Below are 230,686 nucleotides of genomic sequence, written 5' to 3'. Positions count from 1 at the left end.
GAGCAGCCAGACCTTGCCTTCCATCTCCGCCCTCGTAAATGTCTCCCCATTTTGGTTGGTCACTTCAAAATCATCGATCGTATTGCCGTATCGTGACATCGTTTCGACACCGGAGGTACTGCAGGCTGATAGTGCCAGCGTTAAAATAAATACAATAAAAATAGACTTCCGCATCAATAACCCTCCGATTTGTATATAATTCTAACTATATCAAATAAATATTGACGAACAACCTTAAAAATCGGTATTTTGTGAAAAGAGTATGGCATATTCTGCAAACGCCAGCAGAAAAGGGAGAACCCCGTTGAAGGATTCTCCCTTTTTTACACATCTTCTGTTCTATCCTGCTGCCGACTGTAGTCCTGTTCCCTCAGGAAGAAGGTCATCAGAAGGCCTGCAGCGGCCATGAGGGCCGAGAAGATGAATGCTACATTCACTCCGGCGATTTCATCGACGAGTGAGGGCGTCCCTGCAGAAAGGTTCAGTGCCACGCCGGTCATTACGGTGACCATTACGGCTGTGAACAGTGAACTGCCGATCTGCCGCATCGTGTTGTTCATCGCAGTGCCATGGGGGATCTTCGAATCATGCAGGGCATTCATCGCGAATGTCGTCAAAGGCATCATCGTCAGCCCGGTACCGAGCAGACGGAATGTATAGACGATCGCCAGATAGGTGAATGTGGTCTCCTTCGTCAGGAAGGACAGCATGATCGAAGTCGCAAGTATCAGGCCGAGACCCGCGAATGTCAGGGTCCGGATGCCGAACTTGTCGAACAGTATACCTGCAACGGGCATCGTCGCCCCCATGAGCAGTGCGCCGGGCAGCAGGGCCAGCCCCGATTCGAACGGGGTGTACCCGAGCATGTCCTGCATCAGGACCGGCAGGATGTTGTTCGCACTGACCATGGAGGTGAAGACGATGACGCCGATCAGTGAACTCATGAGGAAATAGCGGTTCTTGAAGACGGTCATTTCAAGTATTGGCTGCGGCAGCTTGAGCTGGCGTTTCGTGAATACCAGCACAAGTGCCAGGCCGCCGAAGACCGACAACAGCACGAGCGGATCCGCCCATCCCCTGACGCCTGCGACGGAGAAGCCATACAGCAGTCCGCCGAATCCGAGCGTGGACAGTACGATGGAAGGGATATCGACCTTCGGATTGGTCTGATGGGTCACGTTCTTCATCGACAGGTACGCAAGCAGCAGGTTGGCGAGCACGAGCGGCAGCACGATGAGGAACAGCGAGCGCCATGGCCAGATGCCGACGATGTACCCGGCAAGCGGCGGCCCGATGGCAGGTGCCAGCCCGATGACGAGGCCGAAGTAGCCCATCGCCTTGCCGCGCTGTTCAAGCGGGAACTGCGTGAGCAGTATGACCTGTGTCAGCGGCATCATGATGCCGGCTGCAATCCCCTGCAGTATCCTGCCTGCCAGCAGCACCGAATACAGGGGGGCGACCGCTGCAAGGATCGTCCCTGCGATGAATATCATCATGCCCGTCAGATACAGTGTTCTGGATGTGAACTTGTTGATCAGGAATGCCGAGACCGGAATCATGATCCCGTTGACGAGGAAGAAGCCCGTCGTCAGCCACTGTGCCGTACTGAATGGAATGTCGAATGCCGCCATGATCGGCGGCACTGCTGTGACAAGCAGCATCTGATTGAGGAGCACAAGGAACGATCCCATCATCAATGTCGCAATCAGGACCGTCTTCTGGCTCGGCCGGGTAAAACGTGTGATCTGCATATTCTCACTACTTCCTTATGGTGGCCCACCTTTTATTATTTGAAATTCGTAGTGCTCCGTTCATTCACTGCAGTGACTTCGAGTATATTCTCCATGCGTTCCTTCAGTTCCTCGACATGGGAGATGATGCCGACCATCTTGCCGTGTGTCTGCAGTTCCATCAGTGTATTCACCGCCATATCGAGCGTTTCCGGATCCAGTGTCCCGAACCCTTCATCGATCAGCATCGTATCGAGGCTGATGCCGCCGGATTCCTGCTGCAGCGCTTCGTTAAGGGCAAGCGCCAGGGTGAGCGCCGCCTGGAATGATTCGCCGCCGGACAGTGAGGTGATGTGGCGCGGGCGGTTGTTGTAGAAGTCGAACACTTCAATATCAAGTCCGGTCTTGCGGCTGCTTTTGGAAGTGCTGCGCCTGAGTTCGTAGCGGTGGTTCGTCATCTCGAGCAGCCGTACATTTGCGATGTGGAGGATGCGGTCGAGATAATATGTGAGGACGTAGCGTTCCAGGGAAACCTTCTGCTCATTCCTGCCGGAGACTGCGTCGACAAGTGCCACAAGGGCATGGATTTCCTCAAGCTCCTCGTTATGCTGGGCAATCAGGGCTTCCATTTTCTCCGAAGTTTTCCGGTTATGTTCGAGATTCGCCATCAGCCGCGCCCGCTCATTGGTCAGTGACTCCCCTTTTTCCTCAAGCTGCCGGATTTCTTCCTCGACCGCTCCGGTGTCCTGGATGTCACGGGTCGATACGGTCTCGAGCAGTGCTGCCCTGCGGCTTTCCAATACTTCCTTTTTGCTGTGGAAGGCCTTGATCGATTCCTCCATGGAGGCGGCATCCGTCCGCTCCAATACCGACAGCAGATATGCCCTGTCCCGGCCGGTCTTTTTGGTGAAGCGATCGATGTCAGGCGTGGTCTCCTCAAGCTCGGCATTCAGCGTCTTGAGCTGATCCTTCTGATGGGACAGCTTCTCTTCCAGCCTGGACTTCTGCTCCCGGCAGTCCTGCTGCCGCTTTTCATTATTCCTGAGGCGGCGCTGATAGTCCTCGAGCGCCTGCCGGCATTTCCGGAAGGAGGCGGTGAAATCTTCGTACCTTTCATACCCGGATTGGGTTTTGAATTCCGAGGCAAGGTTTTCCGCACGGGAGAGGGAATGCTGGATGTTGTTCTCTTCCAGCCGGTTGTCGCCGAGTGTGCGGTTCAGCTTATTATACCGCTGGTCCAGCTCCTGTTTATGCTCAAACTTCTTCCTGTCCGCCTCGATTTCTTCAGACAATCGGTCCCGCTGCGCCTGTTTCTCCCTGAGGGACGCTTCGAGTGCAGCGATATCCCTGCGCGCCTTTCCTGCGAGCAGTTCCTCTATCACCGTGATGCGTCTGTTCTTCGAGTCCTTCTCACGAAGAAGTGCTTCCAGGTCCGTCTCGAACTTTTTGAGTTCCGCCTCTTCCGCTTCCGACAGATATTCATTTTCAACGGGCAGCGTCTCGACGTTCTGCTGACAGACCGGGCACGGCCTGCCCACTTCAAGATGCTGGACCAGATGTTCGATATGTACACCATCGGCGGACGAGAATCTGCTTTTTATACTGTTCTTCTTTTCATCGCGTGCAGATTCGATCGTTTCACATTGCCTGCCGATCGCCTCGATCTCCTCAGTCAATCGGGCCTTCTCTTCATCATATCGGCTGTTGGCGCGCTCTTCTTCCATCTCCTGCCTGAGGGTGCTGATGGCATTGTCAATCTGGAACTTTTCCTGGTTCAGCTGGTCCGATTGTCTATGGTCCCAGGCTTCAGAAGCGAGTGTCTGCTCGATCGACGCCAATTCCTGCGAAAGCGCATCGTTTTCCCGGCTGATTTCCCGCTTCCTCTTGTTGAGGGACCCGATCGTCTCATCGAGATGCGCGATTTCGTCATCATCCATGAAGCGTTCTGTCGAATTCAGCCAGCGCTCCGCCTTCTTGTACAGGGCGTCCTTCTCCCCGAGTGCCGCGTGGTCGCTGAGGGCCTCGTCCAGTTCACCCGCCACCTGCTTTGACTGTACTTCAAGTTCCGACAGGGCCGCTTCGGCCTCTTTTTTTCGGCGCAGTGCCTGGTCCTCGGTCTTCAAGGCATACTCCATCTCCTTGACCGCCCTGTACTCCTCAAGGGAAGCCTCGAGTGAAGCGATTTCGGAACGGTCGGCCTCGAGGGCCGACAGCTGGGATTTGATCTCCTCCAATTCCTCAAGCCTTCTGTTGTTCTCCCGCTTCTGCTGAAGATCCTGCCGCCCGGCTTCCAGGGCCTTCCGGTTCTCTTCGAGTCCGTCCTCCATCCTGCCCTTCTCTGCTTCGAGGAGCGTCTGGACCTCCTCGATTGCAGCCACCCTTTTGGTGAAAGTCGGATAATCCGCTTCAAGCAGTGCGTCTGCTTCAGGCAGTCCACCGCTGCTGACCGTATTGAAAAGGCCTTCTATTTTTGCCTCTACGGCTGCACTTTCCGAAAGTTTTTCCTTCTTCAGTTCATTCAGCCGCTTTTCGAACTGGACGAAACGTTCCGTCCGGAACAGGGTCCTCAGAATCTCCTGCTTCTGTTCGCTTGATGAAGTCAGGAGCCTTTTGAACTCCCCCTGCGGCAGGATGAGGATCTGCCGGAACTGTTCTGCATTCAGCTGGAGGATATCGAGCACCTTCTGCTTCACGCCATTGATGCTGCCCTCGAGCACTTCGCCGGAGGCGTCATAAAGGACGGCTTTCGGCGGCACCGGTGTCTTGCGGCCCTCCTTGCTGTAGGAGAGGGTGCGTTCGACTGTATAGCGTTTCCCCCTGATCTCGAATTCCAGGCGGATGCTGCTGATGTCATTATCCGTCGCAAACTGGCTCCTGACCGACCCTTCGGCCCGGTCGCTCGTCGACAGGGTGCCATAGAGTGCATAGGTGATGGCATCGAATATCATCGTCTTCCCGGAGCCCGTCCGGCCGCCGATCAGGAACATGCTGTCCCTGACACGGTCGAAATCTATCGTCTCGTTCTCGAACGGACCGAAGTACTGCATATTAATCCGAATCGGTTTCATCTGCATCACCTTTGAAATAAGTATTGAAAATCTGCTTCTGATAGTCCGTCGGCGGCTCTCCATGGACGGTTCCGATGAATGACTCGAATATTTCGGCATCACTCGACCGGTGGGCATCAACCGTCGATTGGCCCGCTTCATGGTGCTGCTTCACCGGCCTCAGCTCAAGCGTGTTGGGATAGAGCATCTTCAGTTTCGCCATCGGGTCGTTGACGGTCTCCATGCCGGCAAGCTCGAACTTGAAGTAGGCTCCGCTGTCCTCGAATGTCACCGCCTCATTGATGACTTCATCAAAGGTGCCCGTGTAGTGCACCAGGTCGCGGCGGCACTCGAGCGGCTGGAACCGGCACTTCGTCCCGGCGTCCGTCTCCACGACACGGAATCCTTTCGGCTGCTTGACCTCAGAAAATGAGTACTTGAGCAGGGAGCCGCTGTAAAATATCTTCTCGTGCGTGATTGCGAACGGATGATGCAGGTGCCCGAGGAGGACCAGGTCGAACGCATCAAACAGTTCCGACCCTACCTCTTCCGACAGTCCGACGGACAGGGGACGCTCGGAATCGGACGCCTTCCCTTCAGAGATGAACATGTGTCCGATGAGGACATTGTAGGCATCCGGGTCCATGACCGCCGCTATCTCCTCCGTAATCCGCCGGTAGACATCATGGTGCGTCCGGATCGATTCATCATCGAAATACACCTTCGCCTCGAGTACATCCATGTGCGGCACCATATAGAAGTGGTGCCCGTCCATCACTACCGGTGTGGTGATGTCGGACAGCGACGTCCGCATATGATAGGCGCTCTTCTCGAACCAGTAGCTGCCATAATCGAGCCTCGAGCGGCTGTCATGGTTGCCGCTGATGGCAAGCACCGGAATGCCCTTTTCTATATTGATCCTGTACAGGTATTCATTGACGAGCTTGAGCGCCGCCTGGGAAGGGTTGCTCCGGTCGAATACATCACCGGCCACAACCACCAGGTCGATGGGATTGCCCTCTATATATTCAATCAACTGGTCCAGTATGAATTGCTGGTCCTCTATCAGGTCCACGCCGTTCAGGCGTTTTCCGATATGCCAGTCTCCAGTATGTAATATCTTCATTCTACCACCTCATGTGATTACGATTATACAAGAAAAACCGCCCCCAAGTAAATTTGGGGGCGGCATTTCAGCTCAGCTGTCTGATGGATATGATGAGATCGTCCAGTTTCCGCTCCATGCGATGGAGCAGGAAGAACGTGATCACGGCCGGAAATCCAACATCGCTGACCAGTGGGACCCATTCCATGCTAGATGATCTCGGTGACGTTCTGCTCGACGATCTTGGCGGAATGCACGGATACCGGTTTCCCCTGCATCGGCGCAAGAACGCCCGTCTCTATGAGGCGCTCCGCCTCAAGCAGCAGTGTCGCCTCGGTCAGGTCCTCCTTTGGATTGCTGATGTTCAGCGTGAATCGGCGGTTCAGTTCTGTGTTGAATACAATCACAAGCTTTTTGGTCATTCCTCTTCCTCCCTCTTATTAGTTGATGACGTAGGTCTGCTCTTTCTCGACGATCGGGTACACATCATTCGTCAGGTTCCTGTAGATGTCGGCCAATGTGTTGATGGCTTCATCCGTCGATGTGATGTCCAGGTTTCTCACGGATCTGAAACGGAGCTTTTCATCGCCCGTCTCGTCCGCTTCAAAGAAATAGAACTTTGCACTCATGTTCTTCAGCATGTCTCTCACCTCCTTCACCCTATATATCGTCACAAATGATTCAATGGACAATTCTGTTTTAATTTTCTATAATGACGGGGAGGTGAGGGAATGAACGATGTATTTATGTGGGGCATTGCTTTATGGACATTCGTCATGCTGGGAGCGATGACCATCGGCGGATATTTCATGTTCAGGAAGTTTCTGAAGCGGATGCCGAAGGAAGACGGTTATAGTGAACTCGACTGGCAGGACTACTATATAGACAGGGCACTGCCCCTGTGGAATAACGAGGCGCGGCACCTTCTGAACGAGCTGGTCTCCCCCGTCCCCGAACTGTTCAGGGATGTGGCGAAGGAGCGGATTGCCGGACGCATATCAAAGATTGCACTGGACGAGAAGGCGGATAACATCACGCTCGACCATATCATGAAGGGATATATCATCGCGACGCCGAAGCGCGATCATAAGTTCATGAAGAAGAAGCTGAACGAGATGGAGATCGACTATACCCCTTATGAGGATCTCTTCCAGTATGCCGATGATGAAAAACAGAAATTCTCCATATTCGAACAGACGGAAAAAATAAGCAGCAGATCAAAATGAATGGCGAGTCCAAAAAGTCTAACTTCTTGGGCTCACTTCATTGATCTGCTGCTTTTTGAATGCCTGGAGATGGATGAACATCGACAGTCTCCAGATGACGATCATGACAAATGCGAGGAGGAAGAACATCCCTCCGATCTCCCCGGGCGAAATGCTCATGGACAGCACCGTCTTCAGTATGATCCTGAGTACCAACAGGACGATCAGTATGACGGGGAACATCCGGGACTGCTTGACATACAGCGCACCATCCTTCTCCTCGTAGCGTGTCGTCATGACGAGCACGATGGAGAAGAGCAGTCCCATGACCGTCGCTTCCATGATTTCAAACGGTGTCAGCCTGAAGTACGGGAATATGTACATCAGCGCCCCTGTAGACATCATGACCGGCGGAATGACGATTTTTGCCATCGTCAGGGGACGCTTCGCAGCCTTCTGCCTGACGAAGACTGCAGCGATGCCCATGAATACGGCCATGATGGATGCGGCGGCAAAGAGTATGCTTTCAATATTCATTGTCAGAACCCCTGGAAGTCGCCGAAGAACGGCTGGAGCCATATGATGATTTGTGTCAGGCCATCAAAATACAGGAGCACACCCATCAGCACCATGATGATGCCGCCGATTTTCATGATGCGGCTGGAGTATTTGAGCATCCAGCGCGTCCTGGAGACGAAGAAGCTCAATGTGAAGAACGGTACCGCAAATCCGAGGCAGTACACCACCATCAGCATCAGTGCATTGTTCGGTTCCGTTGCACTCATCGCGAATATGGCGCCAATGATCGGCCCGTTGCATGGTGTCCATCCAGCGCCGAAGGCCATGCCGATCAGGATTGAGCCGATGAAGCCGGAAGGCCGGTTCTTGAAGTGGATCTTCCTGTCCTTCATGAGGAAGTCGAAGTTCAGGACACCTGTGACGATGAGCCCGAATACGACGATGAGTATGGCGCCGAGCTGGCGGATCAGGTCGGAATATTCTATGAGCAGGCCGCCAAAGAATGCTGTGCCGAACCCGAGTGCGATATATATAAGACTGAATCCGATAAGAAAGAATACTGTATGAAGGATCGCCCGGAAATTGAATTTCTGGCTCTCGACTTCATTATAGCTCATCCCTGTTATATAGGAGATGAACGCGGGGAAGACCGGAAGTACGCACGGTGAGACGAAACTCAGTACGCCGGCTCCGAATGCGAGGAGAAAAGTCACTTCGCTACCCATAGAAATACCTCCATTCAGATGTCATTTTAACAGACATGATGGAGGCATAAGTAGTTTTTGGGTCCATATTTTAGAACTTTCTATGACAATTGATGCTGGCCGTTCTGCAACTGGTACATCCTATGGTAGATGCCGCCATGGCGGATCAGCTCATCATGGCTGCCGCGCTCCACGATTTCACCCCTGTTCAGCACGAGGATCTGGTCTGCATCCTGGATCGTCGACAGGCGGTGGGCGATCGCCAGTGTGGTCCTGCCCTCCCGCATCCGTTCGAGCGACTGCTGGATCTGCTCCTCGGTCTCGGAGTCGATGTTCGCCGTCGCCTCATCAAGAATCAGTATTTTCGGATCCATGGCCATGGTGCGTGCAAAGGCCAGAAGCTGGCGTTCGCCGCTCGAGAAGGCACCGCCCTTTTCGATCACACGGTGCCGGTACCTGTCCGGCAGCCTGTTGATGAACTTGTCCGCATAGACGAACTCCGCTGCCGCCTGGACCTGCTGGAAAGTCATTTCCGGGTGGTAGAGCCTGATGTTCGATTCCACCGTGCCATAGAAGATGAACGGATCCTGGAGTACAAGCCCCACCCTGCTTTTGAGCTCATGCTTTGGCATCTCCTTTATGGAGTGGCCGTCGACCAGGATCTCCCCTTCGGAAAACTCATAGAAACGCATGAAGAGGTTGATGATCGAACTTTTGCCGGAACCCGTATGGCCGACGAGCGCCACCGTCTCACCCGGGCGCGCCGTGAAGGAAATGTCCTTCAGCACATCCGTCCGGCCGTCATAGCTGAAAGTGACATTCCTGAACTCGATGTGGCCGTCGGTAATCCTGTAATTCGATTCCTCCGGCTGGTGCGGTTCGATCCGTTCATCATCCATCAGTGCAAACACACGGCTCGCTGCGACGAGTGCCTGCTGGAATATATTCAGGTTCTGGCTGACCTGGTTGATCGGCTCGAAGAACCGCTCCATATACTGGATGAAGGCGAAGATGACACCGGCGGTCACCGTTGAACTGAAGCTGAGCAGTCCGAAATAGCCGAGGATGAGTGCAATGGCCAGTACATAGATCATGCTGATGGCCGGCCGGAGCAGCAGCCCATCGAGCCTCACGTTCTTCATGTTGTACTTGTAGTGCATTTCATTTATTTCATTGAACTCCCTGCCAAGACGGTCCTCCTGGTTGAACACCTGGATGATCTTCATGCCTTCGATCGATTCGGCGAGCTTGGCGTTCAGATCACTGAGCAGCTGGCGTGCGTGGGAAAAGAAGTTCGCCGAGTATTTCCTGTAGACTGCAAGTATGAATACGATTACAGGCATGAACAGAAGCGCCAGGACAGCAAGCCTTACATCCAGGATGAACATCATGACGAAGCTCGATATGACCATGAAGAAGGCCATCAGGAAGGTTGCCAGCACACCGATGAACATCTCGACGATCGCTTCGGTGTCATTGGTGATCCTTGAGACCACGCTGCCGCCCGGCACCTTGTCGAAATACCGCATGCCAAGCCTGCCTATCTTGTCGAATGCATCAATCCGAAGCTGCTGGATGACTTTGAATGCTAGATATTGGAACAGATAGATTTGCATATAGGTCGTCGCCGCCCCGATCAGCTGCACAAGCACAAAGATTGTGATGAGCCATGTCATATCCCCTTCCGGGAAGACGCCCGGAGTGAGATAGTCGTCGATGAAGACCATCACCAGGTACGGTGTGGCGACGCCGGTGATGGTGGAGATGATCAGCATGATGAAGCCGAGTGTCAGCGTCCCCTTGAAGGGCAGCGTATACTTCATCAGCCTGAAAAGTACATTCTTCTGGTCATTGAAGGAGAGATTGAACTGATTGTCTTCCATCTAACGTTCCTCCCTTTGAACAAGATCATCCAGCGAGCTCTCGAGCGCTTCCCGGAGAGCCTGGGCATTATAAGTATCATGGTACCAGCCCTGCTGCTTCATCAACTCATGATGATCACCATGTTCGATGATCGTGCCGCTGTCCATGACGATGATCAGATCGGCATGGCTGACCGCGCTCATCCGGTGGGCAGTGATGATGTTCGTCTTGCCGGTCCGTTCCGACTGGATATTGGCTAAAATCTGTTCTTCCGTCTCGGCATCCACGGCCGACAGGGAATCGTCCAGAATCAGCACTTCCGGGTCCATGATGAGTGCACGGGCGATGGAGATGCGCTGCTTCTGTCCGCCTGAGAGTGATACGCCCCGTTCCCCTACGACGGTTTCGTAGCCGTCCGGGAATCCGGCGATGTCCTCATGGATGTAGCTGAGTCTGGCTGCCTGGAAGATTTCTTCGTCCTCCAGATCGGGGTTGCTGAAGGCGATGTTGTTCCGTATCGTCGTCGAGAACAGGAAATGATCCTGCGGCACATACCCGAACTGGCCTCTGAGGTTCCGGATGCTGTAGTCACGGAGTGCATGGCCGCCGTACCGGATATCCCCTGGATTGACCGTATCGAATTCCCTGAGCAGCAGGCGTATCAGTGCACTTTTCCCTGAACCGGTACGCCCGACGATGCCGACCGTCGATCCTTTCCGGATGGTGAACCGGATATCCCTCAGCCCATCCGACTCATCGTCCGGGAAGCTGAATGCACCGATATTGAATTCGATGTCCCCATCCGGCTGATCTTCAATGCGGTAGTCTGCGCCGATCTGGTTTGGTGTATCCATGATCTCCTCAATCCGGTCATATGAGGCGCTTCCCCGCTGGACCAGGTTGAAGAACCATCCGAGTGCGAGAAGCGGCCACACCATCATTCCGAGATAGGTGGTGAAGGTCACAAGCTCCCCGATGGTGATTGTGTCGTCCAGCACCATGCGCGCACCGAAGAAGATGGACAGGAAGTAGCTCACGCCGATGACCATCATGATCGTCGGGTCGAACAGTGCGTCGACCTTCGAAACCTTCAAGTTCTTCTCGACCACATCATCACTCATCCTGCGGAAATCCTCCTGGTCGCTTCCCTCATAGCCGAATGTCTTCGTCACCTTGATGCCCGAGATGCTCTCCTGCGTCTTGTCGTTCAGCATGCTGAAGGCCGCCTGGGCCTTTTTGAAGCCGCGGTTCATCAATGTGCCGTAATAGCTCGTCAGGATGACCATGAGCGGGAGCGGAATCATGGCGATGAGCGTCAGTTCGGGACTGATGGTAATCGCCATCGTGATCAGCACCGCCCCACCTGTGATCAGGGAGTCTGCAATGGTCAGTATCCCTGCCCCGGCCGTAGCCTGAACCGCCTGTATATCATTCGTCGCGTGTGCCATCAGATCACCTGTCCGGCGTTTTTGATAGAATGCGGGGCTCATCTCGGAATACTTCCGGTAGAGGCGGGACCTGAGAATCCTGCCGAGCCGGTAGCTCGCCCCAAAAATCATGATGCGCCAGAAATACCTGACTATGTATGTCAATACGGCCACGGCAATCAGCAGCAGAATGAACTGCAGCAGCCGGTTCCCCGTCAATGTCTCCTGGGTGATGCCATCGATGACCCAGCCGATCACCTGCGGTGGGACGAGCTCCATCAGTGCCACAAGGATCAGCATGATGACCCCGACCGTATAGCTCCGCCATTCCCGGCTGAAAAACCATCCCAATTTCCTGAATACTTTCATCTCGATCCCCCTCGCTGTCATATACATCTAAATTCTACCATATGTTTCGAAATATGAAATAAACAACATCACAAATTCGTTACTTTCCACTCCCTTATAGGACAAATATGAATAGGTTTAAATGAAATATCATCGGGAAAAATTACATTAGAACATAATATTCAGGAGGGTGATTTATGTCCAAGCCAGGTCTGAACACACTAAAACCCGGTGAACACTACAAAGCGAACGAAATCGACAGTTTCATCACAACGACCGACGCGGTCATATTGTCTACAAACGACAATGAGCTCTTCTCAGATCCTGAACGGGAGTTCAGGGTAATCCATGAATTCGAAGGTTTCTTCGAACATTCTTCTGAAGATGGAGAAAAGCACTTCAGGGAAAAGAAGGCCTATGTCGTTGAAAAAGTCTGATACAGAATTAAAAAGCCCCATCTGATCATTGATCAGATGGGGCTTTCGTTCGGAAATATAGCTCAATTATTCAAATGTAACGTTTTCAATCCTGATGTTGCCGACCGGATCGAGATCTACCCCACTCACCTGTGATGAGTTCACACCGATCGCAAAATTGGTGTGGAACAGGTAGGCCGCCGGTGCTTCCTCGATCAGAATCTCCTGAGCCTGGCTGTATGCTTCAAATCGTGTATCTTCGTCAGGTTCAGTACGTCCTTCATCAAGCAGGCTGTCGACTTCTTCATTCGTATAGAATGAACGGTTGCCCGTTTCACCATGGCTGTTTGAATGGAATAGTGCATACAGGCCGTAGTCTGCATCTGCTGTTACCGTCGTCCAGCCAAGGATGAACATCTCATGGTCTCCCTGTGCTGTCCTGTCAAGGTAGGTACCCCACTCGAACTGCTCCACCTGGACATCAATGTTCAATTCGGAAAGCTTCTCCTGGATGTATACAGCAGTATCGATGATTTGTGGATCTTCATCCACCCAGATTGTGGTCTCAAAGCCGTCTGCAACATCCGTTTCCGCAAGCAGTTCCTGTGCTCTTTCCATATCATATTCTACACCTTCAAGGTTCTCGTCATGCCCCCAAACATCAGGTGCCAGCGGGCCATCGGCCTTGATTCCCATATCATCATAGACCCCGGAGATGATTTCATCCCTGTCGATTGCATATGAAATGGCTTGTCTGACCCTTACATCATCGAATGGTTCCTTTTCAGTATTGAAGCCGAGGTAGGACATCCTTACAGATTCCTGCTCTACAAGTTCCGTCTCCTCCCCTTCTTCCACGCGTACTGCGCTTGAAGAATCGACATCTCCTGCGACTTGGATGCCGCCTGTTTCAAGTTCCGCCATACGTGCGCCATTTTCAGGAATGACACGGAATGTTACCGTCTCAAAGTTGCGGTCGCCACCCTGGAAGTCATCGAACTTCTCAAGCACGGTTTCTTCACCAGCTGAACGGGACTGGAACATCAGGTGGTTCGTACCATCCGCTTCTGAGCCGATGACTGAGCCGATATGCTCTGAAATCTGTTCGGCCACATCATCATACTCGGACCCGCCTTCTTCACGGATTTCGTAGTATTCATCTGCAGTCATGTCCACACCCGCTTCATCAAGTGCCGCCTGATAGTCGCGGTCGATGAGGTCTTTGCTCATGATGCCGGCGGTGTTATGTGCGAGGTGGCTTGGCAAGGGTGCAAAAGGATATTCAGTATGGAGGTTCACTTCATAGTCCCCTACAACTTCCACTTCGGAAATCATTTCGAACAGGAATGCCACCTGTGAAGCCACAGCTGTATCCCTTACTCGGTCGAGTGTCGCCTTGACATCCTCTGCAGTAAATTCTGATCCCTCATGGAATGTCGTCCCTTCCCTCAATGTGAAGGTCCATACATCATCTTCAGTCGCTTCCCACTCCTCGGCAAGTCCTGGCGCAAGCGCCATGTCCGCCTCCTGGAAGACGAGCGTCTCATAGATGTTCCGCCTTACTTGGGCAGAAGCCGAGTCGTTGCTGCCATGCGGATCGAGTGTGACTGCGTCATCCATCATCGCGATGGTCAGGTCACCCGAACCTGATCCACCGGATGCTTCGGAATCTTCAGAAGTATCCTCTCCGCCTGCACTGTCGTCCGTACCCTCTTCCACATCAGAATCATCCGTGCAGGCAGCGAGTGCGAGAGTGAGCACAATTACAAAAAATAGCATAAAATACCGTTTGTTCATTCATTTTCCTCCTTTGTTTGAATAATTCAATTATATATGAATACTTATGCCTGTTCAATGAATATTCAAAAAAGTTTCAAGTTTCAAACAAATTTGAGGATTGGCGTTCGACAAAAAATAAACCCTCCCGCTCAGGCGGAAGGGTTTATCTTTATTTTTTTGAAGCTTTTGGAGCTTTCATACGTTCTTTTGCTGATTTTGAATCCGTATTGCGATTCATCATTGTCATCATCTGATTGATTTTCTTCTGGGAAGGTTTCTGTCCCATCTGCATCATCATCATCCTGAGCATGTCTTCATTGATCGGCGGGTTCTTCTCAAGATAGTCCATCATGTACTTTCTTGCGAGGAAGAATCCAAGCGCAACGCCACCGATGAGTGCAATTATAACAATCAGTATCCATATCCAAGTAGCCAAACTGCTCACCTCTTTCTTCGTAGACCATAATAAAGTTTACATCAAAAGCAGGTGTTTTTCAACAGATTATTTATCCATCACCGTCTGCAGGATGCGTTCGACAGTAAAGCCGTACTTCTCTACAACGACATCCCCTGGAGCGCTGGCACCGTAGGTGTCGATCGTATGAAGCTTGCCGTTCATGCCGATGAAACGGTGCCAGCCGAGGCTTGCCGCCATTTCAATCGCCGTCCTGTTCTCAATGTGCGTATTGAGTACGCTTTCGATATATTCTGCATCCTGTTTGAGGAATTTCTGCATATTCGGGATGGATGCCACCTTCACTCTGACACCTTGGGCATCCAGCTGCTTCGCTGCATTGACTGCCAATGGCACTTCGCTGCCGGAAGCAAACAGAATCGCATCGTCACCTTTGTCGAATGCGATGTAGCCGCCTTTTCTAACGCCCGCTTCCACCGTTTCATAAGGGACGTCGATCGTTTCCACATTCTGACGGGTCAGTACGAGGGCTGTTGGTGCATCTTCCGCTTCCATTGCCACTTTCCATGCGGCGCGGACTTCATTGCCGTCGGCCGGACGGATCGTGTTCAGGTTCGGAATCGCCCTCAAGCCTGCGAGCTGTTCAACCGGCTCGTGTGTCGGACCATCTTCACCGACAGCGATGGAATCGTGTGTCAGCACATATGTCACCGGCAGCTTCATCAGTGCACTGAGTCGGATGGCCGGCTTCATGTAGTCACTGAAGACGAAGAATGTACCACCGTAAGGGTAGATGCCGCCATGTGCCGCCATGCCGTTCAGGGCTGCGGCCATGCCGAATTCCCTGACGCCGAACCAGATGTTGCGGCCACCGTAGTTTCCGGCATCGAAGTCCTCTTCGTCCTTGACGTTGGTCTTGTTGCTGCTTGCGAGGTCGGCAGCACCACCGAAGAGCGTCGGCACGGTTCCGGACAGCGCCTGGATCATTTCACTTGAAGTCGCCCTTGTCGCCTTGGAATCGCCCGCTTCGTAGAACGGTAGATCCTTGTCGTAGCCTTCCTTCAGACGATGATTGATCGCATCGTCAAGTTCACTGTAGAGTTCAGGATATTCATTCCTGTAGTCCTCGAGCATCTTGTTCCATGCCGCTTCCCTTCCATTGCTTCTCTGCTTCATGGTTTCACTGAAGCGGTCATAGACGGCATCATCCACTTTGAACGTCTCGTCCGGATCGAATCCGTAATATTCGAAGGCTGCCCTGCGCTCCTCTTCACCAAGCGGCGCACCGTGGGAAGCACTTTTGCCCTGCTTGTTCGGCGCACCATATCCGATGATCGTCTTCACTTCGATCATCGTCGGCTTGTCGGAGGACTTCGCTTCCTCTATCGCCTTGTCGACCGCTTCCACGTCATTGCCGTCGGCCACTTTTATATAGTGCCAGTTGTAGCCTTCAAAGCGTTTCTTGATGTCCTCTGAAAAACTTTTGTCCAGGTCCCCGTCAAGTGAAATATCATTGGAATCATAAAGCACGATGAGCTTATCGAGGGCCAGGTGACCGGCGAGGGACGCCGCCTCGTGGGAAACGCCTTCCATAAGGTCGCCGTCACTTGTCACAACGTATGTGTAGTGGTCCACGACATTGTAGTTGTTGCGGTTGAAGCGCGCAGCCAGATGCTTTTCAGCCATGGCCATGCCGACGCTCATCGCAAAGCCCTGTCCGAGGGGGCCGGTCGTGATCTCCACACCTTCGGTATGCTTGAACTCAGGGTGCCCAGGCGTCTTCGATTCATACTGCCTGAAATTCTTCAGTTCCTCCATCTCCAGTGCCCCGCTCAGGTGAAGTAGGCTGTAGACGAGCATGGAACCATGGCCGGCACTGAGTACGAAGCGGTCCCGGTTGAACCAGTCCATCGAATTCGGGTTGAAGTTCAGGTGGCGGCTCCACAGTGTGTACGCCATCGGTGCAGCCCCCATCGGCAATCCCGGGTGTCCGGAATTGGCTTTTTCAACTGCATCGATAGAAAGTGTTCTGATTGTATTGATCGCTAGCTGATCCGTTTTGTCGAATGTCATATTCATGCTCCTTTATTCTCTGATATTTTTATCCTGTTGAATGCGTTTAAGTTTTTCAGGTGTCACATCATTGCCTTCTGGATCGACCACCTTGGTGTGCTCCACCTGTTTTCTGAAGGAGGACCGGAAGTTTTCAAGGTACTCTTCCCGCAGACCCTTCAGTTCTTCAAGCTCTTCCTTTTTGATGCTGCCTGCCTTCTTTTTGGCGGCCAGTGCATTGATCCGTTGCAGTTTTTCCTTTTCAAGCATTGCGAAACCTCCTGTCCACTCACATATAATTTAACACAAAAAAAAGTATGAGACCATTCCCATACTTGATAATCACTATAATCACTTTATAAAACCGATCATTTCCATCAGCTGATCCATATGTGTCCGTTCGGCATACTGTTCGTCCGGAACATGCGTTTCTTCCGCAGGATCCAACATATCCGCTTCTGTCACTACTTCATACTCATCTATATATACGATATCGGAATAGGCGTTCTCTGTATTATGGGAGTCGAACATGAATATAAGACCGGCACCCAGCGCAAATGCAAAAATGGCGCTCAATAACTTGAATTCCTTCGATGTCATGGTATTCCCCTCCAGAACATGTGTTTGTATCCACATGGTATCAGAACATCTGTTCCGGGTCAATACCATTACGAACAAACGTTTGTAACACATGCATAGATATGGTAAAATTGAATCAATAATAAGCCGGAGGTATATATATGAAGCCGCTAACAGATAGACAGAAGCAGATATATCAGTTTATAAAGACTACCGTTCACGAAAAGGGCTATCCGCCAAGTGTAAGAGAGATAGGCAACGCGGTCGGCCTCCAGTCCAGCTCGACCGTCCACGGACACCTTGCGAAGTTGCAGGAGAAGGGTTTCATAAAGCGGGATCCGACGAAGCCGCGTGCAATCGAAATCATTACGGAGGAAAACGAACAGCATGGAGCCGTCATCCATGTCCCGGTACTCGGTAAGGTCACTGCCGGCCTCCCTATTACAGCAGTCGAAAACATCGATGAATACTTCCCGCTTCCCGAACATTTCACGGCAAACCATAACAGCGAGATCTTCCTCCTGAATGTCGTGGGCGACAGCATGGTTGAAGCCGGCATACACGACGGTGACCGTGTCATCGTACGCAAGCAGAACATTGCACACAATGGGGACATCATCGTGGCAATGACGGAAGAGGACGAAGCGACGGTCAAGCGCTTCTACAAGGAAAACGGCTACTACAGGCTACAACCCGAAAACGCATCCATGGAGCCGATCATCCTGGATAGCGTGACCGTCCTCGGCAAGGTTGTCGGGCTGTTCAGATCCTTCTAAATCAGGTTCGGACATATTTAAAGGGCACATACCACTCTGGTATGTGCCCTTTCTATTATCGCTTTTCCCAAGCCATCCCGTCATACTTCTAGTGGTTCATTCAACTACCTGCCAAGTATTATTCTCACTTGTTCCAAAATGTCTTTAGCATCTTCAGTTTCATTTTCCTGTGTTTTACTGATCAACTGCATCCCCTCGTTCTACAATTCTATCAGGATGGTCCTGTAGGAAAAGTTATAATCATCAAAAAATGCGCCTGTTGCGTTCACTTTTAAATTCCCCTTAAAAACGGTTCCAAACACATTTATTTGTATAATATTGTACCATAAGGCAAATATTCCATCTACTTTTGTATATAATTTTCTGTATAATAAGGCACATTTTCTTCATTATAGGCGGTCCCCGTGCCAAGATGCGTGAATGCCGGCTTGAGCGTATTCACACGGTGCTCCATCGAGTTCATCAGGCTGTGGTGGGAGAATATCGGTGATGTATGCCCCATGGCGATGTTCTCACCGGCCATGCGGTACTGCACCCCCGCCTCCTCGATACGGTCCTTCAAGGTTTCGCCATCCGGCGAATCATGGTTGAAATAGTTGCGTTCTGCCATATCCTCGCTGTGGCCCTGTGCCGCCATGCCCGCCCTGTCATATGTCCCGAGCGGCTCCACACCGTATTCGAAGCGGGTGGCATTGACCAGGAGGTGATTCATCCTTGAGTTGTCCTCTGCCGGCGGATGGTTGTACAGTTCCTCGCCCGCCTCGACTTCCTCCTTCATCACCACAAGCACCCCATTGACCTTGTCTTCTTCATGGAGATCATAGAAGAAATAGACGTATCTGTCCTTCAGGTCGTATACCGCATATTCATTGCTGTCGACCCTGAGCCGCTTCCATCCCTTTGTGATCGACTCTTCAGGTTCCCCATAGGCCTTCCCGACACTCTCACGGTCCATGCCCTCGATATTAATATTATCGATCGACACATCGTCACTGTTCGTATAGGCGCCTGTGACCTCTCCTTCATTGACAAGTACCATCCTGAACCTTCCGTAGTCCTCTTCGATGACAAAATCCCCTGCATATTCACTTCCGAGCACTTCCTGGTCCCCGATATCATATTCACTTTCCATGGTCACTTCAATGTCTTGGGTCTGGGCACTATTGATCTCGTGTATGGTGCTCATATCGTATGCCGGATATACGTTTGCCTCCAGCCATTCCTTTGCGTATTCTCTGTTCAGGCCCTCCTTGAAATCATAGGAATCGACAGCCGGAGCGAGGATGGTGGAGACGATATAGATGAAGATGATGAAGAACAGTTTACCAAACATGGATGCACCTCCTTTTTCAAAAGTTTAAAAAGAGTAATTAAACGGATGTCTAATTACTCATTGATGTGTATATTCGGTTTGTCTTTTTTCGATGTACCCGGGGTCGACGATATTGTTGTCCTGATCGACGATTACCACATTCGGCTCATAGCCATCCAACTCTCTGTCATCGAGCTGGACATAGCTGATGATGATGATGACATCACCAACCTGCACCTTTCTTGCGGCGGCACCGTTCAGGCATATTTCACCAGAGCCGCGCTCCCCTTCGATGACATATGTTTCAAGGCGTTCGCCGTTATTATTGTTGACGATCTGCACCAATTCATTCGGCAGTATGTTCGCCGCTTCAAGCAGTACCGGATCGATTGTAATGCTACCTACATAGTTCAGGTTGGCCTCTGTGACGACCGCCCGGTGTATTTTACCGTTCATCATTGTCCTGATCATTTTTTATCACCATCATATTATCTATTAACCGTGTTCTTTCGAACTTAACAGCAATGAATATTATAACATCACCGTCAATGTTTTGAACAGGATTTAAATCGGGATGGGTGAATATTTGAAGGTCATCTATCATGCCGGAAGTGTGGTCTGTGACATGGGCTTCGATCCGTTCCTTGACTTCCCCGGCATCAGAAACACCCTCCTCTATCATGTCGCGGCCCATTTCAAGCGCCCGATTGATCTCCGGCGCCTCGGCACGTTCCGTATCGGACAGGTTGACGTTCCTGCTGCTTTTGGCAAGCCCGTCCGCTTCCCTTTCGGTCGGCACCCCCACGATTTCGATATCATGGTTGAAGTCCTCCACCATCCTCTGGATGATCATCAGCTGCTGGCGGTCCTTTTCACCGAACACGGCGAAATCGGGACGGATGATGTTGAACAGCTTGTTCACCACCGTCACCACACCTTCAAAATGCCCGGGCCTTCTGACCCCGTCAAGAATGGAGGCCATCGTCCGGAGGCGGAGTTCAAGCTCGGGTATTTTCGGGTACATCTCATCCTCTGACGGATGGAAGACGACATCCACCCCGTGCGCCCGGCAGATTTCAAGGTCCCGTTCGAGATTCCGCGGATAGCTGTCGAGGTCCTCATCCGGGCCGAACTGCAGCGGGTTGACGAATATGCTGACTGCGACGATGTCCCCTTTTCTTCTGGCTGTATCGACGAGTGCCATATGCCCTTCGTGGAGGGCGCCCATCGTCGGCACCAGTGCGATGCTGTCCCCGCGATGTTCCTCCAGTATATTGCGGACTTCCTCTATTGTACCTGCTGTCTTCATCATTCCTCAAAAACCTTTCTCTTGTAAGTTGTATCCTCATCCGGGAAGCGGGCGGCCTTGACCGCTTCGGCGTATGCCCTGAGTCCCTCCACTCCGGCCGTATTGAAATCCGCATACGGTTTGACGAATTTCGGCAGCCGGTCGGTTCCATACTGCAGGAGATCATGGTATACGAGCACCTGGCCGTCCACATCCGCCCCCGCACCGATGCCGATCGTCGGAATGGAGAGGGTCCGAGTGATTTTGCCGGCGAGGTCGGAAGGGATGGCCTCGAGAACCACCATGCATGCACCGGCCGCTTCGACCGCCTTGGTGTCCTCGATCAGCTGCATCGCCGCTTCCTGTGTGCCGGCCTGCATCCTGAAGCCGGTCACACCGACCGACTGTGGCGTAAGGCCGAGGTGGGCGACGATCGGTACACCCGCGGCTACGGAACGGCGGATGACATCGACGCATTCCACGCCCTCCAATTTGACGGCATTGGCGCCTGTCTGCTGATAGAGTTTCAGGACATTGCCGACGCTGTCGTCATCATTTCCATGATAGGATCCGAATGGCATATCCACAACGACGTATGTATCCGGTGCTCCGCGTCTGACCGCCTTCGCATGATGGATCATATCATCCATCGTCACCTGCACCGTACTGTCGTAGCCGAGGACTGTCATCCCGAGCGAGTCGCCGACGAGCAGGGTGTCCAGTCCGGCCGCTTCACTCTGCTTCGCACTCGGATAGTCGTAGGCTGTGACCATCGTGATCCGCTCCTCCTCCATTTTCATCCGTTTCCAATCACTTGTAGCTTTCATGATGCTGCCCCTTTCCATTCGAAAGTAATATATTATAATTAGTTTACCATATTATTTAAAAGTGCTACATCCAACCAGGAGGGAAATAAATGAAAATTGCAGTCATCGGCATCGGCGCCGTCGGCAGTGTCATTGCACGTGAAATGAAAATGCTGCCGCATGATATTACACTCTTCGGCAGATCACGAAAGGAAGGCTTCACCATACAGGAAGACGGTGAACGCCGCCATTACCCCTACACCATCGAGGATATCTCAGCATATGAAGGGGACGCCTTCGACATCATCTTCATCGCCACGAAAGCCACAGCGCTCAAGTCCATAAGCGGAATCATCCCTGCAATGGCCCACCAGGATACTGAAGTCATCCTTTGTGAAAATGGCATGGGATTCGACGAATACTTTGATGCACCGGTGCCCGCAGTCGTCTATATCAGCGGCCAGAAGCGTGAGGACCGGATCGAGCACTTCCAGGATGCACGCCTGCTCATCGCGGACAGGACCTATGCGTATATCGACTGCCTCATCACGGACCTTGAAGATACCACCGGTGTTGAACTCGAAATAGTGAAGGCTTTGGATTTCCGGCGCATCCGCTATGAGAAGCTGCTCATCAACCTCGGCATCAACTCCCTCACCGCACTGTCCGGGAATACCGCAAAAATATACGATCTGGCCTCCGTCACGTCTCTGACGCGCAGTCTGCTCGAGGAAGGACTCAGCATCATCAACCAGGATGAGGAAATCATCGCCCCCTCCTTCATCGACAGGGCGCTATCGGTCTATCAGGACTACAACCGGGAAATGGGCACAAGCATGTACTATGACGTCATGTCGGGCGTGCCGACGGAATACACATTCATCCAGAAATACCTTCAGCAGCAAAAAGGACAGATCCATACGCCCATCCTCGACATCGTCGTCACCCTGCTTGAGGCCTATCAGTATGAAAGGTAGGAATTTGAACGTATTATGACACTTTCCCACCGCCCACAAATTCATAACCTCAGATGATACAATAAAGAAAAAAATCAGGAGGCAATTATGAAAAGACTGCTGCTGCCCTTCATATTTTTAAGCATCATCCTCGCCGGGTGCGGTTCGGAGGATGCGACCGGTGACGTCAAAGCGCTGGTGGACGAATACAGTGCCAACAAGGAAGCGGAAGCCGCTTCCATTACAGGGTCGGAGCTCATCATCGGTGAAGACCAGGAAGAAAGACATGAATTGCCGGAGGATGAATTCTTCGTGTCCATCGCCCCCTTCATCAACTACACCCATCCTTGCGAGTTCCATAGCCTGACCGGCTGTGAAGGTGAACTTGCCTCAAAGGAGATGGATGTCCGCATCACTGATGGAGCAGGCAACGTCCATGTCGACAAAACGATGACGACACTTGAAAACGGGTTCCTCGATTTCTGGCTCCCGCGTGACAGGGAATACAACATCACCATCACCCACGACGGCCTTTCGACTGAAGGGACATTCTCCACATTTGAGGATGATTCCACATGCCTGACCGATTTCCATCTGGAATAGCATCAGGGAGCGCTCCTGCCTCAAGGGGCGTTTTTTATGCACTTCATCCCATAAACCGAACTTAATTATTAATTCATTGTATTTTTAGCACAAAAGATGAACTTTAGTTATAAATAACCTTGAAAGGTTCGTTTATTATGTTATGATTGGAAACATCTTAATTATTGAAGCACTCATATAATCGCAAGGATATGGCTTGCAAGTTTCTACCGGGATACCGTAAATGTCCCGACTATGAGTGAGTAACTTTCGTGGATAGACTCGAAGCTGCTCATCTCATTAGATGTGTGCTTCGGGTTTTTTGTTTCAAAATAATATTTTGGGGTGTTATTCATGAAGTTGCTCAAGGAGAAAATTTTAAACGAAGGTGTGGCACTTTCAGACACGGTGCTCAAAGTCGACCACTTTCTTAACCATCAGATTGATCCGGTGCTGATGGCCGAAATCGGCAAGGCGTTCAAAGAAAGGTTTACAACTCAAAAGATAACGAAAATACTGACGCTCGAATCCTCGGGTATCGCACCATCCGTCATGGCCGGTCTTGAATTCGGCGTGCCGGTCGTATTCGCAAGAAAAAGGAAGTCCCTGACACTGAGTGAGGGTCTGCTTACTGCAGACGTTTATTCCTATACGAAACAGGAGACGAACAGCATCGCAGTCGCCGACAAGTTCTTGTCCAGTGGAGATTCCGTATTGATCATCGACGATTTCCTCGCCAATGGCGAGGCCGCACATGCACTCGTCGATATTGTCCGGCAGGCGGGTGCCGACACTGCTGGAATCGGCATCGTCATCGAGAAGTCCTTCCAGCCGGGCGGGGAGAAGTTGCGGAGCGCCGGACACCGGGTGGAATCCCTGGCACGCATCTCCTCCCTGTCGGATGGACGAATCGAATTCCTGTCCGAGGTGGAAGCGTGATGCAGATGTCCAAGCCCAAACAGCTGTCACTCGGTTTTCAGCATGTACTCGCAATGTACGCCGGCGCAGTCGTCGTGCCGCTCATCGTCGGAGGCGCCATCGGCCTCACACCCGCACAGCTGACCTACCTGATCGCCATCGACATCATGATGTGCGGGGTTGCAACCATACTCCAGGTATGGAAAAACAAGTTCTCCGGCATCGGACTGCCCGTCGTGCTCGGCTGTACGTTTACAGCCGTCGGCCCGATGATCGCCATCGGCAACACATACGGCATCCCGTCGATCTATGGCGCCATCCTTGTGACAGGACTGTTCGTCCTCGTCATCGGCAAGTACTTCAGCAAGATGATCCGCTTCTTCCCGCCAGTCGTTACGGGTACAGTAGTCACCACCATTGGTATCACACTTGTTCCAGTCGCCATGCATGACATTTCCGGAGGACAGGGCAGCCCAGACTACGGCTCCGGTCTCAATCTGGCGCTCGGATTTGGTACGCTGGCCGTAATACTGATACTGTTCAGGTTCGGCAGGGGATTCCTCAAATCCATCGCCATCCTGAGCGGAATCGTCATCGTTACCCTGGTCAGTTCATTTTTCGGCATGGTCGACCTCGATCCGGTGAGGGACGCTTCATGGTTCCACCTGCCCCAGCTCTTCTTCTTCGGGATGCCGGAGTTCAACCTTGTTCCGATACTGACGATGATGCTCGTTGCCGTCGTCAGCCTCGTCGAAGCCACCGGTGTCTACTTTGCACTCGGGGACATATGCGAAGAGGATCTCGAAGACACGGACCTGAAGCGCGGCTACCGTGCTGAAGGCCTCGCCATCATACTGGGCGGTCTGTTCAACGCCTTCCCCTACACGACCTATTCGCAGAATGTGGGACTCGTGCAGCTGTCCGGTGTGAAAAGCAGACAGATCATCTACATCGCAGGCGTCATGCTGATCCTGCTCGGCCTTGTACCGAAGATTGGCGCAGTCACGATGGCCATCCCGACACCCGTACTTGGAGGCGCCATGCTCGTCATGTTCGGCATGGTCATCTCCTACGGCATCAAGATGCTGTCACGGGTCGATTTCGACAACCAGAATAATCTGATGATTGTCGCCATCTCCATCGGCATGGGCCTTGGGGTCACAGCCGTACCAGACCTTTTTGCCATCGTACCGGGCAGCCTCGCCGTCGTTGCGGAAAGCGGCATCGTCCTCGGCAGTCTGACGGCGATTGTCCTGAACTTGATATTGAATATCAGAATGGACAGGAATAGACAGCAGGTTCTGAAGGAAGAACATGCTGCGAACTGATAATCCAAAAAATATCATTTTATGGTCAACCCCCACCAGCACACTTTGCTGATGGGGGTATTCTTGCGTTCAGTATGTTTTTTTGCATTACACCGATCCTCCCGGGTGATCATGGCAGGGGTTGCACAGCATATACGACTCGAAGAATGATTTGGTTTAAGTATAGCCAATATCCGGCGCATGCGCCGGACCCTCTGCCGTATTTTCATAAGTTCACGATGCGCTTCGATTAGATGCTGGGACAAGCGTGCATCAACTCGTTCTAAAATGAATCCAGCCTCCAATTCATTTTGATTGTTGTCTTTGTCATAATGAACATGGTTTTTTCCCTTCCAACAGGGTAATGTACTGTAAAAGTACTTAGGAGGGTTGCATGTGAGTGAGGATAAAGATGGTAGGATTGACAGGAATGAAATGAAGGAGCGGAAGGATGGGTATCAGCGGGACCCTGAAGAAATGCCGGACCCCGCTGAAAGGAATGCCATTGAGAGCCAGAAGGGGCCTGTGGAACAGCATGATGAGGAAGTGGAGAACGCGGCTCCCGGCAAGGAGCGTGCAGAAGCGCTTCGGGAAGAACGCAGAAGTGAGGGCGCAGAACAGCAGTATGAAACGAATAAGAAAATCGGTATCAGCGGGTGTCTGATTTTGACAGTCACCTTCCTTGCACTATTGATCATACTCGGTTCATGCACCGGCCTCTTCTTTGGGGACGAGCAGGATGAGGAGATCACAGAAGATGAAGCACCCGGAAACCCGGAAGAGGATGATGTCGGTGACGATTCATCAGGTATCACGCCGGAAATGGAACTTGAAAAGGAATTCGGAATCGTGTTTCATAAAGAAAGCCACCCTCTGGGTGGCTTTCACAGTATACATATGTCTATCCTTCCAGGCTGACGCCCACTCCCGGTCCAAATGGGATGCCGAATACGAAGAAGATTGTAAGCAGCACGAGCCAGATGCCGAAGAAGGCGATGCTGTATGGCAGCATCAGCGAAATGAGAGTGCCGAGCCCGGATTTTTTATCGTAATCCTTCATGACAGCAAGCACCAGCATGATATATGGATTCAGCGGTGTAATGATGTTTGTCGAAGAATCGGCGATACGGAAAGCGGCCTGGATGAAAGCGGGATGATAATCCAGCAGCATGAACATCGGTATGAACACCGGGGCCATCAGTGCCCATTGCGCAGAGCCGCTGAAGATGATCATGTTGAGGATTGCGGCCAATAATGAAAATCCAAGTATCAGCGGCAGCCCCGTCATATCAATGTTCGTAAAGAAATCTGCACTGTTTACGGCAAGCCACGTACCAAGGTTGCTCCAGTTGAAGTATGCAATGAACTGGGCAGCGGCAAAAATCAATACGATGTAGCCGGACATATCTTTCATGGCTTCCGCCATAAACTTTGGAATGTCATCCAGCTTTTCAATTGTACCCGCAGTCCTCCCATAGACGACACCGATTGTGACGAAGAACAGCAGCACAATCGGAACGATGTTGCCGAGGAACGGTGAAGGGACCAGTCCACCCTCTTCATTCCTTAATGTGGACCCAGGGAAGAACACAAGTCCGGCAAGCACCGCCAGGAAGACCACTCCGGCGATCACTGCGTTCCTAAGTCCTTTCGTTTCGATGTCGGTCACTTCCTCCAGCTGTCTGTCCCCTTCCGTTTCATCCTTGTATGTACCCAGGCGTGGTTCTATGATCTTATCCGTAATCAGACCACCGGCAATCGCGATGAAGAGTACGGAAGTCAGCATGAAGTAGTAGTTGTCCACTGGTGTTACGACGACGGCATCATCAATCATGGCAGCAGCTTCCGTCGTAATGCCTGCAAGTGTCGCGTCGGTACCTGCAATAATCAGATTCGCCGTGAACCCTGCACCGGTCCCGGCAAATCCGGCCGACAGTCCGGCCAGGGGGTGCCTCCCTATAGTATAAAATACCATGGCGGCAAGCGGCGGAATGATGACGAAGGCTGCATCGGAAGCCAGATTGCCTGTAATGCCGACAATGATGATGGCATAGGTGACAACGGATTTCGGTGCCTTGAGGATTGACTTCTTGATGGCAGTGGAGAGCAGTCCCGTCTTCTCAGCTACACCGATACCCAGCATGATGCCGAGCACAAGGCCCAGAGGCGCGAAGCCTGTGAAATTATCAAGCATGGAGGACAGCATGTAGGCAAGCCCTTCAAAGGAAATGAGACTCCTGATTTCAAGCGTTTCCCCCGTCCCCGGATGATCGACAGTCGCGCCTGTGAGGCTGAATATCATGGAAAGCATCATGACAGCCGCTGCCAGTATCACAAAGATGAAGAACGGATCGGGGAGCTTGTTCCCCAGCCGTTCGATTTTTCCCAGAATGCCATTCCGCTGTTTTTCGTCCACTTCATTCATAAGATGTATTCTCCTTTTCCAGATGAATAACTGCAAGATGCAGGATGATGCTGGTGTATACGGATACTGCTGTTCTGATCGCCCTTTCATCAAAATCGAATGATGGGTGGTGATGGCCCGCCGCGAGCGGACTGGCGAATATCATGAATGTGGCGAGCCCTCCATTTTTCTGTACATGGTCAATCATATACGTCACATCTTCACTCGCCTTGAGCGGCATGACGTCCATAATCTTGATTCCATCCCCTTCCGCCCGATTCGCTGTTTTTACGATGTCCACCCATTCTTCATCGCATTCGGCACCGATGGCGTTGCCCATGAACGCTGTTTCATATTCCACATCATGGAGCAGTGCCGATGCCTTGAGTATACGCTCCGCTTCACTCAGCATATAATCGTTCAGGGCATTCGTCTCTCCCCTTGTCTCCATTTTCAATTCTGAATGGTCGGCGATCACATTCCTGCCGCTGCCCGCATTCAATATCCCGACATTCACTCTCGTTGCACCGTCGCGGTGCCTTGGGATGGAATGGAGATGCAATGAAGCGGAAGCAGCTGCAAGTAGCGCATTCTTCCCTTCGTTCGGTTCTACGCCGGAATGTGCCGATTTTCCTCTGAATGATACATCGAGCTTTGTGCTGGCCAGAAACTGGTCCGTCGTTGCACTGATGGTGCCGGCCTCATGTTCATTGATGCCGAGGTGGCCGCTCATGAAATAGTCCACATCATCCAGCCATCCATTCTTCACAATACTTCTGGCACCCCTTCCCCCTTCTTCCGCAGGCTGGAAGATGAGGGTGAAGCGTCCGGACAGCTGATCCTGGTTCTCATTAATATATGCAGCGACTGCAAGCCCGATACTGATATGGCCATCGTGTCCACATGCATGCATCTCGCCTTCATGGATAGATCTGTAGCCGTTTGCCGCCGGTGCGTGCAGTGCATCTTCCGCCTCCATTATCGGCAGCCCGTCGATATCGGAACGCATCGCAATATGCGGCCCCGGCCGTCCGGTATCAAATACCGCCACCAAGCCAGTGGTTCCATCTGCCATCTTTTCGAGAAATGCTTCAGGCACACCATATTCCAATGCCCGCTTCCGCGAAGCTTCTATCGTGTCCTGATCAGGCACGCCATAGCGGTGCTCCCGGCTGATGGCCTCTTCTCCAATGGAAAGTGTGAAATCCTTTTCTTTCAATACTATGTAGATTTCATAAGTCGTAATGAACTCTGTAAAACCCACTTCCGGAATCCTATGAAACATTCTGCGCAGATCCAATGCCCTGTCCTGAAGCTTCCCAATATTCATATTTCGCCCTTCTTCCTTTATGTTCTTCACGGTTTTCCAATGTATAACCAAACATAAAAAATGATAGCATTAATCATATTTAAATAATAGGGATTGGGGGATATACCATAAAAAATTTAGTAAATTGATATATGAATTTAGAAGGTCCTCCTATATCCGAAATTGGCTTCAGTCTTTCCTTTTTCCATACATTAGAAATTTTCGTGCATGAATTCTCCATTCTGAACATAAAATGCAGTCGCTGACGGAAGACTTTCATTGTGCTCATCCATCAGGTGGAAAACATATCCTGTCGACGGGAAGAATACCCATACCATGAGTTTCAGGCGGGGTACGGCTGATCGTACTAATGGTTGTGGCAGTGATGGCTGCACTCCTCGGCCTCTATGCCGGGCGGCCTGAGAAAATCGATTTCGAAGAGGCAGACTGAACATCCACAGACGCAATCCCCGATAGACATCTCCATCGGGGATTCTTTCATATGCTGGATTGCGAGAGCGAAGCCAGCCGCTTTGCAGGATGATTTTCTGGAACCCTTCGACTTCCCTTCCCGAACAGGTTCTCCCTCAGTGTGGATGCCTCATACTCTTTTCTAAAGCTCCCTCTTTCCTGAAGCAGAGGGACGACGAGTTCTATGAAATCCTCGAATGTCCCTGGGGAATGGGCCTGGATGATATTGAAGCCGTCTGCATCCCCTTCATTAGCCATTGATTCGAGTGCATCGGCAACCTGTTCCGGTGTGCCGACCACTTTCGTCGCCCCGATGCCGAGACCGTGATGCAGGACTGCTTCCCTGACCGTCCATCTCCTGCTCGTACTCGCCACCGTATACTTCTGCAGAAATCCATGGGAAGCATCGGTTCTGATGTTTTCCACATACTGGTCGGGATCATAGCCGGAGAAATCGATGCCTGTATGGCCGCTCAGCATGGACAGCGTGCCTTCATAGCTGACGTGGGAAAGGAGGGTTTCGTATTTCTCATGTGCCTCCGATTCCGTCCTGCCGACAACCGGTACGATGCCCGGGAATATTTTGATGTCTTCAGGGTTTCTCCCGGCTTCAGCCGCCCGTCTGCGGATATCCGCTGTGAATGATTTCAGCTCCTCCAGATTGCTCGCTATGGTAGTGAAAAGCGCCTCGGCGTGCTTGGCGGCGAATGCCCTGCCCTTTTCGGAGGCGCCTGCCTGGAAGAGGACCGGCGTCCGCTGGGGGGATGGCTCGACCACATGCATTCCCGGAACACTGAAGAACTCCCCTTCATGACTGATCGGGTGGACCTTCTTCGGATCGGCATAGATACCGGTTTCGACATCCGCCTTTACGGCATCCTCTTCCCAGCTGTGCTCCCACAGTTTATAGACGACATCCATGTACTCATCCGCCCGCTCATACCTCCTGTCATGCTCAATCTGATTCGCCAGACCGAGATTCACCGCTTCGCTCTTCAGATACGACGTCACGATATTCCAGGCCACACGGCCCTTCGTCAGATGATCCAGTGTCGAGAAGTCGCGTGCCAGTTTATAGGGTTCGGCATAAGTAGCCGAATATGTCGCGGCAAAGCCCAAATGTTTTGTCGCTGCCGCCATCGCTGAAATCTGGAGCAGGGGATTATGCAGGGGAACCTGGACGGCATGTTCAATTGAAGTGTCAGGACCATCCTTATAGACATCATATATGCCGAGCACATCGGCAAGGAACATTCCGTCAAACTTGCCGGCTTCAAGCAGCTTTGCAAGGTCCACCCAATAGTCCAGGTCACCATGACGCACCCCCTGGTCCGCTTCATGTCTCCATAATCCCGGGGAATGCGGGGCAACGGTGTTCATCGTAAAACCATTCAGTCGAATCTGCTTCTTCATAGATCATCTCTCCCTTTAAGTATTCATCGAAAAAACCCATCAAAAGGGTGGGAAATAAAAAATACCCCATCCGATGAGGAAGAGGTATGAGATACTAGACGCTCCTCCTCATCTTCCAAGCATGACGCTTGTTGGAATTGGCACCGTTCAACTTTTTTAAAGTGGGGTTGCCGCAGGATCTCAGGACCAATTTCCTCCCCTGGCTCTTGATAAGGAATATATTCAATTTATAGTTAAAAGCTATGATATCAGCTGTAAAATTTTCTGTCAAGTTTGAATTTTTAAATATTCACATCCCGCATTCGTATCTGTGGTGAGGAGGGACGGACTGAACCCCCAGTCACTTCCCTTTCGGACTCGGCCCGCGCTTCACTTCCCTCGGCAATTCGAAGAACGGCTGGATATCCTGTACGTATTCCAGAATTCCCATGAACTTCCCCGCCTCGTCGAAGACAGCCTTGTATGTGACATGGATATACTTGTCCTTCTTTCTGAACCACATCGTTTCCGATTCCTTCTTCCTTTTTTTCAGGTCATGTATGATGTGCATCACTTTCTTTGTGCTTTTTGGCGGGTGGCAGTTGGCGACATTCCTTCCGATGGACAGTGGTGTACGTATGAACATCATCTCGCTTGATTCCACACTATCATTGAAGTATTTGAACAGTCCATTCCGATCGACAAACGTGACTTCGACAGGGAGATGGTTCAGGATCAGATTCGCTTCCTTCGCCGTCAGATAGCCTCCTCCAAACTGCATGTGGACCGTGTCATCCAGGGACTCGGATTCATTCTTCCTGTCGTATCCCCTGCCATTATGATACTTTCCCACGGACTCTATCGCATAGCCGAATGCCTTGCTTTCCGCTGCAATCGCCGTCCAATCCGGCTCTTTGAACAGGGATTGCGTCAATGGTATGAAGAGGTATGATTCTTCGAGCATCATTTCCTCGCACGCATCCTTCATATCATCAAACGATTTTCTTACATGTCGGAATTCAATCTCCTCAATCTTTTCCGTCCGCTTTCTCAGAGCCCGCAGCAGAAGACGGATGGTGTCATGCTGCGCCCACATCTTCCGCGGAAGCGTGTAGATGCCGCGGCGCTCGAGAAGCGGGAAATAGAGCTTCTCCTTCCTGTTGAAATGGCAGGTGACTTCTTCGAAACGAACGACTTCTGCGATGAGTGTATCCACCATCGTCCGCTCCCCTGCCCCGTAGCATTCGAGGAGGTGATTGATGATTTCCAGTGATCCGGAAAGCAGCCTGTTTTCCTTCTCCAGTATGCGAAGTGGATGACAGTCATCTTTTGATATATGGATTTCAGTAAGCGATTTATGGAAGAGGTGCTCATGGATATCCAGAAACTCCTTGATGTCATATATGGTGACATCCTTCTCTACATATTTCACCTCTATAATCGCACCAAGCATTTCTCCCGGTTCCATTTCCTTGAGTTCAGTATTGAAATCATCCATTAAACTCTCCACCGGCTTCCCCTGACTGATTTTGAGCAGCAGCGACCTTACTTTGCTGACGTCCGTTGTTGCGATGGACATGCAATCACCCCTTAGAAATATTCTCTTCCAATTAAACATGCATCAATAATACATCTATTATACGCCATATTACCCTTCCGGTATCGCCTGTTTCCAATCGTTAACAATTTTTTCGCTATTGTGAGATATTTTCGACACAAAAAACGCCCTCCAAAGCACGCACATCTACTGTGTCCACCTTGGAAGGCGTTCATCTATATTGCATCATACCTTCTACTAGAGGGATGAAAGTACTGTCGTCGCTTGATTCTGGGTCTCAGCATACGCTCCATATGAGGTGTCGACGAAGACGACCACGTCCCGTTAACCCGCTTCCCCTCAAAGTATATTCCTGTCCGCATCGAATTCTTCTGTTTCCTTTTTCAAGCGCGCGTACATTCCCTTAAATACATCCACCTTTTTGAGGGTTATATGGTGCAGGATACCGACGACCAGATATTGGACGGCCAACATCAACTTCATGGTGCTCCTTTCGACTATCTGCATCTTTCATCCCTCCTTTAAATACATAGTAGAACGCCATGTCCATCCGGGTGCGCCTAAAGCATAATCATGCCCTTCTCCCGCATCTCGAGAAGTGCCATTTCGAGCGCATGGACGACATGCTCGAATACAAGGCCGCCCTGGACGAATACGGTATAGGGTGCCCTGACCGGTCCGTCTGCACTGAGTTCGAGGGATGCCCCCTGCACAAAAGTGCCGGCGGCCATGATGACTGGATCCTCGTATCCCGGTATATCGCTCGGCACGGGAAGGAACTGGGAATTGACGGGCGATGCCTTCTGTATCATCTGGGTGAAGGTAATCATCTCCGCCTCCGTATTGAACGACACACTCTGGATCAGATCCGTCCGTTCTGCATCAGGCGCCGGATCTGTGGCCAGTCCCGCCTTCGATAGCAGGTGGCTCGTCAGTACGGCGCCGTTCAGGCTCTCCACCACCGCATGGGGGGCCATGAAAAAGCCCTGGTACATGTCAGTGTTCGCATTCAGGCTCGCTCCCATTTCCTTGCCGATGCCGGGCACGGTCAGCCGGTAGCTGATCCGTGTGATCAGATCCGCATTCCCCGCAATATAGCCGCCCATTTTGGCAAGCCCGCCGCCTGGGTTCTTAATCAGGCTGCCGGCGATGACATCCGCACCGGCCTCAATCGGTTCACGGGTCTCCACAAACTCCCCGTAGCAGTTGTCTACGAAGACGATGATGTCCGGATACTCCGCTTTTATCCTGCTGATCATCTCCTCCATCTCCCTGATGGTCAGCGACTTGCGCATGCTGTAGCCACGGGAGCGCTGGATGGCGATCATCTTCGTCCGGTCTGTTATTGCTGCCATAATCGCCGCTTCATCGAACTGGTCATCCACAAGGTCGATGGACCGGTAGTGGACACCCTTCTCCCGAAGGCTGCCGATGTCCCGATCGGAACTGCCGATGACCTTGGCCAGCGTGTCATAGGGCTCACCACTGATATAGATGAGCTCATCACCCGCCTCGAGCAGTGCGAGCAGCACCAGGCTGATGGCATGGGTACCCGAGATGATCTGGCTTCTGACGATCGCGTCCTCGCTCCTGAAGACCGACCGGTAGATTTCCTCGAGCTTGTCCCGGCCGGCATCGTCATATCCATAGCCCGTCGTGCCGGAAAAGTCACTTTCGGCCACTCCGTTCTCATGGAAGGCGTGCATCACCTTCCTGAAATTTTTTCTTGCTATCTTTTTGTTCTCCCTGATGATCGGGTCGACCTCTTCGATCGCTTCCTCAATCAGGCGGCTGATATCTGTTTCTGTGTACTCCACGCAGTCATGCCTCGTTTCTTTCTGAAATTCTCCGGCTCCATGAACCGGGTGGTTCGTAGCCCTTTAGCCTGTATGTCCCCGCCTCTTCATCAATCTCCTGTTCATCGACGATGGTATACCGCTTGAGGTCATAGATCTTCTGGGGTTCCGACATGGGCAGTTCCGCTTCATACTGCTCCATGTATTCCTTCATGAACCCTTCAAGCACCTCGAGGATATCCTGGGGCGGCATGTCCTTGTTGACATAGGCATGCGCCTCCCCCGGCGTATAGTACCGCCCGTCATCGATGTCCGTCTTGTTGAAGAAGACGATGGAGGGGATGTGCTCCATTTTGAGCTGGGCCACGAGATTTTTCACGGTATCGTAATGGGTTTCCAGATTTTCCGAGCTGTTGTCGATGACATGGATCAGAAAGTCGCTGTCGGCCGCTTCCTCAAGCGTGGACTTGAAGCTTTCGACCAGTGTCGTCGGCAGGTTCTGGATGAACCCCACGGTATCGGACAGTATGCATTCGAATCCGGAAGGCAGTGTAATCTGCCTTGTTTTGGGGTCGAGTGTGGCGAATAGGGCGTTCTCTTCATACGTATCACTTTTTGCCATCGTGTTGAACAGCGACGACTTCCCGGCATTCGTATAGCCGATCAGTGAAATTTTGACGACCTGGTTGCGGTTCCTCTTTTCACGGTACCTCTCACGATGGGACTCCACAACTTTAAGCTGCTTCTTTATCTCCTTTATCCGCTGGTTGATGTGCCTGCGGTCGGTTTCGAGCTTCGTCTCCCCAGGCCCCCTTGTGCCGATTCCGGCCCCGAGGCGGGACAGGTTGATGCCTTCGCCCTTCAGACGCGGTACAAGATACTGCAGCTGGGCGAGCTCGACCTGAAGCTGGCCAGCCTTGGACTGTGCCCTCAGGCTGAATATGTCCAGTATGACCTGTGTACGGTCGATGACCTTCGTATCCATCACCGCCTCTATTGCGCGGTTCTGACTGGCCGTAATTTCGTCGTTGACGATCGTATAGTCTATCTCCTCATCCGCATCATAGCTTTCACGCGTTTCCGAGAGGAAGCCGGTGCCGACATAGGATCTTGGGTCCTTTGTCGTACGGTTCTGGATATGGACACCGATGATTTCGATGCCCACCGATTCCGCCAGGCTCCGAAGCTCCTCCACCTCTGTCTGAATGTCTTTTCTTCTCGGTGTATTCACTGCGATGATGACACCTCTATATGTGTTTGACACTTGAGCACCTCCTACGTTACTTTAATATATCATACCCTTTTTGCTGAATGGATAGAGATGTTTTTGTTTAGCCTGCGGGTATTTTGTCTAAATAAGTTATATATTTGTGTTTCTCGCTTTTAGAAAGGGGTCCAAAATCATGAAGACGCATCTATATGATATAGAAGTCCATGATGACACCGGTACATCGATGCGTATGGCAGACTTTGCGGGCAAAGTCATACTTATAGTCAACACGGCAAGCGAATGCAGTTTCCGCAACCAGCTTTCGGAACTTGAATTCCTCTACCAGAAATACAGGGACGAGGGGCTCGTCATACTCGTCTTCCCTTCCAATGATTTCATGAATTCGGAACCGCTTGATGCCACTGCTGCCAAGGCCCACTACCATAACGAATATGGTGTGACATTCCGGGTCATGGAAAAGGCGAATGTAAAAGGCGACAGCATCCATCCCCTGTTCAAATATCTGACTGAGGGAAGAAGTGGCCTGTTCACCAACACTGTGAAATGGAATTTCACCAAGTTCCTCATTTCAAGGGAAGGACGGATCGTGAACCGGTTTTCACCGCAGAAATCACCCATGTCATTTGAAGAGGACGTTAAAAAGGTGCTCAGAGGCTAAAAAAGCATCCCACTATGATGGGATGCTTTTTTCTATTTTGTGAATGTGCTGATGGCATGCTTGTAGATCAGGTGATTCTTGCCGCCGGAATGGAGCTGGATGACGAATTTATCAAAATCGATGACAGTGCCCCTCATCTGAAAGCCGTTTACCAGAAATACGGTGACCTCGACTTCGGATTCCTTGAATTCGCTGAGAAACTTATCCTGTAGATCGCCATTAGTCATTTTTCTTTCTCTCCTTCATCTGTAGGAATTGATATATATCCTCAAATATTATATCCGTATTCACTGAATCAAGATCATACCACTTTACAGGGAGCTGGTTTCTGAAGAAGGTCAGTTGCCGCTTGGCATACTGTCTGGTATGCTGCTTGATCGATTCCTTCACATCATTGAGGGATGCCTCCCCTTCGAAGTACGGGAGAAATTCCTTATAGCCGATTGCCGCGCCCGCTGTTTTCGATAGTGACCGGTGCTGGAACAGGTTCCTCACCTCATCCTCGAGCCCCATCTCGAACATTTTTTCGACACGTGCGTTGATATTGTTGTGGATAGACTTCCTGTCACGTGTCAATCCTACTATAAATGTATCATATTTCAACTCATCTGTGTAGCCGGGGCCTATTCTGTTGCTGATCCTGTCACTCAGTTCATGCTTGACCAGGGCGCGGATGACGCGCTTGCGGTTGTTCGGATGGATCTCCTCGGCAAGTTTCGGATCGATGGATTTGAGGCGGCTGTGGAGGATCGGCGTCCCCAGCTGTTCGAGGCGTTCTGTCAACGCCCGCTTCTCCTTGTCGTCCTCATCATCGAACTCATATCCATAGATGAGCGCCCGGATGTAGTGCCCCGTCCCACCGACGATGAACGGCACCCGGCCGTCTTCATGGAATTCGTCTATGATTTCGTCCACATGCTTCTGAAACTGATGGACTGAAAATGTGGTATCCGGAGGCATGACATCGATCATGTAGTGCTGCACGCCGTCCATCTCCTCATCGGTGATCTTCCCAGTGCCGATATCCATCCCCTGATAGACCTGCATCGAATCCCCACTGATGATTTCCAGGTTGAACCGCTTTGCGATTTCAACACCGAGATTGGATTTCCCGATGGCGGTCGGACCCACGAGTATAAGCAGTTTTTTCTTTTCAGACATGTCTCATCACCCAATCCAGTAATCTGTTATAAACCTGCTCGCGATTTTTTTCGAACAGGACTTCGTGCCGGCTGGCATCATACAGCTGTACGGTCACCGAGTCGACGTACTGCCTGTAGCGGCGCGCACGCTTCCTCACATCATCCCCCCTGCTTGAGAGCGGATCCTCCTTGCCGCCGATCAGAAGTATCGGCACCCGGGGGTCGAGCTTCCTCAGGTTCCCATGCTTTTGGCTGAGCCTGAAATGACGGAGCATTTCGGATAGTGCTCGGTTGCTCATCAGGAATCCGCAGTACGGATCTTCATTATACTGTCTGACATGCGTTCCGTCAGCTGAGAGCCATCTGTTCTTCTGCGCCCCTTCAAAGGATGCATCATACCCGAGGAAGGCCAAACGGTTGATCAATTTGGACCGCGCTTTTGGTGCGGCATCCGCGATTTTCCCGAGCAGTTTTGATGCAATCCGGTCTGTAATGGCATCCTTATTGCCGGTGCCGACGATGATGCCCCCATCATATATGCCGGCTTCGAGCAGTCTTCCTGCCACGATGGAACCCATGGAGTGTCCGAGGATGAATTTCGGCAGGGACCCGGGAATCAGCGTGGACACCGCCCGCGCATCATCAATCAGCAGGGTGAAGTCGTCGAAATGCCCGGGCGCCCCGGTCCCCTTCCCATGGCCCCGGTGGTCATGCATGACGACCATGCAGTCGTTCATCGCCAGCCATGTCATCATTTCGGTGTAGCGCTCCTTGTGTTCGGCCATGCCATGGAGCAGCTGGATGGCGCAGATGGGTCTTTCGGGCGTGAAGACTGTGGCCTGTATCTCCCTGCCCCCGTTGTATACCATGCGTTCGCTGATTTTCATCTTCTGCCTCCCTATTTCATGATACGGTTGAACATGCGCTCGATTTCATAAGTGCTCATATGGATGATGACCGGCCTCCCGTGCGGACACGTGTAGGGTGACCTGCATGACCTGAGGGATTCGAGCAGTGCTTCGATCTGCGGCCTGTCCAGATAGTGGTTGGCTTTGATCGACTGCTTGCAGCTCATCATGATGGCCATCTCCTCCTTGTACTGGCTGACCGAAAAGTCCTCCTTTGAGGAGACGAAATGGATCAGGTCCTCTATGTCGGCTTCCGGGTTCTTTTCATCGATCCAGCTTGGGTACCGCGTTACGGCATACTGCCTGAGACCCGTCTTCTCTATTTCAAAACCGAGGGACCGGAGCCGCTTCAGCCTGTCGTCTATCGCTATTATATCATTCATCGGGAATTCGAATGTATATGGGATGAGCAGCGGGACGCCATCGGTTTCCTCCTGTACGATATTTTCCGAGTAATACTCGTACTTGATCCGCTCCTGGGCGGCGTGCTGGTCCATCATATACATGCCGGTGTCGTTCTGCAGGATGATGTATGTGCCATGAAGCTGGCCGACGATCTCAAGGTATGGCAGCTTCTCCTGCTCCACTTCCCCGGGGTGCGTATGGGGGACACTCGCCGGGGTGTCACGCCGCTTCGGGGGAGTGGACGGTTCCGGCTTCCGTGTCTCCTTCAGTACCGTCCGCTCGGGGGCGACCCTGTAGTCCAATTGCGTGCTTTGATCCTCCCGGGCTGCCGGCGCCTCCTGTACGGATGGTTCTGCCTTAGGCGGTGCCGACCGCTCTGAAGTGAAATCCAGCGCCTCCTGGACCGGCTTCTCCTGCCGCCGCGGCTTCTCCCGCGATACATCGGGAATCAGCATTTCGTTCTTCACATGGGTGCCGATTGCCGATTCGAGCAGTTTGTTCAGCTCACGCTCCTTTGAGAAGCGCACTTCTATCTTCGAGGGATGGACATTGACATCGACCAGTTTCGGATCCATCGTGATGTCGATGACCACGATTGGATACTTGTCCTTCGGCAGCAGTGTATGGTAGCCGTTCACAATCGACTGTGAGAGCCTGAAGTTCTTGATGAACCTGCGGTTGACGGAAATGTTGAGGTAGTTCCGGTTGCTGCGGTTGACCTCCGGGCGGATGGCATAGCCGTGGATGTCAAAGTCGGCATCATTTGCCTCTATTTCAACCGCCTGGCGCGCGACATTCAGGCCATATATATCACTGATGACCTCCTTGAGGTTGCCGTTCCCCTTCGTCATGACCCTCTCCTGGCCGTCCAGGACGAGCCGGAAGCTGATGCCGGGATTGGCAAGCGCCATGCGCTGGATGATGTCAATGATCTTTCCGCTTTCCGTCCGCATGGAGCGCATGTATTTCAGCCTCGCCGGGGTGTTGAAGAAGAGATCGGTGATGGTGATGTCCGTCCCCTGCCGCTCCTTGCCCGGAATCTGCTCGATCAGGCTCCCGCCTTCAAAACGGATGAATACCGGGTTGCCTGTATTGTGCTTCGTCTCAACCGTGACTTTCGCCACGGCGCCGATGCTTGCCAGCGCCTCCCCGCGGAAACCGAGGGAGCGGATCTGGAAGAGGTCATAGTCGGTATCGATCTTGCTTGTGGCATGCCGCTGGAACAGGAGCGGTCCATCCGTATGATGAATGCCGTCCCCGTTGTCGACGATGCGGATCTGCTTCATCCCGGATTCCTCTATGAACACTTCCACCTGTGTCGCATGGGCATCGATGGAGTTTTCGACCAGCTCCTTGACGACGGAGCTCGGACGCTCCACCACTTCGCCTGCGGCTATCTTGTTCTGTATCGCACTATCCAGTACTTTGATCGGACTCATATCATCACTCGCCTTCAAGCTCGTTTTTTAGTTCCTGCAGCTTCATCATCGCATCAAGCGGCGTCATCTGATTGAGATCGATCGACTTCAGCTGGTCGATGACCGGATGGGCTTCAAATGCCTCCGTATCATCAAGCGGAAGTGAAAGCTGCTCGCTGCCGGTCACCCGTCCGTCCTGTTCGAATGTCTTCAGGAGGTCATTCGCCCGGGTGGTGACTTCATCCGGCAGTTCGGCAAGCTTCGCCACATGGATGCCGTAGCTCCGCTCCACCGGTCCCGGCTTCACCTTGTGCAGGAAAATCAGTTTGCCGTCGTACTCCGTGGCCTTCACATGCACATTCTTCAGATGGTCAAGCTCGGTACTGAGCCGGGTCATTTCATGGTAATGGGTGGAAAACAGCGTCTTCGCCCCGATATGATGGTGGATGTATTCAAGCATCGCCTGGGCCAGGGACATGCCGTCATAAGTCGAGGTGCCCCGCCCGATTTCATCGAATATGAGGAGGCTGTTTTCCGTCGCATTCTGGAGGGCATCATTCGCCTCCATCATTTCAATCATGAAAGTCGATTTCCCGCTGGCCAGGTCATCGCTGGCCCCGATGCGGGTGAATATCTGGTCGAATATCGGCAGTGTTGCCGCTTCCGCCGGGACATACATGCCCATCTGGGCCATAATGCTGATGATGGCAACCTGGCGCATATAGGTGCTCTTGCCGGACATGTTCGGGCCTGTAATCAGATAGATGAATGTATCCCGGTTCATGTCGAGGGAGTTCGGCACATATGTGTTCTCCCCGATCACCTTTTCCACCACGGGGTGGCGTCCTTCAGTGATCGACAGTTCATCTTCGCTGAACTCGGGGCGCACAAGACGGTATTCATTTGCCACCGTCGCAAACGACACGAGGCAGTCCAGTGTGCTGATGATGTCCGCTGTCGTCTGCAGCCGTGGTATGAACTGCTCCATATGTTCACGGAGCGCGACGAACAGCTCATACTCGAGTATGACACTCTCATCCTGCGCACTGAGCAGTTTCGATTCCATCTCCTTGAGTTCCGGTGTGATGAAGCGTTCTGCATTCGTCAGCGTCTGCTTGCGCTGGTAGTCGAACTTTTCGGCGTCGAAATTCACCGCATTACCTTTGGAGATTTCGATGTAGTAGCCGAACACCTTGTTGAATCCGACCTTCAGATTTTTGATGCCGGTACGCTCCCTTTCGCGTTCGATGTAGTCATTGAGCCACACTCTGCCGTTGTTTGAGATGTACCGGTATTCATCGAGCCTGCTGCTGTAGCCCTCCCTGAAGATGCCGCCCTCCCGGATGGTCTTCGGCGGTGAATCATCGAGGCTGTCCGCAAGCAGCCCGTGGACATCATCGAGAATGTCGAATGAACGGAACAGCGGCGTACCGAGCAGTCCGATCCGTTCGAGCATTTCCGCGATGGCTGGGAGCCCCTGGAGGGAATCCCTCAGCTGTACAAGATCCTTTGCATCGATATTGCCGAAGCTCAGCCGGCCGACGAGCCGCTCGATGTCATATACATTATTGAGCAGGCTGCGCATGTCCTCGCGTTCGATGAAGTGGTCGAGGAGTACCGCAACTGCCTCATGGCGCTCTTCGATTGCCGTCTGGCGGAGCAGCGGGCGCTCGATCCATTTCCTCAGCTTACGCTTGCCCATCGGGGTCTCCGTCCGGTTCAGATACCAGAACAGTGAACCCTTCGTCTTTTTCGTCTGCAGGCTCTCGAGGAGCTCCAGATTGGAGAGTGCCGCATAGTTCAACTGCATCGTCTCCTTGATGCGGTGCTTCTCCACTGTCCTGAAATGCTTCAGGTCCTTCATGTTGTGGTCGCGGATATAGGCCACGAGCAGATCGAGCGTCTCCCGTTCCCCTTCCGTGATATCCGTCCCGTATTCGAGCGGGAAATGCATCTCATTCGAAAAGGGTGTATTCACCGGCGGGTCGGCATAAAGCTCGGACAGCAGGCCCTCGATGCCCTCCTCGACCACGATCTCCCTTGGCCGGATGCGGTCGATTTCACTCTTTAGCACACCAAGATCCCCGGTCGAAAATGCAAATATCTCGCCGGTCGAAATATCCGAATAGGCGGCGGTGAAAAGTCCGGATTTTTCATCCAGTGCAAGGATGTAGTTGCTCCTGCCGTCATCCATGCCGAAGTCATCGATCAGTGTACCCGGCGTGATGATGCGCACCACTTCCCGCTTCACCATGCCTTTCGTCTTTTTCGGGTCCTCCATCTGTTCGCAGATGGCAACCTTGTATCCCTGGTCGATCAGCCGCTCGATATAGCCCTTTGCAGAATGGTACGGCACGCCGCACATCGGGATGGGATCCTTCTTCTTGTCCCGTGATGTCAAGGTGATTTCAAGCACCTTGCTCGCTGTAATCGCATCATCGTAGAACAGCTCGTAGAAATCACCCAGTCTATAGAAGAGCAGCACGCCAGGGTGCTCCTCCTTGATATTCAGATATTGTTGCATCATCGGTGTTACTGTAGCCATCTAAACACTTCCATTACTAAAATATATCTGCATTATATCATGCACCCCTTCAAATGTTGAACTGCTTTAGGATCCCTTTTTCATCCAGCTGCCTGAGCAGAAGCCATGAGACCACCGAGCCGATCACGGTGCTGATGAGAAATGCCGGTGCCAGCACCCAGAAGAAATCCCTGTCCAGGCCGAGTATCATGATCAGCGGTAGTGTTGCGAGTGAACCGATTATCCCCGTCCCGAGCACTTCCCCGACGGCAGAGAAACCAAGCTTTCTGAATCTCCTGTACAGTATGAATGCGAGGAGCGCCCCGAGCATGCTGCCGGGATAGGCGAATGGGGAGCCCGTTCCCATCATGATCCGTATCGTGGATGACAGGAATGCCTGGACGATGGCCCAAGGACCTGTAAATACGACCGAGAGGACATTGATGAGATGCTGTACAGGTGCTGCCCTGATGGGCCCTATAGGTATGATGATAAACATGCTGAGCACGACGTTGAGAGCAACAAGCACACTTGTAATGGTCATTTTCCTGGTCATTTCAACACTCTCCTTCAAAAAAGGGCCACGCACCCCTATACGGATGCGCAGCCCTTATGCATTTAATATCTATTTTATTTCTCTTCCTGGTTCGGCATATTCCTCATTGCCGCACCTGTCTCACCCTGGAGCAGATCTCCGCCTGTGGAAGTGATGATATCATTCGTCACTGTCTGACTGATGGCATGGGAGACCATTTGGAGCAGTTCATTGACCTGTCCCTGGGATTCCTTGAACTGGTTGACGATCGGCATTTCGTCGAGTTCCGCCTCGACTTTCTTTATCTTCTCTTCTGTCATATGATACGCGCGTTCCTTGCCGTAGTTCTGGAAGTTGACCGCCTGCTTCTGCAGACTTTTCAGGCTTGCCATCTTTTCCCTGACATCCTTGTTTTCATGGATCTTGGCTTCGGCCTTCTTGAAGAAGTCCACTTGTTCCGTCTGGGCGATCATGTTGCCGAGTTCTTTCGCTTCTTTCACAATATCATCTTTCGTATACATTGTACTGCCACCTTTTCCCTATTTTAAAACCACCCATCGGATGATTCATTGCATTTTTATCCATTATCCGCAATCTGATCCGATTGCTCAAATCTCCTATCAGTATATATGTTTTTCTCCCATATTTCAAAACTATTCGCCCCCGGAATTCATCTCGCGTCTACAGTGTCAAATGGGCTGAACCACTCCCCAAGGAAAGCGGAAAGGATGACACCGAGAAGGATGAGCAGGACGAAGTGGAGATCATGGATGGAATAGGTGGTGCGATGATAGTAGGTTCTCGGTCCGTCGTCAAAGCCTTTGGATTCCATGGCGACCCCAAGACGCCAGGCCCGCCTGATACTCTGGCTGAGCAGGGTGACGAGCGTCGATATGAACCCCCTCAATCCGCTGATGTATTTGCGGTGGATCAGCGCCCGCCTCACTTTGCGTGCCCGCCTGAGGGCCATATATTCACCTGCAATGATCGGGACCATACGGACTGCAGCCATGAACGAATAGGCATATTTCGGCTTCAGCCTCCCCTGCTGCATCAGGCTGTAGAAGACGTCAGTAATCCGCGTGGTGAAGACGATGAGTGCACCGAAGAAGGAGAGCGTGATGCCGCGCATCATGATATGGAGCCCGCGTACAGCACTTTCTTCGGTGACATGGATGATTCCAAGCCGGAAAATCGTCGTCGTCCCTTCACCGTAGAAGATCATATACAAGCTTGAAATGAAGCCGAAAAACAGGATGGCCCCCGTCAGGAGTGCGATATAGATGTACTTCACACCACTCAATATGAAAAGCAGAATGAACATGATGATCGCCAGATGGAAAAGGTGGTTCGGGTCATGGATGAGGATGACGGTCAGAAACAGCCCGACGGCCACAAAAATCTTGACAAGGGGATTGACCCGGTCGGCGAATGTGCTGTACCGCTTCACCGCTTCAGGCATATCGATCCCCCCTTTCTACCAATCGGCCGTCTTCGATCCTCAGGCGTCTCGAAGGATAACGCCTCATGATCTCCGCATCGTGGGTGATCATGATGACACTCGTCCCCCGCTTCACCATGTCGTGGATCATCGTGAGCAGGCCGAAGGCATGACGCTGATCCAGGCCGAAAGTCGGTTCATCGAATATGAGGATTTCCGGCACCCCGCCTGCTGCCGTCGCGACACTCAGGCGACGCTTCTGCCCGGTGGATATTTCGAGCGGATGCAGATGCGCCACATGCGATAGCCCGAAGCGTTCGAGCAGGGCGTCGGTCTCCCGGCGTGCCGTCCTGTCATCATAGTGCATCTCCAGATTGATGAATACTTCATCGAACACACGGTTCGTAATGAACTGGAGTTCCGGATTCTGGAAGACTGGATAGACCCTCCCGGCGAGATGGCGCGTCCGGCTGATCCGGCCGCCTCCGAAAAGAACCTTTCCTCCCGAGGGTATGAGTTTCATCAACGCAAGCAGCAGGCTCGACTTGCCCGTCCCATTATCCCCTTCAAGTGTAATCCACTCGCCTTTTCCGATCCTCAGGCTGTCTACCGTCAGAAGGGGCCTGCCCCCTCTTCTGATGGAGAGGTTTTTTGCTTCCATCATTGTGCCGGGTTCCGGTGCAATTTTTGGAAGGTGCGGGGCCGCCTCCCAAGAATGTGGATGCCACACGCCATATCGGTCGAGCAGCCGGCGATGCACCTCCAGCATCTCCTCAGGGGGTGCGGAACATGCAATCCCGCCGGTGTCATCCATCAGTATCACCCGGTCGACCTGGTGCCATAGTGCTTCGACACGATGTTCGACGATGACGACGGTCAACTCATCCCACATCGCCCTTACGGTATCCCAGAGATGAGCCGCCGATTTGCCGTCCAGCATGCTTGTCGGCTCATCGAGGAACAGCGTGTCCGCCTGCTGGAGCAGTGCCGAGGCGATGGCGAGCTTCTGCTTCATCCCCCCTGAGAGCGTCTGTATGGCGCGCTCCGGTGCCACATCAAGCCCGACCATGTCGAGCGCCTCCGTGAACAGGGGTGCCATCTCCTCTTCGGCCACCTGTCTGTTCTCAAGGACAAAGGCGAGTTCCTCAGCAACCGTCGGCATCGTGAACTGGGAATCCGGGTCCTGGAAGACGTACGCACTGGATTTGGGCAGTTCAAGTCTATCGGCCTTCATCGGTATCGTGATCGTATCCGGTATGAGGCCCCCGAGCACATTGAGCAGCGTGCTCTTGCCGGAGCCGCTCGGTCCGACGATGAGAACCTTCTCACCTTTCCCTATCTTCAGGTCGAGGCCGGTGAAGAGGGGTGATTCCGATTCCGGAAACTTCAGACGCAGCTTTTCCACTTCTATGCACATGGTCAAAGCCCTTCTTCAGCAGCATGGCCATTGCCGACAAGTTTCAGTACACCAGTCTCCTTCAGTGCACGGTACAGCAGGTGCGCGAGCCAGCCGGCAATGAGTGCACCACTCAGCACCCTGAAGCCGAACATCAGCAGCAGATTCCATGTCGCAAGCTGGCCGAGGTAGCCGTAGTACCAGTCGAGCGGGAATGTCGCAAGTGCCGCCGAAATGCCAGCGATGACCGCCACCATCAGGGATGTGCTTTTGTATTTCACGATGGCGAATACGATTTCGCATGCAAGCCCCTGGATGAGCCCATACACGATCAGCATGACATCGAACTGCAGCATGACGATCGTTTCTCCCGATGCCGCTGCAAATTCCGCAATCAGCGCCACGCCGGGTTTTCTTATGACGAGATAGGCAACCACTGCTGCGATGAACCACATGCCGTACAGCAGCTGGTTGAGATGCAGTCCTAGCGGTTCGAGCGCCGTATAGACCCCGCCCCATATCGAATAGACGAACGAGAATACCAAGGCGATGACGACCGTGATCAGCACATCGGTCAGGGTCAGCCCTTTTCTTTTTGCCATTGTTAAAACCTCCATATAATATATTCCAAACAAAAAACACACCACTAGCGGAGTGGTGTGCATATTATATGTAAATATGCCACTTCCCTACGCTAGTATGATCTAGATCAGGTGATAAGGGTAATTCTCAGTCCTTGCGGACACCCCTAGTGGTGGTTATTTATTCGGTTGGCTCCATGATAGTACACTTTCTGAATTTTGTGAAGCTATTTATTGTCGGCAACCATCTGGTAGTAGCGGCCGCGCTGTCTGACGAGTTCCTCTTCAGAGCCGCTTTCGACCAGTTCACCGAGCTCCATGACGAAGATGCGGTCCACGGCCTTTATCGTATTCAGCCTGTGGGCGATGATGATGCTTGTCCGATCCTTCATCAGCCGCTCGAGCGCCTCCTGTATCTTGAGCTCCGTTACTGTATCGATGCTGCTCGTCGCCTCGTCCAGGAGCAGTATGGCCGGATCCGTAATCAGGGCGCGGGCGATTGATATCAGCTGCTTCTGTCCCTGGGAGATGAACCCTTCATCGGCTTCCAGCACCGTGTCATAGCCCTCTTCGAGCGCAACGATGAATTCGTGGGCGTTGGCAAGCTTTGCCGCCTCGACCACTTCCTCATCCGTCGCATCGAGTTTGCCGTAGCGGATGTTCTCCCGGATCGTCGACTCGAACAGGTAGGGATCCTGCAGGACGAACGCCGTCTGCGAACGGACGGTCGAACGGCTGTAGTCGAGGATGTTCTCCCCATCGATCCTGACCTCCCCGGAGTCCGTTTCATAGAACCTGGCCAGGAGCTGCATGACGGTCGTCTTGCCGGCACCGGTCGCACCGATCAAAGCGACCGATTCGCCTGCATCAATCCTGAAGCTCAAGTTTCTGATCGTCGGGGTCTTCTGCGTCGGGTCATAGGAGAATGAGACATCATCAAATTCAATCTCACCCGCTATGATTTTGTCGGTGATCTTCCCTTCATCCTTCTCCGGCTCGGAATCGATGATGCCGAATACGCGCTCCGCTCCGGCGATGGCGGAAAGCACCTGGTTGAACTGGTTGGACAGGTCGGCAAGCGGCCGGGTGAACTGCCGTGCATATTCTGCGAACACGACGATGGTGCCGATCGTGACGACACCATCCGTATAGAAGACGAGCAGGCCGCCGGCACCGGCCACAATCGTGAAGCTGACGTTGTTCAGCATGTTCATCACTTTCGGGATGAAGCCGGCGTACAGGAATGCCCAAAATGTGATGTCCCTGAGATTTCCCGCCTTTTCATTGAAGTTGCGGATCGCCGTCTCCTCCTGCGAGAAGACCTTGACGATCTCCTGCCCGGATACCATCTCTTCGATATATCCGTTCAGCTCCCCGGTCGCCCGCTGCCGCTTCTTATAGAGCGGACCGGTGCGCCTTGTGATGAAGCCTACAGCGAATATCAGCACCGGGATGATCAGCACGGTGAGGAGTGTGAGCAGTGGACTCAGATAAAGCATGACGCTGATCGTACCGATCAGTGTGACGATGCTTGTCGTGAACTGGATGAACGATGTATTGAGCGTCTGTGAAATCGTCTCGATGTCATTGGTCATGCGGCTCATAAGCTCGCCGTGCTGCCGCTTGTCGTAGAATGATACCGGTAGCTTCTGCATATGTGAGAACAGCCGGCTTCTCAGCTTATAGACCGTCCGCTGGGACAGTCCGACCATGAAGAAGGCTGCGGTATACTGCGTCGATGACAGCAGGATATAAACGACGAGCAGGAAGAGCAGTATGGTGGACAGTCCGTCCATATCTCCTGGTATGAAGTAGTTGTCCACGATGTATCCGACGAGGAAGGGCCCCGTGATGCTCAGCAGGCTGGTCAGTGTCACGAGGAATATGATGCCGTACAGAAGCGCCCGCTCCTCCGAGATGAACTGCCACATCCGCTTGAGGGTGCCCGTGATGTCGTTCGCCCGCTGGTCCTCCTTCTTTTTCCTGCGGCCGATCTCCTCTTTTTTGAGGACCGGTTCATGGCCGAATGGCCGTCTGATAAAATCAATCATCCAATTGCCCCCCTTCCGTTTGAGATTCGACGATGGAACGGTAGAGTTCGGACTGCTCCATCAGCTCAGCATGGGACCCGAGTGCACTGATCTCCCCGTTGTCGAGGAGCAGGATCCGGTCTGCCATCCTGGCCGTAATGACCTTCTGTGTGACGATGATGCGCGTCGTATTCTCATCCTTGATGGATTCCCATAATGCCGATTCCGTACGGATGTCGAGTGCAGAGGTGCTGTCATCGAGTATGAGGATGCCCGGTTTCCTGACAAGTGCCCGTGCAATCGACAGGCGCTGCTTCTGCCCGCCGGAAAGCGTGACGCCCCGCTGCCCCACTCGTGTGTCGTAGCGGTGGTCGAACGACTCGATCGAATGGTGGATCTGTGCCTTCTGTGTGGAGGTGAAGATCTCGGACTCCCCGGCTTCAAGGTCCCCCCACAGCAGGTTTTCGAAAATACTGCCCGAAAACAGCACGGCGGACTGGGGCACATAGCCGATGGTCTGCCTCAGGTCATCTTCATTCCAGTCTTTGACATTGGTCCCGTTGACATAGACATCGCCCTCCCTGACATCGTACATCTTCGGTATCAGACTGAGCAGGGTACTCTTTCCGGACCCGGTGCCGCCCATGATGACAAATTTCTCATTTTCCCTGATGTCAAAAGTGATGTTCCGGAGTACATAGCGTGTCGATCCCGGATACTTGAAGGAGACATTGTCGAATCTTACGGTACCCGCCCGGTCCTCCTTCTTTATCACATCATTCTCGTTTACGCTGACCGGTGTGTTCAGGACTTCGGCCATCCGTTCACTGGACGCCTTCGACCGGCTGAATGCGATGATGATGAATGCGAACATGGAGAATCCACCCTGCATCCTCAGGGCATAGTTGATGACCGCGACGACTTCCCCGACCTGAACGGTGTTGTTCTGCAGCAGGTCGGAAGCCATCCAAAGGACGATGAGCAGGCTGCCGTTGATGATGAGCAATAGGACAGGCATGATGGACTCCATCAGCCGGAGTGCATAGATCGTATCGTCCCTGAGCCTGCCGGCGACTTTGCTGAACTTGCTGATTTCAAACTGTTCGCGGTCATTCGCCTTGATCAGCCTTACAGCCTCCAGGTTCTGCTGGATGAAGCGGTTGATCTTATCCAGCCGCTTCTGGACGCGCAGGAATACCTGGCCCCCTTTGCGGGCAGTGAAGATGAGGAAGATCAGCAGCAGCGGTGTCAGGAACGACAGGTAGAACCCGAGTGTCGGATTGACGACGAACGACATGATGAGCGATCCGACGACGAGCAGCGGCGCCCGGAGGATGATGCGCAGCGACATGTAGAGGAGCATCTCCGTCTGCAGCACATCCTGCGTCATCCGCGTGATCAGGCTGGATGTTGGGAACTTGGACAGGGTGGCCAAAGTAAAGTACTGCACTTTCCTGAACAGGGCTGTCCTTATGTCATAGCTGAAGCTGTTGGCGACATGGCTCGAAAAATAGGAATTGATGATACCACTGATGAACGCAGCCATGCTGATGGCGAACATGACGGCCAGATAGAACCATACGGTATCGATATCCTGGGCGACGATACCGTCATCAATCACCTTCGATATGAGATACGGCTGCAGAAGCTCCACTGCCAGTTCAATAAACATGAAGAACAGGGCCACTGCGATGAACCATTTATATTTGAGCGCGTATTTATAGACTGTTAGCAATTGTTTCCACCCATTTCTTTCGGTTACCGAAGTATTAAACTAATTATGACATAATTCTGTCTTTTTTGACAGCCAAAAAAATACACCCGAAGCTTCTGTACTTCAGGTGTACTGCAGTAGATCCTATCTGAATTCGGCCATCAGTTCATTGAATGTATCATTTTCGATCGTCATTTCCTTCTTGACCAGAGGCTGGTCGAGGTAGCCGTCGATGTGTTCCTGGTAGGATTTTGCTTCTTCATCATGATAGATGATGCCCTTCAGCATGCCTTCATGCGCCATGATGTTCTGCATCGCAGATTGTGCATCCGTATGGTCATAGTCCTCAATGTCCTCGACCGGTATCAGGTTTTCCTTGAACCAATCGTACGTATTCACCTTATTGTAGGTGACACATGGGCTGAATACATTGATGAAGCTGAATCCCTTATGGTCCATCGCCTGCTGGATGATGGCGGTCAGCTGCTTGATGTCGGAGCTTACACTCTGGGCGACGAATGTAGCACCACTTGCCATCGCCGTTTTGATTGGCTGAATCGGCGTCTCCTTGGAACCGTCAGGAGATGTCTTCGTAACGAATCCCTTATCGGATGACGGTGATGTCTGGCCCTTCGTCAGACCGTACACCTGATTGTCCATGACGATATAGGTGATGTCGATGTTCCGCTTCAGGGCGTGGACGGTATGTCCCATGCCGATTGCGAAACCATCCCCATCTCCGCCGGAGGCGATGACCGTCAGGTCATCATTCGCCATCTTGACCCCCTGCGCGACGGGAAGGCTGCGTCCGTGTGTGGCGTGAAAGCCATATGACTTGATGTAGCCGCTCAAACGGCCGCTGCATCCAATGCCCGTGATGACAGCCAGCTCGTCCGGTTCGAGTCCATTCGCAGCACAGGCCTTCTGGATGGCTGCCTGGACACTGAAATCTCCACATCCGGGACACCAGTTTGGTTTGATATTGTTTCTGAAATCTTTGAATGTCGCCATTACATAACTTCCTTTATTTTAAGAATTGAATTGATATGCGCTTCAATTTCATTGGGTTTGAAAGGCGTGCCATCATATTTGACATGGGAGCGGATTCTGTCATGTCCATGGTAGTTCATCTTGAGAACACTCTGCAGCTGTGCGCTGTAGTTCTGCTCGATCACAAGTATTTCCTTTGCACCATCAAGGTAAGGTCTCAGTGCGTCAATCGGGAACGGATGAATTTGTTTGAGGTTGATCGTCGTAATATCCGCATCGATGCGTTCGGCCGCCTCATTGGCGACGCCGTTGACACTCAGGAAGCTCAGGATGAGCAATTCGCTCTCCACACCGCCCCTTGCTTTGAACGGTTCTTCCATCGTAAAGTCCTTCAATTTCCTCATGCGCTTATCCATCTGAATCTGGCGGTTCTCAGGACCCTCATTCGGCGTACCGGCCGGGCTGTGCTCCACTCCTGTAACATGGTGGATGCCGCCTTTGATGCCTGGGATCGGACGCGGTGAAATGCCGTCTTCTTCATCGCTATAGCGCTCGAAGTATTCATCGTCCTGCCCTTCAATATCCTCCGTAATCGTCTTGCCGCGGTTGATCTCGACACGTGACATGTCGAAAGGAGCGGATGACTGCTTGCCGAGGGACATCTGCAGGTCCGACAGCATGATGACCGGCACCTGGTAGTATTCTGCCAGGTTGAATGCCTCGATCGTCGTATAGAAAGCATCCTCGACGTCTGACGGTGCGAGGACGATTTTCGGGATGTCCCCGTGTGTACCGTAGATCATCTGCATCAGGTCGGACTGCTCCTGTTTCGTCGGCAGTCCGGTCGACGGGCCGCCCCGCATCGTATCGACGATGACGAGCGGTGTTTCTGTCATTCCCGAAAGTCCGATCGACTCCATCATGAGTGACAGGCCCGGTCCGGCTGAGGAAGTGAAGCTTCTGGCACCGGCGTAGTTCGAACCGATTGCCATTGTCACTGCAGCAATCTCATCTTCCGTCTGGATGACCGTACCGCCCACTTTCGGCAGGTGGTTGATCATATATTCCATGATTTCACTTGCTGGTGTAATCGGGTATGCCGCCATGAACCGCACTCCGGCATTCAGTGCACCGAAGCTGATCGCGTCATTGCCGATCAGGAACAGGCGGGGATCGCTGTCGGAAGGCAGCATTTCAAAATCGCCCGTGATCGTATCCATCTCATCATCCATCAGCTGATAGCCCTGCAGCAGCGCTTCATGGTTCGAATCGACGATCTCCTGGCCCTTTTTGATGAACATCGTATAGATCATATCTTTGAAGGGCTGGAGCTCCAGGTTCATCAGTCTGGCGCTTGCTCCAATCGCCACCATGTTCTTCATCAGCTGGCTGCCGAGCTCTTTGGCCGTGGCAGTGAAGGGAATGGATATGAGCTGCACATCCAGGTCCTCATCCTTTTCCGGCTTGAATTTGCTGTCGGCAAGTATAATGCCTCCGGCAACAAGCTCGTGGCTGTTGACATCTATCGTCTGCTGGTCGAACGCAACGAGAATATTGGTGTTGTCGCTGACCGCCCTGACTTCCTTGGTTGAAATTCTTACATTATTATTAGTATGCCCACCTTTGATGCGGCTCGAAAAATGCCGATAGCTGTAAAGGTGATATCCCATACGGTTCAGTGTTGTTGAAAAGATTTCTCCAGTCGATTCAATGCCTTCACCCTGCTGGCCACCGACTTTCCATGACAATTGTTCATTCATACACATTGCCTCCTTGTCCTTATCTAATATACCAAAATTCGGGGCAATTTTCGATGATCAGTGCATCGATTCACAGAAAATCAGCCTATTGGATGACCGCTATTCCCTGATGCGGATCGTATCTATTTTATTGGTCTTCGTGTCGATGATGACACCGGAAAGGATGCCCGGCCCCTCTTCCGGCACATTGTGCCTGACGGGCAGCTGGTGGAGGAACCGTTCGATGACCTCCTCTTTCCTGATGCCGAGTATGCCGTCCCTGAAGCCGGTCATACCCACATCCGTTATATACTTCGTCCCTTCCGGCAGCACCTGTTCATCATTCGTCTGTACATGTGTATGTGTGCCGACGACGGCATCCACCCGTCCATCGAGATAGTGTCCCATGGCCAGGCTCTCGCTTGTCGTCTCGCTGTGGAAATCGACGAATATTTCATCGGCCTGGATCTCCTCCAGGATGGCGTCAGCCTTCCTGAATGGACAGTCGATTGCGTCCATGAAACTGCGTCCCTGCAGGTTCATGATCAGCAGCTTTACACCGTTTACATTCACCACACCGTAGCCTCTGCCGGGAGCCCCTTCCGGGAAGTTTGCAGGGCGGATCATGCGTATGTCCTCATCCAGGAACTCATACACGTCCCGCTTGGCGAATGCATGATTGCCAAGCGTGATGAAATCCGCCCCCGCAGTCAGGAGTTCCTTGTAGATTTTCTCGGTGATGCCCTTGCCATGTGCGGCATTTTCTCCATTGACGATCGCCACCTGTGCCCCGTGCTGGCGCTTCAAAGTAAGCAGATGCTCCTTCAGCATCCTCCTGCCGATTTTTCCAACGATATCTCCGATAAATAAAATGCGCATTCATTCTCATCCTTTGAATTTCAATTTGATGTTTATTATACATGTTTTGGGGAATCTATATTTTATAAAAATACCTAGGAGTGAATAATGTGACATTATCCATTGATCCCAAAGAATTTGCGAAGCTGGCGCTTTTGGCCAATCCTTCAACGAGCGAATCCGTTGAGGATAAAGCGAAAGACAGCCTTGAACTCTACCTGAGCGCCTATAAGCTTGCTGAGAAATACGAGAGGTATTCCAACAGCGCCCAGGAGACGAGTGAAGCCTTCAAGAATATCCGTGACATCGACCTCAACCTCTAAGTATATAGACATGAGAAAAACCAGCAGGGTTACCTGCTGGTTTTTCTATTTGGCATATTCCACTGCCCGCATTTCTCGGACGACTGTCACTTTGATATGTCCAGGATATTGCAGTTCCTCTTCGATCTGCTTCTTGATATCGCGTGCAAGACGGTGGGCCTTCAGATCATCCAGCTCATCCGGCTTGACCATTACGCGGATTTCACGACCTGCCTGGATGGCGAATGTCTTCTCGACACCTTCATATCCTTCGGCAATCGATTCAAGGCGCTCAAGACGTTTTACATAGTTCTCAAGCGTCTCCCTGCGTGCGCCCGGTCTTGCTGCACTCAGCGCATCGGCTGCTGCAACGAGTATCGAAATGATACTTGTCGGTTCAACGTCACCGTGATGGGAATGGATCGCATTGATCACTGTCCCATGCTCCTTATAGCGCTTTGCGAGTTCGACTCCGATTTCAACATGGCTGCCGTCGACCTCATGGTCGATCGCCTTGCCGATATCGTGCAGGAGGCCTGCCCGTCTCGCCAGTTGGACATCTTCCCCGAGTTCACTTGCAAGCATGCCTGCAAGATAGCCCACTTCAACGGAATGCTTCAGTACATTCTGTCCATAACTGAGTCGATATTTCATTTTACCAAGATGCTTGATGAGTTCAGGGTGCAAGTTGTGGATATCAAGTTCGAATGCCGCTGCTTCCCCTGCATCACGGATGTTCGTCTCCATGTTGCGCTTCGCCTTGTCCACCATTTCCTCTATGCGGCCCGGATGAATTCTTCCATCCTGTACCAGCGCTTCCAGAGCATTTTTGGCGATTGCCCGGCGAATCGGGTCGAAACCGGAAAGGATGACGGCTTCTGGTGTATCATCGATGATCAAATCTATGCCCGTCAATGTTTCAAGGGTGCGAATGTTACGGCCTTCCCTGCCGATGATGCGCCCTTTCATCTCATCGTTCGGTAATGTAACGACCGATACTGTCGATTCACTTGTATATTCCGCTGCATAGCGTTGTGCAGTTACAGCAAGCAGTTCTTTCGCTTTCTTGTCCGCTTCCAACTTCATCTGATTCTCTTTCTCTTTGACCATTACAGCCATATCGTGTGACAGTTCCCGCTCTACTTCTGCAAAAATTTCATCCCGCGCCTCTTCGCGCGTAAGTCCGGAGATGCGAGTGAGTTCTTCTTCTTGCCGACTGATAATTTCTTTAATCTTCTGATCCTCGGCATCAACCATTTGCTGTTTTTCTTCAATTTTGGCTTCCTTTAGATCCAGCGCTTCATCTTTCTTGTCGAGAACTTCGCTCTTTCTATCAAGAACTTGTTCCCTGTTCAGCAGTCTGGATTCCTGTGCCTTGAGTTCATCTCTTTTCTCATTGGATTCACGTTCGAATGTATCCTTGAGATTTTGATTTTCCTCTTTTGCCTCGAGCAGCTTTTCTTTCTTGAGGCTATCCGCCTGCTTCTTCGCTTCATTAATAATGTGCTCAGCAGAAGTACGCGCCTCTTGCTGCCGTTTAGTCAAAGTGTTTCTGACGATAAAATATCCGATAACAACACCTAGAATAATGCCAAGCAAGATTAAGAAAATGTCTATCATGTCCACAATAAACACCTCCCTAACAGGCTCTAGCTATTGTTTTATATAATATTATTCGAATTCAATATTATATACACCCAATTCTAAAGATAATCATATAAAAACGCAAGCACCAGAACGTCTTAATTGCATTCTGGTGCTTGAAAGGCATTACGGTATTCGGTTAGATTTCGTCCTCGTCGAACAGCTTGTCTGAAGCTGATTCCTCTTTGGCGTCCTCTTCCTTCTGCCCGCCGAAACCGAGTGCAGTGCGCAGCTTGCCTTCGATCTCTTCGAGCAGTGCCGGATTATTGGCAAGATGCTCTTTTACGTTCTCCTTGCCCTGTCCAAGCCGTTCACCTTCATAGGAGTACCAGGCACCGCTCTTTTCAACGATGTCATACTCCACACCAAGGTCGACCATCTCTCCTGTCTTGGAGATGCCCTTGCCGTACATGATGTCGACTTCCGCGACACGGAATGGCGGTGCGACCTTGTTCTTGACCACTTTGATCTTCGTGCGGTTGCCGACGATCTCCTGACCGAGCTTCAGCTGCTCGGCACGTCTGACTTCAAGACGCACGGAGCTGTAGAACTTGAGCGCACGGCCGCCGGATGTCGTTTCCGGATTACCGAACATGACACCGACTTTTTCACGGATCTGGTTGATGAACATGGCTGTCGTATTACTTTTGGAAATCGCACCGGAGAGCTTCCTGAGTGCCTGGGACATGAGCCTCGCCTGGAGTCCGACGTGAGCATCGCCCATCTCGCCTTCGATTTCCGCCTTTGGCGTCAGTGCTGCAACCGAGTCGACGACCACGATATCCACTGCACCACTTCTTACGAATGCCTCAGTGATTTCCAGTGCCTGCTCACCTGTATCCGGCTGGGAAAGATAGAGGTTCTCTATATCCACACCGAGATTTTTAGCATAGTCGGGATCCAGTGCATGCTCTGCATCGATGAATGCTGCAATGCCGCCATTTCTCTGTGCCTCAGCAATCGCATGCAGTGCCACGGTCGTCTTACCGGAGGATTCCGGACCGTAGATCTCTATGATGCGCCCTTTCGGATATCCGCCTACGCCAAGCGCCTTGTCCAATGTGATGGAGCCTGAGGAAACTGTGGATACTTTGCGCCCCACATCGTCTCCAAGCTTCATGACTGCGCCTTTGCCAAATGACTTTTCCATGTTCTTTATCACTGTATCTATCGCTTTTTGTCTTTCGTCCATAATTACCCTCCATTAATTCGCTTCGTAATATATTATAGCATAATCGACATCAAAAAGCGAATATATGTTCGCTTTTTATGGCTGTTTTCAAGCGGTTGTTCGCGGTTTTCCGATTGCTGTATGCGTGTGCACTCAATTACGGGGGAAACACATGAAACGGCGGCGGAAATCATTCCTTGTTGTCCGCCTGGAAAACGGCCCTGCCCTTATAGAAATACTCTATTCCGGACAGGATTGTAAAGAATACTGCAATGTACATCATGACGATGCCGGGTGAAAAAGGGAGATATTGTGTAAACATGTCACCGAACAGGAGAAGTACGAGCGCAATCATCTGGCACACCGTCTTGATTTTGCCAAGTTGCCCTGCAGCACTTACATACCCCTGTTCTATCTGCAATAATCTCAATCCTGTCACGGCGAATTCGCGGGCGATGATGACGACCGCAATCCATGATGATATCGTCTGCAGCTCCACAAGGACGATCAGGCCGGAAGTCACAAGGAGCTTATCGGCCAGCGGATCAAGGAATTTCCCCATATTGGTGATCAGATTCCATTTCCTTGCCAAGTATCCATCGAGGAAGTCGGTCAAAGCTGCCACCACAAAGATGGCGGCGCCAATCAACTGACTTACGGCAATCGGTTCGCTCCCGAGGAACGAGGTGGTCCCCCAGCCGAAATCGACAAGTATGAATACCAGGAAGACCGGAATCAGAATCACTCTGAACACAGTCAGCTGATTTGGTATATTCATGGTCCTACTCCTTTATCAAATTGAATTCGTAATAGACGGTGACAGACTCGCCCTGCCTCGGATTCTCAAGTGGCTCGCCATCGATCAACACCTCAAAATCAGTCGCATTTCCCAAGGTCAGATAGACGATGTCCGCTTCCGGGGAAATTTCGTACTCCCCTTCGGTCAGGTTCTCGTAGGCGTAGGTATGGTCTGCGTCATCAGTCAGGGCCACCCAGGAAGCACTATTGCCAGCCAGCGATATGGTAAGTGGCGCTTCCACATGGAGATCATAATAGAGTGTGCTGCCATCAGAGCCGCTGAACGTATAGTCTGTCACCGGTTCTTCCGTCGGCTCCTCTGCCGGCTCTTCCGCTGTCGCAGCTTCCTCCGTCTCTTCTTCACTTTCTTCCGACGGGGAAACCACCTCCTCGTCCACTTCATAAATGGGCTTTTCTTCGAAGATGTCCGTCTGGGAACCGATCTGGAGCAGTATCATCCACCCTGCGAAGAGTACACCGACCAGGACAAGGAAGCTGACCAGCACCCTTTTGAAATACTGGTAGTCCCCATCTTCCGACTGCTGTCTTTTTCTTTCGTTTGGACTCTCATCAGGTATCTCATCGGCATATCTCTCCGCCACCCCCTCGTAGTCCAGTCCGACCGCCTCTGTATATTGGCGCAGCAGGAAGGGCGCGTGACGGGGCTCGGGGAGGGCTTTCAGATCTCCGTCCTCAATCACCTTGATGATATCCTTGCGGATACCGGATCTCTCCTGCATTTCCTTAAGCGTAATTCCCGATTGTTCTCTTTTGTTTTTCAAATATGCACCGAGTTTCATGGGGCCTCCCTACATTCCACCGAAGAAGTTCATATCTTCGTCTTCGAACCAGTGCTGCTTTCTATGTTTTTCATAGGTGATCTCCTGGTTCTCGTCTTCCCTGAGTTCAATGATGTAATCAAAATCTTCAAGTTTGTACTGCATGCCTTCAATGAAAAGATCCGGATGCTCGATGACCTTTATGGCGGGAAAGCTCATGATTTCACGGATCAGCTGTTTATGCGCCTCATCCGTCGAATTGCTCGTCACCGCACCATCTATGATGAAGACATTGTTCTGGTCGTACTCGCCTTTGAGCAGGCTTGTCCGCTCGGTCTGCTTGATCAGTGTAGAGGACAGGAAGAGCCATTTCTTCTTCGCAGTGACACTCGCGGCGACGATCGATTCCGTCTTTCCTACGCGCGGCATGCCCCGAATCCCTATGAGCTGATGTCCTTTTTCCTGAAATACTTCCGCCAGGAAGTCGACCAGTATCCCGATTTCCTGCCGGGTGAAACGGAAGAGCTTCTTGTCTTCCTCATCCCTTTTTATGAATCGGCCATGCCTGACAGCGAGGCGGTCCCGCACCTGGGGCTTCCGGATCTTCAGTATATTGATGTCATCGATATACTTGGTCATATACTCGAAGCGCTTCAGCTTGTTCAGTTCATCGGTCCTCAGGAGCAGTCCCCTTCTCCTGTTCTCTACCCCATTTATCGTATCGATACTGATGCCGAGGTTGCCAAGAAGGGACGAAATATCCCCCAGCAGACCGGGACGGTTATTCAATATTTCATACTCCATATACTGTTCGATGTTCCGCTCTGGATACATCGGCCTTTTGTTCTCTGTCGTACTCATGTATACCATCCCCCATTGATATTCATTATTTCACCTGTAACGGACTGTGCCTCGGGAGCGAGCAGATATTTGACTGCATGCAGCACTTCCTCCGGCTGGATGAACCTCGACTGGGGCAGCTCTTCGAGCAGGAAGGCCTGCTCTTCCGGAGGAATCTCCTCGGTCATCTCCCCTTCGACGACACCTGGTGCAATACCATTGACGGTGATACCGGTGCTTGCAAATTCTTTCGCCAGCGATTTGATGAGTGATTCCTGTGCCCCTTTCATCGATGCATAGACACTTTCATAGCTGGCTCCATTGCGGCCCCAGACGGAAGTAATGATGATGATGCGGCCCTGCCCGCTTCTTTTGAGCTTCGGCAGGAGGATATTGATAAAAGTGATCAGCGAACGTATGGATATGTTGTATTGCCGATCAATTCCCTCCATCGGTGTGTCCGGAAGCAGTCCGAAGAGTGTCTCCCCGGGGCACCATATCAGTGCGTCAACACTGTCGATGCCACTGAAGAGGTCTGCGACCTGCGCCTGATCCAGTGGTCTCGCCAGATCCAGGAAATGGTGGATGCCATCATGAACCGGAGCACGGGCCCTTGAAAATGAAATGATTTCCGCCCCGTCCTTCAGACCGCCATGAATCCTGCTGCCGATATCTCCTGTGCTTCCGGCGATGACATACCTAGCCATGGGGTTTCAATATACACTCTACCATGTATCTGCTGTCCATCACATCGATAAAGTGCTTCTCCACATCATTAATCGTAATTTCATCGATGACCTCAGGCAGGCGGTACAGATCATAGCCATCCAGATAATACTTGGTATATTGATTGGCGATATATTCCGGGGAATTCAGGCTGGACAGATAGTCCCCTATGATCTCCCTTTTCTGGACCGTCAATTTCTCCTGGGTGAAGAAGCCGCTGTCCTTGACCGCCTCGCATATGCGCCTGATTTCCTCTGTAAACGTCTCAGTCTCCTCCGTGTTGGCAGCAAACAGTACATGTGAAAATGCCGCCTCTTCGATATGGCTGAAGCTGAACGAATCATCGATCAGTCCTTTTTCCATGAGCTCATAATAGTATTCGGACTGTTCGCCGAAAACCATGTCGAGCGCAAACATCATCGACAGGTCCCGCACGAGGCGCGCTGAGGCATCCGTCCTATCCTGATGATGCTTGAATCCGAGCATCACACGCGTCTCTTCTACATCCATTTCGAGCACGCTGCGGGGGTTCACGATGTCCTTCGGCTCCTCAGGCAGGATACGCTCTATTTCCGGCCGTGCATCCACATCCCGTCCGCCCTGATGCTGGTCGATATACTGCATCAGGGGCTCGACATCAAAATCGCCGACAAGGATCAGCACCATATTGGAGGGATGGTAGAATGTCCGATGGCACAGGAACAGATGATCGCTTGTGATTTCACTGATCGAGGATTCCGTACCTGCGATATCAGTCTTGACGGGCAGGTTGTGATACATCTGGTTCAGGGTCTCGAAATATAGCTTATATCCCGGATTGTCCTGATACATTTTTATTTCCTCATTGATGATGCCCACTTCCCTCGCCACGGTCTCCTCCGTGAAATAGGGCTGTTCGACCATGTTCATGAGCAGGGACAGATTTTTCTCAAAGGATTCTGTCGTACTGAACAGATATGACGTCCGGTCATAGGACGTGAATGCATTCGCATTGGCGCCATATTTCGAAAACAGGTTGAATACATCGCCATCCTCCTTCTCGAACATCTTGTGCTCCAGAAAATGTGCGATGCCGTCAGGCACATTGAATGCTTCACCATCAATCCTGAAATGGTCGTCCATCGAGCCATACTTCGTCGTGTAGGTGACGAACTTCTTGCTGTAGCCGGGCTTTTGGATGACGAAGACATCAAGGCCGTTGTCACACTGGTGCCGATATACGCTCTCATCAATTTCCGGATAATCAATTCTTTTCATCTTCATCACTCCTTGTAAGGACATATACGGTGTCCAATGCTGTTTTCCGGCTGATTTCCATGATCATTTCCCTGTCCACCGCTTCGAGGCGCTCTTCCCAGGAAAGTGGATGCGCCTCTTGGAGCAGGCGGTTGTACTCCAGTGTTGTGAGTCCTTTCGGCTTGTCCATCACTTCCTGCCTGTTCACCTTCATCATACGCTTCACCTCTTCGACGAACTCCGTGTCGAACTCCCCTTTTCGCAATACTTCCAGTTCCCCGAGTATTGCATTTTCTGCAGTCTCCACATTACCGGGATCGACGCCGCCCATGACGAACATATAGCCGTTCCTCACATCGACCTGTGAATGGATCTGATATGCCAGGCTCAGCTTCTCCCTGATGTTCATGAACAGGAGGGATGAGGCGGAGCCGCCATACATCTGGTTCATGACATTGAATGCCATCTGCTCCTGAAGATCCCTCACATCCGCCCTGAACCCCATGTTCAGCTTGGCCTGCTCGATCTGCTGCGTATCATTGCTTCTTTTGACATCGTCGACCGGCCTGTATGGATAGGGACGATGAGCAACTTCTGTCTTTCCATTGCGTGCCACAATCTTCTGAAGGTCATACTTGATGCTGTCGTCCACAGCGCCGACGACGAGTATGGCAATGTCGTCATCCGCCATCATCCGCGCATGCTCCTCCTTTATCTCATCAAGCGTGACGGCTTCCACATCTTCCAGCACACCATGCGGCAGGTATTTGTACTCCTCCTGATCGAACATTACGTCGAGCATCGCCTGGAAGCTTGCCTGTGCCCTGTTGTCCTTCATGCTCCTCAGGCGGTTTCTGTAGAGGCGCTTCTCCTTGGTGAAGAAGTCCTGGTAGGAATCATCATAATGTGAGGGCGTATCGAGGACATCGTGGAGCAGCCGGCACATTTCACCGATGACATCCAGCTCCTCCCTGATGAAGCGGTCATTTACGAATTCCATGCTGAAGCTTACGATATGATCCTGCCCCTTGCGGCTGACATTCGATGTCAGATGTGCACCATAATAATGCGCAAGATGCTTGAGGAGATCCGCTTCCTTCGGAAAGCTGACCGTCCTTTTGACCATCATTTTCGACAGGATGTTCCGCTTTGTCACACGTTCCCGTTCCATCCTGCTCCTGAATTGGAGCTGGACCGTTATGGTCTTGAATTTGTCTGTCTCTATAATGGCTGTCGGGATATGATTGACTTCACTGTTTTTCACTTTATACATATAGGACTCCTTATTCTTCATTCTGTACAAGTACATTTCTCGGTTTGCTGCCGCTGCTTGGACCTATGACGCCGTTCGCCTCGAGGTCATCGACCAGCCGTGCAGCACGATTGTACCCGATTCTGAACTGGCGCTGCAGAAGTGAGGCACTGGCACGCTGCTCTTCGATGACAAACCATTTGGCATCCGGATAGAGTTCGTCCTCCGACTCCTTCTGCTCCTTCTGGACCGGTTTGTTCATGATCGATTTTTCGTAGTTCGCCTTCATCTGGCTTGTGATGTGATGGACGACATCACCAACTTCATTATCCGAAAGGAATGCCCCCTGGACACGGATCGGCTTGGATTTGCCGGATGGCAGGAACAGCATGTCCCCGCGGCCAAGCAGTTTCTCCGCTCCCTGGCCGTCCAGAATGGTTCTGGAATCCGTCTGGGAACTGACGCTGAATGCGATTCTGGATGGAATGTTCGCCTTGATGATGCCGGTGATGACATCGACGGATGGTCTCTGTGTCGCGATGATCAGGTGTATGCCTGCAGCACGCGCCATCTGGGCGATCCGTGTGATCGATGCTTCGACATCTTTTGATGCCACCATCATCAGGTCGGCGAGCTCATCGATGATCACGACGATATAAGGCAGTTTCTGCACCTTCTCAGGCTCTTCGCTTTCCCGCTCCAGGTACTGGTTGTATGCCTCTATATTCCGTGTGTTCGAATGGGAGAACAGATCGTATCTGCGTTCCATCTCACTGACGATCCGGTTCAGGGCATCACTTGCCTTCTGGGGATTGGTGACGACCGGACTCAGAAGGTGCGGAATACCATTATAGATATTCAGCTCCACCATCTTTGGATCGATCATCATCAGCTTGACTTCATGGGGCTTGGCCTTCATCAGCAGGCTGATGATGATGCCGTTGATGCATACGGACTTCCCGCTGCCTGTGGAACCTGCAACGAGCAGGTGGGGCATCTTGTTGAGTTCTGCCGTAATCGGGCTGCCTGAGATATCCTTTCCAAGCGCCACTTCGAGTGGATTGTCCGAAGTTTTGCGTTTGAGCACTTCACGCAGTGTCACCATGCTGATCACCGAATTCGGAACTTCGATGCCGACAGCGGATTTGCCCGGTATCGGTGCCTCTATACGTATATCCTTGGCAGCCAGGCTGAGTGCAATATCATTCTGCAGATTGATGATCTTGCTCACCTTCACACCGATGTCCGGCTGGATTTCAAACTGGGTGACTGCAGGACCGATGCGGATTTTTGAGACTTTGGCATTCACGCCGAAGTTTTTGAGCGTCTCTTCGAGGATTTTGCCCTGTTTAAGCACTTCCTTGTTGCTGACCGATTCCGTCACCTCGGCATCCTTGAGCATCGTGATCGGCGGCAGCTCATACTGTTTCAGCTGGTCGATCTCTTCATCGTCGAATGTATCCAGCTCCGCCTCTTCATCTGAAGTGCCGACCGGCACATCCGTTTCATTGCCGAATTCGTCCGTTTCATATTCTATTTCCTTGACCTCATCGCTTCCGGTCTCTATTTTCGCTGTAGTTTCTGCGCCGTTTTCCTGTTTCGGCAAGTTCTCCTTCTCGGCTTCCTTTTCCACCCGGTCATATTCATGCATCGTTTCGATGATGGATTCATCTGCTTCGAAGTCCGCAAGCTGTTTAGGCTTGGGCTGCTCTTCCCCACTGCTGGCAGCGGGCTTCGGCTGTGGCGTCTTCTTCTCCGGCTTCGCCTTTGCAGCTGCCGGTCTGTTGCGATCCGACACTTTGCCCGATATCAGTGAGAACAGCTTCGCCAATTGGCTGCCGGCCTCCTTCAAGCCTTTCATCAGAGCATTGCCAAGCTGTTTCGCCAGTTCCGAAGCCTTTATGAGATCATGTGAGATCGACTGCTCGATATCTTTTGATGTAATCAGCAGATAGCTGAAATAAAGGAATATCAGTCCGAGCAGCAGTGTACCCACCATGGAGATGCCGGTCGAGGAGAAGGAAAACAGGGCCTGGCCGATGATGCCGCCCCCGAAGAATTCCATGATTCCATTCACCTCTATCGCTTCGACCGTTTCACTGAACGTATAGAAATCCTCTATGCGTGCACGGTTCAATATATAGAGCAGTGTATGGAAGAGGAACAGCATGCCGAACTGCAGCAATACATAGCCGCCCATCCTGCGGGTGAGTGGTATCTTCTGTTCTCCCGCCAGATAGATGCTCATCAGGAACAGCATGAGATATGTAAAGTATCTGCTCGTACCGAAGAGGTAGGCAAAAAATGCATCGATGTACGTCCCGATGACTCCGAGCTGGAAAATGGTGATGAACAGGATGACGATGAGAACGAAGGCCGATATGGAATAATAGGACCGGTTATCCTTCTTTTTCTTCTTCGTCTTCCTCTGCTTCTTTGCCATCGTATGCTTCCCTCCTATTTACAATGAGACTGCCAAAATTGGCAGTCTCATTGCTGTTTTATATTTCGGATATGATCGGGATAATCATTGGGCGGCGCTTTGTGTTGTCATACAGATATTTGCCGAGATCATCACGGATGCTCTGCTTGAGTGTACTCCACTCCAGCTTCTTCTCATCCATGGATTCGAGCACAATGTTGTACACGCGCTGCTCCGCCTCTTTCAGCAGGTCTTCGCTTTCTTTTACATATACGAAGCCCCGCGACTGGATCTCAGGTCCAGCCATGATCCTGCGTTTTTTCGGGTCGATGGTCACTACTGCGATGAAGATTCCGTCTTCACTGAGCAGTCTGCGGTCCCTGAGGACGATGTTGCCGACATCTCCGACACCGCTGCCATCTATCAGTACATTGCCGGCAGTCACCTTGTCTGCACTGATCATCTTGTCTCCATCGTAAGAAACGATGTCGCCTTTTTCCAGCAGGAAGATGTTCTCAGGCGCCACACCCGTCTCGGCTGCAAGCTTCGCATGGGCAATCTGCATCTTGAATTCACCCTGGACTGGAATGAAGTGCTTCGGCTTCATGACGTTGAGCATCGTTTTGAGCTCTTCGCTCATGCCGTGGCCGGACGCATGGATGTTCTGCTCTGGTGTAGCGACATGTGCCCCTGCTTTGACAAGTTCGTTCATCGTGCTGTAGAGGATGACTTCCATGCTTGAAGATGGTGTCGTCAGTATATAGACGATGTCGCCCTCCTTGATGTTGGTCACTTCATGCTGTCCGCGTGACATTCTGCCGAGTGCTTCAATCGGCTCGCCCTGGGATCCTGTGGCAATGATCACTACTTCGTTGTCGGGATAGTCGCCGATTTCGTGGCTCGGCACGAGCAGCCCTTCAGGAATATCGAAATACCCCATATTGCGGGCCACCTTGAATGAGCTCTCGAGCGTGCGGCCAAGGAATGAAACCTTCCTGCGCGTTTTTGCAGCATTCGTCAGCACCTGCTGGATGCGTACAAAGTTCGATGCATAGCACGATACGATGATCCTGCCGCGTGCCCTGGCAAAGCCGTCCAGAATATGCTCCTCAATGATGTTTTCAGGCGTGTTGTAGCCTCTTCTCTCCGCTTCAGTCGAGTCACTGATGAGCGCAAGGACATCCTTCTTGGCTACGTCATACATCTTGGCCATGTTGTAGCCGTACTCCCCTGTCAGGCTCTGGTCGAATTTGAACTCCCCCGTGTATACGATGGAGCCGTATTTCGTTTCAATGCTGACACCATAGGAGTCGGGAATGCTGTGGCTTGTTTCGAAAAATACCATTTCCGCATTTTTGAACTTCATGCGGGACTGGCTGTTGATCGTGTAGAACTTCACTTTCTTATTGACGCCTTTTGCTTTGAGGCGGTCTTTGACGAGTGCAAGTGTCAGTTTTGAACCGTAGATCGGCACGTTCAGTGATTCGATGATATAGGGAATCGCACCGATGGAGTCCTCATGTCCATGGGAGAGGAAGATGCCCTTCAGCTTCTGCTTGTTCTCCTGGATATAGGTGATGTCCGGGATGACGATGTCGACACCGAGCATCTCATCTTCCGGGAACATGAGACCCGCGTCAAGGATGAACATCTCATCCTCGACCTCTACAACATACATGTTCTTTGCAATCTCGCCGACGCCACCCAGCGGTATGATTTTTACTTTCGCTTCTTTTTTTGCTTCGTTCAAAATATTTCCTCCTAAAGCCTACTTGAAAGTGGCATGGTAGAACTTCCCATCAATCGTTATATGGGATACTTTTACATTCTTTGTGTCGTACCTTGTCTCATCACTGTTCTTGATGACAAGATGTCTGATTGTTTCTTCCTTCGTATTGAGGTCCTTGAGGTTGTTTCCAAACATCAGATCTTCAAAAATGATTTTTACTTCATTATCTTCCTTGATCCTCAATTGGCCGGTAATGTCATAAGTTGTATCATTGAGTTCAACTTTGTTAAAAATCAATTTTATTACTCTCCTTTTTCATCCTCCAGCAACACTTTGCGTGAGGCGTTTACTCTGCCCTGATTATCGATGTTCGTCACCTTGACCAGGAATTTGTCCCCGATCTTGACAACATCTTCGACTTTGCCCACCCGGGAGGTGTCCAGCTGGGAGATATGGACGAGGGCATCCTTGCCGGGGAACAGCTGGACGAATGCGCCGAACTTTTCAATGCGTCTGACTTCTGCCATATAGATTTCCCCTACTTCGGCGACACGGGTCAGATCTTTGATGATCTGCTTTGCCCGCTCTATCATGGTTGCATCGCTATGTCCGATGAATACTGTGCCATCCTGCTCGATATCCAGCTTGACCCCTGTTTCATCAATGATCTCATTGATCTTCTTGCCGCCGGGTCCGATGACATCGCGGATCTTGTCCGGTTTAATATGCATGACTTCCACTTTCGGTGCATACCTGCTGAGTTCTGCACGGGGTTCACTGAGTGTCGCCAGCATATTGTCGAGGATTTCCTGACGGCCCTCTTTTGCCTGTGCGAGCGCCTCCCGCAGGATGTCTTCACTCAGGCCTTCGATTTTGATGTCCATCTGGATTGCTGTGATGCCGTTTTCAGTGCCGGCGACCTTAAAGTCCATGTCACCGAGTGCATCTTCCATACCCTGGATGTCCGAGAGGATCGTGTACTGGTTGTCCTTCATGACGAGACCCATCGCAATTCCTGCAACAGGGGACTTGATCGGTACCCCGGCGTCCATCAGTGCCAGAGTGGAGCCACAGATTGATGCCTGGGAGCTCGATCCATTGGATTCCAGAACTTCCGAGACGAGACGAATCGTATAAGGGAATTCCGTTTCGTTCGGAATGACTTGGTACAGTGCCCGTTCACCGAGTGCACCATGCCCGATCTCACGACGCCCCGGCCCTCTGATCGGCCCGGTTTCACCCACGGAGAAATTCGGGAAGTTGTAGTGGTGCATAAAGCGTTTGTTCTCCTCTACACCGAGGCCGTCGATGATCTGGTGTTCACCAAGTGCGCCAAGTGTACAGATGGACAGCGCCTGCGTCTGTCCTCTTGTGAACAGGCCTGACCCATGCGCCCGCGGCAGGATGCCCGCCTGTGAGTTCAATGGTCTGATTTCAGCAGGCTCACGACCGTCGGGACGGACCTTCTCCTCTGTAATGAGACGGCGGACCTCATCCTTCAGCAGCCCTTCAACAATCGAGGATGCCTCGGAACGGATTTCATCATGGTTCTCATCCGTTTCATCAAGCGTACCAAGAATGCGTTCCTTGGCCTCGTTGATCGCATCTTCACGTGACTGCTTGTCCGGATCCTGGATGGCATCATACAGACCCAGGGACTGTGCTTTCTCCTCCATGTCACGTTTCAGATCGGCATTCGCCTCCGGCTGTTCGAAATGGCGTTTCACAACATTCAGTTCGTCAAGGATCTCCTGCTGGAAAGCCACCATTTTCTTGATGCTCTCATGTCCGAACATGATTGCCTTGAGCATCGTCTCCTCCGATACTTCCTTCGCTCCTGCCTCCACCATGTTGACGGCATCCTTCGTACCTGCCACCTGGAGTTCTATTTCGGAGTGGCCGAGTTCATCGGTGGACGGGTTGATGATGAACTCTCCGTCGATGAGTCCCACCGTGACACCGGCAATCGGTCCATCAAATGGAATATCACTCACACCGAGTGCCAGGGATGAGCCGAGCATCGCTGCCATCTGCGGTGAAGCGTTCGGATCTACAGAGAGTACGATGGACATGACCTGCACATCATTTCTGTAGCCATCCGGGAAGAGGGGGCGGATTGGACGGTCGATCAGGCGGCTTGTGAGGGTTGCTTCCTCACTCGGTCTGCCTTCCCGCTTGTTGAAGCCGCCGGGAATCTTCCCTGCTGCATACAACTTCTCCTCATAGGCCACTGTGAGAGGGAAGAAAGGCAGGTCTCTCGGCTCTTTTGATGCTGTCGCAGTACTCAGTACTACAGTCTCCCCGTAGCGGACGAGTACGGCACCATTCGCCTGTTTCGCCATTTCTCCATATTCGACAGTAAGCTTATGCCTACCCCATTCTGTTTCGTACACTTTTTTCGCTGATTCTATCATAATTTGTCTACTCTCCTTAGTAAGGCTACTTGATTCAATCATATCACTTTTGTAAAAAAATATACATAAAAAAAGGCATATCCGGAGGATATGCCTTGCCAATTCTTATCGACGGAGACCGAGTCTTTTGATCAGTTCACGGTATCTTTGAATATCTTTGTTACGCAGGTAAGTCAGCAGGTGTTTTCTGCGTCCGACCATTTTGAGAAGACCTCTTCTGGAGTGGTGGTCTTTCTTGTGGAAACGCAGGTGCTCGTTGAGTGCTGTGATTTCAGCAGTCAGTACAGCGATCTGCACCTCTGGGGATCCTGTGTCGGATTCGTGCGTACGGTATTCCTGAATCAGTTCATTTTTGCGTTCCTGTGTAATTGCCATGTATAAACGCCTCCTTGTTTATTGTTCACCACTATCCGAGCAGACGTCGGAGATTCACTCTGCCAAGAGTAGGGCACTTGAATCATTATACTGGATGGGCTATATGTTTTCAAGTAGTTCGATGGCTTTTTGCTTATCTTTTGCAATCTGTCCGGTCAGTTCCTCGATACCTGAAAACTTCCGTTCCCTGCGGATGAAATGGTGCCAGTAGACAGTCACATTCTCTCCGTAGATGCTGCGATCGAAATCGAACAGGTGAACCTCAATCGACACACGTTCCATATTGTCATGGAAAGTCGGCTTGACCCCGACATTGCACACACCCTTGTAGAGTGCCTCCTCATTATCAAGGCGCAGTGTCACGGCATAAACACCTTTCCCCGGAAGATGATAGCGGTATTCCGGCTCGATGTTGGCAGTCGGGAAGCCGATTGTACGGCCGCGCTTCTCCCCCTGAACAACGACGCCCTTCACTTCATAGGGACGCCCAAGTATCAGATTGGCATGCTCCAGATCGTTCTTCGCCAGATCCTCACGGATGCGCGTCGTCGATATCTTCTCCCCGTCTTCTGTTATCTTGTCGATGCCTGTGGTATTGAACGCGTCATACTCCGATAGTGTATGGATGTTCCCCTTCCCATATCTGCCGTATGTAAAGTCGAAACCTGCGACGACTTCCCTGACATTCATCCGCAGGATGTACTGCTGGACGAAAAAGTCGGGTTCAAGGCCCGCCAGGGCGCTTGAAAAGTTGATGACGAAGCAGTAGTCGATGCCCTTTTCCTCCAGCATTTCCAGTTTGATATCAAGCGGTGTCAAATATGTCGTACGCTGCTTTTTTGGACTCAGCACGACCGATGGGTGCGGATCGAAGGTCATCACCGCCTTCTTCAGCCCTTCCGCTTCCGCAATGTCTTCCATCCTGCCGATGACATCCTCGTGTCCCCGGTGAAGGCCGTCGAAGAAGCCGACCGCAACTGCAGAAGGTTCCAGATTGAGTTCTTGCTGATCATGTGGATAGTGAAGTCTGTAAATTTTCATCTCATCGCCTCTTATATATTGAACATTTTGTATGGTTTCATTATATCCGTGTGTTCGGGATGATCATAGTACACGCCGACCGGGATGCCGCCCTTTGTGAATGCGACCATATCGGCGTCATCTTCCCCTACTTTTTCAATGATATCAGATTTGTCTATCTTCTGCCCATTACGAATTTTGAAAAAGAAGGATTCATCAGCGATTTCGATGGTCGGAAGATCCGCGATGAGTTCTGAAATCGGAACAATCGCATCTTTCGGATCTCCTGCTTCAAGCGCTTCAAACGTCACTGCCCGGTCAAGCGTCAGACCGCATGACTCCGTCCTGACAAGGGCGGACATATGCGCCTCGACACCGAGGCGTTTCCCGATGTCCACAGCAAGTGTGCGGATATAGGTCCCCTTCGAGCATTCTACATCCAGGCTGAACCGGACGAGGCCGGATTCCCTTTCCACCCTGCCAGCACGTCCTATCTCATGGATGAACACTTCCCTCACGGGACGCTCCACTTCGATGCCTTTGCGGGCGTATTCATACAGCTTCCGGCCATCGACCCTTACTGAGGCGTATTTCGGGACCCTCTGGCGATAGCTGCCCCGGAAGGCATCGACTGCCTGGTCGATCGCCTCGTCTGAGATGCCTGTAACACTATCGCTTCTTCCGGTGACCTCGCCCGTCTGATCTTCCGTGTCCGTCGAGAACCCAAGCGTCACCTCGGCATGATAGCGCTTCTTCTTCGTCTGCAGATATTCGGTCAGCTTCGTCCCCTCACCGATGCAGATCGGCAGGACCCCTGTAACCTCAGGATCCAGAGTGCCGGTATGGCCCACCTTTTTCATATGTAGTATCCTGCGCATGCGCATGACAACATCATGGCTTGTCAGTCCTTTTGGTTTGTTGACAGGTATTACACCGTGCATATCTGTACGCCTCCATATAAAAATAAAAACCTGGGGGGAATCCCCTCAGGTTTATTTATCTTTGATTTCATTCAGAAGATTTTCGATCTTATTGCCGTACTCAATAGAAGTATCATACTTGAATTGCAGTTCCGGCGCTTTTCTTATCCTGATTTCCTTCGCCACTTCGGAACGGACCAGCCCTTTGGCACGGCCCAGGGCCGCTTCCACTTCCTCCCGATTGTCGTTCAGGGATGTGAAGTAGATGGTCGCTATCTCCATCTCCTTGGTCAGCTCGACGTCCGTCACTGTAATCATCCCGATATCCGGATCCGATACTTTTGTACGCAGCGTCTCACTTACCACTTTCTTGATTTCTTCGGCAACTCTTTCATGTCTGTTGCTCATAGTCATCACCTTTCAATTTCAACCATGATATAAGGCTCGATCTGGTCTCCCTCTTTAAGGTCATTGAAGTTCTTGATCGTGATGCCGCATTCGTACCCGGCAGTCACTTCCTTGGCGTCATCTTTGAAACGCTTCAGGGTATCCAGTTCACCTTCGTAGATAACTATACCCTCTCTGATGACTCTTACACCTGAATCCCTGGTGATTTTGCCGTCGGTCACATAGGCGCCGGCAATCGTGCCGACTTTAGACACTTTGAATGTCTGGCGGACTTCCACGTTACCGATGACCTTCTCTTCAAACTCGGGATCCAACATCCCTTTCATCGCAGATTCGATCTCTTCGATGACATTGTAGATGATGCGGTGGAGTCTCATGTCCACTTTCTCACGTTCCGCCGCCTTCTTGGCATTGACATCCGGACGGACGTTGAAGCCGATGATGATCGCTTCGGAGGCGGAGGCAAGTGTAACATCGGATTCATTGATGGCACCGACACCCGTGTGGATGATGCGTACATTGACGCCTTCCACATCGATCTTCATCAGGGAGGCGCTCAATGCTTCCACGGAGCCCTGCACATCACCTTTGATGATGAGGTTGAGGTCCTTCGTTTCGCCTTCCTTCATCTGTTCGAAGAGGTTGTCCAGTGTGACTGCAGATGTCTGCTCACGATCTTTCATGACCTGCTCTTCGCTTCTTGCCTCACCGATGCTGCGTGCTGTCTTGTCATCCTTGAAGACGACGAAACGGTCACCTGCATGCGGCACGGCATTCAGACCCGTGATTTCAACAGGTGTGGATGGACCCGCTTCCTGGATGCGGCGTCCAAGATCGTCGACCATCGCCCTGACCTTGCCGAAAGTACTTCCGACGACGATGGAGTCGCCGACCTTCAGTGTACCGTGCTGGACGAGCAGGGAGGCTGCCGGACCTCTCGACTTGTCGAGTTCCGCCTCGATGACGGTTCCGACTGCCGGTCTGTCACTTTTCGTCTTGAGTTCTGCAACTTCCCCGACGAGCGTGATCATTTCAAGCAGGTCTTCAATGCCTTCACCGCTCAGTGCCGACAGGGAGACGAAAATCGTATCTCCGCCCCAGTCTTCCGGATAGAGGCCATGTTCGCCGAGTTCCGTCATGACGCGCTCAGGGTTTGCCGTCGGCTTGTCCATCTTATTGACGGCAACGATGATCGGCACTTCCGCAGCTTTCGCGTGGTTGATCGCTTCAATTGTCTGAGGCATTACACCGTCATCGGCAGCGACGACAAGTACTGTAATGTCCGTCACCTGCGCACCGCGTGCACGCATCGTTGTGAATGCGGCGTGTCCCGGTGTATCGAGGAATGTAATCTTCTTGCCGCCAGACTCGATCTGATAGGCGCCGATATGCTGAGTGATGCCGCCCGCTTCGCCCGCAGTCACTTTCGTATGGCGGATGGAATCGAGCAGTGTCGTCTTACCATGGTCGACGTGGCCCATAATGGTTACAACACTTGGACGTTCTTCATCCAGATCATCACCGAGCTCGAAATAATTTTCAAGGTCCGTATCATCTACCACGACTTCGAGTTCGGCAGTGAATCCGTGGTCGCTTGCGATCAGTTCCACTGAATCATTATCCAGTGGCTGGTTGATGTTCGCTACGATGCCGACCATGAAGAGGTCCTTGATGATTTTTGAGGAATCCACACCGATCTTCTCGGCGAGTTCGCCGACTGTGATGCCTTCCTGATAGGTGAAGTTCTTTGGAAGCTCAACCTCTTTTTTGACGGGTTCCGGCCTCTGGTTCTTCTGTTTATTGCCCGGCTTCTGGTTCTGGTTGTTCTTGTTCCTGTTGCCTGCACCAGGCTTGTGGTTCCGGTTGTTCCTCTGTGGACCCTGACCGCCCTTCTGCTGACCGCCCTTCTGCTGACCGCCTTGACTGCCTTTTTGGGTGTTCTGGCCGCCTTGGCTGCCCTTCTGGGTGCTCTGGCTTTTCGACTGCCTGCTGTTACTGGAGCTGCTGTCGGAAGCGCCGGATTTCTTGAATTCCTTGTTGAGGAGATTGACCTCACTGTCTTCGAGCGACTTCATATGGCTCTTCACTTCGATATCCCTTGCCTGAAGGAATTCAATCACCTTTTTGCTTGGCACTCCGCATTCTTTTGCATATTCGTAGATTCTGATTTTACTCATCGAATCACTTTCCTTTCTCTTTAAGCTGCAGCATCTTCCGGCTGAAACCTGAATCTGTAACTGACAATACAACCCGGTTCGAAGCGCCTGTAGCCGTACTCAGGGCTTCGTTGGTGTAATCATCAATCAATGGTATTTCATAGTAGTTGCATTTGTCTCTGACTTTCTTGGCTGTACTGCTGCCTGCATCGCTGGCAAGGAAGACGACTTTGGCCCTATTGCGCTGAATGGATTCTATCGTCTTCTCTTCCCCGGTCGTCAACATGCCTGCACGCTTGGCCAGGCCCAAAAGATTCAATATCTTGTCCGTCATCTTTTCGGAATGTCCTCCCGGTAGATCAGGCGGATGATTTCATCGTATACCGGAGAGAGCGTATCGCTGTCGAAGCCGAGCCTGCCTTCAAGCTTTCTGCCTTTGCGTGCGGCCTCGACCTTTTCAAGATCTTTGACCACGTAGCTGCCGCGCCCATTCTTCTTGCCCGTCGGATCGACGAAGACCTCTCGCTCTTTCGTCACCACGATACGGAGCAGATCTTTTTTCGGATGCATTTCATTGGTAAGGATACATTTTCTGAGTGGTACTTTCTTCTTCATGCTACATCACCCACAAGTCTTATTCGATGACGCCTTCTTCACGGGCGTCGGATTCGCTTTTGATATCAATCTTCCACCCTGTCAGCTTCGCAGCCAGACGGGCATTCTGCCCTCTTTTGCCGATGGCAAGGGAGAGCTGGTTGTCCGGAACGATCACCATTGTCGACTGGTTGTCCTCATCCACGATGACATCCACGACCTGGGAAGGGCTGAGGGCGTTTTTGACGAACACTCTCGGATCCTCATTCCACAGGACGATGTCGATCTTCTCGCCTGAAAGCTCATTGACGATCGCCTCCACACGGGCACCTCTTGCCCCGACGCAGGAACCCACCGCATCGACATCGGGGTTCTGGGCATGGACGCTGATCTTGGAGCGCTCCCCGGCTTCCCGGGCAACACTCATGATCTCCACAGTCCCATCAAAGATTTCAGGCACTTCCTTTTCGAAAAGGCGCTTCAGCAGGTTCGGGTGCGTCCGCGACACGAAAATCTGTGGACCTTTCGTCGTCTGCTCGACCTTGTTGACATAGACCTTGATCCTGTCATTGGGACGGTACACTTCGTTCGGCATCCTCTCGGATTCGCTCAATACGGCGTCCGTCCGGCCCAGCTGGATATGGACGAAACGATGGTCGACACGGTCGATCAGGCCCGTCATGACCTCGTCCTCCTTGTCGATGAACTCATTGTACAGGATGCCCCGCTCTGCATCGCGGAGGCGCTGCATCACTGCCTGCTTGGCAGCCTGGGCACCGACACGGTTGAAGTCCTTCGGTGTGACATCTTCGTCATAAGGATCGCCGATCTCATATGCCGGGTTGACCGTACGGGCGGTTTCGAGATCGATTTCCGCAGTAGGGTCCTCAACCTCCTCCACCACATCCTTCCTGGAAACGACACGGTATGAGCCGTTTTCCATATTCAGATCCACTTTGACATTCTTATGCTGTGAGTAGTTCTTTTTATAGGCTGTAAGAAGTGCCGCCTCTATTGTTTCGACAAGCACTTCATTGGGAATGCTTTTTTCCTTTTCAAGGTATTCTATTGCATTCAGTAGTTCCTGGTTCACTAATAAGCGCCTCCAATCATAATATTACCGCTTTGCGTATGGTCGCAATCCTATCCCGGCCAATCGTAACCGTCTTCGTGCGTGTTTTTTCCCTGTAGTCGATTGTCACTGTATCAGAATCGTAATCTTTTAAGATGCCTGTCCATTCCTTGTTGCCGTCGATCTGCTGATACGTCTTTACATATATCCCCTGGTTCAATGTCATTTCCAGGTCGTCATCATCTTTAATCGGACGTTCGGCGCCGGGAGAAGAGACGTCGAGGAAGTAGCCTCCCTTGACGATATCCCACTCATCGAGTTTTTCACTCAGCACTTCACTTGCCTGAGCACAATCTTCGAGCGTGATACCACCCTTTTTGTCAAGATACAGCCTCAAATAGTAGTCAGGACCCTCTTTCACATATTCCACTTCGATGAGCTTATACCCCATCTCCTCAATCAGTGGCTGTGCATGCGTCATGACATCCTGTTCTGTACGATTCACTGTCCATTCCCCTCCTTCAAAACTAAGAGAAGAACGGGCTAGCCCGTTCTTCTCCTTGTGACTGGGTATTTAATATCACAACTATTATATCACAGAGCCATTGTGCCTGCAACTACGCTACATGTCGAAAATGGACAGCTGGGCCTTGTCCGGCAGATGGTTGAGGCTGCCGAGCTCGGTCAGGTACTCCACAATCTTCGGGGAGACGCCGGCACGCTTGTTCAGGTCCTCCTTGGAAATGAAGGGCTCCTCTTCACGCGCTTCGACAATGCGCTTTGCGACACTCGCACCAAGTCCCGGTACAGCGAGGAATGGCGGGATGAGCGCATCCCCTTCAATCCTGAATTCGGTGCTGTCGGACTTTTCGACATCCACCGGCAGAATCTTGTACCCCCGCTGTGCCATCTCATTCGCAAGCTCCAGTACGATGAGCGTATCCTTCTCCTTTTTGGTCAGCTCCTGGAACCGCTGGTTCATCTCCTTTACCCTGTGCCTGATCGTCGTGCTGTCCTTGACCATCGTCAACAGGTCGAAGTCGGAAGCACGTACGGTGAAATAGCTCGCATAGTAGTAGAGCGGATAGTGCACCTTGAAGTATGCAATCCGCACGGCCATCAGTACATAGGCGGCCGCGTGGGCTTTCGGAAACATGTATTTGATCTTCTTGCACGATTCGATGTACCATCCCGGCACACCCTGTTCACGCATCGCCGATTCATGCTCCTCTGAGAGCCCCTTCCCTTTCCTTACCTTCTCCATGATGTTGAAGGCGAGGGAAGGTTCAAGCCCCTGGTACATCAGGTAGACCATGATGTCATCACGGCAGCCGATGACGTTCTTGAGGTCGCATGTGCCGCTTCTGATGAGGTCCTGGGCGTTGCCGAGCCATACGTCCGTACCGTGGGACAGGCCTGAAATCTGTACGAGCTCACTGAACGTCGACGGCCTTGTATCCTCGAGCATCTGACGCACGAATCCTGTACCGAACTCGGGTACACCGAGCGTCCCCGTCCGGCATACGATATCCTCTTCAGTAACCCCGAGCACTTCCGGGGAATTAAAAAGCGACATCGTCTCCTTGTCATCGACAGGCACGGTCTTCGGATCGATGCCCGAGAGGTCCTGCAGCATGCGGATCATCGTCGGATCATCGTGCCCGAGTATATCCAGCTTGAGCAGGTTGTCGTGGATGGAATGGAAGTCGAAGTGCGTCGTCTTCCATTCCGATTCTATATCATCCGCAGGGTACTGGATCGGCGTGAAATCGAAGATGTCCATATAGTCCGGAACGACGATGATGCCCCCCGGGTGCTGTCCGGTCGTCCGCTTGACCCCGCTGCATCCAAGGACGAGGCGGTCGATTTCAGCACCCCGCCGATGAAGCCCATTGTCATTCAGGAAGCCTTTGACGTAGCCGAAAGCCGTCTTCTCTGCAACGGTGCCGATCGTCCCTGCACGGAAGACCTTGTCTTCACCGAAGAGCTCCTTCGTATAGTTGTGGGCGACCGGCTGGTAGTCCCCGCTGAAGTTCAAGTCGATATCCGGTACCTTGTCCCCCTTGAATCCGAGGAAAGTTTCGAACGGGATGTCCTGGCCTTCCTTGATGAGGGCTGAACCGCATGCGCCGCATTCCTTATCGGGCAGGTCATAGCCCGAGCTTACACTGCCGTCCATGAAGAACTCGCTCGTCCGGCATTCGGGACACACGTAGTGCGGCGGCAGCGGATTCACTTCGGTGATTTCGGTCATCGTCGCTACGAAGCTCGAACCGACGGAGCCGCGGGATCCGACGAGGTAGCCGTCTTCAAGGGACTTTTTGACGAGCTTCTGACTGATCAGGTAGATGACGGCAAAACCGTTGCCGATGATGCTGTCGAGCTCCTTTTCGAGCCGCTCGACCACAATCTCGGGGAGGTCGTCCCCGTAAAGGCTGCGGGCATTGCTGTAGCTGAGTTCCCTGATCTCGTCATTCGCCCCTTCGATGTTCGGGGTATAGAGCTTGTCCTGGATCGGGACGACCTCTTCTATGCTGTCTGCAATGCGGTTCGGTGCGTCGATGACGACTTCCTTCCTGACATCCTCGTCAAGGAAGGCGAACCCTTCCAGCATTTCATCGGTCGTCCTGAAATGCGCATCCGGCAGGCGTCCGCGGGAAAGCGGGTTCCCCGGGTTGCTCTTCACCAGGATGTCCCGGCACAGCTTGTCCGATTCATCCAGATAGTGCACGTTGCCTGTGGCAACGACCGGCTTGTCCAGCTCGTCACCGAGCCTGATGATGTTTGTAATGATCTCCTCAAGCGTCGTCTCGTCCCGAACGATTTCACGGTCGAGCAGACGGCTGTAGAGCGCTTTGGGAAAGATCTCGAGATAGTCATAGAAGCCCGCGACCTTCTTGGCCTGGTCATAGGACTTCTGCATCATGGTCGTAAACACTTCACCGGAATCGCACGCGCTGCCGATCAGGATGCCTGACCGGTATTTCTCAAGCACCTGCTTGCGTATACGGGGTGTCTTATAGAAGTGGTCGGTCAGGGAGGCGGAGACGATCTTGAACAGATTCTTCAGCCCCTCCTGGTTTTTGACGAGCAGGGTGACATGCGTCGGCATGGCCCGCTTGTATGAATCGGAATCGGCAAGCTTTTCATTGATATGGCTGTGATTGTCTATGCCCAGCTTCCTGATCTGCGACAGCATCTTGATGAAGATGTACGCAGTCGCCTCCGCATCATAGATGGCCCGGTGGTGCTGGGTCAGCTCCACATTGTATTTCTTCGCCAATATGTTCAGTCCGTGCTTTTTGAAATCCTTGTTGATTGCACGGGACAGTTCGAGCGTATCGATGACGCCGTTGGTGTAGGAGCCGAGGCCCTCCCTGCTGTAGGCCGCCTCGATGAAGCCCATGTCGAAGCTCGCGTTATGGGCGACGAATATCGCGTCACCCACCCATTCCTTGAAATCTGTAATCACTTCAGAAATCGGTGGTGCATCCACCAGCATGTCATCCGTGATGCCCGTAATCTCCTTGATGGTTTCGGTCAGCGGTTCATTCGGGTTGCTGAAACGCTCGAAGCGGTCGATGATCTCGCCATCCTTCACCTTGACGCCGGCAAGCTCGATGATCTTGTCATATTTTGATGAGAGGCCGGTCGTCTCGACGTCGAACACCACATATTCATGTGTATCGAGGGCGATGTCCTGCGGCCTGTAGGCGATCGGGGCACCATCATCGACGAGCAGGCCTTCCATGCCATAGATCATCTTGATTCCGTTCGATTGGGCGGCATAGTAGGCGTCCGGAAACGCCTGTACATTATTGTGATCGGTCACTGCAATGGCACTGTGGCCGTAGTCGGCGGCCCGCTTGACGTATTCCCCGATGTTCCTGAGGCCGTCCATCTGGCTCATCTCCGAATGGAGATGGAGCTCGACCCGCTTCTCGTCACTCCTGTCCGTCTTCTCCGGTTTATGGACCACGTTCAGGTTGCGGATCATGAGCACCATGTCCCTTGAAAATTCATCATATTCCACGTTGCCCTCGATGACCACCCAATCGTTCTTGGACAGTGCATCGAAGACGGCATCGTCATTCTTGCCATGGCGGGAGAACATCTTGGCGGCGATCGAATCGGTATAGTCGGTGATCTTCAGCTGGAGTATTTTGCGGCCGGTCCGGAGTTCCCTGACCTCGGAATCGAAGATGACCCCTTCGACCTTGACGTTGAACTCCTCCTCGACGACCGTTTCAAGCGGCCGGATATCACTCATGTTCATGGACTTGCCGATCTGCTTGACGACCGTTTCCTGCTGCTGCTTCATCTCGGCTTCATTATCCTTCTGCTGTTCAATGAAGCCCTGGACAAGCTCCGTCTTCTCTTCCTTCAGGCGTGCCTCAAGCTTTGTCCGGCGGTCGGTATCGAGTGCCCTGTCGGCATGGAATTCCACCGCGCTGATCGGCATGCCGTACGTGTTGTAGGCAGCAGTCAGATTGCCGTTGATGTGCTTGTTGAAATGCGCCACTTCAATTTCGTTCTGTACTGAAAACATCAGAATGCCATCCTTGAACTGCTTGTCACAGTTGAGCAGCTGGAAGCGGATATTTTCATTGACATTGATGTTGATGAGGGCATACTCCAGGTAGTCGATGATATCCTTGTCCGTGTAGTGGTCTGCAGAAATGATCAACTTCGTATCTGCGATATTCGAAAAGGCATCCTTTACGCTTTTTTCCATCATGCTCCTTAATGAAGCAGGTATCATCTGCTCAAAATGCAGGTGGAACTCCCACAGTCTTCTGTCGTCATCAGACACGACCTTCTTCAATGTGCCCGTCGACAGATAGTCTTCATTCCCCCTGATACCTGCCTGTTCGAGCAGGATGTTGAACTGGTCCTTTCCCTTCACTTGCAACACTCCTATAAAAGCGCGTAAATCCAGGATTTACGCGCCCAACTTCTTTTAATAGTTCACTTCCAGATACTGCATTACGTCATCTATCGGCAACTCCATGGAGTCTTCGCTGTTCCTTGCCTTCACTTCCACTTTACCCTCTTTGGCTGCACGGCCGACGACGATCCTGTACGGCAGGCCGATAAGGTCGGAGTCTGCAAATTTCACACCAGCCCGCTCTTTCCTGTCGTCATACAGCACACGATACCGCTTGCCGAGCTCCTCATAGAGTCGTTCCGCAATGCCGGCACCTTCTTCATCCTTCGGATTGGCGGTGATGATGTGCACGTCGAAAGGTGTGACGGCCTTCGGCCAGATGATGCCCCGGTCGTCATGGTGGCTTTCAATGATGGCGGACAGGGTCCTTGAAATGCCGACGCCATAGCAGCCCATGAGTACAGGCACACTTCTGCCGTTCTCATCCAATACGTTCAGGTTCATCGCTTCAGAATACTTGGTGCCCAGTTTGAAGACCTGGCCGACCTCGATGCCTCTCATGAACTTGACCGGACCGCTGCCATCCTGTGCCATTTCACCTTCGGTGATGAAGCGGAAATCTCCGAATTCACTGACTTCGAAGTCCCGTCCATGATTGACATTGATGAAGTGATGGCCGCTCTCGTTCGCTCCTGTCGGATAGTCCTGCATGTTCCTGACCTGATAATCCAGGTATACCGGCAGACTGGTTCCGACCGGACCGAGACTGCCGGGTGAAGCACTCAGCAGGTTCTCGATCTCTTCATCCGTCGCGAAGTCGATATCATCGGTGCCAAAATGGGACTTGACCTTCACATCGTTCAGTTCGTGGTCCCCCCGGAGCAGAATTATCACGTAGTCGTTGTCGACACGCAGAACCATCGTCTTCGTCGTCTCATCCAGATTGATGTCCAGGAATTCCGCAAGGGAGCTGCATGTCGCTACATCCGGTGTCGCCACCTTCTCCAGTTCCCTGTCGCTGTGGATCTCCTTCGCTTCCGGTACCGGACAGCCCGCCTTTTCGATGTTCGCCGCATAGTTGCTGCCGTCGGTGTATGCAATCGTGTCTTCACCGATATCCGCAAGCGCCATGAATTCATGGGTATGGCTGCCGCCGATCGCCCCGGAATCCGCTTCGACTGCCCGATAGTTCAGTCCGACGCGGGAGAAGATGTTCGAATAGGCATTATACATGTCGTGGTATGTCTCATCCAGCGATGCTTCATTACTATGGAAGGAATAGGCATCCTTCATGATGAACTCGCGCCCGCGCAGCAGTCCAAACCGTGGACGCAGCTCGTCCCGGAATTTCGTCTGGATCTGGAACAGCGTCAGCGGGAGCTTCTTGTAGCTCTTCAGCTCGTCGCGCAAGAGGGCCGTCACAATCTCCTCATGTGTCGGTCCAAGGGCGAAATCGCGCTCGTGGCGGTCCTTCATGCGCATCAGTTCACTGCCGTATGCCTCCCAGCGTCCGGATTCCTGCCAAAGTTCCTTCGGATGCAGAACGGGCATATGGATTTCCACGCCGTCGATGGCGTTCATCTCTTCCCTGACGATCTGTTCGATGTTGTTCAGAACGAGCTTCGTAATCGGCAGGTAGGTGTATATGCCGCTCGCCATCTGCTTGATCATGCCCGATTTCAGCATCAGCCGGTGGCTCAGGCTGTCTGCGTCCTGCGGTGTTTCACGCATTGTTGGTATAAACATTCTGGATTGTCTCATTCACTTCACTCCTAAAGGAAAAATGTCTTTATGTCATTCCATGTTACTAGAATCATGACCATCAGCAGGAACAGTACGCCAATCAGCTGGATATTCAGTTCCACCTTCTTGTTCAGCGGTTTTCTGAATATGCCTTCATAGAGGACGAACAGGATGCGTCCCCCGTCCAGTGCTGGAATCGGCAGCAGGTTCATGATGCCGAGGTTGACACTCAGGATGGCGGTAAAGTTGATCAGTGTGATCAGCCCCTGTGCCGCCACCTCTTCAGTCACCTTGTATATGCCGACCGGTCCGTTCAGCATGTCGAAGGAGAATGTACCTTCAACAATACTTATAAACATATTGACGACCAAATCAAAAATCATGGTACTCATCTGGACGGTCTGTTCAGCACCCCAGAGTATCGGGGAGAAGACACCGCGTTCCATCTCGGCGCCGATGCCGATGATGAGTCGTTCCGACGTTTCGCCGTCCGGGAGTTCCGTGGTCTCGACGACCGGTGTCATCTCCACTGTCCGGGATTCACCATCATTGGCCACTTCGATATCAAGCGGCTGCTCACCCTGCTCCTGGATGATGGCCGACATGTCATTCCAGTCATCGACAGTCTCACCGTTGATGCTCTCGAGACGGTCCCCTTCCTGGAGACCTGCTTCTTCAGCAGGTGTATCCTCTGCAACAAAACCGACGACTGCTTCATCCGTCGGCTTGCCCTGCACATAGAACAGCACCGTAAACAGGACGAATGCCAGGACGAAGTTCATCAGCGGTCCCGCAGCAAGCGTCATGAATCGGTGTCCGACGGACTTCGACTCAAAGCGTGACTCCTTCGGCGCAATGCGTTCCAGCTGCGAATTCTCGACGAAGTAGGCTTCATGCGCCAGGCTGTAGGTGACCTCCTCGCCGTCATGAAGACGGCTCGCACGGATGTACATCTCTTTCGTAATATCGGATTCGATGACTTCCACTTCTTCTATCTGGGTGAAATTGTGCTTATCATCGAGGATGATATGCGTGATCTCATCCCTATCATCCACCTTGAGCTGCACCCGCATACCGGCATTCAACGGGTTGACTTCCATCTCTTCGGAAGCCATCCGCACGTAGCCGCCGACGGGCAGCAGCCGTACGGTGTAGAGTGTATCATTATATTTGTATGAAAATATCTTCGGTCCCATGCCGATGGCAAATTCGGGACACATGATGCCGGCCCGTTTGGCAAAGACCAGGTGTCCGAGTTCGTGAACCGTCACCAGCACACCGAAAACAACAATAAAAGCTAAAATGCCGGTCATTTCATCACCTCATATCAGACTTGTAGAGCCGGTCGTAGTAGAGAATCGTATCAAGATCCGGATTCTGGATCGCCTCATGGCTGTCCATGCGCGATTCGACGATCTCCTCTATTTCCAGAAAGGAGATTTCCCCCTCCAGGAAGCGGTTCACTGCATATTCATTGGCAGCATTCATGACAGCCGGCATCGTGCCGCCTATCCGGAGCGCATCATATGCGAGCGCGAGCATCCGGAAACGTTCCAGATCCATTGGCTTGAAGTTGAGCTGGCCGAGTGCATCGAAATCCATCGGATTGTCCATCGGCAGCCTTTTCGGATGGCTGAATGCAAACTGGATGGCCGTCTTCATATCCGGCGTTCCCATCTGTGCCATGATGCTGTTGTCGACGAATTCGACCATGGAGTGGATCGTGCTCTCCCGATGCAGTATTGTGGAAATCTGGTCCACTTCCGCATCAAAAAGCCATTTTGCCTCGATGACTTCGAGCCCCTTGTTCATCATGGTGGCAGAGTCGATCGTGATTTTCCGGCCCATCGCCCAGTTCGGATGGTCGAGTGCACGCTCGAGCGTCACATTCTGGAGCTCGCCGCGGGAGAGGTCGCGGAAGGAACCGCCGCTCGCAGTCAGGATGATGCGCTTCATCTCACGCAGGTCCTCACCCCTCAGGCACTGGAATATGGCAGAATGCTCCGAATCGACGGGGATGATGGAGACATTCTTCCCCCTGGCCTTCGCCATTACAATCTCCCCGGCGGCAACAAGCGTCTCCTTGTTGGCAAGCGCAATATCCTTGCCGGCATCGATTGCAGCGAGTGTCGGTTCGAGGCCGACACTGCCCATTACAGCTGTGAGCAGGGTGTCCGAATCATCCGTCGCCACCGCCATCAGCCCTTCCCGGCCACATGTGAACTCGATATCGGGATATCTGTCTTTCAGGTGGAGACGGTCCGCATCCTTCATGACACTCACCAGTTTCGGCCTGAATGATTCAAGGATCTTCTCCAGCGCTTTTATGTTCGTGCCGATCGAAATGCTCCCGAGTTCGAATTGCCCAGGGTTGTTCCCTATGACTGTCAGCGCCTGTGTTCCAATGGAGCCTGTTGCACCTAGTATGGAAATTGTTTTCATAAGACTCACCTGTATTCTGGATTAAGTTATTATCGGTAATATGTTCATCAGGGGCAGAACGAAGATGAAACTGTCGAAGCGGTCGAGCACACCGCCGTGCCCCGGCAGCAGCCGCCCGGAATCCTTGACGTCAAAATGGCGTTTCAGTGCGGATTCGACGAGGTCACCCAGTTGTCCAAACATGCTCAGAATCATTGTCAGTAGCAGGAACAGAAGCACATGAACGCCTTCGATCCAACCCGTCAGATAGAACAGGAGGGCCAGCAGCACGCTGCAGAATATGCCTCCCAGGAAACCTTCGACGGTCTTGTTTGGACTGATCTGCGGCCACAGTTTCCTGCGGCCGATCGCACGACCGAAAAGATAGGCGCCCGTGTCGGTTACCCAGACGATCAGCAGGCCGTACAGTATGTAGATGATGCCTTCTTCCCGCGTTTCGTAGAAATACATGAAGCCGATGCCCACATAGGCCACTGCGAGCACGCAGAATCCCATGTCCACGAATGAGAACCTGTTCTTGCTGATGACGGTGAAACTCAGCATGAGCAGTGCCATGACGATGATCAGGTCCACTTGGAACATCGAAATATAGGGCATGTAGGACTCCTGCGGCATCATGATGATGAAAAGTGCCACCATGGAGAGCATCCCGGGAATGGAGAAGATGTGGATGCGGTTCATCTTGAGTATTTCATAGAGCGCAGTATAGGCCAGAAGGAAGACTGTGATCAGCAGAGGCCATGAGCCCAAAACGACAATGGGTACAAAAATTAATAAGGCGATGATTGCAGTTATCGTCCTCGTCTTCATGTCATTCCTCCTCTTTGGTAAGTCCCCCGAACCTTCTCTCACGCTTCCTGTATTGGGAAATCATATGATCGAGTTCTTCTGTTGAAAATTCAGGCCATAGTGTTTCTGTGAAAAACAGTTCGCTGTATGACGACTGCCATAAAAGAAAATTGCTCAATCTGTATTCTCCGCTTGTACGGATGAGCATTTCAGGATCGGGAATCGTACATGTCATGAGATGCTGGTCTACCATTTCAGCCGTAATGTCCTCCGGGTCGAGATCACCCCGGGAAACTTCATTGGCCATCTTCCGAAATGCCTGGATCAGCTCATCCCGCCCCCCATAGTTGAGCGCAAAGATAAGATTCAGTCCCGTATTGTGGCAAGTCTTGTCAATCGCCTGCTGTACGGCTTTTTTAGTATGTATCGGCAGGGCATCAAGGTTTCCGATGGTACTGACCTTGACATTCTTCTCTATGAGTTCCGGCAGAAATGTTCCGAGGAAATCCCCCGGCAGTTTCATCAGATAGTTCACTTCGCTTTTCGGCCGTGACCAGTTCTCCGTGGAAAAAGCATATAGAGTTAAATATTTGATGCCGAGATCTGAAGCATGCCGTGTAATGCTCTTTACATTCTGCATGCCTTCATAATGACCGTTTATCCTTGGTTTATTTTTCTGTTTGGCATACCTTCCATTTCCGTCCATGATGATGGCGATATGTGCAGGCAGCTCTTTTTCGGAATCGGTTCTCTTTTGCTTCTTCCAACCAAACATAACAATCCTCCTGAAGCATTATAATTATTAGTATACATTGATAATATCGTGTCCTCAATCACTTTATTCTACCATATAATATTGCGAACATAAAAAAACAGGCAGGAAAATCCTGCCCTGGAATGATGATTCAGACTTCCATGATGTCACTTTCCTTGTCGTCGCACATCTTGTCGATCTGATCAATGTAGTCATTCGTCAATTGCTGTACATCTTCTGTATAGCTCCTGAGGTCATCTTCGGTCAGCTCACCATCTTTTTCAAGACGCTTCAATTCGTCATTGGCATCACGTCTGATGTTGCGGATTGCAACTTTGGCATTTTCGCCTTCCTTGCGGGCATCCTTGACGAATTCCTTGCGGCGTTCCTCTGTCAGCTGTGGCACGGTGATGCGGATCATCGTACCGTCGCTTGTAGGGTTCACACCAAGATCAGCTTGCTGGATGGCTTTGAGGACATCATCGACTGAACCTTTGTCGTAAGGTGTCACAGTGAGCATCCGCGCTTCAGGCACAGATATGCCTGCAAGCTGATTGACAGGGGTCGGGGCACCATAGTAGTCCACTGTTACACGATCAAGCATGTTTGCATTCGCACGGCCTGTACGGATTGAAGCAAGCTCCCTGCTCAAGCTCTCCAGTGACTTCTGCATTTTTGACTTTGCATCTTTTAAGACTGATTCACTCATGTTCTTTCTCTCCCATTACTTTTTGATTTCTGTACCGATGGTCTCACCTGATACAGCACGTTTTATATTGCCATCTTCTGTAATCGAAAATACCACAAGCGGTATGTCATTGTCCATACAAAAGGATGAAGCAGTTGCATCCATGACCTGCAGGTTCTCCTGCAGCATTTCCATATAGGTCAGTGTATCGTACTTGTGTGCATTGTCATCAAGCTTCGGATCAGCTGAATAGACGCCATCCACATTATTCTTGCCCATCAGGATTACATCCGCCTCGACTTCTGCTGCCCGGAGTGCCGCAGTCGTATCGGTGGAGAAGTATGGATTGCCTATACCTGCTGCGAAGATGACGATCCGTCCCTTTTCGAGATGTCTGATTGCACGTCTTCTTATATAGGGTTCAGCCACCTGTTTCATTTCTATCGAAGTGAGCACCCGTGTCTCACAGTCCATCTGTTCCAGGCTGTCCTGAAGTGCAAGTGAATTCATGACGGTGGCAAGCATGCCCATGTAGTCCGCTGTGCCCCGGTCCATGCCGAGGTCGCTGCCGACCTTCCCCCGCCAGATGTTTCCGCCGCCGACAATGACTGCGATTTCCACACCAAGGTCCTTGGCTTCTTTCACCTGCTTGGCAATATTCTTGATTACGACCGGGTTGATGCCGAAGCCATCTTCACCAGCCAGGGCCTCACCACTTAATTTCAATACGATACGTTTGTATTTGGAAGTCTCAGGCATATGTCTCCATCCTTACATAATTTAATATTATATCCATTCAGCCGGAAATGTTTGTGCACCACTGTGGTGATGCATGATGCAAGAAGAATAAACTTTTCTTATCTGAAAAAAAGACACCGAAGTGTCTTTTTATTATTTATTCACTTGCCCCATCACTTCATCAGCAAAGTTTTCCTGTCTTTTTTCAAGACCTTCGCCTACTTCGAAGCGGATGAAAGTTTTGAGTGTGCCGCCTTTGGATTTCAGGAACTGTTCAACAGTCTGATCGGAATCCTTGACGAACGGCTGGTCGACGATGCAGATCTCTTCGAGATACTTGCGCATTCTGCCTTCCACCATTTTGTCGACGATCTTTTCAGGCTTGCCTTCATTCAACGCCTGCTGTTTGAGAACTTCTCTTTCGTGCTCGAGTTCTTCCTGGGACACTTCGTCTTTGGAGACATATTTAGGATTCAGTGCTGCTGCGTGCATTGCAACATCTTTCGCTGCCGCATCGTCAGTGGAATCTTCCACAAGTGTCAAGACGCCGATACGTCCACCCATGTGGAGGTATTCGCCGAATGCATCATTGTCCGTCTTTTCAACAAGGGCAAATCTTCTCAGAGTGAGTTTCTCACCGATTTTCGCCACCGCTTCATTCATGACATCTTCGACTTTCTTGCCATTCATTTCAGACGCATTGAGCGCTTCGATGTCAGCAGGTTTAGTGTCAAGGATGTGCTCTGCGATGTCTTTGACGAGTTTCTGGAATTCTTCATTGCGTGCAACGAAGTCAGTTTCGGAGTTGATTTCAACGATGACGCCGTCATTGCCTTTTGAAGCGACATGTACGATGCCTTCGGCCGCAATGCGGTCCGCTTTCTTCGCAGCTTTGGAGATGCCTTTTTCACGCAGGTAGTCTGCCGCTTTATCGATGTCACCATCAGTTTCCTGGAGTGCTTTCTTGCAGTCCATCATTCCAGCACCAGTTTTTTCACGTAGTTCTTTAACCAATTTTGCAGAAATAGCCATTTTCCATCCTCCTGGAATCATATTTAATAGGAACCGGGAAAATCTCCCGGTCTTTTAAAAAAGGTGATAAGAGTAAGGAACTTATCACCGTTGTTTAATGCTTTATTTGCTTTCGCCCGCTTCGACAGTCTCCTCTTCGGAGCCTTCTTCCATGTCGATGTTCTGCTCTGCAGCGATTTCCTGGTCGGATACGCCTTGCTGTCCTTCCAGTACCGCGTCCGCCATTTTGCTTGTCATCAGTCTGACTGCACGGATGGCGTCATCGTTCGCAGGGATGACATAGTCGATTTCGTCCGGATCACAGTTTGTATCGACCATCGCAACGATTGGAATGTTGAGTTTCTTAGCTTCCATGATCGCGTTGCGCTCTTTTCTAGGGTCGACGATGAAGAGTGCCTTCGGCATTTCCTTCATCTCACGGATACCGCCGAGGAATTTGTTCAGACGTGTGTATTCTTTGCGGAGTTCCATAACTTCCTTCTTCGGAAGTACATCGAAGATGCCGTCTGCTTCCATTTTCTCGATTTCAGAGATGCGTCTGATACGTTTTGAAATTGTTTTGTAGTTCGTCAGGATACCACCGAGCCATCTCTGGTTGACGTAAAGTTGACCAGCGCGCTCCGCTTCTTCCTTGATTGCGTCCTGAGCCTGTTTCTTAGTACCAACGAAAAGGACTTTTCCGCCTTCTTCAGAGATGCTTTTTACGAAATCGTAAGCCTCTCCTACTTTTTTGACTGTCTTCTGTAGATCGATGATGTAGATGCCGTTTCTTTCCGTGAAGATGTACCTCTTCATTTTCGGGTTCCAACGACGTGTCTGGTGACCGAAGTGTACACCAGCTTCAAGCAGTTGCTTCATAGTAATTACTGCCATGATATTTCCTCCTTTGGTTTTTCCTCCAGTACAGCTGTGGAAACGACCGTAAGGCACCTGTCTCCAATTCACCATACTGTGTGTGATGGGCTGTTTTCAGCCTTGAATAATATACCACATTTCAGCCGTTAAATCAAACCCCTGATTCGGCCAAATCAGCTTTCTTTTCTGAGTTCAGGCAGGAAGTCCTCTTTTTTGACCTTGATGAATGTACCTTTCATGCCGAGGGAACGGGATTCGATGACACCGGCACTCTCCAGCTTACGCAGTGCATTGACGATGACCGAACGCGTGATGCCCACCCGGTCTGCAACTTTGGAGGCGACAAGAAGCCCTTCATCCGCATCGAGTTCATCAAAAATGTGCTCGATCGCTTCACGCTCGGAATAGGAGAGGGAGCGGATCGCCATGGCGATGCTCGCCTTGTCACGTGCCTTCTGCTCAATTTCCTCCTGCTTTTCACGGAGAATCTCCATGCCTACAACAGTGCCGGCGTATTCTGCGAGTACCAGATCATCATCTTCGAACTGCTTGGATATGCGGCCGAGCACGAGGGTGCCAAGACGCTCTCCACCACCAAAGATCGGCAGGATGCAAGTTTCGGAGTCCTGGAAGGAATCCTCAGTAGGGAATACAGTCAGTTCGTCTTCGAACTCGATGTTCTCCTGGGTTTCATTGATGCTCATGATCTTTTCAACGTATTCCTCAGGGAACCTTCTCGCTTCCAGCATTTCAACAATACGTTCGTTCTCAATCTTCTGATTGATTCCATATCCCAGCAGCTTCCCTTTGCGGGAGACGATGAATACGTTGCACTCCAGTACACCGCTCACCTTCTCCGATACTTCCTTGAAGTCCACTTTGACGCCTTGATGACTCTGAATAAGCTTGTTGATTTCTCTTGTTTTCTGTAATAGGTTGCTCATGGTAATTCTCCTTTTAGATTATAAAATAAATGCACTCAAATTCTTGTCGGACTTGATGTTGTTCAGTTTTGCCTCCACATATTGCCGGGTTATTTCCACGTGCGCCCCCTGCATGCCGCTCGCTTCGAAGAGCAGCTCCTCAAGGAGGGTCTCAAGGATCGTGTGGAGGCGCCGTGCACCGATATCGTCCGTGTCGCTGTTCACCTCAAAGGCGATCTTGGCGATCTCCGTGATGGCTTCATCCGTGAAGGAAATGGTCACATCCTCTGTTTTGAGGAGCGCCTCATACTGCTTGAGCAGCGAACTTCTCGGCTCCTGCAGTATTTTGACGAAATCCTCCGCTTTGAGCTTGTCGAGCTCGACACGGATTGGGAAGCGCCCCTGGAGTTCCGGAATAAGGTCGCTCGGCTTGGCGACGTGGAATGCCCCCGCGCCGATGAAGAGGATATGCTCGGTGTCTATCGGACCGTACTTGGTCTGGACCGTGCTGCCTTCGACGATCGGCAGGATGTCCCTCTGCACACCTTCCCGGGATACGTCCCCGGTATTCTGATTTCCCTTGGCGATTTTGTCCATTTCGTCAATGAAGATGATGCCCATCGTCTCGGCAAGCGATATCGCCTCATCATTCACATTGTCGGTATCGACGATCTTCTCAGCTTCTTCACGCTTCAGGTATTCCCTCGCCTTTCTGACCGGCATGGTACGCTTGTGCTTTTTCTTGGGCATGAACTGTTTGAGCATGTCCTGCATACCGCCCTCATCCATTCCCGGCATCGCCATGCCCATCGGGTTCTGTTCCTGCTCGACTTCAATGGTGACCTCGTCGTCTTCCAGCAGTCCTGCCGCCAGCTTCTCCCTGAGGTTCATACGCTTCGCCCTGACTTCCGGCGTCACTTCCTCATATTCGTCATCGGATTGCTGGTTCATGAACATTTCGAAAGGATTCGAGTTTGCCTGCCTGCGCTTCTCACCCGGTGCGAGCAGTCCAACCAGGCGCTCCTCGGCAAGCTTCCGGGCATCATCTTCGACCATCTTCATCTTTTCTTCCTTGACCATGCGGACACTTGATTCGACCAGGTCGCGGACCATGCTTTCGACGTCCCTGCCGACGTAGCCGACTTCAGTGAACTTTGTGGCTTCCACTTTTGAAAATGGTGCGCCTGTCAGCTTGGCCATTCTTCTGGCAATTTCAGTCTTGCCGACACCGGTCGGTCCAATCATCAGTATATTCTTCGGCACGACTTCGTCCTTCAATGAAGATTCGAGCTGCATGCGGCGGTAGCGGTTGCGCATCGCAATCGCCACTTTGCGCTTGGCTTCCTGCTGGCCGATGATATCGTCATCGAGTTTGGCAGTAATCTCCCTTGGAGTAAGATTTTGTCTCAATTCAAACGCTCCTTTTACTCAATCGTTTCTACAATTATATGGTCATTTGTGAAGACGCAGATTTCACTTGCGATGAGCAGGCTGTCCTTCGCTATCGTTTCAGCATCCAGACTGTCGCCATGAAGCTTCATCGCACGGCCGGCACTCAGGGCAAAGTTGCCCCCGCTGCCGATGGCTAGGATGCCATCATCCGGTTCGATGACCTCTCCTGTACCGCTGACCAGCAGCAGGGTCTCCCGATCCATGACAATCAGCATGGCTTCAAGCTGTCTGAGGATCTTGTCGCCCCTCCACTCCTTCGCAAGTTCGACAGCCGCCCGCGTCAGGTTGCCGTTATAGGCATACAAGTTTGCTTCGAACTTCTCAAATAATGTGAAGGCATCTGCAACGCTGCCGGCAAAACCAGCAACTACCTTATCATCAAAAAGGCGCCTGACTTTTCTTGCGGAATGCTTCATCACCACCTGGTTGCCAAGCGTTACCTGACCGTCGCCTGCCATTGCCATCTTGCCTTTATGCCGGATGGCAAATATCGTTGTACCTTTTATTGCCATGTTTTCACCTCTTCTGATTAGCTGGATGGTGCTCGAGATAGGTTTTTCTGAGCTGCTCTTTGGACACGTGGGTATACTTCTGGGTGGTCGACAATGATTCGTGCCCGAGCAGTTCCTGGACCGCCCTGAGATCTGCCCCATTGTTCAGCATATGGGTCGCAAAACTGTGCCTGATCTTGTGCGGATGGAGGTGAAGATCGCTTGCACTCCTCTTGACCATCATATCGATGACATAGCGGAGGCCCCTATCCGTCAGAGGACCATTTCTTTGATTGATCCATAAAGTTCCATTCGCTTCGATCGCCTGATGGTGCTTATCTATATAGTCCTTCATGGCTTGGGAGGCGTGGCTGCCGAAAGGCAGCACCCTTTCCTTGTTGCCCTTTCCACGCACTTTCAGCAGGCCGTGGTCGAAATCGATATGGGCCAATGTGAGGCCGAGCAGTTCGGAAGCGCGCATGCCTGTCGCATACAGCAGCTCCAGGATTGCCCTATCCCGTTCATACATTTTAGAATCCTGATCGAGGGAGTCAAAAAGCTTGCGTATTTCGTTCTCGTACAGAAAGCCCGGCAGAGGCTTCTCCTTCTTCGGATTGGGAAGGCTCGTAAACGGATTCGAAGCACGGACCCCCTTGTCGATCAGATAGTTGTAAAAGCTTCTGAGTGCTGATATTTTCCTGGATACTGTAGATTTTTTCAACTCTTTCTGATAAAGCATATTGAGGTAGTTTCTTGCATCCATATACTTGAAAGTTTCAATGTCCAATCCCTCCTGATCAAGAAATCGGAGGAACTCATCGATATCCCGCTTATAGTTGCTGACAGTGTGGGATGAAAGGTTGCGCTGATACTTGAGCTGTTCAGTGAAATTTCCAAGATGGTCCATTCCACCACCCCTCCTTTATCAGAATCTTATCACAATTCTTAAAAAATCATCAACTGATGCCCTTGAAATCGGCATTCCGATATTTTCTTCAGCATCCAATAATATATAATAACCTATTTGGCTGTAATTTACACAAAATAACATGAATATTTATAATATTTTGTTCTTTTCCCAACAAAAATACCCATATCAGGATATGGGTACCTGTGCTACTCGGCTTTTTCTTCATAATCGCAGTTTGTACATTTCACTTTGGCCTTCTTGCCCTTTTTGGTTTCCACAAGATAGTGCTCGCATTTTGGACAGTCCCTGCCGATCGGCCGATCCCAGGAAATGAAGTCGCATTCCGGATAGCGGTCGCAACCGTAGAAGATCCGGTTCTTTTTGGATTTCCTCTCGACGACATCCCCTTCATTGCACTTCGGACATTTTACACCGATCGTTTTGACGATCGCCTTTGTATTACGGCAGTCCGGAAAATTCGAGCAAGCCATGAACTTTCCATAGCGCCCCATCTTGTAGACCATTGGCGAACCGCATTTCTCGCAGTCCTCACCGGCCGGTTCGTCCTTGATTTCAATCTTTTCCATCTCTTCATCCGCACGTTCCACCTGTGGTTCGAAATCCTTGTAGAAATCATCTATGACCGCAACCCAGGACGCTTCGCCCTCGGCGATGTCATCCAGGCTCTTTTCCATTGTCCGTGTAAATTCCACATCTATGATATCCGGGAAGTATTGTGTCACCGACTGGTTGACGATTTCCCCAAGTTCCGTAGGAATGAAACGTTTCTGATCGATTTTAACATAATTTCTTTTCTGAATCGTGTCCAGCGTCGGCGCATACGTGGATGGCCGGCCGATCCCCTGTTCCTCCAGGGTCTTTACGAGCCTTGCCTCCGTATATCGCGGCGGCGGCTGGGTGAAGTGCTGCTTCGGATCGATCTTGTCCGACTTGACCGTTTCCCCTTCTGCGATTTCCGGCAGCCGGTTGTTCAAGTCTTCCTCTTCGTCATCCCTGCCTTCGACGTAGATCTGCATGAAGCCTTTGAACTTGATCGTCTGTCCATTGCTTCTGAAAATGACGCCGTTGTTCGACAGTTCCATGCGGACGGTATCCAGGATGGCTGGTGCCATCATGCTGGCGATGAAACGGTCCCAGATCAGCTTGTACAATCTGTACTGGTCACGGGAGAGATACTGCTTCATGTTTGCCGGCGTCCGGTTTGCGCTTGTCGGACGGACCGCCTCGTGGGCATCCTGGCTGCCTTCCGTTTTTTTCCCGGAGGGCTTTGCTCCGACGAAGTTATTGCCGAATTCCTCTTCAATATAGTCGACGGCCTCCTGCTGGGCCACTGGGGAGATCCTTGTGGAGTCCGTCCTCATATAGGTGATCAGACCCACTGTACCCGCTTTCTTGATGTCTATCCCTTCATAGAGCTGCTGGGCGACCATCATCGTTTTGCGTGCCTTGAAGTTCAGCTTCCTTGCCGCTTCCTGCTGGAGGGAGGATGTAGTGAACGGTTTCGATGGATAGCGCTTCTTCTCCTTCTTCTCAACCGAATCCACATTGAACTGGTCACCTTCAAGCTGCGACAGCACATGATCGACATCCTCTTTTGCCTTCAGCTTGATCTTTTCCTTGGCGAGCCGGTTGAATTTTCCTTCGAAGCTGCTTTTGCCATATTTGAAAAGGCCTGTAATCGTCCAGTACTCTTCAGGCTTGAACTCCCTGATCTCATTTTCACGGTCGATGATCATCTTCAGTGCTACAGACTGAACACGTCCGGCCGACAGCCCCTTTTTCACTTTCTTCCACAGGACGGGCGAAATGTTGTAGCCAACGAGCCGGTCGAGTATACGACGCGCCTGCTGGGCATCCACAAGCTTTTGATTGATTGTTCCGGGATGCTTGAAGCTCTCCTTCACCGCATCTTTCGTAATTTCATTGAATACTACCCTGTAGTATTCCTTGTCATCTCCAAGTGCATGGCTCAAATGCCATGCGATTGCTTCGCCTTCGCGGTCCGGGTCACTTGCCAAGAATATCTTTTTCGCTTTTTTGGCTTCTTTCTTCAAATCCTTGAGAAGAGGCCCCTTGCCGCGAATGGTGATGTATTTGGGTTCATAATTGTTTTCAGTGTCTATCCCCGTTTGACTGCGAGGCAAATCGCGTACGTGACCCATCGATGCAACGACTTTGTATCGTTTGCCGAGGTATTTTTCTATCGTCTTAGCTTTCGCAGGCGATTCTACAATAACCAGATTATCTGCCACAGGCCGATTGCCTCCTTCGTTTGTGTTTTCAAATCCAAATAATACAGTGAAGTAAAATTGTTTGTCAACTATAATAGATTTTAAATTTTCTTGTATTCATGAAAGTCAGCTTCTGAAATCTTCCATTATATCTCGGGCCGACAGGACCATCTTCGCCCCTTCCCGGAGCTTTTCGTTTGTGCCGGCCGACTGTGGTGCATGGATGTTTCCCGGAATGCAGTACGTATGCCGATTCTCATTTAAGGCCATATCCAATGTGATCAGACTGCCGCTCGCGAGCTCCGCTTCGGTGACGAGGACGCCTGAGGACAGGCCGGCAATGATCCTGTTCCGTGCAACGAAGCGCCATTTGGCTATCTTCACATCCGGCGGGTACTCACTGATTACGAGCCCCTCCTGTTCCATCCTTTCCCGTGTCCTCCCTGTACTCCGCGGATAATGGAGATCATGCCCGAAAGCAAGCACCCCCACCGTTCCGAGACCGTTCTCCATTGCCGTATTGTGTGCCATGTCATCAGCACCGTAGGCGAGCCCTGAAACAACCACCATGCCCTCAAGATCAGGTACGATTCTCTGGAGTACAATCCGGGTGTATCCAGTCGCTTTTCTGCTGCCGACGATGCCGAGCATCGGTTTTTCGAGCAGATTGACATCCCCGCGGTAGTAGAGGACAAACGGCGGATCATAGATCTCCTTCAATAGGGTTGGATATTCCGCATCATCCAGGGTGATGTGGTCGATCCCCTTCGCTTTGAGCAACCCTGTCAACCTCCCTCTATCCATTCTTCCTGCTCGGGAAACCTTTTCCCGGATTCTGTCCCCCACCCCCATGTGACCATGGCTGGTCAGCATTTTGTATTCATGCGGCGTCACTCCTGCAAAACTCAAACTTAATAGATCCATACGATCCCTCCTGTTCATGTATGATAATTATAGAAGAAATCGGTCAGGGCGCTGTTTACGATCCGATTAAATATAATGGAATAAAATGCAAAAAAACACGGAATCTCGTGTGAGATTCCGTGTTTTCCAACTGGTTCAGTGAACCATGTAACAATTATTTTACAGTGAGGCATTTCTCATAGAGGCCATCTTCTTTTTTGATGCGGGAAATCAATGTTTCACCGATTTCAGATGGCGTGTCTGCAGTTTCAATGCCACATGCGTTCATTGTTTTGATTTTTTCGTCTGCAGTACCCTTGCCGCCGGAGATGATGGCACCTGCGTGGCCCATGCGTTTTCCTGGAGGGGCAGTTACACCGCCGATGAAGCCGACAACAGGTTTGGTCATATTATCCCTGACCCATTCTGCCGCTTCTTCTTCAGCCGTACCACCGATTTCACCGATCATGACAACCGCTTCAGTTTCAGGATCTTCATTGAATGCTTTCAGCGCGTCGATGAAGTCCGTGCCGTTGACAGGGTCGCCGCCGATTCCGACAGCTGTCGTCTGGCCGATTCCGGCTTCAGTCAGCTGATGTACCGCTTCATAAGTCAGTGTGCCTGAACGGCTGACTACACCGACATGGCCTTTTTTATGAATGTAGCCAGGCATGATGCCGATCTTGCATTCATCTGCAGTGATGACGCCTGGGCAGTTCGGGCCGACAAGGCGTGTCTTCTTGCCTTCCAGATAGCGCTTCACTTTGACCATATCAAGTACAGGGATATGCTCGGTGATGCAGATGGCGAGATCCAGTTCCGCATCTGCACATTCCACAATCGCATCTGCAGCAAATGGTGCAGGAACGTAGATGACGGATACGGACGCTCCCGTTTCCTTCTTCGCTTCTTCAACCGTATTGAAGACAGGCACGCCTTCGACTTCCTGGCCGCCTTTGCCTGGTGTCACACCAGCCACGATCTGAGTACCATATTCAAGCATCTGTTTAGTATGGAACAGTGCCGTTGATCCAGTAATACCTTGAACTAGGACTTTTGTATCCTTATCAATAAATACACCCACAGTAGATTCCTCCGTTATTATTTATTTTCGTTGACCGCTTCGATGATCTTCTGGGCACCTTCAGCCATAGTGCTTGCAGGGATGATGTCGAAATCGGATTCCGACAGGATTTCCTTGCCCCTGTCGACATTCGTACCTTCAAGACGCACAACGAGCGGAATTTCGAGACCGACATTCTTGACGGCTTCCACTACACCTTCAGCAATGACATCACACTTCATGATACCGCCGAAAATGTTGACGAAAATCCCTTCAACACCCTCATCTCCAAGGATGATTTTGAATGCTTCGGTTACCTTTTCAGTCGTCGCGCCGCCCCCTACGTCGAGGAAGTTCGCCGGTCTGCCGCCGAAGTGGTTGATCGTATCCATTGTTGCCATCGCCAGACCTGCACCGTTGACCATGCAGCCGATGTTTCCGTCAAGCGCAACATATGAAAGATCATATTTGGATGCCTGGATTTCCTTAGGATCTTCTTCATCCAGGTCACGGAGTTCCACAATATCCTTGTTTCTGAAGAGCGCGTTTGCATCGAAGTTGACCTTCGCATCGAGTGCAAGCACACCGCCCTCGCCTGTAGTTACAAGCGGGTTGATCTCCACGATGGAGCAATCCTTTTCTGTGAATACATTATAAAGGGAAAGCATGAGCTTGGCTGCTTTGCCTACGGATTCCTTCGGGATGTTGATGTTGAACGCCAGTCTTCTCGCCTGGTACGGCATGAGGCCGACTACAGGGTCGATGACTTCCTTGAAAATCTTCTCAGGCGTTTCTGCAGCAACTTCCTCGATTTCCGTACCGCCTTCTTCAGAGCCCATCAATACCACGCGGTCCGTCGCACGGTCGATGACGAAGCCGATGTAGTATTCATTCTGGATGTCGCAGCCTTCTTCGATAAGAAGACGTTTGACTTCCTTGCCTTCCGGCCCGGTCTGATGTGTGACGAGAACTTTGCCGAGAAGTTCCTTGGCGTATTCCCTCACTTCATCAATTGACTTGGCGATCTTGACGCCGCCCGCCTTGCCACGGCCACCGGCGTGGATCTGTGCTTTTACGACATATACATCAGAGTCGAGTGTCTTTGCTGCTTCCACTGCTTCCTCAGGTGTATAGGCCACACTTCCGTTGGGCACAGCTACGCCCATGGAGCGAAAGATTTCTTTCCCTTGATACTCATGGATATTCATGTTCATCCTCCTAAGCTTTTTTAAACCTTACCATTCAATTATAGAAAAGGTATTCATCAAAGTAAACTGCATTAATTAAATTCGTTCTGTAAGAACCATATTTTTCACAGGTCCGAACGTTTCACGGTGGATTTCACACGGACCGGGGGGTCACAGGACTTTCAGGAAAACCACTACCGGTCTCAATAAGAATTATTGAAGGGGCAACCACTCTCCTATTGCCTCATGTGCCTCAGCATCATATATGGGAGCAAAATGGGAAAGATCATCCAACAATACTACTTCAACCTGGTCATGGTCATCAAAAACTGTTTTATATTCGAGTGCTCTAAATGATTCATCTTCGCGACCGGCCAGGACGAGTACATCCCCCTCCATCGAATCAATATCATGATGATAGTCATCCCTAGGATGCATGGACGCCTGCATCCGGTAACTGTACTTCAAAGTCTCAGTGCCATCACGATACTCCTCTGGCATATTGAAGGATATGACATCCCTGTTGTTCATGTGGCTTATGCCAACCTGGTTCAACATCGACAATCCGATCATGCGTGGCATATTGACATTGGCCCATCCATTTTCCCCACTCTTGTCTGTTGGTGCATTATGATGGATATAGGGTGCAATCAGCAGATATTTATCCACGGCTTCGTGAGAGTACTCGCCACCTGCTGTACGTATGACAGTCCCCCCTCCACTTGAATGGCCGCCCAATACGATGGCTTCCCCTGGATGCCTGCCGCGTACCAATTCAATGAAATCATACAGATCATGCTCAATCTGTCCAATATAGTCAATATCCCCCCGCTTGTCTGTGTCTCTGCCATGTCCTCTCAAATCGGGCGTATAGACAGAGGCGATACCTTCTTTTGAAAGATGCTCTGCCAAGGGCTGCAGATAACTGCTGTGGTAACCCGATCCATGCAATAAAATGAGGACACTGTCCGTATCAGCTTCGTAATGACGGTACTGCAGTCGTGTTCCATCACTTGCTTCATATTCATCCAGCCGGGGAAGTGCTTGTCCATCTGTGGCGATATGTTCAAAATCCAAGCTTTTCTGTTCATGGGCGGGCTGTTTTACATTACTGAAAAGTATCATTGCATATGCTGCCCCTAAATAGATGAATACAGAGGTGGCTATAAATATGATTAGAATCCTGAAGGCTTTCTTCATTTGAAATCCCCCTTCGACCTTTCCTTCGATGGCACTATCCTTATGTCACAACAATTCCGTTTGTCCAAGTGATAGGGTGCGTACGGGTTCAAATGTCTTCCGGTGGATTTTACATGGGCCAAGGGCTTCAAGTGCCTTGAGGTGGTCCTTTGTACCATACCCCTTGTGGGCGGCAAAATTATACCCCGGATACTTCGCGTCATATGCCTCCATGCGCATGTCCCGCTCCGTCTTGGCGATGATGCTCGCCGCTGCGATCGAGACGGAGTGCGCATCCCCCTTGATGATTGAAGTTTCGGGGATGCCCGCATCAATCGTCATCGCATCCACAAGGAGGTGTTCGGGCTCTTCGTCGAGGCCTGCCACCGCACGTTCCATGGCAAGCCTGCTTGCCTGATATATATTGATCGCATCAATCTCCTCGACACTTGCGATGCCGATGCCGTAGTCCGCCTCCCGCATGATGATTTCACGGAATGCCAGCCGCTTCTTGAGCGAAAGCTTTTTGGAGTCATCGAGTCCCGGCAACATGAATCCTTCCGGAAGGATGACGGCCGCAGCGACCACTTCTCCGGCGATCGGGCCGCGCCCGGCTTCATCAACGCCGGCGACAAGCCTGACGGTCTGCCGCACTTCATTTTCGTACTGGCTCATGGCTTCGAATTTCTCCCGGAGTGCTGCTTCCTTCTCAAGGCGCCGCCTGTGCCTCTCAAGCAGCTTCACAACCCCTTTGCGTCCGTCCGCGGCATGCGGGGAGGCGGAGAGTGCATCGATATTGGTGCAGGCGGAAAGTTCCGCTTCTATTTCCCGCAGCGTCTTCATGACTCTTCCACCATATCAAAGGTGTACCTTCCGATCTTGCCGTTGCGGATGTCATATATGAGACGGTTCGTGACCGCCTCGTAGTTGATTTCGTTGCCGCCGGCCTTGAGTCCGCGGGATCTGCCGATGGCATCGAACACCTCCACGATGCCATCCTCTGGTGACACATCAATGTTGTAGAAGCGTTTGAACCGCTCAAGGTTATGCTTCATGAGGAATTCCATGCCGTAGATGGCGACCTCGTCCAGAGGGACGACCGTATCCTTGATGGCTCCCGTCAGCGACAGCTTCCTGCCCGTCGTTTCATCTTCGAACTTCGGCCATAGGATTCCCGGGGTGTCGAGCAGTTCCATTTGCGCGCCGGCCTTGATCCACTGCTGTTGCTTCGTCACACCCGGGGTATTCCCCGTCTTCGCCCCCTTCTTCCTGGCGATGTTGTTGATCACCGTCGATTTGCCGACATTCGGTATGCCGATGATCATGGCGCGGATGGCCCGTCTGCCGATGCCCTTCTTCTCCATCCGCTCAAAGATGTCTGCAGTGGCCTTCACTGCAAGCGGCTCGATCTTTTTGATGATCTGGTTGTTCCTGCCATCGAGTGCCACGGGATACTTGCCCTCGCTCTTGAACTTTGACACCCATGCCTCCGTCGCCTTCGGATCGGCCATGTCGACCTTGTTCAATACGACGACCCTCGGCTTGTGCTGGGTGATTTCGTCCATCATCGGGTTGTGGCTCGAATAAGGTATCCGTGCATCGAGTATCTCGATCACGACATCCACCTTCTTCAGATTCTCCTCGACTTCCCTTCTTGCTTTTGCCATATGTCCTGGAAACCAGTTGATGCTCATTGTACAGCGCTCCTATTCATTTATAAGTCTTGCCTGTTTGGGTTCATTACCATATTATATAATACAATCAATCTTTAATAAAATGACAGGGGGTGGGAAAATGATTTCGATTGTTATTCCTGTACTCAACGAAGCGGAGAACATCGCAGGGCTCGGTACTGAAATCGATTCGGTCATGACTGTTCTTGATCGGAAGTATGAAGTCATATTCATCGATGACGGCTCGACGGACGGAACGCTCGAGGAACTGAAGCGCATTGCCGGAAGCACCGTCAGATACATCTCATTCTCCAGGAATTTCGGGAAGGAGGCGGCCATCATCGCCGGCCTTGAAAGTGCCGAGGGGGAGGCTGTGATCATCATGGATGGTGACATGCAGCACCCTCCGTCGCTGATTTCGGAGATGATAGAGCAGTTCGAGGCCGGGTTCGACCAGGTGGTCGCAAAAAGAAATCGTACGGGGGAGCCCCTCTCACGCCGCCTCCCCTCCAAACTCTTCTACCGGCTGATGAACTTTACGAGCACCGTCCGCCTCGTAGATGGCGAGGGGGACTTCAGGCTGATTTCGAGGAAGGTGGTCGATGCCATACTGCTCCTCAGCGAGAACAACCGGTTTTCAAAAGGGATATTCGAATGGGTCGGATTCAACAAGACGGTGATCGAATTTGATCACATCAGCCGTGAATCCGGGCGGTCGACATTCAATCCTCTGAAGCTTCTGGACTATGCCATAGACGGCATCAGTGCATTCAACCACCGCCCGCTCAGGATCTGCTTCTATCTCGGGCTGGGCGTACTCGTGCCATCGATCGCCTATATACTGTACATGTTCGTGAACATCCTCATCAATGGCGTCGAAGTTCCCGGTTATTTCACCATCATCGCAAGCCTGCTGCTGCTCGGCAGCATCCAGCTGTTCTCACTCGGGATGATCGGCGAGTATGTCGGCCGCATCTATGTGGAGACCAAAAACCGTCCAAAGTATATCGTCAGGGAATCATCCGAATCCGAAAAGGAGCAGGGGGGCCATCATGAGACAAAGCAGTATCACCGGTGAATTCGTACGGTTCGTGGCCGTCGGCCTCCTGAATACGGCAAACTATTATGTCGCCTATACCCTCCTCTTCCTGTCGGGTGTCCCCTACCTCATCGCACACCTGGCAGGGTTCATCATCGCATTCATCATTTCCTACTTCCTGAACTGCTATGTGGTCTACCGGGTGCGGCCGACACTATCCAAATTCCTGAAATTTCCCCTGACCCAGGTCATCAATATGGGCATGCAGACGCTGCTGCTGTATATTCTGGTGGACCAGTGGGGATGGAATGAAATAATCGCACCGCTGCCTGTACTGGTCATCACCGTACCAATCACCTACGGCATTACCAGGTGGGTGCTCAAGGACAAGGAAGGATGATACGATGCAGACATTGAAATCAAGAATATATGCATGCCGCCATCTCATGCTCATCGCCTTCCTGGCGGTCCTTTCCCACTTCTATGTATTATGGCGCTTCATCATGCCGGACGACCGGAGGGACAGGGTCTTCATGACCGGCGCCAACGATGGCCTGGAACAGATGCTGCCGATGCAGCTCTACCTGTATGAACAGTTCAGGGAGGGCACATGGTTCTATGATATGGATTTTGGCCTCGGCGGCGATTTCTATACGGATCTCGCCTACTATTATTCGACGAACATCATCTACTACGTTAATATCCTGTTCGTCAGGGCCGGAGAACTGCTTATGGGGTTCGACCCGTCCACCATCGGCTTCTGGGCGCATAATGCGTTCTTCATATCCATTCTGAAGGCATTCCTCATCATCTACTTTACATACCGGTTCCTGGGCAGCATCGGGGTCAGGCCGATTCCGGCGATACTCGGAGGGTTCATCTTCGCCGCCTCGCCGACCTACTTCAGGTTTACGATATTCTGGTCCTTCTTCAGCGACGTATTCATCTGGCTTCCGCTTACACTTTGGGCGCTGGAGCTGCTGATCCAAAAAAGGAAGCCCGGCCTCTTCATATTTGCCGTTGCTGCGACAATGATCAACAACTTCTATTTTGCCTACTACCAGCTGATCATCGCGATCGTCTATCTCGCAATCCGGCTCGTCTTCACCCGGAAAGGAGACCTGCCCCGTATGGAGACGCTGAAATGTGCCATCCCTTCAGCATTGTTCGGAGCGGGCATTTCAGCCGTTGCCTTCTTCCATGCGGTCCGCGGGTTCCTCAACAACGATGCCCGGGAGTATGAAGTCGATGTGCCGCTGTTTGAGGACCTGGGCTGGCAGGACAACATATTCTATGAGAACTATCTCGTCATCATCCTGTTCCTCGCCATCCAGGCCCTGTTCACAAGGCAGCTGTATGGCCGCTATTTCTACAGGCTGTTCGCGATACTGACCATCGTCTTCATGATGTTTACGCTGTCACCCTACATAGACTTGTTCTTCAATGGCTTCCAGCAGCCGCAGAAGCGCTGGCACTACATGCTTGTGTTCTTCCATGCCGTACTCATCGCCCAGTACCTGTCACGCTTCAGGGAAATAGGTGTCCGGCAGTACCTGTTGAGCCTGATACCGGTATATGCCATCATGGCCGCCTCCATCTACCTGAAGGAGGAAATGGTCGTCTGGGTGCCCCTGATTCCAGTGATACACGTGGCGGGACTGGCGCTCCTGCTGATGACGACGAAGCGCCGGATAGCTTCAGTCGTATATAGTGCACTGATCGTCCTCTTCACGCTGATGGTCGGTGCGTCCCATACAAATACGCAGATCTACCACGATGGCATCATCGACCGCAACCATCTGTTCTATATCAACAGCAACCACTATGCGAGCGACCGGCAGGAACACAACATCGAAGAGATCCAGGCACTCAAGGCACCGGAACAGAAAATCGACTATAAGGTGAGGGAACAGGACAATACGCCCATGTACATAGACTTCAGCGGGACGAGCATCTACTCCAGCATCATCGACGGCAATATCATAGACTTCTACTACAATGAACTGAAGGTGAACATCCGGTACGAGTCGATCAGCCGCTATTCGAGCTTCCAGTCGAGGAGCAACCTGTTCTCCCTGTTCAATGTGGACTACATGATGCGGGAGGACGAGGCATACGGCATCCCTTCGAAGTTCAGCCCGATATTGTCGGACGGCACATATACGGTGTATGAAAATGAAGCGCCGCTCCCCTTCATCAGATATGCTTCCGAAGTATATGACCCGGATGACCTCGTGCATCCGCTGCACAGGGAGCATGCGATGCTTCAGGGTGTGGTAACGGATGCGCGCGTACCGACCACAGCACCGGAACCGCCGGAAAACCGTCTGGATGAAGTGGATGTCGAAACGGAGAATGCCGCATATACAAACGGCATACTGGAGGTCGGGGAAGGCGGCGGCGGATTGAACTTCAATTTCGATGCCTTCACCGGCATGCCTGAAGATACTGATGTCTACATTGAAATGCACGCCGAGCTGCTCGAACCCGAAAAGCGGTTCACCATCAATGTCGACGGCTATCCGAATGAAAGGCTGTTCGCCTCGAGCAAATACCGGACATATGCAGATGACCTGCTGTACCGCGTCGAACTAAAGGATGATGTTCCCATCACCTTCCCGGAAGGCAGGTATGCAGTCGACCTGCAGGGTGTCTACATCGAGGACTACGAGGTACTGGAGCAGGAAAGCATGGCACAGGATCCGGAATACACTGTAGAGGCGCATGCGAATTCATACGAGATCGAGCTTTCCGAGCCCCGGGCCGGGATCGCATCCGTGCCGATCATCTATCGTGACGGCATGACGGTCTCGGGGGACGCCTCAGGGGAGCTTGAATCCTTCCGGGCGAACTACCTGATGACAGGCTTTGAGGCCGGGGAAGATGATCGCATCATCACGTTCTCCTACGCACCGCCATACTACTGGCTGACACTTGCCATCAGCATGCTCTCCATTCTGGCAAGCCTCGTCTACCTGGATGCCTTCGGCATCAGGAGGCGCCTTGGCAAAAAATGAAAACAGACAGAAAAAAACGCCTGACAGTCAGACTGTCAGGCGTTCTTGTGGTTCTATCGGATTTCTCTGATACGTGCAGCTTTACCGCGCAGGTTACGCAGGTAGTAGAGTTTCGCACGACGTACACGACCACGGCGTGTCACTTCGATCTTTTCGATTTTAGGCGTGTGTACCGGGAAGGTACGCTCAACACCTACACCGTAAGAGATCTTACGTACTGTAAACGTTTCGGAAATGCCGCCTCCGCGACGTTTGATTACTACACCTTCGAAGACCTGGATACGCTCGCGTGAGCCCTCAACGATACGTACGTGTACACGTACAGTATCTCCGGCCTTGAAGTCCGGCAGATCAGTTTTAAGCTGTTCTTTTGTCAGCTCATTGATTAATTGCTGTGACATGTTATCTTCTCCTTCTTCCAATTATCTTGCCCATCATAGCAGCGGATGATTGTGTATATGTGTCCTTGACACTCGTATAATATTACCATAATACTCCCGTGCTTTCAACGGGTAAAATTAAACCTCACTACTCTTCTTCGAGCAGGTCGGGCCGTCTTTCCCGGGTCCGCTTCATGCTTTCCTCACGGCGCCACTCTTCAATCAGTCGATGATTCCCGTTCAGCAGCACCTCAGGCACTTCCATGCCCCGATATTCCCGGGGTCTCGTATAATGGGGGTGTTCGAGAAGGCCTGTGCTGAAGGAGTCCTCCTGGTGGCTTTCCTCCCGGCTGAGCACACCCGGAATCAGCCGCACGATGGCATCGGTCATCGTCATGCTCGCCAGCTCGCCGCCGGTAAGCACGTAGTCGCCAATCGACACTTCATCCGTCACCAGCGTACGGATGCGTTCATCATATCCCTCGTAATGGCCGCAGATGAAGACGATGTCCTCCTCCCGGCTCAGCTCCTCGGCCATCTTCTGATCGAACGGCCGGCCCTGCGGACACATCAGGATGACCCTGGGATTCTCAAGGTCCATCGCATCCATCGCATTGAAGACGGGCTCCGGCTTCAGCACCATTCCGGCACCCCCACCATACGGATAGTCATCCACCTTGTTGTGCTTGTTCCCGGAATAGTCCCGGAAATTCACGGTATGGTAGTCCACGATGCCCTTCTCCTTCGCACGCCCGAGGATGGATGTGCCGAGCACGCCTTCATACATTTCGGGGAACAGCGTCAAATAATGAATGTTCACTCGAGCAGCCCCTCCATTGGATGGATGATGACATGACCCTGTTCAAGGTCTACATCCTTCACCACATCTTCTATATATGGAATCATGTACTGCTTTTCACCTTTGACCACCCATACATCATTGGCCCCGGTCTCGAATATGTCCTCGATTGTGCCGATCACCTCGAGGCTGTCCTCAAGCTTCACCTCGAGCCCGATGATCTCCCGGTAATGGTATTCCCCTTCATCCAGGGGAATGTCCACTGCATCCACTTCCTGAATGATTTCAGCACCCTTCAGGTGCTCCACTTCATTGATGTTTCCAATCCCTTTGAACTTCAGCAGATGGAAGCTCTTATGGGTGCGGTAGCTTTCGATTGTATAGTCTGTACCGTCCACTTCCACAGTGCTGCCCGGTGAGAACCTTGATTCTGCGAAATCGGAATCACTCATCACTTTGACTTCCCCGCGGACACCATGGAAATTGACAAGACGGCCGATACTGATTTTCATTATATGCCTCCTTACGGTAATGGGATGATACAAAAAAGGCACACCACCCGGTGTGCCTAATCGACATCAACAAACACTTTCTTTGAACTGCCATGATTCGCATTCGACATGATTGTGCGCACCGCCTTGATCATGCGGCCACGCTTGCCGATCACACGGCCGACATCGTCCTCATGGACCCTGATCTTGTAGGAAACGTTGTATTTCGTTTCCTCCACTTCGATCTCAAGCGCCTCGGGATGTTCAAGCATCGGTTCAAGAATTGTTTGAAGCAGTTGTTTCATCCGGGATTATTTCCCGTGCTTTGCATTATGATAACGTTCCATAACACCTTTTTGGCTGAGGATGTTGCGTACTGTGTCACTTGGTTTTGCACCATTCTGCAACCACTCAAGTGCTTTGTCCTCGTCCAGTGTTACGTTGTCATCATTTTTTGTAACCGGGTTGTATGAACCGATCTGTTCGATGATACGACCGTCCCTTGGGCTGCGGGAATCCGCAACGACGATACGGTAGTAAGGTTTCTTATTTGAACCCATGCGTGTCAATCTGAGTTTAACTGCCATGTTATATTAGCTCCTTCCAATTTCTCAATTTCACTTTTACTACTATAACAGAAAGAAAAAACTCTGTAAAGACCTTTTCCTTTACAGAGTTTCTATTTTAGAACGGAAGACCCATATTTCCGAATGGATTCTTCTTCTTGCCCTTCTGGCTGGTCATCTGCTTCATCATCTTCTTCATCTCGTTGAACTGCTTGAGCAGACGGTTGACTTCCTGCAGACTGCGGCCGGAACCTCTCGCAATCCTCTTCTTGCGGCTTGCATTGATGACGGATGGGTTTTCACGCTCCTGCATCGTCATGGATCGGATGATCGCCTGGACATGATCGATCTCCTTGCCGCTCATCTGCATCTTGTCGAGCCCCTTGATCTTGTTGGCGCCGGGCATCATCTTCAGAAGTTCATCCAGTGGGCCGAGATCCTTCACCTGGTCCATCTGGGCCAAGAAATCATCCAGCGTGAAGCTCTGGTCCTTGATCTTCTTCTCAAGTTCCTTCTGATCCGTCTCATCCACATTTGCCTGGGCCTTCTCGATGATGGAGAGCACATCGCCCATGCCGAGTATGCGCTGCGCCATGCGGTCCGGGTGGAATGCCTCCAGTCCATCCATCTTCTCCGACATACCGACGAATTTGATTGGCTTCTCAGTAACCGAACGGATGGAGAGTGCCGCACCACCGCGTGTGTCGCCGTCCAGCTTCGTCAGCGTGACACCCGTAATGTCGAGCAGCTCATTGAATGACTCTGCAACATTTACGGCATCCTGACCGGTCATCGCATCGACGACGAGCATGATTTCATTTGGATCTGCTATCTCCTTGATGTCTTTGAGTTCGTTCATGAGGTTCTCATCGATATGCAGGCGGCCTGCCGTATCGATGATGACCGTATCCAGATGCTCCGCCTTGGCATGTTCCATCGCCTCGGTGACAATCTGCTGCGGTTTGACCTGGTCCCCAAGGGAGAACACCGGTACATCAATCTGCCTGCCGACGGTCTCCAGCTGGTCGATGGCTGCAGGACGATATATATCGCCGGCCACGAGCATCGGCTTCTTGTTGAAATTCTTGCGCAGATGCAGGGCGAGTTTCCCCGCTGTCGTCGTTTTACCTGCACCCTGCAGACCGACCATCATGATGACGGTCGGCGGTTTGTTTGCGAGGGTGATCTTCTGGTTCTCCCCGCCCATCAGTTCGGTCAGTTCTTCCTTGACGATCTTGATGACCTGCTGGCCCGGTGTCAGCGACTGCATGACGTCCGATCCCAGTGCCCGCTCCTTCACCTGGTTGACGAACTGCTTGACGACCTTGAAGTTGACGTCTGCTTCGAGCAGTGCAAGACGGACTTCACGCATCATCACCTTTACATCGGATTCGGTGACTTTCCCCTTGCTTTTTATGCGGTCCATTGTCGCTTGGAGGCGTTCTCCTAAACCTTCAAAAGCCATAATCTTCTCCTCCTAATCGAGCGCTTCAAGCTCATCTAAAATTATTGCGATTTCTTTATCTTCGTTATGGTCGAGCTTCTCCCTCAGGCGTTTCATCAGGGACTGCCTCGACACAAAATTTTTGTACATGCCCAGATTCTCCTCGTAATGCTCCAGGAGATCCTTCGACCGCTTTAAATTATCATAAACGGCCTGCCTTGTCACTTCAAGCTCTTCGGCGATCTCGCTGAAGGCGAAATCCTCGAGATAGTAAAGCTCTATATACTTGCGCTGCTTGTCCGTCAGCAGCGTGTGGTAGAAATCATAGAGGTAGTTCATGCGCATCGTGCGCTCGAGACCCTCAATCACTCCTGCCACCCTCTTCTTTTGCGTCTGTGCCCGCTTCCTCCTCAGCTTCCGAAACCATATCGGCAAACAGGCCGTATACGTAGTTCTCTGCACTGAATTCCTGGAGGTCATCCAGCTGTTCGCCGAGGCCGACGAACTTCACCGGAATACCCAGTTCGTTCTTTATCGCAAGGACGATGCCCCCCTTGGCCGTGCCGTCAAGCTTGGTCAGGATGATGCCTGAAACGTCCGTGACCTCCTTGAATGCCTTCGCCTGGCTCAACGCATTCTGTCCGGTTGTCGCATCCAGTACGAGCAGGGATTCATGTGGTGCACTTGGAACAACCTTCTGGATGACCTTCTTGATTTTTGACAGCTCATTCATCAGGTTGCCCTTGTTCTGGAGGCGGCCGGCAGTATCACAGATCAATACATCCGCCTTGCGTTTTTTGGCTGCATTGACGGCATCGAACATCACCGCTGCAGGGTCGCTGCCCTCCGCCTGGCGGATGACATCGACGCCGACACGGTCCCCCCATATCTGCAGCTGGTTGATCGCCCCTGCACGGAATGTATCCCCGGCGGCCAGCATGACACTTTTGCCCTCCTGCCTGTACTTATGGGCAAGCTTGCCGATGCTCGTCGTCTTGCCGACGCCATTGACACCGACGACGAGGATGACAGTAAGCTCGTCATCCTGCATGTTCACCGTTTCAGGCAGGTCGTCATTGCGCTCATAGATTTCGACCATCTTCTCGACGATCGTCTCCCTGAGGTCGGCGGTTTCCGTAATGTTCTTCACCTTCGCCTCATGACGGAGTTCATCGGTGAGCTCCATCACTGTATTGAAGCCGACGTCCGCTGAGATCAGCACTTCCTCCAGGGCTTCAAAGAAATCTTCATCGACTGTACGGTAGCGCGCCATCAGTTCATTGATTTCATTCTGGAACTTCTCCCGGCTCTTTTCGAGGCCGGCCTTGAATTTATAGCCGATCTGCTCCTGTTCCCATTCCTCGAACTCCTCTATACTGATCAGACCGTCATCGAGGGCCTCACTCTGGGACTCGAGGGATTCCTGCTCCTCGGGATGCGGCTGGTCGGTTTTCGGCTGGAATTTATCTTTCAGTCGTTTTAAAAAGCTCACACTGTCTCTTCCTCTCTGATATTATCTTCATATTCCTTCAGATCCACGCTGATCAGCTGACTCACGCCGCGTTCCTGCATCGTCACGCCAAACAAACGGTCGCTCTCCTCCATCGTTCCCTTGCGGTGGGTGATGACGATGAACTGGGTGTCTTCTGCCAGCTGCTTCAAATATCGGGCATAGCGGATGACATTCGCTTCATCGAGTGCCGCCTCCACTTCGTCCAGTATGATGAATGGACTCGCCCGCACTTTCAGCAGACTGAAGAGCAGGCTGATGGCTGTCAGCGCACGTTCGCCTCCCGAAAGGAGGGATAGTGTGGACAGCTTCTTGCCGGGCGGCTGGGCGTAGATTTCGACCCCCGACTCCAGATAGTTGCCGGGTTCCGTCAACCTGAGTTCCGCCTGGCCGCCGCCGAACATCGTGCTGAACACTTCCCCAAAATGCTGGTTGATCTGTTCAAATGAGGACTGGAAGCGGATGGCTACTGCCTCATCCATTTCTTCTATGACTTCAAGCAGCGTCCCCCTGGCCTCGAGCAGGTCATTCTCCTGGGATTTCAGGAACTGGTAGCGTTCATTCACCCGGTCGAACTCCTCGATGGCGCCGAGGTTCACAGGCCCAAGCTCTTCGATGCTCTTCCTGTTCAGGGATATCTTCATCCTTTTCTGGTCGATGTTGGAGAAGTCCTGGTATTCCGCTTTGGCTCTATCATACGTCGTTTTGTATGTTTCCGACAGATATTCGATCTTCTGTTCGATCTGTACATCCAGCTTTTCCTTCCTGCCTGTATGCTGGCGCAGTTCTTCCTGCAGCGTATCCAGCTGTTTCAGATGTGCAGCCTTGGTCTCCTGAAGTATATTATACTCCCTTTTCATCTCATGCTGAAGTGTTGCCGCTTCCTCCGTCGCTTCGTTGAGCGCTTCGACCCGCACTGCAAGTGCCTGCCTTTCAGCTTCAAGGGCATCCACATCAATGCTGCCGAGATCCTGCTCGATCAGCCGCTGCTGGCTGACGATGTCCTCCACCAGCCCGCTTGCCTCCTCGAGTTCTGCGGCCAGCCGTTCCATTTCGTCTTCGGCATGGGCGAGGCGCTCCCTGACCGTGGCATATTCCCTTTCCATGGCGCGGCTCTCGTCCGTCAGCTGACGGAGCGTCTCCTTCTTGTCCTTGTCGGACGCACTCATTCTCCGGATGCGTGCATCGAGCGCCTCAAGGGCTTCATCAGCCTTCCTGATGCGTTCGGTATAATCTTCGTCTCCGCCTGCAGCGTCATGGCTCTCGAGCTCAGCTTCAAGCAGCGATATGTTCTCCTGCCTTGCCTCGAGCTGGTATTCAAGGCGTCTGCGCTCACTTTCGACTGCATCGTTCTGTTCAGACAGTTCCCTGCCTCGAGACTCCAGCCGTTCATATTCCGCCATCTGGTCAGCCAGCCTGCCGCCAAGGGTCTTGACGGACTTCTCGATTTCAGCCGTACGCTTCCGGTAGGCTTCAAGCCTCTGTTTCGTCTCAAGGTGCTCGCGCTGGCTTTCGATGATGGAACTTTTGGCGTTTTTGGAACCGCCGGACATGGCACCGCCGGGCATGATCGTCTCGCCGTCCAGCGTAACGATGCGGAGCTTATGGCGGATCTCCTTGGCGAGGGCCGCCGCTTCGTCGATCGTGGCGGTGACGAGTGTCATTCCGAGCAGATGGGAGACGATGTTGTCTATATCCGCTTCATAGCCGACCACTTCCGACATCACTTCCGCATCAATCGACGAGCGGTTGATGATTTCCCGGATATCGGAATGGATGTGCTTGTGACGGATGATGTCGGCGGGCAGGAAAGTTGCAAAGCCGGCTTTGGCATCCTTCAGGCGCCTTATGGCACGTTTCGCACTGTCCTCATCCTGTGTGACGATGTTCTGTGACTGTGCCCCCAGTGCCGTATCCAGGGCTTTGACATACCGGCTTTCTGCAGAAAGCAGTTCCCCGACGGCACCGACGATGCCATCCGGATCCCTGCGGTTTTTGAGGATGAAGCGGGCACCCGGATAGTACCCGCGGTATTCATTCTGCATGGCGGTCAGCATCTCGAGCTTCGACGACTGTTGTTCTATATACCGTCTGGCAGTATCCAGGTTCTCCTTCTCCTTGTCATACTGTGCTTCGAGCGCCTGCAGGCTTTCCTTGGCTTCCCTGTAGGCCGCCCGCGCTGAAGAGAGGTCCCCTTCAATCTTTTCATGCCGCTCCTTGAGCTGTGCGGAGGTTTCCGTCTCCTCTTCCTGCGCTGCCTTCAGCGACTGCAGCCGTTCCGACTTCTGGCGGACGCTGTCGTCCAGACGCGCCTTCTCGGTCTCGGCACGGCGATGTTCATTCTCGAGCGTCGTCTTCTCGACCATCAGGTCATAATACTGGTCCTTCAGCTTCTCGATCTCTTCACTCTGATCCTCGAGCAGCTCACGGCGTTCATTCTCCGTCTCCTTCAAAGCCTGTCCGAGACGTTCTGCCGTACGCTTCAGCTGTGTGAGGTTCTCTTCAGCCTCCACCTGCTGGGTGCGTACGCCGTCCCGGCGCTTTTCGGCGGATGCCAGACGCTGGGAGAGGTCTTCGCTCGCCTGGCCCCGGTTGTTTTTGCGCTCATTGTATAGCGCGATGCGGCCGTTGGTCTGTTCGAGCTTTTTGGAATGGTCCACGAGTTCCCGGTTCAGTTCCCGGTTCCGGCGGTCGTGGGCATCCCGCTTCTCCGCCACTTCTGCCATGCGGTGTTCCGTCTCCGCAAGCTTCCGGCGGTGCTGTTCAATGTGCCCCTCCGTTTCCGAAAGGGCCTTCCCCTCGGCTTCAAGCAGACCGATCAATGCATTCAGGTCATAGACCGTCACTTCGATATCGCTATGGCGCATCTCCTCTTTCAGGGCGAGGTATTCCTTGGCATTTGCGCTTTCCTTCTCCAGCCTGCCCACCCTGGATTCGAGTTCATGGATGATGTCATGCACGCGGCTGAGGTTCGCTGCGGTATCTTCAAGCCGCTTTTCGGATTCCTTTTTGCGCAGCTTGTATTTCATCACCCCTGCAGCTTCTTCGATGAGCCCACGCCGCTGGTCGGGCTTCGCCTTCAGCACCTCATCCACCTCGCCCTGCGAGATGATGTTGTAGGCGTTTCGGCCGAGGCCTGAATCGAGGAAGAGCTCGTTGATCTCCTTGAGGCGGCTCTTCTCATTATTGATGTAGTATTCACTGTCGCCATTACGGTAGAGTTTTCTTGTGATATGCACTTCGTCCGCATCGAGCTGGATCACCTTCGAACGGTTGTCGAGTACGAGCCTGACGAACGCAAAATTCATCGGCTTCCTGTCCGATGTACCGTTGAATATGACATCCTCCATCTTGACGCCGCGGATGGAGCGGGCAGACTGCTCGCCCAGCACCCAGCGGATTGCATCGGTGATGTTGCTTTTCCCGCTGCCGTTGGGGCCGACCACTGCAGTGACGCCGGCATCGAATTTGATGTTCACCTTATCTGCGAATGATTTGAATCCGTGTGCTTCTATTGCCTTCAAATATACCATCAGCGCTTCTCCCTATTCTCCATTTCACTCAAGGCATGCTGTGCTGCCTTCTGCTCCGATTCCTTCTTGGAACGGCCGGTGCCTCTGCCGATCATGTCGCCATCTGCAAATACGCCTGTGACAAACGTCTTGTCGTGGCTCGGTCCGGTGGCTTCAAGCAGCTGGTATTCCACGCTTTTCCGCTCGGTCTTGTGCATCTTCTCCTGAAGCCCCGTCTTATAGTCGATGACCGCGTTATAGTCGCTGTTTTGGACCTCCGGAAAGACATGCCGTTCGAGGAACTGCCGTGCCTCGTCGGTCCCACGGTCGAGGTACAGCGCACCGAGGAACGCTTCAAATGTATCGGAGACGATCGACGGGCGCTCCCTGCCGCCGGTCTTCTCCTCTCCCCTGCCAAGCAGGATCAGCGGCTGCATTTCGAGTTTGGATGCGAATACTACAAGTGAGGGTTCACATACTATATTGGCTCTGAGCTTGGTCAGGTCGCCTTCCGGCAGACTCTGGAAGCGATTGTATATATAATCTGAAACCATCAATTCTAGTACAGCATCGCCGAGGAATTCCAACCGTTCGTTATTGTATATCTTGTCCATCTGCAGATCATTTATATAGGAACTGTGCATGAACGCCTGGACATACAGCCCCTCGTCACCGATCGTTATGCCTGTCCTTTTGACGAATGACTGGAAAGCCCCACGGAATTTCTCAAGTCCGCGCTTTGCATGCCTGTCCTTTCTGATCCGTTGTTCTATTTCATTGAATGTCATCATTTCAGCCTCCCATTCCATTTATTTTATACGATTATCCATATGAATAAAAGTTTTGACATAAAAATAAAATCCACTCCGAAAAGTGGATTTTATCATTACTTCGCTTCCAGTTTGTCGATGTAATCCAGAGCGTCGCCTACAGTGTTGATCTTCTCGGCTTCCTCATCCGGAATTTCCATTTCGAACTCATCTTCAAGTTCCATGACAAGCTCAGCGATATCTAAAGAGTCCGCACCAAGGTCATCCTTGAAAGATGCTTCTCTCGTCACTTTTTCTTCATCGATTCCAAGTTTGTCCACGATGATGTCTTTTACTTTGTCAAAGTTTTTTGCCATTATTCTTCACCTCCCTCCAATGGTACCACAGGGCCTAGCCCATGTACATACCACCATTTACATGAATCGTCTGGCCGGTGATGTAGCGTGCCGACCCGGATGCAAGGAACGCCACCGTCTCCGCAATATCATCGGTATTGCCGAAGTGGTTCAGTGGAATCTGCGCAAGCATCTGCGACTTTACATCATCGGACAGGACATCGGTCATGTCGCTTTCGATGAAACCCGGGGCCACTGCGTTTACAGTGATGCCCTTCGGCGCAAGCTCCCTCGCCACGGATTTCGTCATGCCGTCGATGCCCGCCTTGGAGGCGACATAGTTCGTCTGGCCTGCATTTCCGAGGGATCCGACGATGCTCGAGATGTTGATGATCCTGCCGCCCTTCTGGCGGATCATCGGACGGGCGACGTTCTGGATGACATTGAATGTTCCCTTGAGGTTGACGTCGACCACCTGATCCCATTCCGCCTCCTTCATGCGCATCAGCAGGTTGTCCTTCGTGACCCCTGCATTATTGACGACAAGGTCGATGGAACCATGCGTGTCCGTGATGTACTTGACCATGGATTTCACTTCATCGAAGTTCTGGACCTGGCACTGGACTGCTTCTGCGCTGCCGCCGTCCGACTCGATCTCCGATACGACCGCTTCTGCCCTGTCCTTCGAACCGGAGTAGTTCACGATGACCGTATAGCCCTCTTTGCCAAGTTTCAGTGCGATACTTCTGCCGATGCCGCGTGAGGCACCTGTAACCAATGCAATACTACCCATTTTGAAACTCCTTTACCTGCTCCATCGTATCGATGTTCGTTGTCTTGATGGAGCGGTCTATTTTTCTCACCAGACCGTTCAATACTTTCTTCGGACCCACTTCGACGGCTTCCGTCACACCGGCTTCCGCTGCCGCCCTGATGCACTCGACGAAGCGCACCGGGCTGGTCAGCTGCTCGATCAGCTGGGCTTTGATCGTCTCCGGGACCGTCTCGGCCCTCGCTGAAACGTTCTGTATGACGGGGATGGCCGGTTCATTGAATGTGATGTCTTCGACGAACTTCCCGAATTCCGCCTTTGCCGGCTCCATCAGATGGGAGTGGAAGGCGCCGGAGACATTCAGCGGCATGACCCGCCTCGCCCCCTTCTCCTTCGCTTCAGCGGCGAAGGCGTCGACCAGCGTGCGGTCGCCGGAAACGACGATCTGATCGGGTGCGTTGATGTTCGCAGGCTGGACCTTCCGCTCTGCATCGGACATGGAGTCGCACAACTCTGCAAGCGCATCATATTCCATGCCGATTACGGCCGCCATGCCGCCGCCTGTACTCTCTGACATCAGTTCGCCACGCTTTGCAACGATCTTTACGCCATCCCTGACGCTGATGACGCCTGCATGGACCAGTGCCGGCAGCTCTCCGAGACTGTGGCCGAGGACGATGTCCCCCTTCAGTCCCGTAGCAGCGAGTACCGCCAGGCTGTGGGCGAACAGCGCCGGTTGTGTGTATTCCGTCTGGTTCAGACGTTCGTCCTCCTCGAACATGATCGACTTGAGGTCGAAGTCCACATTCATGAACACTTCATCGAGGAGCGTCCGCCCTTCCGGCGAGTTTTCATAGATGTCTTTCGCCATTCCACCATATTGGGCACCCTGCCCTGGAAATAGAATCAGTTTCTTCATGCTTCCCCCACTCTCTCTTTTATCCTTTTAATCGCATCAGATTCCGCCATGCGCTTTGCCTGCCTGATGGCGGAAACGATCGCCACGCTGTCGCTCGACCCATGGGCCTTCAATACATTGCCGTTTAGACCGAGCAGCGGCGCACCGCCGTATTGGCGGTAATCCAGAAGGTCCCGGATGGCCTGGACATCCTTTTTGAGCACCAGGGCCGCAAGCTTGTTCTTCGCGTTCTTGAGGAAGGCCCGCTTCATTTCGCCCATCAGACCCATCGCGGTCCCTTCCAGCGTCTTCAGGATGACGTTTCCTGTGAATCCGTCCGTCACCGCTATGTCCACCTTGCCTGAAATTATATCCCGCGTCTCGAAGTTCCCTACGAAGTTCAACCCGCTTTCGTCCAGCAGCTTGTAGGTCTCCTTCGTCAGTTCGCTCCCTTTGTTCGCTTCGCTGCCGTTGTTGACCAGGCCGATGGTCGGATTGCTCCGCCCCTCATTCTCCCTCATATAGAGGTCGGCCATGACTGCAAACTGGTAGAGGTGCTGCGGCTTGTTGTCGGCATTCGCCCCCATGTCAAGCAGCATCATCCCCTCTTTGCCTTTGCCTGTGGTCGGCAGCAGTGTGGCGATTGCAGGGCGCTCCACACCTTTGATGCGCCCGACGACGAACAGCCCTGCGCTCATCAGTGCACCGGTGTTGCCGGCGGAAATGCACGCATCCGCCTCACCGTCCTTCACCGCCCGGCACGCCCGTACGAGTGAGCTGTCCTTCTTCCTTCTCACCGAACGGACGGGATCGTCCTCGGATTCGATTTTTTCAGTGACTTCTATGAACTCCACTCGTGGATGATTCCCGGAATACGCACCCTTCAGGCCAAATAATAGTACTTCAAGGCCCTCGTCTTCTTCGACAGCCTGAAGTACGCCCTTTTCGATTTCCTCCGGTGCATTGTCTCCACCCATAAGATCGACTGCAATTTTAACCATTCTCTTCACCTTCACCTGTATAATACATCTCAAAACGCCCCTTGAATACAAGACGCTGTTCTATTTTCGATTCGACCGTAATGACGGCAATCCTGCCGTCCATCTTTTCGACGACTGCCTTTGAAACCACCTTGTCCCCGAGTTTGGCCGGCCGGATGAATTCTATCTGGGCCGACTTCGTCAGTGCCAGCGGCTCATCGATGACCGCGACACACAGGGAGTTCGCCTGGGCGAACAGATAATGCCCCCGGGCGATCCGGTTCTTCCGGAATACATGGCCCTCTTCAACGATGAAGAGCGAAAGTGCATGGTGGTTGAGCTCCAAATCGATGATTTCCCCGATCACTTCCTGCAGGGAGAGGCTTCTGATCTTATCCGTCTCCTCCCTTGCCACGTGCTTGATGCGTTCCCTCAGCTCGGGGATGTTCAACTCTAGGCGATCCAGCCGGATCGTCTGTATACTGACATCAAACATTTCCGCCAATCGTTCATCAGTCAGGAAAGGGTCTGTCGATACCTTCTCGAGCAGAAGTTCCTGGCGTTCTCTTTTCTTATATTTCGCCATATGTCATCCTCTTTTAGTAGTTGGTACTAACATCAGTATATATAACTGCTTTGGTGATTTCAAACACTTTATAGCATATATGACAAAAAAATGGCGCTGTGCCCGAAGGCCCATGCGCCGGCATGCTATTCCATTATCGTCGCCTTTACGATCAGACGCTTTTCAAAAAGGAGCGTCTCGGGGTTGTAGTCCTCGCATGTGATCAGAGTCAGCTGCTGGGGATGGTCCCTCTTCTGATCCAGTACTTCGACCTGTGAGGGGTCGACTTCGAACATATCAGTGATTTCATAGCTGCGCACTTCATCTCCAGTTCCGAACTCGACGATGTCTCCGACGGCGGCCCGGTCAAGATGGTTGAAGCGGATGCCGGCCCCCTCCACGCGGTGCCCCGCGATGGGGATGTTCTGCATGTCCACATGATCGATGGCGTCGACGAACGACAGGCCGCTCTTCAGCTTCTCTTCGGTCACCGGTCCAGAAAACACCGGTTCCTCTATGTCAGCAGATTCAATCCTGAGGACACCGGCCACACCTTCCATATCATATGATGCACTCTGGTCCACTCCGGTGACGAAGGATTCCAGCCTGTTCACCTCGACCGGTCTGCTGTCATCGTGGTAGGACTCGATCATCCGGTCATTTACCCTGTCTATGAAAATCTCCCGGATATCCTGCCAGAAGAACAGCAGGAGCCCTGCCGCAATCAGCAGGGCTCCGGAGAGTCTCAGGACATGTTTCATTCGCCCGCCTCCATTTTTGCACTGTATTCTATCGCGCTCATCCTGGCATGCTCAAGCACGCGGTAGTCCTCGGCCAGGTCGGCCACCTTGAACTGGGGCAGCCCGCTCTGGCGGACACCGAAATAATCCCCCGGGCCGCGCATCTCAAGATCCCTTTCGCTCAGTTCAAAGCCATCCGTCGTGCTCGTCATGATGTCCATGCGGAGTTTCGCATTCTCGGTCTTCGGATCGCTGATCAGCACGCAGTAGCTCTGCTTGTCGCTCCGGCCGACACGCCCCCTCAGCTGATGGAGTGTGGAAAGGCCGAAACGCTCGGCGTTGAATATGACCATGAATGTGGCATTCGGTACGTTGATGCCTACTTCTATGACCGTCGTCGACACGAGCACCGGCTTCTCGTGCGATTCGAAGCGGCGCATGCCGGCATCCTTCTCATCCGGTTTCATGCGCCCGTGCACCAGTTCGACGTTCTCCTCACCGAATCGGTCGGTGAACAGCTGGAAGATCTCCTGGACATTCTTCAGGTCGAGCGTCTCCGATTCCTCTATCAGCGGCGCTACGATATAGGCATTATGGCCTTTCTTTATTTCGGCCGCCAGTGCATCGAGCACTTCGTCCGTCTCATCGAAGCGGCGCCAATATGTCTCCACCGGCTTCCGCCCCTTCGGCATCTCCTTGATGATGGAAATGTCCATATCACCGAATGTGGTGATGGAGAGGGTCCTCGGAATCGGTGTCGCAGTCATGTAGAGCACATTCTTCCGATATGCCCGGTCGTTCAGACGCCTCCTCTGGTTGACGCCGAAACGGTGCTGCTCGTCGGTGATGATGAGGGAGAGCCTGTTGAAGACGACATCATCTTCGATCAGTGCATGGGTCCCGATGATCAGATCGATTTCCCCCGATTCGAGTGCTGCCAATATACCAATCTTCTCTTTCCTCGACGTATTGCCGGTCAGCTTGGCGATGTTCAGGAGACCATCGAATATTTCAAGGAATGACTGGTAGTGCTGATTTGCGAGCACTTCGGTCGGCACCATCAGTGCCGTCTGCTCACCTATCGTCTTCACCGCATAGCTTGCGATTCCCGCGACAATCGTCTTGCCGCTGCCGACATCCCCCTGCAGCAGGCGGTGCATGGACACATTCTGCTTGAGGTCCCGGCATATCTCGTTCACACTCCGCTTCTGATCGTCCGTCAGTTCAAAGGGCAGTGTGTCGATGAACGTGCGCAGCGCCTCGACATCATAGTCCACGATATACCGCTCATTCCTTACACGCTCCCTTTTGCGCTTCTCCATCAGCTGGAGCTGGAAGATGAAAAGCTCGTAGAATTTTATCGTCCGGCGTGCTTCATTGATGTCATGCGCACTCTGTGGAAAGTGCAGCCGCCGGAGCGCCTCCCGGACCGACAGCAGCCGGTATTTCTCCTTCAGGTCCTCGGGCAGATCGTAGTTGAAGATGCAGTTTGCGAAGACTTCCGCCACAATCTTATGGAACGTCTTCGAGTGCATGACGCCCCCGAGGGAGTATTTCACACGGTAGCCGCCCGAAGTATCGTATACGAGCCTCTGGGCGTTGATCTCGAGCTTGTGCCGCTGGAACTTGCCCGAAACTTTGACCGTCTCCCCCACCTTCAGCTTGTCCTTCAGGTAGGGCTGGTTGAAGAATACGACCTTGACGTACATGCCGTTGATCTCCATGAACACCGTCAGCCGATTTTTGCCGCCCCTGAAGTAGGCGAGTGCCGGTTCCGTCTGGACGGTGCCGGAAACGGTGACCTTGTCATTATGTCCGGCTTCCGTCAAGTTCATGACTGTCAGGTTCTCATGCCCGCTCGGAAGGTTGAATACGATATCATTCACGTCTTTGATGTCCAGTTCCAGCAATTTATCACGGAGTTTCGGACCAACACCCTTCAGGTCTTCGACCGGCGTCGGGGGTGTCACCACCTGGTACATGACGGGCATTACTGTTCACCGAAAAGCTCGGCCTTGATGCGCTCCCCTGTCGGTGTGCCGGCCAGTCCGCCGCGGCCGGTCTCCCGGAGTGCAGAAGGCATCGTCAGGCCGATCTTGTACATCGCTTCGACCACTTCGTCTGCAGGAATCCTGGATTCGATTCCGGCCAGAGCCATATCCGCTGCCGTCAATGCATTGCTTGCACCGGCCGCATTCCTTTTTACACACGGCACTTCCACAAGACCGGCGACGGGATCGCAGACCAGTCCGAGCATATTCTTGAGCGCAATCGCAAAGCCATGGGCGCTCATCTCAGGCGTCCCCCCGGCCATTTCCACAAGGGCCGCGGCAGCCATCGCACTTGCGCTGCCCACCTCTGCCTGGCATCCGCCGGCCGCACCGGAGATGCTTGCATTGTTCGCCACGACAAAGCCGAAGGCGCCGGAAGTGAAGAGGAACCTCACCATTTCCTCCCGGGAGATATCATGCTTCTCACGCATTGCGAATAGGACGCCGGGCACGACACCCGCCGATCCGGCGGTCGGTGTGGCACATATCTTGCCCATGGCCGCATTCACTTCATTCGTACTGACTGCATGCGCAATCGCGTAGAGTGTCAGTTCCCCACTCAGACCTTTGCCGCTGTCGATATACTTCTTCATCTTGACCGCGTCCATGCCGGTCAGTCCGGTGGTGCTCTCCACCCCGCCGATGCCCTCTTCGACAGCAGATTCCATTACTTCGAGGTTCCGCTCCATATCCTTGTAGATATCGAGGTAGGACCTGCCCGTCACTGCCATCTCCTGCTCCATCATCACATCTGAAATCGCCTTGTTTTCCGATGCTGCCTGATCTATCAATTCCTGAATACTTTTAAACATGATGGCCCCCCTAGCTTTCCTTCATTTCGATTACTCTGTCCACACCGGATGCCGCACGCACCTCTTCTATCACTGCTTCATCGATTGTATCATCGAGTTCGATCGTCATCAGGGCCACATCGCCCTTTTCCTTGCGGGCCACATTCATCTGGCTGACGTTGATCTCATTGTTTCCGAGTATTGTGGTCACCCGGGCGATCGTTCCGAAAGTATCCTTATGGAATACCAGCAGCGCCGGATAATTCCCGGACAGGTTGATCGGGTAGTCATTGATGCTGACCACTTCAATCTTGCCGCCGCCGATTGAAATGCCCTCGACCGTCAGCTGTTCACTGCCCTTCACCAGGTGGAGGACTGCAGTGTTCGGATGGGAACGCTCCTCCTCCATTTCGATGAACTGGTACTGCATGGACGATTCCTTGGCAAGCGCCTCTGCAGTGATGATGCGGTCGTCATCCGTGTCGAATCCGAGCAGTCCACCGATGAGTGCAACATCTGTACCATGCCCCTTGTATGTATCCTTGAAAGATCCATAAAGGTATATATCCACATGATCCGGCTGGCCGCCGAACAGGCTGCGTGCAAGCAGTCCGATCCTCGCTGCTCCTGCTGTATGCGAAGAGGAAGGGCCGACCATTACCGGGCCGATGATATCGAATACACTTTTATACTTCATACAATCGCCTCCAATTTTAAAAAGACCCCACCGGCACATTCGGCCGATGAGGTCCCTATGACTATTCTACAGATAGTAGATAACTATACACCGGCTGCTGTCCGTCATGAACTTCAAATTCAACTTCGTCATGTTCTGGTTCAATCGATGAGATGATGCGCTCCACTTCTTCGGCGTCGCCTTCCTCACCAATCAGTACAGTTACAATTTCAGATTCCTCATCAAGCATGGATTCTATCAGCTGCTTCAATGTTGCTTCACGGGAATCGTCCGCTCCAGTTATTTTACCATCTTTAATGCCCATATGTTGGTTTTTCTTTATTTCCATGCCATCTATCTTCGTATCCCTCACCGCATAGGTGACCTGCCCCGTCTTAACATGCTCGAGGGACGCCTCCATCGCTTCCCTGACCTGCTCAAGGTTTTCATCCGGAGAATAGACGAGGAGGCTAGACAGTCCTTCCGGTATGGAACGTGTCGGAATCACCACTGCCGGAATTTCAAGCATGTCACGGGCCTGTTCAGCCGCCATGATGATGTTCTTGTTGTTCGGCAGGATGATGACCTGCTTTACATCTTCGCCTTCGATGGTCCGGAGGATATCCTCCGTCGATGGGTTCATCGTCTGGCCGCCATTGATGATATGCGTCGCCCCGATGCTCCTGAAGAGCTCATTGATGCCCTCTCCTGAAGAAACAGTGATGATGGCGGTGTCATAGGCCCGGCCTTCCTGCTTCCTGCCTGCGGATGCACCCTTCTTCTCCTGGATCTCCCTGAACTGTTCCCGCATGTTTTCAATCTTCATTTTGATCAGTTCACCGTATGTTGCACCGTATGTCATCGCTTCGCCCGGTGTCTCCGTATGGACATGGACCTTGACGATTTCATCGTCCGAGATGACCAGGAGGGAGTCTCCGAATTCACTCATGTCCTGCCGGAAAGCATCTTCATCGAACTTCTGCTTGTCCGCCTCGAAGCGCACCATGAATTCCGTACAGAAACCATGCTCGATATCTTCTGCCGACATGAATTCATCGAACTCATGGGCATCATTGACGAAAGTATCCGTATCGGCCGGCTTGCTGCCGGCTTCAATGGTTTCACCCTTCAGTGCGGAAAGGAATCCCTGGTAGACGTAGACCAGGCCCTGTCCGCCTGAATCGACCACACCAACCTCCTTCAGAACAGGGAGCAGATCCGGTGTTCTTTCCAGGGAAGCTTCCGCCTCTTCAATGACCGCTTCCATGATGGCGATGATGGAGGATTCTTTTCCGGCGGCCTCTCCAGCCCTGTCTGCGGAATCTTTGGCTACTGTCAGTATCGTCCCCTCAACAGGCTTCATCACTGCCTTGTATGCCGTCTTCACACCGGCTTCGAAAGCAGCAGAGAAGTCTTCCGCACCGATTTCATCCCGCTCCTCGATCGCTTTGGAGAACCCTCTGAACAGCTGGGAGAGTATGACGCCCGAATTGCCGCGCGCCCCCATCAGCAGGCCTTTTGAGAAGTGTCTGCCCACGGTACCGATATGTTCATCTTCCCTGTCTTCAATCTCGTTTGCGCCTGAAGTCATGGACAGGTTCATATTCGTACCCGTATCACCGTCCGGAACAGGGAAGACGTTCAATGAATCCACATATTCAGCATGCTGCCGAAGGTTTTCGGCCCCGCTTAAAATCATATTCCTAAACATTTTTCCATCTATCTTATCCATCGCTTAGTAAATCCTCCCTGATCAGTCCTCGGTATTGATGATTCTGACCCCTTGGACATGTATATTCACAGATTTGATATTGAGTCCAAGTGTCTTTTCAAGTTTGTATTTTACAGTTGATTGTACATTCGTCGCCACTTCTGATATTTTTATTCCATAGCCGACGATGATATACAGGTCGATATCAATATTGCCTTCATTGTTCTCAACGATGACACCACGTGCGTAGTTCTCCTTGCCGAGCAGTTCGGCAAACCCGTCCCTGACCTGGTGCTTTGAAGCCATGCCGACCACGCCGTAGCTTTCCACTACCGCTCCACCGGCGATGTTCGCGATGACATCCATGGCGATATCGATGCTTCCCAATTCATTTTTAATTTCAAGAGCCATTATTTTTCCCCCTGACACATCATTTTATTATAAGCAGAAACAACGTATAAATACAAGTGAATTCAATTGGGCATAATGCAGCTCCCGCAGAAAATTGCTTGTAAAAATTTTTCTTATCATGTATTATATTATAGTATGCAATTAAACCTACAATCAATGTTTATGGTAATATTTATAAAAGGGAGATGACAACATGGCTAAAGAATGCTTTTTCACTGGTCGCAAGGCGACTTCAGGCAACAACCGTTCACACGCAATGAATGCCAACAAGAGAAGATTCGGTGCAAACCTTCAGAAGGTAAGAGTTATGGTTGACGGCAAACCACAAAAAGTTTGGGTTTCAGCCCGCGCCCTCAAATCCGGCAAAGTTGAACGCGTCTAATTACGAATAACCGAAAAAACCATCCGACCCTGTCGGATGGTTTTTTTTAGAATATATTGATCAGATAGACCATGATCATTGCTGTAAAAATGGCCGGAATCATATTGCCGACACGCATATGCGTGACGTTCAGCATGTTGAGCCCGATGGCGAGCAGTATGACCCCGCCTGTACTCGTCACCTGTTCGATCATCTCATCCAGTATGAATTCCGGAATCACACGGGCGATCTGCTGGGCAGAGAGAATGATGCCGGATTCATATAAGAACGTAGGAATTCCTGATATGATGACGCCAAGACCATATGTAGTGGTCATTACAATCGCAATGAAGAAGTCCATAATCGCTTTGGTGAAGAGCACCTCGTTGGACCCTCTGAGTCCGGCATCAAGGCCGCCTACAATCGCCATGGCCCCCACAATGAAGACAAGTGTACCCGAGACGAAACCTTGGGAGAGGTTCCCGGCGTGCTTGTCTCCAAGCTTGAACTCCATCCAGTGGCCAAACCGGTTGAGTGCCTCCTCAAGACGTATGATCTCGCCGATGACTACCCCGACGATCAGGCTGAGCAGGGTGATGATGATGTCCTCCGTCTGCACCACCATCTGGATGCCGAGGGTCACGATGATGAGTCCCTGGATCTTCATGATGGAATCCTTGATCGCATCCGGAATGAAGGTGAATACCAGCCCGAGCACCCCGCCGATGATGATGGCCATGCCGTTGACAAATGCACCTGCTAAAATCATTCGACCCCCCCTTTTCTATTCATCTCTGGATTGTATCATAATTATCGGTTCATCTGTATGCACAGTTGCCTTTGTATCAAGAAACTCATTGCTGATCGTAAGTGTTGCACCGAGCTTCAGAAGCTCCTTATCAAGATTGTATTCAAACCCTTCGAGTGTCAGCGAAGTCCCTTCAACAAAGGGGATGAACGATACATATTTCATCGGTTCGACCTTTTCGATATTATGGGTGCCGGCATCAAGGCGCCGCATGATGTTCTGGGCGTCGATCAGTGTAATATCGGCATCCTTGAATTCACCATGCATGAGCAGGAATATGTTGCCCAGGGTATGATCCAGCCGGCCGCCGATTGCCCCATAGACATCTATCGACTGATAGCCGCGCCCCACAAGATCCTTCAGACACATCTCAAGGTCCGTATCATCTTTCCGGGAAGGTACGGGCGCCACTTCCATATGCCGCTTTATGAACGCCCATTCCGACGCATCCACGGAATCGAAGTCCCCATACGTGTAATCGGGGACAATGCCTTCCTTGAGCAGAAGGTAGACGCCGCGGTCCACCCCTGCCCACCTTTCATTTCTTCTTTCGTGTGGAATGCCCGGACTGTCCTCACGGATCAGCACATTGATGTGATTCACTGCTTCATCTCCCTGATTGCTTCCTGCCAATCCTCCGACTTGAAAAGATGGGAACCGCTGACGAACAGGTCCGCCCCTGCTCCCCTGCATATTTCCGCCGTCTCCTGGTTGATGCCGCCATCCACTTCAATCTCATATTCATATCCATTATCGGTCCTCAGCGCGTCCAGCGTGCGGACCTTGTCCACACAGGTATCGATGAACTGCTGTCCGCCGAATCCCGGATTGACCGTCATGATCAGTATGAAGTCGATTTCCGCCAGCAGGTGCTGGATATGCCCGACCGGGGTGTGGGGATTCAGTGCAATACCCGCCTTCATGCCGCTCTGCTTGATGCGCTGCATCAGCCTGTGGGGATGGTTGGTCGCCTCAATATGGAATGACACCATGTCGATGCCGAGTCCGCTGAATTCATCGATGAACTGCTCCGGATCGAGCGTCATCAGGTGCACATCAAGCGGGATGGCGGCAGTCCGGCTGATGGCCTCGACCACCGGCATGCCGTAGGAGATGTTTGGTACGAACTGTCCGTCCATGATATCGAGGTGGAAGATGTCCGCTCCTGCCGCCTCCATTTTTTCGATGTCATGTCCGAGTCTCGTAAAATCACTCGCCAATAGTGATGGAAGTACTTTTGTCATGTCAATACCTCGCCTTTCTGTTTTCGATTTCCTGATAGATGGACAGATAGCTCTCATGACGGCTGGCCGCGAGCCTGCCATCGGCCACCGCCTGCTTCACGCCGCATTTCGGCTCCTTGATGTGCTGACATTCCCTGAACTTGCATGCGTCGCTGAAATGATTGAAGTCCGGGAAGCAGAACTTCAGGTTATATCTGTCGAGTTCAGTGAATTCTATCGTGCTGAAACCGGGGGTGTCGGCAATCAGGCCGCCTGCGATTTCCACAAGCTCGACATGCCGCGTCGTATGCTTGCCCCGGTTCAGTGCATTGGATATTTCTGCAGTATTCAGCTCAAGCTCCGGCACGAGCGTATTCAGCAGCGTGGACTTGCCGACACCGGACTGCCCTGCCAGAACACTGATCTTGTCTTTGAATATTCCCTTCAGATCTTCATTGATATGATGGCGGTCGGTGAAATGGATGTCGTATATGGGCTGGTAGACAGCTTCGATTTCTTTGAGATACCCTTCATCCTTCAGAAGATCCGTCTTCGTGATGACAATGACCGGCTCGATGTCATGCGCTTCTGCATAGGCAAGAAAGCGGTCCAGGAGGTAGTAGCTGAACTCGGGGGATTTCATGCTCATCGTGATCAGCACCTGGTCGATATTGGCGACTGGCGGCCGCATGAGTGCATTCTTACGCGCATGTATCTCCCCGATATATCCTTCATTTTCATTTTCGACTTGGAAGGTGACGATGTCGCCCACCAGCGGTGATTCCTTCGTTTTTCTGAACAGCCCACGGGCTCTCGTTTCATAGAGGACCCCCTCCGATTCCACATAATAGAAGCCGCTGAGCGCTTTTGTAATTCTACCTTTTAGCATACCTCACCCCGAAATAGTTTTTCTCCATTATAACAGTTACCCTCTTTATGATAAAATATGACTAGCACTTTCTATAAGGAGGAATTATTATGGCAGAATCCATTCAGGCAAGCGAAGTACAGAACGTCACTAAGGACGAAGGGAATGTACTGATTGATGTAAGGGAGCGCGATGAACTGGAAGAGACGGGCTTCGTGCCCGGCGCCCAGCACTATCCAATGTCCAACATCGACAGTGCCCTGCCGAACCTTGACAAGGACAAGAAGTACTATGTCATGTGCCGCTCCGGCAAAAGGAGCGCACAGGTGCAGAACTACCTCCTCGACAACGGCTACGATGCTGTGAATGTCGAAGGCGGCATACTGGACTACGACGGACCGGTCAACCACCTGTAGCATCCGCACCAAAGGCGCCCGCCCGGGCGCCTTTTTTTACTTCTATTTCTTTCCGAGCTTCATATGGTCCTGAATGATAGCCGCCAGTATGGGACTGAAGTTGACTGACGGTGCAAAAGTTATGGAACCCTCCGGCAGAATCCCCTCAACCGCCTTCTCCATCTTTCCGGTCAGAAAACCGTCCTCCAGGTCAATCGGTACGATGATGAAGTCCCCGGCCCTGTCCAGCTGCTCGGACAGGCGCTCTACAGAAAGCTCGCCATAAAGCGTTGCGGGATGTGCCGGCATGCGGATATCAAGGTTTGCCACAAGCTGTTTCAGCTCACGGTCCGCCTGCGGATAATCTTCATTTCCATGCGCCATCACGATGATCGTGACATCTTCCACAGCAAGCTCCGCCACCCGTCCTTCCACAAATCGGGCCATTAGATGATGGGTGCCGACGGGAGGCGCAACAGTCCAGCGCATGTCCTGATATTCCGCCTTCAAATGTTCGAGTGCCTTCGGAATGTCGCGGGAGTAGTGCGAGGCCGAGAAGAAGAGGAGCGGGATGATGTTGAAGTCACGCTCCCCCTCTCCTGCCAGCCTGCCGACCACCCGGCAGATGCTCCGTTCATGGCTTTCTATGAACGCCACACTGTACTGTCCTTGTGATTCCATCAGCGTATCCAGGCGGCTTTCCAGCTCCGTATTGCGCGCCTCCCTCTTTGAACCATGCATGACGATGACATCATGTGCCATTCGATCCCCCCTCAACTGCATTATAGCAGATGCTTTTTATTTTTCCATGTGGCAAGTCTGTCCTAAAAGGGTATGTGGATAGGGAGGTGATGCCGGGTGACAATTTCGAATCCCCTGCTCATATTCTTTCTGGGCATGCTTGCGTACCTTGGTGCCAAGCTGATCGACTTCTTCATCGCAAAAGTATACGAGTACATGTGGAATGCCCACGTCAAGGACTGGTTCGTCCGCGGACTCAACAGCGGCAGCCGTGTGATTGCCTGGGTCGAATCGTCCCCGCTCTTCAACTCCATCTTCCGCTCCATATTCATGCAGGATATACAGTACGGGGAGTATGAGGGCGAGGAGCGCTATTTCAGTGTAAGGGACAAGGTGATCACCGAACTGGCGACGATGATGGAGCCGGGGCGCTACTACACTTTCAGCGAGCTGTTCGCCCTTCTGAAGCCGATCATCCCCGAACTGTTCGATGCGTCGGACAAGAAGGACCGGACTGCTGTACTGGAAGGTGCCGTCAAGCAGCTGGAACTCGATCCCAAAACGAATTTCAACCAGACCGTCATCGAAAACAAAAGGTATTTCTACATCCCGGGCAGCCAGGAAAGCGGCAATCTTCAGCCGATCGTGGAAAAAGTGAGGCGGAGCATTCCGGAGGTGATGGCACCTGGAGAGGAATACACCTTTTCCACACTGCTCGCTGCACTCGCGGAAGCCGTGCCAGAGCTCCATGACCGCGAGCAGGACCGCCTCCGCGTCGGCATCCTGCAGAGTGTCATCAACCGCCTGGACCAGACTCCCGTGCCGGGCCTCGAAGTATCCGTGGCCGCAGACAGCACGAAGCGCTTCAAATATGCCGCTCCGGAATAATGACTTCATTTCACGCATCAAAAAAACCTTCCACAGCCTGGCTGTGGAAGGTTTTTATTCTGTGTATACTATCCGCGGTCAACATTCTCCTGGACATTCTCGATGATGAATCCGCTCTTGATGTAGCCCGGGATGCTGTTGAGATCCACTGTAAGATCCTGTTCAGGCACATCATAGCTGATTTTGCCGGCGAAGTATTTCATCGTCTCTTCCATGATGATGATGGTCATCCACTCACCTGCACAGCGGTGGTTCGTGTAATAGTCCCCGCCACCTTGTGGGATGAGGTCGAATGGGCTGCCATCCCAGTCGCGGAAGCGCTCCGGATAGAACTCATCAGCATTTTCAAAGACGTCGTCCCGATGCATTGTACCGTAGATGTCCAGAACCAGCATCGTGTCCTTCTCGATGTCGTGGCCCTCAAACTGGATGTCCGTCTTGGCTTTTCCAGGGAGGAACGGAACGAATGGATAGAAGCGTCTGACTTCCTGGGAGAACATGTAGGCATAGTCCGGTTCGTTCTTGATTTTCTCTTTTGAAATTGGATGTTCATACATGGCAAGCAGACCGAATGATACAAAACGGTTGATTGCGATCAGTGGACGGAATGTATTCATGAGGTCGATTGCACAGAGTCTGGAATCCATTGGATTACCCTTGTAGTCTTCCCAATGGGCAAACTCGTAGAGTGCCGTCCCCTCCGGAGGGAATATTTTGCCTTTGCGCGTCTGGATGATCTGGTCTTCGAGCCAGTCCTCAACACGGCGGCGTGCGGCTACAGAGGCTTTATATCCTTTGTAGGCAGTACCCAGCCCTTTGAAGGAGTCGATCATGATGTCCATGTCAGTCGCGATTTCTTCGATTTTCTCTTCCGGGGCCTGTACACCCGCCCACTTGGTGCCGACTTTGGTCAACAGGATGATGGATTCCCTGTAGATGTTGATCTGGTCCATCTGTTCCATCCTGTGGGTATTCATGTACCAGTGATTGCGCGTCAGTTCCCTGAGATGCTTCAGGTTGCCTTCCGTCATGAGGGACATGAAGAGCGCTTTCCTGTCGACGTGCTTCTTTCCTGTTGTCGTATGGATGGCGCCTTTACCAAACAGTGTGTTCACCAGACGTTTTGGAAGCGTCCCTGAACGTTCTGTCTTGTCATTGTCATAAAATAGCTCGGCGGCCTTCTTACCGCTGATGACGATGGCGCGTTTTCCGCCAAGCACCCTTGTTTCAAAGATATTATCTGATCCAAGGCGCCTTCTCTGGTTCGTTGTATAGAGATAGCCCTCTTTCATGACTTTCAGAGTGTTATCGAGACCCTTGTGCTTCTTGATTGTGCTCATAAATTTTCCTCCAATTTCAGTATTCCTATCTCATTATATATAAATCATTGCATATATGCCAATAATTACTCATATGGAATCTCTTCTTCACGCACGGTTTCCCCTTCGACTTCAATGCGGTAGGATGCCGTCCCGCCTTCCTGGATGATGAGATTCAGCGTATACTCGGTATCTTCTGTAATCTCGAGGGTATCAAACACCTCATCCATTGAATTGTCCTTGTCATCGACGTAGATTTCGACAGTTTTTGCCTCGGCTGCATCTTCTTCTTCGCTGCCTTCACCTTCTGCCTCATCCCCATTCTCTTCCTCGGTCGGCTCTTCTTCGGCATCCGCTTCAGATTCATAGGGGATGGTGATCTCTTTGGCAAACTGCTTTTCGTCCGGCGGCTCTTCTCCAAGGGAGACGATCATACGGATTGGGGATCCCGGCACGAAGTTTCCGTAGCTCGGATCCTGGCTGATGACATGGCCGCTCTCCACTTCACCGCTGTAGGCCTCCTGTATCACTTCGACATTAAAGCCCTGTTCAGTGAGCTCGCTTTCTGCCGTCTCGTAGGGCTGGCCCGTATAGTCCAGTACCTCCACGGTTTCAAGCCCCTGGGAGACTTCAAGCCTCAGTGCTTCCGCCGCCGGATCCACTTCATCCCCGGCCTCGATGGACTGCGATAGAACGGTCCCCGGCTCGGAATCATCATAAACTTCATCAATCTCCACAGAACTGAACCCGATGGCGTCGATTGTGCTTCTCACACTGTTGTATTGGTCACCGGTGAAATCCTCCATCACGTATGGCTCTTCACCCATGCTGACAACAAAATCCACTGTCGATCCCTTCTCCACCTCGTTGTCGGCCTTCGGCGATGTCTCGACGATCCTGTCGGCTTCGAAGGTGTTGTTGTATTCCTCAGTAATCTCGCCGAGAATCAGATCGTTCTCCTCGAGCAGCGGTTCGGCCTCCTCCATGGTCATCTCCTGCATATCCGGCATCACCACCGTGCTACTGCCCTGCCACAGCATGAATCCTGCCATCAGAAGGGCGGCCATGACCAGGAACAGCGGCACCGTCCACAGCAGTGCACGCCACCTTCTTTTACGTGGTATCCCTTCCTCCTCATCCTCCGCCTCGTGAGCATCAGGTATGACTGCAGCGGTCTCGACCGTCTTTTGCTCATCTCTTCCGGGAGGCGCTTTGTCTAGTGCCCGCCCCTCCTTGAAATCATTCAGGTCATGAAGAATCTCGTCCACCTGGCGATAGCGGTCATATGGATCCTTGTTCGTACACTTATAGACGATATGGGCGAGATCCTCGGGCACCTGCCGATGATGCAGGATGTCCGGCAGGGGTTCGGATATGTGCTTCAGGGCGACCGACACAGCCGTCTCCCCATCAAATGGCAGTGTACCGGTCAGAAGTTCGTAGAGGACGATGCCGAACGAATATATATCCGTACGCTCGTCCGTCTTCTGACCTTTGGCCTGCTCGGGGGAAATGTACTGTACGGAGCCCATCACCTGGTTGGTTTCCGTCATCTTCGTGTCACTGAGTGCCTTGGCGATGCCGAAATCGGTGATTTTGATCTGCTGCGCTTCATTCATCAGTATGTTCTGCGGCTTTATGTCCCTGTGGATGATGCCGGCATTGTGCGCATGCTTGATGCCCCTCAGTGTCATTTCACTGATCCTGATGGCCTCCTCGAGTGGAACCGGGTGATTGTCCCGGATGTACTCCTTGAGCGTCGGTCCATGGACGACTTCCGTCACCAGCAGATGGTACTCCTCGGATTCATCGACATCCAGTACACTGACGATGTTCGGATGGGCAAGATGAATGGTGCTTTCCACTTCCCGCTGGAAGCGCGCCTTCGACTTTTCACGGTTTTGGTGGTCCACTTTGATCAGCTTTACGACCACTTCCCGATCCAGGATGATGTCCCGGGCCAGATAGACGGAACTCATCCCGCCGCCCAGGTACTTCATCACTTCGTAGCGATCGGAGACGATCCGGCCGATCACTCCCCTTCACTCGCTTTCAGATCGGCCAGAACGAGGCTGATATTGTCGGTGGATCCACTCTTCAACGCCTGGTCCACCAGCTGCGACGCCTTCTCTTCAAGTGTCCGGCCGCTCCGGGTGATGATGGCGTGCAGTTCACTGTCCTCGGGGTCGTCCGTCAGGCCATCGGAAGCAAGCAGCAGATAGTCGTACTGCCTGTTCCGCAGCCTGAAGACATCCGCCTGGATCAGACGGTCGGTACCCATCGCCTTTGTGATGATATTGCGCTTCGGATGCACCTTGGCCTCGGCTTCGGTGATCTCCCCTGCATCAACCAGCATGTTGACGAAGGAATGGTCCTTCGTCACCTGTTCGATCATTCGGTCATTCATGGCGTAGGCCCTTGAATCACCCACGTTGAGAATGATGATTGTCTCTTCGATCACAGCTGCCAGCACGAGTGTCGTACCCATGCCCTGATATTCCGGATTTTCCTGTTGGTAGTCGAACATCCTCCTATTGACGTCCATCACCAGATGGCGCAGGAATTCCACGCCATCTTCAACATTCAGCAAGTTTTCATTTTTCCATGCCGCCCCAATCTCGTCATGTACAAACCGGCTGGCGACATCCCCGTACCGGTGGCCACCCATGCCATCCGATACAAGCATCAGCGTCTGCCCCGTGCCATTCTGGAAAATACCTGTAACATCTTCGTTGAGATCCCTGTAATCCCCCCGAATACTCTGATCGATGACTTTCAAGACTACTCCCCCGTCTCCTGTTTGGATTCTTTTGCCCTGAGCTGTCCGCAGGCCGCATCGATGTCAGTGCCCTGCTCCCTCCGGAGTGTGGCATTCACACCGCATTCATTCAATGTTTCAAGAAAATCGAATATATCGTCTTTGCTCGTCCGGACATAATTGCGTTCCGGCACATGGTTGACCGGAATCAGATTGACATGGCATTTAAGGTCGCTGATCAGTTCGCTCAACGCCTTCGCATGTTCCGGCTGGTCATTGACCCCGCCGAACAGGCCGTATTCGAAAGTGACCCTGCGGTTCGTCTGCTGCTGGTAGTACTTGAGCGAGTCCATCAGCTTGTCGATGTCATACGCTTTATTGATCGGCATCAGCCGCGTGCGGGTTTCATTATCCGCCGCATGCAGACTGACGGCAAAGTTGATCTGGATGTCCTCATCTGCAAAATCATAGATCCTCGGCACGATGCCGCTTGTCGATACTGTGATGTGGCGCGCGCCGATGTTCAGCCCGGCGTCGTGGTTGATGATCCTGATGAACTGCATCATCTGGACATAGTTTTCAAAAGGTTCGCCGATGCCCATGATGACGATGCTGCTGACGCGTTCGTTCGTTTCATCCAGTGCCTTCTGTATCTGTACGACCTGCGAGACGATCTCACCCGCCTCCAGGTTACGCTTCAATCCTCCAAGTGTGGAGGCGCAGAAGCTGCAGCCGATCTGGCAGCCGACCTGGGTCGTCACACATACTGAATTGCCGTAGTCATGGCGCATCAGCACCGTTTCAATCGTATAGCCGTCCCGCAGTCGGAAGAGGAACTTCATTGTGCCGTCCTCGCTCTCCTGTCTGACCACGGTCTCGAGCGGGTCGATGCTGTAATTTTCAGCCAGTGCCTCCCGCATTGCCTTCGGCAGGTTGAGCATATCATCGAAATGGTCGGCACGGTGTGTGTAGAGCCATTCGAAGATCTGGCCGCCACGATACCTCTCCTCGCCCCATCCGATGGCGAGTTCTTCAAGATCCGAAAGGGATAGCGAGTAGATGGACGGTCGGTCGAAATCGGGTTGTCTATTGTTCTTTATCGGTTTTTTTGGTGGTCTTTGAATCATTATTTTTCCTTCTTTCTGAATCTGGCTATGAAGAACCCGTCGGTTCCTGCCTCCTGGGGCAGAATCTGCCGGTATGGACCTTCAAAATCAAATGCCTCGAGGGTGAACGGATCAAACTCGATATCTTCATTCTCTTTCATGAACGTATAGGCGACATTTTCGTTTTCCATCTGATGGATGGTGCACGTCGAATAGACGAGTACGCCGCCAGGCTTCAAATAATTTTTTACGTTGGATAGGATTTCCAGCTGGAGGGCGACAAGACTGTCTATATCCTCTGCTTTCCGTTCATATCTTATTTCCGGTTTCCTGCGGATTACACCGAGGCCGGAGCACGGTGCGTCTACGATGATGCGATCATATTGCCTTGGGTATGCCTTCTTTGTGGCATCGCCCTGAAATACTTCGTGGTTGGACAGGCCGAGGCGCCGGGCCTGCTCTTCTATCAATGGAATCTTGTGGTCATGTATATCCGACAGGTCGACGTGCCCTGAAGGCGTCTTCTCCAGTGCATGGAGCCCTTTGCCGCCGGGCGCGCTGCATGCATCGAGGATGACGTCGCCGTCTTCAGGTGCAAGTGCATCATTGACAAGCATGGAACTGACATCCTGGATGCTGAACAGACCCTCCTGGTAGAACCTCGACTGGATCACCTCGCCCCCGACTTCGATGGCGTCCGCCTGTATTTCGGAAGGCACCGCGTCGAGTCCCTCTTCATGGAGCTTTTCGACGAGTGCCATCCGGCTGATACGCGAAGTGTTCGTACGTATATACATTTTGGGACGGCTGCCGAGCGCCATGGCGATCTCCCGCGCCCCGTCCATGCCGTGATGGGTCTTCCAATGTGAAATGATCCACTCCGGTATGCTCGCTTCAATCGACAGGCGCGCGGTCTCACTCCTGATGCCGTCGAAGTTCTGGAGCGGTGCCCGCTCGAAACTGCGGAGTATGCCGTTGACTGCATTGGCTGCCTGCGGACCCCCGCGCTCCTTCGCAATCTCCACCGCTTCGTTTATCGCAGCATAGTTCGGCACACGCTCAAGCCATACGATCTGATAGACGGTGATATCCAGCAGATTCTTCTGCCAGCGCTTCAGCTTCGTACGGATGAACGGCCTGATGTGGAAATGTATCGTCAGCCGCCTGGAAATTGTACCATAGACGATCTCGGTAAGCAGCCCCCGATCGTTGGCGGGAAGGCCTTCCCTCTTGATCATGTCATTCAGTATGATATTGCTGTAGCCGCCTTCATCCACGACCCTCGTGTAGGCATCCAGTGCCAGTTCACGTACTGTCATCTACACCACCTGCCCGAGCACAGTGCCGGCGATGTTCTGCCTGCCTGCTGCGAATTCTGATGCGTCTGTGCGCTTCTTGCCGGCCAGCTGCACTTCCGTAACCTCTATCACGCCGCCATCCCCGCATGCAACCTGCATGCCGTCCGGAGTCGTCCCGACAATCGTGCCCGGTGCCTCTTTTGATGTCCCCTCCGGCGGGTTCGCACCATAGATCTTGAGACGCTTCCCGTCGATTTCCGTATAGGCGCCCGGCCACGGCGACAGCCCCCGGATATGGTTGAACACAGTGCGGGCATCCTCCGACCAGTCGAGCCGTTCATCCTGCTTTGAGATGTTGGGGCTCACGGTAACGGACGATTCATCCTGCGGAGTGCGCGCGTTCCTTCCTGCAAGGATGTCCGGCAGTGTCTCCATGAGCAGTTCGGCGCCCATGTGCGACAACCTGTCGTGCAGCGACCCTGTATCATCCGAATCCTCGATCCGTGTGGCCACACTGCTGATGATGTCCCCGCTGTCCAGGCCTTCGGCCATGTACATGAGGGTCACACCGGTCTCACTGTCCCCCTCCATGATGGCACGATGGATCGGCGCGCCGCCCCTGTGCCTTGGCAACAGGGAGGCGTGGACATTGACTGCCCCGAGGTGCGGCACCTCGAGCAGTGCCTTTGGCAGTATCTGTCCGTAAGCTGCGGTGATGATCAGGTCCGGCCCTATGCTTTCGATTTCTCCGATGGCCGCTTCATCCCGGATGCGGTCCGGCTGGAACAGCGGGATGCCGAGCGCTTTTGCCGCTTTTGCGACAGGCGGCGGCGTCATTACCCGCTTCCTGCCCACCGGCTTGTCCGGCTGGCTGATGACCATGGCGACATTGTACTCATCGTTGAGCTTCTCCAATATCGGCACTGAAAAATCCGGCGTCCCCATAAAAATGATTGTTTCTGTCATAAATTATTCCTCCTACATGATCACGAGTGGATCCACGTCGATCCGGAGCGAAATGCCTTCGGTCCTGTATGCCTCGTGGTAGTATTCATCCAATGAATTGAGCATTTCGAGCAGTTCCGGCTCCCTTTTGTATTTGAGCAGTATCTGGAAGCGATACTGCCGGTTGATGCGTTCGAGCGGGCTTGGTGAGGGGCCGACGATGATCGACTGGTCTGAAACTTTCTGGATCAGTGTATCATGGATATGGCTTGTTGCCTTCAGGCACTTTCTGATGTCCTCGCTTGAAACGGTGAACAGGACATGGAAAAAGTAGGGTGAATAGCGGGCCAGGCGCCTGAACGCCATCTCCTTCTCATAGAAGCGCCGGTAGTCGTTTTCCTTCGCCAGCTGTATTGCGTAGTGGGTCGGGTTGTACGTCTGGAAAATGACTTCCCCCGTCAGCTCATGGCGCCCCGCCCGGCCTGAAACCTGTGTCAGCAGCTGATATGTCTTCTCGTTGGCCCTGAAGTCAGGGAGATTGAGCATCGTATCGGCGTTCAGCACCCCGACAAGGGTCACTTTCGGATAATCCAGCCCTTTGGCGATCATCTGTGTGCCGAGCAGAATCGGAATCTCCTCCTGCTCAAAATGGTCAAGCAGCTTTTCATGCATCCCTTTCCTTCTCGTCGTATCATTATCCATCCTGACCACTTCCGCATCGAACATGTCCCGGAGGATCTCCTCGACCTTCTCGGTGCCTGTTCCCCTGAATGTCACATCGTCACTCTGACAGTTGTCGCATGTTTTGTGGACGGGGCCTTCATACCCACAGTAGTGGCAGAGCAGACTCCGGTTCGACTTGTGGTAGGTCAACGAAATGTCGCAGTTTGGGCACATGGGCACGTACCCGCAGCTCTGGCAGATCTGGAAGTTGGAGTAGCCGCGCCTGTTGAGCAGCAGCACCGTCTGCTCCCCCCGTTCGATCCGTGTACGGACCGCCGCTTCGAGCGGCTTGGAGATGATTGATGTGTTGCCGGTACGGTGCTCTTCCGACATGTCCACCACACTGATTTCAGGGAGCACCTTCGTGCCGGCCCGTTCTGTCAGTTCCAGCCGCTCATAGACGCCCTTCTCACTCCGTGCGTACGTTTCAAGGCTTGGTGTAGCCGTCCCCAGTATCAATGGACAATTGTGGTATCTGCTTCTGAACTTCGCCACTTCAATCGCATGATACATCGGGCGGTCACTCTGCTTGTATGTCGTTTCATGCTCCTCATCTATGATGATGGCACCGACGTTTTCGAACGGGGCGAAAATGCTGCTTCTTGCACCGACGGAGACGCGCGCCCTGCCCTCTTTGATCTTGCGCCACTCATCATACTTTTCACCATGGGAGAGCCCCGAGTGCAGCACCGCGACATCATCACCGAACCGCCTTTTGAAGCGGTTGACCATCTGGGGCGTCAGGGCGATTTCCGGCACAAGCATGATTGCCGTACGGCCTTCTTCGAGCACCTTCTGGATGACCTGGAGATATACTTCCGTCTTGCCGCTGCCCGTAATGCCGTGGAGGAGGAATGTCTTCGCCTGCTGTGCATCCAACGCCTCCATGATTCTGCCGTAGGCATGCTGCTGCTCTGGATTCAGCACTTTCGGCGGATCGCTCGTGAAGATGCGTCCGCTGTATGGATCACGCTCCACTTCCCGTTCCACCTTTTCGATATACCCTTTTTTGTGCAGGGCATTGATCAGATGATTGGAGAAGCCGTCATTGACAAGATCCCTGACGAAAAGCGGTTCGGACGATGCATCGATGACTGCAAGCAGCTCCTGCTGTTTCTTGGCACGGGACAGGTCCCCGCCCTGCTGCTTCAGCGAATAGACGGCAAGCGCCGTCTTCTTCTTTGTATGCTGCCTGATGACGGTCTCTTCCAGTATATCCCCCGACTTCAGATGCGGCGAGAGTGCCTTCAGTTCCTCAGGGTCCAGCCGCTTCGGTTCGACTTCAGCACCGCCGGAGATTTCCGCCAATGCCGCTTCAGCTTCTGTCGTATGACCTTCCGCGAGCCTGAGCACCTTCCTGTAGTTGGCCTTCAGCGCAGCCGGCAGAATCGTCTCGATCACACTGATGTACTGGTCGACGTAGTAGTCCGCCAAGTATTTTGCGATCGTGACCATCTCTTCCGTCAGCACGGGTTCTATATCGAGGGTGCGGGCGATTTCCTTGATTCTTGATGGATCGAAATCGGTGGTGTCCTGCAATTTCATTACATACCCCTGTATCGTCCGCCGTCCAAAGGGGACGAGCACACGGTGGCCCACTTTGATCAGGCCCTCCATTCCATCCGGAATGCGGTAGTCGAACACCTGGTTGACACTTTTGCTCGGTATGTCAACAATGACTGAAGCAAACATCATCCAAGCCACCTCTGGACGAGCGTGTCGATGATCTGCTCGGCAAGCACCCGCTTGTCCATCTTTTCAAACGGGACCGGGTCCCCCTCCCTGAACAGCATGACCACTTCGTTGTCGGTGCTGTTCATGCCGATGGATGTATCGGATACATCGTTCATCACGATGCAGTCGGCGTTCTTGCGCATGAGCTTGTCCTCTGCATACCGCTCGACATTATCGGTCTCCGCCGCAAACCCGACGACATACATATCCGCGCTGTGCTCCCCGGCATATTTGAGGATGTCCGGCGTCTTCTTCAAATCGATGGAGACCGTCTCCTGACCCTTCTGCTTCTTCATTTTGCCCTCCATCCGTGTGATGGGTGTGAAATCGCTGACGGCGGCCGTAAATATGCCGAGATCCGCATCCATGTGCGCTTTCACCGCAGTGAACATCTCTTCGGTGGAAATGGCATCGATGACATTGACCCCCGCTGGTTTTGCCAGGTTGACGGGCCCGCTGACGAGCACGACCTCGGCACCGCGCTTCTGTGCCGCTTCAGCGATTGCATAGCCCATCCTGCCGCTGGAATGATTGGTGATGTAGCGGATCGGATCGATCGACTCCTGCGTCGGCCCGGCAGTCACCAGGACCTTCTTCCCCTTCAGGCTGCCGCCCTTCATGAGGAGCTCTTCAATATACTGTCTGATTTCAGGCACGTTCGCCATGCGCCCTTTGGCGTTGTAGCCGCAGGCAAGGAAGCCCGATTCCGAATCGATGAAATGATACCCGTCATCCATCAGGGTCTCCATGTTGCGGCGGATGGCCGGCTGGTTGTACATATGCACATTCATTGCAGGCGCCAGGATGACCGGTTTGGTGTTGGCTGCAAGGACATTGAGCAGCATATTGTCATAGATGCCGCATGCCAGCTTGCTGATTGTATTGGCGGTTATGGGTGCAACAACAATGATATCCGCCCACTCCCCGATGTTGATGTGGGAAATTACTGACGGATCCTCTTCCTTGAACGTATTCGTATAGACGTGGTTGCGGCTGATGGCCTGAAACGCCAGCGGCGTGATGAATTCGAGGGCGTTGTCCGTCAATACCACACGGACCTCGTGTCCTGCCTGGATCAGCTTGCTCGTAAGGTCTACAGCTTTATATGCGGCAATGCCACCGGTAACTCCGATTACAATATTTGCCATGTCTTCACCTCTTAAAAAAAGCTGACAAAAATTTGTCAGCTAGTGTTTTTCTTTAACTTTGTTTTCAGCAATCTCTTCAAGCGCCCGGCTTACCGTCTTCAGCGTCTTGTATTCATCCAGCACAAGATCATCCGGGTGGTCCTGCAGGTGACGTGCACGCTTGGCAGCCATTGTGACCACAAGGTATTTTGAATCGACATTCTTTTTCAGTTCATGTATAGGTGGGTATAGCATTATTGATTAACCTCCAACAGCATTTTTCTTAGTTTGGATTCTACACGGGCACGCCTCATATGGGACGCTTCGACGATGCACTGTACCCGTCCGCGCGCCAGATCCACATCATCATTGATCACAACATAGTCATACAGGTTCATCAGTTTCAGCTCACGTTTCGCCTCATCGATGCGGTGTCTGATGATTTCCGGTGAATCCGTGCCACGGTTGACGAGCCGCTCTTCTAGCTGCGTCAGGTCAGGCGGTGCAAGGAAGATGAAAAGGGCCTCGGGAAACTTCTCCCTGACCTGCTTCGCGCCCTCCACTTCAATTTCCAAAAAGACATCATGACCGTCGGCCATCGTCTGCTCCACATAGTCTACCGGCGTACCGTAGTAATTGCCAACATATTGGGCGTACTCGATAAATTTGTCCTGCTCTATCAGCGCCTCGAACTCTTCCTTCGTCTTGAAGAAATAGTCCACGCCATCCACTTCGCCTTCACGCTTTTTCCTCGTCGTCATTGAAATCGAGTATTTGAAATCCGTCTCCGGATGTTCAAAGATCGCCTTTCTGACCGTTCCCTTGCCTACACCGGAAGGGCCGGAGAGGACGATCAGCAGTCCCTTGTCTGAAGTCATAACACGTTACCTTTCTATTTGTAATTATCTCCTAATGTACCATATCCGGAAGAAAAATTCATCATTAAATCGCTGGCCGTAAACAAAGAGGCCGATTTCATGTTAAAATATTGGATAGTCTGAAACAGGAGGAAGAAACCATGGCATTCGACGGCAACTTTGTCCACGCGCTTCTTGGGGAACTGGAAGTGCTCAAGCGGGGCAAGATCAATAGAATACAGCAGATAGATGAAACTTCAATGGTTTTCAAGGTGCGTTCCGCCGGCAGCAACCACAATCTGCTGATCAGCGCGCATCCCATGTATGCACGCTTCCATCTGACCGGCCATAAATACGAATTCCCCTTCGAGCCTCCGATGTTCCTGCGCGTCGCCAGAAAGCATCTCGAAGGCGGCATCATCCAGGAGATCAGGCAGCTCGGAAACGACCGGCGGGTCGAAATCCATATACAGTCGAGAAATGAAATCGGCGATGAGATCAGGCGTATACTCATCCTTGAGGTCATGGGCCGGCATTCGAACATCGTCATCACGGATGCGGACTACAGAATCCTTGACGGCATCAAGCACCTGACACCGAACAACAACAGCCGGACGATCATGCCGGGGTTCGACTATACGGCGCCGCCGACGGAGGAGAAGCTGAACCCGAGGACCGATGCGATTGAAAAACTGCCTGCCATGATCGACTTCAATGCCGGCAAGATCCATAGGCAGATACTGGCCAATGTTGAGGGCTTCAGCCCACTGTTTGTGAAGGAGGTCGAGCACAACGCCAGGTACTTTACGATAAAAAACATCGTACCCGCCATACGGGAGACGATGGAGAAGGCCAAGGATGTAAAACCCGTGATGTACACCATAGGCGACCGGGATGTCTTCTACTTCACCCCCCTTTCCCATCTCGGGGAGGATTACGAAACCTATGATTCATTATCGCAGCTTATGGACGACTACTACCATGACAGGTACAGGAAGTCGCTCATCAAACAGAAGGCACAGGACTACCTGCATCTGATCGAGCGCGAATATGAAAAGACGGAGCGGAAGGTCGAGAAGCTCAAGGAAGATCTCGCGGAAGCGGCGGAAAAGGACAAGTATCAGAAGTATGGGGAACTGCTCACTGCATATATGCATCAGGTGAAGCCCTATGACGAATCGCTCGAAGTCATCGACTACTATACGAACGAGCCGCTCGAGATCCCGCTCGATAAGAACCTCTCAGCCAGCGACAATGCACAGAAGTACTACAAGCGCTACAACAAGCTCAAGACCCGCGAGAACAGCGCCGCTGTGCAGCTGGACCGTGCAGGGGAGGACCTCGAATACTTCGCGAGCCTGCTCCATCAGATGGACAGCATCACGACCGAGGAGGAAGTCGACGAAATACGCGAAGAGCTCGCAGAACAGGGCATCATCAAAAACAACCGGAAGCAGTCCGCCAAGAAAAAGAAGAATAAGATCCAGCTCCACGCCTACCGCACCACGCGCGGCCTTGATGTCCTCGTCGGAAAGAACAACAAGCAGAACGACTATCTGACCAGCAGAAAGGCACAGAACAACCACCTGTGGTTCCACACGAAGGACATCCCGGGATCCCACGTGGTCATCACCCACCCTGCATCCGAAATAGAAGATCAGGACATCCTGGAGGCCGCGATGCTCGCCGCCTACCATTCAAAAGCCCAGGAGTCGGAATCGGTCCCCGTCGACTATACGGAGATCAAACATGTGCACAAGGTCAGCGGCGCGAAGCCCGGCTTCGTCACCTACACCGACCAGAAGACGGTCCATGTCACCCCCGTAAAAGCGAAGGTCGAACAGATGGAGAGCGGCCGGACAAACTGAAAGAAGGCACTGCCGAACCCAGCCAAGTGACTGGGTTCAGCAGTGCCTTTCCATTTTCCGCGCCTTGTGCTAGACACCATACAGAGACATGTACTGGCGCGCTGAATTCGCCCAGCTGTAGTCGGATGCCGTCATGTTCCTGCATAATGCATCCATATGTGCCTTCTGGTGATAGATGTACAGGCTGTACTTCATCGCATTGAGCAGTTCATGGGCATTGTAGTTCTCGAATGAGAACCCGTTGCCGGAGTGGTCGAATTCATTATATGGAATGACCGTATCCTTCAGGCCGCCCGTCTCCCTGACGATCGGTGCCGTAAGATAGCGGATGGCGATCAGCTGGCCGAGCCCGCAAGGCTCGAACAGGCTCGGCATGATGAAGAAGTCGCTCGCCGCGTATATCTTCCTTGCATAGCCTTCACTGAATCCGAGCGTCACATGCGCCTTTTCCGGGAAGTGGTGCACAAGCGACTTGAAGTAGTCTTCATATACGGCTTCCCCTGAACCGAGCACCACAAGCTGCACATCCTCTGTAAGGAATTCATGCATGATATGTTCGACGAGGTCGATGCCCTTCTGGGTGACGAGGCGGGTGACGATCCCATACATCGGGATGTTCTCATCCACAGTCAGCCCAAGATCCCGCTGCAGCGCCGTCTTGTTCTTCGCCTTCGTCTTGCGCGAAGAACGGTAGCGGTGGTACAGGGCCTCATCCCTGACCGGATTATAGTCGTAGGTATCGAGGCCGTTGATGACCCCGTGCAGATCTCCCCGCCTGTATTCCAGCACCGATTCGAGCCCTTCCCCGAAGAACGGTGTCATGATCTCCTCGGCATAGGTTTCCGATACGGTCGTAATTACATCCGCGTGATGTATGGCCGCCTTCATCATATTCAGCATGCCCTGCCATTCGAAACCGGCAAAGTGCTCGCGTCCGAGGTTGAACAGCTCACCGAATGCCGACTGTTCGATCCAGCCCTGATACTGGATGTTATGGATCGTGTAGACGGTCTTCATGCCGGGGTGCGGCCGCTTGATGCTGCCGATTGCGACAGCTGCGCCCGTCTGCCAGTCATGGCAGTGCAGGACGTCATACGACTCCTCCACCCTGTACATGAATTCGATGATGGCGTTCGAGAAATAGACGAAGCGTTCGCCGTCATCGATATAGCCATACAGGCCGTCTCGGTTGAAATAGTATTCATTGTCGACGAAATAGTAGGTTGCGTCCCGGCCGCGATATTTCAGTATGCGCGTATACTGGTTGCGCCATCCGACCTGCGTGTTGAAGATCATCACTTCCTCCATGTCCTCACGGTATTCGGAGTGGATGATCTCCTTGTAGAGGGGCAGGATGACCGAGACTTTCGCCCCTTCCTTGACGAGCGCCTGGGGCAGGCTCCCGATTACATCTGCAAGCCCTCCCGACTTGATGAATGGCGTACATTCACTTGCAGCAAAAAGAACATGTTTCATACTGTCACTTCTTTCCGGTTTCTTATTATATCCGTGAGCGCTTTGGCACTGTATACGGCTTCTCTTCCGACCCTATCAGCTGGCGGCCTTCGGTGATGGTCACATCCTTATCCAGGATGACATTTTCAAGATGGGCACCAGGCTCGATGACGCAGTTTGCGAAAACAATGGAATTTTTGACGGTCGCGCCCTTTCCGACGAACACGTTCCTCGAAATGACAGAATTCTCCACCGTCCCTTCCACAGTCGTTCCATTGGACAGGATAGACCTTTTCGCACTGCTGTCATTCTTGTAGAGGGTCGGCGGGTTCGTGCTGACCTTCGTCTTCACCTTCTTCTGGCCGTAGAAGAATTCGCGGTAGCGGTCCTTGTCGAGCAGCGCCATGCTGTTTTGGAAGTAGGACTGGACGGAATAGAAGTAGTGCGTCTTCGCCTTGATATCATAGAACCCGGTATCATATTCCTCAAGCTTCTCCCGGATGCCGTTATGGAACAGGCTGTGCTTATAGTTGTCGATGCAGAATCGGACGATGTTCTTCAGGACTTCCTTCTTGATGATGTAGACTCCGGAATAGAGGTGCCCGTTATCCTGATCATGTGTGAACCCGGTCACCTGGTCCCCTTCGGTCACCAATCTGAGGATGGGGCTATTCGGCGGATTCTCCACCTCTTCACCAACGAATGTTATATCCTTGTCGTTCTCCTTATGGTACCTGACCGCCTCGGTGTAGTCGGTATTGGAAATGAACTGCGTACCTGAGATGATCACCTGATCCCCTTTGAATCGCCTGAAGAGATCGTCATGGTTGTGGAAGTGCTTGAGGTCGCCCTCTGAGATGTCCGACGGATCGTTCCAGTCCGGAGGCAGGACGAAGATCTTGGCCTGTCTCCCCTCCAGCCCGAAATCCTCCTTGCGGTTCAAGTGGTCGAGCAGGGACCTGAACTTGTGTCCGGCGAATACGCCGATGACACTGACCCCGGAATTCGCCATGTTGGTGATCGCGAAGTCGATCAGTCGGTACCGTCCCATGAACGGGACCGATCCGCTGCTTCTGAAATAGGTCAGCTCGTCCAGGTAATCCTGCTCCGGCTGTAGGTTGATGAGTCCAAGTACTCCTTTATCCATTTTGACTACCTCCTTCTGCTATATAATCTTTCAGCGTATCGGGACTGATGACGACCGGCTCATCGTTTGAGGCCACAATGCGCGTACCGTCCGGTATCTCCACATCCGACATGACGATGGCACAGTCGAGTGTGACATTTCTGCCGATGACGGCGTCAGGCAGGATGATGGAATCCTTCACACTGGCACCTTCCATCGTCTCCACCCCGACGAACAGTATCGAGTTGTCGATCGACCCTTCGATGAAGGACCCCGGAGAGATGAGTGAATTGTTGATTTCTGCAGTCTCCCCGATATACTCTGGCGGGCGGTTTTCCTCGTTCGGATAGGTCGGCCATTCCTTTGACATCAGCAGCGTCTGGAAGTCCTCCTTCAGAAGGTCCATATTCGCCTCCCAATAGCTCTTGATCGTTCCGACATCCTTCCAGTAGCCGTCAAAACGATAGGCGAACAGCTTCCTGTCATCCTCCAGCATCTTCGGAATGATGTCCTTCCCGAAGTCGTGATCGCTTCCCTCATCCTTTTCGTCCTCGAGCAGATAGGGCTTGATGGTGCTCCAGTTGAAGATGTAAACCCCCATCGAGGCCAGGTTGTTCTTCGGATGCTCGGGCTTTTCATCGAACTCATAGATGCTGAAGTCGTCATTCGTATTGAGGATGCCGAACCGGCTGGCCTCGTCCATCGGCACTTCGATGGCGGAAATCGTTGCATCCGCCCCATTCTCCCGGTGGAATTCGAGCATTTTGGTGTAGTCCATCTGATAGATATGGTCGCCACTCAGTACGATCAGTTCATCCGGTTCGTACTGCTCCACAAAATGCCTGTTCTTCACGATGGCGTCTGCAGTACCGCTGAACCATGCACTCCCCTCGCGGCTTGAATAGGGTGACAGCACGCTCACCCCGCCATACTGCCTGTCAAGCCCCCACGGTTTTCCGATGCCGATATGCTTGTTCAGCATCAGCGGGGAATACTGTACGAGAAGCCCCACGGTGGAGATGCCCGAATTTGCAAGATTGCTCATTGTGAAGTCGATGATGCGGTATTTGCCCCCGAAGGGCACCGCCGGCTTGGCAAGGGTCTTGGTCAATTCGCCAAGACGTGTCCCCTGCCCCCCTGCCAATAGCATTGCTACTGTTTTTGATGTCATGCTACTTCCTCCCTTTTGTCTTATCTTCTAGTTCGAATACTTGAAATGCCAAAGGTGCCACGGTGATCTGGATGAACTGCGATTCCCTGACGTAGTGCTCGTCGGTGGTGAAATGACGGCCATCATTCAGGACACCCGATCCCGAATAGATGTCCCTGTCACTGTTGAATATCTCACGGTATACACCCGGTTCCGGCACAGGAATCCTGAAATCATGGTAGACTTCGGGACGATAGTTGAATACGCAGACCTTGAAGGAATCCTTGTATTTGCGCACATAACTCAATATGGAGTGCGTGCTGTCGTCCACAAGCAGCCACCTGAAACCTTCAGGCCTGTAGTCCCATCCATGAAATTCAGGATGCTTCCGATAGAAGCGGTTCAGATTCGATACATAGCGTTTCAGATCCACATGTACCGGATAGTCCAACAGATGCCAGTCCACCTGCTCCTTATCCTTCCACTCATGGTACATGCCGAACTCCTGGCCCATGAAGAGCAGCTGCTTGCCCGGTTCAGTGAACTGGTTGCCGTAGAGGAGCCGTGTCTGGGCAAACTTCTGCCACTGGTCTCCGGTCATCTTATCGACGATGGCCTTCTTGCCGTGCACCACTTCATCATGGGAGAGCGGCAGCAGGTAATTTTCATTGTACTTGTATGCCATGGAGAAGGTGAGCTTGTTATGGTTTTGGGCCCTGGCGTAGAAATCCTGCTCCATGTAGTCCAGCCGGTCATGCATCCAACCGAGGTCCCACTTGAAATTGAAACCGAGCCCGCCTTCATGGATTGGATGTGTAATCATCGCCTTGTCCGATGAATCTTCCGCCATCATGAGCAGCGTTTCATCATAATCGAAGGCGACGGCATTCAATTTCTTCAACAGTTCAATACCCGCTATATTCTCTTCTGTACCCTTTTCATTGTAAATCTTGGAGTCCGGTTCATGATTTTCAAAATTCAGGTCGATCATGCTGTGGACAGCATCAATCCGGAGCCCGTCGATATGGAACTCCCTGATCCAGTACATGGCCGACGAGACGAGGAAGGATTGGACTTCCGGCCTGCCATAGTCGAATGTCAGTGTCCCCCATTCCTTCTTCTCTGCTATTTTCTCGTCCGGATGTTCATATGTGGGTGACCCGTCAAAGAGCCTCAGCCCGTGGGCATCCTTGCAGAAATGCGCAGGTACGAAATCCATGATGACGCCGATTCCCGCCTCGTGGAGCCGGTTGATCAGGTACTTCAGATCCTCGGGTTTCCCGTAGCGGCTTGTGGCGGAGAAGTAGCCCGTCACCTGATAGCCCCATGAAAGGTCGAAGGGATGCTCCATCAGTGGAAGGAACTCCACATGGGTGTATTCAAGCTCCTGCAGATAGGGGATCAGATGATCCGCCACTTCCCTGTAGCTGAAGTGCGACGCGTCTGTAATCTCATCAATTGTCATGCCCTCGGTCTCCTCGACCGGATGCTTCATCCATGTACCAAGGTGCATTTCATAGATGCTGATCGGGGATTCATATACATTGGAACTGCGACGCTTTGACATCCATTCATCATCCGTGAATTCAAAGTCATCTTCATGGACGATGCTCGCAGTTGCCGGGCGCCGTTCGTGATAGGAGCCGAACGGGTCCGATTTGAGATGATGGCCATCTTCAAAATGGATTTTGTACTTGTAGGTGTCTCCGACGCCCACACGGGAAGTGGTCAGAATCCACAGTCCCTGGTCACCGAGCCTCTCGAAATCGAAGCCTTCGCCCGAATAGTCATTGTAGTTGCAGGCAAGCTGGACATGCCTGGCATTCGGTGCCCATGTGATGAACCGCACTCCCTCTTCCGTCACATGCGCGCCCATGAAATTGTAGGCGTTGTAATGGGTACCCTGATGAAACAGGTATTTATCCATTTCCAAGTTTTCTTCACTCAAAATATTTCCCCCTTTGCGTTATACTATAGACATACCCTTAACACCGATTATACAACTAAAAAAAGAAAATGTATAAAATTTTTATAATTGTCAGACTACATGCTACAGTATTCATTCTATATACTAACACTATCACATTCAACCGGACGGAGGCTTTTTATGATTGATGCATATCTTGATGCACCAGATCAGATCACTATAGTCAGAAAAGGCACACAGGGCGAATACGGAAATGACCTGGCGGTCCTCCAGAACGATGAAGCACTTCCAATAAGAAAGATCGAAAATGCAGGTGCCTACCTTACTGTCTGGCTCACCCATCCTGTAAACCTCAACCATTTTACACACATCAGATTTGAGGGCAGGATGTTCCCGCTTCTGATGGGGCGCTATATATTGTCCATAGAATTCGACATGAAATACTCCACAGAAAAACAGATGGGGGCCACCTATTCAAAGGACCGGACCGTCTTCAGGGTATTTGCACCGACCGTCGTCCAGTGTCGGCTCATACTGGATGGCCAGGCCTACAACATGGACAAGATCGATGGCTACTTTGAAAAGGTGATTGCACAGGACTGTCACGGTAAGTATTACCACTACGAAGCAAGCCATAATCATGTGACGCATAATGTGATCGATCCCTATGTCAAAGCAGTATCGGCAAATGGGAAGGAGGCGATGATCGTCGACTTCGAACGCATCAACCCCGGATTCACCGATCATCACATTCCGGATATACCGAATGATTCCGCCATCATCTATGAAACACATGTCAGGGACATCACATCCCACCCCAACAGCGGGGTCAAAGAGGAATGGAAAGGCCGCTACCTCGGCATGACTGAACAGACGACCACCAAGCACCGGCTCTCGAGCGGGCTCAACTACCTCAAGGAGCTCGGAGTGACACACATCCAGCTGATGCCGGTGAATGATTTCATCACTGTGGATGAACTCAACCGGGATAAAAGCTATAACTGGGGATACGATCCACATTTCTTCATGGTCCCGGAAGGCAGCTATGCAACAGATCCGAACGACCCCATCAACCGCATCATCGAGCTGCAGACATTGATCCGGACACTGCATGAAAACGGCATGAAGATCATTCTCGATGTGGTTCTCAACCATGTCTACTGTGTGGAGGATTCAAATTTCGATAAACTCGTCCCCGGATATTATTTCAGGCATAATGAGGATCTGTCGCTGTCCAATGGTACAGGCGTCGGCAATGATTTCGCTTCCGAGAAGATGATGGGACGCCGCTTCATCGCCGACACGATCCATTTCTGGCTTGAACAGTACCGGATTGATGGCTACCGGTTCGACCTGATGGGGGCATTGGATATAGAAACGATGCAGGGCATCGAATCCATCGTGCACAGGCAGGGCCGTGAAATTTTCCTCCTCGGGGAAGGGTGGGACCTGCCGACCGCCCTCGACTACAGCAAGAAGACGCTTCCCGAACACAGCTATCATGTCCCCTCGGTCCACTTCTTCAACGACCATTACCGGGATTCGATCAAGGGAAGTAATTTTGAACTCAGTGAAAAAGGGTATGTAAATGGTGATGGACAGGGAATAGATGTCATCCGTGACCTGTTCACCGGCTTCCACAGACCGTTCACCGCCCTGATGAGCGTCAATTATGTAGAAGTCCATGACAACCATACATTGTATGACCGGCTGAGGTATTCATCCGGGAAGCGGCAGTATATACTGGAGAGCCAGCACCAGATTGCCACAGCCCTCGTCCTCCTGTCCTTCGGTACACCCTTCCTCCATGCGGGACAGGAATTCTTCAGGACGAAGTATGGCCACGGGAATACCTACAACCTGAGTGATATGCTCAACCGGATGGACTGGAACAGGCGCGCAAAATACCAGGATAATATCGAATTCTTCAAGTCCCTGGTCCAGTTCAGAAAAAAGGAGGAAGTGTTCAGGCTGAAGGACCGGGAGCGCATCAATAGCGCCCTTTCATTCATGACCTTCAGCAATCTGCCGAACGGCTTTGGAGTGAAGGTCTCGTATCGGAACAGTGAATTCATGATCATCATCAACCCGACTGAAAAATCGATGGAGCTCGGTTTTGATACACAGGATCCCTACGAGATAGAAATCTCCAACCAGCGCCATTACGACAAGGCGGTATATACACGCAGCTTCTACATCAAGGGCTACGAGGTGGCGGTTCTGAGGAAAGTGGCGAATATGCATCAACACCAATATACAGAATAATAGGAGTGTGATCTTTGTGGACAGAGCACAATGGGAAGAACATATCGGCAACAGTTTCATTACAGAGGAAGCTTACGAGGCGCTTACGGAGGAGGAGAAGGCGGATGCATTTTCCGGTACGCTTTCATTCGGTACTGCAGGAATCAGGGGGAAGATCGGTCTCGGACCCAACCGCCTGAACCGCTATACAGTTGAAAAGGTGGCGCTCGGCATCGCACACAACCTGGAAGGTGCGACGGACCCGCTCGTCGTCATCGGCTATGACACGAGGCATTTCTCCCCGGAATTCGCGGAGACGATGACGGGTGTGCTTGTACAGAATGATGTCAATGTCCGACTTTCCGAGAAATACATCTCGACGCCCGAACTCTCCTTCCATGTCAGGGAGCACGGAGCGGATCTCGGCATCATGATCACCGCCAGCCATAATCCGCCGGAATACAACGGCATCAAAGTCTACGGACCGGACGGGGCACAGCTGATCGATGCGCCTGCGGCAAGCCTGAGCGAAAAGATCAATGCCATAGAGGACATCTTCAATATCGGCACCGTGTCCTTTGAGGAGGCGCTCGAATCCGGAAAGGCACAATACATCTCGGTCGAGATGGAGGACCAGTACAGGGCAAGGATCACTTCATTCATTCCCGAGATTCCATCTTCCGACATGAAAGTCGTCTTCTCTAGCCTCCACGGCACAAGCGTACCAATCGTTCCCGATCTTCTCGATTCACTGGACTATGAAAACTACCAGCTTGTCAAGGACCAGTGCCGGCCGGATGGCGACTTTCCTACGGTCAAGTCGCCGAACCCGGAGAGTGAGGATGCATTCGAAGCAGCACGCAGGCTCGGCACCGATACAGGTGCGGATCTTCTGATCGCAACAGATCCGGATGCCGACAGGATCGGCATCGAAGTTCTCCACGACGGCCACTATGTACATCTGAACGGCAACCAGCTGGGCATCCTCCTGCTGAAACACCGTCTGGAGCACCACAAAGGTTCCACCCCTGTGGTCATCAAGTCGATTGTTACAAGCGACCTCGGCCGCAAGATTACTGAAGACAAAGGTGGGGAAATGATAGAGGTCCTTACAGGCTTCAAATATATCGGCGAACAGATCGAGGCAATGGAAGGTGAATCCGACAGGACATTCGTGCTCGGATATGAGGAGAGCTACGGCTACCTCCTTGAACCTTTCGTCAGGGACAAGGATGCCATACAGATCGTGCCGTACATCATCGGCATGGCCAGTGAACTGAAGAACAGCGGACGGACACTCGTTGATGAACTTGAGGCGGTCTATGAAACCTATGGACGCCGTATGGAAGTCCTGTTCAGCCATACTTTCGAAGGGACGAGCGGCAAGGAGAAGATCAATGAAATCATGAGGCAGTTCCGCACAAACACCCCGAACGAACTGGACAGGCGGGAAGTCGTCATGACCGAGGATTTCAAGACACAGAAGCGGACTTACCGTGACGGTACGTCGGAAGACATCGAGTTGCCGAAGGCAGATGTCATAAAAATCCATTTCGACGATGGATGGATCGCCCTGAGGCCTTCCGGAACGGAACCGAAAATCAAACTTTATGTATCACTCGACAGCGATCACATCGAGCAGGAAGCAAAACTCATCAATGATATGATATTCGGTGTATAAAAAAGAACGAAATGGGTATTTCCCATTTCGTTCTTCTTATTTTTGCGACAGCTTCTGCCGGAACTGGAGGATCGTTTCCTTCTGCTTTTCATCAATTGCACCACGGTCCATGCTGACATCAATCAGGGCATCGAGGGTGCTTAATGTATGGTACGAAAGCCCCGTATCTTTGAATGCTTCATCGGCACGGGGGATGCCATAGGTGAAAATCGCGATCACCGTCAGCAGATCGGCCCCATTTTCCTTCAGCGCTTCTGCCGCTTCAAGGCTCGATCCGCCTGTGGAGATGAGGTCCTCGATGAGTACGACCTTCTTCCCGTCCACTGAGGCCCCTTCAATCTGATTGCCTTTGCCGTGCTTCTTTCTGCTGCCGCGCACATAGCACATCGGCAGTCCGAGCCGTTCACTGATGAAGGCGGCATGCGGGATGCCGGCAGTCGATGTACCCGCTATGATTTCTGCGTCTGGTGCCTGTACTTTTATCATTTCTGCAAAAGCGTCTGCAATTTCACTCCTTGCCCCGACATCACCGATGATTTTCCTGTTGTCACAGTATATCGGGGAGACGATGCCGCTCGACCATGTGAATGGCGCCTCCGGACTGAGTTCCACTGCGTTGATGTCCAATAGGATTTCCGCTACACGTGTTTCCACTACTCTTCCCCGCTTTCCCATTCTTCTTTTATTTGTGCATATCGTGCTGTTGGATCCGCCGCCTGGGTGATGGATCGCCCGACGACGATATAGTCGCTGCCCAGGTGATGGGCCTTCGACGGCGTGACGACGCGCGACTGGTCATCCTTTGAATCATCGGCGAGCCGGATGCCCGGAGTCACCGTAAGGAATTCACCGCCGCACGCTTCATGGATGAGCGCCGACTCAAGTGGGGAGGATACCACTCCGTCCAGTCCCGCCTGCCGGGCCAGCTGGGCATAGTGAATGACACTTTCGTCCAATGTCAGCGACGATTTCTGCTCTGTCTGCATCATTTCCTCGCTCGTTGAAGTCAACTGCGTCACTGCAATCAGTATGCCATCGGGGTTATGGTCCCTAAAGGACTCAGCCGCCCGCTTCATCATGGGCGTGCCGCCCTGGGCATGGACATTGGTCATCTGCACATCAAGCTTCCCAAGTCCCTCCATCGCCCTCCCCACAGTATTCGGTATGTCATGCAGCTTCAGGTCGAGGAATATGTCATGACCCATGGCCCTGATCTCCCTGATTATATCCGGGCCATTCTGCAAGTAGAGCTCCATTCCCACCTTCACGAAAAGCGGCTCTTCAAATTTATCAAGAAACTGTTGCGCTTCTGCCATCGTACCGAAGTCGAGGGCAATGATCGGTCTGTTCATAAGTTTCCTCCTCAGCTTATTTGTAGGCGCGGCCCTTCAGGTCATGGAGGTGGGTGATGCCCATTTCCACGAGCCTCTCGTCCAATGCTTCGATCAGTGCCGGGCAGATCATCGGATCGGTGAAGTTCATCGTTCCGATGGCCACCGCATCCGCACCGACAGAGATGTAGTCCAGAATATCATCGGCAGTCGCGATGCCGCCCATGCCGATGATCGGAATATGCGGCAGATGCTGGCGTACCTGATAGATCATATTCAGGCTGACCGGCTTGATGGCCGGCCCGCTGAGCCCGCCCGTCACATTGGAGAGGATCGGTTGTCCATTGCCATCCAGCCTCATGCCGACGAGTGTGTTGATCATCGTCAGACCATCGGCGATATCGCCGACACTGAGTGCCATATCGACGATGCTGGTCACGTTGGGCGAAAGCTTTACATAGACCGGCACATCCGATACTTCCTTTACACGGGCGGTCAGACGGCGTGCCGTCTCGGGATCGGTTCCGAACTGGATGCCGCCCTCTTTGACATTCGGGCAGGAAATATTAAGCTCGATGGCCTTTACGTTCGGCGCCTTTGAAATCTTGTCCGCAACGATTGCATAGTCATCGATTTCACTGCCTGCCACATTGGCGATGATCGGCACATCATACTGCTCGAGGAATTTGAGTTCATGTTCAAGGATATGATCCACACCCGGATTCTGAAGTCCGATGGCATTCAGCATGCCGCTTGAGGTTTCGGCGACACGCGGTGTCCGGTTGCCGATCCTCGGCTCGTGTGTCGCCGCCTTGACCATGATGGCCCCAAGTTCCGACAGGTCATACAGCTTCGAGAATTCCTCGCCGAAACTGAAACAGCCGGATGCCGGCATTACGGGGTTTTTCAGCTCAAGGCCGGGGAGGTTGATTTTCAGCGCTTCCCTGTTCATAGTATGATCTCCCCTTTCCTGAAGACGGGACCTTCCGTGCACAGCTTGATCCAGTCGCCCTCAGCCGTCTCGCAGACGCATGCATAGCATACCCCGAAGCCGCATCCCATACGTTCCTCAAGGGAGATGTAGCCATCAAGGTCCATCGTTTCACTCAGCACCTTCAGCATCATCTTGGGTCCGCAGGCATAGAAGCAGTCGAAATCGGCATCGAGTGTCCGGATCACATCCGTGACGTAGCCTTCCGTCCCGTACGAGCCGTCTGCAGTGGCAATATGTGTGTCACCAAGGGCCCCGAACTTCTCTTCATAGAACACATCCTTCTTTGAATTGAAACCGAGTACATGGGTGGTCCTGACACCTTTCCTGTTCAGCTGCTTGGACAGCTCATACAATGGCGGCACACCGATGCCGCCGCCGACGATCAATACGTGCGTGTTCTGTTCGACCGGGTACCCCCTGCCGAGCGGGGAGAGGATATCGAGTGTATCCCCGGGGCCGAGCTTCGACAGCTTTCTCGTCCCCTCCCCTTCAGCACGGTACACGATGGTGAACCGGGAGTGCTCCGGGTCAATATCCGCGATGGAGATCGGACGCCTCAGGACATGTTCCGTCGTATCATTGATGCGGACATGGACGAACTGCCCCGGTGTCTTCATGCTTCCGGTGATTTCCCCTTCGAGCACCATTTCGTGGATTTTATCGGCAATGCGGTTCTGGGCGACGACTGTCATGATATTCTTCATATCCTCACCTACATCTTTTCCATATTGAACGTCATGCTTTCTATCACTTCGACGAGCGTACGTGCAGTGTCGAGCGAAGTCAGGCATGGGATGCCGTTCTCGACCGATTCCCTCCTGATTCTGAAACCGTCCCTTTCAACCTGCTTTCCTTTCGTCATCGTGTTGATGACGATCTGCACGCTGCCGTTCTGGATCCATTTGAGAAGGCTGTCCTGGCCTTCACTGACCTTGTTTACAGTGATATAGGGGATTTGGCGTTCTGCCAGCGCCTCGCCGGTCCCTGCGGTCGCCATGATGCGGTAGCCGCACTGGGACAGGCGGTGGGCAAGCTCGACCGCTTCCTCCTTATCCTTGTCTGCAACGGTCATGAGCACCGTACCGTGGTCCTTGACTTCCAGCCCGCTGGCCACAAGCCCCTTGTAGAGCGCCTTGTTGAGGCTCAGGTCCTTGCCCATGACTTCGCCTGTGGATTTCATTTCAGGTCCGAGCGTGATGTCCACGTTCTTGAGCTTGCTGAAGCTGAATACCGGTGCCTTCACATGGTAGCCCTGCTTGAATGGTGCCAGACCAAGCGGATAACCGGTCTCTTTGAGGTCTGTACCGAGGATCGCCTTCATCGCGAGGTTCGCCATCGGGATTTCAGTAATCTTGCTCATGAACGGCACTGTACGGCTGGCGCGCGGATTGACTTCAAGTACAAATACCTCTCCATCCGACAGGACGAACTGGATGTTGATCAGTCCCACCGTCTTCAGGCCGAGCGCGAGCTTCTGGGTGTATTCCTTAAGCGTGTTGATTTCATTGTTGGTCAATGTCACCGGCGGGTACACAGCAATGGAGTCCCCGGAGTGGACACCTGCACGTTCGATGTGCTCCATGATGCCGGGGATGATGACATTCTTCCCGTCGCTGATGGCGTCGACTTCTATCTCTTTTCCAGTCAGGTAGCGGTCGATCAGTACCGGATGCTCCGGTGATGCCTTGACCGCATCTCTCATGTAGTTCTTGAGTTCATCTTCGTTGTAGACGATTTCCATCGCACGGCCGCCGAGGACGTAGCTTGGACGGACGAGGACCGGATAGCCGATATGCTCCGCATTATCCAGCGCCTCCTGTTCATTAGTCGCCGTCTTGCCGAGCGGCTGTGGCACATCGATCTTTCGCAGCAGCGCTTCAAAGCGCTTCCTGTCCTCTGCACGGTCCAGGTCATCAAGCGATGTACCGAGTATCCTCACGCCGTCACGCTCCAGCCTGTCCGCCAGGTTGATTGCCGTCTGTCCGCCGAACTGGACGACGACGCCTTTCGGCTGCTCCAGGTCGATGACGTTCATGACATCCTCGTGCGTCAGCGGTTCAAAATAGAGCTTGTCGGAAATCGAGAAGTCCGTGGAGACGGTCTCCGGGTTGTTGTTGATGATGATCGCTTCATATCCGGCTTCCTGTATGGCCCATACTGCATGGACGGTGGCATAGTCGAACTCGACCCCCTGCCCGATGCGGATCGGTCCGCTGCCGAGGACGACGATCTTTTCCCTGTCGCTGACGATCGACTCATTTTCGAATTCGTATGTGCCATAGAAGTAAGGCGTCTCGGATTCGAATTCCGCGGCACACGTGTCCACCATCTTGTATACCGGCATGATGCCGTTGGACTTTCGGAGCTGGAATATTTCCTTCTCATCCATACCCCAGCGGTGGCCGATGACCCTGTCGCTGAAGCCGTAGGTCTTCGCCCACTTCAGATGGTCCATGGACCCCTGATTCTCCTTCAGCTCATGTTCAATTTCGATGATGTGCTCGAACTTCTTCAGGAAGAACATGTCGATCTTCGTCCACTCGTGGATGGTCTCCTTGGAGACGCCACGCCTCAGTGCCTCACCGATGTAGAAGAGCCTCTCATCACTCTGCTTCTGGATCATCTCATTGATGTAGTCGAGTTCGAAATCGTCCCCGTTCGGCAGGCCGAGGTGATGGACGCCGTACTCGAGTGAACGGATTGCCTTGAGCAGGGACTCCTCATACGTACGGCCGATTGCCATGACTTCACCCGTCGCCTTCATCTGCGTTCCCAGCTTGCGTTCCCCCTTTTCGAACTTGTCGAATGGGAAGCGAGGAATCTTGGAGACGACATAGTCGAGAGCTGGCTCGAATGCCGCATAGCTTGTGCCGGTGATCGGGTTGATCATTTCATCGAGCGTCATGCCGATGGCGATTTTTGCTGCAAGCTTTGCGATTGGATAGCCCGTCGCCTTCGAAGCGAGCGCTGAAGAGCGGGAAACCCTCGGATTGACTTCGATGATGTAGTAGTCGAAGGAATCCGGGTCGAGCGCAAGCTGCACGTTGCATCCGCCTTCGATGCCGAGTTCGCGGATGACGCCCAGGGAAACGTCACGGAGCATCTGGTGTTCCTTGTCGGTCAGCGTCTGTGTCGGTGCGACGACGATGGAGTCCCCTGTATGGATGCCGACGGGATCGATGTTCTCCATGTTGCAGACGACGATCGCATTGTCGTTGGAATCGCGCATCACTTCGTATTCGATCTCCTTGAATCCGGCAATCGACTTTTCGACGAGGCACTGGCTTACAGGCGAATACTTGAGGCCGTTCGCCACAATTTCAGCGAGATCCGCGTCATTGTAGCAGATGCCGCCGCCTGTACCGCCCATTGTGAAGGCGGGACGCACGATGAATGGGTAGCCGACACGGTCCTTGAATGTATGGGCCTCCTCCATCGTCGTGATGATGTCGGAGTCCGGAACCGGCACTTCCATCTGGTTCATCAGCTGCCTGAAGAGGTCGCGGTCTTCAGCCTGCTTGATCGAGTCGAGCTTCGTACCGAGCAGTTCCACACCGTTCTCTTCAAGGATGCCGAGACGATCGAGTTCTACTGCCATGTTCAGGCCGACCTGGCCGCCGAGTGTCGGAAGCAGCGCGTCGGGATGCTCCTTGCGGATGATCCTTGCGATGAAGTCCGGCGTCAATGGTTCGATGTAGACGACGTCCGCAATCTCCTTGTCCGTCATGATTGTTGCTGGATTGGAATTCACAAGGATGACGCGGTAGCCTTCCTCCTTCAATGCGAGACAGGCCTGCGTCCCCGCATAGTCGAACTCTGCCGCCTGGCCGATGATGATCGGTCCGCTTCCTATGACCAGAATGGTTTTGATGTCTTCACGTTTAGGCATGGTTGGCCTCCTTTTGGTTCATCAGTTCTATGAATTCATTGAAAAGATATCCCGGATCATGGGGTCCGGCACCCGCTTCCGGGTGATACTGTACTGAAAATGCAGGATATTCTGTGTGGCGCAGCCCTTCCACCGTGCCATCGTTCAATGCGAGATGCGTCACTTCGAGGGATGTGCCCTCGAGTGTATCCGGATCGATCGAGAAGCCGTGGTTCTGTGATGTGATCTCTATCTTACCGTTTGAGAGGTTCTTTACAGGATGGTTGCTGCCGCGGTGTCCGAATTTCATCTTGTAGGTCCTTGCGCCGCACGCGAGACCGAACAGCTGGTGGCCCATGCAGATGCCGAACATCGGGATGCCGAGCAGTTCCCTCACCGTTTTGATCTGATCGGGAATGTTTGCAGGGTCCCCTGGCCCGTTGGACAGCATCACACCGTCGGGACGCATCTGCCTGATCTCTTCGGCAGTTGTGTCATGCGGCACCACCGTCACATCACATCCGTATGAATTCAGCTGGCGGACGATGTTCTCCTTCTTGCCGTAGTCGATCAGAACGACACGCGGCCCCGGACCGGTTGAAATGTATGGTGTTTTTGTTGAGGCACGCTTGACCTGGTCTGTGCGGAAGGTCGAATTCTGCAGCAGTTCGATGAGGTCCTCATGATATGTTTCATCAGTGATGACCGCCTTCATCACCCCGCCGCTTCTGAGCTTTCTGGTGATGCTTCGGGTATCGATGCCGCTGATCCCCGGTATGTCATGGCGCTTCAGGAATGCATCGAGCGTTTCCGTCGTACGGAAGTTCGAAGGATCTGTACATGCTTCCCTGACGACAACGCCGCGTGCCTGTGCACTGAATGATTCGCTGTCCTCTATATTCATGCCCGTATTGCCGATCAGTGGATAGGTGAACGTAACGATCTGATCCGTATAGGACAGATCGGTAATGACTTCCTGAACCCCTGTCATCGATGTGTTGAAGACGAGCTCCCCTTCGGATGCCCTGTTCGCTCCAAATGGATAGCCCTCGTACACGGTGCCATCTTCCAGTACCAGATATCTCTTTTCCTTCAGCATTATGCTTCCTCCCTATAGGCGATTTTCCCGTCCACAATCGTCATGTGGATGTCGGATTCGAGCGCGGTTCCATGAAATGGAGTATTGCGTGCCTTCGAATGGAACTTTTCCTTGTCGAGCACATATTTCTTGTCAAGATTGATGATGGTGATGTCGGCCGACCGGCCTTCGGCGAGCACGCCCATGTCCATTCCAAATGTTTCGGACGGCCTGACCGTCAGCCAGTCGACGAGCTGCTGCAGTGTGAATACACCCGTTTTGACGAGCTTCGTATAAAGCAGCTGGAAGGCATTTTCACTGCCGGTGATGCCGAATGGTGCCGTCTCGATGCCGACCGCCTTGTCGTCTTCTGCATGCGGTGCATGGTCCGTCGCAATCATGTCGATGGTCCCGTCGAGCAGCCCCTCGATCAGTGCCTTACGGTCTTCTGTGCCCCTGAGCGGCGGGTTCATCTTGAAATTCGGATCTTTTTCCACGATGTCATTTTCGTCCAGCACAAGGTGGTGGGGAGTGACTTCTGCAGTGACCCGGATGCCCGCCCGCTTTGCGTCCCGTATGATGCGGACGCTCTCCTTCGTACTTACGTGGCACACGTGATAGTGGCAGCCTGCCGCTTCCGCAAGCAGCACGTCCCGTGCGATATGTACCGATTCCGTCACCGAAGGGATGCCCGGGATGCCGAGCTTTTCACTCGTCTTCCCTTCGTGGATCGCACCCCCGTGGATAAGCGTGTTCTCCTCGGTATGGGCAACGATCGGCATGCCCACCCGGGCGCCTTCCTTCATCGCCTGAAGCATCATATCAGCGCTCTGTACCCCGACGCCGTCATCGGTGAATGCGAATGCACCGGCTGACTTGAGTGCTTCGAAATCGACCAGTTCACGTCCCAGCTGGCGTGTAGTGATGGATGCGTATGGAATGACTTTTACATGTGCCGTATCCCGGATCCTTTTTTGGATATCCGCCATCGTTTCGGCATCATCCGGTACCGGCCGGGTGTTCGGCATCGGGCAGACTGCCGTGAAACCGCCCCGTGCGGCTGCACGGGTGCCCGTTTCGATCGTTTCCTTGTGCTCGCCCCCCGGCTCCCTCAGATGGACATGCACGTCCACGAATCCCGGAGTGATGAGCATGCCGGTACAGTCCACCGTTTCATCGGCTTCCGTGGTGATGTCGTCTGCAATCTCTTCAATCCTGTCGCCATCGACAAGAATGTCCTTCCTGATCTGCCTGTTGTCTTCAAGTACCGTTCCATTTTTCAAAAGCATCTTCATTATTATTCACTCCCAAGGATTTCTTGTAGTACACTCATGCGCATGAATACACCGTTGTTCATCTGTTCGAAGATGACCGAGCGCGGCGCTTCGATCAGCCGGCCGTCTATCTCGACATCACGGTTGACCGGTGCCGGGTGCATGATGATGGCATCCTCCTTCATGCGCTGATACCGTTTCAATGTCATGCCATAGCCGTTATGGTATGCCGTTTTCGTAAAGTCCTTCTCATTTCCATGCCGTTCGTGCTGGACCCGCAGCAGCATGATGACGTCGGCATCTTCGACTACATCGTCGAGGTCGACGTACGGGACTTCAATGCTTTCATCCTGCCAGGCCTCCGGTGCACTGAACCGGACTTCGGCACCGAGCTTCGCCAGTGCCTGCTGGTTGCTCCGCGCCACCCGGCTGTGGGAAATGTCCCCGGCGATGACCACCTTCAGTCCCTCGAACCGGCCGAACCGGTCATAGATGGTCATCAGGTCGAGCAGCGACTGTGTGGGATGCGAGCCGCTGCCGTCCCCACCGTTGATGATCGGGATGCCGAGCCCCTCCATCTCATCATAGTAGGCGGTTACGCCATGGCGGATGACGAGTGCATCGCAGCCGATGGCCTCCATGGTGCGGCACGTGTCATAGAGCGACTCGCCTTTGGTGACGGAGCTGTGGTCGACGTCGAATGGCATCGAGGTAATGCCGAGGTGCTTTTCGGCCATTTCAAAGCTCGCCTTCGTCCGTGTCGACGGTTCAAAGAAGAGGTTGGCCACATATTTCCTTTCGGCAAGCGGCCTGTAGTTTCCCGTCTTCATTTCGAGTGCGCGGCGGATGAGGCGCATGATGTCATCCTTTGACAGGTCGTTCATTGATAGCAGACTATTCATCACGGACAGGAGCCTCCTTCGGTAGAATTGCGTTCAAGAGAATGCCGGCGACTGCTGCGAGTGCCATCCCTTCAAGGTTGAATGGGATGTCGCCGATGGTGAAGTCGAGGTGTGCCTTGCCGATTCCGATGACCAGGATGACTGAAGCGATGACCAGGTTCCTCTTGGAATCCAGGTTCACCTGCTCATCGATGAGCATTCGCAGCCCACTGGAAGCGATGATTCCGAAAAGGAGGATCGATACGCCGCCCATGACGGGGGTCGGAATGCTCTGCACGACTGCTGTGAACTTGCCGATGAAGCCGAGGATGATCGCGAGCACCCCGGCACCGCCGATCACCCAGACGCTGAAGATGCGCGTGATGGCAAGCACTCCGATGTTTTCACCATATGTCGTCGTCGGCGGGCCCCCGATGATGCTCGAGAACATCGTGGATACGCCGTCGCCGATCAGCGAGCGGTGGAGTCCGGGCTTCTTGAAGAAGTTCCGGCCGACGATTTTGTTGATGACCATCTGGTGGCCGATATGCTCACTCACGGTGACGAATACGATCGGCAGCATGACGATCATCAGTCCGACATTCCATGTTGGATCATAGGAAACGAATGGCAGGTGGACATCCGGTGTGACGAACCAGCCCGTCTCGATGATGCCTGTGAAGTCCACGATGCCGACAAGTATGGCGGTGATATATCCGCCGACGATGCCGATCAGGACCGGTATGAGCGACAGGACGCCCCGGAGGAAGATGGAGGCGCAGATGGTGATGATGAGTGTCACTGCAGCGACGAATATGTATAGCATGCTGTAGCCTTCCTGATTGCCGGAATCCGTGTACATCGCCATGTCGACCGCGACCGGCGCAAGTCCGAGCCCGATGACCATGATGACCGGCCCCACGACCACCGGCGGCAGCAGGTTCATCAGCCAGTCGGTACCGAACAGCCGTATGACAAGCCCGATGATGACATAGAGTACACCGCTGAAGAACAGTGCGGTGAGCACCTCTCCCAGGCTGTTCGCGCCCAGGGCGATTGTGATTGGAAGGATGAATGCAAAGCTCGAACCGAGATATGCAGGAATCTGCCCCTTCGTAATGAGTATATAGAGCAGGGTGCCCACCCCGCTCGCTATGAGGGCGGCTGATATCGGCAGTCCCGTAAGGAAGGGAACGAGCACCGTCGCACCGAACATCGCGAACAGATGCTGTGAACTGAGCAGTAGCCACTGGGCGGGTTTTGGCTTTTCGTGGACATCCAGTACCGGCTCCACACTTTTTGTAAAAATTTCTTCTGTCGACTCTTTATCCTGCATGTTCCAATTCCTCCTGCTATTTGCTTAGTGTCACTTCATTCGCGTGATCGTGCTCTTCAAGATATACATTGATCTTCTCGCCCCGTGCGGTCGGGATGTTCTTGCCGACGAAATCCGCCCGTATCGGCAGTTCCCGGTGCCCCCGGTCGACCAGTACTGCGAGGGTGATTTTCGATGGCCGGACCTGGTTCAGTATCGCATCCATTGCAGCCCGGACCGTCCGTCCCGTATACAGTACATCGTCCACGACGATGACATGGCGGTCATCGAGCGGGACATCGATTGCGATGGCCTCCGCCGCCGCTCTGCTGTCCATGGGCCGGTCATCCCTGAACGCAGTGATATCAATGGTGCCGGTCGGGATTCTTACACCGTCGATCTCCTCTACCTTCCTCTGCAGCCTGCGCGCGAGATATTCCCCCCTGGTTTTGACACCGAGGAATACGATGCCCTCCGCCCCTTTATTGCGTTCAAGAATTTCATGCGACATCCGTGTCAACGAACGGCTGATCTGCGCTGCATCAAGAATGACTCTTGGTTCCATATGATTGGCTCCTTTTAAAAGATGATATAAAAAAATACTCATGTCTAAAGACATGAGTATACACGTATCCTAATAAATATGCATCCCGCCCTGTATGGGTGCACCCGTTTATACCATGTCTTTGAAGCCTCACGGGACTTCCCTTAAAGACATTTCATATTCACTTTTCCTTAATATCTTAGACTTAATGGTTTTTAAAGTCAAGCATTATTCCGAAAGTGGCGTCAAAGTTTCTAGGACATCCTCGAACAGATCCGGCAGCGGCGCTGTAAATTCAAGATATTCACCGCTTTTTGGATGGATGAATCCAAGCGTGCCTGCGTGCAGCATCTGCCCCTCTGTTTCGAGCGTCTTCCTCGGTCCGTATTTCGGATCGCCTGCAAGCGGGTATCCGATATATTTCATATGCACACGAATCTGGTGGGTGCGTCCTGTATCCAGTATGCATTCCACCAGGGTGAAGTCCTTGTACCTTTCCAGGACATTGAAGTGGGTCACCGCCTCTTTGCCATCGTCGACGACAGCCATCTCCTGGCGCTCTTTCGGGTTTCTGCCGATCGGTGCTTCAATCGTCCCCTTGTCATGCGGGATGGTGCCATGCACAAGGGCTGTATATTTTCTCGTCACACTTTTTTCCACCAGCTGCTCCACCAGATGCCTGTGCGCCACATCATCTTTGGCCACCATCAGTAGCCCGCTCGTATCCTTGTCGATACGGTGGACGATGCCCGGGCGGAGTTCCCCATTGATGCCGGAAAGGTTGTCCAGCTGATGCATCAGTCCATTCACCAGAGTACCTGACGGATGACCTGCGGCCGGATGGACCACCATGCCCTTTGGTTTGTTGACCACCGCCACTTCATCATCCTCATGGACGATGTCAAGATTGAGATTCTCGGGCACAATGTCCGCTTCGACGAGTTCCCGCACTTCAACAGTGACCACATCATCCTTCTTGACCTTGTAGTTGGGCTTGACCGTTCCACCGTTCACTTTGACCAGTCCATCCCTGATGCGTCCCTGCATATCGCTGCGGGATGTGTCTTCGAGCTGTTCTGCAAGCAGCCTGTCGATCCTCTGGCCACTGTCCATATCACTTACTGTAATTTCATGCATCCTTGTCACCTTTTCCTGTAAAGAAGAATTCCAAAAGCATTAGTATGACGCCAACCGTCAAAGCGCTGTCTGCGACATTAAAAATTGGGAAATCATAAAACACGATCAGCACGTCGATGAAATCGACCACTTCCTGAAATAAAATACGATCTATAAAATTGCCGAGCGAACCTGCCATCAGCATGACGATTGCCAGCTGAAGGAGGAAATTGCCTTTCGCTTCCTTGATATACACATAGACCAGTATGGCCAGCACGACCACCGTCACCACATAGAAGAAGATCATCTGTCCCTGGAACATCCCCCAGGCAGCGCCGCTGTTGCGGTGGGAAGTCAGTTCCAGATACTTCCCGAGTATCGGAATCGACTCCCCCTCCTCCATGAAGCGGACGACCAGGTACTTCGTGAACTGGTCGAGCCCCAGTATGAACAGGCCGACCAAGGCCATCGGAATGAATCTGTACGATTTCATGACATCCTCCTACATCTGGTCGACAACTTCACGACATCTTGGACAGATGTCATCATCGCCACCGTGGATGGATTCAGCCGTAGAATAGTTCCAGCAGCGTTCGCAGCGTGTGCCCTCGGCATGCTCCACCTTCACGCTGATATGATTATACTGCTTTCCGTCCGGCAGTGAATCGACGACTTCGACCTGGGAGACGATGAAGAGCTGCGTCAGTGCACCATTGATCTCGTCATAGCTCATGCCTTCGGGTTCGGTCACTTGGACTTTGGCTTCGAGCGACTTGCCGATGACCTTTTCATTCCTTGCTTCTTCAAGTGCCTTCAGTACGTCATCCCTGACAACCATGAAGTGCTTCCATTTTTCCACCAGTGCAGTGTCGACTTCCGCTTCTTTCGGAAGGTATTCGAGATGGACGCTCTCCTTCTCCACATAAGGCGTATGCTGGTGGATCTCTTCGGCAGTATGCACGAGCACAGGGGCGAGGAGGCGGTTGAGGTCGGTCAGGATCCTGTAGAGTACGGTCTGCATGCTGCGTCTGATATGTGCATCCGCGCTCTCGATATAGAGGATGTCCTTGCCGTAGTCCAGATAGAAGTTCGAAAGGTCCACATTGATGAAGTTCTGGAGCGACTGGTACATGGAAACATAGTCGTAGCGGTCGTAGCAGTCGCGCATCAGATTGACCATCTCATTGAAGCGCTGCATCATGAACTGGTCGACTTCCTTCATGTCCTCATATGCCACAGCATCTTCATTCGGATTGAAGTCCGCCACATTGCCGAGGAGGAACCGGAATGTGTTCCTGACCTTGCGGTAGACTTCGGACACCTGTTTCAGTATATCGTCCGAGATTCTGACGTCCTCTTCAAAGTCCGAGGACATGACCCACAGGCGGATGATATCCGCCCCCATCTGCTTCATGACCTTCTCGGGCAGGATGACGTTGCCGAGGGATTTCGACATCTTCTTCCCTTCCCCGTCCATGACGAAGCCATGGCTGAGCAGTTCCTTGTACGGAGCAACGCCTTTAGTCGCCACACTTGTGATGATGGAGGAGTTGAACCATCCGCGGTACTGGTCGGAACCTTCGAAATAGAGGTCCGCCGGGTATGTCAGATAGTCCCGCGTCGCCAGCACGCCGCGGTGGGTGGAGCCGGAGTCGAACCAGACGTCCATGATATCCATCTCTTTTGTGAATTCACCATTCGGCGAGCCGTCATGTGTATAGCCTTCAGGCAGCAGATCTTTCGCATCCCACTCGAACCAGATGTTGGAGCCGTGCGTCTCGAAAAGCTGTGCCACGTGTTCGATGACATCCGTATCGACGATCTCCTGGCCGTTTTCGGCATAGAAGAATGGCAGCGGCACGCCCCATACACGCTGACGGGAGATGACCCAGTCGCCGCGGTTCTTGATCATGTTGTACATGCGCTTCTGGTTCCAAGGCACCTGGAACTTCGTGTCCATGACCGCCTGCAGGATATCTTCCCTGACATTTTTGATGGAAGCGAACCACTGTGGTGTCGCACGGAAGATGACCGGTGTCTTGGAACGCCAGTCGTGCGGATATGAGTGTGTATAGAAGTTCAGCTTCAGCAGTGCACCGTTTGCTTCCAGGTCCTCTGTGATGACCTTGTTCGCCTCATCATAGAAGAGGCCGGAGTATTTGCCCGCTTCATCAGTGAAGACACCTTTGTCGTCGACGGGGCTCAGTACCTCGAGGTCATACTGCTGGCCGAGGATGAAGTCGTCATCCCCGTGTCCCGGCGCCGTGTGGACACAGCCGGTACCGGCATCCGTCGTTACATGGTCGCCGAGCACGACGAGGCTCGTGCGGTCGAACAGCGGGTGGCGTGCTGTCACATACTCGAGTGACTCCCCTTTGAATTCCTTCGTGCGCGTCACTTTATCCTTGTCGAAATCGACCTCTTCCAGGAAATGGTCGAGCAGATCTTCCGCCACGATATATTCCTTCCCTTCGTAGCCGAACTGCACATAGTTCAGTTCAGGATGCAGGGCAACCGCCTGGTTCGCCGGAATCGTCCAAGGTGTCGTGGTCCAGATGACGAGCTGGACACCTTTGTCCACTGCACCTTTTCCATCTTCGACTTCGAAGCCGACATAGATGGACGGAGAACGCTTGTCCTTGTATTCGAGTTCCGCTTCGGCGAGTGAGGATTCATTGACCGGAGACCAGTAGATCGGCTTCTTGCCTTTGTAGATGAGGCCTTTTTCCACCATATCCTTCAGCACGCGCACCTGTGCCGCCTCGAACTCGGGCTTGTATGTGAGGTATGGATTGTCCCATTCCCCGTCGATGCCCATGCGTTTGAAGCCTTCACGCTGATGGTCGATCTGCGTGTTGGCGAACTCGATGCATTTGTTCCGGAATTCTTCGGTCGTCATGCTCTTGCGGTCGACACCCTTGTTCGTCAGCGCCTGTTCAATCGGCAGGCCGTGCGTATCCCAGCCCGGCACATAAGGTGCATAGTATCCACGCATCTGCTTATTGCGGATGATGATGTCCTTGATGATCTTGTTCAGTGCGTGCCCCATGTGGAGCGCGCCATTGGCATATGGCGGGCCGTCATGCAGTACATACGGCGTGTTGCCTTCGTTCAGTTTCAATTTCTTTTCATAAAGCTTGTCTTCCTGCCACTTCTTCTGCATTTCAGGCTCCTTGTTGATCAGCCCTCCACGCATTTTGAATTTGGTCTTCGGCATGAGCAGTGTATCTTTGTAATCCATTTTTCCTAGCTCCTTCTCCTATATTGGTTGTTGGAATAAAAAACTCCGGATCGTCGTCAACAGGGGCGAAAAAATCCGCGGTACCACCCTAATTGACTCCGGTCCAGAGTCCACTCGATTCAGATATGAAGATAAATCATTAGTGATATCAAGGCCGCCACTGTGTGCCGGAGCTTCCACCCTCCCCCGGTCGCTTGATCTGTAATGACGTCTGCATGTCTAACAATACTATTATTATGCTAAATATCCGCTGATCCGTCAACATGTCATTCGTCCTGTTTCTTCTCCACCGCTTCCAGATCATCCACCCGGTGCTCCTGATTCGTCTCGAAATCCAGCAGATAGTCCCAGTCATCCGACTTCAGGAGATCCAGCTGTGCCTCGACAAGCATCTTGAAGCGTGCCCGGAATATTTTGGACTGCCGTTTCATATCCTCCGTCTGGTTGGCGATATGGCGTGCACGCGCAAGGCCTTCATCGACAACACGCTCGCGCTCCGCTTCAGCCGCACGGATGATCTCTTCGGCCCGTGCCTGTGCGGTGCGCTTTGCCTCGTCCCCTGCACGCTGGGCGGTAAGGATCGCCTCATTGATGCTCGTTTCGACATTCCTGAAGCTGTTCAGGTTCTCTTCCTTCTCATCGAGCATGCCTTCCAGCTGTCTGATCTTCTCATCCCGCCTGTCGATTTCCGCCTGCAGATTTCTAAGATGTGCCCGAACCTCCTGTTCATCGAGACCCCGGTATACTGTCGGAAATTTGCGGTTCACCGCTTCTTCTCTATCCATAATTTTCACCTCAGTTGTGTATTACCCATCCCTGTAGACTCTAACCTCAAGCCGGTACTTGCCCTTCTTCGTCTCCGCAATCAGCTGCGTGACCTTGAAGCGCCCGAAATGGCGGATGGATACCGTATCACCAGTTTCCATTATAAATGATGGATTCACAACAATCGAATGATTGACTTTGACCTTGCCCTTTTCCACACGTGCCTTCGATTTGGCCCGCCCCTCCCTGACCACTTCCGAAATGATGGCATCCAGCCGGAAGGAAGCGACGAGTATCGACATGGGCCTGCCGTCGTCCACCGGTGTGATGAATGATTCATGCGGTACTTCCGTCAGGACGACCGGTGCATTCCTGATGCGTGTCAGCGTCTGGTGGAACAGGGGCGCATAAGGTGCTGCCACGGCAAACTGGATTCGGTCCGCCACTACGATGTCCCCGATGAGGGAGCGGTCGACACCGACATTCATCACGGCACCCAGTATGTTGCGGTGCGTCAGTTTGACGAACTTCTCAGGATATTCCAGTTCAAAGACGGTGATTTCAAAGTCCGGCTCCGATACCTCCAGCATTTCCGGAATGATCATCGCACGCTGCCGCTCCCGCTCTCCCGGTCCCCCGTAGAATTCCACCCTGAGCTCCGGATGGAATCCGGAGAGGCTTGTGACGATCCGCTGTTCCCTCGGGTCCAGGAAATCGAGGAGGACGGGATAATAATCCCGTGCCGCAATTTCAAATTTCCCATTGAGCATTGTAATCTTTTCATGCTCCTCTTTTCTAAAGTGCTGATAGACCTCTTTCAAAACTAGACCTCCTGTTAATGACAATCAGGGCGCCCATCCGGGCAATCGTCGGCAGACAATTGTCCAAAGGAGCGCCCCTTTTCCTGAATATTTAATACAATGAAGTGATGATGGTGTTGAAGATTGCATTCAGACCGCTCAGAAACAGCTGCATGACGATGATCGCAATGATCGGGGAGAGGTCGAGCACGCCGCCGAGCGGAGGAATGATTTTCCTGAATGGTTCGAGTATCGGTTCATAGATTTTCCCGAGGATCTGTCCGAAGGCCGACTCCCTCAGCCCCGGCAGCCAGGAGCTGAGAATGTAGATGATCAGCCCCCAGAAGAATATGGGAAATACGGTATTGATGAAACTTTGGATGAAACTTAGTACTTCTATAATTAATTGATTGTCCAAAATCATTCTCCTTACATTTCTTCAGTTTGGTTTTTATCTTCGCTGATTTCTCCTTCGACACCCACGCTGTTGGGCGTGCACAGGAAGATATCGGCACCCACCTTCTGGATGTCTCCATCCAGGGCATAGACCGTACCACTCAGAAAGTCGACGATGCGCTTTTTCGGTCCGTGGTCCACCTTCGACAGGTTGACCAGTGTCGCCCGGTCATTTTTCAGTTCATCAGCAATATCCTGGGTTTCGGAAAAAACCCTGGGTTCAAACAGACATACTTTCGTATTGCTTGCTTCAGCACTCATCAAAGTCGTCTCCTTTTCCTTCTGAATGGCCTTTTTGTCCTTCTCCTGGCGCTGCCTGGTGGACTGTCTGCGCTCCGTCTGGCGGAAGGATGGTGAAACGGATTCTTTTTTCTGGGGTTTGGACTGCGGTTTGGGCTTGGGCTGTCCTGCTTCCGCAGATGGGTCCTGGTTCCCTGCCCGCCCTTTTTTGGACTGCTCCAGGCTCGTCACCTTAGCACTGCTGCCGACCGATTTCGATTCCTTCTGCTCCTTTGCCGGTGCGTCCTCTTCATATTCTACGATGAAGATATCTTTGAAAAACTTTTTGATGGCCATGGTTTTCACCTGCTTCCCATTAATTTGCTGCCAATACGGACATATGAGGCACCGTGTCGGATAGCAATGCCATAGTCGTTGCTCATCCCCATGCTCAGGTCTTCCACCTGGATATTCCCGTGGTTGTCCGCCTTGAGTGAATCCCTGAGGGCGGCGAGACGTTCGAATACTGCACTGATTTCGGATTCATCTTCCGTATGCGGTGCCATGGTCATCAGCCCGATGATCTGGACTCTGCTGTAGGATTCCATAGCTTCCAGAAAGTCGGGGACCTCCTCCGGTGACAGCCCATGCTTGGATGCTTCGCCTGATACGTTGACCTGTACAAAGCATTTTACAGCACGTTCACTGTATTGTTCAATTTTTTTGGCGACACTTTCACGATCAAGGGAATGGAGGTAGTGCAGATGGCCGGCGATATCCTTCACCTTGCGCGACTGCAGCGTACCGATGAAATGGACTTCCGCATCCTCGGGGAGTGCCTCCCGCTTTTCAAGGAAGCCTTCCACGCGGTTCTCGCCAAAATGCCGGACTCCTGCATCATATGCTTCACGTGCTTCGTCTATGGAGTGGTATTTCGTCACCGCAATCAATGTTGCAGCATCACCGATCTCCTTTTTCAGCTGTTCATAGTTTTCCTTTATCATTATCTTTCTTCCTCCCGATAAATGCAAGTGCACGACCGGTCTCACCCTTCTCCAGACGGTAGGAGAAGAAACGGTCCAGATCCTCTGTGCCAAGCTCTGATACATGGATATGGCTCCCGTCCACACCCGCCTTCAGTGCCTGGTATCGGTTTATTTCCTTCAGGTCAAGGTCGAATCCTGCATCGTGGGTCCGCACCGCTCCGTCAGGCAGACCGGCCTCCTCGAGCGCCCGGATGATACGCGCATCCACAGTATAGCATGACCCATTTATGGCCACTCCAATTACAACCGTGAGATCTTTCGGATCCCCTTCATAGCGCTCGACCATCCTTTTGATGATTCCGTGTGATGTGCCGCGCCAACCGGCATGGACAAGCGCAGTGAAATCATTCTTCCTGCTCCATATATGGATGGGTACACAATCTGCATAGTTCATGGCAAGCATGATCCCTGGTTCATATGTATACAGACCATCCACATCATAAAGCCGGTCGGACAGCTTTCTGACATTCGTACCTGCATCCAAAAGCGTCACTTCTTCTATGTTGCCCCCATGCTTCTGGATCGGCATCACCCAGCGTTCCGGCGGGAAGCCGACCGCCTCGCCCAGACAATCCTGATGATGCTGGACATTCGATGCATCATCACCGATATAGAGGGCCATGTTGAAGCTGTCGGATGGATAGCTGCTCCTTCCACCAGTCCTCTTGGTGTAGCCGAACAGGACATCTTCTGACTGATTGCCTACATGATGCTTGTGGTCTATAAACTTCATTGGTTACACCTCAAAAAATAAGTCAGAAAGGCGTGCCCTTCTGACTTATACCTTATTTCTATCGTCTGCGTCTTGAACGGTTCCGCAGGAACGTAGGCACTTCATAATCATCATCCTGTGAACTGCTCTCCCTCGGTTCCGCTTCGCGTTCAGGCGCGCTTTCCCTTGAGGAGGTCGGATATGTGAAGGTGTCCTTCTTCTCTTCCCTTTCAGGTGTACGGTTCACCGACTTTTCATTGAAGCCGGTAGCGATGACTGTAACGACGATTTCGTCTTCCAGTTCCGGATTGATGACCGTACCGAAGATCATATTGACATCTTCATCCGCTGCATCCTGGACGACATCCGCTGCTTCCTGTGCTTCGAACAGCGACAGTGACTCGCTGCCTGTAATATTCATCAGGACACCCTGTGCGCCCACGATGGATGTTTCGAGGAGTGGACTCGATATTGCCTTCTTGGCTGCTTCGATGGCACGGTTCTCACCACTGGAGACACCGATGCCCATGAGTGCTGATCCCTGGTTGGTCATGATCGTCTTGACGTCTGCGAAGTCAAGGTTCACTTCACCGCTGACGGCGATGAGGTCGGAAATGCCCTGAACCCCTTGTCTCAACACATTATCCGCTTCCTTGAACGCTTCCATCATCGGCGTGGATTTATCCACGATATCCAGTAGACGGTCGTTCGGGATGACGATGAGTGTATCGACCGCCGCCTTCATTGCGTCGACCCCTGCAGAAGCCTGGGTCTGGCGTTTTCTGCCTTCAAAGGAGAATGGACGTGTAACGACACCTACAGTCAGCGCGCCCATCTCTTTGGCAATCTTGGCTACTACCGGTGCTGCACCGGTACCTGTACCGCCGCCCATTCCTGCAGTGACGAAGACCATGTCGGCGCCCTGAATGGCATCTTCAATCTGTTCCCTGGATTCTTCGGCAGCCTTTTTCCCGATGTCCGGGTTGGCCCCAGCACCGAGACCGCGTGTCAGTTTCTCACCGACCTGGATCTTGGATTCTGCTTTTGACAGGTTCAAGGCCTGTCCGTCCGTATTGATTGCGATGAACTCCACGTTCTGCATGCCGTCGTCAATCATCCGATTGACTGCGTTGTTGCCGCCGCCACCGACGCCGACAACTTTTAGTGTCGCCATATGGTTAAACCCTTGCTCGAATTCTAACATTTCTCATTTCCTCCCAGTCATTCATCTTACTCAAACAAATTTTTAAAGAGCTTCTTCATATATCCACGGTAGTCTTTCTGTTCACCTTGACGTGCCTCTTCAGAGCGTCGGGTGACTGTTTCATCCGAGCGCTCTTCATCATATGCGTAGTCGGAATACTCTTCTTCACCCGGGTTCCCCTCGCGGGATCCCTCAGGTGGATACTTGTATGTCTCCCCTGATTCCAGCTGGCGGGTATTCTGCTCCTTGCGTTTGTTGAAAAGACCTGTGAAGAAGCTTCCTGATGCCTCTTCATCGCTTGTATCTACAGTATTTTTCGACTCCGTATCATAATTATCAATTGTAACATACTCAAGGAGTTCATCAAACATAATTCCACTGGATACTGTGGAAATGACACTTGAGAATTCCGGCTTGCGTGCACCCATTTGGTTTGGAATATGGACCCTGATCTTTTCGGAGACGAGATCCTGGAGGAGTTCTTTCACCCCGAGGAGGTTGGCTGTGCCCCCTGTGACGACAAACCCGCCATTGACCTTCGTGATGCGCTGCTCCTGCAATGCTTCGAAGACGGTCATGAACATTTCTTCCAGTCTCATTTCGATGATGTCCGCAAGATCTTTTGGAGTCACTTCAATATCCGGCTCCCCGTCCCTTTGCGGAAGCCTGACGATATCCTCCGATGACGCGAGGTCGTAGAAGGCATGCCCGTACTGCTGCTTCGCTTTTTCAGCTGATTCGAAAGTCGTGTTGAATGCTTCCGAAAGGTCATTTGTAATGTGGTTACCCCCGACTGGAATGCTGTGTGCATACTTCAGTGTGCCACGTTCATAATAGCCGAACTGTGTCAGGTCTGCACCGATGTCGATGACCACGCCGCCCAACTCAACTTCTGATTCACTCAGTACATGCTGATAGTTGACCGCATCGGAATAGACATCGAGCACGGTCAGGCCAGCATCTTCAACACATTTGACTGCATTCATCAGGATCGTCCTGTTCATCAGGATGATCCCGGCCCTGACGAACAGCGACTGTGTTGCCATCATTTCCTTCGGATCCATTACTTCATGCAGGTCATCCACCTTGAAGTGGACAGGGTAGACAGTGATAACTTCCCTATCGCTGTGGACTTCCCGCTCCCTGAGCGTTTCAAGAAGGTCTTCGATGTGGGTACCATTGATTTCAGTGGAATTGCCGCCGAAGCGCAGTTCCTCTTCTCCGAATTTGAATTCAGTTTCAGTAATAGGCATTTTTAAAAAGACTTCATCGATGTCTACACCGGATGAGATCTTTGCTTTTTTAACCGTATCTATAATTGCATTTCTCGCCAGATCAAAATCTTTTATTTTCCCTTTGGATATCGCATCCGTGAAGGTCTGGCCCGTGCCAATGATGTTGACACCATCATGGAATTTCTCACCAACGACCGCCTTTACACTCGCGGAACCGATATCCAGGGCGACATAATAATGTTCCTTCAACTCATTTGCCTCCTAGCAAGCCTGTTTCAGCTATCTCTATCATATAGTTTACATTATACTTTTTATATTGTGAACTATTTACGCTGAATAGTCCAGTATAAAAACAGACGGGGAATCATTCTTCCCCGTCCTCATCCTTCCCGATATTTGAAAGGCCATCCTTAACATTGGCGAGTGCCTGATTCACGTCTTCGATGTATTGCGCCTGCACCGGGGCCTCATAGATGCCCGCCTTCACTTCTACAGCTTCCTCGCTGCCATATGGCAGGAAACTGCTGCCGATTTCAAGGTCGATGATTCCGGCTTCCGGATCCCCGATTTCTTCACGCATGCTCAAATAATAATTCATCTTTTCGTTGATGGTCCTGTAGTCGGCGACAATCTCCTGGCCGTCATTCATGAACATATGGATGCGTGTTGATGAATTCTCTGACGGCCGGTAGTAGATTTCTGAAATGCTCTCCCGTATATCCGTCTCTATTTCATTAAGGCTTTCCACCATCTGGTCGAATTCACGACCCTCAAAATAGTGGAGGATGGGCGCCGAATCCGGTGAAGATGGATAGCCGCGGAGCACCTGGGCATTTTCCAGTACCGGATAGTAGTCGGTATCGTTGGCCACATAGCCAACCGCGCGGTATTCCGTCACGGCAACATTGATGGTGTTCCACCATTCGCGGTCTATTTCCACCTCTTCAACAGCGGGCAGCATGCCGACATTCTCCTTTGCCCGGGACAAATCTGCGCTGAACATCTTGTCACCCGTGCCGAACTGCAGTCGTTCCTCGAGTTCCTCATCACTGATCAGTTCATTGCCGCTGATATTTATATTCTTTACATCACTGGCACTGCTGAATACATACCACACCAGCATGCTGACAGAAAGGAGCAGGGTCAGCAGCAGCATCAGATAGAAGTGTGCCCGGGTGAACTTTGGCCGGGGCCGCTTCTTTTTCTGTTTCCGGGTCTTTTCCTTGCCCCGATTCTTCGGGGAGAACGTTTCTATCTCCGTGTCGTCCACATCGCCCCTATCCTTCGGGGAGAACGTTTCTATCTCCGTTTCGTCCACATCGTGATGCGAAGCGTGAAGGGGGCGGCGGTCGGCCGTCTTTTTCTGATGGAAGGTGGTGACCTCCTCCGCTTCATTCCCTGTGCGTCCTTCCCTGGATTCTTCTTCCTCCCTTTCTGGAGGAGAATCGCCGCCAAGCCGGGTGTCCAACCGCCCCTGGGCCGGCCCCTTTGAACGCTTCAGCTTCTGTTTCATCTCTTCTACATCCGGTCGCTCAGTCATCAGCCCATCCCCTTCCATCATTTTTCGAGTGTACTGAATCCTTCTTTGAAATGGTCGCCCCTGGCTTCATAGTCCTTGTACTGGTCCCAGCTGGCACAGGCCGGCGAGAACAGGACCACATCCCCAGGTTTCGCATACTGTGCCGCCTTGATCACCGCGTCATGGGGGTGTTCTGCCAATACGGCCGCTTTACCGGTCTTCTCTGCAAGGTGCTGGAACTTGTCCTTCGTCTCACCGAACGTGATGATCATGGCAACGCTGTCCACGAAGGGGATGAGCCCGTCCAGGGACTGGCCCCGGTCCAGGCCGCCTGCAATCCAGATGACCGGAGACTGGAAGCTTTCCAGTGCGAATGTCGTTGCCAGATTGTTTGTCGCCTTCGAGTCATTGTAGTATGCTGCGCCTTTGTGCTCGCCCAGATATTCCATGCGGTGGGGGATGCTGCCGAAATGCAGCAGGGTCTCCCGGATACCCGCGTCACTGGCACCATGGTTCTTGGCTGCAAGGATGGCTGCCAATATATTTTCGTGGTTGTGCGCACCCTGCAGCTTCACTTCGTCCAGAGAAATCAGTGGTGTACCCTTATGTACGACCATGCCATCTTTGATGCACGCATCGTAATCGCCCTCCGCTGCAAAATATTCCACCGACAGTCCGGAGTGCTCCGCCAGCATTTCCTTCTGTCTGCCATTGAAGATGACGGTCTGCGATGCGTCCATATTTGAAACGAGGTTCATTTTCGCCTGCACATAGGCTTCCCTGGATCCGTGATAGTCGATATGTGCTTCATAGATGTTCGTGAACACTGCAGTATCCGGACGGAAATCCTTTATCCCCATCAGCTGGAATGATGAGAGTTCCATGACCAGGATATCCTCCCTGGTCGCCTCCCTCACCGCCTCTGAAGCAGGGTAGCCGATGTTTCCGCATAATATGGGCGAAAGTCCGGAGCGTTCGAGCATTTCGCCGATCAGATGCGTCACCGTCGTCTTTCCATTGGTTCCGGTGATTCCGATGATCGGGGCCGGGGACATATGGTATGCAAGCTCCACATCGGTAATGATCGGAATGCCCCGTTCGGCCGCTGTTTCAAGGAATGGAATCGTATAGGGGATGCCGGGATTTTTGACGATCAGTCCGGCATCATTCAGGAGACTCGTCGGATGATGACCGTCCACAATTTCGACGCCCCATCCTTTGAGTGTCTGCCGGATCTTTTCATCGGCGATGATTTCATTTGTAGTCAGTGTGATGTTGGCACCAAGGGATACGAGGGCGGATACTGCACTCCGTCCACTCCGCCCATAGCCCAGAACGATCACATTCTTATTTTCAAACTGCGCTTTTTCCATCTATAACGCCCCCAATAATACACCGATGGCACCTGCAATGGCGCCCACCGTCCAGAATACGATGACGATCTTCCATTCGTGCCAGCCACTGAGTTCAAAATGGTGGTGGATCGGCGTCATCTTGAATATTCTCCTGCCCGTCAGCTTGTATGAAGCCACCTGCATCATCACAGAAGCCGTCTCTATGACGAAGACGATTCCGATCAGGAGCAGCAGCAGGCTTTCATTGAGCATGATCGAGACTGTTGCGATGATGCCTCCCAGCGCAAGCGACCCTGTATCGCCCATGAAAAGCTTCGCCGGGTATTTGTTGTAGACCAGGAATCCTGCCAGCGCACCGATCAGAATCATCAGGAAAAGGACGATCTCCATTTCCCCACGCATCCATGCGATGATGAGAAAGCTTGAAAATGCAATGATGGACAGCCCGGTAGCCAGACCGTCAAGTCCATCCGTAAGGTTCACCGCATTTGAGAAGCCGACCTGCCAGAAGACGATCCACAGGACAAACAGCACACCGAGCGGAATATCGAAATCCGTTCCGGGTATATGGATGCCCGTGGCAATATCCGGAATCGCCCGGGTCATGATGAAGTAGACGATGATCGAAACCACAATCTGGGCCAGGAACTTCTGTTTGGAAGACAGCCCCTTATTGTCTTTTTTCACGACGATGATATAGTCGTCTATAAAGCCGATCAGACCGAACCCTACAGTGACGATCACCAGGACCAGCATCTTGTAGGCATCATCGACCAGCGGTACGGCGATGATCGACAGCACAATCGCCGGGATGAGGTAGGTCAGCCCCCCCATCGTCGGTGTGCCCGTCTTCACCTGGTGGCTCTGTGGCCCTTCGACCCTGATGGACTGCCCAAACTTCATCTGCTTCAACAGGGGAATTGTCAACGGCACCAGAATGGCCGTGATGATAAATGCGATAAATAGAAATAAGTAGTTCATTGTGTCCTCCTCTAGTCTGCTGGATCATTGGATGACAGGGTAAACTCGACTGCTTCCGCATCACCCAGTACAGTACCCGGCGCAATGGACTGTGACTCCACATATCCTTCGCCCTCTGTGGATACTTCCATATCCATGAATGCTCCAAACATGATTGCCTCGCGCTTGGATAGCCCCGTAAGGTCGGGCATTCTTGCTTCTCCTTCGGTTTTCACGAAGAAGGTTTCATATGGTAATAGTCTATCATTTTTTGGATGGTGGTCGATAATCTCTTCCCCATCGCCGATTACGATGGTCTGTATCGTATCTGCAGCTGCAGGAGCGGCTTCCGAAATGGTCTTGCCGGTGTAGTCACCGACTTCGGTGACTTCAGCCTCCTGACCTTCATCGGACTCCCCGACAGTCAGATACTTCAGCGTCCGTTCCATCAGTGGGTTGAATCCTGGCATGACGCCGATGTCCCATGTATCCTTCTTGTTCTTCGAAGCGAGCTTCACGCCATAGTAGACGATGACCTCAGGGTCATCTTCCGGAGCATAGCCGATGAAGGATGTCAGGAATTCGTATGGTCCGTCCATGTAGCCGCCCCCTTCCGGATCGATCACCTGGGCAGTTCCCGATTTCCCGGCAACTTCATAATCGTCCAGCTGATATTGTGGATTCCTTTCCATCGAACCGCCGACGAACGTATTGATCTCCTCCTGCGTCTTCCGGGCGGCTTCTTCCGATATCACCTGGCGCACGACGGATTCCTCGCCCTTATGGAGCACTTCACCCGTCTCGCTGTCCGTGATGGATTCGACTACATACGGCTTTTTCATCTTTCCGTCATTCAGTATCGCCGTCATGCCCTGAATCATCTGGATCGGGGTTACCGTCGATGTCTGTCCGAACGACGTCGTCTTGCGCTGCAGTTCGTCATCCCAGGCAATGGTGCCGGACTGCTCATTCGGAAATTCGGAACCCGTCGGTTCCCCGAAACCGAATTTCCGATAATAGTCGAGCATCGCATCTTCGCCTACCTTATCCTGCAGTATCATCATCAGGGCATTCGATGAATACTGCATGCCTTCGTTATAGGTGATCTCGCCCCAGCCTTCAGGCTCCCAGTCATAGATGGTATGGCCGTTGACGTCGAATGATCCGGATTCATATGTTGCATTTGGATCGTAGACGCCTGCATCAATCGCTGCAGCCAGGCCGAATACCTTGAAGGTCGAGCCCGGTTCGAAAGAATACTGGTACAGCATGTTGAGCCAGCTGTTGCCGAAGCCTTCCCTTGTCCTCGGATTGAACGATGGACGCTGACCGCTCGCCAGTATCTCACCGGTTTCGGCATCCGCAACGACAGCGAAAAGCTCCTCCGGCTCAAAATGCGCCTGCATCGTATCCAAGGAATCCTCGAGATAGAGCTGGATATTGGAATCGATGGTCAGCTTGATGTCCGCCCCGTCCTTCGGCGGTTCGACGCTGTCCGTGCCCGGCACGATGTAGCCCCACAGGTCTTTCGTGTAGTCCGTTGCACCGTCCTCCCCACGGAGCAGGTCATCATAGGCCCGCTCAAGGCCGAGCTGGCCAGCGAGCCCATCCGACTCTTCACCCTTTTCGGCATAGCCGATGAGGTGGGAGGCGAAGTCGCCGTTCGGATAGAAGCGCTTCGTTTCTGCTACAAAAACGAGGCCCGGAACTTCAGCATCCTCCAAAGTATTCTTCTGGTTGTAGGACAGGTCCCGTCCTTCCTTGCCGAGTTCCACCTGGAACCGCTCCTCTTCGATGCCCTCCTCAATCCGTTTCTGGATTTCGGAGGCTTCCATATCGATGACCTCAGCAAGCGCTTCGGCCGTCTGTTTTGGGTCGGTCACATGGTTCGGATAGTCGGAGTCCGTGATCAGTGCCAGACGGTATGCCTCCATATCGCTCGCCAGAACGTTGCCTTCCCTGTCCAGTATCTCACCGCGTTCACCCTCATTCACCGCAGTCCGGCTGAACTTGTCATGCCCATGCGCCACTAGATCCTCATCATCCAGTGTCTTGTTTATCATGAGATAGCTGAACTGCCAAAATATGCAAACAAAAAGCACTCCTATACCAAGGTAGATTAGGAGCGCACCAACAGATAGCGTTTTAGTTTTCTCACCAAGCCTGATTCTAATCCTTGCCATACTTCTCAGCAACCTTTACATTTCCATTGTCCAGATCGAGTCCGAGTTCATTGGCTTTTTCGTATATCCTGTCATAGGAGGCAAGATCGGTCACTTCCGTCTTCAGTTCGCTGATTTCGCCCTCCATGACGGCTATTTCGCTCTCGACCTGCATCTTCTCCGTCTGTAGCGAATAGGCTTCCATCTTCAGTGACAGCACATAGATCGCCACTGTGGCAATCACTGCGAACAGTATTAAGTATACAGCCGTTTCAAACTTCTTGAGTCCAACAACGCGACTGGCCTTCCTGGTCCCCTGGGCCGGGTCCTGTTCTGTCTGTGGACGCGGCAGGGTCTGATGATAGCGTTCTACTGCCATAATAACACTCCCTATTTTTGCTTCTCTGCGATTCTCAATTTTGCACTGCGCGCTCGTGGATTGCCTTCTATTGCCGCTTCGTCTGCAACAATCGGCTTCTTGTTGACCCGCTTCAGGATGGGCTCGTAGGCTTCGGGAATGATAGGCATGTTACGCGGGAGTTCAGGTCCGGATTCATACTCCACGAACATCTGCTTGCAGATCCTGTCTTCCAGGGAATGGAATGTGATTACAGATACCCTGCCCTTCCTGTTCAGAAGGCCGATGGCCTGCTCGAGGGAACGTTCGAATACCCCCAGTTCATCATTCACTGCAATTCTGAGCGCCTGGAAAACACGCTTGGCAGGATGCCCGCCCGTCCTTCTGAATTTGTGCGGAATCTGGGATTTTATGATTTCTGTCAGCTCAGTTGTCGTTTCTATCGGCTTCTCACTACGGACACGTTCGATTTCCCTTGCTATCTTTTTAGAGAACTTCTCTTCACCATATCTGAAGAAGATGCCCACCAGCTGCTCATAAGTGTATGTATTGACGATCTCATGGGCATCAAGCGACTGGCTCTGGTCCATCCTCATGTCGAGCCTGGCTTCCTTGGAATGGCTGAATCCCCTTTCGGTCATATCCAGCTGGGGACTGGAAACGCCCAGATCATATAGTATGCCATCCACTCCCGTGACGCCCCGGCTGGACAGTTCTTCCTTCAAGTGTTCAAAGTTGGAGTGTATAAGCGTGAGGTTTTCAATACCTTCAAATCTTTCCTGTGCGTTCTGAATCGCCCAGCTATCCTGATCAAATGCGTACAGGTGTCCTGTTGTCAATTGTTCAAGGATATAGGCACTATGCCCTCCGCCACCGAGTGTGGCATCGACATAGATGCCGTCTGGACGGATATTCAGCCCGTCCACTGTTTCTTCCAATAGAACGGTGTCGTGCCTGAACATATCCTCACATCCTATAAGTCAAAGTCAATTAGCTCTTCTGCTATATCTTCATAATGGGATTCCGATTCTTCATAGAAGTTCTCCCACTTTTCTGTACTCCATATTTCAATCCTGTGCGAGACACCGATGACTGTACATTCCTTCGTCAGGTCGGCGTACTCCCTCAAGTTCGTTGGTATATTGATTCTTCCCTGCTTGTCCACTTCGACTTCGGTGGCACCTGAAAAGAACATTCTCATGAACTTTCTGGCATCCTTTTTCGTCAGTGGCAGGGCACTCATCCTATTCTCTATCTGTGCCCATTCTTCCAATGTATAGCCAAACAGGCACTGATCAAGGCCCCGGGTGATGATGAACTGTCCATTCAGGGCATCCCTGAACTTGCTTGGTACAATCAAGCGCCCTTTCGCATCGAGCTGATGCTTGAATTCTCCCATGAACATCCAATCACCTCGCCTATACAAATAATTTACCACATCTCCCCACTCTGTACCACAAATTATATGCTATCCAGTGAATTTAATTATCCGGACAGAAAAAAAGACAGCTTTCATATCCAATGAAAGCCGTCTTCATGCTAGACACCCTTGATGATGGTGAGCTGTGTTGTATAGGACAGGGCGGAAGGGGCGATTCCGGGAAACATCCATGGGTGGTAGACACGCTCCTGAAGGTTGCCACCCGGCAGAATCCGCTCCGCCACCTCTTCAAGATCATTCAGCTGGTGCCGGAGTGTCCGCCTGACTTCCAGCTGATACCTCCGCTTCAGGTAGTCGAACTGCTTGCGATGCGCCTTCAGGTTGGCATCGATCAGATGGAGGTGTTTCTTGCGGTCTGCCGCTTCCCCCGCTGCTGCATAATCGCTCTCGAGCCTTTCCTGTATGTCATCCACTTCCTCGAGGAACGATGCGTCCGTCGCATCCTCAACCAGACTTTTCTTCCTGTGCTCCACATCCTCATGGAGCCTTGCCGAGACTTCAAGATTATATTTGTCCATAAGCTTGCGCAGCCTCATGTCCTCATGGATGATTTCCATCCGTTTCACTACGATTGGCATGGGGATATCCATATCGCGGAAGACCGCATGGAGCTCCCCCCAATACTTCACTTCTGCGCCGCCTCCGGCAAAGATGAGTGTATTGAAGAGCATCTCCTGCATGAGTGGGCGTGTAACGACATTATTGCTGAATGTTTCCGGTGTTTCCTCAAGCCTCATAAGCAGTTCTTCTTTGGAAACCGCCCCCCCGTCCGTGGCGAATCTGCCGTCTTCATGCACGAGCAATGTCCTGTTCTCCTCCGAACCGGTAAACAGATGGACATTCGTATCCGTCTCTATCATCGGTGGGAGGTTGCATGCGGTGCCGAACGCCTTCTGGCCGCTTCGGAACGCACTGTCGATTTCCTCATGGCGTTCAATCATGGTACTGAACATCGGTACTTCGAGTGCGCGCACTGCACTGCTGTGGGCATTGAAGATGAGCAGTCCCTCCTCCTTGAATGCATCATGGACGAGTGCATGGAAAAGGTCGGTCCAGTACTCATGCCTGTCGATCATCTCGACGATGCTTGCCTTTTTGCTGTTCAAGAATCCAGAGTCCCCACATTCCTCGATGACCGCCTCCAGGGTTGTTTTCATCTCCTCACGGTCATACTTATAGAAACCGAGGCTCATCGGCACAGTCAGATTTGGCTTGTAGGCGATCTTCCTACGTCTCCTGTGCATCTTGTCATAGACATGGGTGTGGTTCACTTCATCAAAGTCATGGTCCTCCCCTGCGATCCAGAATACGGGAACCGCTTCGTATCCGTGGTTCTCCCTGACTTCTTCTGCCAGTACAAGCAGTGTGATGATCTTGTGTACGATGTAGCTTGGACTCATGAACAGGCCGGCCTGCTGTCCGCCAATGATCACCCGGTTGCCCTGTCTGAACCTTTCAAGGTTCTCGCGCTGTGCTCCACTCAGGCCGTAGCGCGACATTTCATCCTCAATGATATCGGCAAGCGCCGCAGTGTGGGCGTGTGCAGGCCTGTGCCATACCTTCTCCAGGCTCTCCTCGTCATAGGAGAGATTTTCATAGAATGCAAGTGTTTCTTTATCTCTACCTGTAAAGCGTTGTGTAAATTCATCCTGTCCGAAATTCAAACATTCAATTTCCATAATTCGTCTCCTTCTTCGGGGGTGTTAATCAAATTATAAATATTATAAACATATAAAACAATTGAACGGTTTTGAAGATGTATACTATAATGAAATCAAAGGAGAGAGTAAAATGTCAGAAGTGAAACATTTAGCAATCAATTACAAGACAGCAGAGGATTTCAAGAAGTTCCGTGAATATGGTGCGCAGGAACTCCAGATGGTCAAGGAGCTCGAGAGCAACATGATCGATGCCGATATCGACTCCCCCTTCTACGGGATCTATGTCGGGGATACCCTCGCTGCACGCATGTGCCTGTACCGCAAGGAGGACGAGCATGCGCCGATCTTCGACCCGCCGCATGACTACATGGTCATCTGGAAACTCGAAGTGCTCGAAAAGTACCGGGGCCGCGGCTTCGGCAGCAAGATGATCGACTACGCCAAAAGCTATGGCATACCGATCAAGGCGGTCAGCCGTCAGAACTCACGCGGATTTTTCGAAAGGCATGGCTTCGAGCAGCTGAAATACGACATCGAACGCGATATGTCCGAAGACCCGCTGATCTGGTATCCGGAAGGCTATGTACTCAACTAGCCGCATGCACCATACAAATAAAAAAGTCGCTGGTGGAATCATTCCACCAGCGACTTTTTTCATCGCATCAATTAGTTTGCTGCGACATCTTCACCTTTATAGCTGCCGCATTCTTTACATACACGATGGGAAAGTTTCATTTCTCCACAGTTTGGGCATTCCACCATACCAGGCACTGAAAGCTTCAGGTGCGTACGGCGTTTTCTTTTGCGTGTAATTGAGGTTCTTCTTTTTGGTACTGCCATTTCTATTCCTCCTTATTCTCACTGTCGTCTAGCAGCGATTTCAACTTTGCCAGTCTCGGATCCACGTCCTCTTCCTCCTGCGTCAACTCCTCTTCGGTGATGACGGACCATTCCTTGCCGCCGGTCAGCGCTTCATCACTCTTCGTGATGACGAATGGAATGTTGACAACAATCAGTTCGCGGACAACGGGCTCCAGATCCAAAGTGTGGGTCACTGGATGAACATTTTCAGCCAGTTCGTCGTCTTCGCCCGCCTCTTCATCGAATATTTCATTCGATTCGATGTGAAGGGGTACTTCTATATCTTCGGAAGTACGGCTATCGAGCATATTAACCACTGTATCTATCATAAGATCGACCGAAATCTGGCGATTCCGGACATGGATTTCTCCCTCTACAGAAGTTTCCTCGATGGAGGTTACATCCTTGCGGTCTGTGATCTCTCCGAACTGGACCTTTTCATTTACAGCGATTGATTCCTGATTAAACTTTTTAAGCTGTGTTAATGACCATCTCATATAGTTTTCACCTCTTATGAGCACAAAAAACATTGTACCTTCAACAAGGTTTTCTGTCAAGTTTTTTTCTTAACACCATGCATTATTCAGCAGGCGATTTCTGTTACAATATCATTGAAGAGAAAGGAGCCGTTAATGATGATTATTACATCTTTGATTACCGAATACAATCCCTTCCACAACGGGCATATCCATCACATTGAAGCATCACGGCGGCTGACGGGGGCAGATGTCGTCATCGCCATAATGTCGGGGAGCTTCACCCAGCGCGGGGAGATTGCCGTCACCGACAAGTTCACCCGTGCCGAAGCCGCCATCCGTCATGTGGACCTCGTGGTGGAGCTGCCCCTCCTCAACGCCATCAGCTTTGCCGATGATTTCGCCATGGGCGGCGTGCACATCGCCGAACTCCTCGGCAGCGACCATATCGTCTTCGGCAGCGAATCCGGTGACATCGATACACTCAAGGATGTCCATTCGAAGCTGAAGGACACCGATATCCAGTCCCGCATGGAGGCCTATATGAAAAAGGGGTACAGCTATCCCCGTGCCATCAATGCATCCATACAGTCGGACGTCTTCGGGGGAGCGAACAATACGCTCGGCCTTGCCTATATCCGGGCGATTGAGGAGATCGGATCCGGCATCATCCCGCTGACCATTCCGCGCCTTGGGAACCGGTACAGTGAAACGACGCTGTCACAGTCCCGCTTCTCCAGTGCCACCAGTCTCCGGGAAGCCCTCCGTGAAGGACGGGTGGAAGCTGCTGCACGATATATGCCGCGGGAACTCGCTGAAAACATCAACGCATCAGGCCCCCTCTCCAACGAAGATCTGTTCGCCACGCTGAAGCTCCTGATCCAGCGCAGCTCGGCAGAAGACCTCCGCCGCATATACATGATGACCGAGGGCATCGAGCACAGACTGCTCGCCAAGATAAGGGACCATCATTCCTACAGTGCATTCATCGGCAGCGTCAAGACGAAGCGGTACACTTGGACCCGGCTGAACCGCCTGATGATCTATATCCTGCTGAACATCACCACATCGCGCATGGACGGCTACGCCATGAAGGATGCCGTCAGGGTGCTGGCGATGAACCGGACCGGTCAGTCCTTCCTGAAGACACTGCCGGAAGACCTCCCTGTCATCACCAATGTCAACAGTACGAACCGGCATCATGTTGAGGATGAAGTCATGGCAACGGACATCCACAACATCTTCAGCCGTTCCAAAAGGAATGACTATAATACCCCGGTCATCATTGCAGATTAAACTTCCGTTTCAGCGCCTCTTCAACAAGCGGCGGCACAACATCCTCTATTTTGCCGCCGTACTTTGCAACCTCTTTTACGATTGAGGAAGAGATGAATGAATAGTTGTTGTTCGTCATCATATATATCGTCTCTATGGAACTGTTGAGCTTGCGGTTCATGGATGTAAGCTGCATTTCATATTCAAAGTCACTTACAGCACGCAGCCCCCTGACGATGGCTTCCGCCCCCACTTCCTCACAGAAGTCGATCAGAAGGCCATTGAAGCTCCTCACTTCGACGTTCGGGTATCTTTCGCTCACCTGTCTGATCAGTTCCACCCGCTCTTCCGGGGTGAAGAGCCCCTCCTTCGAAGAGTTCTTCAGGACAGAGACATAGACTGTATCGAATATTTTGCTTGCACGTTCAATGATATCAAGGTGTCCATATGTGATGGGATCGAAACTTCCCGGACACACTGCAATTCTACCCATTGTATCCCTCTCCTCCTTTCTTCAATATATTCACACGGACGGTACCATATGTCACATCCTTGATGCTTGTGTGACTATGTATCGGATATTTCTCATCCTTGTGGGTCTCTACGACGATCCGTCCACCGTCTTCGAGTATGTTCAGGTCTTCGATCAATCCGATTGCCTTCCCCGCCATGCCTTTATGGTAGGGTGGATCCAGAAAGATCAGGCTGAATCTTTTGTCACGTTTTGCCATGGCTTTCAGTGCGCGCCGGTAGTCATTGCGGAAGATCTCCACGGGTTCATCAATGTCTTCTGTATTCTCCCTGATGATGGCTATGGCGTCCTTTGCACCATCTATAAACATAGCATGAGTCGCCCCCCGACTCAATGCTTCGATGCCAAGTCCCCCGCTTCCTGCAAAAAGGTCGAGGACGCCCCCTTCCACATCGCCCAGAATATTGAATATGTTCTCCCTGACCTTGTCGGTCGTCGGGCGGGTGTCGTTCGATTTCAATGTTGCAAGTTTCTTCGATTTGTATTTTCCACTGATTATTCTCATGGAGAACCCACTTTCTTTCCTTTCACGGTTGGTTTAGAATATTGGATGGGAGTTGATAATCATGCAAAAATTCATCACGCTCGGAGAGGGCCACGGCGACCTGTTCGAACTGGAGGCACTGATCGAACACAATGCTTCAAGAATAGACAGGGGGATCTTCCTGCATACAGCAGACGGTCCATCCACTTTTCTTCTGATCATGTCGCCCGTACGCGGCAATTTCCAGGCCGTCTACACTATATACCAGGGCATCCTCCACAAGGAAGGCACGGGACGGAAATACACTCTGATCCAGGAATGGTGCAGAGCCGGCGATATACCTGTCGTCGAGTTCTCCACGCGCGACCCTGAAGACTTCTATGAGCGGGAGCAGTTCTACCAGTACATAACAGGCGTGTTGCGTCTGAACCACCTGATACCTCCGATGACCTGAAATTAGATGACGCGGTAGTCCTTCGATTCGAAATTCTCGGTGCCGTATTCCCTCTTGATATTCGGATATTCCGAAACCAGAACATCGCTGACATACTTCAGTCCATTCAGCGCTTCCATGGTTTGAGGGAGGTCCGATTCGTATATATATAGTAATAAGTACTTCTTTTCCTTATTGACGTATATGAGGTGGCCGTAGCGTTTCAATTGTCGTATGAATTTATTTTGTTTAAAATAAATGTATATGCCAATACGTTTCTCAAGCATATTAACCCACCTTATATAATTTTATAGAGTTATGATACCATGGAAATGGGAAGTTTTAAATGAAACTATAATTGGAGGCAGACTAACTATGAAAAAGTGTACTAAAAGCCTTTTGACCGCAATTGGTGTCACAGGTGGACTGATCGGTGGACTATGGATCGGTACCAAGGTCACATCCGAGCCCGCAATCAGGGACATCAAACCGTATTTCAGACACCGCTCCCCCTACATCTTCGCCCATCGCGGAGGACTGGGGCTTGCACCCGAACATACGATAGCCGCCTTTGACAAGGCAAGCAAGTTTGATGTGGACGGATTTGAAATTGATATCCGCATGACGAAGGATGAGGAGATTGTAGTCTTCCATGATGCATATGTCGACCGCACCTCCAACGGCGCCGGACGCGTCAGCAACCTGACGCTTGCTGAACTCAGGGAGCTCGACTTCGGCTACCATTTCAGGGATGCAGAAGGCAGCCATCCCTACCGGGGCTCCGAGGATGCAAAAATCGTCACACTCAGGGAACTGATCGAGAAATATCCCGACAAGCTCATCAACATCGATATCAAGGATGACCCGAATTCCTATGAGGGCAGCCTCATTCCAAGTCTCCTCTATCGTCTGATTGATGAACTCGGTGTGGAAGAGCGTGTCCTCGTCACAAGCTTCTACGATTCGCAGATCGACCGTTTCCACCTCTACTCCGGCGATGATATCGCACTCGGAGCGGGCGAAGACCAGGTCAGAAATGCCTACGTTGCATATGCATCCGGGTTCAAGCACCTATTCAGCCCGAAAGCTGATACTTTCCAGATTCCACCAAGATACAACAATATTCCACTGGATAAGGAAGGATTCATCGACTACCTGCAGAGCCTGAACGTTGCAGTCGGATACTGGGTAATCAACGAAATGGACAAGATGGATGAACTGATCCAGAAAGGTGCCCACACAATCGTGACCGACTATCCGGACATCAGCCATCACCTGATGAAAGAACGCTACTAGACGTGCAAAAAAGGTTCCCGCTCCAAATGGTGATTTGGAGCGGGAACCTTTTTATTCTTCAGCCCGCGGTCTGACAGCCGCAGCTGCCTCCCGTAGCACAACCACCGGAATCCGAAGACACCGAGAAGAACGGGTTACTGCTGACCACGTTGACATGAGTGCTGACACTGGTACTGACATGGTAGAGCACCTCATCCAGCATCTCCTGAAGCTGGTATTCGGCCCTTCTGTATTCCATGATGACGGGATGCATGTCCAACTTCTTCTTGAACTGGTTGATCTCCCGCCGCTTGGTACTGAAGTCGGGATGATATTTCCCGAACCTCTGCACCTCTTCAAAATCCGACTTCAGCCGGGTGAAATGATCTATGAGTCCTGCCACTTCCTCGTCCTTCTCAAGAAGTGTCCGGTATTTGCAATAATGCCTGTAGGCTTCGGTCTGCCTTATCTTTTCATTTAAGGCATCGATCTGATCGAGAATTTCCAGTTCTGTTTCTGTAACCATATACAACACCTCTCATCTCATAGTATCACATACATGCCAATTTCATCCACCAGCATTTTCGGTTCTCAAATACTATTTGCAACTGTGCAAGGAATAGATTAAAATTAAAGTAATGGAAAAATGCTTAGGGAGGAAATTTCATGGTTTTCGAAAACTCTACTCTTGAGACGATGCTCGTTTCTCAGGATATACTGCAAGATGTAATGAACAAGAACGGACTGGTCCTCGGTGGTTCATGGGACTATGAACGGATGACCTTCGACTATAAGTACGAAGTGCCTGAAGGCATCTACTACCTGCGCGTACCAGGATATGCTGTCGAAGGCGATGTGGGTGCAAAAAATGCCATCATCCAACTGATGGATCCCTACATGGGCAAGCACTACTATCCGACAGGCATCGAGTATGGAAGCGATGAACACTTCCCTGAACGTATTGTCGATCACGCGGTACAGAAGATCAGGGCGGTTGCCCAGGATCTGAAAGCACTGACCAGCTAGATAACCAATCAAAAAGAGCGGCTCACAAATGTGAGCCGCTCTTTTTCTATCCCTGTAGGATCGCTTTGATCAATGATGTAGTTTCGCCACCCGGATAGAGGACATACAGAAGGACGTAGACCATCACACCAGTGATTGCCGTACCAAACCAGATCGTCGATGCCCAAGGTGCTATCTTCCTGTGCCTGACAAGCTTCTCCTTCTGTCCGAGGTATACCTGGACACCTCCGAGGACACCACCAGTCGTCGCCAGGATGATATGGAATATCAGAAACACCGTATAATACGGCACCAGTGCATCCGGGCCACCGAAAGCCGTATTTCCGATGAATACCGTTCTGGATGCATAGATGATGAAGAAGATCAGGGCGCTGAGCGCTGCAAGCGTCATCATTTTGCGGTGTGTTTCAACCTGTCCATTCTTCACTTTGGCAATTCCGATTGCCATGAAAATAGCACTGATCACGATGAATAATGTACTGAGGGTCGGTAAAATATGCACAGTCAGATTCTCCTAACTTCTTTATCTGTATTGGTTGAATAGTTCTTTTTGCAGGCGTGCTTCCTCAACGGAACGGCGTGTCACTTCATCTTCATCCTTGCGCTCATTGCGATACCAGTTGAAGAAGATATGGGCGAGCATGAAACCGAAGAAGACTTCCTGGAGCACTTTCATTATGATGCCACCCGTCTGCTGGTCCATGATTGGAGTCGTATTCGTAAAGTATTCAGGACCCGAGATGAGGCCCTGTCCTTTCAGTCCATCCAGCACACCGGAAGGTACACACAGTTCCATGGCGGCGAGCCATGCGTCTCCATCCGTATATGTCCGATACAATGGATCTCCTGCAAAGATGATCAGTCCGCATGCCGGTGTCAGCAGTGCACCGATACCGAATATATATAGTAGTTTGAAGAGACCGCCCATATGCTTCTCCTGTGGCTCCACCCTATTGAAGATCGGATAGAACATCAACAGTGCCAGTGCAAACAGCAGGACGTTGAATGCCGAATGCAGCATACCGCTCTGCTTCAGAAAGTCCAATACGACCGGCAGGTGATATATCGAGAAGATGCCATTGAACAGAATCAGCGGTATCAGCGGTTTTTTTGCGATCGCAAAAAACTGTCTCACAACAGGCAGTCCGACAAAATATTTCCATAGATATTCCGGTATGGCGAAATACATGAGCGGTGCAATCAGCAGAAATACGACGGCCATCTGCAGCATGTGGAAGCTGAAGAGTATATGACTCAGAACATCGACCGGAGATCCATACATGGCATAAAGCAGTATCATGCTCGTCAGGAAGACCATGGCCTCCTTATTGCGCAGGGGCCGGCCACCTTCAAAATCAGCATACCATTTCTTCGTAATAAGGAAATAGGCAACCGTCAGAAGGACGACGAACGCCAGAAAGAATGGGCTCCAGTTGGCGATGAACCCGAATATTGATATAGATGACAAGTTTTCCATTTAGAATCATCCCTTTATAAAATCACTTACCTCAAGTATAGAATCCGGTGCCCCATTGGGCAAGACCTGACCTTGACAATATGATGACAAAACAAAGACCGGCACATTTTGTGCCGGTCTTCATACTGACTTAGATCGGAGAACCGATCCAGACAATATAGATGAATGTTACGATGAACGACAGGGCGAAAAACATGCCCGTCATCATGAACAGTTTGGCGAACTCATGTCCCTTATCCTTCATGTGCATGAAGTAGAAGAACTGCAGGATGACCTGAACGAATGCCAATCCAATAACTACAGGGATGACAAAACTTGCATCGATGTCCATTGCTACCATACCAAATGCGATGAAGGTGAAGAAAATCATAAGCCCAAAGGAGACGACCTGTTGGCGCATCTCCTTCGTGCGCTCACGGCGTACATACTCAAGCTTCTTCTTTGACATTGGTTCCTGTTTTATTTCTGCCATATTACAACACTCCCAGCAAGTAAACTATTGTGAAGATGAATACCCACACAACGTCGATGAAGTGCCAGTACAGTGCTGCAGTGTTTACTTTCGCAGCAGTGTATACGGAGAGGCCACGCTTGGCATTACGGATGATCAGCAACGTTATCCATACAAGACCGATTACCACGTGGAACCCGTGGGTACCGAGCAGGAAGTAGAAGGCACTTCCGAATGCACTCGATCTGAAGGTATGTCCAAGGTGGGTATACTCGATGAATTCATAGATCTCAAGAGCCAGGAAGCCAAGGCCGAGGAGAACGGTGATACCGAGCCAGAGCTGCATTTTTGCAAAATTGTTGTTTCTCATGTGATAGACCGCATAGACACTTGTAAGTGATGATGTCAAAAGGAACATCGTCATGACGAATGCAAGCGGCAGTGCGAAGAGATCGGCCGCCAGCAGATGGTCATCTGACGGTACTGAATCCTTCAGAGCAAGATAGGTCGCAAAGAGGGAGGCGAACAGTGCAGTCTCACCTGCAAGGAAGATCCAGAAACCGACAAACTTGTTTTTCCCTTCCATCGTTGCGGTTTCGGGATGTGCAGGCCATCTTTCACTTGGTACGTTATACTCCATGTGAGCCATTAATTCTCCCTCCTTTGTTCTTCTTCTTCAAGATCTCTTAAAACTTCTTCTTTTGTTACATAGTATCCAAGGTCGTCTTTGAGGGAGCGTGTAATCATTGAACCGAATGTGATAGCCAGTCCAAGGATGAGAACCCATAGCGCCCATGGATGCTGCGGCAGATCGGCTACTGCATCGATTGCCCACTCTTTGCCGGAGGCGAAGTACAGCGCACCGAAGGCAGCCACGAACAGGCCGAATGACAGTACGAATGGGATGAATGAGTTGTTCGGCATATGGAAATCTTCCAGAGATTCTGCCGGCATCATCTTGCCATTGTTCGCTTTCTTTTCGATCCAGTATGCATCAAGTCCACGTACAAGCGGTGTCTGTGCGAAGTTGTAGTATGGTACTGGAAGTGGCAGGGACCATTCGAGCGTACGTCCGTCACCCCATGGATCGCGGCCCACTCTCTGGTTCTTCGCAAGTGTCATGATGATGTTTATGACAAGGATGATTACAGCAATGGCCATCAGCAGTGCCCCGATGGACGAAACAATGTTCGCGGTGTTATATCCCTGCCCGTCCAGATACGTGAATACACGTCTTGGCATTCCCCATAGACCAAGGAAGTGCTGGATCAGGAATGTCGTATGGAATCCGATTACGAATAGGACGAATGTAATCTTTCCGAGCTTCTCGCTGAGCATATTGCCGAACATCAGCGGCCAGTAGTAGTGCAGTCCTGCCAGAAGGCCGAACACGACACCACCCACGATGACATAGTGGAAGTGCGCAACGATGAAGTATGAATCATGGTACTGGTAGTCGGCTGGCGCAGCGGCCTGCATGACACCTGTCACCCCACCCATCGTAAATGACGGGATGAATGCGAGGGCATAGAGCATCGGCGTCGTGAACTCGATGCTTCCGCCCCACACGGTGGCGACCCAGTTGAATATCTTGATACCCGTCGGTACGGCGATTGCCATTGTGGCCACCGCAAAGATTGCGTTCGCCGTCGGTCCAAGACCGACTGTGAACATGTGGTGCGCCCATACCATGAATCCGAAGAATCCGATCAGTACGGTCGCAAACACCATTGCCGAGTAACCGAATAGGCGCTTACGTGAGAACGTTGAAAAAATCTCTGAGAAGATACCGAATGCCGGAAGGATCAGAATGTATACTTCCGGGTGACCGAAAATCCAGAACAGGTGCTCCCAGATGATTGTGTTTCCTCCAGTTTCTACAAGGAAGAAGCTGGAACCGAACATGCGGTCGAACATCAGCAGGAAAATGCCGATTGTAAGCGGTGGGAATGCAAACACGATAAGTACTGAAGCCACGAGCGTCGTCCATGTCATCAGCGGCATTCTCATATATGTCATGCCCGGTGCTCTCATATTGATGATTGTCGTTACAAAGTTGATACCTGAAATCAGTGTACCTGCACCGGTGATCTGAAGACCGAGTGCATAAAAGTCGATGCCGTGTCCGGCGGATGCAATTGACAGTGAAGCATAGCTCGTCCAGCCAGCATCAGGGGCGCCTCCGAGGAACCATGAAAGGTTCAGGAAGATACCACCGAAGATGAACAGCCATACACCGAGTGCATTCAGGAATGGAAAGGCAACGTCACGCGCTCCGATCTGGAGTGGGACCGTCGCGTTCATGAATGCAAAGAGCAGCGGCATGGCTGCCAGGAATATCATCGTCGTACCGTGCATCGTGATTACTTCGTTGAACAGTCCTGCAGAGAGGAAGTCATTGTTTGGTACAGCAAGCTGAATTCTGATCAGCATCGCTTCGATACCACCAAGAACGAAGAAGAAACCACCAGCAATCAAGTACAGTATTGCTATTTTCTTATGGTCTACTGTAGTCAGGTAATCCCAGAGTACAGAACCGACACCTTGCTTTTTAGCTGTGGATGCCATTACTAGTTACCTCCTTCTTCAGATTCTGAGGATTCTTCTTCAGAACCTTCAGCGCCTTCTTCAGCGCTTTCCCTTAACGTTTCTACATCGCCTGCGCCTTCCTCGATCTTAAGTTCCATCAGGTAGGCAGCGACAGCGTCAATCTCCTCGTCTGTCAGGTCATACTGGCCTGTCATGTTGTTATCCGGCTTGTAGGATTCAGGGTCCTTGATCCAGTTGACCAGGTTCTCCTCATTATGCTCCATATAGCCAGCAATCAGGTCACGGTCTCCGAAGTTCGTGAGGTTGGGACCTTGTGCTTCTGCACCAGTTGGAGTGACTGCGTGACAGCCGATACATGAATTATTGAAGATTTCCTGACCTTCTGCTGCATCTTCTGCAGATGCCTGTACAGGCTCTTCGATGTTCTTCATGTCTGCAAGCCACTGGTCATATTCCTCTTCAGGCAGCGCTTTTACCTTGAAGTCCATCAGTGCGTGTGATGGACCGCAAAGCTCCGCACATTTACCATAGAACAGGCGGTTGGAATTCTGTGCATCTTCGTCGTTGAATTCAAGATAGAAACTGTTGATTCCGTCGACGTTGGTATCCAGCTTACCGCCGGCTGCAGGGACCCAGAATGAGTGTTTCACGTCTGCGCCTTTGAGATTGAAGTATACTTTCTTGTCGGTAGGAACGACGAGTTCCTGTGAAGTGACGACCCCTTCATTCGGATATTCGAATTCCCACCAGTATTGGTTCGCCGTCACATTGATGACTGTTTCTTCGCTGTTCACTCCACCTTCTTCATTCTCCATTGCCTGTGTATCTGCCTGTTTGAATGTCAGGTAGATGGTTGGCACGGCCAGGATGATAAGTAAAAGAATCGGGATTGTAGTCCAGATTATTTCCAATGTATGATTCCCGGCAACATCCCTGGGCTCGAAATCTTCACCCAGGTTCTTTCTGCGACTTTTTACGATAGCTACAGTAAAGATGATGGAGACAACTATCACCACAAATACCATTATGATGATGGAAAGCAACATCAGATTGAACTGTTCCTGTCCCACTTCACCAGCTGGCTTCAAAGTGCTGAGATGATTCTTGCCACAGCCTGAAGCAAATACAGCCAGGAGGGTGATGAGTCCAAACCATTTGGCATTCATCCAACGATTTTTCATTTAAATAGACCTCTCTTTCATTCTTAAGCTTTAGAAATTCCCTAATAGGCCAGCAACAATAATCATTACAAAGAATATGATAATGTAATTTAACGAGAAGACAAATACCTTGCCGGCATGACGGTTATCGTCTTCGACCGGACGGAACTTGTTGAACGAAATGACGAGCCATATTATGTTCAATGCAGTTGCCAGAACTACGAACCACATTCCAAGCTCCGTCATCATGATCGGGGTAAAGAGAAGCAGTGACACCCAGAAGACAATTGATATCCTCGTGCGGTGATTCCCTTTCACGGAAGGTAGCATGGGCACTCCTGCCTCGCTGTATTCATCGCTCCGCCTGATTGCCAATGCGTAGAAGTGTGGTGGCTGCCACAAGAACATTACGATGAACATCGCCCAGGCCAGAATATGAAGATTCGGGTCAATCACGGCCCAGCCGATAAGCGGCGGCATAGCTCCGGGAATTGCACCGATGATCGTATTCGACAGCAGATGACGTTTCGCAAATATCGAGTAGATCACTGCATAGCCAAAAGCAGCAATCAGTCCCAATGTGCCGGCTGTCGGGTTGATCGAGAACAGCAGTATCTCTCCGATGATCAGAAAACTGTAGCCGATCAGCAGAATATCCCGACCGGAAAAAGTGCCATCTACACTCGGCCTCGATTGTTTCGATGCCATCACGGAGTCGATATCGCGGTCATAGTAGTTGTTCAATGCTGCAACGCCTCCTATGACAAGCCCGGTTGCCACAACCATCATCAACAGAAGTGGAACATTGGAGAAGAAAGATTGGTTGTGGTACATTACAGCAAGAAAACCCGCGGCAAAAGCCGGAACCAGGTTTGACTTGATGATACCATCCTTGACCAGTGTCTTCACTGCCTTGAAGGTGATTCCCTTACTGTCATGATGCACATCATTCCCATATACATCACTTTGCATCCATACGCCTCCTTTCACCACAAACACATTTACAGATAATAATAAATTAAAAATGACACATTTACTATACATTTCTGAAATAAAATCGTTACATTTTATATTGTTCAAAAATTGTTCATTAATGTGCCACAATCTCAATCCCCATGTGATTTATACTGGGAATAGTTGTTTGTTGTACATTTAGATTCTACCATATATTCAGGAATTGTTAAGGGTAATCCGGCATATTGATGATTGCCCGGACCCGTCCTTTCATATATATTGGTATTCTGTGGCTACATACAGTATAAGAACTATTGAGGTGTTACCATTGTATAAAAATTTAAAGATACTAGCCGTCATCACGACACTCATGATGGTTTTCGTACAGATCGGTGGCGCCCTGGTAACCAAAACAGGTTCGGCCGATGGCTGCGGACAATCATGGCCCCTGTGCCATGGACAGGTCATCCCCAGTTCATGGCCGATAGAAACCATAATCGAACTCGCACACCGTGGTGTCTCGGGTCTTGCCATCATACTCGTTGGCGTTGTGAGCTGGCTTTCGCTCAAGCTGCTCTCCCATAAGAAGGAAACACGCTTCCTCGTCGCGATGAGCATCGGCTTCATACTCGCACAGGCACTGATTGGTGCAGGAGCTGTCTTGTGGGGTCAGAACGACTTCATACTCGCTGCACACTTCGGCATCTCCCTGATCAGTTTTGCCGCTGTCTTCCTACTTACCCTGCTCGTATTCGAAGTCGATCAGAAGTTTGAAGCGCAGAAACTCATCATCAGACCCTACCTGAGGTATCACACGATATTTCTTACCATCTACATCTATCTCGTGGTCTACAGCGGTGCGCTCGTCAGACATACAGACTCTTCGCTGGCCTGCCTGGACTGGCCGCATTGCGGCCCAGGTCAACTGTGGGCAGGGAACTTCTACCAGTGGGTGCAGATGAGCCACCGGGTACTTGCAGGCATCATCGTAATCTGGATCTTCATCATCCTGATGCACGTCCTCAAAAATTATAACCAGTACAGGATACTCAAATATGGCTGGATAATTGCATTCGTACTCGTGCTGCTCCAGGCCCTGACGGGCATGCTGAGCGTACTTACACTAGTAAACATCTTCATCGCCCTGCTCCATGCCCTGTTCATCACCCTCCTCTTCGGCCTGCTGTGCTACTTCATCCTGCTGCTGTCGAGAGCCAAATAAACAACCCCACACCTCGTGTGGGGTTGTTTTATTTATGCCTTCTCCACGGTCATCATGAGATCCATTGATTGAACTTTGTCGCCGGCATCCACAAACACTTCGGATACCTTTCCGTCGAATGGCGCCTTGACCGAATTCTCCATTTTCATGGCTTCCGTAATGATGATGACTTCGCCCTTCTTGAACGTATCGCCCACCTTGTACTTTACAGTACTTACAGTACCCGGCATCTGAGCGCCGATGTCACCGATTGCAGCCGGATCCGCCTTCCTTAGGCGTGCCGTTGCGGACTCGACACTTTCATCATTGATGTAGACTTTTCTAGGGAAGCCGTTCAGTTCGAAGTACATCCAGCGGAATCCATCTTCATGGACGTGTCCGATGGAGAGCAGATTGACAATCAGGGTTTTGCCTTTGTCGATCTCAATCTCAAGCACTTCGTTCTTTCTCATTCCGAAGAGGAATGTCGGTGTATCCAGAACTTCGACATTGCCGAATTTGTTGTTGGTAGCGATGAATTCCTTGAACACTTTCGGATAGAGCGCATAGGAGAGCACATCCTTGTCAGTGATCTTGTGTTCGCAGAATGCAGACATCTCCTCTCTGAGTTCATTGAAATCGATCGGCTCGAGCACTTTTCCTGCACGTTCGGTCAATGGTTCGCTGCCCTTCAGAACCACTTTCTGCAGTTCTGTGTTGAATCCTGTGACTGGTTTTCCGATTTCGCCCTTGAAGAAGCTTACGACGGAATCCGGGAAGTCCAGATGTTCACCGCGTTCGATGACACTCTCTTCATCGAGATCATTCTGTACCATGAACAGAGCCATATCCCCGACGACCTTGGAGGATGGTGTCACTTTGACGATATCACCGAACAGCATGTTCACTTTCTGGTACATCTTCTTCACTTCACCATAACGGTCTCCAAGACCGAGGGACTTCGCCTGGCTGAACAGGTTGGAATACTGGCCGCCCGGCATTTCATGCTTGTAAATTTCCGTGTTCGGACTCTTGATGTCGCTCTCGAAGTCCACATAGTACTTTCTGACATCCTCCCAATACTCGCTGAGACGCTCCAGGCCGTCTATATCGGCACGCACCTTGCGCTTCTGGCCACTCTGGGCATAGTAGAGGCTGTTGGCACTTGGCTGTGATGTCAGACCGCTGAGCGCACCGAGGGCTGTATCCACGACATCCACTCCTGCTTCGATGGCCTTATGGTACATCAGCACACCATTTCCGCTTGTATCATGCGTATGGAGATGGATCGGAATGTCCACCGCCGCCTTCAGTTCACCAATCAGTTCATATGCCGCCTGCGGCTTCAGTAGGCCGGCCATATCCTTGATTGCCAGTATATGGACACCTTCTGCCTCGAGTGCTTTCGCCATCTTCTTGTAGTACTCGATCGTATAGACATCGGAACGTTTCGGATCGAGGATATCCCCCGTATAACAGATGGCACCTTCTGCCACTTTGCCCGTCTTCAGCACCGCTTCAATCGGCTGCTTCATTGCTTCCATCCAGTTGAGGGAATCGAATATCCTGAATACGTCGATGCCGGCCTCGGCACTCTCCTGGACGAATTTTTCGACGACGTTATCCGGATAGTTCTTGTAGCCGACCGCATTGGATGCTCGGAGCAGCATCTGGAAGAGGACGTTTGGAATCTCCTTGCGGAGCACTTCGAGTCTTCTCCATGGGTCCTCCTTCAGGAAGTTGTAGGCCACATCGAATGTCGCCCCGCCCCACATTTCGAGCGAGAAGGCGTCTTTGAGGTCATGGGCCGTATATGGCGCAATCTTCTTCATGTCATACGTACGGATGCGTGTAGTCAACAGGGACTGGTGCGCATCGCGCATCGTCGTATCTGTAATCAGCGCATCATCCTGTGCCTTCAGCCATTTCGACAGGCCTTCCGGGCCTTCACGGTCCAGGATCTGCTTCGTCCCATCTTCAATGACCGGCTCATAGTCCGGCATCCTTGGCGGATCGAAATGCGGCTTCTGACGCTTCTCGACACCCGGGAAGCCATTCACCGTGATTGTGGAAATGTACTCCAGCGTCTTCGTTCCCCGGTCCTTCGGCTTTTCAAATTCAAACAGGGACGGCGTCGTATCAATGAACTTCGTTGAATAGTCACCCTTTTGGAAGTCCTTGTCGCTGATGACATTGATCAGGAACTGGAGGTTCGTCTTGATGCCGCGGATCCGCATCTCCTTCAGGCTGCGGATCATCTTCTCATTCGCATCCTTGTATGTCAGACCGTGGGTCGACAACTTTACAAGCAGGGAATCGTAGTACGGGGAGATGACGGCGCCCTGGAATCCGTCTCCGGCATCCAGCCGGACGCCGAACCCACCGCTTGAGCGGTAGGCCATGATTTCACCCGTATCCGGCATGAAGTCATTCAAAGGATCCTCAGTCGTGATACGGCACTGTACCGCATAGCCCATCAGAGGAACATCCTCCTGTTGCGGCAGGTTGATGACTTCGCCGAAAAGCGTGTTGCCGTCGGCAATCTGGATCTGCGTCTTGACAATATCCACACCAGTGACCATTTCGGTAATCGTGTGCTCGACCTGTACACGCGGATTGACTTCGATGAAGAAGAATTCATCATTTGCCACCAGGAACTCGACCGTTCCTGCATTAACATAACCGACCTGCTGGGCCATATCCTTGGCAGCTTCGCAGATTTCCATGCGCAGTTCATCCGAGAGTCCCACTGAAGGCGCAACTTCCACCACTTTCTGATGACGTCTCTGCACTGAACAGTCACGCTCGTAAAGGTGAAGAATGTTCCCTTCGGTATCTCCAAGAACCTGGACTTCTATATGCTTCGGCCTGTCGATGAACTTCTCGAGATAGACCTCACTATTGCCGAAAGATTTGGATGCTTCACTTTTGGCACGGTCATAGCTGTCCCTGACATCATCATTTTCATCGACGATGCGCATGCCTTTGCCGCCACCGCCGGAAATGGCTTTGATGATGATCGGAAATCCATGCTTTTCGATGAATGCCTCCACTTCTTCAAATGACTGGACTGCCCCGTCCGTCCCCGGAATGACGGGCAGACCTGTAGAGATTGCCGTCTCACGGGCCTTCACCTTATCTCCGAACATGTCCAGATGGCGCAGTTCAGGACCGATGAAGATGATGCCCTCCTCTTCGCAGCGTCTTGCAAATTCCATATTCTCACTCAGGAAACCGTAGCCCGGGTGGATTGCATCTACGCCTGCATCCTTAGCGACCTTGATGATCGCTTCTATATTCAAATAGCTTTCCGTCGGTGAAAGATCTTCGCCGACAAGATAGGCTTCGTCTGCTTTATATCTATGTAAAGCACCTTTGTCTTCATTACTATAGATCGCCACAGTCGTAATATCGAGCTCTGTACACGCCCGGAAAATGCGGATAGCAATTTCTCCCCTGTTGGCGACGAGCAACTTATTGATCTTATTCATAGTGTTCCTCCTTTGCTATAATTATCAATTATAATAAATATTCAAAAAATATACAATAATATTAATAATTAAAAAGTGTATTCATACTTTATGAAGCAATATGAAGATGATTTCCGTATGTTCTGATGGATGAAAATTGGTGGACTGCAACATTAAAAACCGGGTATCAGAGATACCCGGTTCACGTACGGCCCAGTGCTTTTGATTTTTTGACATGCTTGGCTGCGATAATCAGCAGCCCGACAGCGATCGAAATACTCAGGAATGAGGATCCACCATAGCTGAGCAGCGGCAATGGCACACCTGTAAGCGGAATCAGCTTCGAAATGCCGCCCAAATTTATGAAGAGCTGGAACGAGATGTATATGGCCACACCGATGCAGATCAGCCGATAGAACATATCCTGCGACACTGCTGCATACCTGAGCGCCTTGATGACGATGATGAGGTACAGACACAGTATGAAGATGACCCCGATCAGCCCCAGTTCTTCGGCGATGACGGCAAATATGAAATCGGTGTGCGGCTCCGGCAGATAGCCGAGCTTCATCACACCGTTGCCGAGACCGTTTCCGAATACGCCGCCATGCGAGATTGAGACCAGTGCATTGGTCAGCTGGTACCCTGTCCCCGTCGGATCGTTGAAGGGATGCAGGAACGTATCGATACGAGCCTGCTGGTGGGGGGACAGGATGCTTCCTTTGATCAGGTAGATGATGACACCCACTGCACCGGCAGCGACTGCGAGCGCTCCCCCGACTTTGGCGAGGAATCGGATTGAAATGCCGGAATAGATGAATATGCCGGCGATGATGCCTGTAATCACAAGACCTGTGCCAAAATCGTTGGAAATGACGATCATCGTACAGAACCCGATGAAGGCCAGAGGAACGAGGTGTCCCCCTTCAAGCTGTTTCAACCGGTCTTTTTTGCGGTCATATATATATGACAGGTAGAGGATCGTCACAATCTTGAAGAACTCGGAAGTCTGGAAGTTGAACCCTGCCAGACGGATCCAGTTCCGCTCACCGTTCACCTCGGTCCCAAAGAATGCCGTAAAGACGAGAAGGACGAAGATGCCCCCCGTCGCAGCAATCTGGAAGTACTTGTTCCTCAGAAACTCACCCGACATGAAATACGCCATGATGAACACGATGGTGAACCCGAGGAATATGGAAATCAGCTGCCGTATGTAGAAGTGCTCGGAGTTCCCCCCGGTGATGGCTGGAGTTCTTGATGCCATCACCATGCTGGCACTGTATATCATGACGAGTCCAATCAGACTGAGCAGTACATATGTAATCACTATGGTGAAATCGACATACCTTGAATATGTCCTTACGTAATTAAAGAAATCTTTTATGAATGACAAAGAACCGCCTCATTTAAAAAAAGTCTAAAGATCACATTTCTTTAGACTCGAATTTTTCATCTTCCATATATGCATCGTGGACTTTGGATACTTCCTTTTCCAGTTTCTCCAGAAGTGCACGTCCATCTTCCGGGTCAATCAGGCCAAGCCTGGCAGCAAAATGAACTTCTTTAGAAAGCCCAAACATCTGTGTGTCCAATACTTCTTCATAGACTGGGCATTGGGGCATCGTCAAATTGTCCATCTGCACTTTGATCAGCTGGACAATCTTTTCTGCATCTTTCTCCAGCTGCTCATAAGCCTGTTTACTCAATTCATCTAATGTGGACACGAAATAACCCCTTTCTATAAACTCTCTATAAAATTTTATATCACCAACCGTAAAAAAGCAAGCAAAGACAAGCGTGCGAAAACAGCAAAGAGGATTTATTTATCATATATAAGTCTGTTATAATTACGGGGTAAGGAGAGAGTAAATATGATTATACAGATTATGGGTAATGTGCGTTTTCAAATCACACTGGATCCATCCACGTGGATCTTCGATGACCGTAAAGAGGAACTCGACAAAGTGCTGGCCAACGATGGCGATGAAGAGCAGATAGAGTTTTCCGATTCCAAGGAGTGGAGCAGGCAGATCATAGAGGGCACGACAAAGCCGCCTACACTGAAATCGGAAAAGAAATTCAAGAAGCAGGAGCTGCTCGATGGCACTTTCGTCATCTGCCTGAAGCCCTTCCTGGAATACACAGAGCCCGAGCGTGGAGAAGATGCCATGATCACCTTCACACACGACGGTGAGACGACGATCCTTCCATACAACCAACGGCACAAGTTCTACGCGCATTTCAGCCAGGACGGCAAGCGCATTTATGATGACGGGTTCATCGACGTACTTGTCATCGGTGATGGAGAAATAGAAAAGCGCCTCGAGCACGTCACCGGCATCTCTTTTGAATAGTTGATGCGCAAAAAATAAGCTGCTCATCCCCATGGGGATGAGCAGCTTATTTTCTATTTTCCGGAAGTTTTGATGTTGCCGGCCTTGCGTTCCTGATGGAGCCTGAATCGATACAGCGCCAGGAAGATCGCGGCGACACCCAGGCTTTCCGCCACTGGCAGGAATGCACCAAAGAATGTCAACATCACACAGCCGAAAAACATGACGATGTAAATGACCACGTTCTGCCATAGTTTGATTTTGCGGGCAAAACCAAGGTTATAGACGATGATGGAAAGGACGAATATGGTCAGGAACAAATACCACATCCCCGCCTGGGGATTGGTATCCAGACCGAATATCCTGCCGAAGAACGTCAGGCGTTCCGTAACATTTACATTCATCAGATCAGGGAGAAACAATTAGACTCACTCCGCTTCAAGTTTAAACTTTTCTTTCTTCTGCGATTTTTCTCTTTCGCTCTTGCCGAGAATCTTCTTTCTCAGACGGACGGTCTCAGGTGTCACTTCCACCAGCTCATCTTCATTGATGAACTCAAGCGCCTCTTCAAGTGTCAGAGACCGCGGTTTTTTCATCGTTGTAGTCTGCTCCTTCGTCGCAGAACGGATGTTGTTTGCCGCCTTCACCTTGGTGATGTTGACGGTGAGGTCGTTATCCCTGGAGTTTTCTCCGACGATCATGCCTTCGTAGACCTCTGTCCCAGGTTCCATGAAGTTCGTGCCACGGCCCTCAAGCTGCAGGATTGAATAGGTGGAGGCCGCCCCCTTGTCGATGGAGACGAGTACGCCATTGCGTCTGCCGCCGATGCGCTCCCGGATGACAGGCCTGTAGTCCTCGAATGTATGGTTCAGTATACCATAACCCCTTGTCATGGACATGAATTCGGTACGGTAGCCGATCAGGCCGCGTGCCGGTACATGGAAGATGATCCGTGTCTGGCCATTTCCCGTATTGGACATGTCGACCATTTCACCTTTACGCTGTCCGAGCGATTCGATGACGCTTCCGGTATTCTCTTCAGGCACATCAATCTGGACGCGTTCGAAAGGCTCACACTTCACGCCATCGACTTCTTTGATGATGACCTCGGGCTTGGATACCTGAAGCTCAAATCCTTCACGTCTCAAGTTTTCAATCAGTATGGACAGGTGGAGTTCCCCCCTGCCTGAAACTTTCCATGCATCCGGCTGATCCGTCGGATCCACTTTCAATGAGACATCGGTTTCAAGCTGCTGTTCGAGCCTCTCCTCAATCTTGCGTGCAGTGACATATTTGCCTTCCTTGCCCGCAAACGGTGAATTGTTCACTGAGAAAGTCATCTGCAGCGTCGGTTCATCGATATGGAGGATCGGCAGGGCTTCCGGTGTATCCACTGGCGTGACCGTCTCTCCCACGTTGATGTCCTCCATGCCGCTCAGTGCGATGAGGTCGCCTGCTTTGGCATAGTCGATGTCGACACGGTTCAGGCCGAAATAGCCGAACATTTTGGTCACTCTGAAATTCTTGATTGTACCGTCGGTCTTGATCAGGGAAACCTGGTCGCCCACTTTCATCTCACCCCTGAAGACACGGCCGATGCCAATCCGTCCGACATAGTCATTGTAGTCGAGGAGTGCCACCTGAAACTGGAGCGGTTCGCTGCTGTTGTCGACAGGTGCCGGCACATGTTCAATGATCATTTCGAAGATGGACTCCATGTTCTCATCCTGCTGGTCCACCTCGAGGCTCGCTGTACCATTGATGGCAGACGCATATGCAACCGGGAATTCCAGCTGCTCATCGTTGGCATCAAGCTCGATGAAGAGTTCCAGTACTTCGTCGATGACCGACTCGGGACGGGCAGTGTCCTTGTCGATCTTATTGACCACGACGAGTGGTTTCAAGTTCTGTTCCAACGCCTTTTTCAGTACGAAACGTGTCTGCGGCATCGTCCCCTCATAGGCATCCACGACGAGGATGACACCATCGACCATTTTCATGATACGCTCGACTTCACCACCGAAGTCGGCATGTCCTGGTGTATCCAGGATATTGATTCTTGTATCTTTATAGGCAAGTGCTGTATTCTTTGCGAGGATCGTAATCCCACGTTCACGTTCAATATCGTTTGAATCCATTGCACGTTCTGCAACATGCTCATTTTCCCTGAACATGCCGGATTGTTTGAGCAGTTCATCCACCAATGTTGTTTTTCCGTGGTCAACGTGCGCAATAATCGCGATATTACGGATATCATTTCTTAAATTCATCAAGACTTTCCCTTCGTTTTTAGAATCGCTATTTCACAACCTGTTTATTATAACATGAAACCCGTGTGTTTTTCCACTATGCATTCTCCAGACCGGGTGTAATATGGCGCCGTTTATGGTATAATGGCGCAAACATGATTTCGAAAGGATCGTAGCCCATGGAACCAAAAAGATCTAAAGCCATATTTGGTGTACTTGCTGTGCTCGCTGTCCTGATGATGATCGCATTTTCCGTCTTCATCGCTGAAGCGATGCCGCTTATGGCAGTCGTCTCCGTCCTTGTATTCATTGGCATATTCGGTACTGGCTTCACCTTGAAGAAGAAGTACCGGGAAAACGGCTGGCTGTAGGACTGCAGATTTCAAATAGTTGCGAAACCGAAGCAGGATAAAAGGGGGATTCCATTCCAATTCTTCCATTTATCCTGTTTTTTTATACCATTTTTCCGATTTTAGCGCTTTGACCTGCAGCTTCCGATGTTCGACAATGAGGGCATCAAACAAAAGGGAGATGCGCCATGAGAGAGAAGCCCGACCGATTGAAAGTGTACGAATTCCTATATAATAGACTGCCTTTTTCAGACGATGAGACAAATGAATATGAAGCCATGCAGAGGATGGAGAAACTGGAAGCGCAATTTGAACATCATCTGATGAAAATAAAGACGACAAACATGCGTATCCATTGGCACGCCGAGGTCCTCGTCGACAGAAAGGCCGAAATAGTGAACGTCCTGATTGTGACCGACTACTGCTACTATCTGTTCATAATCCATGAGCTTGAAGGGGAGCATTACATCAACCCGTTCAACATCCTGTGCAGCAGCAGTCACGAGGCGGTCCTCGACCTGAACCGCAGCAGGCGGATATTCGAATTATTCCGGGACCAGCTGATTGACGCAGATACATATCAGCGGCCCATCATATTAAAATATGTCATGATGAATGACGGGTTCCAGTTGAAGGGGAAGCGGTCGGATCTTTTTCTTGAGGAAAGGAATCTTCCATACTACTTGAAAGCCATCGAACACTCCGCGGTAATCAGAAAAAAGAACCATCGCCCCGCCTCGACATGATGCTCAAGGCGCGGGTGCCCCTTTCCATCAACGCGGGAAACTTCCGACGGGGCATAAAATGCAGGCGGTGCCATGCCTTCGGTTGGCAGGCCATTGGAGGCAGCATAGGAAAATGTGATGTCTGCGGCCAGGTCGAAGCAGTCCAGATCATCGCCAGGGATTATTTCGCACAGTTCGACCGATTGTTCCCGGGAGAGAGCTACAAGCGTCGGGACATCATCGACCACCTGCAGATTTCCGTTTCGGAATATACACTGCAAAAAATAATACGATCCAACTTCAGGAAGCTGGACCGTAAGGAAAGAATCTACTATTTTTCACCATGCGCACGCCTGTGAGCAGCAATGAACGATTCATCGGAATCGAAATATTCCACAAGCTCACCATGCAGCGCCCGATTTCCTGCCAAGATGCTGTCTTTTTTCAATATATCGATTTCTTCGCCCAGCAGGTTCGTTGTTCTCCCCCCTACTTCCGAAATGATGATCATCCCGGCAGCATAGTCCCATGGGTGCAGGCGATAGAAAAGTGTCGCACTTACTATGCCTGTTGCGGTGAATGCCAGATCAAGTGCTGCAGATCCGTATGAGCGTGTGCTGCGTGCTTCTTTGACCACTTTTGTGAAGGCCGGACCGATTTCATCCTTGATCACCCAATTTGAATTCAAGCTCACGAGGGAATGGGCAAGGTCTGTATCCTCGAGCGGCGCCAGCCGGATATCATCCTTGAATGCGCCCTCCCCTGCCTTCGCATGATAAAGATGGTCGTTCATTACATCGAGTATCATCCCGCAATGCGGCCTTCCATCTATATAGACGCCGATTGAAACTGCAAAATTCTGAAGCTGATGTACGAAATTCAATGTACCGTCAATCGGATCCACGATCCAGAGGACCCCTTTCGTGTCTTCAATATCCGTACCATGCCCTTCTTCACCGATGATATGGTGATCAGGGTATTTTTCCAGTATGCGGTCATATATATATGTTTCGGTCTCGCGATCCACGTCCGTCACAAGATCATTCGGATTCAATTTTGCATCTATGCGGAAATCCTTTTTCATGCGCAGACGGACGAAATCGCCAGCCTCTCTGATTAAACGTTGTCCAAACTCGTATATTTCCATTGCATCCACCCCAAATAATTGATTGACATCATTACTTATTCTATCATAGTAGTAATGATTTGAAAGGAGTAGTAAAATGCCCAAATACCATTTTACCAAAGACGATTTTAAAGTATTCGATATCGAAGGCCTCGAACCGAGGATGGATGCCCTCAAGACAACCATACGACCAAAGCTCGAGAACCTTGGGGAATACTTCAGCGAGTACCTGACAGAAATTACCGGCGATGAGCATTTCGCACACGTTGCCAAGCACGCGAGACGCAAGGTCAATCCCCCGGACGATACATGGGTGAGCTTCAGCACTAATCCGAAAGGCTACAAGATGATGCCCCATTTCCAGATCGGCCTTTTTGGCGACCACGCATTCTGCATGTATGGCATCATCTATGAATCCCCCGAGAAGGCCGCAGTCGCCGAAAAGTGGCTCGACCAGACTGATGAGATCCGTTCCATACCCGAGGATTACGTCGTTTCCCTCAACCATATGAGACCGGAGAAGACGCCGCTCAGGGAGATGAGCGAGGAAGATCTTGAATCGGCCCTCATAAGGCTGCGCGACGTCAAAAAGGGCGAGTTCCTCGTCGGCAAGAAATACCTGCCTTCAAACAGTGTGCTCACCCGTGACGATATCTTCATCAAAGAACTCGAAACCGTGCTCCAGGAGCTCGTCCGTCTATACTAGAGTGCAGCAGAACAGAATATCGGCACAAAACAACCCGTCATCTGGAGAGATGACGGGTTTCTTTCATTCCTAGCCAAAACACTGCAGTCTGGAATTACAATACAAGGGCTTTGTTGGACTTCTCGGGCTTCAACTGATTTGCAAGCGACTGGACATGGGCGATTTTGCCTATGTCGAAATTGCCGCCGCTGACGATTACTCCACAATGTCTGGAATCTATTTGATCATTATGTGACAATAATCCCGCCAATGCAGCCGCACCAGCACCCTCAACCAATGTCTTACCACGTTCGAGCATAGTGACCATGGCGTTTGCAATTTCTGCTTCACTCACCGTCACAACATCATCGACATAATGCTGGATGATCGGGAGTGTCTTTTCGCCCGGCTGCTTTACTGCTATGCCTTCTGCAATGGTGGAGACCTTATCCAGCTTTTCCACGACGCCCTGATGATATGCGGTGTGCATCGCTGCAGCAGATGCTGCCTGTACACCGATCACCTTGATATCGGAATTCAGGGATTTCGCTGCGACTGCGATACCACTGATGAGTCCGCCGCCGCCGATCGGTACGATGATCGTATCGATCCTGCTTTCCTGCTCCAGCATTTCGAGGGCCATCGTTCCCTGTCCGGCCATGATGTCATAATCGTCGAAAGGATGGACAAAAGTTGCACCGCATTTCTTCTGATGTTCAAGTGATGCCTCGTAGGCCTCCTGAAAGCTTTCTCCTATGAGTACGACATTGGCGCCATACCCTCTTGTTGCCTGGACTTTCGCTTCAGGGGTCGACTCAGCCATGTAGATCGTCGCTTTTACTCCCAGTTTATGGGCCGCCAAAGCCAGTCCCTGTGCATGGTTGCCTGCAGAGGCGGTGATTACTCCGCATGCCAGCTGGTCCTGTGTCAGGCGCATGAGCTTGTAGCTTGCCCCCCTGAATTTGAAAGCGCCGGTCTTCTGCTGGTTCTCCATTTTGAAATAGACATTTTTCTCTGTGCGCTGGTCCAATGTAGCTGACGTACGTAACGGTGTGTGATGGACAATATGATCCAAACGCTTCCAGGCGTCATGGACTAATCCACCAGTTAGGAAATCCCCATGTGGTCACACTCCTTGAATGATTTATTTGGATTTAATCTATGTTTTTGATTAATCCCTGTTCTGGTGAGGGTTCAGGCTCTCGCAGCCTGCTTCTCCTCATATTCCCTGATCTTATCGTCAAGCAGCAGTGTCAGTGCGATGTCATCCCAGCCGTTCAGGAGTTTCTCCTTATGGTAGGACGGAATATCGAATGGAAGACGCTTTCCATCATCTGAAATCGTCTGGTCTTCAAGGTCGACATGCAGGTGGAAAGTACCATCCTTTGCCTGCTCCATCCACTCCGCGATCTGTCCCTCATCCGCCTTTATCAGGATGATGCCGTTCTTGAATGCATTGTTGTAGAATATATCGGCAAAACTTGGTGCAATGATGACCTTGAAGCCGAAATCGAGCAGTGCCCAGGGTGCATGCTCCCTGGAGGAGCCGCATCCGAAATTTTCCCCGGCGATAAGGATGGATGCATCATTGTATCGCGGACTGTCCAGTTCGAAATCCGGCTTTGGATTTCCATCGTCATCAAAACGCCAGTTGTGGAAGACGAACTGGCCAAAACCGGTCCGTTCCACACGCTTCAGAAATTGTTTCGGGATGATCTGGTCCGTGTCCACATTACTGCGGTCGAGCGGGAAGACCTTCCCTGTATGTTCTTTGATTGCTTCCATCTGATCTCCTCCTAACTCGGCACTCCGGCCTGAAATTTTCTGACGTCCGTAAAGCTGCCTTCTATGGCAGCCACGGCTGCCATTTCCGGGCTGACAAGGTGCGTACGTGAACCGCTGCCCTGACGCCCCTCGAAGTTCCGGTTGGAAGTGGAGGCACAGCGTCCTCCAGCCGGTACCACGTCATCATTCATCGCAAGACACATGCTGCATCCGGATTCACGCCATTCGAAACCGGCGTCCTTGAATATTTCGTCGATGCCAAGCTCTTCCGCCTGAAGTTTGACGCTGAATGAACCCGGGACGACGATGGCCCGTACACCATCCTTGACCTTGTGCCCCTTGACGATGTTCGCGGCATTCACCAGGTCGGGAAGCCTTGAGTTCGTACAGGAACCAATGAATACGTGATCAACTTCGATTGAGGTGATCGGCTGGTTTTCCTCGAGCCCCATGTACTGGAGGGCGCGGCTGACTTCATCCTTGTTGTCTACTGAATCGACAGAAGGCGTCATCCCGCTGATCGGGACGACCATGCTCGGATTCGTTCCCCATGATACTTGTGGTTCAACTTCCTCTGCGTCTATTTCAAGCGTCATATCGTATTCGGCATCTTCATCAGAAGCCAGTTCGAGCCACTCGGCTGCCTTGCGGTCGAATGCTTCACCTTTCGGTACATACTCCCGCCCGCGCAGAAATTCAACAGTGGTTTCATCGGGACTGATCAGCCCTGCACGCGCGCCGCCTTCAATCGACATGTTGCAGACCGTCATCCGCCCTTCCATCGACAGGTTCCGGATTGCTTCTCCGGTGTACTCGATGACGTGGCCGGTTCCGAATTTGACGCCGAATTTTGAGATGATTGCAAGGATGAGATCCTTTGCCGTCACACCAGCTGGCAGATTTCCGTTGACCTTGACGTTCATCGTCTTCGGACGGCTCTGCATCAATGTCTGCGTCGCCAGTACATGTTCGACTTCGCTTGTGCCGATGCCGAAAGCGAGTGCCCCGAAGGCGCCATGTGTGGATGTATGGCTGTCTCCGCACACGATCGTCTTGCCCGGCTGGGTTAAACCAAGCTGGGGACCGATGACATGTACGATGCCCTGATCCGGGTGGTGCATATCAGCAAGCGTGATGCCGAACTCCTCACAATTCCTCCTTAATGTCTCCATCTGGGTTTTGGAAACTTCATCCTTGATGACTTCCCTATTCCGCGTCGGGACATTGTGATCCATCGTGGCATATGTCAGATCCGGACGCCGCACTCTGCGGTCTTTGAGTCTGAGTCCTTCAAATGCCTGGGGGGAAGTCACTTCATGCACAAGATGCTGATCGATATAGATCAGGTCCGGCTTTTCCTTCTGGCTGTGGACAACGTGAGTTTCCCATATTTTTTCAATTACTGTTTTTCCTTTTCCCATATCCGACACACCTTTTCCTTACATATAAGAACTGCAGATTGCATTTGAGATACTTTTCGTCGACAGGTTGTCAATGATCCGTTTGACCATTTCTTCCGTCCCGACGACCTTCCCGTCTTTCACATCAAGGTCGCGTGTATGATACCCGTCCTCCAGGCATTCAGCGACGGCCCGTTCGATCTCCGCCGCTTCCTCTTCCATGCCGAATGAGTACTTGAGCATCATCGCAGTGGAGAGGATCATGCCGAGCGGATTGACTACGCCTGTTCCGGCAATATCCGGCGCCGAACCATGGACCGGTTCATAGAGGCCTACCCCATCTGAACGCAGGCTTGCTGAAGGCAGCATTCCGAGCGAACCGGTGAGTACGGAAGCCTCATCACTGAGAATATCGCCAAACAGGTTTTCAGTGACGATGACATCGAACTGCTTCGGGTTTGTGATCAGTTTCATTGCTGCCGAATCGACGAGCTGGTGTTCCACCTGCACATCCGGATAGTCCCTCGCCTTTTCATCGACGACTTCCCTCCACATGCGACTTGATTCAAGTACATTCGCCTTGTCGACGGATGTCAACTTGCCGCTCCGCATTTGGGCAGCTTCGAAACCTTTCTCGACGATCCTTTCGATTTCGCTCCGGGTATAGCGCAGCGTATCGACGACTTCCTCACCATCGGTACTCCGTCCACTCGGTTTCCCGAAATAAAGGCCTCCGGTCAATTCACGGACAATAAGGATGTCGCAGCCATCGACAAGCTCGGTTTTTAGTGGAGAGGCATGAACAAGCGGTCCGAACCCCTGTACCGGACGCAAATTTGCGAAAAGGCCAAGCGACTTGCGGATGCCGAGCAACCCTTTTTCAGGCCTTTTACCTGCAGGAATACCATCCCATTTCGGACCGCCTACAGCTCCCAGGAGAATCGCATCCGCGTTTTTGCACGCTTTGACCGTATCCTCCGGCAATGGAGTATCATATCGGTCGATGGCGTCACCGCCGATTGCATGTTCATGGACGATGAATTCATGATTGTATTCACTCGCTATGGCGTTCAGTACTGCTTTTGCGCCTTCCATGATTTCCGGGCCCACCCCGTCACCAGGTAATAGGATTACTTGTTTTCTCATTTGTACCCCTCCATTTCACTTTATCCGTTAACGACCTCTTCTTTTTCTGCCTGGGTCTTCAGGATATACCTGTTGACCGCGTTGATATACGCATTTGCCGAAGCTTCGATGACATCCTGTGCCGTCCCCCGACCATTAACGGTCTCCCCTTCGACAGAGAGCTGGACATGGGATTCAGCAAGTGCATCCTTTCCGCCGCCGACCGAATTGAGCTGATAGTCGAGCAGTTTCTGATCGTAGTCGATCAGTTCGGAAATGGTACGGTACAGCGCTTCGACACTGCCATTTCCGGTGGCTGCCGTCTGGACTGTTTCTCCATCCGGAGTGTTGAGCGCCACTGTGGCAGTCGTAATATTCTGCGTCCCATAGTTGACCTGGAACGTTTCGAGTTCATACTTGTTCATCACCGACTGGTCCGTCTTGACCTCCATGATCAGTGTATAGATGTCGTCATCCGTCACTTCACGCTTGTGGTCGGTGAGCGTCTTGAAGTTCTTGAACGCCGCCTTGAGTTCATCATCCGTCATTTCCACACCGAAGGCCTTGACCTTATCCTTGAATGCATGACGGCCAGAGTGTTTGCCCATGAACAATGTGTTGGACGATACGCCGACGAGCTCAGGCGTGATGATCTCATATGTCTCCGCGTTCTTCAGAACGCCATCCTGGTGGATGCCGGATTCGTGTGCATATGCATTCCGGCCGACGATCGCCTTGTTCGCCTGCACATACATGCCCGTGAGCTTTGCCACAAGATCGCTGGAACGTTTGATTTCATTGAGCTTGAGGCTTGTTTCGTAGCTGTAGCGGTCGCTGCGTATCTTCAGTGCAATCGCAACTTCCTCAAGTGCCACATTGCCTGCCCGCTCGCCGATGCCGTTGATTGTGCCTTCGACCTGGGTCGCGCCATTTTCAATGGCTGCGATGGTATTGGCTGCCGCCATCCCTAGGTCGTTATGGCAATGGCATGAGAGGTCAACTCGGTCGATGTTCGGAACATTTTCCTTCATATACTTGAACATGTTTCCATATTCATCAGGTGTCGTATAGCCTACCGTATCCGGAAGGTTCACGACCGTCGCTCCGGCTTCGATGACCTGTTCGATCACCTGGGCCAGGAAAGGCCACTCGGAACGTGTCGCATCTTCAGCGGACCATTCCACTTCCTCGAACTTTTCCTTGGCGTACTTCACCATATCCACCGACTGCTGGATCACCTGTTCCGGCGTCATCTTCAGCTTATAAGTCATATGAATCGGGGATGTCGCCAGGAAAATATGGATTCTTGGGTGTGGTGTATTCTTCAAAGCCTCATAGGCACGATCGATATCCTCTACTCTCGTCCGGGCAAGTGCTGTAACTGAAACATTTTTGATAGTATCCGCAATCAGCTTGACTGCCTGGAAGTCGCCTTCGGAGGCGGCTGGAAAGCCGGCCTCCATGACATCCACACCAAGGCGCTCAAGCTGCTTCGCGATTTCAAGTTTCTCCATCTTATTCAGATTCACGCCTGGGGACTGCTCCCCATCCCGAAGGGTCGTATCAAATATCCTAATTCGTGACATGGACTTTCCCTTCTTTCTTTTTGTCATTGACAGGCTGCTTGACGAATGGCATCAGATCACGCAGGTCCTGTCCGACTTTTGTAATCGGATGGTTGTATTCATTATTGTTGATTGCATTGAACTGTGGACGTCCCGCCTGGTTTTCCAGGATCCAGCCTTTGGCAAACTGGCCGTTCTGGATCTCTGTCAGTACATCCTTCATGCGTGCCTTCGTTTCGTCATTTACGACGCGTGGTCCGGATACGAAGTCACCCCACTGTGCAGTGTCGGAGATGGAATATCTCATATTCTCCATGCCGCCTTCATACATCAGGTCCACGATGAGCTTCATTTCATGCAGACACTCGAAGTATGCCACTTCAGGCTGATAGCCTGCTTCAGTCAATGTTTCGAACCCTGCTTTCACGAGACTTGTCAGTCCGCCGCATAATACAGCCTGTTCTCCAAAGAGATCCGTTTCCGTCTCTTCCTGGAATGAAGTCTCAAGCACACCTGCTCTTGCAGCACCGATGCCCGCAGCGTATGCCATCGCAACATCCGTCGCTTTTCCTGATACATCCTGGAAGATGCCGTATAGTGCAGGTACGCCTGCCTCCTCTTCATATGTCCTTCTTACAAGGTGGCCGGGTCCTTTTGGAGCGACCAGGAATACGTCGACATCTTCCCTCGGAACCACCTGGTTGAAGTGGATGTTGAAGCCGTGTGCGAAAGCGAGGGCACTGTTTGGTTTCATGTTGTCCTTGATGCTTTCTTCATATACCTTAGGCTGGTTTTCATCCGGCAGCAGTACCATCGTGACATCCGCTTCGGCGACTGCATCGGCGACCGCCTTCACTTCGAAACCATCCTCTTTGGCCTTGTCATGGGATTTGCCTGGTCTGAGTCCGACTACGACCTCGTATCCGCTGTCACGCAAGTTCTGGGCGTGTGCATGTCCCTGGGAGCCGTACCCGACGATTGCGATTTTCTTTCCTTGGAGCGCCTCTTTGTTGATGTCTTTGTCATAGAATACTTTAGTCATTATAATCTTCCTCTCATTTGTGTGTATTTATTTTTTGTTTTAATGCTATACGCTTAATGTAAACTCCTGGATCTGCCTGGGCTGCTTTCCTCTTGGGAAAGCCGTCACCCCTGTCCGTGTCATGTCCTTGATGCCGTATGGATGGAGCAGGTCGATGAGCGCCTCAATCTTGTCCGGTTTGCCTGTCACTTCTATCACCAGGCTGTCCCTCGATACATCCAGGACACGCGCCCTGAACGGTTCGATGACACCCTGGATTTCCGCCCGGGAAGCGCTTGTACTGCCCACCTTGATCAGTGCAAGCTCCCTTTGGACAATGGCCTTTTCGGTAATGTCGTTCACTTTCAATACGTCAATCTGCTTGTTCAGCTGCTTTGTCAGCTGTTCGATCTTGTTTGGATCCGGCACTTCCACTACAAACGTCATCTTGGATATGCCTTCTATTTCGGTTGTGCCGACTGTGATGCTTTCTATATTGAAAGCCCGTTTCGACAGCATGCCGGTGATCCTGTTCAGCACGCCGCTCGAATTCTGGACGGTGGCTGTAATTATTCTTCGCATTGTTTCACCCCTATCATTTCATGGTTTCCCTTGCCCGGAGCAACCATCGGGTATACTTTGTCGAGCTTCTGCACTCTGGCATCGACAAGCACCGGGCCGTCATGCTGGAAGACTTCCTTGATGACGGAAGGTACATCGGTCTCCTTTGAAACCCGGATGCCCTTGACCCCGAAGCCTTCAGCAAGTTTGATGAAGTCCGGATTCTCGGTCAGCAGTGAAGCGGAGTAGCGTTCCTCATAGAAACTTTCCTGCCACTGCCTCACCATGCCAAGCGCTTCATTGTTGACGATGATGACTTTGATCGGAAGGTTGTGCTGTTTGACGACCGCCATCTCCTGCATGGTCATCTGGAAGCCGCCGTCCCCGACGATGGCCACCACCGTCTCTTCCGGTCGGCCAAGCTGTGCACCGATTGCTGCCGGAAGGCCGAAGCCCATCGTGCCGAGTCCACCGGATGTCACCCATTTGTGCGGAGAATTGAACTGATAGAACTGGGCCGCCCACATCTGATGCTGACCGACGTCCGTTGTGACGATCGCATGACCATCCGTTTCGCGGTAAATCGATTCGATCAGCCATTGGGGTGAAATCAAGTCATCGGAACGTTCGAACCAGAATGGGTATTCCTTCTTATTGTTCATCGCATTTTCACTCCAGCTGGAGTGGTCGGTGCATTCGATATCGATATCCAGCAGGGCCCTTAATGCTTCCCCTGCATCGCCGACGACCGGGATCTTCGTTTCGATGTTCTTGCCGATCTCGGCAGGGTCTATATCGATGTGTGCGACTGTTGCTTCCGGTGCAAAGTGCTGTATGGCTCCTGTGAGCCGATCATCGAATCTTGCACCGATATTGATCAGCAGGTCCGCTTCATAGAGGGCCATGTTCGCACTGTAGGAGCCGTGCATCCCGGCCATCCCGAGTGCCTGTTCATGACCTCCCGGGAAGCTGCCAAGCCCAAGCAGTGTCGTCGTGACCGGCAGTTCGAACTTTTCGGCAAAAGCCTTGAGTTCTTCAGAGGCATCTGCAAAATGGACACCGGCACCGGCCAGAAGCACCGGCTTCTTCGCTTTCGCAAGTGCTTCAGCGAGTCTTCTTATCTGCAGCGGGTTCGGCTTGATCGTCGGCTGATAGCCCGGCAGATGGAACGAAGTATCGAATGTCTTGTCCGTGATTTCCTGGGCGATGTTCTTCGGAATGTCCACGACGACCGGTCCCGGCCGCCCTGTCGAAGCGATGTGGAACGCCTCCTTCGTTATCCGCGGCAGATCCTTGATATCCGTCACCTGATAATTATGCTTCGTTATCGGGGTTGTCAGACCGATTACATCCGCTTCCTGGAAAGCATCGGAGCCGATGACTGCGGTCGACACCTGTCCGGTGAATACGACGACCGGCAGTGAATCCATCATTGCATCCGTGATGCCCGTGATCAGGTTGGTTGCACCCGGTCCTGAAGTGGCAATGACGACACCAGGCTTGCCTGTTACCCTTGCGTAGCCTTCAGCAGCATGGATGAGGCCCTGTTCGTGCCTGCATAGAATATGCTGAAACGGAGCGTCCGCCCGATATAGTGCATCGTAGATCGGCAGCACTGCCCCACCAGGATAGCCGAATACTGTGTCCACCTTTTCTTCAACAAGTGATTGGACGAAAAGGTCAGCCCCTGTCCTCAGTTTTTGTTCAACTGGTTGTGTGTGCGTTTCAGTTTGTGTTTTCATTACCACTTACCTCCTTGTAAATCTTGAGCAAGATCCTCTGTATTTAATTCGATTATAAAAAAATAGCTCTTCTCCCCCACGTTCTACTCCCAGTCGGACTGCGAGCATGTCATGGGGCGAAAAGAGCTATTTCACGGTACCACCCAGTTTTGCATGATTCTTGCGAAGCATGCCTTATGGACTTTTGGAAAGTCCGTTTTGGTAACGGGTGCCATACACCCGGCCGAGCCTACTGTCAATATTTCAGTCCGGCACTCAGGGTCGAGATAGAAGAAAGTGTCAATCCCGGTTTCCAGCATCCCGGGTCTCTGGTAATCGACCTGTCTTTCCTCTACGTTCCCATCGTCGTTTTTTTGCGATTTATATTTATCTGATATTTCTGATATGTGATATTGAAAGTAATCTTATAACGTTTGAGGAAAGAAATCAACCACCTGTTTCGAAATAATTTCTAATTATCTAATATTTCTGAAAATGTAAACGGTTACATTGCCGTCATGTCAAGGTTTAGAAAAATAAAATATTTTTCTGATTTATTTCAAACGATCCCATATAGGCCTTCTAATAAAAAAATGCACAGCATGATTATGCCGTGCATGCATGTTCTATTTGGTAAGGTAGTCCGTCACTGCACCTTCCGAGGAGCAGGTTACATTGTGCGCATATTTACCGAGTACACCCTTTTTATAAAGGGGTGGTGCTTCCCACTCGCTGCGGCGCCTTTCCATCTCTTCTTCGGATACATCGCAGGATATCTCCTTCTTCGTGGAGTCGATTGTCACCATATCCCCTTCCTTGAGGAAAGCGATTGGTCCCCCACTTTGTGCTTCAGGCGAAATATGCCCGACGACGAGTCCATGCGTGCCTCCGGAAAAGCGGCCGTCCGTGAGCAGTGCCACCTTTTCGCCGAGCCCCTTGCCGACCAGGAGGCTGGAAATGGAGAGCATCTCTGGCATGCCGGGTCCGCCTTTCGGACCGACATAGCGGATTACGAGGACATCCCCTTCGTTGATTTCATTGGCCAGTACAGCATCGGATGCCTCCTTCTCATTGTCGAACACCCTGGCAGGTCCTTCGTGGCGGGCGACTTTCACTCCGGACACCTTCGCCACTGCACCTGTCGGTGACAGGTTTCCTTTCAGGACGATGAGCGGTCCATCTGCACGTTTCGGATTGTCAAACGGCATGATGACGTCCTGCCCTTCAACGAGGTCGTCCACTTCTTCAAGGTTTTCAGCCACTGTCTTGCCGGTCACCGTCATGCAGTCCCCATGGAGGTAGCCTTCCCTATGCAGCATCTTCATTACGCCCTGCACGCCTCCGACCTTATAGAGGTCCTGCATGACATAGCGTCCGCTTGGTTTCAGGTCCGCCAGATGCGGGACCTTCTCCTGGATGCGGTTGAAATCATCGATTGTCAGATCCACTTCTGCCGCATGGGCGATGGCGAGGAGGTGCAGGATCGCATTCGTCGATCCGCCCAGCGCCATGACCACAGTGATGGCATTTTCAAACGCCTTCTCCGTCATGATGTCCTTCGGATAGATGCCTTCCTCGAGCAACTTGTAGACCGCTTCGCCCGCAGCTTTGACATCTTCAGCTTTCGCCTGTGATTCGGCCGGGTTTGACGCGCTGCCGGGCAGACTGAGTCCAAGTGCCTCCATTGCGGATGCCATGGTGTTGGCAGTGTACATTCCACCGCACGCTCCTGCGCCTGGACATGCATTGCATTCGATCTGGTTCAGTTCCTTCTCATCGATTTCACCGGCGTTCAGTTTGCCGACGCCTTCGAAGACACTGACCAGGTCGATGTCGCGGCCTCTGTGCTGGCCCGGCGCAATCGTGCCGCCATAGACGAATACCGCAGGCACTTCCGCATTGGCGATCGCAATTGCACAGCCCGGGATGTTTTTGTCACAGGCTCCGATCGCCACGAGACCATCCAGATTCTCAGCCCCTACGACCGTTTCGATGGAATCGGCAATAAGATCACGTGATGGCAGGGAGTAGCGCATGCCCTGCGTCCCCATGGAGATTCCGTCTGATACGGTGATCGTATTGAACTGGAGCGGCACGCCGCCCGCTTCTGCCGCACCCGCCTTCGCCTCTTTTGCGAGATCGTTCAGATGGATGTTGCATGGTGTCACCTCGGCCCATGTGCTGGCGATGCCGATCTGCGGCTTTGTGAAGCTCTCATCCGTCAGTCCGACAGCACGGAGCATTGCCCTGTTCGGTGCCTTCACGTCACTTTCCGTATACACTTTGCTTTTGATGCGAAGATCCTTTTTAGTCTTTCCTTCTGTTGACATTCAAAAACCACCCTTCATGATTATGACCCATTATACATGTACTTCTTCATTTTTGACTGATTCTGCTTCCGTTCCTTTTTCATCGTCGCGATATTTGCTCATCCACGTTGCGACCATGGAGCCGGAAATATTGTGCCAAACGCTGAACAAGGCAGCCGGCACGGCGGAGAGCGGTGAGAAGTGTGCTGCGGACAGCGCCGCTGCAAGCCCTGAATTCTGCATGCCGACTTCAATCGATACCGCCTTCTGGTCTGCAAGGTCGAAACGCAGTACTTTGGCCAGTACAAACCCTACGAGATAGCCAAGCACATTGTGCAGTATGACAACACCGAAGATCAGGAGGCCGGACTGCATGATCGCCTCCGTATTGTTCGAGACGACTGCTGCGACAACCCCGACGATGCCGACTACAGAGATGAGCGGCAGGACGGAGATGCCCTTTTCAACATGATCGCCGAGCAGCATCCTCACCGCCAGGCCAAGTGCAATCGGAACCAGCACAATCTGGATGATCGAGACGAAGAGATCCATGAATGATACCGGAAGCCACGCACTTGCGAGCAGCAGTGTAAGCGCAGGAGTCAGGATGGGCGCCAGGACCGTAGATACCGCAGTTGCCGTCACCGACAGCGCCGTATTCCCTTTTGCCAGGAAGGTCATGACATTCGATGACGTTCCTCCAGGTGTACACCCGACCAGGATGACACCGACCGCAATTTCAGGCGGCAGCTGGAACAGTACGACCAGCCCGAGCGCCAACAGCGGCATGATCGTGTACTGGGACAGTACGACGATAAGAACCAGTTTTGGTGCTTTCAACACCCTTTTGAAGTCCGTCAGCTTGAGTGTCAGACCCATGCCGAACATGATGATGCCGAGCAGCAGGTTTATGTATGGTGCAATCCATGTAAATCCTCCTGGCAGAACAAATGACAGGATCGCAAAAATAATGACCCAGATGCCGAACGTACTTCCTATGAATTGACTCAGTCTTGCCAAACCATTCATCAATTTTCCCTCCTCATTGGATAAAGCTTGAAACTATAGAAAGTATCTTAACAGATAAAATGGGAATAGCCTAGAGATTTTATTAAAATTTTTAGAATCTTTGAAATTATATTTTTACAATCGGAGGGCTGCATCCATTGGCATATTTGGATGAAATCGATTACAAATGAAGGGTTCTCAAAAGAATTAAGCCCCGGCTCAAAGAGCCGGGGCTTAAACCTGTCATTCAATTACAGTGTGTCATTGTTGCGGCGGTTTACATTATCCCGACGCTCTCTTGTTGCACCGTAGTCATAATCCTCTCCACGGCGGTTCACCGATTCATCACCCGGTGTAATCTCGCTGCCATCGTTCCTTTCGGTACCGATGCCGCCACGGCGGGCATACTCTTCTTCTGTGACCGGCTCCGTCGTCTCCTGGGAATCGATGTTGCGGTCGACATAGCGATCCTCATCACGTGTGCCGTACTCACCTTCGCGGTCAGACTGTGCATCACTGGCGACGACACCTGAACGGCCGCCTCTGTCACTGTCGTCCAGACTGCGGAATGTCCGGGTCTTTTCCAGATCATCGTCCCGTCCAGTACGCTGCCTCTCATCAATTTCATCCGCACGACGCTGTTTTTCACGGTCCTCTTCATACCTTCCGACAGGGTCGTCTCCACGGCGGTTCACCTGATTGTCTTCCAGGTCCCTTTCCATATCACGGCGACGATCGTATGATGCATCATCCACCGGTGTGCGCTGCCTGTCGTCCCGGATTCCGTCTCCACGGCGTCCGGTGGCATCCCTTCTCTCATCAAGCGGCTCCAAGTCATCATCATGGGTAATGACACGATCTTTTCTGACGAACAGAAGGATCGCTGCAATGACGAAGAACAGTGGAATAAGTCCAGTGATGACGAATGCAATCAGCGGTGCCGTCAGGATGCCTGCAATAAGGAGCAGGAAGCCGGCAAGTATTCTACGGCGCATCGTCAATAGGCCGAAGAGCCCGAGAATCAGCGGTATCGCAAGATAAAGGGCGATCATCCAGACGTTGTTCAGCCAACCGACTGCCATGTTGGCAATCTCTCCCGGAGCCGCCCCCAGATCCTGCCCCTGCTGCGCCAAGTTCTGGAATTCCGTCTCCAGCTGCTGCCTTAGATTATCAACAAATGCTGGATCGTTCATGGTGACCAGTGAAAAGAATAGAAGCAAAGCGGTAATCGCGAGCAGTCCGAGCCAGGCCAGCCAGCCGAAAATCTTTTCAGCAATCCGGCTGACAGGTTCTACTGTTTGTGTGTAATTTTTTCTAGCCATGTTAACCTCCCAGATATTATGTCCTCATTTTGAATAATACCCTACCGTTGATATTTTAATCAACTCTGAGCGGTATATACGCCTAATGGATCATGTCACCCGAACGCTTCGGACACCTTCCGGATGACCATGACATTTTCAGACCGTTGCCGTTTATCCTGTTACATTGGAAAAGAAAAAGCCTGTCCCCAATCGGGAACAGGCCTGGTGGGTGGATTTATATTCTGATGACATCGTCCTCGTCTGCATCATTGAGCAGTTTGACCACCGCGTAGGACTCGAGGCCGCTGTTCGACTTGAATTCCCTGAAGATGGTCTTCTCCTCAGCCTTGCCGGGCACAACCGCTTTGAAGCTGCGGTACTTCCCTTTCAGTTCCGACGCGACAATCCCCTCGTCGTAGGCTTTTTCAATGGCTTCGAAAAATGCGACGACATCGATGATTTCATCTGTTGTCCAGTCGACATCTATCGGGTAGCTGTATTCTTCCATATTCAGACTCCTATCTGTCAATATAATAAAAAAGGGCGCCCGGATGGGCGCCCATGGTCAGTCCTATTACATAGTGTGGATTGGTTTGCCGAGCACAACGTCTGCCGCTTCCATTGGAATTTCTCCAAGTGTCGGGTGGGCATGGATCGTGAGGGCAATATCCTCTGCCGTCATGCCGGTCTCTATCGCAAGACCGAGTTCAGCGATGATGTCGGAAGCGCCTGTACCTGCCACCTGGGCGCCAAGAAGCAAGCCGTCTTCTTTGCGTGAAACCAGTTTTACGAAACCATCCGTTTCATTAAGACCCAGCGCACGGCCGTTTGCCGCGAATGGGAACTTGCCTGTCTTCACTTCGAATCCAGCTTCTTTGGCATCCGCTTCGTTGTAGCCTACAGTAGCAAGTTCAGGCTCGGTGAAGCAGACAGCCGGCATGCCGAGGTAGTCGACTTCAGATTTTTCTCCGGCAATCGCTTCTGCCGCTACTTTGCCTTCATAGCTTGCTTTATGGGCAAGTGGAAGCCCAGGAACAATGTCCCCGATTGCGAAGATGTTCTTCACGGAAGTCCTGGACTGCTTGTCGACTTCGACAATGCCCTTGTCCGTCATTTTGATGCCGATCTCTTCAAGACCGAGTTCGTCCGTGTTCGGACGGCGGCCCACTGTGACGAGCACATAGTCCGCTTCGATCTCTTTCGTTTCGCCTTTGACTTCATACGTCACTTTGACGCCGTTTTCCGTCTCTTCGGCTTCTTTGGCCATCGCCTGTGTTTCGACGGTTACGCCTTTTTTCTTGAGTTTCTTTTTGACAAGCTGCGTCATCTGTTTTTCGAACCCGCCAAGAATGTCTTTCGCACCTTCAAGAATCGTCACTTCAGTACCGAAGTTTGCATAGGCTGTACCGAGCTCGGAACCGATGTAGCCGCCACCGATGACGACGAGTTTTTCCGGCTTTTCTTCGAGTGCAAGTGCACCTGTGGAATCCAGTACACGTTCACCGAATTTGAAACCAGGAATCTCGATCGGACGGGAACCTGTAGCGATGATTGCATTTTTGAATTCATAAGTCTGGGACTGCTTATCGTCCATGACCTTCATTTTGTTCTCATCAACGAAGTATGCTTCGCCTTTGACGATTTCGACCTTGTTTCCCTTAAGCAGGCTCTCAACACCGCCAGTGAGCTTTTTGACTACGCTCTCCTTGAAGGATTGCACTTTTGAAAAATCAAGTTTGACACCTTCGGTGATGACTCCCATGTCTTCGGAATCCTGTGCCTGATGGAAACGGTGGGAAGAGGAAATCATGGCCTTGGAAGGAATACATCCGACGTTCAGACATACTCCACCAAGAACATCCTTCTCTACGATTGTCACTTTCTGGCCGAGCTGTGCTGCACGGATTGCTGCAACATAGCCACCTGGGCCGGCGCCAACTACAATAGTATCAGTTTCAATAGGAAAATCTCCAACAACCATCTGTAATTATCCCTCCATTAATAGTAATTCTGGATTGTTAAGCAAACGTTTAACATGGTTCAGGGCGTTCTGTGCTGTCATTCCGTCAATCTGTCTGTGGTCATAGCTGAGTGACAGGGCAAGTACAGGTGCTGCAACGATTTCTCCATCTCTGACAATGGCCTTCTGTTCGATGCGGCCGATGCCGAGAATTGCAACTTCCGGCTGGTTGATGACAGGAGTGAACCATTGTCCACCTGCAGAACCAAGGTTTGAGATCGTCATGGATCCGCCTTTCATCTCTTCACCGGACAGCTTGCCATCACGTGCTTTTACAGCAAGATTGTTGATTTCATCGGAGATTTCAAACATGGATTTCTTATCGGCATGCTTAACGACAGGCACGACAAGTCCGCGTTCTGTATCCGCAGCAATACCCACATTATAATAATGTTTCTGGATAACTTCAAATGTTTCATTATCGATTGAAGTGTTGAACTCAGGATATTTCTTGAGCATGGACACAAGGGCCTTCACAACATAAGGAAGGAATGTGAGCTTGACGCCCTGCTCCTCTGCAATACCCTTGAACTTCTTCCTGTGGTCCCATAGGGCCTGGACTTCAATTTCATCAAGATGCGTCACGTGAGGGGATGTCTGCTTGGAGTTCACCATTGCCTTCGCAATCGCTTTTCTCATGCCGCTCATCTTCTCGCGCGTTTCAGGGAAGTCGCCTTCAGGGGCCGCCTGTTTCTCCGGCTTGCCTTCAGCCTGCTCTTCGGATGCTTCCGCCTCTTCTGAAGAGTCCGTGGAAGTCTGATCACCATTCATGAACGCTTCGATATCCTCTTTAAGTACACGGCCGTTCTTGCCACTGCCGGATACTTCGTGGATGTCGACATCATTGTCGCGTGCGAACTTGCGTACAGATGGCATCGCAATGACACGTTCATCTGATTTGCCCTTGCCGGAATCCTTGGAGTCCTCTTCCTCTTTGGAAGCGTCCTCTTTTGTTTTTTCTTCTGTTTCTTTTTCTTCCTTCTGCTCGGAGGTTTCTTTCTTGTCCTCTTTTGCCGGTTCTTCTTCACCGGAATCTTCGGAGCCGTCGTCGATCGTCACGATTGTCTCCCCGACAGTCGTCACTGTACCTTCTTCAACATGCAGCTTCTTGATCGTACCATCCACAGGGGACGGGATTTCAACTACGGCCTTGTCGTTCTGCACTTCTGCGAGTACGTCGTCCTCTTTGATTTCATCGCCTTCACCTATGAACCACTTGACGATTTCACCTTCATGGATACCTTCACCGATATCCGGCAGTTTAAATTCAAATGCCACAGTATTTCCTCCTTTGCTGATTAAAAGTCCAATACTTGTTTCGCACGTTCGATGATATCATCCTTGTTAGGAAGCCATATGCCTTCTGCCTGTGTAAACGGATAGACAGTATCCGGCGCAGTTACGCGCATGATTGGCGCTTCAAGGCTCAGTATCGCACGTTCTGACAGTTCAGCCGCGACATTCGCGGAAACACCTGCCTGGCGCTGTGCTTCCTGGATCACTACAGCCCGGTTCGTCTTCTCTACGGATTCCACGAGCGTGTCGTAATCGATTGGGGATACTGTCCTCAAGTCGATGACTTCTGCAGAAATGTCCTCTTCTGCCAATGCATCTGCCGCCTTGATCGCTTCCTGCACCATTGCGCCATAGGCGATCAGTGTAATGTCATCTCCTTCACGCTTGACGTTCGCCTTGCCGATTTCCACAGTGTAGTCCTCTTCCGGCACGTCTTCACGGAATGAACGGTAAAGCTTCATGTGCTCGAGGAATATGACAGGGTCGTTGGAGCGGATTGCTTCGATGAGCAGGCCTTTCGCATCTGTTGGAGTGGAAGGGATGACCACTTTAAGTCCCGGTGTCTGTGCCATGAGCCCTTCAAGGGAGTCTGCGTGGAGTTCCGGCGTGTGTACCCCGCCGCCGAATGGTGCACGGATTACGATCGGCGCTTCCTTGCTCGCTCCTGAACGGTGCCTATGGCGTGCTATCTGGCCGGCGATGCCATCCATTGCTTCGAATACGAAGCCGAAGAATTGGATTTCGACAACAGGACGGAAGCCTTCAAGTGTGAGGCCGAGCCCCATTGAGGCGAGTCCACTTTCGGCGAGGGGTGTGTCGAAGACGCGGTCTTCGCCAAATTCCTTCTGAAGACCTTCGGTCGCACGGAATACACCGCCGTTCACACCAACGTCTTCACCGAAGACGAGGACGTTCTCGTCATTTTTCAATTCCGTGGCCATCGCATTAGTGATTGCCTGGATCATTGTCATCTCTGCCATTGCTTATTTCGACTCCTTTTCTTTGTAGACTTCATACTGCTCTTCAAGGTTGGAAGGCATTTCGTCATACATATTTTCCATCAGTTGAGTGACAGTCTGCTTCTCAACTCCATCTGCTTCCTTCACAGCCTTCTTGATGTCCTCTTTCGCCTGTTCCATCACTTCGTTCTCTTTCTCCTCGCTCCATAGTTCTTTGGACTCGAGGAAGGTGCGGAAACGGACGAGCGGATCTTTCTTCTCCCAATCGGAATCTTCGTCGGAAGTCCTGTAGCGTGTCGGGTCGTCCCCCGCCATTGTATGCGGTCCGTAGCGGTAGCACAGCATTTCTATTACAGTAGGCCCTTCTCCTGCGACCGCACGGTCACGTGCATCCTTGGTCACTTTATAGACTGCGAGCGGATCCATGCCATCGACGAGTACGCCCGGCACACCTGAGGCCACACCTTTTTGCGCAAGTGTTTTCGCGGCCGTCTGCATCTCCCATGGTGTAGAGATCGCGTAGTGGTTGTTCTGGATGACGAAGATTGCAGGCGCCTTGTAGGCACTCGCAAAGTTGACACCCTCGTAGAAGTCACCCTGGGACGTGCCGCCGTCCCCTGTGTAAGTGATTGCGACAGCGTCTTTCTCACGTTTTTTGATGCCCAGCGCAACACCGGCAGTCTGCACATACTGTGCACCGATGATGATCTGAGGGCTGAGTGCATTGACGCCTTCAGGGAATTGGTTCCCCTTGAAATGACCTCTTGAGAAGAGGAATGCCTGCGTCAGTGGAAGGCCATGCCAGATCAGCTGCGGCACATCACGGTAGCCCGGCAGGATGTAGTCCTCCCCTTCAAGTGCATATTGGCTTGCAAGCTGGGAAGCTTCCTGGCCGGCTGTCGGTGCATAGAAGCCGAGACGCCCCTGTCTGCTGAGGGAAATTGAACGCTGGTCGAGCACGCGTGTCCAGACCATACGCTCCATCAGTTCTACAAGGTCATCATCCGACAGGTCCGGCATATAGTCTTCATTCACTACCTTGCCGTCCTGGTCCAAAATCTGAAACATTTCAAATTTGCTTTCGATCTCTTCAAGTGTCTTGACCGGATCGAAGCTCTTTTTCTTCGGTGCCATAAACAGTTCACCATACCTTTCAAATTTTCATTTATCATCAGTTATCTTACCATAAGCTGTTATAATAGTAAATAAAATCGCACTGTAACAGCAGCTCAGAAACCCTTTTAAATCAATGTTTTCTGTACCAAAACAGTATTATCTGTTATATAATACAGCGCTTCCATCACTTAACCTTCAATCAGTGATTCTATCTCCTGCTTGATCTGGTTCACATTCTCGGTCTGCTCGCTGAAAGTCTGTGCATCCTCCTGCACCTGCTGGTACTCTTCATCCAGATTGTTCAGCCGCTCATCGACCTCATCCTGGGACAAGTCCTCTTCGCCGAGGTATTCGAAAATGCTCTTTTCGCTTTCCAGTACGGTCTTATAGCTGCCAATCATATCCCCATGTGCAAGATACCTCTCATCCATCGCATCCACCAATGACTGTGCCTTCTCTTGGTTGGACTCATTCGAGATTTCGCTGACATACTGCTTTGACGCTTCCATGCGGCTCCTGCTTTCGCCCATGATGGCTACTTCCTCATCGAGTTTGGCGATTCTGGCATCTGCATTCTCCACCAGCTGGCCGCTGATTTCAGTCAGCTCTTCCCTTGTGGCGGATTCGAGGGATTGCTGGAGTTCCGCTTTTTCAGTTTCCAGCTCGTCAAATTCTGCTGTTACATTCTCTATCTCCTTTTCCACCTCAACAGTCTCTTGAAACGCATTATAGAAATCCAGCAGTTCGTCCTCATCCGAGGAGCACCCCGCAAGCACTACTGAAAAAATAATCAGGCTCCCTATCAGTTTCTTCATTTCCTTACCTCCGATAATCGATTTTTAAGTATAATATATTTGAGAATCCCACGTTCCCCTGAGTATTATAGTATAATAAATAATAGTATAGATAAAACAGGAGGGTTTATTTTGTTGACAATGAAAGATATCGTACGCGACCCGGATCCGATGCTCCGGACAAAAGTCGCGGAAGTGGAAGACATAGATGAAGAGACGGTCTCCCAGCTCAAGGAGATGAGGGAGTATCTCGTCAATTCACAGAATGCGGAAATCGCTGAAAAATATGACCTGCGCCCCGGCGTCGGACTCGCTGCACCCCAGGTCGGACTCGACAAGCGCATGCTCGCCATCTACATCGAGGGCGATGAGGGGGAGGTCATCCATGACTACATGCTGATCAACCCGAAGGTGAAAAGCCACTCTGTGAGTGAAACATACCTCCCGGGCGGCGAAGGCTGCCTCAGTGTCGATGAGGAGATACCGGGTCTCGTGCACCGGTACCAGCGGATCAAGGTCACTGCAACAGACATCCACGGCGAGCCGATCGAGGTGAAGGC

At 51.8% G+C, this 230,686-nt stretch carries 220 protein-coding genes and 3 riboswitches (2 of these 223 only partly in view); of the genes, 31 read left to right on the top strand and 189 right to left on the bottom strand.

All coding sequences use genetic code 11. The features are described 5' to 3' along the window. The 7 genes from BO53_RS0112595 to BO53_RS0112565 form a co-directional block, all read right to left on the bottom strand. Nucleotides 1-174 carry the beginning of an SCO family protein gene (locus tag BO53_RS0112595; protein ID WP_031548756.1) on the bottom strand. 438 nt of this gene lie to the left of the window's left edge, so the window shows 174 of its 612 coding nt (coding positions 1-174); the start codon lies at nt 172-174; the stop codon falls past the left edge of the window. Between the two features lie 149 nt (nt 175-323). After that, the gene (locus tag BO53_RS0112590; RefSeq protein ID WP_031548753.1) at nt 324-1,751 is read right to left on the bottom strand and encodes an MDR family MFS transporter; all 1,428 of its coding nucleotides are present in this window, start codon (nt 1,749-1,751) and stop codon (nt 324-326) included. Nucleotides 1,752-1,786: 35 nt separating this feature from the next. Beyond that, nucleotides 1,787-4,798 carry an AAA family ATPase gene (locus tag BO53_RS0112585; protein ID WP_031548750.1) on the bottom strand — a complete coding sequence of 1,004 codons (3,012 nt, stop codon included), beginning with the start codon at nt 4,796-4,798 and terminating at the stop codon, nt 1,787-1,789. Continuing rightward, a complete protein-coding gene (locus BO53_RS0112580) occupies nt 4,779-5,903 on the bottom strand; it encodes an exonuclease SbcCD subunit D (RefSeq protein ID WP_031548747.1) in 1,125 nt (374 codons plus the stop codon). The genes BO53_RS0112585 and BO53_RS0112580 overlap by 20 nt, the downstream gene beginning before the upstream one ends. Before the next feature lie 67 nt (nt 5,904-5,970). Then, the gene (locus BO53_RS13785; RefSeq protein WP_084185049.1) at nt 5,971-6,090 is read right to left on the bottom strand and encodes a YvrJ family protein; all 120 of its coding nucleotides are present in this window, start codon (nt 6,088-6,090) and stop codon (nt 5,971-5,973) included. Between the two features lies 1 nt (nt 6,091). Then, on the bottom strand, nt 6,092-6,304 hold the full coding sequence (locus BO53_RS0112570) for a DUF2922 domain-containing protein (protein WP_031548744.1): 213 nt from the start codon (nt 6,302-6,304) through the stop codon (nt 6,092-6,094). Between the two features lie 18 nt (nt 6,305-6,322). Further along, on the bottom strand, nt 6,323-6,523 hold the full coding sequence (locus tag BO53_RS0112565; RefSeq protein ID WP_031548740.1) for a DUF1659 domain-containing protein: 201 nt from the start codon (nt 6,521-6,523) through the stop codon (nt 6,323-6,325). A gap of 90 nt (nt 6,524-6,613) precedes the next feature. On the opposite strand from BO53_RS0112565, the gene BO53_RS0112560 reads away from it, so the two are divergent. Then, nucleotides 6,614-7,108 carry a DUF2621 domain-containing protein gene (locus tag BO53_RS0112560; protein ID WP_031548737.1) on the top strand — a complete coding sequence of 165 codons (495 nt, stop codon included), beginning with the start codon at nt 6,614-6,616 and terminating at the stop codon, nt 7,106-7,108. A gap of 18 nt (nt 7,109-7,126) precedes the next feature. Here BO53_RS0112560 and BO53_RS0112555 read toward each other — a convergent pair whose 3' ends face one another. From BO53_RS0112555 to BO53_RS0112540, 4 genes are all read right to left on the bottom strand, one after another. Then, nucleotides 7,127-7,624, bottom strand: coding sequence for a CcdC family protein (locus tag BO53_RS0112555; protein WP_031548734.1), 498 nt, complete (start codon nt 7,622-7,624; stop codon nt 7,127-7,129). A 2-nt stretch (nt 7,625-7,626) separates the two neighbouring features. Continuing rightward, nucleotides 7,627-8,331: a cytochrome c biogenesis CcdA family protein gene (locus tag BO53_RS0112550; protein ID WP_031548730.1), complete on the bottom strand. Its 705-nt coding sequence runs from the start codon at nt 8,329-8,331 to the stop codon at nt 7,627-7,629. An 80-nt stretch (nt 8,332-8,411) separates the two neighbouring features. Next, nucleotides 8,412-10,193 (bottom strand): ABC transporter ATP-binding protein, encoded by a 1,782-nt coding sequence (locus tag BO53_RS0112545; protein ID WP_031548727.1) that lies wholly within the window; start codon nt 10,191-10,193, stop codon nt 8,412-8,414. After that, complete coding sequence (locus BO53_RS0112540; protein WP_031548724.1) at nt 10,194-11,969, bottom strand: ABC transporter transmembrane domain-containing protein; 1,776 nt, start codon at nt 11,967-11,969, stop codon at nt 10,194-10,196. A gap of 176 nt (nt 11,970-12,145) precedes the next feature. On the opposite strand from BO53_RS0112540, the gene BO53_RS0112535 reads away from it, so the two are divergent. Further along, complete coding sequence (locus tag BO53_RS0112535) at nt 12,146-12,385, top strand: hypothetical protein (RefSeq protein ID WP_031548721.1); 240 nt, start codon at nt 12,146-12,148, stop codon at nt 12,383-12,385. Between the two features lie 66 nt (nt 12,386-12,451). Here the strand turns inward: BO53_RS0112535 and BO53_RS0112530 are convergent, their stop codons facing one another. The 5 genes from BO53_RS0112530 to BO53_RS0112510 all read right to left on the bottom strand — a co-directional run bounded on the left by BO53_RS0112530 (nt 12,452) and on the right by BO53_RS0112510 (nt 17,210). Further along, nucleotides 12,452-14,161: a glutathione ABC transporter substrate-binding protein gene (locus BO53_RS0112530; protein ID WP_031548718.1), complete on the bottom strand. Its 1,710-nt coding sequence runs from the start codon at nt 14,159-14,161 to the stop codon at nt 12,452-12,454. Nucleotides 14,162-14,312: 151 nt separating this feature from the next. Further along, nucleotides 14,313-14,579, bottom strand: a complete 267-nt coding sequence (locus tag BO53_RS0112525; RefSeq protein ID WP_031548715.1) for a YneF family protein — start codon at nt 14,577-14,579, stop codon at nt 14,313-14,315. 66 nt (nt 14,580-14,645) lie between these two features. Then, nucleotides 14,646-16,631 (bottom strand): transketolase, encoded by a 1,986-nt coding sequence (gene tkt, locus BO53_RS0112520; protein WP_031548712.1) that lies wholly within the window; start codon nt 16,629-16,631, stop codon nt 14,646-14,648. A gap of 12 nt (nt 16,632-16,643) precedes the next feature. Then, nucleotides 16,644-16,880 carry a DUF896 domain-containing protein gene (locus BO53_RS0112515; RefSeq protein ID WP_031548710.1) on the bottom strand — a complete coding sequence of 79 codons (237 nt, stop codon included), beginning with the start codon at nt 16,878-16,880 and terminating at the stop codon, nt 16,644-16,646. Nucleotides 16,881-16,961: 81 nt separating this feature from the next. Continuing rightward, nucleotides 16,962-17,210, bottom strand: a complete 249-nt coding sequence (locus tag BO53_RS0112510; protein ID WP_031548705.1) for a hypothetical protein — start codon at nt 17,208-17,210, stop codon at nt 16,962-16,964. 140 nt (nt 17,211-17,350) lie between these two features. Between BO53_RS0112510 and lexA the strand changes: the two genes are divergently transcribed. After that, the gene (gene lexA / locus BO53_RS0112505) at nt 17,351-17,965 is read left to right on the top strand and encodes a transcriptional repressor LexA (RefSeq protein ID WP_031548702.1); all 615 of its coding nucleotides are present in this window, start codon (nt 17,351-17,353) and stop codon (nt 17,963-17,965) included. Nucleotides 17,966-18,308: 343 nt separating this feature from the next. Here lexA and BO53_RS0112500 read toward each other — a convergent pair whose 3' ends face one another. From BO53_RS0112500 to panB, 4 genes are read right to left on the bottom strand one after another with little or no spacing between them, the layout of a single operon-like run. Then, nucleotides 18,309-19,298, bottom strand: coding sequence for a CAP domain-containing protein (locus BO53_RS0112500; protein ID WP_031548698.1), 990 nt, complete (start codon nt 19,296-19,298; stop codon nt 18,309-18,311). A 57-nt stretch (nt 19,299-19,355) separates the two neighbouring features. After that, nucleotides 19,356-19,748 carry an aspartate 1-decarboxylase gene (gene panD, locus BO53_RS0112495; RefSeq protein WP_037342221.1) on the bottom strand — a complete coding sequence of 131 codons (393 nt, stop codon included), beginning with the start codon at nt 19,746-19,748 and terminating at the stop codon, nt 19,356-19,358. Next, on the bottom strand, nt 19,723-20,589 hold the full coding sequence (panC, locus tag BO53_RS0112490; protein ID WP_031548685.1) for a pantoate--beta-alanine ligase: 867 nt from the start codon (nt 20,587-20,589) through the stop codon (nt 19,723-19,725). The genes panD and panC overlap by 26 nt, the downstream gene beginning before the upstream one ends. Beyond that, on the bottom strand, nt 20,586-21,392 hold the full coding sequence (gene panB / locus BO53_RS0112485) for a 3-methyl-2-oxobutanoate hydroxymethyltransferase (protein WP_031548683.1): 807 nt from the start codon (nt 21,390-21,392) through the stop codon (nt 20,586-20,588). The genes panC and panB overlap by 4 nt, the downstream gene beginning before the upstream one ends. Nucleotides 21,393-21,481: 89 nt before the next feature. On the opposite strand from panB, the gene BO53_RS0112480 reads away from it, so the two are divergent. From BO53_RS0112480 to BO53_RS0112460, 5 genes are all read left to right on the top strand, one after another. Continuing rightward, on the top strand, nt 21,482-22,348 hold the full coding sequence (locus tag BO53_RS0112480) for a 2-dehydropantoate 2-reductase N-terminal domain-containing protein (RefSeq protein ID WP_031548676.1): 867 nt from the start codon (nt 21,482-21,484) through the stop codon (nt 22,346-22,348). A gap of 87 nt (nt 22,349-22,435) precedes the next feature. Continuing rightward, nucleotides 22,436-22,930, top strand: a complete 495-nt coding sequence (locus tag BO53_RS0112475) for a CueP family metal-binding protein (protein WP_031548675.1) — start codon at nt 22,436-22,438, stop codon at nt 22,928-22,930. Between the two features lie 153 nt (nt 22,931-23,083). Beyond that, a riboswitch (purine riboswitch) is annotated at nt 23,084-23,185 on the top strand. A 78-nt stretch (nt 23,186-23,263) separates the two neighbouring features. Next, nucleotides 23,264-23,848 (top strand): xanthine phosphoribosyltransferase, encoded by a 585-nt coding sequence (locus BO53_RS0112470; RefSeq protein ID WP_031548674.1) that lies wholly within the window; start codon nt 23,264-23,266, stop codon nt 23,846-23,848. Further along, nucleotides 23,848-25,155 carry a nucleobase:cation symporter-2 family protein gene (locus BO53_RS0112465; RefSeq protein ID WP_031548672.1) on the top strand — a complete coding sequence of 436 codons (1,308 nt, stop codon included), beginning with the start codon at nt 23,848-23,850 and terminating at the stop codon, nt 25,153-25,155. The genes BO53_RS0112470 and BO53_RS0112465 overlap by 1 nt, the downstream gene beginning before the upstream one ends. Before the next feature lie 375 nt (nt 25,156-25,530). Further along, complete coding sequence (locus tag BO53_RS0112460; protein WP_031548669.1) at nt 25,531-26,052, top strand: hypothetical protein; 522 nt, start codon at nt 25,531-25,533, stop codon at nt 26,050-26,052. Here BO53_RS0112460 and BO53_RS0112455 read toward each other — a convergent pair. The 7 genes from BO53_RS0112455 to hflX all read right to left on the bottom strand — a co-directional run bounded on the left by BO53_RS0112455 (nt 26,036) and on the right by hflX (nt 35,328). Beyond that, nucleotides 26,036-27,559 carry an AbgT family transporter gene (locus tag BO53_RS0112455; protein WP_031548667.1) on the bottom strand — a complete coding sequence of 508 codons (1,524 nt, stop codon included), beginning with the start codon at nt 27,557-27,559 and terminating at the stop codon, nt 26,036-26,038. The two genes, BO53_RS0112460 and BO53_RS0112455, sit on opposite strands and share 17 nt — an antisense overlap. Beyond that, entirely contained in the window at nt 27,552-28,868 is a 1,317-nt protein-coding gene (locus tag BO53_RS0112450; RefSeq protein WP_051683117.1) for an amidohydrolase, read from the bottom strand. Before BO53_RS0112450 ends, BO53_RS0112455 begins: the two co-directional genes overlap by 8 nt. A gap of 477 nt (nt 28,869-29,345) precedes the next feature. Continuing rightward, nucleotides 29,346-30,731, bottom strand: coding sequence for an LLM class flavin-dependent oxidoreductase (locus BO53_RS0112440; RefSeq protein WP_031548665.1), 1,386 nt, complete (start codon nt 30,729-30,731; stop codon nt 29,346-29,348). Between the two features lie 105 nt (nt 30,732-30,836). After that, nucleotides 30,837-30,947: riboswitch (SAM riboswitch) on the bottom strand. Between the two features lie 124 nt (nt 30,948-31,071). Beyond that, nucleotides 31,072-32,289: a DUF438 domain-containing protein gene (locus BO53_RS0112435; RefSeq protein WP_051683116.1), complete on the bottom strand. Its 1,218-nt coding sequence runs from the start codon at nt 32,287-32,289 to the stop codon at nt 31,072-31,074. A gap of 318 nt (nt 32,290-32,607) precedes the next feature. Further along, nucleotides 32,608-32,775: a hypothetical protein gene (locus tag BO53_RS13965; RefSeq protein ID WP_156956150.1), complete on the bottom strand. Its 168-nt coding sequence runs from the start codon at nt 32,773-32,775 to the stop codon at nt 32,608-32,610. 53 nt (nt 32,776-32,828) lie between these two features. Further along, a complete protein-coding gene (locus BO53_RS0112420; RefSeq protein ID WP_031548663.1) occupies nt 32,829-34,085 on the bottom strand; it encodes a methionine gamma-lyase family protein in 1,257 nt (418 codons plus the stop codon). A 4-nt stretch (nt 34,086-34,089) separates the two neighbouring features. Then, on the bottom strand, nt 34,090-35,328 hold the full coding sequence (gene hflX / locus BO53_RS0112415) for a GTPase HflX (RefSeq protein WP_037342218.1): 1,239 nt from the start codon (nt 35,326-35,328) through the stop codon (nt 34,090-34,092). Between the two features lie 139 nt (nt 35,329-35,467). On the opposite strand from hflX, the gene BO53_RS0112410 reads away from it, so the two are divergent. Continuing rightward, nucleotides 35,468-35,953, top strand: coding sequence for a glutathione peroxidase (locus tag BO53_RS0112410; protein ID WP_031548661.1), 486 nt, complete (start codon nt 35,468-35,470; stop codon nt 35,951-35,953). Nucleotides 35,954-35,985: 32 nt separating this feature from the next. Here BO53_RS0112410 and hfq read toward each other — a convergent pair whose 3' ends face one another. The 15 genes from hfq to BO53_RS0112335 form a co-directional block, all read right to left on the bottom strand. Further along, a complete protein-coding gene (gene hfq, locus BO53_RS0112405; RefSeq protein WP_031548660.1) occupies nt 35,986-36,180 on the bottom strand; it encodes an RNA chaperone Hfq in 195 nt (64 codons plus the stop codon). Further along, a complete protein-coding gene (gene miaA, locus BO53_RS0112400) occupies nt 36,173-37,114 on the bottom strand; it encodes a tRNA (adenosine(37)-N6)-dimethylallyltransferase MiaA (protein ID WP_031548659.1) in 942 nt (313 codons plus the stop codon). Before miaA ends, hfq begins: the two co-directional genes overlap by 8 nt. Then, on the bottom strand, nt 37,107-37,982 hold the full coding sequence (locus BO53_RS0112395; protein WP_031548658.1) for an alpha/beta fold hydrolase: 876 nt from the start codon (nt 37,980-37,982) through the stop codon (nt 37,107-37,109). Before BO53_RS0112395 ends, miaA begins: the two co-directional genes overlap by 8 nt. Nucleotides 37,983-37,993: 11 nt before the next feature. Next, nucleotides 37,994-39,847, bottom strand: coding sequence for a DNA mismatch repair endonuclease MutL (mutL, locus tag BO53_RS0112390; protein WP_031548657.1), 1,854 nt, complete (start codon nt 39,845-39,847; stop codon nt 37,994-37,996). Nucleotides 39,848-39,851: 4 nt separating this feature from the next. After that, complete coding sequence (gene mutS / locus BO53_RS0112385; RefSeq protein ID WP_031548656.1) at nt 39,852-42,371, bottom strand: DNA mismatch repair protein MutS; 2,520 nt, start codon at nt 42,369-42,371, stop codon at nt 39,852-39,854. 49 nt (nt 42,372-42,420) lie between these two features. Beyond that, the gene (gene thiW, locus BO53_RS0112380) at nt 42,421-42,906 is read right to left on the bottom strand and encodes an energy coupling factor transporter S component ThiW (protein WP_031548655.1); all 486 of its coding nucleotides are present in this window, start codon (nt 42,904-42,906) and stop codon (nt 42,421-42,423) included. 74 nt (nt 42,907-42,980) lie between these two features. Beyond that, nucleotides 42,981-43,406 (bottom strand): YlbF/YmcA family competence regulator, encoded by a 426-nt coding sequence (locus BO53_RS0112375; protein ID WP_031548654.1) that lies wholly within the window; start codon nt 43,404-43,406, stop codon nt 42,981-42,983. A 149-nt stretch (nt 43,407-43,555) separates the two neighbouring features. After that, a complete protein-coding gene (locus BO53_RS0112370; protein WP_031548653.1) occupies nt 43,556-44,347 on the bottom strand; it encodes an energy-coupling factor transporter transmembrane component T family protein in 792 nt (263 codons plus the stop codon). Beyond that, nucleotides 44,340-45,743: an ABC transporter ATP-binding protein gene (locus BO53_RS0112365; protein WP_031548652.1), complete on the bottom strand. Its 1,404-nt coding sequence runs from the start codon at nt 45,741-45,743 to the stop codon at nt 44,340-44,342. Before BO53_RS0112365 ends, BO53_RS0112370 begins: the two co-directional genes overlap by 8 nt. Before the next feature lie 2 nt (nt 45,744-45,745). Further along, nucleotides 45,746-46,324 carry an ECF transporter S component gene (locus BO53_RS0112360; RefSeq protein ID WP_031548651.1) on the bottom strand — a complete coding sequence of 193 codons (579 nt, stop codon included), beginning with the start codon at nt 46,322-46,324 and terminating at the stop codon, nt 45,746-45,748. Nucleotides 46,325-46,391: 67 nt separating this feature from the next. Beyond that, a riboswitch (TPP riboswitch) is annotated at nt 46,392-46,482 on the bottom strand. A gap of 48 nt (nt 46,483-46,530) precedes the next feature. Continuing rightward, nucleotides 46,531-48,354 carry an ABC transporter ATP-binding protein gene (locus tag BO53_RS0112355; RefSeq protein WP_031548650.1) on the bottom strand — a complete coding sequence of 608 codons (1,824 nt, stop codon included), beginning with the start codon at nt 48,352-48,354 and terminating at the stop codon, nt 46,531-46,533. Then, complete coding sequence (locus tag BO53_RS0112350) at nt 48,347-50,068, bottom strand: ABC transporter ATP-binding protein (protein ID WP_031548649.1); 1,722 nt, start codon at nt 50,066-50,068, stop codon at nt 48,347-48,349. Before BO53_RS0112350 ends, BO53_RS0112355 begins: the two co-directional genes overlap by 8 nt. Before the next feature lie 123 nt (nt 50,069-50,191). Then, nucleotides 50,192-51,058: a 2-oxoacid:ferredoxin oxidoreductase subunit beta gene (locus BO53_RS0112345; protein WP_031548648.1), complete on the bottom strand. Its 867-nt coding sequence runs from the start codon at nt 51,056-51,058 to the stop codon at nt 50,192-50,194. Then, nucleotides 51,058-52,797 (bottom strand): 2-oxoacid:acceptor oxidoreductase subunit alpha, encoded by a 1,740-nt coding sequence (locus BO53_RS0112340; RefSeq protein ID WP_031548647.1) that lies wholly within the window; start codon nt 52,795-52,797, stop codon nt 51,058-51,060. Before BO53_RS0112340 ends, BO53_RS0112345 begins: the two co-directional genes overlap by 1 nt. A 99-nt stretch (nt 52,798-52,896) precedes the next feature. After that, complete coding sequence (locus tag BO53_RS0112335; RefSeq protein WP_031548646.1) at nt 52,897-53,655, bottom strand: TIGR00282 family metallophosphoesterase; 759 nt, start codon at nt 53,653-53,655, stop codon at nt 52,897-52,899. A gap of 89 nt (nt 53,656-53,744) precedes the next feature. On the opposite strand from BO53_RS0112335, the gene BO53_RS0112330 reads away from it, so the two are divergent. Beyond that, complete coding sequence (locus BO53_RS0112330) at nt 53,745-53,957, top strand: hypothetical protein (protein WP_031548645.1); 213 nt, start codon at nt 53,745-53,747, stop codon at nt 53,955-53,957. Nucleotides 53,958-54,002: 45 nt separating this feature from the next. Here the strand turns inward: BO53_RS0112330 and rny are convergent, their stop codons facing one another. The 42 genes from rny to ylqF all read right to left on the bottom strand — a co-directional run bounded on the left by rny (nt 54,003) and on the right by ylqF (nt 101,475). Next, nucleotides 54,003-55,556: a ribonuclease Y gene (gene rny, locus BO53_RS0112325; protein ID WP_425414488.1), complete on the bottom strand. Its 1,554-nt coding sequence runs from the start codon at nt 55,554-55,556 to the stop codon at nt 54,003-54,005. Nucleotides 55,557-55,719: 163 nt separating this feature from the next. Beyond that, nucleotides 55,720-56,772: a recombinase RecA gene (gene recA, locus BO53_RS0112320; protein ID WP_031548643.1), complete on the bottom strand. Its 1,053-nt coding sequence runs from the start codon at nt 56,770-56,772 to the stop codon at nt 55,720-55,722. A 169-nt stretch (nt 56,773-56,941) separates the two neighbouring features. Next, nucleotides 56,942-57,529, bottom strand: a complete 588-nt coding sequence (gene pgsA, locus BO53_RS0112315) for a CDP-diacylglycerol--glycerol-3-phosphate 3-phosphatidyltransferase (protein WP_031548642.1) — start codon at nt 57,527-57,529, stop codon at nt 56,942-56,944. Nucleotides 57,530-57,533: 4 nt separating this feature from the next. Next, nucleotides 57,534-58,349 carry a helix-turn-helix domain-containing protein gene (locus tag BO53_RS0112310; protein WP_031548641.1) on the bottom strand — a complete coding sequence of 272 codons (816 nt, stop codon included), beginning with the start codon at nt 58,347-58,349 and terminating at the stop codon, nt 57,534-57,536. Between the two features lie 9 nt (nt 58,350-58,358). Beyond that, entirely contained in the window at nt 58,359-59,162 is an 804-nt protein-coding gene (locus BO53_RS0112305) for a DUF3388 domain-containing protein (RefSeq protein ID WP_031548640.1), read from the bottom strand. A 23-nt stretch (nt 59,163-59,185) separates the two neighbouring features. Beyond that, nucleotides 59,186-59,875 carry an SDR family NAD(P)-dependent oxidoreductase gene (locus BO53_RS0112300; RefSeq protein ID WP_031548639.1) on the bottom strand — a complete coding sequence of 230 codons (690 nt, stop codon included), beginning with the start codon at nt 59,873-59,875 and terminating at the stop codon, nt 59,186-59,188. Then, nucleotides 59,868-61,151 carry an EF-P 5-aminopentanol modification-associated protein YfmH gene (gene yfmH / locus BO53_RS0112295; protein WP_031548638.1) on the bottom strand — a complete coding sequence of 428 codons (1,284 nt, stop codon included), beginning with the start codon at nt 61,149-61,151 and terminating at the stop codon, nt 59,868-59,870. The genes BO53_RS0112300 and yfmH overlap by 8 nt, the downstream gene beginning before the upstream one ends. Continuing rightward, entirely contained in the window at nt 61,138-62,403 is a 1,266-nt protein-coding gene (gene yfmF / locus BO53_RS0112290; RefSeq protein ID WP_031548637.1) for an EF-P 5-aminopentanol modification-associated protein YfmF, read from the bottom strand. Before yfmF ends, yfmH begins: the two co-directional genes overlap by 14 nt. 10 nt (nt 62,404-62,413) lie before the next feature. Continuing rightward, a complete protein-coding gene (locus BO53_RS0112285) occupies nt 62,414-64,825 on the bottom strand; it encodes an FtsK/SpoIIIE family DNA translocase (protein ID WP_031548636.1) in 2,412 nt (803 codons plus the stop codon). Nucleotides 64,826-64,883: 58 nt separating this feature from the next. Further along, a complete protein-coding gene (locus tag BO53_RS0112280) occupies nt 64,884-66,554 on the bottom strand; it encodes a ribonuclease J (RefSeq protein ID WP_031548635.1) in 1,671 nt (556 codons plus the stop codon). Nucleotides 66,555-66,572: 18 nt separating this feature from the next. Next, nucleotides 66,573-66,830 carry a hypothetical protein gene (locus tag BO53_RS0112275; RefSeq protein ID WP_031548634.1) on the bottom strand — a complete coding sequence of 86 codons (258 nt, stop codon included), beginning with the start codon at nt 66,828-66,830 and terminating at the stop codon, nt 66,573-66,575. A 5-nt stretch (nt 66,831-66,835) separates the two neighbouring features. Continuing rightward, the gene (pnp, locus tag BO53_RS0112270; protein WP_169738755.1) at nt 66,836-68,944 is read right to left on the bottom strand and encodes a polyribonucleotide nucleotidyltransferase; all 2,109 of its coding nucleotides are present in this window, start codon (nt 68,942-68,944) and stop codon (nt 66,836-66,838) included. A gap of 108 nt (nt 68,945-69,052) precedes the next feature. Then, the gene (gene rpsO / locus BO53_RS0112265; RefSeq protein WP_031548632.1) at nt 69,053-69,322 is read right to left on the bottom strand and encodes a 30S ribosomal protein S15; all 270 of its coding nucleotides are present in this window, start codon (nt 69,320-69,322) and stop codon (nt 69,053-69,055) included. A 99-nt stretch (nt 69,323-69,421) separates the two neighbouring features. Further along, entirely contained in the window at nt 69,422-70,363 is a 942-nt protein-coding gene (locus BO53_RS0112260) for a bifunctional riboflavin kinase/FAD synthetase (RefSeq protein ID WP_031548631.1), read from the bottom strand. Nucleotides 70,364-70,374: 11 nt separating this feature from the next. After that, nucleotides 70,375-71,283: a tRNA pseudouridine(55) synthase TruB gene (truB, locus tag BO53_RS0112255; protein ID WP_031548629.1), complete on the bottom strand. Its 909-nt coding sequence runs from the start codon at nt 71,281-71,283 to the stop codon at nt 70,375-70,377. Nucleotides 71,284-71,334: 51 nt separating this feature from the next. Beyond that, a complete protein-coding gene (gene rbfA / locus BO53_RS0112250) occupies nt 71,335-71,670 on the bottom strand; it encodes a 30S ribosome-binding factor RbfA (protein WP_031548627.1) in 336 nt (111 codons plus the stop codon). Between the two features lie 5 nt (nt 71,671-71,675). After that, on the bottom strand, nt 71,676-73,847 hold the full coding sequence (gene infB, locus BO53_RS0112245; RefSeq protein WP_031548625.1) for a translation initiation factor IF-2: 2,172 nt from the start codon (nt 73,845-73,847) through the stop codon (nt 71,676-71,678). A 4-nt stretch (nt 73,848-73,851) separates the two neighbouring features. Next, complete coding sequence (locus BO53_RS0112240) at nt 73,852-74,160, bottom strand: L7Ae/L30e/S12e/Gadd45 family ribosomal protein (protein ID WP_031548623.1); 309 nt, start codon at nt 74,158-74,160, stop codon at nt 73,852-73,854. After that, nucleotides 74,157-74,441 carry an RNase P modulator RnpM gene (gene rnpM, locus BO53_RS0112235; RefSeq protein WP_031548621.1) on the bottom strand — a complete coding sequence of 95 codons (285 nt, stop codon included), beginning with the start codon at nt 74,439-74,441 and terminating at the stop codon, nt 74,157-74,159. The genes BO53_RS0112240 and rnpM overlap by 4 nt, the downstream gene beginning before the upstream one ends. 19 nt (nt 74,442-74,460) lie before the next feature. Continuing rightward, nucleotides 74,461-75,513 carry a transcription termination factor NusA gene (gene nusA / locus BO53_RS0112230; protein ID WP_031548619.1) on the bottom strand — a complete coding sequence of 351 codons (1,053 nt, stop codon included), beginning with the start codon at nt 75,511-75,513 and terminating at the stop codon, nt 74,461-74,463. Between the two features lie 16 nt (nt 75,514-75,529). Further along, nucleotides 75,530-75,997 (bottom strand): ribosome maturation factor RimP, encoded by a 468-nt coding sequence (gene rimP / locus BO53_RS0112225; protein WP_031548617.1) that lies wholly within the window; start codon nt 75,995-75,997, stop codon nt 75,530-75,532. 117 nt (nt 75,998-76,114) lie between these two features. After that, nucleotides 76,115-80,398, bottom strand: coding sequence for a PolC-type DNA polymerase III (locus BO53_RS0112220; protein WP_156956149.1), 4,284 nt, complete (start codon nt 80,396-80,398; stop codon nt 76,115-76,117). A 54-nt stretch (nt 80,399-80,452) separates the two neighbouring features. Next, nucleotides 80,453-82,141 carry a proline--tRNA ligase gene (locus tag BO53_RS0112215; protein WP_031548612.1) on the bottom strand — a complete coding sequence of 563 codons (1,689 nt, stop codon included), beginning with the start codon at nt 82,139-82,141 and terminating at the stop codon, nt 80,453-80,455. Nucleotides 82,142-82,152: 11 nt separating this feature from the next. Then, nucleotides 82,153-83,436: an RIP metalloprotease RseP gene (gene rseP / locus BO53_RS0112210; protein ID WP_031548610.1), complete on the bottom strand. Its 1,284-nt coding sequence runs from the start codon at nt 83,434-83,436 to the stop codon at nt 82,153-82,155. A 4-nt stretch (nt 83,437-83,440) separates the two neighbouring features. Further along, on the bottom strand, nt 83,441-84,565 hold the full coding sequence (locus tag BO53_RS0112205; RefSeq protein ID WP_031548608.1) for a 1-deoxy-D-xylulose-5-phosphate reductoisomerase: 1,125 nt from the start codon (nt 84,563-84,565) through the stop codon (nt 83,441-83,443). 21 nt (nt 84,566-84,586) lie between these two features. Further along, nucleotides 84,587-85,375: a phosphatidate cytidylyltransferase gene (locus BO53_RS0112200; protein WP_031548606.1), complete on the bottom strand. Its 789-nt coding sequence runs from the start codon at nt 85,373-85,375 to the stop codon at nt 84,587-84,589. Nucleotide 85,376: 1 nt separating this feature from the next. Then, complete coding sequence (locus tag BO53_RS0112195) at nt 85,377-86,129, bottom strand: undecaprenyl pyrophosphate synthase (protein ID WP_031548604.1); 753 nt, start codon at nt 86,127-86,129, stop codon at nt 85,377-85,379. A 130-nt stretch (nt 86,130-86,259) separates the two neighbouring features. Continuing rightward, complete coding sequence (gene frr / locus BO53_RS0112190; protein WP_031548602.1) at nt 86,260-86,817, bottom strand: ribosome recycling factor; 558 nt, start codon at nt 86,815-86,817, stop codon at nt 86,260-86,262. Nucleotides 86,818-86,832: 15 nt separating this feature from the next. Next, a complete protein-coding gene (pyrH, locus tag BO53_RS0112185) occupies nt 86,833-87,555 on the bottom strand; it encodes a UMP kinase (RefSeq protein ID WP_031548600.1) in 723 nt (240 codons plus the stop codon). A 132-nt stretch (nt 87,556-87,687) separates the two neighbouring features. After that, nucleotides 87,688-88,566 carry a translation elongation factor Ts gene (tsf, locus tag BO53_RS0112180; protein WP_031548598.1) on the bottom strand — a complete coding sequence of 293 codons (879 nt, stop codon included), beginning with the start codon at nt 88,564-88,566 and terminating at the stop codon, nt 87,688-87,690. Nucleotides 88,567-88,668: 102 nt separating this feature from the next. Further along, nucleotides 88,669-89,439 (bottom strand): 30S ribosomal protein S2, encoded by a 771-nt coding sequence (gene rpsB, locus BO53_RS0112175; RefSeq protein WP_031548596.1) that lies wholly within the window; start codon nt 89,437-89,439, stop codon nt 88,669-88,671. Between the two features lie 155 nt (nt 89,440-89,594). Beyond that, a complete protein-coding gene (codY, locus tag BO53_RS0112170) occupies nt 89,595-90,365 on the bottom strand; it encodes a GTP-sensing pleiotropic transcriptional regulator CodY (RefSeq protein WP_031548594.1) in 771 nt (256 codons plus the stop codon). Between the two features lie 18 nt (nt 90,366-90,383). Then, on the bottom strand, nt 90,384-91,754 hold the full coding sequence (gene hslU, locus BO53_RS0112165) for an ATP-dependent protease ATPase subunit HslU (protein ID WP_031548592.1): 1,371 nt from the start codon (nt 91,752-91,754) through the stop codon (nt 90,384-90,386). A 14-nt stretch (nt 91,755-91,768) separates the two neighbouring features. Then, entirely contained in the window at nt 91,769-92,308 is a 540-nt protein-coding gene (hslV, locus tag BO53_RS0112160; protein ID WP_031548590.1) for an ATP-dependent protease subunit HslV, read from the bottom strand. 4 nt (nt 92,309-92,312) lie between these two features. Then, a complete protein-coding gene (gene xerC, locus BO53_RS0112155; protein ID WP_031548588.1) occupies nt 92,313-93,194 on the bottom strand; it encodes a tyrosine recombinase XerC in 882 nt (293 codons plus the stop codon). A 209-nt stretch (nt 93,195-93,403) separates the two neighbouring features. Then, the gene (gene topA, locus BO53_RS0112150; RefSeq protein WP_031548586.1) at nt 93,404-95,470 is read right to left on the bottom strand and encodes a type I DNA topoisomerase; all 2,067 of its coding nucleotides are present in this window, start codon (nt 95,468-95,470) and stop codon (nt 93,404-93,406) included. Between the two features lie 105 nt (nt 95,471-95,575). Further along, nucleotides 95,576-96,373 carry a DNA-processing protein DprA gene (dprA, locus tag BO53_RS0112145; protein WP_037342213.1) on the bottom strand — a complete coding sequence of 266 codons (798 nt, stop codon included), beginning with the start codon at nt 96,371-96,373 and terminating at the stop codon, nt 95,576-95,578. Between the two features lie 154 nt (nt 96,374-96,527). Beyond that, nucleotides 96,528-97,436, bottom strand: a complete 909-nt coding sequence (gene sucD / locus BO53_RS0112140) for a succinate--CoA ligase subunit alpha (protein WP_031548582.1) — start codon at nt 97,434-97,436, stop codon at nt 96,528-96,530. Between the two features lie 17 nt (nt 97,437-97,453). Next, nucleotides 97,454-98,623 carry an ADP-forming succinate--CoA ligase subunit beta gene (gene sucC, locus BO53_RS0112135; protein WP_031548580.1) on the bottom strand — a complete coding sequence of 390 codons (1,170 nt, stop codon included), beginning with the start codon at nt 98,621-98,623 and terminating at the stop codon, nt 97,454-97,456. Nucleotides 98,624-98,815: 192 nt separating this feature from the next. Beyond that, nucleotides 98,816-99,802, bottom strand: a complete 987-nt coding sequence (locus tag BO53_RS0112130; protein WP_031548578.1) for an alpha/beta fold hydrolase — start codon at nt 99,800-99,802, stop codon at nt 98,816-98,818. Between the two features lie 45 nt (nt 99,803-99,847). Then, nucleotides 99,848-100,624 (bottom strand): ribonuclease HII, encoded by a 777-nt coding sequence (locus BO53_RS0112125; protein WP_031548576.1) that lies wholly within the window; start codon nt 100,622-100,624, stop codon nt 99,848-99,850. After that, nucleotides 100,621-101,475 carry a ribosome biogenesis GTPase YlqF gene (ylqF, locus tag BO53_RS0112120; RefSeq protein WP_031548574.1) on the bottom strand — a complete coding sequence of 285 codons (855 nt, stop codon included), beginning with the start codon at nt 101,473-101,475 and terminating at the stop codon, nt 100,621-100,623. Before ylqF ends, BO53_RS0112125 begins: the two co-directional genes overlap by 4 nt. A gap of 100 nt (nt 101,476-101,575) precedes the next feature. On the opposite strand from ylqF, the gene BO53_RS0112115 reads away from it, so the two are divergent. Genes BO53_RS0112115 through BO53_RS0112105 form a run of 3 tightly spaced genes read left to right on the top strand, consistent with a single transcriptional unit; the run spans nt 101,576 to nt 105,510 of the window. Further along, nucleotides 101,576-102,532: a glycosyltransferase family 2 protein gene (locus BO53_RS0112115; protein WP_156956148.1), complete on the top strand. Its 957-nt coding sequence runs from the start codon at nt 101,576-101,578 to the stop codon at nt 102,530-102,532. Beyond that, nucleotides 102,507-102,893 (top strand): GtrA family protein, encoded by a 387-nt coding sequence (locus tag BO53_RS0112110; protein WP_031548570.1) that lies wholly within the window; start codon nt 102,507-102,509, stop codon nt 102,891-102,893. Before BO53_RS0112115 ends, BO53_RS0112110 begins: the two co-directional genes overlap by 26 nt. A 4-nt stretch (nt 102,894-102,897) precedes the next feature. Further along, nucleotides 102,898-105,510, top strand: coding sequence for a YfhO family protein (locus BO53_RS0112105; RefSeq protein WP_031548568.1), 2,613 nt, complete (start codon nt 102,898-102,900; stop codon nt 105,508-105,510). A gap of 53 nt (nt 105,511-105,563) precedes the next feature. Here the strand turns inward: BO53_RS0112105 and rplS are convergent, their stop codons facing one another. The 21 genes from rplS to BO53_RS0112000 all read right to left on the bottom strand — a co-directional run bounded on the left by rplS (nt 105,564) and on the right by BO53_RS0112000 (nt 124,912). Then, complete coding sequence (gene rplS, locus BO53_RS0112100) at nt 105,564-105,911, bottom strand: 50S ribosomal protein L19 (protein WP_031548565.1); 348 nt, start codon at nt 105,909-105,911, stop codon at nt 105,564-105,566. Nucleotides 105,912-106,038: 127 nt separating this feature from the next. Next, nucleotides 106,039-106,710 (bottom strand): tRNA (guanosine(37)-N1)-methyltransferase TrmD, encoded by a 672-nt coding sequence (gene trmD, locus BO53_RS0112095; protein WP_037342211.1) that lies wholly within the window; start codon nt 106,708-106,710, stop codon nt 106,039-106,041. Continuing rightward, nucleotides 106,707-107,201, bottom strand: coding sequence for a ribosome maturation factor RimM (gene rimM / locus BO53_RS0112090; RefSeq protein WP_031548562.1), 495 nt, complete (start codon nt 107,199-107,201; stop codon nt 106,707-106,709). Before rimM ends, trmD begins: the two co-directional genes overlap by 4 nt. A gap of 56 nt (nt 107,202-107,257) precedes the next feature. Then, complete coding sequence (locus tag BO53_RS0112085) at nt 107,258-107,485, bottom strand: KH domain-containing protein (RefSeq protein ID WP_031548560.1); 228 nt, start codon at nt 107,483-107,485, stop codon at nt 107,258-107,260. 6 nt (nt 107,486-107,491) lie between these two features. Continuing rightward, nucleotides 107,492-107,767, bottom strand: a complete 276-nt coding sequence (gene rpsP, locus BO53_RS0112080) for a 30S ribosomal protein S16 (RefSeq protein ID WP_031548558.1) — start codon at nt 107,765-107,767, stop codon at nt 107,492-107,494. A gap of 97 nt (nt 107,768-107,864) precedes the next feature. Further along, the gene (gene ffh, locus BO53_RS0112075) at nt 107,865-109,211 is read right to left on the bottom strand and encodes a signal recognition particle protein (RefSeq protein ID WP_031548556.1); all 1,347 of its coding nucleotides are present in this window, start codon (nt 109,209-109,211) and stop codon (nt 107,865-107,867) included. 12 nt (nt 109,212-109,223) lie between these two features. Then, nucleotides 109,224-109,535: a putative DNA-binding protein gene (locus BO53_RS0112070; RefSeq protein ID WP_031548554.1), complete on the bottom strand. Its 312-nt coding sequence runs from the start codon at nt 109,533-109,535 to the stop codon at nt 109,224-109,226. Between the two features lie 16 nt (nt 109,536-109,551). Further along, on the bottom strand, nt 109,552-110,682 hold the full coding sequence (gene ftsY / locus BO53_RS0112065; protein WP_031548552.1) for a signal recognition particle-docking protein FtsY: 1,131 nt from the start codon (nt 110,680-110,682) through the stop codon (nt 109,552-109,554). Continuing rightward, nucleotides 110,679-114,233 carry a chromosome segregation protein SMC gene (gene smc, locus BO53_RS0112060; RefSeq protein WP_031548551.1) on the bottom strand — a complete coding sequence of 1,185 codons (3,555 nt, stop codon included), beginning with the start codon at nt 114,231-114,233 and terminating at the stop codon, nt 110,679-110,681. Before smc ends, ftsY begins: the two co-directional genes overlap by 4 nt. Continuing rightward, nucleotides 114,233-115,000 (bottom strand): ribonuclease III, encoded by a 768-nt coding sequence (gene rnc / locus BO53_RS0112055; protein ID WP_031548548.1) that lies wholly within the window; start codon nt 114,998-115,000, stop codon nt 114,233-114,235. Before rnc ends, smc begins: the two co-directional genes overlap by 1 nt. Nucleotides 115,001-115,098: 98 nt before the next feature. After that, nucleotides 115,099-115,338, bottom strand: a complete 240-nt coding sequence (locus BO53_RS0112050; RefSeq protein WP_031548546.1) for an acyl carrier protein — start codon at nt 115,336-115,338, stop codon at nt 115,099-115,101. 34 nt (nt 115,339-115,372) lie between these two features. Continuing rightward, nucleotides 115,373-116,110 (bottom strand): 3-oxoacyl-[acyl-carrier-protein] reductase, encoded by a 738-nt coding sequence (gene fabG, locus BO53_RS0112045; RefSeq protein ID WP_031548544.1) that lies wholly within the window; start codon nt 116,108-116,110, stop codon nt 115,373-115,375. Beyond that, nucleotides 116,103-117,008 (bottom strand): ACP S-malonyltransferase, encoded by a 906-nt coding sequence (fabD, locus tag BO53_RS0112040; RefSeq protein ID WP_031548543.1) that lies wholly within the window; start codon nt 117,006-117,008, stop codon nt 116,103-116,105. Before fabD ends, fabG begins: the two co-directional genes overlap by 8 nt. Continuing rightward, the gene (plsX, locus tag BO53_RS0112035) at nt 117,005-117,988 is read right to left on the bottom strand and encodes a phosphate acyltransferase PlsX (RefSeq protein ID WP_031548541.1); all 984 of its coding nucleotides are present in this window, start codon (nt 117,986-117,988) and stop codon (nt 117,005-117,007) included. The genes fabD and plsX overlap by 4 nt, the downstream gene beginning before the upstream one ends. After that, a complete protein-coding gene (fapR, locus tag BO53_RS0112030; RefSeq protein ID WP_031548539.1) occupies nt 117,981-118,553 on the bottom strand; it encodes a transcription factor FapR in 573 nt (190 codons plus the stop codon). The genes plsX and fapR overlap by 8 nt, the downstream gene beginning before the upstream one ends. 125 nt (nt 118,554-118,678) lie before the next feature. Further along, on the bottom strand, nt 118,679-119,293 hold the full coding sequence (locus tag BO53_RS0112025; protein WP_031548537.1) for a class A sortase: 615 nt from the start codon (nt 119,291-119,293) through the stop codon (nt 118,679-118,681). Then, a complete protein-coding gene (gene recG, locus BO53_RS0112020; protein WP_037342208.1) occupies nt 119,290-121,263 on the bottom strand; it encodes an ATP-dependent DNA helicase RecG in 1,974 nt (657 codons plus the stop codon). Before recG ends, BO53_RS0112025 begins: the two co-directional genes overlap by 4 nt. Beyond that, nucleotides 121,263-122,135 carry an L-serine ammonia-lyase, iron-sulfur-dependent, subunit alpha gene (gene sdaAA, locus BO53_RS0112015; RefSeq protein ID WP_031548533.1) on the bottom strand — a complete coding sequence of 291 codons (873 nt, stop codon included), beginning with the start codon at nt 122,133-122,135 and terminating at the stop codon, nt 121,263-121,265. Before sdaAA ends, recG begins: the two co-directional genes overlap by 1 nt. Before the next feature lie 10 nt (nt 122,136-122,145). Further along, on the bottom strand, nt 122,146-122,811 hold the full coding sequence (sdaAB, locus tag BO53_RS0112010) for an L-serine ammonia-lyase, iron-sulfur-dependent subunit beta (RefSeq protein ID WP_031548530.1): 666 nt from the start codon (nt 122,809-122,811) through the stop codon (nt 122,146-122,148). Nucleotides 122,812-122,872: 61 nt separating this feature from the next. Beyond that, nucleotides 122,873-124,522 carry a DAK2 domain-containing protein gene (locus tag BO53_RS0112005; protein WP_031548528.1) on the bottom strand — a complete coding sequence of 550 codons (1,650 nt, stop codon included), beginning with the start codon at nt 124,520-124,522 and terminating at the stop codon, nt 122,873-122,875. Between the two features lie 21 nt (nt 124,523-124,543). Further along, nucleotides 124,544-124,912 carry an Asp23/Gls24 family envelope stress response protein gene (locus tag BO53_RS0112000; protein ID WP_031548526.1) on the bottom strand — a complete coding sequence of 123 codons (369 nt, stop codon included), beginning with the start codon at nt 124,910-124,912 and terminating at the stop codon, nt 124,544-124,546. A 193-nt stretch (nt 124,913-125,105) separates the two neighbouring features. Between BO53_RS0112000 and rpmB the strand changes: the two genes are divergently transcribed. After that, nucleotides 125,106-125,294: a 50S ribosomal protein L28 gene (gene rpmB, locus BO53_RS0111995; protein WP_031548524.1), complete on the top strand. Its 189-nt coding sequence runs from the start codon at nt 125,106-125,108 to the stop codon at nt 125,292-125,294. Between the two features lie 46 nt (nt 125,295-125,340). Here the strand turns inward: rpmB and BO53_RS0111990 are convergent, their stop codons facing one another. The 4 genes from BO53_RS0111990 to rsgA are packed head-to-tail and all read right to left on the bottom strand — an operon-like array spanning nt 125,341 to nt 128,193. Then, on the bottom strand, nt 125,341-126,042 hold the full coding sequence (locus BO53_RS0111990) for a DUF554 domain-containing protein (protein WP_031548522.1): 702 nt from the start codon (nt 126,040-126,042) through the stop codon (nt 125,341-125,343). 15 nt (nt 126,043-126,057) lie between these two features. Then, nucleotides 126,058-126,684, bottom strand: a complete 627-nt coding sequence (locus BO53_RS0111985; protein WP_051683115.1) for a thiamine diphosphokinase — start codon at nt 126,682-126,684, stop codon at nt 126,058-126,060. Continuing rightward, entirely contained in the window at nt 126,681-127,325 is a 645-nt protein-coding gene (gene rpe / locus BO53_RS0111980; protein WP_031548517.1) for a ribulose-phosphate 3-epimerase, read from the bottom strand. Before rpe ends, BO53_RS0111985 begins: the two co-directional genes overlap by 4 nt. A gap of 1 nt (nt 127,326) precedes the next feature. Next, a complete protein-coding gene (gene rsgA / locus BO53_RS0111975; RefSeq protein WP_031548515.1) occupies nt 127,327-128,193 on the bottom strand; it encodes a ribosome small subunit-dependent GTPase A in 867 nt (288 codons plus the stop codon). A gap of 89 nt (nt 128,194-128,282) precedes the next feature. On the opposite strand from rsgA, the gene BO53_RS0111970 reads away from it, so the two are divergent. Then, on the top strand, nt 128,283-128,588 hold the full coding sequence (locus BO53_RS0111970; protein ID WP_031548513.1) for a rhodanese-like domain-containing protein: 306 nt from the start codon (nt 128,283-128,285) through the stop codon (nt 128,586-128,588). A 42-nt stretch (nt 128,589-128,630) separates the two neighbouring features. Here the strand turns inward: BO53_RS0111970 and BO53_RS0111965 are convergent, their stop codons facing one another. After that, complete coding sequence (locus tag BO53_RS0111965; RefSeq protein WP_031548511.1) at nt 128,631-129,329, bottom strand: sirohydrochlorin chelatase; 699 nt, start codon at nt 129,327-129,329, stop codon at nt 128,631-128,633. Between the two features lie 96 nt (nt 129,330-129,425). On the opposite strand from BO53_RS0111965, the gene BO53_RS0111960 reads away from it, so the two are divergent. Beyond that, nucleotides 129,426-130,196: a hypothetical protein gene (locus BO53_RS0111960; protein ID WP_031548510.1), complete on the top strand. Its 771-nt coding sequence runs from the start codon at nt 129,426-129,428 to the stop codon at nt 130,194-130,196. A gap of 68 nt (nt 130,197-130,264) precedes the next feature. Here the strand turns inward: BO53_RS0111960 and BO53_RS0111955 are convergent, their stop codons facing one another. The 10 genes from BO53_RS0111955 to gmk form a co-directional block, all read right to left on the bottom strand. Further along, a complete protein-coding gene (locus BO53_RS0111955) occupies nt 130,265-131,536 on the bottom strand; it encodes a cytochrome P450 (protein WP_031548508.1) in 1,272 nt (423 codons plus the stop codon). 65 nt (nt 131,537-131,601) lie between these two features. Beyond that, nucleotides 131,602-133,551: a Stk1 family PASTA domain-containing Ser/Thr kinase gene (gene pknB, locus BO53_RS0111950; RefSeq protein ID WP_245608239.1), complete on the bottom strand. Its 1,950-nt coding sequence runs from the start codon at nt 133,549-133,551 to the stop codon at nt 131,602-131,604. Beyond that, entirely contained in the window at nt 133,548-134,294 is a 747-nt protein-coding gene (locus BO53_RS0111945; RefSeq protein ID WP_051683114.1) for a Stp1/IreP family PP2C-type Ser/Thr phosphatase, read from the bottom strand. The genes pknB and BO53_RS0111945 overlap by 4 nt, the downstream gene beginning before the upstream one ends. 2 nt (nt 134,295-134,296) lie before the next feature. Beyond that, nucleotides 134,297-135,400 carry a dual-specificity RNA methyltransferase RlmN gene (gene rlmN / locus BO53_RS0111940; RefSeq protein WP_031548499.1) on the bottom strand — a complete coding sequence of 368 codons (1,104 nt, stop codon included), beginning with the start codon at nt 135,398-135,400 and terminating at the stop codon, nt 134,297-134,299. Further along, on the bottom strand, nt 135,400-136,698 hold the full coding sequence (rsmB, locus tag BO53_RS0111935) for a 16S rRNA (cytosine(967)-C(5))-methyltransferase RsmB (RefSeq protein ID WP_031548497.1): 1,299 nt from the start codon (nt 136,696-136,698) through the stop codon (nt 135,400-135,402). Before rsmB ends, rlmN begins: the two co-directional genes overlap by 1 nt. Then, a complete protein-coding gene (gene fmt / locus BO53_RS0111930; RefSeq protein ID WP_031548495.1) occupies nt 136,699-137,643 on the bottom strand; it encodes a methionyl-tRNA formyltransferase in 945 nt (314 codons plus the stop codon). A 12-nt stretch (nt 137,644-137,655) separates the two neighbouring features. Continuing rightward, the gene (priA, locus tag BO53_RS0111925) at nt 137,656-140,037 is read right to left on the bottom strand and encodes a primosomal protein N' (protein WP_031548493.1); all 2,382 of its coding nucleotides are present in this window, start codon (nt 140,035-140,037) and stop codon (nt 137,656-137,658) included. Next, nucleotides 140,037-141,227, bottom strand: coding sequence for a bifunctional phosphopantothenoylcysteine decarboxylase/phosphopantothenate--cysteine ligase CoaBC (gene coaBC, locus BO53_RS0111920; protein WP_031548491.1), 1,191 nt, complete (start codon nt 141,225-141,227; stop codon nt 140,037-140,039). Before coaBC ends, priA begins: the two co-directional genes overlap by 1 nt. A gap of 39 nt (nt 141,228-141,266) precedes the next feature. Beyond that, entirely contained in the window at nt 141,267-141,461 is a 195-nt protein-coding gene (rpoZ, locus tag BO53_RS0111915; RefSeq protein ID WP_031548489.1) for a DNA-directed RNA polymerase subunit omega, read from the bottom strand. Further along, the gene (gene gmk / locus BO53_RS0111910) at nt 141,461-142,084 is read right to left on the bottom strand and encodes a guanylate kinase (protein ID WP_031548487.1); all 624 of its coding nucleotides are present in this window, start codon (nt 142,082-142,084) and stop codon (nt 141,461-141,463) included. The genes rpoZ and gmk overlap by 1 nt, the downstream gene beginning before the upstream one ends. 140 nt (nt 142,085-142,224) lie before the next feature. On the opposite strand from gmk, the gene BO53_RS0111905 reads away from it, so the two are divergent. After that, on the top strand, nt 142,225-143,931 hold the full coding sequence (locus BO53_RS0111905; RefSeq protein WP_031548486.1) for an Rqc2 family fibronectin-binding protein: 1,707 nt from the start codon (nt 142,225-142,227) through the stop codon (nt 143,929-143,931). 69 nt (nt 143,932-144,000) lie between these two features. Here the strand turns inward: BO53_RS0111905 and BO53_RS0111900 are convergent, their stop codons facing one another. From BO53_RS0111900 to glgB, 4 genes are read right to left on the bottom strand one after another with little or no spacing between them, the layout of a single operon-like run. Next, a complete protein-coding gene (locus BO53_RS0111900; protein WP_031548484.1) occupies nt 144,001-145,407 on the bottom strand; it encodes a glycogen synthase in 1,407 nt (468 codons plus the stop codon). A gap of 25 nt (nt 145,408-145,432) precedes the next feature. Next, on the bottom strand, nt 145,433-146,533 hold the full coding sequence (glgD, locus tag BO53_RS0111895; RefSeq protein WP_031548482.1) for a glucose-1-phosphate adenylyltransferase subunit GlgD: 1,101 nt from the start codon (nt 146,531-146,533) through the stop codon (nt 145,433-145,435). Next, nucleotides 146,526-147,683, bottom strand: a complete 1,158-nt coding sequence (locus BO53_RS0111890; RefSeq protein ID WP_037342204.1) for a glucose-1-phosphate adenylyltransferase — start codon at nt 147,681-147,683, stop codon at nt 146,526-146,528. The genes glgD and BO53_RS0111890 overlap by 8 nt, the downstream gene beginning before the upstream one ends. 1 nt (nt 147,684) lies before the next feature. Further along, the gene (glgB, locus tag BO53_RS0111885; RefSeq protein WP_037342202.1) at nt 147,685-149,610 is read right to left on the bottom strand and encodes a 1,4-alpha-glucan branching protein GlgB; all 1,926 of its coding nucleotides are present in this window, start codon (nt 149,608-149,610) and stop codon (nt 147,685-147,687) included. Between the two features lie 159 nt (nt 149,611-149,769). On the opposite strand from glgB, the gene pulA reads away from it, so the two are divergent. Both pulA and BO53_RS0111875 read left to right on the top strand, forming a co-directional pair. Beyond that, on the top strand, nt 149,770-151,854 hold the full coding sequence (gene pulA, locus BO53_RS13500; RefSeq protein WP_051683113.1) for a type I pullulanase: 2,085 nt from the start codon (nt 149,770-149,772) through the stop codon (nt 151,852-151,854). 16 nt (nt 151,855-151,870) lie between these two features. Beyond that, on the top strand, nt 151,871-153,514 hold the full coding sequence (locus BO53_RS0111875) for a phospho-sugar mutase (protein ID WP_031548473.1): 1,644 nt from the start codon (nt 151,871-151,873) through the stop codon (nt 153,512-153,514). Nucleotides 153,515-153,550: 36 nt separating this feature from the next. Here BO53_RS0111875 and pyrE read toward each other — a convergent pair whose 3' ends face one another. The 29 genes from pyrE to bshC all read right to left on the bottom strand — a co-directional run bounded on the left by pyrE (nt 153,551) and on the right by bshC (nt 185,067). Then, nucleotides 153,551-154,168 (bottom strand): orotate phosphoribosyltransferase, encoded by a 618-nt coding sequence (gene pyrE, locus BO53_RS0111870; RefSeq protein ID WP_156956147.1) that lies wholly within the window; start codon nt 154,166-154,168, stop codon nt 153,551-153,553. Continuing rightward, the gene (gene pyrF, locus BO53_RS0111865; protein WP_031548469.1) at nt 154,168-154,866 is read right to left on the bottom strand and encodes an orotidine-5'-phosphate decarboxylase; all 699 of its coding nucleotides are present in this window, start codon (nt 154,864-154,866) and stop codon (nt 154,168-154,170) included. Before pyrF ends, pyrE begins: the two co-directional genes overlap by 1 nt. 16 nt (nt 154,867-154,882) lie before the next feature. Continuing rightward, nucleotides 154,883-155,797, bottom strand: coding sequence for a dihydroorotate dehydrogenase (locus tag BO53_RS0111860; RefSeq protein ID WP_031548468.1), 915 nt, complete (start codon nt 155,795-155,797; stop codon nt 154,883-154,885). Further along, nucleotides 155,794-156,543, bottom strand: a complete 750-nt coding sequence (locus BO53_RS0111855; protein WP_031548466.1) for a dihydroorotate dehydrogenase electron transfer subunit — start codon at nt 156,541-156,543, stop codon at nt 155,794-155,796. Before BO53_RS0111855 ends, BO53_RS0111860 begins: the two co-directional genes overlap by 4 nt. 8 nt (nt 156,544-156,551) lie before the next feature. After that, on the bottom strand, nt 156,552-159,728 hold the full coding sequence (gene carB, locus BO53_RS0111850; protein WP_031548464.1) for a carbamoyl-phosphate synthase large subunit: 3,177 nt from the start codon (nt 159,726-159,728) through the stop codon (nt 156,552-156,554). After that, entirely contained in the window at nt 159,721-160,803 is a 1,083-nt protein-coding gene (gene carA / locus BO53_RS0111845) for a glutamine-hydrolyzing carbamoyl-phosphate synthase small subunit (protein WP_037342271.1), read from the bottom strand. The genes carB and carA overlap by 8 nt, the downstream gene beginning before the upstream one ends. A gap of 2 nt (nt 160,804-160,805) precedes the next feature. Further along, nucleotides 160,806-162,080 (bottom strand): dihydroorotase, encoded by a 1,275-nt coding sequence (locus BO53_RS0111840; RefSeq protein ID WP_031548460.1) that lies wholly within the window; start codon nt 162,078-162,080, stop codon nt 160,806-160,808. Between the two features lie 2 nt (nt 162,081-162,082). Further along, nucleotides 162,083-162,961, bottom strand: a complete 879-nt coding sequence (locus BO53_RS0111835; RefSeq protein ID WP_031548458.1) for an aspartate carbamoyltransferase catalytic subunit — start codon at nt 162,959-162,961, stop codon at nt 162,083-162,085. Then, nucleotides 162,954-164,276 (bottom strand): uracil-xanthine permease family protein, encoded by a 1,323-nt coding sequence (locus BO53_RS0111830; RefSeq protein ID WP_031548455.1) that lies wholly within the window; start codon nt 164,274-164,276, stop codon nt 162,954-162,956. Before BO53_RS0111830 ends, BO53_RS0111835 begins: the two co-directional genes overlap by 8 nt. 16 nt (nt 164,277-164,292) lie before the next feature. Then, on the bottom strand, nt 164,293-164,820 hold the full coding sequence (gene pyrR / locus BO53_RS0111825) for a bifunctional pyr operon transcriptional regulator/uracil phosphoribosyltransferase PyrR (protein WP_031548453.1): 528 nt from the start codon (nt 164,818-164,820) through the stop codon (nt 164,293-164,295). Between the two features lie 207 nt (nt 164,821-165,027). Then, entirely contained in the window at nt 165,028-165,936 is a 909-nt protein-coding gene (locus BO53_RS0111820; protein WP_031548451.1) for an RluA family pseudouridine synthase, read from the bottom strand. Continuing rightward, complete coding sequence (gene lspA / locus BO53_RS0111815) at nt 165,929-166,408, bottom strand: signal peptidase II (protein ID WP_031548450.1); 480 nt, start codon at nt 166,406-166,408, stop codon at nt 165,929-165,931. The genes BO53_RS0111820 and lspA overlap by 8 nt, the downstream gene beginning before the upstream one ends. A 9-nt stretch (nt 166,409-166,417) precedes the next feature. Next, complete coding sequence (ileS, locus tag BO53_RS0111810; protein WP_031548448.1) at nt 166,418-169,156, bottom strand: isoleucine--tRNA ligase; 2,739 nt, start codon at nt 169,154-169,156, stop codon at nt 166,418-166,420. Nucleotides 169,157-169,422: 266 nt separating this feature from the next. After that, a complete protein-coding gene (locus tag BO53_RS0111805; RefSeq protein ID WP_031548446.1) occupies nt 169,423-169,941 on the bottom strand; it encodes a DivIVA domain-containing protein in 519 nt (172 codons plus the stop codon). A 21-nt stretch (nt 169,942-169,962) separates the two neighbouring features. Then, the gene (locus tag BO53_RS0111800) at nt 169,963-170,742 is read right to left on the bottom strand and encodes a YlmH family RNA-binding protein (protein ID WP_051683112.1); all 780 of its coding nucleotides are present in this window, start codon (nt 170,740-170,742) and stop codon (nt 169,963-169,965) included. Between the two features lie 91 nt (nt 170,743-170,833). Further along, nucleotides 170,834-171,139 carry a YggT family protein gene (locus BO53_RS0111795; RefSeq protein WP_084185041.1) on the bottom strand — a complete coding sequence of 102 codons (306 nt, stop codon included), beginning with the start codon at nt 171,137-171,139 and terminating at the stop codon, nt 170,834-170,836. Between the two features lie 11 nt (nt 171,140-171,150). Next, nucleotides 171,151-171,753 carry a cell division protein SepF gene (locus BO53_RS0111790; protein WP_031548440.1) on the bottom strand — a complete coding sequence of 201 codons (603 nt, stop codon included), beginning with the start codon at nt 171,751-171,753 and terminating at the stop codon, nt 171,151-171,153. 5 nt (nt 171,754-171,758) lie between these two features. Further along, the gene (locus BO53_RS0111785; RefSeq protein WP_156956146.1) at nt 171,759-172,400 is read right to left on the bottom strand and encodes a YggS family pyridoxal phosphate-dependent enzyme; all 642 of its coding nucleotides are present in this window, start codon (nt 172,398-172,400) and stop codon (nt 171,759-171,761) included. Then, nucleotides 172,381-173,175 (bottom strand): purine nucleoside phosphorylase YfiH/LACC1 family protein, encoded by a 795-nt coding sequence (locus BO53_RS0111780; protein WP_031548436.1) that lies wholly within the window; start codon nt 173,173-173,175, stop codon nt 172,381-172,383. Before BO53_RS0111780 ends, BO53_RS0111785 begins: the two co-directional genes overlap by 20 nt. A gap of 58 nt (nt 173,176-173,233) precedes the next feature. After that, a complete protein-coding gene (ftsZ, locus tag BO53_RS0111775; protein WP_031548434.1) occupies nt 173,234-174,358 on the bottom strand; it encodes a cell division protein FtsZ in 1,125 nt (374 codons plus the stop codon). 26 nt (nt 174,359-174,384) lie between these two features. Next, on the bottom strand, nt 174,385-175,842 hold the full coding sequence (ftsA, locus tag BO53_RS0111770) for a cell division protein FtsA (RefSeq protein WP_031548432.1): 1,458 nt from the start codon (nt 175,840-175,842) through the stop codon (nt 174,385-174,387). Nucleotides 175,843-175,957: 115 nt separating this feature from the next. Continuing rightward, entirely contained in the window at nt 175,958-177,133 is a 1,176-nt protein-coding gene (locus BO53_RS0111765) for a cell division protein FtsQ/DivIB (RefSeq protein ID WP_031548430.1), read from the bottom strand. Between the two features lie 17 nt (nt 177,134-177,150). After that, nucleotides 177,151-178,485: a UDP-N-acetylmuramoyl-L-alanine--D-glutamate ligase gene (murD, locus tag BO53_RS0111760; RefSeq protein ID WP_031548428.1), complete on the bottom strand. Its 1,335-nt coding sequence runs from the start codon at nt 178,483-178,485 to the stop codon at nt 177,151-177,153. Continuing rightward, on the bottom strand, nt 178,486-179,448 hold the full coding sequence (mraY, locus tag BO53_RS0111755; RefSeq protein WP_031548427.1) for a phospho-N-acetylmuramoyl-pentapeptide-transferase: 963 nt from the start codon (nt 179,446-179,448) through the stop codon (nt 178,486-178,488). Nucleotides 179,449-179,459: 11 nt separating this feature from the next. Further along, a complete protein-coding gene (locus tag BO53_RS0111750; protein ID WP_031548426.1) occupies nt 179,460-181,610 on the bottom strand; it encodes a penicillin-binding transpeptidase domain-containing protein in 2,151 nt (716 codons plus the stop codon). Continuing rightward, the gene (ftsL, locus tag BO53_RS0111745; RefSeq protein WP_031548425.1) at nt 181,597-181,968 is read right to left on the bottom strand and encodes a cell division protein FtsL; all 372 of its coding nucleotides are present in this window, start codon (nt 181,966-181,968) and stop codon (nt 181,597-181,599) included. Before ftsL ends, BO53_RS0111750 begins: the two co-directional genes overlap by 14 nt. 11 nt (nt 181,969-181,979) lie before the next feature. Beyond that, the gene (gene rsmH, locus BO53_RS0111740) at nt 181,980-182,909 is read right to left on the bottom strand and encodes a 16S rRNA (cytosine(1402)-N(4))-methyltransferase RsmH (RefSeq protein ID WP_031548424.1); all 930 of its coding nucleotides are present in this window, start codon (nt 182,907-182,909) and stop codon (nt 181,980-181,982) included. Nucleotides 182,910-182,920: 11 nt separating this feature from the next. Beyond that, nucleotides 182,921-183,352 carry a division/cell wall cluster transcriptional repressor MraZ gene (gene mraZ / locus BO53_RS0111735; protein WP_031548423.1) on the bottom strand — a complete coding sequence of 144 codons (432 nt, stop codon included), beginning with the start codon at nt 183,350-183,352 and terminating at the stop codon, nt 182,921-182,923. Between the two features lie 134 nt (nt 183,353-183,486). Continuing rightward, complete coding sequence (gene bshC, locus BO53_RS0111730; RefSeq protein ID WP_031548422.1) at nt 183,487-185,067, bottom strand: bacillithiol biosynthesis cysteine-adding enzyme BshC; 1,581 nt, start codon at nt 185,065-185,067, stop codon at nt 183,487-183,489. A gap of 112 nt (nt 185,068-185,179) precedes the next feature. On the opposite strand from bshC, the gene BO53_RS0111725 reads away from it, so the two are divergent. Then, nucleotides 185,180-185,644 carry an N-acetyltransferase gene (locus BO53_RS0111725; protein WP_031548421.1) on the top strand — a complete coding sequence of 155 codons (465 nt, stop codon included), beginning with the start codon at nt 185,180-185,182 and terminating at the stop codon, nt 185,642-185,644. Nucleotides 185,645-185,715: 71 nt separating this feature from the next. Here BO53_RS0111725 and rpmF read toward each other — a convergent pair whose 3' ends face one another. Together rpmF and BO53_RS0111715 are read right to left on the bottom strand one after the other, a co-directional pair. Next, nucleotides 185,716-185,889 carry a 50S ribosomal protein L32 gene (gene rpmF, locus BO53_RS0111720; RefSeq protein WP_031548420.1) on the bottom strand — a complete coding sequence of 58 codons (174 nt, stop codon included), beginning with the start codon at nt 185,887-185,889 and terminating at the stop codon, nt 185,716-185,718. Nucleotides 185,890-185,891: 2 nt separating this feature from the next. Then, nucleotides 185,892-186,407 (bottom strand): YceD family protein, encoded by a 516-nt coding sequence (locus BO53_RS0111715; RefSeq protein WP_031548419.1) that lies wholly within the window; start codon nt 186,405-186,407, stop codon nt 185,892-185,894. Nucleotides 186,408-186,542: 135 nt separating this feature from the next. Here BO53_RS0111715 and BO53_RS0111710 point away from each other — a divergent pair, with 135 nt between their 5' ends. After that, nucleotides 186,543-187,682: a nucleotidyltransferase gene (locus BO53_RS0111710; RefSeq protein WP_245608238.1), complete on the top strand. Its 1,140-nt coding sequence runs from the start codon at nt 186,543-186,545 to the stop codon at nt 187,680-187,682. Here the strand turns inward: BO53_RS0111710 and coaD are convergent. After that, on the bottom strand, nt 187,669-188,154 hold the full coding sequence (coaD, locus tag BO53_RS0111705) for a pantetheine-phosphate adenylyltransferase (RefSeq protein WP_031548417.1): 486 nt from the start codon (nt 188,152-188,154) through the stop codon (nt 187,669-187,671). The genes BO53_RS0111710 and coaD overlap by 14 nt on opposite strands. Continuing rightward, entirely contained in the window at nt 188,147-188,698 is a 552-nt protein-coding gene (rsmD, locus tag BO53_RS13495) for a 16S rRNA (guanine(966)-N(2))-methyltransferase RsmD (RefSeq protein ID WP_037342198.1), read from the bottom strand. The genes coaD and rsmD overlap by 8 nt, the downstream gene beginning before the upstream one ends. A 61-nt stretch (nt 188,699-188,759) precedes the next feature. Here rsmD and BO53_RS0111695 point away from each other — a divergent pair, with 61 nt between their 5' ends. Continuing rightward, nucleotides 188,760-189,131 (top strand): DUF7147 family protein, encoded by a 372-nt coding sequence (locus BO53_RS0111695; protein ID WP_031548415.1) that lies wholly within the window; start codon nt 188,760-188,762, stop codon nt 189,129-189,131. 2 nt (nt 189,132-189,133) lie between these two features. Here the strand turns inward: BO53_RS0111695 and BO53_RS0111690 are convergent, their stop codons facing one another. Then, nucleotides 189,134-189,397, bottom strand: a complete 264-nt coding sequence (locus BO53_RS0111690) for a DUF2129 domain-containing protein (RefSeq protein ID WP_031548413.1) — start codon at nt 189,395-189,397, stop codon at nt 189,134-189,136. 88 nt (nt 189,398-189,485) lie between these two features. Here BO53_RS0111690 and BO53_RS0111685 point away from each other — a divergent pair, with 88 nt between their 5' ends. Next, on the top strand, nt 189,486-190,406 hold the full coding sequence (locus BO53_RS0111685; protein WP_031548411.1) for a glycerophosphodiester phosphodiesterase family protein: 921 nt from the start codon (nt 189,486-189,488) through the stop codon (nt 190,404-190,406). Nucleotides 190,407-190,464: 58 nt separating this feature from the next. Here BO53_RS0111685 and BO53_RS0111680 read toward each other — a convergent pair whose 3' ends face one another. Beyond that, nucleotides 190,465-190,911, bottom strand: coding sequence for a YlbF/YmcA family competence regulator (locus BO53_RS0111680; RefSeq protein WP_031548409.1), 447 nt, complete (start codon nt 190,909-190,911; stop codon nt 190,465-190,467). A 140-nt stretch (nt 190,912-191,051) separates the two neighbouring features. Here BO53_RS0111680 and BO53_RS0111675 point away from each other — a divergent pair, with 140 nt between their 5' ends. Further along, nucleotides 191,052-191,411, top strand: coding sequence for a YugN family protein (locus BO53_RS0111675; protein WP_031548407.1), 360 nt, complete (start codon nt 191,052-191,054; stop codon nt 191,409-191,411). A 46-nt stretch (nt 191,412-191,457) separates the two neighbouring features. Here BO53_RS0111675 and BO53_RS0111670 read toward each other — a convergent pair whose 3' ends face one another. The 7 genes from BO53_RS0111670 to cyoE form a co-directional block, all read right to left on the bottom strand. Beyond that, nucleotides 191,458-191,919 (bottom strand): DUF420 domain-containing protein, encoded by a 462-nt coding sequence (locus BO53_RS0111670; RefSeq protein WP_031548405.1) that lies wholly within the window; start codon nt 191,917-191,919, stop codon nt 191,458-191,460. 15 nt (nt 191,920-191,934) lie between these two features. Beyond that, nucleotides 191,935-192,888: a cytochrome c oxidase assembly factor CtaG gene (gene ctaG, locus BO53_RS0111665; protein WP_031548403.1), complete on the bottom strand. Its 954-nt coding sequence runs from the start codon at nt 192,886-192,888 to the stop codon at nt 191,935-191,937. 130 nt (nt 192,889-193,018) lie between these two features. Next, complete coding sequence (locus BO53_RS0111660; protein WP_031548401.1) at nt 193,019-193,360, bottom strand: cytochrome C oxidase subunit IV family protein; 342 nt, start codon at nt 193,358-193,360, stop codon at nt 193,019-193,021. 1 nt (nt 193,361) lies between these two features. Continuing rightward, nucleotides 193,362-193,988: a cytochrome c oxidase subunit 3 gene (locus BO53_RS0111655; protein WP_031548399.1), complete on the bottom strand. Its 627-nt coding sequence runs from the start codon at nt 193,986-193,988 to the stop codon at nt 193,362-193,364. Beyond that, complete coding sequence (locus tag BO53_RS0111650; RefSeq protein WP_031548397.1) at nt 193,988-195,907, bottom strand: cytochrome c oxidase subunit I; 1,920 nt, start codon at nt 195,905-195,907, stop codon at nt 193,988-193,990. The genes BO53_RS0111655 and BO53_RS0111650 overlap by 1 nt, the downstream gene beginning before the upstream one ends. Before the next feature lie 2 nt (nt 195,908-195,909). Further along, nucleotides 195,910-197,070 carry a cytochrome c oxidase subunit II gene (gene coxB, locus BO53_RS0111645; protein WP_031548395.1) on the bottom strand — a complete coding sequence of 387 codons (1,161 nt, stop codon included), beginning with the start codon at nt 197,068-197,070 and terminating at the stop codon, nt 195,910-195,912. 30 nt (nt 197,071-197,100) lie between these two features. Next, nucleotides 197,101-198,021, bottom strand: a complete 921-nt coding sequence (gene cyoE / locus BO53_RS0111640; protein ID WP_031548393.1) for a heme o synthase — start codon at nt 198,019-198,021, stop codon at nt 197,101-197,103. 310 nt (nt 198,022-198,331) lie between these two features. Here cyoE and BO53_RS0111635 point away from each other — a divergent pair, with 310 nt between their 5' ends. Then, on the top strand, nt 198,332-199,225 hold the full coding sequence (locus BO53_RS0111635) for a COX15/CtaA family protein (protein WP_031548391.1): 894 nt from the start codon (nt 198,332-198,334) through the stop codon (nt 199,223-199,225). A 32-nt stretch (nt 199,226-199,257) separates the two neighbouring features. On the opposite strand, the gene BO53_RS0111630 is transcribed toward BO53_RS0111635, so the two are convergent. The 3 genes from BO53_RS0111630 to BO53_RS0111620 form a co-directional block, all read right to left on the bottom strand. Then, nucleotides 199,258-202,695: a pyruvate carboxylase gene (locus BO53_RS0111630; protein ID WP_031548389.1), complete on the bottom strand. Its 3,438-nt coding sequence runs from the start codon at nt 202,693-202,695 to the stop codon at nt 199,258-199,260. A 181-nt stretch (nt 202,696-202,876) separates the two neighbouring features. Beyond that, nucleotides 202,877-204,067 (bottom strand): FtsW/RodA/SpoVE family cell cycle protein, encoded by a 1,191-nt coding sequence (locus tag BO53_RS0111625; RefSeq protein ID WP_031548387.1) that lies wholly within the window; start codon nt 204,065-204,067, stop codon nt 202,877-202,879. 31 nt (nt 204,068-204,098) lie between these two features. Next, a complete protein-coding gene (locus tag BO53_RS0111620; protein ID WP_031548385.1) occupies nt 204,099-204,398 on the bottom strand; it encodes an Fpa/YlaN family protein in 300 nt (99 codons plus the stop codon). A gap of 147 nt (nt 204,399-204,545) precedes the next feature. Between BO53_RS0111620 and BO53_RS0111615 the strand changes: the two genes are divergently transcribed. Continuing rightward, nucleotides 204,546-205,028, top strand: a complete 483-nt coding sequence (locus tag BO53_RS0111615) for a hypothetical protein (RefSeq protein WP_031548383.1) — start codon at nt 204,546-204,548, stop codon at nt 205,026-205,028. 53 nt (nt 205,029-205,081) lie between these two features. Here BO53_RS0111615 and BO53_RS0111610 read toward each other — a convergent pair whose 3' ends face one another. Then, the gene (locus tag BO53_RS0111610) at nt 205,082-205,411 is read right to left on the bottom strand and encodes a YlaH-like family protein (RefSeq protein WP_031548381.1); all 330 of its coding nucleotides are present in this window, start codon (nt 205,409-205,411) and stop codon (nt 205,082-205,084) included. A gap of 24 nt (nt 205,412-205,435) precedes the next feature. Continuing rightward, nucleotides 205,436-207,280, bottom strand: a complete 1,845-nt coding sequence (gene typA / locus BO53_RS0111605) for a translational GTPase TypA (protein WP_031548379.1) — start codon at nt 207,278-207,280, stop codon at nt 205,436-205,438. Between the two features lie 155 nt (nt 207,281-207,435). Here typA and BO53_RS0111600 point away from each other — a divergent pair, with 155 nt between their 5' ends. From BO53_RS0111600 to BO53_RS0111590, 3 genes are all read left to right on the top strand, one after another. Next, complete coding sequence (locus BO53_RS0111600) at nt 207,436-207,627, top strand: DUF5325 family protein (RefSeq protein ID WP_031548377.1); 192 nt, start codon at nt 207,436-207,438, stop codon at nt 207,625-207,627. Between the two features lie 167 nt (nt 207,628-207,794). Beyond that, nucleotides 207,795-208,352 carry a hypothetical protein gene (locus tag BO53_RS0111595; protein WP_031548376.1) on the top strand — a complete coding sequence of 186 codons (558 nt, stop codon included), beginning with the start codon at nt 207,795-207,797 and terminating at the stop codon, nt 208,350-208,352. Further along, nucleotides 208,349-208,690 (top strand): hypothetical protein, encoded by a 342-nt coding sequence (locus tag BO53_RS0111590; protein WP_031548374.1) that lies wholly within the window; start codon nt 208,349-208,351, stop codon nt 208,688-208,690. The genes BO53_RS0111595 and BO53_RS0111590 overlap by 4 nt, the downstream gene beginning before the upstream one ends. On the opposite strand, the gene BO53_RS0111585 is transcribed toward BO53_RS0111590, so the two are convergent. Beyond that, complete coding sequence (locus BO53_RS0111585) at nt 208,663-209,478, bottom strand: inositol monophosphatase family protein (protein ID WP_031548372.1); 816 nt, start codon at nt 209,476-209,478, stop codon at nt 208,663-208,665. The two genes, BO53_RS0111590 and BO53_RS0111585, sit on opposite strands and share 28 nt — an antisense overlap. A gap of 76 nt (nt 209,479-209,554) precedes the next feature. Here BO53_RS0111585 and BO53_RS0111580 point away from each other — a divergent pair, with 76 nt between their 5' ends. Beyond that, a complete protein-coding gene (locus BO53_RS0111580; RefSeq protein WP_031548370.1) occupies nt 209,555-210,163 on the top strand; it encodes a YktB family protein in 609 nt (202 codons plus the stop codon). Between the two features lie 94 nt (nt 210,164-210,257). On the opposite strand, the gene ilvA is transcribed toward BO53_RS0111580, so the two are convergent. The 17 genes from ilvA to BO53_RS0111495 all read right to left on the bottom strand — a co-directional run bounded on the left by ilvA (nt 210,258) and on the right by BO53_RS0111495 (nt 230,147). Then, on the bottom strand, nt 210,258-211,217 hold the full coding sequence (gene ilvA / locus BO53_RS0111575) for a threonine ammonia-lyase (RefSeq protein WP_037342194.1): 960 nt from the start codon (nt 211,215-211,217) through the stop codon (nt 210,258-210,260). A 119-nt stretch (nt 211,218-211,336) separates the two neighbouring features. Further along, nucleotides 211,337-211,927 carry a 3-isopropylmalate dehydratase small subunit gene (gene leuD, locus BO53_RS0111570; RefSeq protein ID WP_031548366.1) on the bottom strand — a complete coding sequence of 197 codons (591 nt, stop codon included), beginning with the start codon at nt 211,925-211,927 and terminating at the stop codon, nt 211,337-211,339. A gap of 11 nt (nt 211,928-211,938) precedes the next feature. Next, the gene (gene leuC / locus BO53_RS0111565; RefSeq protein WP_031548364.1) at nt 211,939-213,348 is read right to left on the bottom strand and encodes a 3-isopropylmalate dehydratase large subunit; all 1,410 of its coding nucleotides are present in this window, start codon (nt 213,346-213,348) and stop codon (nt 211,939-211,941) included. An 18-nt stretch (nt 213,349-213,366) separates the two neighbouring features. Then, complete coding sequence (gene leuB, locus BO53_RS0111560; RefSeq protein WP_031548362.1) at nt 213,367-214,473, bottom strand: 3-isopropylmalate dehydrogenase; 1,107 nt, start codon at nt 214,471-214,473, stop codon at nt 213,367-213,369. A gap of 20 nt (nt 214,474-214,493) precedes the next feature. After that, nucleotides 214,494-216,038: a 2-isopropylmalate synthase gene (locus BO53_RS0111555; RefSeq protein WP_031548359.1), complete on the bottom strand. Its 1,545-nt coding sequence runs from the start codon at nt 216,036-216,038 to the stop codon at nt 214,494-214,496. Further along, nucleotides 216,025-217,059 (bottom strand): ketol-acid reductoisomerase, encoded by a 1,035-nt coding sequence (gene ilvC / locus BO53_RS0111550; protein ID WP_031548358.1) that lies wholly within the window; start codon nt 217,057-217,059, stop codon nt 216,025-216,027. Before ilvC ends, BO53_RS0111555 begins: the two co-directional genes overlap by 14 nt. 45 nt (nt 217,060-217,104) lie before the next feature. Next, complete coding sequence (ilvN, locus tag BO53_RS0111545) at nt 217,105-217,620, bottom strand: acetolactate synthase small subunit (protein ID WP_031548356.1); 516 nt, start codon at nt 217,618-217,620, stop codon at nt 217,105-217,107. Then, a complete protein-coding gene (gene ilvB / locus BO53_RS0111540) occupies nt 217,608-219,341 on the bottom strand; it encodes a biosynthetic-type acetolactate synthase large subunit (RefSeq protein ID WP_031548354.1) in 1,734 nt (577 codons plus the stop codon). Before ilvB ends, ilvN begins: the two co-directional genes overlap by 13 nt. A 605-nt stretch (nt 219,342-219,946) precedes the next feature. Continuing rightward, nucleotides 219,947-221,650, bottom strand: coding sequence for a dihydroxy-acid dehydratase (ilvD, locus tag BO53_RS0111535; RefSeq protein WP_031548352.1), 1,704 nt, complete (start codon nt 221,648-221,650; stop codon nt 219,947-219,949). A gap of 30 nt (nt 221,651-221,680) precedes the next feature. Further along, a complete protein-coding gene (locus tag BO53_RS0111530; RefSeq protein WP_031548350.1) occupies nt 221,681-222,658 on the bottom strand; it encodes a bile acid:sodium symporter family protein in 978 nt (325 codons plus the stop codon). Nucleotides 222,659-222,888: 230 nt separating this feature from the next. Beyond that, nucleotides 222,889-223,959, bottom strand: coding sequence for a DUF4064 domain-containing protein (locus BO53_RS13630; protein ID WP_031548348.1), 1,071 nt, complete (start codon nt 223,957-223,959; stop codon nt 222,889-222,891). A 217-nt stretch (nt 223,960-224,176) separates the two neighbouring features. After that, nucleotides 224,177-224,449, bottom strand: a complete 273-nt coding sequence (locus BO53_RS0111520; protein WP_031548346.1) for a UPF0223 family protein — start codon at nt 224,447-224,449, stop codon at nt 224,177-224,179. A gap of 66 nt (nt 224,450-224,515) precedes the next feature. Further along, entirely contained in the window at nt 224,516-225,922 is a 1,407-nt protein-coding gene (gene lpdA / locus BO53_RS0111515) for a dihydrolipoyl dehydrogenase (RefSeq protein ID WP_031548344.1), read from the bottom strand. A 6-nt stretch (nt 225,923-225,928) separates the two neighbouring features. Then, nucleotides 225,929-227,239: a dihydrolipoamide acetyltransferase family protein gene (locus BO53_RS0111510; protein WP_031548342.1), complete on the bottom strand. Its 1,311-nt coding sequence runs from the start codon at nt 227,237-227,239 to the stop codon at nt 225,929-225,931. A 20-nt stretch (nt 227,240-227,259) separates the two neighbouring features. Next, nucleotides 227,260-228,237 carry an alpha-ketoacid dehydrogenase subunit beta gene (locus BO53_RS0111505; RefSeq protein WP_031548340.1) on the bottom strand — a complete coding sequence of 326 codons (978 nt, stop codon included), beginning with the start codon at nt 228,235-228,237 and terminating at the stop codon, nt 227,260-227,262. 3 nt (nt 228,238-228,240) lie between these two features. Further along, nucleotides 228,241-229,350: a pyruvate dehydrogenase (acetyl-transferring) E1 component subunit alpha gene (gene pdhA, locus BO53_RS0111500; RefSeq protein WP_031548339.1), complete on the bottom strand. Its 1,110-nt coding sequence runs from the start codon at nt 229,348-229,350 to the stop codon at nt 228,241-228,243. 170 nt (nt 229,351-229,520) lie between these two features. Continuing rightward, nucleotides 229,521-230,147 (bottom strand): YkyA family protein, encoded by a 627-nt coding sequence (locus tag BO53_RS0111495; RefSeq protein ID WP_031548337.1) that lies wholly within the window; start codon nt 230,145-230,147, stop codon nt 229,521-229,523. Nucleotides 230,148-230,258: 111 nt separating this feature from the next. Here BO53_RS0111495 and def point away from each other — a divergent pair, with 111 nt between their 5' ends. Continuing rightward, on the top strand, nt 230,259-230,686 hold the 5' portion of the coding sequence (gene def, locus BO53_RS0111490; protein ID WP_031548335.1) for a peptide deformylase. 124 nt of this gene lie beyond the right edge of the window; 428 of the gene's 552 nt are visible here — the first part of the coding sequence; it begins with the start codon at nt 230,259-230,261; its stop codon lies off the right edge, out of view.

The organism is Salinicoccus luteus DSM 17002 (assembly GCF_000712035.1).
GTDB classification, from domain to species: domain Bacteria; phylum Bacillota; class Bacilli; order Staphylococcales; family Salinicoccaceae; genus Salinicoccus; species Salinicoccus luteus.
This window is presented reverse-complemented; position numbering and strand designations above follow the sequence as displayed.

Coding starts and splice junctions, on each gene's coding strand:
- BO53_RS0111650 (WP_031548397.1), bottom strand. CDS start 195,907: ATGGCATCCACAGCTAAAAAGCAAGGTGTCGGTTCTGTACTCTGGGAT.
- BO53_RS0112110 (WP_031548570.1), top strand. CDS start 102,507: ATGAGACAAAGCAGTATCACCGGTGAATTCGTACGGTTCGTGGCCGTC.
- BO53_RS0112550 (WP_031548730.1), bottom strand. CDS start 8,331: ATGGGTAGCGAAGTGACTTTTCTCCTCGCATTCGGAGCCGGCGTACTG.
- BO53_RS0111680 (WP_031548409.1), bottom strand. CDS start 190,911: ATGGTTACAGAAACAGAACTGGAAATTCTCGATCAGATCGATGCCTTA.
- BO53_RS0112395 (WP_031548658.1), bottom strand. CDS start 37,982: ATGAAAATCAGCGAACGCATGGTATACAACGGGGGCAGGGAGATACAG.
- panC (WP_031548685.1), bottom strand. CDS start 20,589: ATGATGAAGACAGCAGGTACAATAGAGGAAGTCCGCAATATACTGGAG.
- xerC (WP_031548588.1), bottom strand. CDS start 93,194: ATGGACCATCTTGGAAATTTCACTGAACAGCTCAAGTATCAGCGCAAC.
- miaA (WP_031548659.1), bottom strand. CDS start 37,114: ATGTCTGAAAAGAAAAAACTGCTTATACTCGTGGGTCCGACCGCCATC.
- BO53_RS0112500 (WP_031548698.1), bottom strand. CDS start 19,298: ATGTTTGGTAAACTGTTCTTCATCATCTTCATCTATATCGTCTCCACC.
- codY (WP_031548594.1), bottom strand. CDS start 90,365: ATGAGCAACCTATTACAGAAAACAAGAGAAATCAACAAGCTTATTCAG.
- BO53_RS0111970 (WP_031548513.1), top strand. CDS start 128,283: ATGGCAGAATCCATTCAGGCAAGCGAAGTACAGAACGTCACTAAGGAC.
- lspA (WP_031548450.1), bottom strand. CDS start 166,408: ATGAAATCGTACAGATTCATTCCGATGGCCTTGGTCGGCCTGTTCATA.
- recG (WP_037342208.1), bottom strand. CDS start 121,263: ATGCCCGTCATGTACCAGGTGGTGACACCCCCGACGCCGGTCGAAGAC.
- ftsZ (WP_031548434.1), bottom strand. CDS start 174,358: ATGTTAGAATTCGAGCAAGGGTTTAACCATATGGCGACACTAAAAGTT.
- BO53_RS0111765 (WP_031548430.1), bottom strand. CDS start 177,133: ATGACTGAGCGACCGGATGTAGAAGAGATGAAACAGAAGCTGAAGCGT.
- BO53_RS0111555 (WP_031548359.1), bottom strand. CDS start 216,038: ATGTCACGAATTAGGATATTTGATACGACCCTTCGGGATGGGGAGCAG.
- rbfA (WP_031548627.1), bottom strand. CDS start 71,670: ATGAGCAACAGACATGAAAGAGTTGCCGAAGAAATCAAGAAAGTGGTA.
- BO53_RS0111685 (WP_031548411.1), top strand. CDS start 189,486: ATGAAAAAGTGTACTAAAAGCCTTTTGACCGCAATTGGTGTCACAGGT.
- BO53_RS0112540 (WP_031548724.1), bottom strand. CDS start 11,969: ATGAAAGTATTCAGGAAATTGGGATGGTTTTTCAGCCGGGAATGGCGG.
- BO53_RS0112375 (WP_031548654.1), bottom strand. CDS start 43,406: ATGTATACGAAAGATGATATTGTGAAAGAAGCGAAAGAACTCGGCAAC.
- BO53_RS0112025 (WP_031548537.1), bottom strand. CDS start 119,293: ATGAAACATGTCCTGAGACTCTCCGGAGCCCTGCTGATTGCGGCAGGG.
- BO53_RS0111905 (WP_031548486.1), top strand. CDS start 142,225: ATGGCATTCGACGGCAACTTTGTCCACGCGCTTCTTGGGGAACTGGAA.
- rpmB (WP_031548524.1), top strand. CDS start 125,106: ATGGCTAAAGAATGCTTTTTCACTGGTCGCAAGGCGACTTCAGGCAAC.
- ilvD (WP_031548352.1), bottom strand. CDS start 221,650: ATGTCAACAGAAGGAAAGACTAAAAAGGATCTTCGCATCAAAAGCAAA.
- BO53_RS0112195 (WP_031548604.1), bottom strand. CDS start 86,129: ATGTTTGGTTGGAAGAAGCAAAAGAGAACCGATTCCGAAAAAGAGCTG.
- recA (WP_031548643.1), bottom strand. CDS start 56,772: ATGGACGAAAGACAAAAAGCGATAGATACAGTGATAAAGAACATGGAA.
- rseP (WP_031548610.1), bottom strand. CDS start 83,436: ATGACCGGCATTTTAGCTTTTATTGTTGTTTTCGGTGTGCTGGTGACG.
- BO53_RS0112050 (WP_031548546.1), bottom strand. CDS start 115,338: ATGGCAAAAAACTTTGACAAAGTAAAAGACATCATCGTGGACAAACTT.
- BO53_RS0111520 (WP_031548346.1), bottom strand. CDS start 224,449: ATGGAAGAATACAGCTACCCGATAGATGTCGACTGGACAACAGATGAA.
- BO53_RS0112570 (WP_031548744.1), bottom strand. CDS start 6,304: ATGACCAAAAAGCTTGTGATTGTATTCAACACAGAACTGAACCGCCGA.
- carB (WP_031548464.1), bottom strand. CDS start 159,728: ATGCCTAAACGTGAAGACATCAAAACCATTCTGGTCATAGGAAGCGGA.
- BO53_RS0111820 (WP_031548451.1), bottom strand. CDS start 165,936: ATGCATGAAATTACAGTAAGTGATATGGACAGTGGCCAGAGGATCGAC.
- BO53_RS0111805 (WP_031548446.1), bottom strand. CDS start 169,941: ATGGATAGAGAAGAAGCGGTGAACCGCAAATTTCCGACAGTATACCGG.
- BO53_RS0112535 (WP_031548721.1), top strand. CDS start 12,146: ATGTCCAAGCCAGGTCTGAACACACTAAAACCCGGTGAACACTACAAA.
- BO53_RS0112455 (WP_031548667.1), bottom strand. CDS start 27,559: ATGAATGAAGTGGACGAAAAACAGCGGAATGGCATTCTGGGAAAAATC.
- hfq (WP_031548660.1), bottom strand. CDS start 36,180: ATGACTAATGGCGATCTACAGGATAAGTTTCTCAGCGAATTCAAGGAA.
- frr (WP_031548602.1), bottom strand. CDS start 86,817: ATGAGTGAATCAGTCTTAAAAGATGCAAAGTCAAAAATGCAGAAGTCA.
- BO53_RS0111890 (WP_037342204.1), bottom strand. CDS start 147,683: ATGACATCAAAAACAGTAGCAATGCTATTGGCAGGGGGGCAGGGGACA.
- BO53_RS0112370 (WP_031548653.1), bottom strand. CDS start 44,347: ATGCCTGAAGCGGTGAAGCGGTACAGCACATTCGCCGACCGGGTCAAT.
- sdaAB (WP_031548530.1), bottom strand. CDS start 122,811: ATGAAGTATAAAAGTGTATTCGATATCATCGGCCCGGTAATGGTCGGC.
- thiW (WP_031548655.1), bottom strand. CDS start 42,906: ATGACCAGGAAAATGACCATTACAAGTGTGCTTGTTGCTCTCAACGTC.
- pyrR (WP_031548453.1), bottom strand. CDS start 164,820: ATGGAACCAAGAGTCATTCTTGATGCAGCGCAGATCAGCCGTTCGTTG.
- rpe (WP_031548517.1), bottom strand. CDS start 127,325: ATGACAAAAGTACTTCCATCACTATTGGCGAGTGATTTTACGAGACTC.
- BO53_RS0112310 (WP_031548641.1), bottom strand. CDS start 58,349: ATGAAACTCGGTGCATATTTGAAAAACAAAAGAGAACAATCGGGAATT.
- rsmD (WP_037342198.1), bottom strand. CDS start 188,698: ATGAGAATAATCAGTGGAAAATACAAATCGAAGAAACTTGCAACATTG.
- pyrH (WP_031548600.1), bottom strand. CDS start 87,555: ATGCCTGAGACTTCCAAATACAAACGTATCGTATTGAAATTAAGTGGT.
- BO53_RS0111580 (WP_031548370.1), top strand. CDS start 209,555: ATGCCCAAATACCATTTTACCAAAGACGATTTTAAAGTATTCGATATC.
- BO53_RS0111785 (WP_156956146.1), bottom strand. CDS start 172,400: ATGATAAAGGAAAACTATGAACAGCTGAAAAAGGAGATCGGTGATGCT.
- BO53_RS0112365 (WP_031548652.1), bottom strand. CDS start 45,743: ATGTGCATAGAAGTGGAAAAGCTGCGTCTGAAGTTTCCGGAATCGGAA.
- BO53_RS0111725 (WP_031548421.1), top strand. CDS start 185,180: ATGTCAGAAGTGAAACATTTAGCAATCAATTACAAGACAGCAGAGGAT.
- BO53_RS0111965 (WP_031548511.1), bottom strand. CDS start 129,329: ATGGCACATGATGTCATCGTCATGCATGGTTCAAAGAGGGAGGCGCGC.
- BO53_RS0111780 (WP_031548436.1), bottom strand. CDS start 173,175: ATGAAGTTTATAGACCACAAGCATCATGTAGGCAATCAGTCAGAAGAT.
- BO53_RS0112555 (WP_031548734.1), bottom strand. CDS start 7,624: ATGAATATTGAAAGCATACTCTTTGCCGCCGCATCCATCATGGCCGTA.
- BO53_RS0112470 (WP_031548674.1), top strand. CDS start 23,264: ATGAAGTTGCTCAAGGAGAAAATTTTAAACGAAGGTGTGGCACTTTCA.
- rlmN (WP_031548499.1), bottom strand. CDS start 135,400: ATGATTCAAAGACCACCAAAAAAACCGATAAAGAACAATAGACAACCC.
- mraZ (WP_031548423.1), bottom strand. CDS start 183,352: ATGTTCATGGGAGAATTCAAGCATCAGCTCGATGCGAAAGGGCGCTTG.
- BO53_RS0112515 (WP_031548710.1), bottom strand. CDS start 16,880: ATGCTTGAAAAGGAAAAACTGCAACGGATCAATGCACTGGCCGCCAAA.
- BO53_RS0111595 (WP_031548376.1), top strand. CDS start 207,795: ATGAGAGAGAAGCCCGACCGATTGAAAGTGTACGAATTCCTATATAAT.
- ileS (WP_031548448.1), bottom strand. CDS start 169,156: ATGGATTACAAAGATACACTGCTCATGCCGAAGACCAAATTCAAAATG.
- BO53_RS0112000 (WP_031548526.1), bottom strand. CDS start 124,912: ATGGCTCTTGAAATTAAAAATGAATTGGGAAGCATCGATATCGCCATG.
- BO53_RS0111615 (WP_031548383.1), top strand. CDS start 204,546: ATGATTATACAGATTATGGGTAATGTGCGTTTTCAAATCACACTGGAT.
- BO53_RS0112465 (WP_031548672.1), top strand. CDS start 23,848: ATGCAGATGTCCAAGCCCAAACAGCTGTCACTCGGTTTTCAGCATGTA.
- rsgA (WP_031548515.1), bottom strand. CDS start 128,193: ATGCTAAAAGGTAGAATTACAAAAGCGCTCAGCGGCTTCTATTATGTG.
- fabG (WP_031548544.1), bottom strand. CDS start 116,110: ATGGGTAGTATTGCATTGGTTACAGGTGCCTCACGCGGCATCGGCAGA.
- BO53_RS0112410 (WP_031548661.1), top strand. CDS start 35,468: ATGAAGACGCATCTATATGATATAGAAGTCCATGATGACACCGGTACA.
- BO53_RS0111790 (WP_031548440.1), bottom strand. CDS start 171,753: ATGGCCATCAAAAAGTTTTTCAAAGATATCTTCATCGTAGAATATGAA.
- ftsL (WP_031548425.1), bottom strand. CDS start 181,968: ATGGCAGTAGAACGCTATCATCAGACCCTGCCGCGTCCACAGACAGAA.
- rpsB (WP_031548596.1), bottom strand. CDS start 89,439: ATGGCAGTAATTACTATGAAGCAACTGCTTGAAGCTGGTGTACACTTC.
- cyoE (WP_031548393.1), bottom strand. CDS start 198,021: ATGCAAAGTGATGTATATGGGAATGATGTGCATCATGACAGTAAGGGA.
- rpoZ (WP_031548489.1), bottom strand. CDS start 141,461: ATGCTATACCCACCTATACATGAACTGAAAAAGAATGTCGATTCAAAA.
- BO53_RS0111660 (WP_031548401.1), bottom strand. CDS start 193,360: ATGGCAGAAATAAAACAGGAACCAATGTCAAAGAAGAAGCTTGAGTAT.
- BO53_RS0112300 (WP_031548639.1), bottom strand. CDS start 59,875: ATGGCTAGGTATGTCATCGCCGGAAGCACAGGAGATATCGGCAGCAGG.
- mutS (WP_031548656.1), bottom strand. CDS start 42,371: ATGGCTACAGTAACACCGATGATGCAACAATATCTGAATATCAAGGAG.
- BO53_RS0112585 (WP_031548750.1), bottom strand. CDS start 4,798: ATGAAACCGATTCGGATTAATATGCAGTACTTCGGTCCGTTCGAGAAC.
- lpdA (WP_031548344.1), bottom strand. CDS start 225,922: ATGGTTGTTGGAGATTTTCCTATTGAAACTGATACTATTGTAGTTGGC.
- infB (WP_031548625.1), bottom strand. CDS start 73,847: ATGAGTAAAATCAGAATCTACGAATATGCAAAAGAATGCGGAGTGCCA.
- BO53_RS0111495 (WP_031548337.1), bottom strand. CDS start 230,147: ATGAAGAAACTGATAGGGAGCCTGATTATTTTTTCAGTAGTGCTTGCG.
- yfmH (WP_031548638.1), bottom strand. CDS start 61,151: ATGAAAAGAATTGATTATCCGGAAATTGATGAGAGCGTATATCGGCAC.
- BO53_RS0111695 (WP_031548415.1), top strand. CDS start 188,760: ATGCAAAAATTCATCACGCTCGGAGAGGGCCACGGCGACCTGTTCGAA.
- leuD (WP_031548366.1), bottom strand. CDS start 211,927: ATGGAAGCAATCAAAGAACATACAGGGAAGGTCTTCCCGCTCGACCGC.
- BO53_RS0111505 (WP_031548340.1), bottom strand. CDS start 228,237: ATGGCAGAGATGACAATGATCCAGGCAATCACTAATGCGATGGCCACG.
- BO53_RS0112305 (WP_031548640.1), bottom strand. CDS start 59,162: ATGTATCCAGAGCGGAACATCGAACAGTATATGGAGTATGAAATATTG.
- BO53_RS0112205 (WP_031548608.1), bottom strand. CDS start 84,565: ATGAAAACAATTTCCATACTAGGTGCAACAGGCTCCATTGGAACACAG.
- BO53_RS0112115 (WP_156956148.1), top strand. CDS start 101,576: ATGATTTCGATTGTTATTCCTGTACTCAACGAAGCGGAGAACATCGCA.
- fmt (WP_031548495.1), bottom strand. CDS start 137,643: ATGACAGAAACAATCATTTTTATGGGGACGCCGGATTTTTCAGTGCCG.
- BO53_RS0111835 (WP_031548458.1), bottom strand. CDS start 162,961: ATGAATAGTCTGCTATCAATGAACGACCTGTCAAAGGATGACATCATG.
- tkt (WP_031548712.1), bottom strand. CDS start 16,631: ATGACATTCGACAAAACGGATCAGCTAGCGATCAATACAATCAGAACA.
- BO53_RS0111585 (WP_031548372.1), bottom strand. CDS start 209,478: ATGGAAATATACGAGTTTGGACAACGTTTAATCAGAGAGGCTGGCGAT.
- mutL (WP_031548657.1), bottom strand. CDS start 39,847: ATGAGTCCGATCAAAGTACTGGATAGTGCGATACAGAACAAGATAGCC.
- BO53_RS0111675 (WP_031548407.1), top strand. CDS start 191,052: ATGGTTTTCGAAAACTCTACTCTTGAGACGATGCTCGTTTCTCAGGAT.
- BO53_RS0111840 (WP_031548460.1), bottom strand. CDS start 162,080: ATGAAGATGCTTTTGAAAAATGGAACGGTACTTGAAGACAACAGGCAG.
- pgsA (WP_031548642.1), bottom strand. CDS start 57,529: ATGAATATACCAAATCAGCTGACTGTGTTCAGAGTGATTCTGATTCCG.
- leuB (WP_031548362.1), bottom strand. CDS start 214,473: ATGAGAAAACAAGTAATCCTATTACCTGGTGACGGGGTGGGCCCGGAA.
- pyrF (WP_031548469.1), bottom strand. CDS start 154,866: ATGAACAGACCGATCATTGCCCTCGACTTCGGTACGATGGCAGAAGCG.
- plsX (WP_031548541.1), bottom strand. CDS start 117,988: ATGGTTAAAATTGCAGTCGATCTTATGGGTGGAGACAATGCACCGGAG.
- BO53_RS0112260 (WP_031548631.1), bottom strand. CDS start 70,363: ATGAAAATTTACAGACTTCACTATCCACATGATCAGCAAGAACTCAAT.
- BO53_RS0111955 (WP_031548508.1), bottom strand. CDS start 131,536: ATGAGCACAATCAAGAAGCACAAGGGTCTCGATAACACTCTGAAAGTC.
- BO53_RS0112450 (WP_051683117.1), bottom strand. CDS start 28,868: ATGAATATTGGGAAGCTTCAGGACAGGGCATTGGATCTGCGCAGAATG.
- smc (WP_031548551.1), bottom strand. CDS start 114,233: ATGGTATATTTGAAGGCAATAGAAGCACACGGATTCAAATCATTCGCA.
- BO53_RS0112200 (WP_031548606.1), bottom strand. CDS start 85,375: ATGAAGACGAGGACGATAACTGCAATCATCGCCTTATTAATTTTTGTA.
- BO53_RS0112580 (WP_031548747.1), bottom strand. CDS start 5,903: ATGAAGATATTACATACTGGAGACTGGCATATCGGAAAACGCCTGAAC.
- ilvN (WP_031548356.1), bottom strand. CDS start 217,620: ATGCGAAGAATAATTACAGCCACCGTCCAGAATTCGAGCGGCGTGCTG.
- BO53_RS0112560 (WP_031548737.1), top strand. CDS start 6,614: ATGAACGATGTATTTATGTGGGGCATTGCTTTATGGACATTCGTCATG.
- BO53_RS0112125 (WP_031548576.1), bottom strand. CDS start 100,624: ATGAAGACGCTGCGGGAAATAGAAGCGGAACTTTCCGCCTGCACCAAT.
- panB (WP_031548683.1), bottom strand. CDS start 21,392: ATGAAAGCTACAAGTGATTGGAAACGGATGAAAATGGAGGAGGAGCGG.
- fapR (WP_031548539.1), bottom strand. CDS start 118,553: ATGGCGAAATATAAGAAAAGAGAACGCCAGGAACTTCTGCTCGAGAAG.
- BO53_RS0111655 (WP_031548399.1), bottom strand. CDS start 193,988: ATGGCTCACATGGAGTATAACGTACCAAGTGAAAGATGGCCTGCACAT.
- BO53_RS0112340 (WP_031548647.1), bottom strand. CDS start 52,797: ATGAATGAACAATTGTCATGGAAAGTCGGTGGCCAGCAGGGTGAAGGC.
- BO53_RS0112215 (WP_031548612.1), bottom strand. CDS start 82,141: ATGAGACAATCCAGAATGTTTATACCAACAATGCGTGAAACACCGCAG.
- BO53_RS13965 (WP_156956150.1), bottom strand. CDS start 32,775: ATGCAGATAGTCGAAAGGAGCACCATGAAGTTGATGTTGGCCGTCCAA.
- BO53_RS0112510 (WP_031548705.1), bottom strand. CDS start 17,210: ATGACATCGAAGGAATTCAAGTTATTGAGCGCCATTTTTGCATTTGCG.
- BO53_RS0111600 (WP_031548377.1), top strand. CDS start 207,436: ATGGAACCAAAAAGATCTAAAGCCATATTTGGTGTACTTGCTGTGCTC.
- BO53_RS0112240 (WP_031548623.1), bottom strand. CDS start 74,160: ATGACGGACAAGATATTGAATCTTTTGGGCCTGGCCAAGCGTGCAGGC.
- BO53_RS0111690 (WP_031548413.1), bottom strand. CDS start 189,397: ATGCTTGAGAAACGTATTGGCATATACATTTATTTTAAACAAAATAAA.
- BO53_RS0112005 (WP_031548528.1), bottom strand. CDS start 124,522: ATGGATAAGATAGATGGAAAAATGTTTAGGAATATGATTTTAAGCGGG.
- sdaAA (WP_031548533.1), bottom strand. CDS start 122,135: ATGTTTAAAAGTATTCAGGAATTGATAGATCAGGCAGCATCGGAAAAC.
- BO53_RS0112435 (WP_051683116.1), bottom strand. CDS start 32,289: ATGTCCATCGCAACAACGGACGTCAGCAAAGTAAGGTCGCTGCTGCTC.
- ffh (WP_031548556.1), bottom strand. CDS start 109,211: ATGGCTTTTGAAGGTTTAGGAGAACGCCTCCAAGCGACAATGGACCGC.
- truB (WP_031548629.1), bottom strand. CDS start 71,283: ATGCACGGTGTAATACCTGTCAACAAACCAAAAGGACTGACAAGCCAT.
- murD (WP_031548428.1), bottom strand. CDS start 178,485: ATGGAAAAAGCGCAGTTTGAAAATAAGAATGTGATCGTTCTGGGCTAT.
- BO53_RS0111830 (WP_031548455.1), bottom strand. CDS start 164,276: ATGCAGGATAAAGAGTCGACAGAAGAAATTTTTACAAAAAGTGTGGAG.
- rnc (WP_031548548.1), bottom strand. CDS start 115,000: ATGACATTCAATGAAATAGAACAACGGATCAGAAAGGACAGGCATGCA.
- coxB (WP_031548395.1), bottom strand. CDS start 197,070: ATGAAAAATCGTTGGATGAATGCCAAATGGTTTGGACTCATCACCCTC.
- ilvC (WP_031548358.1), bottom strand. CDS start 217,059: ATGACTAAAGTATTCTATGACAAAGACATCAACAAAGAGGCGCTCCAA.
- BO53_RS0112475 (WP_031548675.1), top strand. CDS start 22,436: ATGAAAAGACTGCTGCTGCCCTTCATATTTTTAAGCATCATCCTCGCC.
- rpsP (WP_031548558.1), bottom strand. CDS start 107,767: ATGGCAGTTAAACTCAGATTGACACGCATGGGTTCAAATAAGAAACCT.
- tsf (WP_031548598.1), bottom strand. CDS start 88,566: ATGGCTATTTCTGCAAAATTGGTTAAAGAACTACGTGAAAAAACTGGT.
- coaBC (WP_031548491.1), bottom strand. CDS start 141,227: ATGGCAAATATTGTAATCGGAGTTACCGGTGGCATTGCCGCATATAAA.
- pulA (WP_051683113.1), top strand. CDS start 149,770: ATGATTGATGCATATCTTGATGCACCAGATCAGATCACTATAGTCAGA.
- priA (WP_031548493.1), bottom strand. CDS start 140,037: ATGTTTGCTTCAGTCATTGTTGACATACCGAGCAAAAGTGTCAACCAG.
- BO53_RS0111855 (WP_031548466.1), bottom strand. CDS start 156,543: ATGAAGAATATCATGACAGTCGTCGCCCAGAACCGCATTGCCGATAAA.
- BO53_RS0112360 (WP_031548651.1), bottom strand. CDS start 46,324: ATGGCAAAAAGAAAAGGGCTGACCCTGACCGATGTGCTGATCACGGTC.
- BO53_RS13785 (WP_084185049.1), bottom strand. CDS start 6,090: ATGGAATGGGTCCCACTGGTCAGCGATGTTGGATTTCCGGCCGTGATC.
- BO53_RS0112345 (WP_031548648.1), bottom strand. CDS start 51,058: ATGGCGACATTCAAAGATTTCAGAAACAATATCAAACCAAACTGGTGT.
- BO53_RS0112070 (WP_031548554.1), bottom strand. CDS start 109,535: ATGCGCATGAACTACCTCTATGATTTCTACCACACGCTGCTGACGGAC.
- BO53_RS0112530 (WP_031548718.1), bottom strand. CDS start 14,161: ATGAACAAACGGTATTTTATGCTATTTTTTGTAATTGTGCTCACTCTC.
- BO53_RS0111590 (WP_031548374.1), top strand. CDS start 208,349: ATGATGCTCAAGGCGCGGGTGCCCCTTTCCATCAACGCGGGAAACTTC.
- BO53_RS0111530 (WP_031548350.1), bottom strand. CDS start 222,658: ATGAATGGTTTGGCAAGACTGAGTCAATTCATAGGAAGTACGTTCGGC.
- hslV (WP_031548590.1), bottom strand. CDS start 92,308: ATGGCAATAAAAGGTACAACGATATTTGCCATCCGGCATAAAGGCAAG.
- rplS (WP_031548565.1), bottom strand. CDS start 105,911: ATGTCACAGCAATTAATCAATGAGCTGACAAAAGAACAGCTTAAAACT.
- BO53_RS0111900 (WP_031548484.1), bottom strand. CDS start 145,407: ATGAAACATGTTCTTTTTGCTGCAAGTGAATGTACGCCATTCATCAAG.
- BO53_RS0111990 (WP_031548522.1), bottom strand. CDS start 126,042: ATGATTTTAGCAGGTGCATTTGTCAACGGCATGGCCATCATCATCGGC.
- ctaG (WP_031548403.1), bottom strand. CDS start 192,888: ATGGAAAACTTGTCATCTATATCAATATTCGGGTTCATCGCCAACTGG.
- lexA (WP_031548702.1), top strand. CDS start 17,351: ATGAAGCCGCTAACAGATAGACAGAAGCAGATATATCAGTTTATAAAG.
- fabD (WP_031548543.1), bottom strand. CDS start 117,008: ATGAAGAAACTGATTCTATTTCCAGGGCAGGGTGCCCAATATGGTGGA.
- leuC (WP_031548364.1), bottom strand. CDS start 213,348: ATGGGAAAAGGAAAAACAGTAATTGAAAAAATATGGGAAACTCACGTT.
- pdhA (WP_031548339.1), bottom strand. CDS start 229,350: ATGGCACCGAAGAAAAAGAGCTTCGATCCGGTCAAGACACTTGAAGAG.
- BO53_RS0112545 (WP_031548727.1), bottom strand. CDS start 10,193: ATGGAAGACAATCAGTTCAATCTCTCCTTCAATGACCAGAAGAATGTA.
- BO53_RS0112565 (WP_031548740.1), bottom strand. CDS start 6,523: ATGCTGAAGAACATGAGTGCAAAGTTCTATTTCTTTGAAGCGGACGAG.
- glgD (WP_031548482.1), bottom strand. CDS start 146,533: ATGGATAAAGGAGTACTTGGACTCATCAACCTACAGCCGGAGCAGGAT.
- ylqF (WP_031548574.1), bottom strand. CDS start 101,475: ATGAGCATCAACTGGTTTCCAGGACATATGGCAAAAGCAAGAAGGGAA.
- rsmB (WP_031548497.1), bottom strand. CDS start 136,698: ATGACAGTACGTGAACTGGCACTGGATGCCTACACGAGGGTCGTGGAT.
- sucC (WP_031548580.1), bottom strand. CDS start 98,623: ATGAATATCCATGAGTATCAAGGGAAAGAAATCTTTCGCTCCATGGGC.
- rny (WP_425414488.1), bottom strand. CDS start 55,556: ATGATAGACATTTTCTTAATCTTGCTTGGCATTATTCTAGGTGTTGTT.
- ilvB (WP_031548354.1), bottom strand. CDS start 219,341: ATGAAAACACAAACTGAAACGCACACACAACCAGTTGAACAAAAACTG.
- BO53_RS0112480 (WP_031548676.1), top strand. CDS start 21,482: ATGAAAATTGCAGTCATCGGCATCGGCGCCGTCGGCAGTGTCATTGCA.
- yfmF (WP_031548637.1), bottom strand. CDS start 62,403: ATGTATAAAGTGAAAAACAGTGAAGTCAATCATATCCCGACAGCCATT.
- rsmH (WP_031548424.1), bottom strand. CDS start 182,909: ATGTTCAGGCACGACACCGTTCTATTGGAAGAAACAGTGGACGGGCTG.
- BO53_RS0112440 (WP_031548665.1), bottom strand. CDS start 30,731: ATGAAGAAGCAGATTCGACTGAATGGTTTTACGATGAACACCGTTGCC.
- rnpM (WP_031548621.1), bottom strand. CDS start 74,441: ATGAAGAAGAAAGTACCACTCAGAAAATGTATCCTTACCAATGAAATG.
- BO53_RS0112355 (WP_031548650.1), bottom strand. CDS start 48,354: ATGATTGATTTTATCAGACGGCCATTCGGCCATGAACCGGTCCTCAAA.
- mraY (WP_031548427.1), bottom strand. CDS start 179,448: ATGAACTACTTATTTCTATTTATCGCATTTATCATCACGGCCATTCTG.
- BO53_RS0111710 (WP_245608238.1), top strand. CDS start 186,543: ATGATGATTATTACATCTTTGATTACCGAATACAATCCCTTCCACAAC.
- BO53_RS0112335 (WP_031548646.1), bottom strand. CDS start 53,655: ATGCGCATTTTATTTATCGGAGATATCGTTGGAAAAATCGGCAGGAGG.
- coaD (WP_031548417.1), bottom strand. CDS start 188,154: ATGGGTAGAATTGCAGTGTGTCCGGGAAGTTTCGATCCCATCACATAT.
- BO53_RS0112285 (WP_031548636.1), bottom strand. CDS start 64,825: ATGGCAAAGAAGCAGAGGAAGACGAAGAAGAAAAAGAAGGATAACCGG.
- gmk (WP_031548487.1), bottom strand. CDS start 142,084: ATGACTTCAGACAAGGGACTGCTGATCGTCCTCTCCGGCCCTTCCGGT.
- BO53_RS0112085 (WP_031548560.1), bottom strand. CDS start 107,485: ATGAAACAACTGCTTCAAACAATTCTTGAACCGATGCTTGAACATCCC.
- BO53_RS0111630 (WP_031548389.1), bottom strand. CDS start 202,695: ATGAATAAGATCAATAAGTTGCTCGTCGCCAACAGGGGAGAAATTGCT.
- rpmF (WP_031548420.1), bottom strand. CDS start 185,889: ATGGCAGTACCAAAAAGAAGAACCTCAATTACACGCAAAAGAAAACGC.
- rimM (WP_031548562.1), bottom strand. CDS start 107,201: ATGAAAATCAGTATCGGCCGTCTTGTCAATTTCCATGGTGTCCGCGGG.
- BO53_RS0111610 (WP_031548381.1), bottom strand. CDS start 205,411: ATGAATGTAAATGTTACGGAACGCCTGACGTTCTTCGGCAGGATATTC.
- BO53_RS0111750 (WP_031548426.1), bottom strand. CDS start 181,610: ATGGCAAGGATTAGAATCAGGCTTGGTGAGAAAACTAAAACGCTATCT.
- BO53_RS0112590 (WP_031548753.1), bottom strand. CDS start 1,751: ATGCAGATCACACGTTTTACCCGGCCGAGCCAGAAGACGGTCCTGATT.
- BO53_RS0111715 (WP_031548419.1), bottom strand. CDS start 186,407: ATGAGATGGTCATTAACACAGCTTAAAAAGTTTAATCAGGAATCAATC.
- dprA (WP_037342213.1), bottom strand. CDS start 96,373: ATGGATCTATTAAGTTTGAGTTTTGCAGGAGTGACGCCGCATGAATAC.
- panD (WP_037342221.1), bottom strand. CDS start 19,748: ATGATCAGGACAATGATGAACGGTAAAATACACCGGGCGGTCGTCACA.
- rpsO (WP_031548632.1), bottom strand. CDS start 69,322: ATGGCAATTACACAGGAACGCAAAAATGAACTGATTCAGGAATACCGT.
- BO53_RS13630 (WP_031548348.1), bottom strand. CDS start 223,959: ATGGCTAGAAAAAATTACACACAAACAGTAGAACCTGTCAGCCGGATT.
- BO53_RS0112130 (WP_031548578.1), bottom strand. CDS start 99,802: ATGAAGAAAGCCTTCAGGATTCTAATCATATTTATAGCCACCTCTGTA.
- bshC (WP_031548422.1), bottom strand. CDS start 185,067: ATGGAAATTGAATGTTTGAATTTCGGACAGGATGAATTTACACAACGC.
- BO53_RS0112105 (WP_031548568.1), top strand. CDS start 102,898: ATGCAGACATTGAAATCAAGAATATATGCATGCCGCCATCTCATGCTC.
- BO53_RS0111860 (WP_031548468.1), bottom strand. CDS start 155,797: ATGAACAGGGAAGCGCTGAAAATCAACCTCCCCGGCCTTGAGCTGAAA.